The organism is Lactococcus sp. KTH0-1S, from assembly GCF_052544945.1.
The window spans coordinates 2,016,003-2,246,688 of the sequence record NZ_CP195165.1; the positions used below are offsets into that span (position 1 = coordinate 2,016,003).

The window sequence follows — 230,686 nt, forward strand, 5'->3', positions numbered from 1 at the left end:
TTATGTGCCTTTCTTTAATCTTTTTTAGTTGGAAATTACTGACAGAAAAATCCGATTGCTTGGGAGCAATAAATTACTTGTTAAAAGTCTTGTCAATAATTTATGGAAATAAAAAAACGCAAATCTCATCCTATAAAGGACGCTACTTGCGTGTTACCACCTTTGTTCTATTTGCTGACAAAATTCGTTAAGCTCTTTCTAGCAATTATTGCTTACAAAAGTGCTCAATTTTTAGCTATAAAATTGCTGTCAGTAAATTTCTCTTCTTTGACGTAACGTGTCAGAGACGCTTTTCTGTTGTCCAAAAAAGAATTTAACTTACAAAAAGTCTGTAAGTAGTGAGTGGTATTTTTAGCTGCCATTTCAGGCTCGCATCAACCGCCTGATTTCTTAGAAATTTTCACTAAAAACATGTCTCTTTTTATATTGTAAAGCTTGACCTAAAATTTGTCAAGAAGGAAATAATACTAAATAAAATTACTGACAGCCCAAAATTAAAAGTTCTGTCAGTAATTTTTACTGACGAGTAAAAAAGAACTCAATGAGTTCTTTTTATATTAATGTCTTTGCTCAATATTTTGCTTTGTTTTGTAAGCAAGAAAATCGCGTGCCACATCTTTATCAAAATCATTGAGTTGTTTTATCACTTGGTTTTGAATCGTTTCAATCTCAATTTTTTCAAAAGAGAGCTCAGCAATTACTTTTTCAACGACTTTTGTTACATTATTAGCAATCATATTGGCGTGGAGCGGTTTATCTTTGTATTTACCATTGATTGCAGCTTTGAATACTGCCGTTTGAATGCGGAAGCTATCCCAGTCAACGACATGTCCATTACGTTTGATAACTACTTTATTAACTAATTTTGCTTGCATCAATTTCTCCTTATTTTTTAATCTTCTTACAATACTATTATACCAAATTTTTCGGAATTATTTAAAAGTTTCGACGATTAATACGATATTGAGTAAAGTTACAAAAACTCCTGTTGCTAATAAGAGCCACTTTGTAAACCAAACATTTTTATATTTACCCATTACTCTTTTAGAACTTGTCAAATAAATTTGCAAAAAGATAGTAATTGGTAATTGGATACTTAAGAAAACCTGTGAATAAATTAAAATATTAAAGGGCGAAGTCACAAAACTTAAAGCGCAAATGGCAATCGTTGCTCCAATTATTGTGATTAAAACACCTAATTTACTATGTGGGTCTTGTGCATCATAAGGTTCTGCAAAGATTCCTGCAAAAATTGACCCACCTGCCATTCCTGCTGTTACCGATGAGGCTACTCCTGCAAAAAGAAAGGCAATCGCAAAAATAATTGCAGCCACTGGACCAAGGAGAGGAACGAGCATTTCTTGTGCTTGATTAATCTCTGTTACAATTCGAGGGAAAAATAAAGCCGCAGCAATGATAATAATTGCAGAATTAATCACCCAGCCTAGAAACATTGAAAAAATTGTATCAAAGAACTCAAAACGCAATTGTCTTTCCATCACCGCTTCATCTTTTAAATTCCACTGACGACTTTGAATAACTTCCGAGTGTAAAAATAGATTATGTGGCATGACAACGGCCCCTAGGGCTGACATGATGATTGGCATTGATTTTGCATCAACAAAAGGAATAACCATTCCTTTTGCTGCTTGTCCCCAATTAATATGTTGAATAATAAAAATTTCTAGTAAAAGTGCAATCCCAATCAAACTTACAAAACCAATAATAACTTTTTCAATTTTAGGATATGAATTACTAAACAAAAACCAGATAACTAAACCAGCTGTTAAAATTGCTCCTACCACAATTGGTAATTTAAAGAGCATTTGCAAAGCTATGGCTCCACCCAAAATTTCAGCAACTGCTGTCGAAATAGAAGCTAAAACTCCCGTTCCCAAAACTGTTCTACTGAGCCAGGGTCTAAGGTATTGGGTCGCATTTTCTGACAAACACTTTCCTGTGACAATCCCTAAGTGGGCCACATTATGCTGGAGAAAAGCCAACATAATTGTTGATAGAGTAATTACCCAAAGTAATTTATAACCAAATTGAGAACCCGCAGCAAGATTGGCAGCCCAATTTCCTGGATCTATAAATCCCACTGCAACAATCAATCCTGGTCCAACATACTTCAAAAAATCAAGGGCTGGATATTTTTTATCTTGTAAAAACCGCCTCATTTTTATCCTTTTCATTTTCACTTCCTTTTGGACAATTATAGCATGCAGCATTTAAGAGTTCAACTTTACAAAATAAAAAAACCGTCAGTAAATGTTACTGACGGTCATTAAAAATAATTGATTATTTGGCAACGATGAAACGGTCTGCATCATCCATGAAAGTTTTTTCGCCAGCAGGTGCTTCGATTGAACCAAATACAAGTTGTCCACGAAGTTTCCAGCTTTCTGGAAGATTCCATTCTTTAGCAACGGCTTCGTCAATCAATGGATTGTAGTGTTGCAAGTTAGCGCCTAAACCAAGTTCAGCAAGAGCAGTCCATACATTTACAGAAATAATTCCTGAACCTTGTTCTGACCAAACTGGGAAGTTATCTGCATAAAGAGCAAATTGTTCTTGAAGATTTTTAACAACTGCTTGGTCTTCAAAGAAAAGAATTGTACCAAAAGCCGCTTTAAATCCATCAAGTTTTGCACGTGTGTTATCCCAAGCTGATTCAGGAACACCTTGTGCTTCCATGGCTGCTTTAAGTTCTGGGGCAACAATTTCATCCCAAAGTTTATCTTGGGCATCACCTGTGAGGATCAAAAGACGTCCAGTTTGTGAATTGAAAGCTGTTGGTGAAAAACGTACAGCTTCTTTAATTGTTTCAATCACTTTTTCTTCATCTTGAACGTTTCTTCCAAGAGCATAGATTGTGCGACGGTTTTCTAATGATTTAATGAATGACATAATAATTACTTCCTTTTTTATTTTTATTGTTTACATATGTAATCTTATCAAATAAATTTACACTTGTAAACTATTTTGATTCAAAAAATTACTTTTTTTATAAAATAAAAAAAATCCCTATTTGAAATAGGGATAAATTTATTATTTAGTACCGAACAAACGGTCTCCAGCATCACCAAGACCTGGGACAATATAACCATGTTCATTAAGTTTTTCATCCAAAGCTGCAGTATAAATTTCAATATCCGGATGTGCTTCTTGGAGAGCTTTCACTCCTTCTGGTGCAGCAACAAGACAAACAAATTTAATATTTTCTGCTTTAGCATTTCGTTTTTTAAGAGAATCAACTGCTAAAATTGCTGAACCACCAGTCGCAAGCATTGGGTCAACAAGGAAAATTTGACGGTCAGCAATATCGGCTGGAAGTTTCACTAAATATTCAACTGGTTTAAGTGTTTCTTCGTCACGATACATTCCGATATGCCCTACACGAGCAGCTGGAATCAATTTCAAAATTCCGTCTACCATCCCAATACCAGCACGCAAGATTGGTACAATCGCTAATTTTTTACCTGCGATTTGTTTAACCGTCGTTTTTTGAACGGGTGTTTCGATTTCGACATCTTCAAGGGGTAAATCTCTTGATACTTCGTAGGCCATGAGCATTCCAATTTCATCAACAAGTTCACGGAATTCTTTTGTCGATGCCTCTTTACGACGCAAGATTGAGAGTTTGTGTTGAATCAATGGATGTTCTACGACTTGAAATTTTGACATTTTGATTTTCCTTTCGCTAGATCCCTTTGCTAAGCAAAGTTCAGATTTGTAAACTGCCTTTAAAAGGCAATTTTGCTAATTTTAGGCAAAATTTTTTAGAGCCTAGCAAGCTCGCTATTCTCTAAAAGCATTTTTTCTATTTTACCACTTTTTTGGCCTTTTTGGGAGGAATAAGATGAAATTTAAAAAAATTTAAATTTTTCGTCTTTTATTCTTTATTTTTTCTTAATTATCATATTTTTTCAAGACCATTTTAATTAAAAATGGTGCCAATACAGTTGCTAAAATAATCACGATAACCAGCTCCGAATAAACTTCATCTGTGATAATGGCACTCGTCAGACCAATTTGAGCTACAATCAGAGCCATTTCCCCTCGTGAAATCATTCCTGTTCCAATCAACATACTCTCACCAGTACTTAATTTACTTGATTTCCCAACAAAATAGGCGGGGATAAATTTCGTCAAAATTGCTAAAAGGGTAAAGAGTAAAATTATCCAAGGATGATGAATTAAACTATCGAATTGAACAGATATGGCGATAAGTACAAAGAATACTGGGATAAAAATAACGTAACCGATTGCTGAAGTATATTCTTCAATCTTATGACTTACTTCTGTTTGTGAAATAGCAAGTCCTGCAAAGAAACTACCTATTACCGCTGACATTCCTACGCTATCAGCAAGTAGACTTAATCCCAAACAAATAATCAAGGCAACAATCGTATTTTTGTTGGCAATGGGTAGTTTTTGGACGAATTTCCAAAATCTTGGAATAAGCTTATGCACAAGAAATAAAAAGGCAAAAAAGAGAAGTTCAAGCAAAAATTGGAAGAAAAGATGAGAACCAGAACCACCATTTTTAAAACTAGTAAAAATTGATAAAATCAATACAGCTAAAATATCATCAACAACTGCAGCTCCTAGAATAATCGAACCTGCACGTGTACTGAGCTTACCATATTCTTGCAAGACTTCAACCGTAATCGACACTGAGGTCGCAGCGAAAACAATTCCATAAAAGAAACTGGTCGATATTCCGTAACCAAAGCCAAAAGCAACAAGTCCAAAGGCAACTAATGGCACAATTACACCACCAACTGCAACGAGCATTGATGCTTTAAAATTTTTCTTTAGAACAGTTAAATCACTCTCAATTCCTGCTAAGAACATGAGTAAGATAACTCCAATCTCAGACATCACTTCTAGAACATGACCGCTATGAACCAAGCCTAAAACTGATGGAGCAATCAAAATCCCAACAAGCATTTGTCCAACGACAGCTGGAATTTTAAGGCGTCTTGAAACAAGAGTAGCAATTAAAGAGGCAATTAAAACAATTGTGAGTTGTAAAATATCATTCATAAGTTGATTTTAACATATTTTTCATTCTTAAAAATACTTTTTCGACTAAAATCCTTAAACTTTGAATGTTTCTACGAGTCGTTGGCTTGCTTCTTTAATCAATGAGAATGGTGCAGCAGCATTTAATCTGGCATGCGCTTGTCCGGCTTTTCCAAAACTTATTCCTTTATTTAAAATCACACCTGCCTCTTCTGCTAATTTTTCATCCAATACCTTATCTTCTAATTGATATTCAGAAAAATCAAGCCAAATCAAATAGGTTCCTTGAGGTTTCATTACTTTGATTTTTGTTTTTTGATGAAGTTCTGACTCAATATAAGTGATATTTTTTTCAAGCACATTTTTGAGTTCATTTAACCATTCACTTCCATTTTCATAAGCAACTTTGGTGGCTAGCATTCCTAAAGTGCTAATTTCTTGTTGATTATTTGCTAGTCTTCTTTGTAAGTATTTTTCACGTAAATCTTGGTTTTCGATAATTGCATAAGCGCATTTCACGCCAGCAATGTTAAAACTTTTAGTGGCAGAAGATAAAACAACTGAAAAATCTTTGAAGTCTTCTGAAAGAGTGTTAAAGGTCTGGTGCTGATGACCAAACAATGTTAAATCTTGATGAATTTCATCAGAAACGACAATCACATTATGCTTTTTACAAATTTGGCCAAGTTTTATCAGTTCTTCTTTCGTCCACACGCGCCCACCAGGATTGTGGGGGTTACAAAGAATATATAATTTCACAGAATTTTCAACAATTTCTTTTTCAAAAACTTCAAAATCAATTAGAAATTCCCCATTTTTTTCCATCAATTTATTTTCAATTAGCTTTCGATTATTTAACTTAACTGTTCTGGCAAATGGGGGATAAACAGGTGTGTTTATTAAAACGGCATCATTCTCTTTGGTCAATGCTTGAATGGCCAGACCAATTCCTGGAACAACTCCTTCAACCAAAATTAAAGCTTCTTTAGAAAAGTCATACTGATGTTGATTTTTTTCCCAATTTTGAATGCTTTTAATTAAATCTTCTTCAACATAGGCATATCCATAAACTCCATAGTCTGCGTAATCATGGATACTTTGTTTTATTTCTGGTAAGGCAAGAAAATCCATATCAGCCACCCATAATGGAAGTTTATGAGGATTCTCTTTTATTTCTTGCCATTTTACAGAATTGTGGTCAAGTCGATTTGGAATGGTTGTAAAATCATATTTTGTCATTTTTATACTCTCTTTTTTCTTTTCGTCATAGGATAGCTGTCACTGCTTTAGCAGTTTACAGATATGATAGTAGCTCCATCAGTAAAAAATTTACTGACAGAACATATTTTAGCACTTATGGATATGCTGGTAGTCTCATCATAGGATAGCCGTTGGCGCTTCGCTTTTTTGTCATTCGCTTTAGCGGATAGACAAAACGGACAGCGTAACACGCAGTGCGTAGATAGCCTTTACGGATATGCTAGTTTATTCATCAGTGATTTTTAATTTTCTAAAGCTTCTTTGAGATCTTCTATTAAATCGCGAACATCTTCTATCCCAATCGAAAGGCGAAGCAAATCATCTGTTAAACCATAACTTTCTCTAATCTCAAGTGGAATATCATGGTGAGTTTGCGCTGTTGGATAAGTGATTAAAGATTCAACACCTCCTAAGCTTTCAGCAAAGGTAAAAACGCTCAAGTGATTTAAAATAGCAGGAATTTTGTTTTTGTCAGTAACTTTTAGAGAAATCATGCCACCTAATCCTGGGTAAAGTACTTCTTTTACTGATGGAAGTTTTTTTAGGAAAGTCACAATTTTTTGGGCATTTTTAGTTGCCCTCTCCATTCTGAGACTTAAAGTTTTCAAGCCTCGCATGACAAGATAGCTATCAAACGGAGAAAGAACTGCTCCTGTAGTATTGAGCTGATATAATAATCTTTCATAAAGTTCTTCATCATAAACAATGACCGCTCCAGCCAAGACGTCATTATGCCCTGATAAATATTTTGTTGCCGAATGAATCACTAAATCCGCACCCAATTCTAATGGTTTTTGATAAATTGGGGTATAAAAAGTATTGTCAACAATCACTTTTGCATGATATGCCTGTGCTTTATTGGCGATTTTTTCAATATTATATTTAACCATCATTGGATTGGTCGGTGTTTCAATATAAACAATATCAGTATTTTCATCTATTAGCTCAAGCATTTCTTTTTCGCTTTTAGCATAGGAGAAGTAAAATCGCCCTTCTTTTTCTTGTTCATCAAACCAGCGAAATGAACCTCCATACAAATCTCGACTGGCAACAATTTTTGAACCGATTGGAAAAACCGAAAAGGCCAAGACAATTGCAGCCATTCCTGACGAAGTTGCTAGAGCAAATTGTCCTGATTCAATTGAAGCAAGGGCTTCTTCCAAGGTTGCTCTTGTTGGATTTTTGGTTCTGGTGTAATCAAAGCCAGTCGATTGGCCAAATTCTGGATGTTGATAGGTCGTTGAAAAGTGCAAAGGACTGACTAAAGCTCCCGTTGCCTCATCTTGATGAATTCCAACTTGCGTCAATAAAGTATCTAATCTTTTATTCATAAATTTCCTCATTTTTTAACTCAATATTTTTTACTTTTGCTCTTTTTGATTAAAATCATAATTTTCTTCATTCAAATGTTGACTCAGACGTTCTCCTAGATAAGGCGTTCCTTGATAAACCGCATAATTCAACCAATTTGAAAAAAAGAGGGAAGCTGCTGAAGCCCAAGTGCTTTTTGGCTTATTTTTATCATCATTTTCTGGAAAATAATTTTGGGGAAGATTGGGTTTCAGTCCTTCCTCTTTATCTCTCTCATATTCCCAAGCTAAAGTTTCACGGTCATATTCTAAATGGCCAAAAAGATAAATTTCACGCAAATTTTTCTTCGCTAAAATTGAAAATCCGGTTTCTTTGGAGCTTGACAAGACTTCCAAATCAGGTACTTTTTTTATTTCTGATGGATTTGATTGGGCATATCGCGATTGTGGATAATTAAAAAAATCATCAAATCCTCTAAATAATGGATTTTTAGGTTGCTCTACTGAGCTTTTGTAAATACCACACAATTTTTGCGGAAGATTTTCTTTAGTTACACCATAGCGAGCATAAAGTGCCGCTTGTGCCCCCCAACAAATATGCAGACTTGAATAGACATGGCTTTTAGACCAATCAATAATTTTCAAAAGCTCACTCCAATAGTCCACTTTTTCAAAGTTTAACTGCTCAACCGGAGCTCCTGTGACAATTAATCCGTCGTAATATTGACTCTTAATCTCAGAAAAAGATTTATAGAAGGAATCTAAATGCCCTTGTTTCGTATTTTTAAAATCATGAGAAGTCATATATAAAAAGTCAACATTAATTTGTAATGGAGTGTTCGATAGTAATCGTAGAATTTGTCTTTCAGTTATTAATTTACGCGGCATGAGATTGACCACCAGCAAATTTAAAGGGCGAATATTTTGATTCTTCGCTCGTTCATCATTCATAACAAAAATATTATCCGCTCGCAAATCATCAATTGCGGGCAGACCTTCAATCACTTTTACCGGCATAAATCACTCAACTTTCAAATAGAATTAGACTCAATTATAGCCCTTCGTGATTTTTTTGCAATAGTCTCGCATTTTAATTCTGTGATGGTCTAATTTAAAATTTTTAATCTTATAATAAAACTTGCCTATGGCAAGTCTCATTTTGTATTTTATTTATTTATAATTCGAGCAATGATTTTATCATAGATTACTCTCATTTCTTTTTCTGAGGATTTTTCGGAAAATTTTTCTAGGGGAATCCAGGCTAATCCCTCTGTTTCAGCTGTATTCTTTTGAAGTGAATCACTTTCCTTTGCTTCAAATAAAAAAGTAACATTAAGATGAATATGAGCACTGACATAACCGTATTTTCTGTGATGATGTCCAAAAACAGGTAAGGCTTCAATTGAAATTGGCTTTTCTGAAAGTTTTTTGAAAGTTTGCAGTCCCGTTTCTTCTTGAACTTCTTTTACCGCTACAGCTAATAAGTCAGCATTGCCATCAGCATGGCCACCTACCCAACCCCAACTTTGATAAATCTTATGATAAATTCCTAAAATTTTATCATGACTTTCATTCAAAACAAATGCACTTGCTGTAAAATGTGCAATAGAAGACCGATTCAAATTTTTTTCATCAGCTGCAAAATCTTGAAAAACTTTAAAATCTGTTTTTTCTTGCTGACCTTCTGGTACAAAATTCTCTAATAATTTTTCTATTTGATTTTTCATTTTTCACCTCACAAAATTATTACAATGATACTCATTAAAATTAAAGAAATAAACATGGATAAACTTATTGTCAATCCAGCTAAGGCCTTATCATTCCCAAGTTCTATAGCCTGAATCATATGTAAAAAGGACATTGGGCAAAAGAAGATTAATAAAAGAATTTCTTTTATTATGGCTGGAAATGGAAGGAAAAAATAAACCAAACTAGCTAAAATAAAAGCTAGTAAATAGCGCCAAGTCAATATTTTTAAGACAAGTTTTAATTTTCCCTTTGGCAGACGAAATTCCATAAAAAGCCCAATCGTAAAGATAGATAAAAGGGTATTAGCATTTGCTAAAGGGCGAATTGGAATTAGCCATTCATCCGGAAAAGATAGGCCGAAAATTGCTAAAATAAACATAAAAATATAAACAACAAAGGGTGGATTACGAAATAAGACGCCAAATATTTCTTGTAAGATAAATCCGTGTTTTTTTCTGTCACTTGAAAGTTCAACAATTGCTTGAGTAGTCCCTGTCACCATTAATGAGTTTCCCATGTCAAACATGGCAAGAAATGGAATTGCCGCTGGAAAAAAACTAGAAACAAAAGGAATTGAAAAATTTCCGATATTATAACCTGACAAATCAAACATAAAAAGTCCACGTTCTTCAACAGTAGCTTTTCGTCCAATAAATTTTCCTAGAAAAACCAAAAGAAGATTGGAAAAAAGTCCCATAAACATCAAAATAAAAAAAATATTAGAGAGTTTCGTATGATTGACTCCAATTAAAATTGTTGCTGGCAGAGTCAGATAAACAACCATTTTTGAAGTTAATGCTCCGTCTTTTTGATGAAGAATTCCAATTTTCTTTAGTAGGAGAGCTAAAAACAAAACAAGCATGATACTCAAGGCGTTGAGAAGAATTGTGGTCATTATTTTACTTTCTGTCAGTCATTTTTTTATTCTGTCAGTAATTTTGTAACTCCTAAGTTTACTGACAGCCTATCTCAATTAATTCTAGCATTTTTTTAAGCAAAAACTCCCGTAAAAATACGAGAGTCTTTTTTGATTATTTAATTTCAATGGTATATTCGCAAGAAAATTTTCCTTCTGGTGCCAATTGATTGATTCCAAATTTGTTGGTAATATCTCCATCAGTATTTTCATCATCTGCAATTCCACACCAAGGTTCGATACAAACAAAAGGTGCTTCATTTGGATAAGGTGACCATAAACCAAAATAAGGCATATTTTTCCATGTTAGGCTGACTCCGTGGTCATCTAATTTATTGGTCAATGAAACTTTCATCTCCTTTGATGAAGTATAAACTAAAGCATCTTTATCAAAAAGTGCTCTTGTTAATGGGAGTTGACTGACTTGGCTTTCAACTCTTTCATCTAGTTTCAAAGTTCCTGACGGTGGATCAAGTGGAATAAATGTCCGCTTTTCATCTGGTGAAATTGTTAATTGGTAATCTTCAAAAGCTCCATTTTTTAAAGGAACATTGAAAGCTGGGTGAGCCCCAACGCCAAAAGACATGAATTTTTCATCTTCATTTTTCACTTCATAACGAACTCTAATTTTATTGTCTACTAGTTTATAAGAAACACGGAAAACAAAATGAAAAGGATAGTGATTTAAGCTATCTTCATTGTCACGAAGTTCAAAAACAAGTTCATCAGCTGATTTCTTAATTAATTCAAAATCATTATCGCGTGCAAAACCGTGTCCGCCCATTTTATAAGTTTTGTCATTATAGCGATATTCCCCATTTTTCAATTTCCCTACGATTGGAAAGAGAACTGGAGCATGACGGCCCCAAAATTTTGCATCTGCTTGCCACAAATATTCAATATCATCATGTTGAATAGAATGCATTTCTGCTCCAAAAGTATCCACAACAACATTTAAGTGGTCATTTTTCAAAGTGTAATTCATAAAAAACTCCTTATATTTTTTTAACTTCCTCTATTTTACCATTTTTACTGACAAAAATTTCTGTCAGTAAAAAAATCAAAAATTAAATTATGACTCAAATGACTGTGGAAATAGATAAAAGAGGAGCCCCTTGGGCTCCCCTTTTAACAATCCACTCGACTGCGAGAGTGGAGAGCCTAGCATGAAGTGTGAAGCTGTTCCACACCAACTTGTTCAAATTTAGGAGCAAAACAGCTTTTTTATTCACTTGAACCATGCGCCACGGTTTAATCTTTTCTTGGTTTATAAAAATTACGATTAGATAAAGCCCAAACGCGTTGACTAAATTGACCTGGGTCAAGCGTTTGAGTCGCCGTAGTCATCATCATCATATTGGCATCCATAACATCAATTTGATGAATCATTTCTGCTTCCATAATTTGCGGACGAACAGGGCTACCATATTCCAACTCACCATGATGACTCAACAAACAATGACGAAGCATTAATAAATCTTCATTGTCATCATCAAAACCAAGTTCAATGGCAGCTTTGCTCACTTCTTCATCAATCAAAACAATGTGCCCAAGCAAATTTCCGCGCAAAGTATAAGAAGTATTTTCCGAACCTGTAAACTCTAAACATTTTGCCATATCATGCAGTAAAACACCGGCAAACATCAAATTTTCGTTGAGTTGTGGATAAACTTCGCAAACTTTTTCCGCCATTTGAAGCATGGTGGTTGTATGGAAAGCAAGACCTCCTTCAAAAGCATGGTGATTAGTTTTTGCGGCAGGAAATTCATAAAATTCTTTATCAAATTTTTTCAAAATCGTCCGTACAATTCGATTTAAAGTCGCATTTTCAATACGGAAGACGATTGATTGAACATATTCACGTAGATCTTTTTCTTGAACAGGAGAACTTTCTCGGTAATCATGAGGTTGATTGGGCTCACTATCTGTCGCCAAACGTAATTGTATTTTATTGACTTGAGGCATCCCATTATAAAGTTCTTTGAGAGCCTTCATATGCACAACACGTCCAGCTCTAAATTGTTCAACCGCCTTAGGATTAGCATCCCAAATATTTCCGTTGATTGTTCCTGTTCGGTCTTGGAAACTTAAAGCTAAAAAGTCTTTTCCTGCACGAGTTTGACGTAATTCAACTGATTTAATCAGATAAAACCCTTCAAAAAATTCGCCAATTTCTAAGTTTTTAATGAGCACCATGTTTTCTCCTTTAAGATGTGAGAACGAGCATTCAGAAGTGATGAAAATTGTGGTTCTGAATATAATCCAGTTTCTATTTCACACGCTTCTACGAGCCCGAACTCAGTTAAATAAATTTGCAGGGGCGCTTCATTTCACCAAAGAAATAAATGTTTTTCTTTCTTACGTCCCACTTTTATATGTTAATTTTTTATCGCTTTTAAGAGCGACTTCTTTAGATATCGAACTTAAACTAGAAAGAGAAGTTTATTCATTATCTATCCCTAGCAGTTCACTACTTTTACTATTATCAATTTCATTGATATTCCGTAATTTACGATTCATCACATTTGTTCTTGTGGTGATTAGATTGCTAATCTCTTTTTCAGATTGTTGCAGACGTTCTTGAACTTTTTTCAGTGAACCTTCAAACTTACCAAATTCTGTTTTGACAGCACCTAGTAGCTCATAAACTTCAGCTGATTTTTGTTCGATTTGCAAAGTTTTAAAGCCCATTTGCAAACTGTTCAAGACGGCTGTCATTGTCGTTGGACCTGTCACATTGACCTTGTAATCACGACTGATTTGTTCATAAAGTTCAGGATTATTGACCACTTCCATAAACAGTCCTTCCGTTGGTAAAAACATGATGGCAAAATCGGTTGTTTTTGGTGGAACAATATATTTTTCACTGATTGATTTGGCTTGAGCTTTGACGGCATTAAACAATGCTTTTCTTGTCTTATCAATTTCCAGACTGTCATTAGATTCCAATGCCATTTGCAAGCGTTGGTAATCTTCCATCGGAAATTTTGAGTCAATTGGCAATAAAAGCTCTGAATCATCAGTTTTTCCAGGTAAAATCAAAGCATAATCAACTGCATTGCCTCCTTGGATATTGACTTGTTCACGGTATTGACTACTTGTAAACATTTGCTCTAAAATTCGGCCTAACTGAATTTCACCAACAATCCCCCGTGTTTTAACACCGGTCATTACCTTTTGTAGGCTGTCCACATCGCTGGCAAGATTTCTCATTTCGCCCAAGCCCTCTTCCACATTTTTCAAATGTAAAGTAACCTGTTCAAAGGATTGCGAAATTCTACGATTTAATGTTTCTTGCAATTTTTCATCGACCGTTTCTTGAATCTGACTCAATCTTTTATCATTTGAATCTTGTAATTCCTTAAATTTATGGTCAAATTTGGCGGTAATCGACTCTGTCAGTTCTGACAGTTTACTAACCGTTCTATCAGTAGATTCTACCAAACTTACAGAAATTTTTTCTAATTTTTGCTCATTTGAGTTTTGTAAATCTTTAAACTGCCAATCAAACTTACTATTGATATTTTCTGTCAGTGCCGAAAAATCATTATTGACCGAACGTAAACTACTAGAAAGTTCCTGCCTATTTTGCGCAAGTTGCTGGTTAATATCTGAGCGCATTTCCGATAAATTTTGATTAAGATAATTTAACTGATGACTCGTATTTCCTTTGTCAGTTTTTTTGAAAAAATTGGCAAGGGACAGTAAAATCAAAAGTATAAGTAATATAATAATTATGACTTCCATCTTGATTTTTTATTTTCCTACTTTTTCTAAAATTTCTTTAACTACAAGTTCTAGATTTTGTTGATTATTAATTTTTTCACTATCTGGTAGTGTATCAAAAAATGTCAGTTCTTCTTCTAAATGAGATAAGCCCCATTTTTTTAAAGCATCATTTCTTAAATTAAGACGCCTTATTAGTTCCTCTTTAGAAACTTCAAGTAAAAACCGATGAACTTCGATATTTCGCACTTCTAGTGATTTAAAAATCTCCTCAAAACAAAACTTCATATGTAGGGTCATTGGTACAATAATGGTTCCTGAATATTCTCTATTTAACTTTTCAAGAATCTGAACATTCCAAGTCCGCCATTCTTGATATTTTTGGAAATCATCTTTTTGAATTTCTTTTGGCAAATTTTTTCTAAAAAAACCTCCGATTTCCTCTGGATCATAAATCCACGAGGGAAAAATACGTTCATGCAAGAGTTCAGCAATAGTTGTCTTTCCCGAACCATATGCACCATTTAACCAAATAATCATAGTTTTTCCATTAATTCTTCTTTTAATTTATTAATATTTACTTCAACTTCACCATTAAAAATAAATGACCCTGCAACAAAAACATTAGCTCCGGCAGCTTTAGCAACTTTAATTGTTTGGTTATCAATTCCACCATCAACTTCGATTTCAAAATCAAGCTTTTTATCAGCTCGAATTTGAGCGAGTTCACGAACTTTATCCATCATTTCAGGAATAAATTTTTGACCTCCAAAACCAGGATTGACTGTCATTACTAAGACCATATCCACAAGTGGTAAAACAGTTTTAATCGCCTCTACAGGAGTTCCAGGATTAATAACTACCGAAGCTTTCATGCCAGCATTTTTAATTTTTTGAAGCGCTCCGTGAATATGATGAGTTGCTTCAACATGAATACTCATGCTATCAGCTCCTGCCTTTGCAAAATTCTCCACATATTTTTCAGGATTTTCAACCATCATGTGAACATCGAAAAATAAATGAGTTTGTGCGCGAAGTGCCGAAACAACGCCAGCTCCAAAGGTTAAATTATCCACAAAATGTCCGTCCATTACGTCAATATGGACAAGGTCAGCTCCAGCAGATTCTAACCGTTTCACATCTCTTGCAAAATTTCCAAAGTCTGCTGACAAAATTGATGGAGCAATTTTATTTTTCATTTCTATCCTCTCTCTAAATAACTTGAATTAGTAATTTATCTTTTGAAACTAAAAACACTTATTCACCACTATTTTCTGATGACTCATCATGAAGTTCTTCTTTAATAATTGTTTTCCAAGATTCACCCTCACGTTTGTGCTCTACAACAGTTGCCGCACGAACTCCAAGCATAATTGCTAAGCCTAAAGCAATGACGGTCAAGAAATTCATCACAAAGGCCAGACTTCCACTTTTGAAGACAAACATTTCTAAAATTTGGCAAATAAGCGCAAAAATAACCGCTAAAAAGGCTTCTGTTTTCAATCGTTTTTTCATTTTTCTTTGTCCTGTGAACTCTCTAAATCTTTTTTATCCTCTTTGGGCTGATTAGTTAGTCCAAAAAAGACACGGTTTAACCAAAAAATAACAAAGAAAGTTGCAATAACCAAGAGGATAAATACAATAATCATCATTGTTTTTGACAAATCATTTTTAAAATAAATCGCTAAAATCCATGCCAAAACAAGGGCAAAAAAACCAGCTTGTTTCAACCAAATATTATCTTTAGCCCTGTTTTTTTCGTTTTTTCTCATAAGTTTCCCTCGTGTGATTAATTTCATCTAAAATCTGTAAATAATTATCATAGCGGCTCTCTAAAATTTCATGATTTTCTAGTGCCAGCTTGACTGCACAGCTGGGTTCATGCGTATGTGTACATTCGCGAAACTTGCAATCATGACTGATTCTTAAAATTTCAGGAAAAGCAGCATTTAAATCCGGCTGATTCGTCACTTCATAGTCTAGACTAGAAAATCCCGGTGTGTCAGCAATTAAGCCACCAGCCAATTCAAAAAATTCAACATGACGTGTCGTATGACGCCCACGTCCCAGTTTTTCTGAAGTTTCTCCCGTTGCCAGTTGCATTTCTGGTGCAATTTTATTTAGCAAAGTAGTCTTACCAGCGCCAGTTTGACCCATAAAGACCGTTACTTTTCCTGCTAAATTACTGACCAAATGCTCAGCATCGAAAAAAACATCATAACCAATTTGTTCATAATCACTTTTTATCTGTTCATAATCTGTCAGCTGATTAAAAGTTTTTTTATTTTTATCTAAGCCTTCCTGCATCTCTGTCAGCAAATCCAACTTAGAAATATAAATCATCGGGTGAATATTTTTATGCTCTAAAAAAACCAAAAAGCGGTCTAATAAATTCAAACTAAAATTTGGGCTCACTGTTGACATAATAATCACAGCTTGATCAATATTAGCAATAGATGGTCGAATTAAAGAATTTTTTCGCTCACCAATTTTTAAAATATAACCTTCTGAATTTTCCTCAGTAGAAAATTCAACAAAATCTCCCACAACAGGTTTCATTCCTTTTTTTCTGAAATTACCACGCGCACGCGTCTGATAAACTTCACCTTCTGATTCTACATCATAAAAGCCTGCCAAAGATTTGACAATACGTCCATTTTTTATCATGTTCTCATTATACCAAAAAAAGGCTTAACTGTAAGCCTTTCATTATTTTTTAAAGTTTATTAACTCAAAACAGTGATTTGAATATTTTTCCGTCCCCAAGCAATTGCTTGGTCATTAGTTGGAAAATGGACATCAATAATATTCCCAATAATTGCTCCCCCAGTATCACCAGCAATTGCAATTCCATATCCTGGAACTTCAACAAGAGAATTCAAAGGAATAACACTTGGGTCAACCGCAATACAAATTGGATTTTTACTTAAATCAATTCCCGTTGCTGTAATCCCATTCAAAGCATAAGCCGTTGCTTCTACATTTAAAGTACGACCACCAGAAGGAGTTGTAGATGAGCCATTGTTAGCACCATCCGTTCCTTTATCGCTTGAAGCCTGTGAACTTTGAGAACTTGATGAGCTTGAGTTTTGAGTACTTGACGAACTTGATGAAGTCTTAGCCTTCTCTTGCTCCGCTTTAGCTTTAACCTCAGCTACCGATTTAGCCAATGCTTCATCGCGAGCTTTTTGTTCTGCTGCTGCTTTTTCTTGCATTTCACTCAAAAGTTGTTTATTAGAACTAATTTTATCCTTAAGCGATGAAATACTACTTTGCAAGCTATCTACTTGTCCTTGATAGTCATTTTGGTTTTTCACAAGAGATTCTTGCGTTTCTTCCAATTTAACTTTCATTGTTTTAAGTGAAGCTTCTTTTTCTATCAAAGATTTAGCTTGGTCAGCCTCGGCTGTCAAAACTACATTCAGATTGGTCAAACGTGTGATCATCTCTGAGAGATTTTTGGATGACGCAACGACATCAATATATGAGAACGTAGCCCCACCATTTGATTGTACTGCCCGCATTTGTTTTGCGACAGAAGCCTTGAGTTGAACAATATCATTTTCAGTTTCAGCAATTTTGCTTTCATATTCTGTGATTTTGCTCTTTGACTGCTTAACTTTTTCTTGAGCTTCTTGCGCTTGACTATAAATCTTATTTGCCTGCGCTAATTTGCTATCGAGTTCTGTTTGGAAGTTTGTAAGTTCTTGGTTGACTTCCGTTTGAGAGCTCTCAGCATTTACCTTTGTTACTCCTAAGAGATTAGATGGTAGTACTGACAAAATCATCAGTAAAGCTCCCACAAGTATTCCAACTTGTTTTATTTTTTTAGGAATTAAATTCTTCATACTTTGTCTATTCTAACATATCCCCTCAGGATTTTAATTGCAATATGTTTACTAAGATTAACATAACTTTAAAATAAATACAAAACAATACTTTCACAAAAGCTTCTTGATTTACTGAAAGCAAATTTTCATTCGCTTCTTTATTATTTATTTACAAAAAAATCTCTATCAGTAAAATACCAATAGAGAATTTTACTGACAGTTTTTTGTCAGTAATTTTTCAAATTAACGGATTTCTATATCCAATTTTTCCACAAGATTTTTGGTAATTTTATTGACCGCAGCCGTAATTTCATCATCTGTCATTGTATTTTCAACAGGTTGGAAAGTGAGACTGTAAGCCATTGATTTCTTACCAGCCGGTAAGTTTTTGCCTTGATAAATATCAAATAACTCAACTTGGCTAAGTGTTTTAACACGACTTGTTTTAATGACAGAAACAATTTGTGCATGTGTCACTTCAGCATCAATCAAAAGTGCGATATCACGGTGAACCGCTTGAACTTTCGGAATGTCAGTAAAGATAGTTTGAGCTGGTAATTCTTCAAGCATCACTTGCATATCAAGACCAGCAACATAAGTTTCTGCAATGTCGTATTTTTTAGCTGTCGCCGGATGAATTTGTCCTACAAAACCAGCCACACGACCATTAATTTTAATGACAGCAGTCCGTCCTGGGTGCATCGCTGCTTGATTATTGCTTGGAATAAATTCTACTTCTTTGTATGCTTCAAGAAGGTTTTCCACAATTCCCTTAGCATAGTAGAAATCAACAGGAACAGCTTGCCCATTATATGATTTATCCACAACATTTCCAGAAATAGCAAAAGCAAGGTTTGGTACTTCTATCGGACGAATATCATCTGGATTTGGTAAGAAAATATTGCCAATTTCATAAATTGCCACATCAGCATTTTTACGATTCTGATTGTAATTTACAATATCCAAAAGTCCTGGAATCATGTTTGCACGAAGTGTTTGACGATCTTCGGTCATTGGCATCATAAGCGTTGTTGTTTCAAGCTGACCCACAAATTCAGTTGCTTTTTCTGGAGTTACAAGCGAATAACCAATAACTTCATTAAGCCCTGAACTTTCGAGACCTGTTCGCACCGTACGACGGAATTTTTGCATTTGAGTCAATTCACCAGCATTTTGTGAGGAAGGCAAAGTACTTGGCAAATTATCATAGCCATAAATACGAGCTACTTCTTCAACTAAATCAGCTTCAATATGAATATCCCAACGACGTGATGGAATTTCACAAGTAAATTTTTCACCCTCAACTTCAACCCCAAAGCCAAGTTGAACAAAAATTTTCTCCACAGTCTCAAGAGATAAATCTGTTCCCAAAGCACTATTAACGCGACTCAAAGTAATTGATACTTTTGGCAAAAGAGGTTGATAATCATTTGATTCAACAACGCCTGAAAGAACTTTTCCGCCAGCCAATTCAACTATCATTGCTGCTGCAAAATCAAGTGCCTCACGAACCGTTCCTTCATTAATTCCTTTTTCAAAACGACTTGATGCTTCCGAACGCAATGCAAATTTTTGAGAAGTTTTACGAATCGAAGTCCCATCAAATAGAGCCGCTTCAAGGGCAACACTTGTTGTTTCGTCAGTAATTTCACTATCGGCGCCACCCATAACACCACCAAGCGCTACAGGAAGTCCATTTGCGGTAACCACAATATCAGAATCATCTAATTCACGTTCAACATGGTCTAAGGTTGTCATTTTTTCACCAGCCTTAGCTTGACGAACCAAAATTTCATCAGAACCAAATTTAGCAAAATCAAAACTATGCAAAGGTTGACCAAAAGCCATCAAAACATAATTCGTCACATCCACTACATTGTTGATTGGTTTCACACCAGCATTCATCAAACGGTTTTGCAACCATTGTGGTGATTTAGCAATCTTAACCCCTTCAATCAAACGAATTTTATATGTTGGAACCTTATCTGTTTCAACTTTTACTGCAATTTTACTTGCTGCTGATTCAGAAGCTTCTACTAAATCTTTCTTTTCTAATTGAACTGGCAAACCATAAATAGCACCAACTTCCCAAGCTGCCCCATGCATTGACAAAGCATCCGCACGGTTTGGTGTAATTGATAATTCAATGATTTCATCATTCATATCAAGATAAGAGAAAATACTATCACCAACTTTAGCATCCGCTGGCATTTCAAAAATACCATCCTCATGCTTCATGGGATTAATTTTTTCATCAATCCCAATTTCATCAAGCGCACAGAGCATCCCGAGAGATTCAACTCCTCGAATTTTACCTTTTTTGATTTTATAATTATCAGCAATTCGAGCACCCACAAGTGCTACAATTACTTTCATACCCACACGAACATTTGGCGCACCACAAACAATTTGCAATGATTCTTCAGCTCCAACATTCACTTGTGTGATGTGTAAGTGTGTGTCAGGAATATCTTCACTTGATAAAATTTCCCCCACAACAAGTTTTGACAAACCTTCCATTGGACTTGTCACACCTTCAACCTCAATCCCAGACGTTGACATCTTTTGTTCTAATTCAGCCGATGTCGCTCTAAGATTAGGCACCAACTCTTTTAACCATTTATATGATACTTGCATTTTATTTCACTTTCTATTCACAGTTTTTTGACTTTTTTATTTTCCAAATTGCTCTAAGAATCGTACGTCCCCTTGATAGAATCCACGAATATCATTGATTCCATATCGGAGCATCGCAATACGTTCTTGACCAAGCCCGAAAGCAAAACCAGAATAAACCGAAGAATCTAAACCAGACATTTCAAGCACATTGGGATGGACCATACCTGCACCAAGAATTTCAATCCAGCCGGTATGTTTGCAGACGTTACAGCCTTTTCCGCCACATTTGAAACAAGAAATATCAACCTCAACAGAAGGTTCAGTAAATGGGAAATAACTTGGACGCCAGCGTAATTCACGGTCTTGACCAAACATTTTTTTCATGACAAGGTCAAGCGTTCCTTTAAGGTCTGCCATTGTGATATTTTTATCTACAACCAAACCTTCAATTTGATGGAATTGGTGGCTGTGAGTGGCATCATCTGTATCACGACGGTAAACACGACCAGGAGCAATCATACGTAAACCACCTTTAGAGAAATCATGAGCATCCATTGTCCGAGCTTGCATAGGTGAAGTATGCGTACGAAGTAAAACTTCATTAGTGATATAGAAAGTATCTTGCATATCACGAGCTGGATGATCTTTTGGAAGATTCATTCGCTCAAAATTATAATGGTCTGTTTCCACTTCATAGCCATCAACAATTTCATAACCCATTCCAAGGAAAATTTCTTCAATTTCCTCTTGCGTTTGAGTTAAGATATGGCGACTTCCTTTTTTCTGAGCTTTTCCTGGCAAAGTCACATCCAAAGTTTCTGATTCTAAAGCGGCATTCATTACTGCTTGTTCGATTTCCACTTTTTTAGCTTCAAATTTTGCCCCAAACTCATCACGAAAAGCATTGGCAAGTGCGCCAATAACTGGACGTTCTTCATTAGTTAGGTCTTTCATCCCTTTCAGAATTTCAGTCAATTCACCCTTTTTACCGAGCATCACAGTTCTTAAATTATTCAGTGTTTTTTCATCAGCAACAGAGAGTAAGTCAGACAAAGTCCGCTTGCGAAGGTCTTCAATTTTTTCTTGTAAGTTCATTTTTATCCTTTCAACTTATGAAAAATATATATTTGTTATTAAAAAGAGATTTGAGCCAGATTTAATGGAAAATAAAAATACCACAACTCTCATCTCCAAAGGAGCGAAAGCCGCGGTACCATCCTATTTTATCACTTAATTTAATTATTTAATTCACACAAAAGCCTACCTTTTAGGCTATCACTCTAGATGATAGATTAAAAATAGCTTTATTTAGTAAGGTGAACTTCAATTGCAATTCCATATCGTGGCTTTCAGTCGGTGACCACAATTCCCTCAAATTTCATAAACAATCTACTCTTCTTACATCTATGCTTAATTTTATCACTTTCATAAGATTTGTCAACTTTAAGAAAGTGTATTTTTTTATCTTGACAAAATAAAAAACGTATTTTATAATAAATATATATATAAAACATGTCTATAATACATGTTTAGAAAGAAGAGATTTAATGAAAACATTTAAAAGCTTAGAAGATTTTGTCGGAACACACTTTATCTATACCTATGATAATGGTTGGGAATATGAACTTTACGTCAAAAACGATCATACCATTGATTACCGTATTCATGGCGGAATGGTCGCTGGCCGCTGGGTCAAAGACCAAGAAGTTTCATTAGTGATGTTAACCGAAGGGATTTATAAAATTACATGGACAGAACCTACTGGTACTGATGTTGCCTTAGATTTTCTTCCAAATGAAGGAAAATTACACGGCATGATTTTCTTCCCGAAATGGGTAGAAGAACATCCAGAAATCACTGTCTGCTTCCAAAATGATTTTATTGACTTAATGCATGAATCTCGCGAAAAATATGAAACTTATCCTAAATATTTAGTCCCAGAATTTGCAAAAATTACTTATGCTGCTGAAGCAGGCAAAGATAATGACGAAGTCGTCGCACAAGCTCCTTACAAAGAAATGACAAATGATATTCGTAACGGAAAATACTTTGACCAAAATTATAAAATGATTAAGCATTAATTTTCAAGTCAAAAATAATAAAGAAGAGACAAATAATATTTAATTTGTCTCTTCTTTATTTGAGAAATCAATAGAATACCAGCTTATCAATATTAAATAATTATCAATTTAGACTTCCTTAAATTTCGTTATATATAATAGAATAGACTGTTTATTAAAAATGAAGTTTAAATTCTACATCAAAAATTTACAATTTACTATTTTTTGTGTATCATGGAAATAAAGGAGAAAAAATATGAGCCATAGAGATAAATTATCTTATATTATACTTGGACTTTTAAAGACCGAACCATTAAGTGGTTATGACCTTAAGAAAAAGTTTGAAAGTGAAGTCGGTGAATTTTGGCAAGCCAACACAGGGCAAATTTATCCTTCACTTAGAGTATTATTAAATGATCAAGCCGTTACTTTTGATGTACACATCGTAGGTGAAAAGTTAGAGAAAAAAACCTATCAAATTACTCCAAAAGGAATCGAACTATTTAACGAGTGGTTAAAACACCCTGTTGACCGCTATCCAATTCAAAAAGATGAATTCATGCTCCGCCTTTACTTTCTTGATGACAAAAATGAAGAAAATCTCCAAAAACTAATTGAAGAAGAAAGTATTGTCCACCAGAAAAAATTGGAATATCTGATTAAACGTCAAAAAGACCTCTTTGGTGAAGATGAAAAAAATAAAAAAAGTGGCCACTATTTGGTTTTAGATTTTGCGATTCAAAGAGAAACTTTTAAAAAAGAATGGTTAGATTCTTTACTTAAAGATTTAAAATAAGAAAAACACTAATATTTTATGAATATTAGTGTTTTTTTATCCTTCAAAAATAATTATTTTATAAACCTTTTTATTTTTAGTTAAGGAAAAAAATTGTTAAAATAAAGCTAGCGCTTACAAAACAAGGTTCCGGAATCTTTAAAATCACTATTGTTTAGGAGATATTTATGATTTCAGTGAAAAAACGTAGAGAAATTAAGGCTTTTTTGGTAACAGCATCTATAGGAATTGTTGTATTAGGAGGGCAACAAGTCTTAGCAGATGCAGCTAGTGAAATGGTCAATCCAAAAGATAAAGTGCTTGTAGGTTATTGGCACAATTGGAAATCAACAGGAAAAGATGGTTATAAAGGAGGAAGTTCTGCTGACTTCAATCTTTCAAGTACACAAGAAGGCTACAATGTAATTAATGTTTCCTTTATGAAAACACCTGAAGGACAAACCCTTCCCACTTTCAAGCCTTATAACAAAACTGATACTGAATTCAGAGCCGAAATTTCAAAATTAAATGCCGAAGGTAAGAGCGTCTTAATCGCTTTAGGAGGAGCTGACGCTCATATTGAATTAAAGAAAAGTCAGGAAAGTGATTTTGTTAATGAAATCATTCGTCTTGTAGATACTTACGGCTTTGATGGATTAGATATTGATTTAGAACAGGCTGCAATTGAAGCAGCAGATAATCAAACTGTTATCCCATCCGCTTTAAAAAAAGTTAAAGACCATTATCGAAAAGATGGTAAAAACTTTATGATTACGATGGCTCCAGAATTTCCTTATTTAACAAGTTCAGGAAAATATGCACCATATATCAACAATTTAGATTCGTACTATGATTTCATCAATCCTCAATACTATAATCAAGGAGGAGATGGTTTCTGGGATAGTGATTTAAATATGTGGATTTCTCAATCAAATGACGAAAAAAAAGAAGATTTTCTCTATGGTTTAACTCAACGTCTCGTAACAGGAACAGATGGGTTTATTAAAATCCCAGCCAGTAAATTCGTTATTGGTCTACCATCTAATAATGACGCTGCTGCAACAGGTTATGTGAAAGACCCCAATGCCGTAAAAAATGCATTGAATCGCTTAAAAGCTTCGGGTAACGAAATAAAAGGTTTAATGACTTGGTCAGTAAATTGGGATGCTGGAACCAATTCAAATGGCGAAAAATATAATAATACTTTTGTAAATACATACGCCCCAATGCTCTTTAACAATCAACCGATTGAAGATACTGAAAAACCTACCTTGCCCACAATTTCAATTAGTAATGTGACTGCTTCTACTGCCACGATTCAAGGAAAATCTACAGACAATGTTCGCATTGATCACTATGAAATTAAGATTGGTACTCAATCATTTAAAAGTACTTCCGGCTTACAAGATGTGACTGGATTATCCAAAAAAACTGAATACCATGTTGAAATTGTAGCAGTTGACCCTTCAGGTAATCGTTCTGATACGGCCAGAGCTACATTTATGACACTGGACACATCAGCGGAAAATAATACTTAGCAAAACGATAAAATTTATGTTCAAGGTGATCGTGTTACTTATAATGGAGTAAATTATGAAGCAAAATGGTGGAATACTGGCCAACAACCTGACCAATCAGGAGATTTTGGTCCATGGAAAAAGCTATAAATAGGAGAGGAATAAATTTATGAAAAAACTACTGACTGGTTTATTAGTTGCTGCAGGTCTACTCAGTGTCTCCCTTTTAATTAAAACAGATACTGTATCAGCTCATGGTTATGTTCAATCACCACCAGCTAGAGGCTATCAAGGACAATTAGATTCTCAAAGTTTAGGTTGGACCGCCGCTTTTAACATTTATGGAAATGTTATTAGTAATCCACAATCTTTAGAAGCACCTAAAGGCTTCCCAGAGTCTGGTCCCGCTGATGGTCGGATTGCTTCTGCAAATGGAGGCTTAGGGCAAATAGGCGACTTTGTTCTAGATAATCAAACTAGTTCACGCTGGAAAAAAACATCTATTAGTACAGGTTCTAACATCTTCACTTGGAAATACACTGCACCTCATAAAACAACTAAGTGGCACTACTATATGACCAAAACAGGTTGGGACCAAAATGCATCTTTAAAACGTTCAGAATTAGAACTTATAGGAACAATCAATCATGATGGTTCTCCTGCAACAAATAATCTCTCACACACGATTAACATTCCAACTGATCGATCTGGTTATCACATTGTTTTGGCTGTCTGGGATGTAGCTGATACTTCTAATGCCTTTTATAATGTAATTGATGTCAACGTCAATAATAAAAACTCTAGTTCACAAGTCTTTGGACCCTTCTTGTAAACAAAAAAAGTCAGAGCATGCTCTGGCTTTTTTATTTTGACTTTAGACGCCCCAAACTGATTCTAAAACATTAGTTTGTTCACGACCAGGACCTACTGAGAAAGTCGAGATACGTACGCCAACTAGTTCACCAACACGACGAACATAGTTACGAGCAGCTTCTGGTAACTCTTCTAAAGTTCGGCATGAAGTAATATCTTCAGACCATCCTGGCAATTCTTCATAGATTGGTTTGCAATCTGCTAATTCTTTAAGTGATGCTGGATAATGAGTAATTTGTTCACCATTACTACGTTCGTAAGCAACACAAATTTTTACTGTTTCAAGTCCTGAGAGAACGTCAATTGAATTCAAGCTAAGATTTGTCAAGCCAGAAACACGTTTTGCATGACGCATTACGACTGAGTCAAACCAACCAACACGACGTGGACGTCCTGTTGTTGTTCCATATTCATGTCCTACTTCACGAATTTGATGTCCAACTTCATCAAAAAGTTCTGTTGGGAATGGACCATCACCCACACGTGAAGTATAGGCTTTACAAACACCAACAACTTTTGAAATTTTTGATGGACCCACACCAGAGCCAATCGTTACCCCACCAGCTACTGGGTTTGATGAAGTTACAAATGGATATGTTCCTTGGTCAATATCAAGCATTACCCCTTGCGCACCTTCAAAAAGGACACGTTTTCCTGCATCAAGGGCATCATTCAAGATAACTGAAGTATCTGTCACATATTTTTTAAGTTGTTGACCGTATTCATAGTATTCTTCAAAAATTTCTTCAAATTCGATTGGTTCTGAATCATACATTTTTACAAATTCACGGTTTTTGGCTTCAAGGTTTGTACGTAAACGTTCCTCAAAGATTTCTTTGTCAAGTAAGTCTGCAACACGAATTCCGACACGAGCTGCTTTATCCATATAGGCTGGGCCAATCCCTTTAATGGTTGTCCCAATCTTCTTATCGCCTTTGGCTTCTTCTTGAAGGAAGTCTAATTTTTTATGGTAAGGCAAGATAACATGTGCACGGTCTGAAATACGTAAGCTCTCTGCAGAAACTCCATTTTCAGCGAGATAAGCGATTTCTTCAATCAGTGATTTTGGGTTAACAACGACACCATTCCCAATAACGGAAATCTTTTCAGGGAAGAAAATCCCTGATGGAATGAGGTGAAGTTTGAACTTTTTGCCGTCGATGACGATGGTATGACCTGCATTGTCTCCCCCTTGATAACGGGCAATAACTTCTGCATTTGAGCTTAGGAAATCTGTAATTTTACCTTTTCCTTCGTCTCCCCATTGCGTTCCGACAACTACTACTGATGGCATAATATTCTCCTTTTGGATAGTTTTGACTATCCACTTTTCTTAAAATATTTTGCACGCTCCAAGTTCGCTTGGCTGGCATTTCTAAAAAACTTCTTCAACTTTTGAACTAATTTATCAAAAGTAAAAGATAAATCATTTCTTGAAAGCTCCTATCGCACTATTTTTTATTTTATCAAAAAACATCAAGATTTACTTAAAAAATCCTGATGCTTTTGGTTAAATCTAAATTATCGTTCGGAAATACGGAACTTTTTTAATCTTTAAATTATGTTTTACAAAAAACTGAGAATTTTGGAGACTGTTCCACTTTCTAGTAAAACCATTATTCCAAGTACTATATAAACAAAAGCTAGAATCCAACGACTGTATTTTTCTAAAACGTCATGAAGGTGAGGAATTTTTGCAATTGTTTTTCCAAGAAGCCCTAAAATTAATATGTTTATGGCAAAAATCATTATAGATAATAGCAAATTATCTGCTGACAGTGTCATAAAAAATGGAGTAAACAAAGCAATGTTATCCGCTCCACGACTCGCAAAAGAAATGATAATAACAGTTCCAAGCAAGCTTTTGTTTTTTCTTTTTTGTAGCAATTCATCTAATTCTTCATCATCATCCCCAAAGAATAAATATTTTATTCCTATTCCTAAAGGAATCAGTCCCAGCAAGCCTAAAATTCACTCTTCTGGAACAAACTTTAGGATGAGATTTTCCATTATTTTACTAAATAAAAAGCTATAAGCAAAGGATCTTAGGATCTTGGTTTAATAAAAAGGAATACTTAGCTATATTAACAGAGTTCTTGCTATCATTTGTTATTATCCTTTACTTCTGTATTTGTACAATTAATCTATATTAAATTTTTACATATGATTATTTTAAAATACCATTCTCAGGGCTTACTTATCCAACGAATCCATTCGGGCAAAGCTTCTTTTTTAGGCTTGTACCCTTTCTTAAACATCGTATAAAAATATTCTTTATTAAGACGTTCAAATCTATCTAAAAATGATTCATCTCCATTTTCATTTTTACGAACTGCATTGATAAAAGCAGTTAAAATAATTGCTATGAATAATCCTATATAAATTAATATAAAAAAAGCAATAAATATTAATATTGGTCCAAGTGGTACAGTTCGCATAATTCACATTCTTTCTTTTAATAATTGGTTTCAGGATACATAAACTTACAAATACAAATAATTTTTATAGTTTATTATCAAAATACCAGTTAAATTTATTGGTCCAAGTTCCATTTTACAATTTCACTAACCAAGCGTTTGAGTTCATTGGTTTCAACATCATAAGGAACTTTTATGGTCCCTTTACTACATTCATATTGTCCTTTAAGAGACGCACTATTATTTTCAATGAAGTTTGGTTTGGGATATATTCCTAAGTGCTTTTTTTGAGAACTTGCATAAATGAGGACATTCTTATCCTTAAACCATGCAGGCATTCCGTAGGAAATCCGTTCTTGTGCTTCAGGAAAGACCAATTTTACAGTTTCTCTGACAATGTTCATTAACTCATCATTTTTAAAATAATCTTCAAATTCCATAGCAGGCCTCTCTCATCTTCATTATCATTTTTTTGTTGTTTTTAGTAATAATATGTTCAAAAAAAATTATTTACTGCTATTAGTTTATCAAAATCCTTTATTCTTAACAAACTCTTTTAAGATTTCTCAAACATCAATGGAAAATCTGATATTTTTTCTTGCTTTTATATCATTTATTGATTGACAATTTTTTTGTTCTATTGAGGTCAGTTAGGGTCTTGTGGTACAATAGACTCATGGATAAAATTATCAAATCAATCTCAAAAAATGGGCATTTCAGAGCTTTTGCTTTGGATTCAACCCTAACTGTGAAAGAAGCACAGGAACGCCATCAAACATGGCCAACCTCGACGGTTGCCTTAGGTCGTACATTGATTGCTGGACAAATTTTAGGAGCTAATGAAAAAGGTGATACTAAAATTACAGTTAAAGTTCTGGGTGATGGAGCAATGGGCCCAATCATCGCAGTCGCTGACAGCCGCGGCCATGTCAAAGGTTATGTCAAAAATCGTGAACTCGACTATAAAAAAGCTTCAACTGGTGAAGTATTAGTTGCTCCTTTTGTTGGTAATGGCTTTTTAGTTGTGGTCAAAGACATGGGACTTAAACAACCTTATAGTGGTCAAGTTGATTTAATTACTGGTGAAATTGGCGAAGACTTAGCTTGGTATTTTTTAAGTTCAGAACAAACTCCCTCTTCTGTTGGTGTGAATGTTTTACTTAACGAGGACTCAGATACAGTCAAAATTGCTGGTGGATTCATGTTGCAAGCTTTGCCAGATGCTACTGACGAAGAAATTACCGAAATTGAACATAATATCAAAAGTATGCCTTCAATTGCAACAATGCTGACCAGTGAAGAACCATTAAAAACGATGTTAGACAATATTTATGGCGATATGGAATACAAAAATCTTGGTGAATTTCCTTTGGAATTCAAATGTGATTGTAGTAAGGAACGTTTCCTTGAAGGTATTAAATCTTTAGGAAGAGAACCAATTGAGGAAATGATAGCCGAGGACCATGGTGCTGAAATTGTTTGTCAATTCTGTGAAAACAAATATGAGTATTCTGAAGATGAATTAAAAGTACTCCTTAAGTAAAATAACTAATTATTTTACTGACAGAAATTCTGTCAGTAAATAGAATTGAGAAAAATGACTGTAAAACTTTTTATTGCTTCTACATTAGACGGCTATATTGCCACCAAAGAAGAAAGTCTCCAATGGCTTTTTGATGTTGAGGGTGAGGGTGATAACGGCTATGGTGCTTTTTATAGTGGTATTGATACAATCATTATGGGGAAAAAGACTTATGATTGGTTAGAAAAAGAGCAAGCCGGTCAGTGGCCTTATTCTGACAAAACTTCTTATATTTTAACTCATCAAGAAATTTCTTCTACTGACAATATCGTTTTTATTGACAAAGAAAAACTGACAGAACTGTCAGTAAATTTTGCGGATACTGACAAAAATATCTGGGTTGTTGGCGGTGGAGAAGTCATCAAACTTTTTCTTGAAAATCATTGGGTTGATGAATTACAAGTTACCATTGCCCCAGTTTTACTAGGAGAAGGAATTCCACTTTTTCCGTCAGGAAATTACAAAGAGAAACTCCAACTGATTGATACAAAAACCTACGGACAATTTGTTGAATTACATTATTTAGTAAAAAAATAGATACTGACAATTTTGTCAGTATTTTTTGTCAGTAAAAATTACTGACAGAATTCACTGACAGAACTGTCCGTAACTTTTTAAGCCTTAAAACCTTGTGAAATCTCAAAAAATTGCTATAATATTCTTTATGACTATGGACAAAATTTACAACGAATCGTGGAAAATTGGCGATATCGAAATAAAAAATAAAATTGTGTTAGCACCAATGGCCGGAATTACAAATAAAGCTTTTCTGACTACTGCTAAAGAATTTGGAGCTGGACTTGTTGTAACTGAAATGATTTCTGATAAAGGAATTGAACATCGCAACAAAAAGACTTTGGAAATGATGGATTTTGAAGGGGTCCCTCATCCACTCTCAATGCAAATTTTTGGGGGTGAAGTAGATACTCTGGTTGAAGCAGCCAAATTTGTTGAAGCAAATACTGTTGCTGATATTATTGATATCAATATGGGTTGCCCAGTACCGAAAGTAACTAAAAATGAAGCCGGTTCTCGTCTTTTACTTGATCCTGATAAAGTTTATGATGTGGTCTCTGCTGTTTCTAAAGCTATTTCAAGACCACTAACAGTGAAAATCCGAATTGGTTGGGATGACGACCACCTTTTTGCTGTTGAAAATGCTAAAGCAATTGAAGCGGGAGGCGGAGCGGCTGTTTCTATGCATGCACGAACCAAAGCACAAGCTTATACAGGAAATGCTCAAGAAAATTGGCACTGGCTCAAAAAATTGACCGAAAATGTCAATATTCCGGTCATCGGAAATGGCGATATCAAGACTCCTGAAGATGCGAAACGCATGATTGATGAAACAGGCGTCACTGCGGTCATGATGGGAAGAGCAGCCCTTGGAAACCCTTGGATTCTTCATCGTACCGAGCATTATCTACGAACAGGTGAACTATTGCCTGAACCAACAGTTGCGGAAAAAATGGAAATTGCAAAACTTCACTTGGCACGTCTGGTTGAATTAAAAGGTGATAATCTTGCTAGCCGAGAATTTCGTCAGCACGCAGCATATTACCTCAAAGGAGCTTCTCGTGCAGCAAAAGTAAAAGTTGCTGTCAATCAAGCAGAATCACAAGCAGAAATTATCACTATTCTCGATAATTTTGTGAATGGAATCAAATAAAACGATATGAAATCTGGAAATTTCCAGGTTTTTTAGTTATAATAAATATAGAAATAAATATTCAAACAATTCCGAAAATAGAAAGGGTTTTCTATATGCGTACAACAAAAGCCACTGAAGAAATCGAAAAAGCTATTATTCACCTGAAGAAAGCAAAACGAGAAATTAGTAATTATACTTTTGAATACAATGTTCAAAACTTGATTCAGTTAGATAAGACAATTAAGCAGTTGGAAAATATCAAAACTGGAATCAATGCAGATAGTTTTTCTGTTGAAGGAGTCAAATCTACCGGTGAAATTGAAGGCGCACGTCTTTCAAGATAATTAATTTCACTGACAAAAATAAAAAATAGCTCTCTTGAGCTATTTTTTTCCTTTTTTAGGCACTTTGTAACGACTGCGTGGATAAGTGAAATCACCAATGACTTCATGAACATTTATAATTGATGTAAAAGCATTCGGGTCAAGAATGGACAAAATTTGTTTTACTTCTTGAATTTCTCCAGGGTTTAAAACAACATATAGAATTTCTTTAGAATTTCCTGAATAAGCTCCTTCTCCATGTAAATAAGTCGCGCTACGACCGATTTCTTCAATAATTGCTTTAGCAATTTCAGCATGATTATTCGTGATAATAAGCATTCCTCGAACCGTATAACCACCAGATTGAACCACATTAATTACTTGTGCTGCCACAAAACTTGCAATCAAAGTGTACATCATATGGCGTAAATCAATATAGCTTAATGAAAGCAACATCACACAAGCATCAAAGATAAAGAAAGTTCGTCCAACAGCAACCCCAGCCTTAATCTGCAAAAGCTTAGCAATAATATCGGCCCCACCAGTCGTTCCACCAAAACGGAAAACTAAACCAATTCCTGTTCCGGCAAATACACCAGCGAGCAAAGCAGCGATTAAATAATCATGTCCGACATTAATTGCAACTGGAATCCGTTGGAAAATCCACATCCAGATTGAAAGACTCACGATTCCCCAAATTGTATAAACAAAGGTTCGGCGCCCAAGAAAGCGATAGCCAAGAATTAAAAGTGGAATATTTAAGATAAGCTGGGTATAAGAAGGGTCAATATGCAATAGAGCATAACCAATCAATGAAAGCCCAGCAACCCCACCTTCAGCCAAGTGGTTCCCCATGTTAAACTCAACAAAACCAAAGGCATAAATTGCTGTACCAATTGTAACAGCAAGAAGTTGCAAAAAATGCACCTTAGATAATTTTTTCATAATATTCCTCAAAAATTTCGATGAAATATCCTTGCCGAGGGCAAGGACGTTTAAATCTATTGTAGTTTAAATTTAGAATTTAGTCAACTTTTGAAAACTTCTCCCTTTTTAACTTAAGTATCTTAAAAAAATAGCTCAATGAGCTATTTTATTTTTTTAAATCTTTAAATCTACCTCGTTTAGGAGCGAAATCTCCCACAACTTCATGAACATTGATGACTGAAGCGAAGGCATTTGGGTCAATGACTGATAGAATTTGTTTTACTTCTTGTATTTCACTTGGATTAAGAACAACGTATAAAACTTCTTTTTCAGTTCCAGAATAAGCTCCTTCACCGTGTAAATATGTTGCGCTTCGACCAATTTCTTCAATAATTGTTTTAGCAACTTCTACATGATGATTTGTGATAATAAGCATTCCTCGAACTGTATATCCGCCATTTTGAATCAAATTAATCATTTGCATTGAAATAAAGCTGGCAATCAAAGTATACATCATATGTTTAAGGTCAACATAACTTAAAGATAGAGCCAAGATACAAGAGTCAAAGATAAAGAGCATTCGACCAACAGGAATTCCTTTTTTTATTTGAAATAACTTAGCAAGAATATCTGTTCCACCTGTTGTTCCACCAAAGCGAAAGACTAATCCAATTCCTGAACCTGAAAAAACCCCGGCGAGTAAAGCGGCTATTAAAGTATCATTTCCAATATTAATTGTAAAACTGACCCTTTGGAAAATCCAGATCCAAACAGCTAAACTCACAATTCCCCAAATTGTATAAATAAAGGTTCTTCTTCCTAAAAAACGATAACCTATCATCAGAAGAGGAATGTTGATTAAAAGTTGAACATAAGAAGGGTCAATATGCCATAAAGCATAAGAAATCAAAGAAAGTCCGGCGACCCCTCCTTGAGCTAAGTGATTCGCCATATTAAAGGCGACAAAGCCAAAAGCATAAATTCCAGTACCAATTACGATGGCAAGCAAGTACAAAAAATGTACTCGTGCAAATCTTTTCATTTTATTTCCTCCTTTATTTTTTCAGATAATAAGGGGAGAAAGTCCTCCTTTTGGCTTTCTCCCTTTTATCTTTCTTTTTTCAATGTAAAACCTAAGCAGTTAATCTTCTACTTCTGCAAATTTTCCAAGCACTCGAACATTCTCCGATATTGATACAAAAGCATGTTCGTCATATTTTTGAATAATATCCTTGAATTCCTGATATTCATACATTGTAATGACAGTCATGAGGACGGTCTGACTGGTATGTGTGTAGCCACCTTCCGCGTCATGTAAAATGGTTACTCCATGTTTAAAACGATTCACTAATTTCTTTGTCAGTAATTCTGGATTTTTAGTTACAATCATTACTTGAAGACGTTTTTGTCTTGTAAAGATTGCATCTTGTACACGAGAATTAACGAAAATAGCAATTAAACTATAGAGCATGTATTCCCAGCCAAAAAGAACTCCGGCTGTAAAAATAATCACACCATTGACCAGAAAGGCCAAAGTTCCAACACTTCTTCCTGTTTTCTTACGCATATAGAGGCTGACGATATCAGTCCCTCCAGAAGAAATCCCAGATTTCATTGCATTCCCAACACCAAATCCCATAATTGCCCCACCAAAGACAGCATTAATAACTGGCTCATGAGTTAAGGGCGTCACTGGAATAAAATGGATGAAAACTGAACTCATAACAACTGTAATCACTGTATAAACGGTGAACTGTTTGCCTATTCCTCGCCAAGCAAGAATGAAAAGTGGCGCATTTACTAATATCAAAGAAGCAGAAATAGGTAAGATATTATGACCACTTATTCTGGCTACTAATTCAGTAACAACCTGAGCTGCACCCGTCGCACCAGAAGCATACACATGTCCTGGCTGATAGAAAAAGTTCAATGCGAATGATGAGAAGACAGCATAAACAACTGCTGCCGAAAATTTATTTGCCATTTTTTCAGCGCCAATAGATTTTAAAACTTGATAAAGTCCAATTCTATTTAGAAGGCCGCCGAGAATTTTATTGATCTTTGTTTGCAAGTTTAATACTCAATTCTTCCAGTTGTTTTTCAGCAACTATGGATGGAGCCTGTGTCATTGGGTCAGAGGCTTTGTTATTTTTAGGGAAAGCAATTACTTCACGGATATTGTCTTTTCCAGCAAGCAACATTACGAAACGGTCAAGACCGAGTGCCAAACCGCCATGTGGTGGAAAACCATAATCAAGTGCTTCAAGCAAGAAACCAAATTGTTCGTTTGCATCTTCTAATTTAAAGCCAAGAGCGCTCAACATTTCTTCTTGAAGTTGACGGGTATTAATTCTTAATGACCCTCCACCAAGTTCATAACCATTTAAAACAATATCATAAGCATATGCACGAACTTTTTTCAAATCAGAATCTTTGCTATGTCCGTCAGCAGATAGAAAGGCTTGCGTTTCTTTCGTTGGTAAAGTAAACGGATGATGAGCAGACATATAACGTTCTTCTTCATCTGACCACTCAAACATAGGCCAATCAATAACCCAAAGGAAATTGAACTGACGGAAATCAATCAATCCTTGTTGTTTACCAATTGTTAAACGAAGCGCACCAAGAGCTGAATTTGCTACATCAAGACTGTCAGCAACGAAGAGTACCAAATCATTGTCAGTCAATTTCAATTCATTCACAAAGCTGTCAGTAGATTCTGCTAAGAATTTAGAAACGCCACCAGCAAATTCACCTTTTTCAAATTTAACCCAAGCAAGGCCTTTGGCCCCATTTTGTTTGGCTTGTTCTGTCAATTTATCAATTGACTTACGAGAATATTTGTCAGCAGCATCTTTGACAACAATCGCTTTAACAACTTCTGCTTCTTGGAAAACTTTGAAATCAATTGTTTTAGCAAGTGCTGACAAGTCTGTCAGTAACAATTCAAAACGAGTATCAGGTTTGTCAGAACCATAAAAGTTCATGGCATCATCATATTTCATACGTGGGAAAGGTAAAGTGACATCAATTCCTTTCACATCTTTCATGACTTTAGCAATTAGCTCTTCTGTCAAATCTTGAATTTCTTCTTCTGACAAAAATGATGTTTCTAAATCGACTTGTGTGAATTCTGGCTGACGGTCACCACGTAAATCTTCATCACGGAAACATTTAACAATTTGATAATAACGATCAAGTCCAGCAGTCATTAAAAGCTGTTTCATTAATTGTGGTGATTGTGGAAGAGCATAAAATTCACCTTTATTAACTCGCGAAGGAACAAGATAATCACGCGCTCCTTCTGGTGTTGATTTATTTAAAAATGGTGTTTCAACATCAATGAATCCTGCTCCGTCCAAATATTCACGAATTGAACGAGTCGTCGCATGACGCATTGTGATATTTTTAAGCATTTCTGGACGACGTAAATCAAGGTAACGATATTTCAAACGAGTATCATCAAGAACTTCAACATCATCTTTAATTTCAAAAGGTGTTGTTTTAGAAGTAGACAAAATTTCAATGGCAGTCGCTTCAATTTCAATGCCACCAGTTTTAATTTTATCATTCTTGCTTGCGCGCTCAACAACTTTACCTGTCACTTCAAGAACAAATTCATTGCGTGCTTTATCAGCTGCTTCTGCCACATCAGCCGCTGCTGTTTCAGGATTGACCACAATTTGGACAATCCCTTCTCGGTCACGTAAATCAATGAAAATTAATCCACCAAGATTACGGCGTTTGGCTACCCAGCCTTTAACCGTAACCGTTTGATTTAAGTATTCTTCTGTAATATTTCCCGCGTAATTTGTACGTTTCATATAAATGTAAATTTTACTCTTCTAGTACACAAAGTAAAATTTTACTCCTCTTTCTTTTTATTATCTATAGTTTTGTTTTTCAGGTATGACCCCACGAACACCACCGGTTGGATTCTTTACATCTCCCTGATGCCGCGGTATTAGATGAACATGACAATGGAAAACGGTTTGTCCAGCTGCTTTACCAACATTAATGCCAATATTGTAGGCCTTGGCATGAAATTTCTCAGTTAAATTATCTTTTGATAAGTCTAAAAGTTCTTCAATTGCTTTTCTTTCAGCTTTGGTCATCTCAAAATATGAAGACGCATGTCTTTTAGGCGTAATCAACATATGACCTTCACTGACTGGATAGGCATCATAAAATGCCTGTGCCAATTCATTTTCAAAGATTGTATCTTTCATCTGACAAAATGGACAATCCGTCATCAATTCACCCCTACTTTAAGTCACTTAAAGTTCTTCATCCGCATAAATCTCTTCAAAAATCGGTGCAAATGATTCATGAACAGCTTTAAGTGTTGTTTCTACTTGTTTACGTGTTTGATTATGTTTCACTTTGATTTGACCTGTGCGAATCTCATCTTCTCCAAGTGTAATAATCAACTCAGCACCCAATTTTTCAGCCGTTTTAAATTGTGCTCCAAGTTTTCGATTTGAGAAATCACGTTCGACTTTAAAGGCCTGTTCACGTAGGCTTTCAGCTAATTTTGTTGCTTCAAGATTTGCTTTTTCGCCCATTACAGCAATATAAACATCCAAAGTTTCTTCAGTAATGAAATTAATTTCTTGTTTTTGAGCAATCATCAAAAGTCTTTCAATTCCTAAACCAAATCCAAAGGCAGGAGTTGCTGGTCCGTCGAAATATTCAACTAACCCATCATAACGTCCACCACCACATACGGTCAAATCTTTGCCATCAAAATCAACAATAAATTCAAAAATTGTATCATTATAATAATCTAAACCACGAACCATATTTGGGTCAATAGTGTACTCAATATGTAAGGATTCAAGCAAGGCTTTCACTTCTTCAAAATAAGCCTTTGAAGCTTCATTGAGATAGTCTAAAATAGCTGGAGCGTTTTTAACAATTGCGATATCTTCTGCTTCTTTACTATCCAAAACGCGTAAAGGATTTTCGTTGAGACGACGACGGCTATCTTCTGAAAGTTGATTTTCAAAAGGAGTCAAATAATCAATCAATGCTTGACGGTAAGCCATGCGACTTTCCATATCTCCAAGTGTATTTAGAGCTAGTTTAAGACCAGTAATTCCTAACTGGCGGAAAAGTGTGTCAGCCATTGCAATAATTTCTACATCAACTGCTGGATTTTTCACTCCTAAACACTCGACACCAAATTGATGAAATTGACGTAAACGTCCTGATTGTGGACGTTCATAACGAAACATTGGTGCGTCATACCATAGCTTCACTGGTTTTACTACTTCAGGGGCATAGAGTTTATTCTCAATATAAGCCCGAACAGCTGAGGCAGTTCCTTCTGGACGAAGCGCAATATGACGTCCTCCTTTATCCTCAAAATCGTACATTTCTTTGGTAACAATATCACTTGTTTCACCTGTTGCACGACTAAAAAGTTCATAGCTTTCAAACATTGGTGTCCGAATTTCTTTGAAATTATAATCATTGAAAACGCCACGAGCAATTTCTTCGATGTACTGCCATTTTGCAGTTTCAGCAGGCAGTAAATCTGCTGTTCCTTTTGGTTTTTGAAGTTTCATTTTTTTCCTTTCGGTTAACTGGGAGTAAAAATCTTTATGATTATTCATTGGGTTTGAGCATTCATTCCAAAGATACCGTTTACATAAGAAAGCACCCTAAAGCTTCTCGCTCTAGGGTGCATCATTGCACGGTACCACCTAAATTTGCTCCTAGAAAATCAGAGCCTCAGATTGATTATAACGTTATCACCGATAAACACTGTCACAAACCCTATGAGCTTTCACCAACACTCACTCTCTTTTCTATTATTGTAACGCAAAAAGTGAGCCAAAGCAAGCAACTTTTGTAGGATTTAGAAAATATTTTAACTTCTATGTTTCTTCTAAATTAAGAACATGCCGATTATAATATTTTTGAGCAAAATCACAACTAATAGGAACTTCTAAAAAGTCAAATAAGGCAATCACTCTAAGCATTTCTTTTTGACCTTCTATTTTTCCATTCCTATAATCTAAATAAGCCCAAGCAAAGCGATAAAGTCCTTGGACATGTGTATCAAGTGCTTCTGCATAGTGATGAACCATTGATAATAAGTCACTTGCTTTTTGGTTTTCCCCTCTACTTATGAGTGTCATAGCACATCGCCCGGCAGTCTGTACAATACGACGTCGATAAATTAATTTTCCTTTATATTCTTTCTCGTGTAAATTAATATCTGATATTATTGCATAAACTAAAGAGTAAGGGAGTTGCCAAGCATTTAAAGCCAAAATTCCTAAACTATATTCAAGCCAAAGCTCGATTCCAAATCAAAAATCACCAATTTCTGTTACTTCTTCATCATTTAATATTTGATGACAAGCTTTAGCAGTTAATTCTAAGACACGGTAATCAGTGTATTGTCTGGTCAATCTTTCTTGCGAATGCAATTCAAGCCACTCATTGTTATAGTTCAAAGTTTCAAAATTTTCTTCAAGGATCTTAACTTTTATTTCTTGATTATTCGCATATTTGTGTGCTTCATATTGTAAGAATGAACTTTAGTCCTTTTTTCATAATTTTCTCCTCACTTTTTCTAATTGGATTATCCAATAAATATTAGTTTAGGTTACACAAATAATCATTTTGGTTGTTTATTTAAAATTGAAAACTATTTGTCTCTACTATTGCAGGAGTTTACTTGTTGCTAAATTTACAATCGAGTTTTATCTTTTTTATTTTCAAAATCATTATAACAGCTGATTTTTCGACTTCTTTTATTCGTGCCATTTCTGGCACTCCAAATAAAAAAATCCAAGTATTTCTACTTGAATTTTTTTATTTTCTATTTGGAAATGATTAATCAGCATTTCTAAAAACTTGCATATTTTTAGCAAAATAGTCATAGCCACTATAAATGGTAAAGAAGACACAGACATAAAAGAGGATTGTTCCTATATACAAGGGATTTCCAATGAAAAGGAAAATAACGCTCAACATTTGTGTGGCAGTTTTGATTTTACCAGGCATTGCAGCCGCCATAACAACTCCACCTTGTTCAACGAGTAAGAGGCGCAATCCTGTAACCGCAAGCTCACGGCAAATGATAATGGCAACAGCCCACATTGGAACAACATGAAGTCCAACAAGAACAACAAAGGCAACCATATTGAGCATTTTATCGGCCAATGGGTCAGCAAATTTACCAAAATTGCTGACAACATGCCATTTACGGGCGAGGTATCCATCAAGCCAGTCAGTAAATGAGGCTACGGCAAATACAATTGCTGCGATAACCCACATCACTGAACTATGGTCTTGTGAAACAAAACCGTTAAAATGTGCACCTTCTGGTAAATAAAATAAAATCACAAAGATTGGAATCATAAAAATCCTTGCCATTGTCAATTGATTGGGTATTTTCTCTTTCATAGTTCTCCTTTTGCAGCTTAAAATAAGCCTCAGCTTTTATTTATTGAGCAGCTGAATTGCTTGTCGTTCGATTAATTTGTAAAGTAATTTTATTTGGTCCAGTTGTGGTTAGTGATGATAAATCAAGAGCTTTCCCATTAACCGTAATGGTAAGCCCTTCAACACTTCCAAGTGTAATTACTGAATTTTCTGCGCCTGTTGTCACTAAAGCAGACAGACTATTGGCTCCATCAGATAATGTTTGACCAGTTGCTGGAACATTGGAATTCGTCATGCCAACCCAAATTGTTCGTCCTGCTGCAACTGAAAAATCAACTTTTATCGGGTCAGAAATATTAGAAATTGTGGCAATCATTGCCGAACTTGAGCCTGAGATAGCAATTGTTGGTTCAGGTGCACTACTACTTGCTTGTGTACTACTTCCTGATGGTTTTGTAGAGCTTGTAGAAGACTTAGAAGTACTAACTTCACTCTTTGAATAAGAATAATCATTGGTTATTAAATCTGGTGTTTCTGGTTTATTCATAATTACCGCTGCAAAAACACCTACTACAATTAATAATGCCGCTGCTGATAAAGAAATAATTGGTACATAATGACGCCATGTTTTTGGCACTTCTTCCTCAGGTTCTACTCGCTCACTCGGTTTCACAAAATGATAATTTTCTAGGATGTCCTCTTTATCCTCAACTGTGATTCCTTTGCCTTCATCATAGGCTTGAATAATTCTATCTGCATTCAACCCCAATTTTTCTGCATATTGTTTGAGGTAAGCTTTAATGTAAAAGTCACCCGGTAGGGCTTTATAGTCATCTGTCTCCAGTGCTACGATATATAATTTTTGTACTTGAGTTAATTGTTCTGCTTCAGAAAGATCAAGTCCAAGCGATGTCCGCTTTTCTTTTAAGACTTGTCCGATTGTTTTGATTGTCAACATATCCTCCCTTCATTTTTGTACTGCACATCGATTGTTAATTATCACTGTTCTTTGTTTATTTTGGAGATTTTTACTATCTCGCCTTAGAGATTGCGCTGACAAAGTTTCACTGAAACTTTGAGCGACTTTTATTTTACTGACAGAAAGATTTTAATAGGCTTGAATTTCTGTCAAAGGATAGCCGTTGGGACTTTAGTCCCTTACGGATATGCTTAAATTTCTATCAGTAGATTTTTAGCTTTTCTGTCTTACTGACAGAGGGATTTATTTAGGTAAAATTGTAAATTCTACTTTTTTCATCTCAGAAATAAATTGGTCAGCAAATTTTTCAATTTCTGACAGACTTAATTCTTTCAAAATTTCAGGGAAATCAAAGAAAGTTAAGTCACCATAAATTTCTGATGAAAATTGATTCGCAATATATTCAAGCGAATTTAATGAACTAAAATAATCTCCCAACATTTCTCTTTTGAGTAAGTCGAGATGTTCCTCACTAAAATCTCTATCTATTTTATAACTTTTTATGGCTTCTTGCAAAGTTTGACCTAAAATTTGCGGATTTTCTGTGTCAGCAGTCAATACTGCAAAATGAAATCTCTTGTCCAAATCAAAGGAGAAGCCAAAGGAATCGTCGATTAGGCCTGAATTATAAAGCTCTTCATAGCGCTGACTGGTTCTACCAAAAAGCAAATCAAGAAAAAGTTGATTGGCTAATTTATATTTAAATAGGGTCTTTGAGTCACTTGAAAGTTGGTCTTCACCGCGCAGACCCAAAGCAAATTTTGGCATGGCGACTTCAAGTTCCAAACTCTCTCCCGAAATTGGCTCGCTCGCTTTAATTTCTTTTCTTTGAATTTCTGCTAAATCAGCAAAGTCTTTTTTAGCTTGATTACTTCTTACAAAGTCTGACATCATCTCAATATCAAAAGGACCTGTTAAGAACAAATTCATATTTTTAGGATGATAAAAAACTTCATAATTTTTATACAAATCATCTGCCGTAATGGCATTAATTGTTGCCGGTGTCCCAGCAATATCAGCTGCTAAAGGAGAATCAGGATACATTTTTTCCAAAAGCCCTGCAAAAAGACGCCAATCGCTGTCATCTTGATACATTTGGATTTCTTGTTGAATAATTCCTTGTTCCTTTTCAACATTTTCTTTTGTAAAATAAGGTTTTTGGACAAAATCAAGTAAAAGTTCTGTACATTCATAAGAATTTTCACGAGTAGAAAAAAGGTATGAAGTCCTTGAAAAACTTGTAAAAGCATTAGTTTGAGCTCCCAAAGCTCCAAACTTATACATGACATCACCCTCTTCTTTTTCAAAAAGTTTATGCTCTAAGAAATGGGCGATTCCTTCTGGAAAAGTCTGAAATTCACTTTCTCCCAATGGGACAAAACTTGTATCAAGTGAACCAAAATTTGTAGTGAACAAGCCGTAAGTTCGATTGTAATCTGCTTTTGGAAGATAATAAACTGTCAAGCCATTAGGCAAAATATCTGTAAATAATCTCTCACCTATTTTCTCATAAAACTTACTTTTCAAGGCTGACCTCCATTTTTTCCTGATTCACAGTAAATCCTTTCATAAAGTATTCTGCCTGCAGATTTAATGATTTTGCAACGTTAATCAAATCGGCTTTTGAAACAGATTCGAGGGCCTTTAAAAATTCAGACATGGGTAAAAATTTATATGGAATAAGTGCTTTTACATACTCTAGCTCAATCGTGTTTGACGGCGAATCCTGCCCCACAAAATAAGCATTTCGTAACATTGTTTTGGTTTGCTCAACTTCTAATTCTGTAAAATCTCCTGATTTTATGGCTTCTAATTGTTCAAAGATTAAACTTTTGGCTTCTTCATAATTTTCAACGTCAATTCCAGCTGCAATTTTTAGAAAACCTGTGAAAGAATCAAAAGTTGAAGAAATTGAATAGGCTAAACTTGCTTTTTCCCGAACATTGGTAAAAAGTTTTGAATGAGCAAACCCTCCCAAAAGTCCATTCATCACTTGCAAAGCAAGGTAGTTTTTGTCTCCATAAGCAATTGGCATTTGATAAGCGAATTGCAAAATAGATTGAGCCACCTCTTTTTCATCTGTCACTACTGAGCTTTCTGTCAGTGATTGTTGATAAAAAATTTCTTTACTGACAGCTCTGTCAGTAAAATTGAAGTCAGAGAATCGTTCAATCATTCGTTTTTCATCTACATCACCTAAGACAAGGATATCAATGGCATTGTCTGTCAGCATTTTTTGATAATATTCAAAAACGGCTTTTGGATTTTCTTTGGCAATCAATTCACTCGTTCCAACACTTGGTAGTGCTTGATTTTCATCTTCAAAGAATAAATTAGCCAACTGACGACTGGCATAATAAGAACGGTCATCATTCATTGAGGCCAAATAATGCAATAAATTTCTTTGCTCTCTTTTGAAAATTTCGGGATTGAATTGACCATTAGCAGCATCGGGTTGAAAAATTGCAATTTTCAAGAAATCGACTGCTGCTCCCAAAGTATCAAAATCAACAAGTTTAGGATTTACGATACTCATATTAAGAGAAAGTAAATGTTGTTTCCCTTTTTTAGCCACTCCTGTCGTAAACGAAGCGCCATACATTTCAGATAATTTGCGACTAAAATCTTTTCCGGTTTGATAAACCGCATTAGTGCTTTCGAGCATATTAGAAATAAGGATACGTTTTCCAAGGGTGTCAGCTGACATTTCTTCACGAAAACGAACCATTAGTCTTACTGTTTTAAATTTGCTTTCTTTAATGAGATGAAGCATCACTCCATCTGCCATTTTAATTTCTGTCAATTGACTATCACTTTCCTATTTTATCAAGCTTTTTCTAGTTATTAAGGCAACCTTTATTATACCAAAAACTGAAGGAATTTTGTGAGATTTCCTAACGAAAATGACGAATAATTTTTATCTTAAAGCTTCCTTATTTTATTCAATAAATTTCTAAATTTCCAATGAACTAAATTTCAGATTTATGTTAAAATAAAACTATGAAAAAATACATTTTATTTGAAGAATATATCACACTCGGACAAGTTTTGAAAGAACTTGGATTAATTTCAACAGGAGGTCAAGCAAAAATTTTCCTTGCTGAAAACGAAGGAAATATTTTCTATAATGGCGAAGCTGAAAATCGTCGTGGCAAAAAACTCCGTGACGGAGATTTATTAGAATTTCCAACTTTTGATTTAAAAGTTACTTTTGAGCAAGCTGACGCCGATGCGATTAAAGAACACGAAGCTGAAAAAGCTGAAGAAGCGCGTGTTAAAGCTATTGTGAAAAAAATGAACGCGGAAAACAAGACGACAAAACCAGCTAAAAAAGCTCCGCCACGTTTTCCTGGTAGAAAATAATGAAACTCAAAGCAATTGAACTCAAAAATTTTCGTAATTATGAGGAATTAAAACTTGATTTTCATCCTAATCTCAATATTTTTTTAGGACAAAACGCTCAAGGGAAAACAAATATTCTTGAGGCGGTTCATTTTTTAGCACTCACTCGTAGTCACAGAACAAGTCACGATAAAGAGCTCATTTCTTGGTCGCAACAAGAAATGAAAGTCTCAGGAGTCGTTGAAAAAGCTCATGCAACTGTTCCACTTGAAGTTCAATTAAGTCCCAAAGGGAGAATTGCTAAAGCCAATCATCTCAAAGAAAATCGCTTAGCCGACTACATTGGTCAACTAAAAATCTTGATGTTTGCACCTGAAAATTTGGAATTGGTCAAAGGTTCTCCTGCTACCCGCAGAAAATTTATGGATATTGAACTGGGACAAATCCATGCGGTTTACCTTTATGATTCCATGCGATATAATCGTGCGTTAAAAGAACGGAATGCTTATTTAAAATTTGATAAAGACAAAATTGATAAAAATTTTTTAAGTGTTCTTGACGGACAATTAGCTGAACATGGTAATAAAATCATGCTTGAGCGGCAAAATTTTATTGACAAACTTGAAGTTCATGCAAAAAAGATCCATGAGCAACTTACTCATGGTAAAGAAAATTTAAAAATCATTTATAATCAAAATGTGAAAACTGACTTTTCAAAAGAATTATTGAGCCGACAAGACCATGATATTTTTAGGCATCAAACATCGGTTGGCCCTCATCGTGACGATTTACAATTTTTTATCAATGAGATTAATGTTGCTGATTTTGGTAGTCAAGGACAACAACGAACCGTTGCTCTCTCAATTAAATTAGCAGAAATTGATTTAATTTTTGAAGAGACTGGTGAGTATCCGATTTTACTTTTAGATGATGTCATGAGTGAATTAGACAATCATCGTCAACTTGATTTGATTGAAACAAGTTTGGGTAAAACACAAACGTTTATAACTACAACTACTCTTGATCATCTCAAAAATTTGCCTGAGAATCTGAGTATTTTCCATGTTAATGCTGGAACCATTGAACAGGAGCAATAAAAAGTTACTGACAGAAATCTTAGTATTTTTGTCAGTAACTTTTTTACTTTCCGTCAGTAAAAATTTCCTTAGCAACAAAGATAGCATTTAAAACTCTTGGAAAACCGACATAAGGAACACAGTGAATAAAAGTTTCAATAATTTCTTCTTGCGTTAGTCCAACATTTAACGAAGCTTGAATATGCACGCGCAATTGATTTTCACAGCCTCCTTGAGTCAACAAACTGGTGATAGTAATCATTTCACGCTGTTTAAAATTGAGAACTCCTCGCTCATAAATCGTTCCAAAAGCGAATTCTAGCATCATATCATTCAAGTCTGGTGCAAGATCTTTGAGTGAATCAAAAACAACCTCAGCAGCTGCTCCGTCAATTTTCGCTAAATTTTTTAAACCAATTTCTTTTTTATTCATTTTATTTACCAGCTTTCTATGATAAAATCATTATAAACCCTCAAGTTAACTTGAGGGCAAGCAAAAAAGAGAAAAAATGACTAAAACTTATAAAATTTCAGAAATAGCTTTACTGACAGAACTTCCAATCGCTACTCTTCGTTATTATGAAGAACTTAATTTGATAAAGCCTGCTCGAAACTCTAGTAATTATCGAGAGTTTACAGAAGCTGACCTTGAATGGATTTACTTTATCAAAAGAGCTAAAGCAACAGGAATGCCTCTTGCAAAAATCCAAGATTATTCTCGCTTAAGAGAACAAGGCGATTCAACAATTATTCAACGTATTTCACTTTTAGTTGAACAAGAGCGAATTTTACGCCAACAAATTACTGATTTGGAAGGTCACTTAGATTTTATTTTACAAAAAAAACATCATTACTATGAAAGTCTTCAAAAAAACTCGGAATCTTAATTCCGAGTTTTTTTATGGTGTATTATAAATAAAGTTTTTGATATATTTAATAGCTATTTCGTTTTCGGTTGCATGTGCATGACTAGTTTTTGTCGGATATAAGGTTGCAGTTATTTCATTCCCATTATTTTTAAAAAGATGATAGACTGAAAAACTGTCTGCCCAGGGAATTGCACTATCTGTTTGATTTTTAGTATCAAAATCTCCTTCAAGAAACATCATTTCGGTTTTTGAAGACACTTTATCATAATTATCTTCAATATATTGATACATTTCGGTTTTAACCCAAGGACCATTTTCTAAAACATTAGGCAGAGTCTCACCATATTGTAATTTGGTTCCTTCGTTATATTCGCCATCTAAAGATACAAATTTATTTACTGGTGGAAAATTTGGGTTATCAACAGTATCAATCATATAGTAAATAGCTCCAGTCCCACCAGAAGAATAGCCTACCATATTAATCCAAGGAATATCATAGCGCTCACTTAAATAAGTCATCATTTTTTGTAAACCTTTGGAGTAGAGCTGACCTGAGCCCGTTCCTTTACCAGTTCCAAACTCGATTAATGGATACTGATTATCCTTGGAAATTTCTCCACTAATTGTTAAATCATAATTCTTAGTTATATTTGAGATAATTCCTAAAGATTTATTGGCAGGAAAGTTTTTTATAGGTAAAAGTTTTTTTACTATTGTGTCTGGAGGGGCAAGTCCCCCTGATGAGCCTGTGATATATATCGTTGGATAAATCATAGGCTTTCCTGAAGACGATTTTTTACTAATTGTTGCTAAACTTGTTTTTGTATTTTTACTTTTACTATCAGTAGTTGTTCCATTAATATGTAATATGAAAATGCCTATTCCTAACAGGAAGATTATACCTACTAAAGTAAAGATAACGATTTTAAATTTATTTTTATTTTTTCTGGCCTGTCTTTTTTTCATCCACTTCATTATATCAAATTTTTTTATTAATAATTACTTTGAATTGCTTTACATTTTCACGACAAAATTATAAAAAAAGCACAGATAACTGAGCTTTTTATAATTTATCAATAACCTTTCGGATGACTTTGGTGCCATTTCCAAGCGTTCGTAATAATGTGCTCTAAATCATTTTGTGCTTTCCAACCCAAAATTTCACCAGCTTTTGTTGAATCTGCTACGAGTTCATCTGGGTCTCCCGCACGACGTTCACCCATTTGGCTTGGAATTTCTTTACCTGTTACTTTTCGTGCGGTTTCAAGCACTTCAAGATTTGAATAACCCTTACTTGAACCGAGATTAAATTGGTCAGACTGACCGCCCGCTTTAAGATATTCTAGTGCTTTGATGTGTGCTTCAATCAAATCTTCCATATCAATATAATCACGAATACAAGTTCCATCAGGCGTGTGATAGTCATCACCATAAATAGTAATGAACTCTCTTTGACCAAGTGCAGTTTGCAAAATAATTGGAATCAAATGTGTTTCATTTTTATGAGCTTCACCAATTGAACCATCATCTTTAGCCCCAGCAACATTGAAATAACGCAAAGCAACATAAGTCATATCAGTTGCTTGCGATTGCCATTTCATCATTTTTTCCATGATTAATTTGCTTTCACCATAAGGGTTAATTGGTTTTTGAGGTGTTTTTTCTGAAATTGGACTTTTTTCTGGAATTCCAAATGTAGCTGCTGTACTTGAGAAAACAATATGTTTTACTCCGAATTCTTCCATCGTTTCTAGAATTACTTGAGCACCACCGACATTATTATTAAAATACATTAAAGGTTTTTGCATTGACTCACCCACTAAAGAGTAAGCACAAAAATGCATGATTCCTTCAATATTTTCTTTTTCAAAAACACTAGCTAAGAAAGCATGATCACGCACATCTCCCTCGTAAAAGCGTACATTTGCTGGAACAGATTCACGGTGGCCTGTCACTAAATTATCCACCACTGCCACATCGTAACCACGTTTAAGAAGCATATCTACCGCATGGCTTCCCACATATCCTGCTCCACCAAGAACTAAAACCGTCATAAGAACCTCCATTTTCTATATATTATATCAAATTCTTGAAAATTTGTATCATCACGTTAATTTAAAACTAATTTCATAATGATAATTCCCCTTTGTCAATAAATATTCCTGAGCGACACTTGGACTCCATGAGTCATCTCCACCTACACCCATATGGAATCCGTCAATATTTAACCATGTTCCTGCTTCCTCTTCAAGTAGATGCCAATGTCCCCTTTTAGCAAGCTGGTTTTGACTATACGGACTTAGATTAAAAGCAAAAGATTGGCCCATTGCCCGAACTTTTAAACGACCATAATTTAACTCTCTGGTTTCCATCCTCAACCCATTTTCACTAGGAAAAATATAAGGGGTTGTCATATCAGTAATCCTTAAATTCCACTGGCCAAATAAACTTGCCCCTCTTCGGTCAGGATAATTTTCATCTGGGCCAAGTCCAAAATATGTAACATTTTCTGCTTTTTCAGCTAGTTGAAGACTCAAGCCAATTCGAGCTGGTTCTGGAAATTCTATATTTCTTTTAAAATCAACTTTTAAAAGAAGTTCACCGTTTCTAAAAATATGATATTCTCGAATGGTTGAAAATGCAATTTTTCCTTTTGCTTCATAGTCTGTTTGGACAGAAATAATTACTTCATTCTCTGTTGCTTGTATTATCATATTTTTCAAAAGCGTTTTTAACTCATAAAAGCCAACAGCCTTCCAACGTTCTAACCAAGCATTAGGATCAATATGTTCAACTTCACTAACACCAATATCATTATCTAATGGAGCCCTTGTAAATTGTTCTGAGAGCTCATGCAGTAACTTTTCATTGCCTTTCTCATCAAGCCAGCGCGAGAGATTACCATTGCTTTTATTAAAAATAAATTTCTGTTTTGCGGATCGTACGGTCAGTAGCTCTTCATCCTCCAAAAGTGTAATCTCTTCACTACTATCTATTCTGTCAGTAAAATTAATTTTTTCTTGTAGAACAAATTGTTGATGAGCAACTTCAAAATCAGACTCAAGAAGATTACATTTCTCAATTGTTTTAACTTGAATGTTCAAAAATAAATCATCTGTTCCATCAATAGGCAACTTAGACAGGTCTATTCTCATAGCCCCTCCAGCAGGCATATTCAATATAAGCTCATTTTCCCATAATACTTCTAAGCCATTGGTCAGTTGGTAACATAATTTTTCATTGTCAGTACTTCGAAATAGATACTCATTTGTAACTGTAAAGGCTAAAACATGACCTAGTGGATTTTTCTCCAGTTCAAACTGATAATATTGTTGCCAATATTTTGCTTCACGAAGAGCTGGTTTTGCTTGACGATTTGGAAAAACAAGACCATTAAGGCTAAACTGACGATCATTTGGCTTATCCCCAAAGTCACCTCCATAAGCATAATTTCCATCTTTTAATAAACCTTGATCCACCCAATCCCAGATGAATCCACCTTGCAATCGGTCAATTTCTCGAAAAGCTTGCCAGTACTTCCCAAATCCTCCTAATGAATTCCCCATATCATGAGCATATTCACAAAGAATTAGTGGTCTATTCTCTCCAGCTACCCCCATCCAGGTTTTTAATGAATAAGGCGCATTAGTACTTGGACTATCTACTCTAGCATACATTGGACAAATGATATCAGTGGCATCTGTTGCTCCTCTACTTGCGTCATCTCCCCCCTCATAATGAACAGGGCGGCTAGAATCAAATGATTTACACCAATCATATAAAGCTTGATGATTACTTCCATAACCTGACTCATTACCAAGAGACCAAATAATAATTGATGGATGATTACGGTCACGCATAACCATTCGTGTAACACGTTCACTCATTAATGGTAAATAAGTCGGATCATTTGTCAAACGATTCATCGGAGTCATTCCATGCGTTTCGATATTTGCTTCATCCATAACATACAATCCATATTCATCACACAATTCATACCAGCGTGAATCATTAGGATAATGAGAGCAACGGACCGCATTAAAATTATGTTCTTTCATCAATTTGATGTCTTTAATCATCACTTCTTCAGAAACGACATAACCATGCTCAGGAGTAAATTCGTGCTTATTCACTCCACGAACAAGAAGTGACTTTCCGTTTATTTTTAGCTGTCCTTTTTCAATAGCAATTTTTCGAATACCAATTTTCTTTGTTTCTTTGTGAAATACCGCCCCACTCCGGTCCATTAAAGTTAATTCTAAACGATAAAGATAGGGAATTTCATCTGACCATAATTTTGGATTGACTACTCCGATTTCTGCATCAAAACCATGACATTCTCCAATTAATTGTTCGTCATCATAAAGCTTAAATTCTAAACAAGCATCATCCATTTTTTTAGCATATGCTTGAAGTTTTACATTTGCAAAATCTAAGTCTTCATCTAAATCTGTTTTTATAGAAAAGTCTAACAAATAATTTTCTGGAAGCCACTGTAAGTTCACCGAACGAAAAATCCCTGACATTCGCCACATATCTTGATCTTCAAAATAGGTGCCTTTTGACCAACGAAAAACTAGAACTTTTAAACAATTTTCACCTTCTTTGGCAAGATTGGTGATATCGAATTCAGCAGGCAAGCGGCTATCTTCTGAATAACCTCCGTATTCCCCATTCAACCAAAAATGAAAAGCTGATCCAACCCCTTCAAAAGTAAGGTGAACATGACCGTTCTCTAGCCATTCTTTTGTGATATCAAAATAGCGACTATAAGCTCCAACTGGGTTAGCCTCTGGCACATAAGGAGGCTGAATTGGAATAGGATAAGTCACATTTGTATAAATTGGAACATCGTTTTTATCCTTAAATTCTATCTGCCAATTACTAGGGACGACAATTTCCGCTTGACTCTCCGTCAGTTCTAACCAATTTTTAGGTACGTCTGAAATTCTAGAAAAATGATCAAAATTCCAAAGACCATTCAGTGATTGCTTTTCTAAAAAATCCATAGGTGTATGCATTGGCAACCTATTCCAATTTGAAACCCCTGGATTTTCCCAATCTTTACGTTCTAGCACATCAATCATTGTCATCATAGCCATTCCTTTCAGATGAAATCATCTAAATCAATCTTTTTTCCATGATCATAAGTTTTAAAGTCAGAATCATTGATTTTTCTTTTAACCCTACAAGGAGTTCCAAAAGCAACCACATTATCTGGAATGTCTTTAGTTACAAGACTCCCTGCGCCAATCACACTATTTTTTCCAATTCTAACACCAGGTAAAACAATTACTCCAGCACCTAGCCAAACATTTTCTTCAATATAAACTTTTTTATTATATTGAGCCCCTCGTTTACGTAAGTCAGGCGAGACAGGATGTGTCGCCGTGTCAATCGTAACATTTGGTCCAAACATGACATGATTTCCTACAAAAATATCTGTATCATCAACTAATGTTAGATTAAAATTAGCGTAAATCCCTGTCCCAAAATGGACATTTTTTCCACCAAAATTAGCATAGAAAGGGGGTTGAATAAAACAATTTTCTCCAATTTCTGAAAACATTTCTTTGAGAAGTACCATTTGTTGCTCTGGCTTAGTCACTGAAGTTTGATTATACTTTTCCAGTAAAACTAAAGCTTCTTGTTGCTCTTTCCATAATTTTTGATCGTTAGGAAAGTAGAGTTCTCCCGTGTGAACTCGTTTGTAGTTTTCTAATTTAAGCATTTCATCAACTCCTTTTTAAAACTCTCTTGATTTATGAAAATTAATTATTTACGAAATTTATAAATTCATAAAAACCTTTTTGTCCTACCTCATTATCTTTGAATACTCCGGCATCTTTCAATACCTGTTCAAATACTTCTCCAACTGCTCCCTGAACTGTTTCATGCACTGTTTCTTTTGAAAAATATTCTGTTTTTTTCAATTCTTCAGCCCATGGTTTGTGAATTTCTGACATCTCATTTTCTTGATTCAAGAGATATTTTTCAACTTCCATAAGTTCTGTCTTTAATCTGGCTGGTAAAATTGCAAGTCCCATCACTTCAATCAAACCAATATTTTCTTTTTTGATATGGTGTAGAGCTGGATGTGGATGAAAAATTCCATCTGGATAAATTTCACTTATATTATTATCTCGTAAAACTAAATCTAATTCATATTTCCCCTCTCGAATTCGAGCAATCGGAGTAATGGTATGATGAAGCCTTCCATCAGCACTTTTAGCTTTGATTTGAAGACTTTCATCACTATAAACTTGCCATTTTTTTAAAAGTTCATCTGCAGCATTTGAAAGTTCTACTTGGTTTTCACTTGATAACCTTAGAACAGACATTGGCCAATTCACGATTCCACAAGAAACTTCTGGAAAATGTTGAAGTTTAATTTCTTCTCGAAGTTCAGCTTTTGCCATCGGAAATTCATAGCGGCCAGCTTGATAATGGTCATGAGTCAAAATTGATCCTCCAACAATTGGTAAATCTGCATTAGAACCAATCATATAATCAGGAAATTGATCTAAAAATCCCAATAAATTATCAAAAGCACGTTTATTAATTTCCATTGGTTGATGTTTAGCATTTAATAAAATCGAGTGTTCATTAAAATAGGCATAAGGAGAATATTGGAAGCCCCAGTCTTCGCCGTTAATTGAAACTTGAATGATTCGATGATTAGAACGAGCAGGTTTATTTCCTATGCCATAAAACCCTTCATTTTCCAAACAAAGTTGACAAGCTGGATAAGAGGAAGCCTTTACTAATTTAGCTGCCGCAATGGCTTTGGGGTCTTTTTCTGGTTTTGAGAGATTAATCGTTATTTCAAGTTTTCCATATTTTGTCAAATGACTAAAGGCAATATTACGTGCAATATCTCGAGTTTTTACTTGGTTCACTTGCTGTGCCAGTTCATAAAAATATTGAGTTGCTGCATCTGGAGATGTCTTATATTTTTCCCAGAAATCATGATTGATTTTACTTGGGCGTGGTGTAATAAAATTCATCAGAGCGGCTTCATAAAATTCATCTTGTCCTTTTTCAATCACATTATTTTCATTTGCAATCGCTAAAAGTTGGTCCATTAAAATCAAGGAATCTTTCTCGTGAGCTTCTTTATCGACTTCTGCCCAATCATTTAGACCAAGAAAATGAAGAAGTTGATTTCTGTGATAGAGCTCATCAAGTGGCTCAATCGTTCCATTTTGTAAAGCAAGACTAATAAAATCTTGAATTGATTGATAAATTAACATAAATACTTTCTAATTTCCTTCTGTAAGTAAAGTTCTTGCTTTGTCTTGATTAGTGAGTTTTGGAAATGAATACAAAATTCAAGCACTTAGTTTTGAGTGCTTGAATTTGCTATCACTAATTTAATGTTCACTCACTTAAATCACTCATAAAAGTTTTTTAATTTTATTTGATTTATTCAACATCCAACTTTGTTGAACCAGAACCAATTTGAGCGACATAAAAGCTTGCTGGATAACCGACAACTTCTTCGTAAACTTGGCCGACAGCTTTTTCAAAGGCTGAAACATTGTCATGAGCAACAAGAGCAATTGCACAACCGCCAAATCCGGCTCCAGTCATTCTGGCCCCCAAGACACCGGCTTGTTTTTGAGCAGTTTCTGCTAAGGTATCAAGTTCAAGTCCTGTGACTTCATAATCATCTTTCAAAGAAGCATGTGAAGCATTAAGGAGTTCTCCAAATTTTGTCAAATTACCTGCAACAAATGCTTTTTGGGCAATTTTAGTTCGATTATTTTCATAAACGGCATGACGTGCACGTTTAATTAATGTTTCATCCCCAATCAAACCAGTATTGGCATCAAATTCTTCATTTGATAAATCTCCAAGTGATTGAATGTCCAATCTCGTTTGCATTCTTTTGAGCGCTTCACGTGTTTCAGCAAAACGTTCGTTGTATTTTGATTCTGTCAAAGCCCGCGGTTTGTTAGTATTCATGATAACAATATCATAATCACGAAGTTCAACAGGAACCATCTCATATTTTAGAGTGTTACAGTCCAATAGGATTGCTTTTTTGACTTCACCAAAACCAATAGCGAATTGGTCTAAAATTCCAGAATTAACACCAATATAATCATTTTCTGTTTTTTGTCCTAATTGAACCAATTCAAGACGTGGAACATTTAAGTTAAATAAATCATCCAAAACAACGCCGACTAAAAGCTCAAGTGATGCTGATGATGAAAGGCCAGATGCTGTAGGAATTTCTCCTTTTATCAACAATTCAAAACCTTTGTCAATTTCATATCCTGCTCCTTTAAGCATGACCATCATTCCCTTAACATAATTAGACCAAAGCTCACCATCTTTCTTTTCAACTTCATCTAAATCAAATTCGATGACGCCTAATTTAGGAAAATTTTCTGAGTAAAGTTTGACTTTTTTATCTTCTCTCAGACGAGCTAGTCCTGTTGTTCCAATTGTGATTGATGCCGGGAAAACATATCCTCCATTGTAATCGGTATGTTCACCAATCAAATTAATTCGTCCTGGGCTAAAAAAGTATTCAACTTCTTTTGTATCTCCAAAAACTTCTGCAAATTTTTCTGTTAATGCTGATAATACAGTACTATTTTCTACAACTATAGACATTTCTTCTCTCCTCTAAATTTATTTCTTTATTTTGTGTGCAAGCTATAAATTGTGGTTGCTTGATATTTTTCTCCCGCTTTTAGGCTGATATCTCCAAGCTCTGGAATTTGCTCAGACCCAGGTGATACTTGACATTCAAAAGTAATTCCACCATGATGCACTTGCTTTTTCCCATGATAAAGAGTTCCTAAATCACCAAAATTTGCTGTAAATATCACAATACTTGGTTGGTCAGTAAAGACTGAAATTGAAGTATCATCAAGTGTTAAACAAGCTTGTTCTTTATCAAGTCCTAACTGGTCTAACAAGAAAGGATGGTCAATTCCTTTAACTAATTGAACTTGTTCCATATTAGAATTGAGGGCATTTGATAATTGTTTTTCCTGACGGAAATCCAAGTCAGTATTTTTTATATCAACGATATCACCACGAACAATTTCTGTTTGGTCTTTTAAAGGAACAAATCTTGAAGCAGCCAGTTGAAGTTCATGATTTTCAACAGATTCACTAGCATCACCATTCAAATTAAAGTAGACATGCCCAGTTGGATTAAATACAGTGTCTTTATCAGAAATGGCCTCATAATTAATTTTCCACTTATTGTCATCATCAAAAGAATGAGTTACTGACATTTCTATTTTACCAGGATATCCATTTGTTCCGTCATTGGAAACGAAGGAAAATTTGACTTGAACTTCAGCTCCTAAATCGGTAACTTCATATGACCAAAGTTTAGTATGAATGCTTTCTTCCCCACCATGTAAGGTTTGAGGGCCTTCATTTTGATTTAAGATATAATCTTTCCCAGAAATTTTGACCAAACCATCCTTAATTCTTCCTGCTGTGGGTCCAACTGTTGCACCAGGATAGGCATCTTTTTCTAAATATTCTTTAGCTGAATCAAAGCCTAAAATCAGATGCTTTCCGTCTTTTTGCCAGTCAACAATCCGAGCGCCCAGATTTGTAAAAGAAATTGTGACACCTGCTTTATTGGTTAGACTAATTAAGTCACTTCCTAAGCCAAAATCTCTTATTTTAATTTCCATGATATTTCCTAACTATAATGACCTTTAATCAAATTTTAAAAATTCTACTGACAGATTTACTGATGACAGATTAAACGAATTTCATCTTTTTATTTTCTATCTTACAAAAGCTGTCAGTAAATTATTTACCTATTTTAAACGTTCTTCGAGTTCTGCAACAATTTCTTCGTGACGTTTTTCAGTCAATTTAACTTTGAATAAATAAACTGCTAAAGCGATAATCATCAAAATGGCTGGAACTACAAATGAGTAGAGTTTAAATGTTGCCACACCGTAAGTGTGACCAGCGATATATTTTGAACCTGTCATTCCTGCTGAAATTGCCACAAATCCATAGATACCATTTGAGAAAGCACCGGCAATTTTATCAAGCAATGGACGCATGGCAAGCGTTACGGCTTCATTACGTACTCCATTTTTCCATTGACCATATTCTACCGAGTCAGTAATTGTCATTAATACTGACAAGAAAACAAGTTGATATGGCGCAGTTAAGAAGATTAATCCAGCAACAGTCATTGCTACTGAACTTCCTAAAACGAACAAGAGATAACCAAGAAGCATTGAAATGATTGCTCCAGTCAAAACTTTGCGTCGTCCAAATTTTTTAGCTAAAATCGGAAACATTGGAACGAGAATGATTGAACCAATGAATCCGACAATTCCTGTAATTGAATAAAGACTAGCATTTCCAATAACAAAAGTAAAGTTCAAAATCAAAGTTGCTGTTGTTGCCACATAAGCAATGGCAAATAAAATATATGAAAGTGACAACCACATTAATTGGTCATTTTTTAGGAGCGCTTTAAATACATCCAATGTATTTGTTTTGGTTCCTTCTTGACGAATAACTGATTTTTGTTCTTTGGTTCCCCAAGCGGTTACCAAAGCCGAAATTCCTTGGACCAAAGCGGCAATAACACCAAAAGCAAAGAATCCTCTTGCTCCTTGAGCATGTCCACCTTTAGTAAAGAAAATTGTAATTGGAATCGCTAAAATAGTTGCCCCTTGCGCACCAATTGCTGAGCCAAAACGGGCGAAAGTTCCAAGCGTTTCACGTTCAGAATTTTTTTCTGATAGGGCTGGAATCATTGACCAGAAGGCAATATCTTTGAATGAATAAAAGGCGTCAAGAATAATAAAGGCAATGATGAAGACAATGGCAAATAATGTACGATTATCACTTTTTGCTAGTCCGAAGAAGTCTGAAAACATGAGCATAATCATCAAAGATGACACAATCCCACCAACAACCAACCAAGGTTTAAATTTTCCCCATCTTGTGTGGGTATTATCAATAATTGAACCAATGATTGGGTCAAAAACAATTTCGATTAAACGAATAATAACGACTAAACCAGTGACTAAAGCAATCATCGCATCCTCATGTGGTGTTCCAGCAAACATTTGTGCCGTTACAAAGGCGATGAAGAATGTACTAATTGAATAATAGTAAACATCATGTCCTAATGCACCAAAAGCGTACGATAAACGTTGTTTCATTTTTCCCTCTTTCATGGGAATCCTCCTTTATACTAAATCTACTTAATTCATAAGTAAATCTACAAAGCTACTGTTTTGCCTTTTGAAACGAGTAATCCTTGGTTGGGAAAACTTTTATTTTAGATAAGTTTTTAAAAGCGAAACAGTCTTCAATTTCATTTTGAAATCGCTCACATTTAGAGTATAACACTTTGGTTTAAGAAAGGGTTTCCAATTTCAGCTTATCTTTTGGAAACCCTTTCTATTTTGCTCTTTTTATAAAAAAAAGCTCGATATGACTTGATATCGAAGCTTTATTGTTTTAAAGTATAAATGGAGTAAGCATCAATTAGAACTCTTGATAAAATGGATAATGAGAGTCTACTATGAACATCTAAATCAAAATAATTCACCTCAAGACTACTCTTGTAACCAATCAAACTTATATCCGAAAGATTGGTCAGACTGGTATTAGCATTAACAGTTAAGGATAATATTTTGGGATTTTGTCCTTTGGCAATATTTAGAGCATTTAAAATTTCTACTGTTTCTCCTGAAAGTGATAAAACGATGATTAGGCTTTTTTCATTAACAAAACGGGCATAGTAAGCCATGTATTTTGAATCATCATGCAAACTGACGGGCTTACGGAAAAGTTGCAACTTTTTCATCAGTTCGTCAGCAACGTTTGTTGATAAGCCTCGTGAAAAAATTAAGATTTCCTCTGATTCTTGAATTAACTCCACAGCTTTTTCAATTTCTTCAGCAGAGATATTTTCTATTGTTTTCAAAAGTTCTTCTTGATTTTTAGCAATAGCCCCCAAGACTTCTTTGGAAAAACCATTGATTTCAGGAAGTTTTTTCTCACGAATCGAATATCTAAATTCACCATAACCTTCAAAACCTTTTTTTCTTACTGTTCGATTGACAGTTGAGAGAGAAACATGAGCCAATTCTGCCAATTCTGAAATTGATAATTGTGGAATTTTCTCATAGTTTTCTTGGATAATTTGCCAAGTATAGGATTCAGCATTGGTTAAATTGGACATATTTTTACTCCATTGATTCGCTTGTTGTTATCAAAAAATGTTTTCTATCCTAAAATTATAACATTTGACGCTTACATTTGCTATAATTCCCTGAAATCGTTTTATATTTCTATTTTTAAGGAGAAAGTAATGACTTATATTCCCAATCCCACTCGTTATGACCACATGATTTATCGCCCAGCTGGAAATTCTGGTTTATTATTGCCTGCCCTTTCATTAGGACTCTGGCATAATTTTGGTTCGGTAGATGACTTTGAAAATGCGAGGGACATGATTCATATGGCATTTGATTTAGGAATTACTCATTTTGATTTGGCCAATAATTATGGGCCAGAACCCGGTTCAGCAGAACGTAATTTTGGTCGTATTTTGAAAGAAGATTTCCAAAAACTACGTGATGAGTTAATTATCTCAACTAAAGCTGGTTATCCAATGTGGCCTGGACCCTATGGAAACTGGGGCAGCAAAAAAAGTTTGCTGGCTAGTCTTGATCAATCTTTGGAGCGTTTGGGACTTGACTATGTTGATATTTTTTATTCACATCGTCCTGACCCAAATACACCGATTGAAGAAACAATGGGGGCTTTAAAGAGCGCTCTGGATAGCGGAAAAGCACTTTATGTAGGTTTGTCCAATTATTCCGCCAAAGAAACCGAAGCTGCGGTCTTAGCGGCTGAAAAATTAGGCTTTAAATTCTTGATTCATCAACCTCGTTATTCAATGCTAGATCGATGGATTGAAGATGATTTGCAAGAAACTTTGACGGAGGCGGGGATAGGAACAATCGCCTTTAAACCTTTGTATCAAGGACTCTTAACCGGAAAATATTTACATGGTATTCCTGAAGATTCGCGAATGCGTGATCCTCATTATGCAACTTTACACGATGACAGTCTTACGAAAGAAAGATTGGAACAAGTCCAAGCGCTTAATGATTTGGCTCAAAGTCGTGGACAATCTTTAGCTCAAATGGCCTTGGCTTGGGTTTTACGAGAAAGAGATGACAAGGTTCAAGCCGTCACTTCTGCTTTAATTGGCGCAAGCCGTCCGCAACAAATCATTGAAAATGTGGCAGCTTTAGAACATTTGAAATTTACTGACGAAGAATTAATTAAGATTGAAAAGCTCTTATAAAGAACAAAAAAGTTACTGACAAATCTGTCAGTAACTTTTTATTTTCTAAATAAAGCTGTCAGTAAAATTAATAGCTCAATCGGTCAATTTTTACACCAGTATATTCGTGAACAGCATCAATTGCATGATGATAACGTGTTAAATATCCTTCCTGATCACGGTGATCTCCTTCGTCATCTAAAATAACAACTTTATCCATTAAACCAAACTCAGCTAATTGACGCATCAATTCTTCATGAAATTCATGACGCGATTCTTCCCATTCCATATGACGAAAGCCGTCATCAATATATTCTGTAATTGGTGGAATGACTAAAATTAAATCCATTCGTTCATCGGCAATTGTTTTCTTGAATAGAGGTTCAAGCTGTTCGAAATCTTCTCTAGGTAAGTATAATTTAGCGTACACTCTGGTCACAATGGCATCAGTATCTAAAAAGACAATTCCTTGGTTGGCAGGAGAATTGACTTCGCGAGAATTTGCATCATATTGGCCTGTAATCATTCGAGCATAATCATCCATTTTCAACTCATCATCATCAATATTAAAAGCTTCTTCATATTCTCTAGCGTATTCTTCTGAAAACGGAGCATTGATGGAACGTGCCAAACGGCGAACAAGGGTTGATTTACCTGTTGAAGCTGAACCCATGACGGTTACAACTTTCGAAAAATGCCTTCTAAAGACGCGATTAATGTGAGTCCAGTGTTCTTGCGGATTTTCTCTAATTTGTGTAGCTGATAGTGAAATATCATGTCTGTCAGCAATTTCAACAGCATATTGATTCCCGTCAGCTGGAAATCGTTTATTCAGTTCTGCTGCGTATTCTAATTCGCCGACATAAAAAGTGACTGATAAATCTCTCTCCAATGTATTATGATGAATCAATTCAAATAAACGATTTGCCCATTCGTCCCAACCATTAGGCATTTCTGGTAAATCATTTTCATTAAGCATCGAAACTTTAATATTTTCTTCATCATTAAAAGCTTCTCGTAAATAACGGAATCGTTTCTCAAGAGGTAGGCCAATTTGGGCACCACGGTCATTATCATAACCGGAAACGACAAGTAAGACCCCGTCATTCAAACTTGCACATTTATAGATTTGTTGCTGATGCCCCGTATGCAGAGGAGCAAAAGTTCCAAAATAAATACCGATATTTTTTCCACTTAATTTTGATTTTGAAATATTATTTGTGAGCATTTCGTTTATATCCTGTTTTCATATCAACAATATTCGTCAATTCCTTACCATTTGCATAGGCATCGAAATTTTTTTCCAATATTTTCATAAAGCGACGCCATGTTTCAGGAAGAGTATAACCGCCAGAAGCATGAGGAGTGATTAATAGTCTTTCTGTATGCCAAGCCCGGTGACCTTTAGGCAATGGTTCTGGGTCGGTCACATCAATTCCTGCCCCAGCAATTTTTTTAGACTCAAGAGCATCACACAAGGCTTCTAAATCAACATTTGTTCCCCGACCAACATTTAGGAAAATAGCATTTTCTTTCATTAAATCAAATTTTTCTTGATTAAATAATTTATAAGTTTCATGGGTCCCAGGGACACTTGAAGCAATAATATCAGCTCTTGGTAAAACTTTGTCTAGGTCAGTTTCGGCATAGACTTCATCAGCAAATTCTTCATCACCATAAACAGTTCGTTTGACTGCAATGACATGACCTCCCAAAGCTTGAATCTTTTGTGCAAAGTGACTTCCAATATCACCTAAACCATGAACCAATACTGTTGAGCCATAAATAGATTGAATCTGACCAATATTTTCCCAGATTTCTTTTTCTTGTTGTTTTTGATAAAGGTCAAATTTTCTTAGAAGAACGAAAGCCATTGTTAGTAAATGCTCAGAAATCGTAAGTCCATAAGTTCCTGTTGCATTTGTCAAAACTACCTCTTGAGGAAAATTTGCTCCTTGAGTATAACCATTGGTTCCAGCTGATAAAAGTTGGAGCCATTTTAAATTTTTATATTTTGCTAATAAATCAGGCTTTGGCAGACCAACTAATACTTCTGTTTCCATAAAATCTGATTCTGTCAGCTCTTCTTCTTTTTTAAATTGAAACTGGTAAGCTTTATTTTTCTTGAAAGCCGCTTTTGTTTCATCTGAAAAATTTAACCAAACATTTTCTAAGGCAATTGCTTTTATCATTGGGACTCCTTTGTATAAAATGAATTTTAAAGACTACTTAAAGAGAATAAAGTCAAGCCTTGTTTTCTTTATCTTCTTTCTTTGATTATAGCACTTTGCCTTAATTTTATAAAAAATAGAAGTTTGACAATTCTGAAATTATCAGTTCTAAAATGACATAAAAGAGAATTTCAGCAAAAATTCTCTTTTTATTTTTATTAAGCTCGTACTGTTTTAGCAAGACCTGTTTTTTTATCATAAAGATTAATCAAACCTGAGCCGTTTTTACGAATCATATCCCCTGCTTTAACCGCAAAAGGAACATCAATATGTAAAAGGGTCATTGGGTTTGGTGCACGGTCAATATGTTCATCTGTTTCTGCCAAACGAAGATTTTTGACCATTGTTTCCACGTGGCGGAATCCTGGGCCATAAAATTCAATTTGGTCACCTTCTGTAATAACATTTCTTTGACGAATTGTAGCTACCATTGTTTCAGCATCAAAGTCAACAACTTCTCCGACGAATTTGTACTCAGGAATTTTACGACGAGCCCCAAAGAGTTGCTTATTTTCATCAGGTGTTCCATAATAAAAGCCAGTGTCTAATTCACGTTGAGCTACTTTCCATAATTCATCAACTAAGGCTGGTTTTATTTCTTGAAAACGTTCTGGTGATTCCAAATAGGCATCAATAGCTGCTTTATAAACGTTAGAAACTGTTGAAACGTAGTGAATTGATTTCATTCTTCCTTCGATTTTGAGGGAATTAACTCCATTTTCAATCATATCAGGAATATGTTCAATCATTGACATATCAACGGCTGACATTGAAAATTCTTCAGTGACTTCACCAGTAATCGATTTTCTCTCGCCAGCAAATGGCATATCATATAAATCATATTTCCAACGGCAAGATTGTGAACATCCCCCGCGGTTAGCATCACGCATACTCATATAATTTGACAAGACACAACGTCCTGAGTACGAAATACACATGGCTCCGTGAACAAAAGCTTCAATTTCAACATCAGTATGTTGACGAATTGCTCTTAATTCTTCTACAGAAACTTCACGCGCTAAAACAACGCGTTCAAGTCCTAAATTTTTCCAGAATTCTAAAGTTTCATAGTTAGTGGCAGACGCTTGTGTTGACAAGTGAATGGCCAAACCTGGTGCTTCAGCAGCGCAGATGGCAATCAAAGCAGGGTCAGAAACGATAACCGCTGAAATTCCTAAATCACGTAATTTACGGAACCATTCGCCCGCCCCTTTTTCATTTCCTTCATGTGTCACCATATTGGCTGCTACATAAACTTTAGCATTGTGAGCACTTGCATAAGCGACCCCTTCAGCCATTTCTTCAAAGGTAAAATTACCTGCACGTGAACGTAAGCCATAGGCTTGTCCACCAATATACACTGCGTCTGCGCCATAATCAATAGCGACTTTTAGTTTTTCGAGTGTTCCTGCTGGTGCAAGAACCTCTGGACGTGTTTTTGTAATTGACATGTTTCAATTCTCCAATTTTCAAGATTGTAAGTATTTTGAAAAGGCTCCAAAAAGAAAAAATCTTAGTCAAATTTATTGTCAGTAAATTTGCGAGCCAAAACTTCTTTGTTTCTTTATTTTACAGGATTTCTTGCCAAATTTAAACCTTCAAATGTGACAAAGTTCTTTGACATTATGTTGCTTATCTCTCATTTTTACTGACAGAATTATTGATATTTTTTTGAGTAAATAATAAAAAGGTCACTCTGAATATCCAGAGTGGCCTTCCATTTTGAGTTCATTTGTTATAATTTTTGTTAATGAGCCCTGTGATAATGGCTCCAACAATCAATAAAAGTGTAAGGACAATTTTTCCTACTATTCCTGGATTAGAAAAAAGAACAATAAGCCAGACAATAACCATAATAATTGGAAAGAAATATTTTTTAAAATTAATCATTAGTTTTTCCTCCTTATTGCCATTTATATCCGCTATAAACAGAAGAAATCTTGCCACCTGTCAAAATAGAAGGGTAATATGTCGTGCAAGTAAAAAAAAATCCTCCCGGTACTTTAGTCCATACCCCAGCTAGACTTAACATAAATTTCCCAATAGTTCCTACTCCGGGTATTACAAAACCACTATATATTAAACCCGAAGATATCATTTGATTTGCCCTATCTTTGGAAACGTATATTCTTGTTGTTTGAGAATATTTATTTTTACTTACCATCACCACTTTATTTACCCCTTGATGATAAGTTGTTGCTTTAACTTTTGGACCACCTATTAGTCCAAAAATAATTAACGATAAACACATTGTAATAAATATCAGAATCTTTTTCATGTCATAGTCCTTTTACCTTTCTCATTTCTTAATAAAATAAGAAACTAATTAAGAGCTCGGCATTCAAATAATCACCTAGCTATGGCGGCGACTTTTCCATAATTTTATCTCCTTTCTAAAAATTTGAATCTTTCATTTGAGTGAAAGTTTGCTTGTTTATTCGTAACTTTTCACTTGTTTTTATCTACAAGGACACTATAATATTTTATCGTTAATTTTACAAATAATTTGTTTTTTCATTGCCGAAAGGTTATAAAAGATTACAAAAAGTTATCGATAAATCGATAACTTTCTTTTTTTATTTAATGGCATCTTTATCCAAATCATAGAAACCGTGTGATAATGTCCGTCCTGCTGGATGTATTTTTCGGATTTCTTCATCTAGTTGGAAAGCCTTAAGTTCTGTAAATTCGCCTGCTTCAATCAGCTTTTTAGCTTCTACAAAAAGTTTGCTTATCGCTACAAAATCTTCACCACGAGTAAAAATTCCATCCAATTTCCAATGGTCATAACCCATTGCTACTAAATCTGAAAGTTCTGTCATCATATCTAAATCATCATTAGCAAAAATATGCGTCCCGTGATTATCTTCAAAGATTGAATAATGTGTATCAACTTTCTTAGGTTCAGAGACAAAAAGATTTCTTTCTCTGTCTTTGCCTTTTTCCTCAGTCTTGATGAAATTATAATAGTTTTGCACCAATGGACGTTTACTATGATGAATCACCGTTGCACCATAAACTAAAATTTCGCCTGGTACAGCTAATTCATCGGTCATATCAGCAAGTTCTTCTTTTGGCAATTCACGTGCAAGAACAGCTTCAATTGCCCCTTGTTTGGCCCAAAAATTAACTTGACGGGCAGAAGCAACCATGGTTGAGGCATCATAAGTAAATGGTAACTCATATTTATCACGTTGCAAAACAAAAATCACACCCGCATCGCCTACTGCAATTCGGTCAGCTTTAATTTCAACTAAGAAATCTAAAAAATCTTTTATTTTTGCCATCATCTCTGTATGCATCAGAGCATTGACCGCGACAGTCACTGTCTTTCCTGCATCATGTGCAAGTTCTGTAATTTTTTGAATCTCTTCGTTGGTTAAGGCAGTTGGTACGCGTAAACCATAATTTTTTTCACCAATGTATAAACGGTCAACTCCAGCTTCGAGCAATGCTTTAGCTTGCTCTAGGCTTTCTGCCGTAGAAGTAATAGTAATCATAGTGATAATTATATCATATTGTTCTCTTACACGTTTTTTCTAATTCATCCTCTTACTAAAATTTGCTGCTCAAAATGATATTTATTCATAAAAAAGCATAGCTTAATTTTATTTTAACCCAAATGAAACTAAATGGTAATGCACTTAAATTCCAGGTAACGTAAACCTTTGCTTTTTATACTATAATTGATTACATAATATAGGAAAGTGCTAGAAAATTATGGAATTAAAGAATTTAAAAGATTTTTATGAGAAGCAAGAATATGTCGATTATAACGAAAGTAAAAGTTTTGAACAAAGACAAGTCAACAAAAGAATTGAAGAATTAAGCTTCTTCACTAATATTGCTGTTTTCTCAATTTTTCTTGTTTTTACTACTTACATTTTGGTGAGTTTATTGGCAAGCTGGATTGCTATTCCAGTTTCTATTGTTCTCTCGCTTGCTCTTTATATTTCCGTGAAAAAAGGAATTGCTAAAGCGATTAAATTTATGATGAAATAAAAACTGTCTAATAGACAGCTTTTTTTATTTTATTCCAATTAAAATTTGCACATGAATTCTTGCTGTTTTTGGCGGATTTTCCTTTGCAAATTTTTTTCTTTCCTCAGAAACTGACCATTCTAATGGACTCATCAATAAGAAATCTTGACGCAAATTTTCTGGAATTTCAAAAGTATAATCAATTGTTTGTTGAGTATTCTCAGGAAATTCTTCTTTAAAACGCTCAATAACTGCTTGATTATCATAATCAACTGGAAGTTGATAAATTTCTCGCAACTCACGTAAATAATTTCTGTCAGGAATAATTTTAATGACCCGGCCATTTTCTGTCAGAACTCGATGAAATTCTGCATAATTTGAAGGCGTAAAAATATTCAAAATTACTGACAGACTTTCGTCAGCAAAAGGGAGATTAGTTAAATCAGCTAAGGACAGAAAACTTTTCGTATCTAATTCGGTTGCCATTTCAATTCCATCTTTAGCAATATCAAAAGCAAACTTCGCCCCCGCACCCTCTATGAGTTTTAAAAATGAACCTTCACCTGTTCCAACATCAAGTAAATTTCCACTGACAAATGATTTTTGAATTTCTGTCAGTAAATTTTGATACATCCCTGCTTGAATTAAGCGTCTACGTGGTTCAAACATTTTACGTGTATAATGCTCTGTGTCAGCTTTTGTTTGTAAAAAATTAACATAACCTTTCTTGTTTAAATTATAAGTATGATTATTTTCACATTTTAAGGCATAGGCTGCCAATTGAAATTTACCATGACAAATTGGACATCTCAACATTTCTACATTTTCTTCTAAAAGTAAATATGCTTTTTCAATTTTTTTTAACATAGTTCTACTTTATCATATCAGCTCAGTAGATACAAATAGAGACTAATAATCTCATTTTATACAAACATGCACTATAACACGACCTAAACTAGCACAATATACAACATTTTAAACGGAGTAAAAGACGTAAAAAAATACGAACGTAGTAAAAAGCGATAAAAAAGAATAAATTTTTGTCAGGCAAGGGGCTGTATATCTGGGATATATAGCTTTTTTATTTTTTCTTTTTTTAAGAACTCGTAATAAAGTCTTTTTGCTATTCCCACAGTTGAGCGATTCTGATTTTTCAAAATGTGTTTAAGCTATTTTTTTGTATATGTCAGTCTAAAAAAGGGAAGATTGTCATTTAATGCAATAAAGTTGACAAAAGAAAGCTAATGACATAAAATTAGTTTGCTAGCAAATTAAATAAGAGGTGAACGTGGAAAGTTATAAATTTATAGATCGACCTAACTACGAAAGAATAAAGGCGACGGCGGAAGAATTTTATCAAACCGATGAAAATTTAGCATTAGCTTTTTTAGATTTTCAATGGTCATATAGAGAGATGCAAAAACAGTATGATAATCTTTTGCAACGATTTTCATTAACCGAATCAAGATTTATTATTTTAATGTTTTTGAAAAGAGCGAAGGGTAATATGCTACTTCCATCAGAAATATCAGAAAAGCTTGGAGCTTCTCGCCCTACTGTTAGTAAGCTACTAAAAGCTATGGAAAAAAACAAGTTAGTTGAAAAAACTTCCTCAGTTATTGATAAAAGGTCAGTATATTTTAAAATTACGGATTATGGACTTGAGGTATTGGATAATTTTGTCCCTTCAAATTTTAGAGCAGTAGAAACAATTTTTAGCTTTTTAGAATCTGAAGACATATCTACTTTAACTAGACTACTTGAGAAATTAAATCAAGGCACAAATAAACTAAAAAAAGAAATGGAATAAATAAATGCAAACTGAAAAAATAGAATTTTTAAAAAATTACCTTAGTCTATATATTAACCATGATGTAATTATGGATTCGATGAATGATTCAGATTCTAAATATGTTATTTTAGATGTTCGTAATGCACCAAACCAAATCAAAAAAGACCAAATAAAAGGGGCATTAGCCATTCCTGCTAAAGACCTAAAAGCCCGTATTAATGAACTTGATCAAAATAAAGTATATGTTGTTTATGATTGGACTGCAGGAACAACCTTAGGAAAAGTGGCGCTATTCGCTCTTTTAAGTGCAGGATTTGAAGCTTTTGAGTTAAGTTGTGCTTTAGAGGGATGGAAAGGCATGAATTTACCAGTAGAAAACATTGAGCTATAACCTCTTAATTGATAAGCCCACAGTTTGGTAGCTGTGAGCTTTTTTCTTTTTTTATAATAAATAATTACATTCAATAAGTGTTTTTGGCTACCCACCAGAATCAAGCGAACTCATAATAAAAAAGTAAACTATTGTCAGGCAAGGGGCTGTATATCAACGATATACGGCTTTTAATTTTTGTTAAGTGTTACTCTCCTAATATTTAAATTTGTTATTAAAAAAGCATCATTATCGATGCATTTTTTAAGTAAAAATTTTATTGAAACTTATGATGTGATTTTAGCCAATTAAATAAATGATGTATCAAGGGTTGAACCACAAAAAAGAATAAAGGGATAGCTACAATAGCTGAGCGAGACCAATTTATTAAGTAACTTATGAAAAAGTGATTTTCAATGTAGTTATGTGTTAAATAAGTTGAAATAGCCATTATTATTGTGCTATTGAAAATGATGACAAGAAGTGGGAAACTGATATCTTTAGAAATATTAGATAACCACTGAGATTTATTATGAAGTAATCTAACAACTGGGACTGAAAATATTTTTTTTACAATATAAACTGCAATCAAAATAACAGGAAATATGAATAATTCCTTTTTTACACTATAGTTATAAATACCAAATCTCCAAAGCATATTATAATTTGACATAAAAAAAACCATTGTAGCCATAATTACTAAGCCAATAGTTTCCGGATGATGGATAACTTTTTTTAACACTTTATTTCCTCTATAAATATTTTTTGAATAATTATTTTAACTTTCTAACTAAATTATATACTAATAATACTAAGAAAACCAAAATTATGAATCAATACTTATATTACTTACCTAACCATTTGTTAAAAGTGTTCAATAATTAGTAGCTAAGTGTTCTAAATTACTCTAAAAATACGCAATAAAGGGAAGTGATTCTCCCCTTTTTGCCTACAACCGAGATTAAAATGACATTTTAGTGTTTTGCCCCCCTATATAAAAATTTTCAAAAATTGGTTTTTCACGCAAGACGAGATCTATATGTGTGATCTCCCTGTAAAAAGTTACGGGGATGGTTAATATAATTGATGAACAAAATATTTAATAATTTCTTCGTTTTCTGTTAACTGATTGTGCTGAGTATTTATTCCATCAAATATTTTCTCGTGGTAGCTGGAAACATTATTGTAAATTTTACTACTTGAAAGTGCACTAGTGAGAGGAACAACTCCATCGCAGTTATTCTTATATTTTCCTGCAATTGAGATCATTCTCAAGCGATGAGGGATTTTCCCTTTTTTATTTATCATACGACTTACCATATCCGTTTCGGTTAACGAAGAACTATTGAGATAAGGGTTGGCATTTGAATCAAGATAATTATATGGTGTCCTGTGACTAGTTCCATAACTAAACCCCTCCTAATTCAATATAAAGATAGTCTTCTTCAAATTCTTCAGGAGTTTTACCAGTGTATTTCATAAGTTGTCAAAAGCATCTGTCCATGCCAAAGTCTCTTTGATAATTACAACTGACGTCGATTAATCCTTCTTCTCCTGCTAAAATCTCCATATCATCAGGAAAACTCTTGATGACTTCTTTAAGTTCTTTTACTTTAATTTTGTCCTCTTTATAGCACTCATGTACAGTTAATAGTTTTCAGCGATGGCAGACCCAACCGTATTAAACACTTTATTTTTCACTTCTTGCGGTTCATTATCTTTGGTAATGCTTTGAGCTGTCTTTTCAGTTACTGACAAAACCTTAGCAAGGTCTTTTTTTGTCATTAACTTGTCAGCCTGACCTCGTAGCAAGGCTTTTTTCATTTCTGGTGTTAATAGTGGCATTTTTACCTTCTTTTTTTGTTTTAATGTTATTTTGTGCTTTAAGTGTTAAATGTTTGCGCTAAAACACTTTATAAAGTACAATGTAAGTATAATTAAAAGAGCAATAAACAACTTCATAAACTTAATTGGGAGCTAGTAAAAGTATATTTTTGCTTTTTGTATTAAATATCTTAACTGAAAACTATCGTACCTTTAAAAGTGCTGTTTGTCAATTTAAAAAACTTTTAAAGGTACTTTAGGTGTGAGAAACCTTAAAATGACTGTGTTTGATAGAATAAAAGAACTTGCCGATTCTCAAAAAGTTTCTTTAAAAAAAGTATCTTCTGATTTGAAATTTGGCGAAAATTACATTTACAATTTAAGATATTCAAAAACTCCTAACGCTGATAAACTTGCACTAATTGCCGATTATTTTAATGTCTCTGTAGATTATTTACTGGGACGAGACAAAAATTATAAATTTTTATTAAATGAAAGAGGATATGTATTTGATGAAATAAATAAACTAATCGCTAAAGAAAAATTAAATGATAATTTTGAATTAGTTCAAATGATTGGAATTGTTCAACTAATATTTAAAAATCTTTCAACTATTACAGAAACTGATAAAAGAAATTCTGAACTAAGTATATTCTATGTTTTATTAAATAGACTCATGGATCTCTCTTATACTATTAGCACCAAAAAAATAAACGGTAGAATCCAAACAAACTTCAGTTATTCAGAGTTAGTTGATTATCTAAATATAAATATTGGAGAAATAAATGGGCTTTTACAGGACTCTATAAGAAGTATAAAAGAAAAAAACTACAAAGAGATGAATGATGAAGATATTCACGATTAATATAGATATTTTATAGAGGATAATTTATTGTTATTTAAACTTTTACGGCTGTCATCACAACGCTTATGACGAGGCGCGTGCGTTGCTGTATGAAGTGTGCTGGTTTGAGTTAGTGGGGGAGGAATAATTATGAAAAAATATACTAAACGGGATCTAATAATATCAAAGAGATAGTAAATCTATCATAGTGAGAGATGATCTAAAGATAGTTTTGAAAGATGGTACTTATAAGACAGGGATTTCCATTAATGCTAATAATATATTTGGAAAGTTAATTTACCTTATTATGACTATTGCTATGGTTGTAATCTATTATTTGTTTATATTCAATACTTGATGTTTTAAAAACAAAAGCGCCTAGGCGCGTGAATTCGTAAATCTATGTGTTTCCAGTCACTAAAATCTGGTAAGGAGAAGCTTTGAAGAAAATTATTACTGTGGGTTGTATGGCTCTTGCTATATTTTCATTATCAAGTTGTTCAAGTACTACAGTTGCTCCGAATAGTTCAAAAACAGAAAAATCAACTGCAGGAAAAATGCAAGCTAAAAAGAAAAATACAACTCCAAAAATGAGGGAGAAGAAGAACGAATACTGGAAGCTTTCTTCTGAATTGAGAAGCTATCCAGACCTTACTAAATTCTCTAATATGTCTTTAGAGGTGAGTATTTCTAAAAATATAACCTATCTGAAGTCTAATAATAAAACTATATATACTTTTTATTCTTCGGCAGGCGTGGATAACACCACACCTACGGGCACTTTTGCAATACAAGCAGAAACTAGCCCTAGTTTCTATAATTCTGGAGAAGGGGAGGGAGCAAACTATGCTGTAAGTTGGTTAGAACACGGCGTTTATCTTTTCCATAGCATTCCTACTGATTCTAATGGGAACTATATCGTTTCTGAAGCTAAAAAGCTAGGGAAATCCCCTGCATCGCATGGATGTGTACGTTTATCAGTGTCTGATAGTAATTGGTTATATGAGCAGGCATTATCGGGTGCTCTTCCAGTAGGTACACCAGTAATTATCAACCAATAAAAAAAGAAGTGTTGAGTTTACTATATAAACATGCCCTAAATTTTAGGAATGCAAAATAAAAAGCGCCTGTGCGCGTGAATTTGTAAATCTATGTGCTTCCAGTCACTAAAAACTGGTAGGAGTAATTTATGAAAAAAAATAAAAAATGGTGGTTTTGGGTTTTGGCAGTATTGCTATTTCCTTTCTTTTGTCTATATGGGATTTATAGACTTTCTTTAAATTATAAACGTACTGGGCAGAAAGTTTGGCTCCTGGGAATTGTTCCTCTTGCTGTGGTTTCACTATTTGGTTTTAGCGTTTATGCTGGAGCATTAACCAGTTCTAACTCTGATAATAAATCTGACACTGCTTTATCTAGTTCATACTCAAGTTCCATATCTAAAAATAGCAGTAAGAACAATTCAACTTCTTCTAGTTCTGAAATAGATAAAGCAGTCGTTAGCTCATCAAATAGTTCAACTACAGCTAGTACTAATGATATTTTAGAAAAATTAAACGAATATACGAATGCTAAGTCTGCTGGTCCTACAAAAAATTATTATTGGGAAAATAGAACAGCAAGACTTTCAGGGTTTGAAGCAATAAAAGCAGGAGAATATAACTTTAATGCTGACGATAAAGGGCGTTCGGGAGTAGCACGCGCAGTATTAACATACTCACAATATGAAGCTTCAAAAGGGTCGAGACAAGGGCAGCCATTAGATCCTCCAGCTTGGCCGTCAAGTAACCCCAAAATTGCTATTACATTCTCACTGACAGAAAGAACTTACCACGGTTATTTGTATAATAGAAGTCATTCAATCGCTGATAGCATGCTAGGAGAGGGTTCTTATACATCTAAATATAATTTCACTACTGGTACACGTAGTCAAAATGTTGGAGCAAACCAAAATGGAGGAATGAGGTATGCAGAAGAATTAGCTGAGAATTTTTGGAAAGCTAATCCAAATACCAGTTCAACCATAGATTATCAGACAACTCCTGTTTATAATGCTAATGAAACTATTCCTCGTGGTTCAATTGTAGATATCAAGTCTTCAGATAATACTCTAAATATAGAAGTGATCGTTATTAATAGTGCAGAGGGATTAGAAATAGACTATACCTCTGGCACTCCTATTTCATCCACTAGTCAATCAGTACAGTCTGTAGCATCCGAGCCAAGTTCATCAGAAACAATACAAAAGGCTCCCGCAGTTACAGAACCCTCATCACAAGCAACAGCTAGTGAAAAATCGTATACAGCAAACGGTGAATGGTCCGTTGCGTCTCCTGGCATGGTGTTTGTTTCTGACAGCAATAAATACTATTCTTCAGTAACTAATCCAGCCAATTACCGATATATGACTCAAGCAGAGGCATCTAGTATTGCACAGCCAGCGACACGAGGTAATCAGTACGCTAGACCATAATGAGCTAAAAAACATTTCACACTTTAATTAAATTAATTTAAATTTTTAAGGCACAAAAATGAATAATGAAAGGAAACAATAATGATTACAACTAAAGAAATAAAAAGTCGTTTCGAAAGGACTTATGGTGGAGCGTTTCAAGGTATAGATATTATTACTGACAAGTTACTGGAGTTCAGTATATAGTTGCTACAAAAGGTTCTGAAGGTGGAGGAATGTACCCTTTAATAGATAAAGATGGTAAACCATCACTTATTGATGTAGAAAATCAAACTCCTTTCGATTAACCTTATGATAACATTTGTCAATTTCTAGCTTAGTTTTTATCTGTTTTTTGTATAACTCTATGCTTAAAAATGCTAATATTCAAATCTATATAGCAAGTTCCAAATTTTAGGAATGCAAAATAAACAAGCGCTGGAAGGAGTATGATTTTATGAAATCTATAAACATTTTGAAAGACAGTATTGGAAACTTTGAAATTCTTAACTATGAGGAACAAAACAGCGAGTACGAGGGCATGGTTATTCAACTTGCTAACAATAACAAAATTGTACGTTCTCGGTTAGCTAAGAAAACACCTAAGAAAGACGGATACTTTGTAGCATTTTGGGAAAAGGATAGCCAAAACGTTAATCATCCATTTTCAGAACTAGATAGTATAGAGGTGCTTGCGATTTTAATAAATGATGAAGATAAGCGAGGGATATTCTTAATTCCTAAAGAAGTCGCTGTGAAAAACAGGATTTTATCGAATGAAAATCAAAAAGGAAAAATGGCTATGAGGTTTTACCCGTCCTGGTGTAAGAATTTAAACTCTACTGCGCAAAAGACTCAAAGCTGGCAACTTAACTATTTCAAAGAGTACTGAAGCATGTATTTTTTAGGAACGCAAAATAAAAAGCGCTTGGGCGTGTGAAGGGGAAACGTATTTTAAATGAATAAAGAAGAAATAAAAAAATATAAGTCATTATTTTGGAGTTCTACAATAGGCTCGCTTATCTCTAGTGCTATTACAATCATCAGCTTTTTAATGATGAACCTTAAATTAGGTTTTATATTTATGTTTCTCACAGCTATTCTATTACTAACTAGCTACTTATCTGAGTTTACTTCGCTAAAGAAAGAATATAAAGATAATACTGTAAGTTTTTCTGTTCCATCAATAATAAAAAAAGGATATTCAGTAAATCCAAGTACTACTAAAGGAAAAATATCTTGGCTTACCAAATTTACGTTTCCAACAGTTTTAAGTTTGGCTTGTATTTTTGCATTGATTGTATTCTATTGGGATTAATATAACAAACAATTGATTATAAACATGATATTGTAAATCTATGTGTTTCCAGTCACTAAAAACTGGTAGGAGATGATTATGAAGTTTTTGTTATTCATTGATAAAGTTTATTCTAAGATAGTGATTTTTTTCTTACTACTTTCAATACCTTTTGCTATGGTATCTGTATATCTTTATATGAAATTACCAAATATTATACCTATTCAATGGGGAATAACGTTAATCCCTAGTAATTGGGGGAGCAAAGCAACTATTTTTATATTTCCAATAGTTTTATTGATTGTACCAACCTTCATGTCGAAAAAAACAATAAATTCACAAGAGAAATCAATAACTGGGAGAATGGCAACAGAAATAATAATGTTACTTGTACTTGCAGTCATATTAATTATGATGATAGGAGCCTATTATTTTTATTTTAAGATGATTTAAAACGTCTTACCAAGTTGATTCAATGCCAAAACTAGTCAACTTCTAGCTTAGTTTTATCTGCTTTTATTGATAAATTTATGTGTTTCCAGTCACTAAAAACTGGTAGGAGTAATTTATAAAAAAAATTGCGTTATTTAGTTTTGCTGTATTTTCTATCGTATCGATTTCGGCTTGTACAAAAAATTCAGATAACAAGTATGATTCAGTGATTTCAGATTTGAAGTCAGAACTTGCTGTTAAAAGTGATTCAAAACTTACTATTGGTAAGTATAAATGGATCTATAAAGTTGTGCATAATGTAACAAATGCAGATATGTCCAAAGGAGATATGATTGAGGTTTACCCTAAAAGTGAGAGAGATTCCGAAAAGTTATCAAACATAAATACTGATTCACAAATGAATGATATCTATGCACAGAGTAAAATAGTCACTTTACAAAAAATAGTTTCTAAAATTGCTAAAAAACTCCCTAATGACAACTCTGGGATTGAGCTGGGATATCAAAGTGAGCAAAAGAGTAAGGGGCTTATCCCAATTGCTAGTTCTGTAAAATCTATGGATATTATTCCAATACATGATTGACAATTTTTACGATCATAATTTCAAACAATTAACAAGTGGACTTTGATATTACCGTGTTTAGATATTTTCAAATTGGGTGTAACTGACACAAATGATCCTTGCATTTGGCCAAAACAGTATGTAAACATTTTTGTTCAAAACCTGCGTATGTCTGTATAACTATTGCTCAGAACAAGAGCGACAATTTTGGGTTTCCCTTTTTAATAAGTCCTACAATCCCAAATACTACTTACAATACTGTTTGTAGGTCAGTTAATGGTTGACATAACCACAAAGGAGGCTAAATATTGTCAAATTACTCATTAATAACTATCATCATATTTTTTATAGATATAATGATAATGCATAATATTTTTTACAGACTATTATTGAAAAAAATACTAAAGCCAAAGAAAAAAGTTATTTTAACTGGTGTATTATCTATCATTACTGGTTATATATCTACGATGTTAATAGCGATATCTCCCATTCTTATTTTTGAAACATCTAATAAAAATGAAGGGTTGATAAATTTACCTCTTACAATACTTGGTGTTTATGCAGTAAGTAACTTAACCTATTTATATTTAATAGCAATATTAATCTATTTAATATTTCTTTTCATAACTTTTCGGCCGAACAAACCAAACTTATAAGATATACTTATCTATTAGGTAAATCATTGCTAGTTTCACCTAGCCAAAATCTCATTACATTAAAGAAAGAAGTTGTGTGCTTTTCATGGATGCTAGAACCTTAACAGAATACTCCGGACTAATCGGGATAATAGGCGGAGGATTTACCAGTGTTACTAACCTTGCTCTATGGCATAGAATAACCTCTGCCTCTAATAACTCTCCCTCAACCGAAGCAAGTGTGCAAACAGTAGAATTTATGGCGCAAAGACATGCTCCATTACTTGTTGCAATAGCTATTATTAATATCACTATTGTTATTCTTTTATTAGTAATAGGGATATTATCTTTAAAAAAATATAATGCGTTAGAAAATGTACACAAATCTCCTCCTATAATATTTATTGTTGCCAGTGTTCTCTTTTTTATTCCTTTTATAGGAAAATTAATTAGTGGGACTCTAGCTATTATTGGAGGTGTGTTATTTTTATCGAATCTGAATAGATTGGAATAGTCACATAGCCCCAACAAAATACAAATATCATATCACGCGCGTGAAAAATGCTAAATTCGTGCAAACCTGAACCACATTAAAAGCTGATAGGAGTTTATTTATGGTAGAAAATCAAAAAACATCACAAATAAAATTAGATTTTTTAGATACACTTTATAATCTCATTCTCACTGAAGATATAACTGATGAGGAGCGTAGGGTGCTAACAAAAGCCAAAAATCTAGTGGAAAAAGGGGAGTATATTCCCAATGTCATCAGACGTATGCAGACAAATTTTACATTGGATGCCATAAATAGTAAATTATCTCCAAGTGTGAGTAAATTTTATAACACATTACCTAAAATTCTTGCTGAGATTTTACCAGCATTCCCAGGTACCGGTTCAAGTCTAGGAATTCCTCTCTAATTTATCTGTGTAATCTCTAATATAAAATATTTCTCAATCCTCGTACATGCCTTGCCTGACACTAGTACAAAATGGAAAGGAAGAAATAATATGAATATTAAAGAATATACAAAAAAAGACGGTACAAAAGTGTACCGCACAAACGTTTATTTGGGTGTGAATAGTCTAACTGGCAAGCAAGTACGAACAAGTGTAACTGCTAAAAGTCGTAAGATGTGTGAGACCAAAGCACACCAAGCTATTAATAACTTTATCAATAATGGGTCAACAATTGCAAGGAAAAAAGTCGTCTTTGATAACTTTAATTCTTTAGCTTTGAGTTGGTTTGAGAGCTATAAGCTGACGGTTATTTACGTAACTATATACTTCCTCCTCTTGGTTCATATAAGCTCTCTAAGATAACGCCAGTGTTATTTCAGGAACTTGTCAATAAATGGGCTCAGAATGCCAACACGGCTGAAATAGTAAACGGTAGACGTGAAAAAGGAAAATGTAAAGATTATAAACTACTTCTTAATTTCATAAAAAGGATTCTTGATTTTGGCATGCAACTAGGAGCAATTGAAGACAATCCAGCCACAAAGGTCTTTCCTCCAAAGCTAAAGACAAGGACAAGTAATAAAATCAAGTATTTTGATAACGTGGAATTAAAGCAATTTTTAACGTATCTTGATACATTAGAGCCAACTATCACCAATCAAAAAAACATAACCTTATATAAGCTACTTCTTACCACTGGGTTACGTGTTGGGGAGGCTTTGGCGCTCTCGTGGTCTGATATTAATTTTAGTGATAAGTCCGTCAGTATAACAAAAACATTGATTCAACAAAGCAACGTGATACAAGAAGGTACAAAGACAAAAGAAAGTAATCGGATATTGTTTTTAGATAGCGAGACAATCCAGCTCTTGAAAGTGTGGCAAAAAAACCAAAATGACGGAGCTATCTCTTTACATGATTCTTTGGTATTTCCCTATCATCAAAAAACTAGGACCTATGAATTAGAAAAACTAAAGTTAGTTAGTCACTTCAATCATGCTGGAGTTCCTAACATTGGCTTTCATGATTTCCGTCATACTCACGCCAGTTTGTTAATAAACAATGATGTAAACCCTAAAGAGATACAAAGACGATTAGGTCATGCGGATTATGCTATCACAATGAACACATATAGCCACCTTGCGAAAAGTAAAGAAAAAGAGACTGCCGAAAAATTCGGCAATATCTTAAAAGCATTATGACTTTTAGGGTCGAACGTAGTAAAAAGCGTAAAAAAATATATTGATAGTCAGCATAACCCTTATATACCAAGGATTAAAGCTCTATATTTTAACATAGTTCTATTCTAGCATAATCACTTTCATTCTTTTTATTCAAAAGTGTTCTTGTAATTTTTTTAAGTTAAACAAGATAATCATGTTATAATAATTTTAGTAGATGAAAGGAAGAAATTATGATTATCCGAGAACTTTGCCTTGAAAACTTTACCAAAATTCCTCAAGCCCTTCAAGCCGGCGTTGAGAGAATTGAACTTTGCGACAACCTCGACGTTGGAGGAACTACTCCTTCTTATGGTGTCATTGAAGAAGCTGCCAAATATGTTGCCGAAAGTAAGACAACTCTTGCTGTCATGATTCGTCCTCGCGGTGGTAATTTTGTTTATAATTCTCATGAACTTAAAATTATTGAAACTGACACCCTTAAAGCTGTTGAAGCTGGTGCCCAAAACATTGTATTTGGTGCCCTTACTCCTGACAATGAAATAGATACTGACGCACTTGAAACAGTGAGTATTGCCGCACAAGGGCTCCCAATCACTTTCCACATGGCTTTTGATGAAGTAGCTGATCAAGAAAAAGCAATTGACCAACTTGTCGAATTTGGCGTAGATAAAATTTTGACGCACGGTGGTCCACTTGACCAACCCTTAAATACTGACAAACTTAAAAGTATCATTGACTATGCTAAGGGAAAAATTAACATTATTATTGGTGGGGGTGTCAATGCTGAAAACTTTGAAAACCTCGCTCAATTAACCGGAACAAATTATGTTCATGGCACAAAAATTATCAAATTATAAATAAAAATTACTGATGGAATGTCCATCAGTAATTTTTATTTATTTTTAAGTCGGAATCTAACATAAAATTTTGTCAGTAAAAAGTTCGTAAGTAATATAATCAAACTCAAGAAAAATGGTCGAACAAAAATTAATGACAGAATCAATTCTACAATTGTCACAAACATCATCACTCTAAAAATAAGCACCCGTAAACCAGCCGTTTTAGCCGCTTTTTTCAGTGGATAAATTCTTGTTAAAAGTTGATAATCAAAAGCCGTTTGTAATGATAAAAGTTGAAAAATAAGCAAATAGTTAAATACAACCACCATAATAATGGCAACAATTCCATTATTAATAAAAATCATCGCTAAAATTGACAAAATAAGTAAACGAATCGTTAAACCAAGATAATCTCCTGAGCGTAAAAAACTTCTTGTAAATAGATACTCATAAGTTCTTTTTGTTTTCGTCAGTAGAAAATCAAGATATTTCCGACGATGACTGTGTGATTTAAGTCCCTTAACATTCGTAAACAGTGAAAATAATCTTAAAGTTCCTGTTTTTCGTCCTTCTTCTAAATCAATCAAGAAAGCCCAATCCAAAAGTCCACTTTTTTGAGAAGACCAAATTTTGTAAGCCAACCAAGCCGCTTTGATTGCGACAAGTAAGACGAACCAAAGGACTAAGAAAATAGGATTAAATCTTAATAATGGAGCAGCAATCAAAACCAAAAGTGCTGACACAATTGCTGGAATAATCAAAGAGCGGATTAAACATTTTACTAAATATGCCCGAACTTCCATTTCTTTTGTCAGTAAAAAAACTTTATCTGGACTTTCAATAAATGTTGCCAAACGTCCCACAATTTGACTAGCCAAACTGACCAAAATAACTAAAATAATTTTGCCCCATAAATTCAGCTGATGAATTTGTAGAAAGTTAATGTACTGAACCACCAAAGCTCCTAATAAAATCATCAGGAACAAAACAAAATGGTCATTAAAAACATAACGAAGATATTTTATATTTTGCTTATACCAAAGGTTACGTCGTTTTTTAAAAATTTCATTCATTTGACTTTCCTGCCTCTACAACTTCTTTAGAGTTTGGAATATTTCCTTTTGTTAAGGCAAGATAAATTTCATCTAAACTTGCCTTAGGCTGATTAAATTGAGTCCGTAATTCTTCTACTGTTCCAAAAGCAACAACTTGACCTTCATGCAAAACAATAAATTTATCACAGAATTTTTCAGCTGTGGACAAGATATGTGTACTCATTAAAATCGAACTTCCTGATTTTTTCATGTCAATCATCAAGTCAATCAAATCCTGAATCGCAAGAGGGTCAAGTCCCATAAAAGGTTCATCAACAATATAGAGCGAAGGTTCCACTAAGAATGCGCAGATAATCATCACTTTTTGTTTCATCCCTTTTGAAAAATTCACAGGGAACCAATCTAATTTATCACTCAAGCGGAAAGTTTCTAATAATTTTTCAGCACGTTCAAAAGCCAAGTCAACAGAAATCCCGTAAGCTAAAGCTGTCACTTCAATATGTTCACGCAAAGTCAATTCTTCATATAAACTTGGTGTTTCTGGAATGAAACCAATTTTTCTACGATAGCCTTCTAAATCTTGTTGTAAAGTTAAGCCGTCTAATTCAATTTGTCCAGAATAAGGAGTCAAAAGTCCAATAATTTCTTGAATTGTTGTCGATTTTCCTGCCCCATTTAAACCAATGAGTCCAATTAACTCACCTTCTTTAATTTCAAAATTAAGGTCTTTTAAGACAGGATGCCCCAAATAGCCACCTGTTAGATTTGTTACTTTTAACATACATTCCTCTTTTCAATCTTATTCTATATTTATTATTGAAGTCATTCTTAAAATACGTTGCGCATAGCTCGGATTATCATCATCCTCGGCGATAACTTCTTTTAAGTCATCAAGATTATCTGTAATAATTCCATCTACTCCATTGAACATCTGTTCTCTCATATCCGTTTCGTCATTGACTGTCCAAGCAAAAACCATCTGCTTTCTTGCCTGAGCTTTATCCACAAAACTACTATTGAGTGTTGTGGCCTCCATGGTATAGGCCGACATCTTAGTTTGTGGGAAAAGTAAGTTGAAGGGAAGGATGAAACTCACTTTAATGTTAGGATTAATTTTTTGTTCAATTAAAAGAGCATTGTAATCTAAAGAATGAATCATAGCCTTATCTTTTAAAAGACGTGCACCATATTTTTTACTAAAATTTTCAACCATCTTTGGAGAATCAAATGGAGATACTTTAATCTCAACCAGTAATTTTTGGTTAACTTTTTCAGCAGCCGCTAAATAATCATCAAAACTTGGGATTAAAGCCTTTTTCCCATTTTCCGAAACAACTGTATTCGTCAATTCTGCTAAGGTAAGTTTTTGTGGCGGAATATCAATTCCAGCTAAATCTTTTAAAGTTGGATCATGGAAAACAACAAATTGATGGTCTTTTGTTTCCTGAATATCCATTTCAACATAATCTGGTTTTGATTTAGCCGTAGCTTCCATGGCTGGAATTGTATTTTGCACCCCATTTTCTTCATCAACTCCCCGATGTGAAATGGTTAAAGGGACAGTATCCATAAATCCTTCAACATAAGTCCAGCTCACTAAAGCAAAAATTAAAACAGCTAAAGTAGAAAAAATTATTTTATATTTTCTTCTAACTTTCGGAGATTTTTTTACTACTTCTGAAATTTCAAAGGCTTCCAAGTCAGCTTCTCTTATCAAGTAACTAAAAAGCATGACCAAACTCAAGGTAGATATAATAGAGCTTCCTAACCAAATCAAATCCAGTATTGACACTGCTCCCACAAGAGCAAAAGAAGTTTTATCCAGATAATCTTGGGCAAAGTAGCCGCCCATAAAAAGAAGCCCCTGCATTATTATACTAAATAAACCGATAAGTCCAAAATAAACAGATAGTCTGAAAAAATTTCTAACTCCTTTTGTTCGTTTTAAACTTTCTTTTATTGCTACTTTCAATGATTGACCTTTTAAAATCATCAGTGGAAGAGTCAAAATTAAACGGGTACTAATCCAAAATGTTATAGCATAAAATAGGAACAAAATTAGCATATTTTGCCAACTTTTAAAGAAAAATTCAAATGTAAAAACAGGAATTTTAATTTTCGACAAAAGTGGCGTACTAAAAACATAACGTCCAAAAGGAATAATTAATAGAAAATAAAATACGAAAAAGACTAATTGTTGAATTCTGACATTCTGAAGATCCGAAATAACTTGCCTAAATAAACTTTTTAAACTAAAAGTTCTCGCCTGAATCAAACGAATTCCTTGAAACTGAACGATGAATTGCAGATAAACCAAAAAGATGAGCACAAATAAGACAACTACGAGCCCCAAAACTCCTAAGAAATGCTGCTGAAGCAAGTTGCCAAGATTATTATAAGAAACATAAGGAATTCCACTAACTCGCATAATAAGCTCAGAAATGGATTCTAAAAGTGGAATAATAACAAGTGTGATGACTATAGTTGCCCCAACAAAAATCGAAAGATATTCAAACCAAAACTTAGAAAACTCTCGCAAATATTTAAAAATCAAACCAAGTGGCCGATTAGCATTCTTTTTCTTCTTAGCTTTTTTTCTCACCATACTCCTAAACTCCCCCATACTTTCTCTAAACAGAAGAATAATTTTCATTACATTATATCAAATTTATAAAATAAAAAATGCTTAAATTTAAGTTATAATAAATAAAAGTTTTATTTATTATAACATATTTGAATTTCCCTTTTTCGGCAATTCCCTTACGATTTAGTAAGTTTCAGCATTATTACTGGGATTTTTAGCTTATTTATAATATAATCTAAGTATATTATAAGTTTTGACTTTGAGTAAAGAGTCATTATTACTACTGGAGGACCTATCAAATGGAAGATTGTATTTTTTGCAAAATTATCGCTGGTGAAATTCCTAGCACCAAAATTTATGAAGATGATGATGTTCTTGCCTTCCTTGATATCACTCAAACAACTAAAGGGCATACATTAGTGGTTCCCAAAAAACATTATCGCAACATTCTTTCAATGACCGCCGAACAATCAGCTGAACTTTTCAGCAAAGTCCCTTTTATTGCCAACAAAATTGTTAGTAATCTTCATGCTAAAGGGATGAACATTTTACAAAATAATGAAGAAATCGCTGGTCAAACTGTTTTCCATACTCATATTCACCTTATTCCTCGTTTTGATGAAAATGATGGTTTCGTTGGAAAATTCACTGCTCATGATTATGATTTAGCTGAAATTGCTAAAGAAATCAATGACCAATAAAAGGACATTACTATGATTGAATTATTTAAAGACTTAAAAAATATCATTGGCGAGTTGTCAGAAGAAGTCAACACGATGAAAATAAGGGTTGACCGCGTGCAAGAAGAAAGTATCAAAGCAGCACAAGTTGGTAAAGATATTCAAAAAAAGGTAGATGAATTTCAAATTTCTATTCAACCAAGAGTGGAAAAGATAAACGAGCTTATTAATCAAATAAATAAAAGGGTTGAATAATTTCAACCCTTTTATTTTTTTGATTTTTCTTGATGTTTATAAAACTGTCTCCCCCAAAAAATCCCCAATAATTGGGACAAGACAAAACTAACAACTATGACCAGCATTTTTTCGACATCATGATGTTGAATGTAGGTAAAGGTATGTTGTGAAAAATATAGAATACTAATGAATATAATATTAATAATATTCATTCCAATGATTCGCCAATGTCTTCCTTTGGTACTTTCCCAAAAACTGATAAAAAGAATGAGAATAGTAACGACCTCTAATCCAATCAGCGTCAGGTTCAGAACTTGAAAAAGATAGGCAATTGCAAAGATAATTGTTGTATAAGCCCATATAAATAATAACATACCTCATTCTAGCATGTTTTTTTATATTCTACAATAAATAAAAAAAAGAGAAAAATATTTTTCTCTTTTTTTAATATTATTAGAATGATGCTGAATCAACTTTAACACCAGGACCCATTGTAGTTGTAACAGAAAGGTTTGTGATGTAAGCTCCTTTAGATGCGGCAGGTTTAGCAGCTGCAATTACAGAGTTCAAAGCTTTAAAGTTTTCAACAAGTTTTTCTGTATCGAATGAAACTTTACCGATTGGAACATGAACGTTACCAGCTTTATCAGCACGGTAGTTAACTTTACCAGCTTTTGATTCTTCAACTGCTTTAGTTACATCCATAGTAACTGTACCAGTTTTAGGGTTTGGCATCAAGTTACGTGGTCCGAGGACACGTCCAAGACGTCCAACAACAGCCATCATATCAGGTGTTGCGATAACAACGTCGAAGTCCAACCATCCACCGTTGATTTTAGCAACGAGTTCATCAGAACCAACGAAGTCTGCACCAGCTGCTGTAGCTTCTTCAGCTTTCGCACCTTTAGCGAAAACGAGAACACGAGCAGTTTTACCAGTACCATTTGGCAATACCATTGCTCCACGGATTTGTTGGTCAGATTTTTTAACGTCGATGTTAAGGTTGTAAGCAACTTCTACAGTTGCATCAAATTTTGCAAATGAAGTTTCTTTTGCAAGTGCTACAGCTTCTTCTACGCTGTATAATTTAGTTGCGTCGATTTTTTCAATCGCTGCGCGCAATGCTTTACTTTTTTTAGCCATTTCTATTTTCTCCTTGTGGTAATATCGGTTGTCTGTCTTCCTTGTTGCATTTAAAAGTCCGCTCTATTGCGCTCAAAGGAAGATATTTTCTCGCTCAGCGCCGCTCAGATGAACTAATAGTATTTTTATAACAACAAGAGTAACAGCCTTCCACTAAATGTGTGGATTGCATGTGTGACTTTTTCTGAATTTACAATATGTAAATCTCGAAAATTTAGTCGAAGTACGAGGCGACAGGTTCCGAAGCCTACCTAAGTAGGTGAGGGTTCTGTCAACGAAGTAATTCGTCTAAATTTTTAGTCAGTAACAGTGAATCCCATAGATTTTGCAGTACCTTCAATCATTGACATTGCAGTTTCAACTGATGCCGCGTTAAGGTCAGGCATTTTAAGTTCTGCAATTTCTTTGATTTGTGCTTTTGTAACTGAAGCAACTTTTGTTTTGTTAGGTTCACCAGAACCTTTTTGAACGCCTGCTGCTTTTTTCAAAAGAACTGCTGCTGGAGGAGTTTTTGTGATGAATGTAAATGATTTGTCATCATAAACTGAGATAACAACTGGGATGATCATACCAGCTTGGTCAGCTGTACGAGCGTTGAATTCTTTTGTGAATCCCATGATGTTAACACCTGCTTGACCCAAAGCTGGTCCAACTGGTGGAGCTGGTGTTGCTTTACCGGCAGGGATTTGTAATTTAACGAGTTTTTCTACTTGTTTAGCCACGATAAATTCTCCTTATATTTTGTTTTTCGTGATGTGGTATGATGCTGTATTTTACAGCTTCCACGCCGTGCATGTGAAAATTCACATACCTGAGTATTCTATCAAAAAAAGGGTGCTCTGTCAAGCACTCTTTGCTTTATAAATCTTGTTTTCTGATAAGAGAGAGTCCGAGCAATCCAAAAGCAATTATTTCAACTACTGAGAAGATAATACCAATCAAACTCGTATTTGACATCATATTTTGACCATCAGCCAATCCTACATTTATTGAGCTAGTAAAAATGGTGAGGACGATCCCAATTCCCATTGCAATCCCTAAATAAACAAAAATCCCCCAGAATTTTCCTCGTGTCATAATCACAACGAAAAATAAAATAACAATAGAAGCTAAAGCACCAGCAAATGAATTTAGTAAGACCATCCAAACGCTGCTAAGTGAAAGAGAACGAGAGATCATACTCAAAAATTCACTTAATTGTCGGACATAGACGCCTAAAATTAGGAAAAAAGGAACAATCAAAATTGTAAATAAGGCTAGTAAAGTCGAAAGAATTGTTGAAATTAATTTGATAAAATAATAAGTCATTCGATTTACTCCAGAAGCAATCATTAGCCCTAACGCTTTATTACTATAATCAACTGATAATAGATGGAATGGATAAATAATTTGAAAGGCCCAAATTCCAAGTCCTAAAGCCAAAGTAAAGAAAATAGTTAAAGCTGCCAGAACTGCTGTCCCGGCACTATTCTGACTGTATCCAGAGACTGTTTTTCCAATGAGATTGATGATTAAAATTGAATCAATTAATGCTAAAATTGCCATAACTCCAATGACAATCAACCAGTTTTTATCTCGAAAATTTCTGTAAAACTCCATTTTAAAAATGTTTTTTGCGTTCATCAGTTACTCCCTTTTTTGATAAATTCAGCAAATTTTGATTCTTTTTTTATGCTATCAAAGTTTACCCCTTCTTCAACAGCATGACGAAATACAATTTGAAAATCTTCGGGACTGCTGTCGAATTTTACTGTATTTTCTTTAATTTCTACTTGAACACCAGCCTTTGTTAAAAAGCTTTCTAAGACTTGAACATTAGTCACGGAAACCGTGTAAGTCAGGACCTCTTGCTGATTTTTCAAATCAAAAGTAGCTATGAAATTTCCATTAGCCAGAAGAAAAACTTTATCGCAGATTGTTTCAATATCTTCTTGAACATGGCTAGAAATCAGAATCAAACGTCCTCTTCTTTTGAGTTCAAGCAAATAATCTCTAAACCACGCAACAGATTTTGCATCAATTCCTCGAAAAGGCTCGTCGAAAATTAAAATTTCCGCATCATTCATAACCGATATGAGTAGAATTAACTTTTTCTTCATTCCAAGTGAATAAGTGGCGACTTTTTTTGATAACATTTCGGGAGTTAAGTCTAGTTTTTTAGCTAAACCAAGTGCTTTGTTCTCATCAAACTCGCCTCGCAAACCCCCAAAATAGTGTAAATTGAATAAACCTGTGTAACTCTTGTAAAGTTCCATATCATCAAGCATGATACCAACTTTTGTGAGCAATCTTGGATTTTCTTTGATTTCTTGACCATCTAGTTGAATATGGCCCTCATAATTTGTAATAATATTGGTCAATGTCTTGAAAAAAGTTGTTTTACCAACACCATTATTGCCAACAATTCCATAAATCTGCCCGGACTCAAAGACCCCTTCATTAATAGACAAAATCTGTCTAGACTGATATGAGAATTTAAGTTCTTCTACTTTAATTTGCATAAATCTCTCCTTTGTGCCCATTATATCATTTTATTATTTTTTGTTAAGAAGAATTTATGGTAATCATTAAGCTTCTAGATAACTTTCCCAAATATTATCAAACAGGGTAAGATTAAAGTAAAATGGAGCTTGGGTTTCTAAATAAGTCGAAATTTCATCGAAATCTTTAGACTGTTTTGGAAAAAGCGGGTCTTGAAAAACCAAATTTGCAAGACGAGTTGCATCATCTTTTTCTACTGGTGCGCGATGGCGCATAAGGTAATTATAAAAAGTCATTTTCTCTTTCTATTATCATTAAATCGGAAAATTATTATTTTTCCCATTGTTTTTCCAAAAAATCATGACGAATTTTACTTGATTGGGCATAATCTTCTGGATTTTTTTTGTAAAATCCTTGATGGTAGTCTTCTGCTGGCCAGAATTTTTGAACGGCTTCAATACTTGTCACAATAGGTGAATCAAAATTTCCGCTGGCTTGCAATTGCGCTTTGCTTTCTTTGGCAATTTTTTCTTGTTCTTCGTTTTCAACAAAAATGACTGGACGATAGTTATCTCCACGGTCTTCAAATTGACCAAAAGCATCTGTTGGGTCCGTGAGTGTCCAATAAAGTTCAACAAGACTTTGATAGGTAATTTTACTATTATCAAAAATAATTTCTACTGCTTCTGTATGACCAGTCAGGTGTTTTTTTACTTGTTCGTAAGTTGGATTTTCAACATTTCCACCTGTATAGCCACTTATCACAGATAAGATTCCTTCTCGTTCTTCAAAAGGTTGAACCATACACCAAAAACATCCACCTGCAAATATTGCTCTTTCTGTTGCCATTATTTCTCCTTCACTTTGTTTGTCTTGTGAAATATTATAGCATAGCTCAAAAAAAAGTAGCCAATTAAGCTACTTTTTTACTGACAGAAATTTTTATAAGTCATAAGACTGACAGAATTTACTGACGAATGCTTTTAAATTAAGCTTGGTATTTCCAAAGAAGCTGTCAGTAAATTATTCTCCGATTAATTCTGTTCCCTCTGGACTTTGTTTGATTTTTTTAGCCTTCATCAAACCACCAAGCGCTTTTTTGAATTGTCCTTTTGAGATTCCAAAAGTTGCTTTAATTTCATCTGGATTTGATTTGTCATTAAATGCCATTTTCCCGCCCATTGATTGAAGATAAGCTAAAATCATTTGGCTATCAGCATCAAGCATTTCATAAGCACGTGGTTTTGCTGACAGATTTAGACTACGGTCTTCTTTTCTAAAACCAATAACACGAACTTGAAGTTCTTGACCGACACGTGGAACTGAGAAACGTTCATTTGGATGAATAAATCCTAGCATATTGTTGTCAGGCAAATAAACAAATGTTCCTGATTCTTTGTTTCGATAAACAATTGCTCGTAAATCTTGGTTTTGCATGTTGTCATAACCAGGACCTGCAAGATTCCAGAAATCTTCATGCCATGCTAAATGACCCCAAATTCGCTCTTTTCTGTCAATAATTAATTTCACATAAAGTTGGTCACCAACTTTTGGCCATTGGTCTTTTTCGAGTGGCAAATCATCAAGAGAGACGACCACATCTTTTCCTGGTAAACCTGTGTCAACAAAGGCACCAAGGTCCTTACGAACAGCTGTTACCGTTCCCCAACCATAATGCTCATTTGTTGCTTTTTGTTCCAAAGTCGTCAAACGACGATGGTCATCTTTATCCACATAAACAAAACCAGTCACCACATCGCCAACTGTATGTTCACCTTCTGTTTTATCTAAACGTAATAAATCTTCTCCCTTTTGGAGAAAATAGAAACGTTCACTTTCTTCCACGATTATCGCGGAGATTGTTTGTCCAATAATACTCATTTGTACCTCTTTATAAAATGTGATTGAGAGACTATTTGTCTCTGTTTAATTGATATTTCCTTCGTAAATCCATGATTTTTCACCCCAAGGATGATAGCCGTCAGCTAGATAATGAAAATCAAAGCGCTCATAGAAATCAGCAAAATCCGTTGCAAGATAAAGTTTATCAAAATCAAAAGTTCTGCAATCTTCTTTTACTGCTTCAATCACCAGACCGGCAAGCCCTTGCTTTCGAAATTTTTCTTCAACATAAAGTGCACAAAGCCAAGGATATAAGTCCATTCGACTAATAAAATCATTGCTAATCAGTCCACAACCCGCAATAATTTTTCCTTCATCAACAATCAGATACCACTGAGGAATCTTTTTGTCACTCTCTAAACTATGCTTCAAACAGTCGTCATATACAGGGTTACTGTCTGTATTTCCCCATTTTTCCTGAAAAAATCGAATTGCTTCTTTGAGATAAGACGGTTGCTCTCTAAGTTTGATTAGTTCTCTCAAATTTATCCATCCTGACAGCTTTTTGATGTAAAAACGGCTCAATGGAGCCGTTAATGCTTTTACAGATTACTTTATTTGTTAGATTGTTCTACTTAGATATCCAACAATTCTTTTTCTTTAATTGATGCAAGACGGTCTGCTTCTTTAACCGCGTCATCAGTCACTTTTTGAATATTATTTTCAAGATCTTTAAGATCATCTTCAGTGATTTCTTTTGCTTTTTCTGATTTCTTAGCAGTGTCCATTGCATCACGACGGATATTACGGATTGCTACTTTTGCTGATTCAATATATTTACCCATTTCTTTGACAAGTTCGCGACGACGTTCTTCTGTCAACATTGGGATAACTAAACGAATCACAGAACCATCATTTGCTGGTGTAATTCCAAGATCTGATTCATACAATGCTTTTTCAATATCTTTCAAGATTGATTTATCAAAAGGAGTAACCATCAATACGCGTGCTTCTGGAATTGTGATTGACGCTAATTGATTGAGTGGTGTTGGTGCGCCGTAGTAAACAACTTGAACACGGTCAAGAAGACTTGCGTTGGCACGACCAGCTCGGATATGTCCTAAATCACGTTGTAAACTTCCTAATGATTGTTTCATCCGGTCTTGAGCTGTTGTAACAATTTCGTTTGCCATTTTATTTCCTTTTTCTACTTTTAATTCTTCTATTTATTTTACTGACAGAAACTTTGTCAGAGATAAGCGTTAGTATTTTAATGATTACAGTTATGCTAGTATTTCCATCAGTAATTTTTTAATGAATAAATTTACTGACAGCTTTTTTTGTAAGTAAATCTTATTCAACCGTTGTTCCGATTTCTTCACCACGAACGACACGTGTAATATTTCCAGCTTCATTCATGTTGAAAACAACAAGTGGAATATGATTATCCATTGACATTGTTGAAGCCGTACTGTCCATTACTTGCAAGCCTTTGGTAATAACATCCATATGTGTCAAATGTTCAAATTTAATAGCATCAGCAACTAATTTAGGGTCAGCATTATAAACACCATCAACACCATTTTTAGCCATTAAAATGACATCAGCATTAATTTCCGCAGCACGTAATGCAGAGGTTGTATCAGTTGAAAAGTAAGGCGAACCAGTTCCCCCAGCAAAAATGACAACACGTCCCTTTTCTAAATGGCGTTCAGCACGACGACGAATATAAGGTTCAGCAACAGCTTTCATCTCAATGGCTGTCATCACTCGTGTGTCAACCCCAATATTTTCAAGAGCACTTTGAATGAACAACCCATTTTGAATTGTTGCAAGCATTCCCATGTAATCTGCCTGAGCACGTTCCATTCCGGCTTTCTCACCAGTAACTCCACGCCAAACATTACCACCACCGCAAACAATCGCAAGTTCTGCGCCCAAATCATGGACTTCTTTGAGTTCTTCAGCGACAGCTTTTGCTGTTTCAGGGTCAAATCCGAAACCTTTTTCGCCTGAGAGGGCCTCTCCCGAAAGTTTTAACAGTACGCGTTTATATTTAATTTCAGCCATATTGCACCTATTCTATTATATTTTCTCTATTTTACCATAAAATGCTCACGAAAAAAAGACTAATCAAAGCCTTTTTAGAAACTATCATGATGTCAATAAACCCAGATGTCCCAACAACTGAATAAGTAAATAAATCACAAAAAGAATCCCCGCAATCCAAAAGATTAAATTAAGACTTTTAAAACCTTGCCAAATTGGGTGCTTGATTTCTTCTAACTCTTTCAATTTTTCCGGGTCCAGACTGTCAACATGTTTAAGACTGTGTTTCCAAAGAATTTCAGCAGGAATCACCGATTTATTAAGTAACAAATCTCCATTAGGTTCAATCTTAATCTCATTTCCAATCCATGAAACCATTCCCCCAAGAAACAAGTTTGCGCCATATGTCTTTTTTAACTTACTCACATCAAAAGGATTCATGAGCAAATCAATTTGCTCATGAACAGGATAATATCGAACTTGTCCATTATCAAATTCCAAACGTAAACGCACTCCTGGCAACATTTCAGCTTTTGTAACTTTTGGTAAATCCTCCATAACCTTCCCTCCATTCACCCTAATTATAGCGCTTTCTTTTATAGAAGACAAACCATTTGTCAAAACTTTACTGACAGCTTTTTCATAAGTAAAAAAATTTACTGACAAATTTCTGTCAGTAAATTTTATCAAATTATTTAGCAGCTTCAACATCACGAGCAATAACCAATTCTTCGTTTGTTGGCACAACAAGTACTTTCACTTTAGACTCTGGTTTAGAAATGATACCAAATGCTCCACGAACATTTTTACTTTCATCAATTTCCATGCCAAACCAAGAAAGTCCATTAACTACATCAGTCCGAACAGCTGTATCATTTTCACCAACACCAGCCGTGAAAATAAGAGCATCAGCCCCATTTAATACTCCAAAATATTGGGCAATAAATTTCTTGAGGCGGTCAACATACATTTCATAAGCAAGAATCGCTTTAGGATTTCCTTTAGCCACAGCTTCTGAAAGATCACGCATATCACTTGAGAGTTCTGACACCCCAAGGACTCCAGATTCTTTATTGAGAATGTCAATCACATCTTGAGCATTTCTAAGGCTTGGGTCGCTCTCTAACATATAAGGAATGACTGAGGCGTCCATTTCACCTGCACGTGTTCCCATCATTACACCAGCAAGTGGTGTAAATCCCATTGAAGTATCAACAGATTTTCCAGCTTCAATTGCTGTAATTGAAGCTCCATTTCCGATATGAGCCGTAATTAGCTTCAAATCTTCCAATGGTTTTCCTAAAACTTTTGCCGCTTCTTGGGCGACATACATGTGTGACGTTCCATGTGCTCCATATTTTCTGATTGAATAATCTTCATAATATTTTGTTGGAATAGGATAACGATAAGCCTTTTCTGGCAAAGTACTGTGAAAAGCAGTGTCGAAAACAGCAACTGCAAGTGCATCTGGTAATAAACGTTGAAAAGCTTCAATCCCTAAAACATTAGCAGGATTATGCAAAGGAGCCAAAGTTGAAAGATTTTTAATCTCAGCCAAAACCTCAGGACTAATAACCGTAGAAGTTTTGAAAAATTCCCCACCTGCAACAACACGATGGCCAATTCCTGTGATTTCGCGGAATTCATGAATTAATTTAAAGTGAATTAATTCATCCATTAATAACAAAACAGCTTGACGATGGTCAACAATTTCTTGTTTTCTAACGTGTTCTTCATTGTTAAATTTAGTTGTTGAGATTGAGCCAGACAAACCAATACGTTCAAAAATTCCTTTAGCAATCACGGTTTCTTCCGGCATTTCGTAAAGTTGCCATTTTAATGACGAGGAGCCTGCATTGACAGCGAGCGTTTTTTCCATACTTACTCTCCTTAATGTATGCGTTTTATTCTTAAAATTATATCATATTTTATGTCTGATTTCATTTCTCCTCCCTCAAGGATCCCCAGAACTTATCATTTTATGTCATTTTAAAAATAAAAAAGATTTTGTTTTAGAACAAAATCTTTTAATTAATTATTTTTTAAGTGCTTCAACATCACGAGCAATTACAAGCTCTTCGTCAGTTGGAATCACAAAAACTTTTACGCGTGAATGAGGTGTTGAAATTTCTCCCTCGACGCCAAAGACATTTTTCTCAGGGTCAACTTCAATTCCAAACCAAGTCAATCCAGAAAGAATTGCTTCACGAACAGGAACCGAATTTTCACCAATACCAGCAGTAAAGACAAGAGCATCAGCCCCATTCAAAACGGCCAAATATTGACCAATAAATTTTTGAATTCGGTCAACATACATCTCAAATGCAAGTTTTGCATCAGTATCTGTATCTTTAGCAGCAATGATATCACGCATATCTGATGAAATACCAGATACACCATAGAGACCAGATTCTTTGTTCATCATATCAACAACACCTTGAGCATCTTTTAACTCAGAGTCATTTTCAATAAGGTATGGAAAAACAGAAGGGTCCATTTCACCTGTACGTGTTCCCATCATCACTCCAGCAAGTGGTGTGAATCCCATCGAAGTATCAATTGATTTCCCACCTTTTACTGCTGTCAGTGATGCACCATTCCCGATATGAGCAGTGATAATTTTAGTTTCTTCAATTGGTTTTCCAAGTAATTTTGCAGCTTCTTGTGAAACATACATGTGTGAAGTTCCATGAGCCCCATATTTACGGACAGCATAATCTGTATAATATTTTTTAGGCAATGGATAACGGAATGCTTTTTCAGGCATAGTTGTATGGAAAGCTGTATCAAAAACTACTACTGAAGTTGCGTCAGGCAGTAAGTTCAAAAAAGCTTCAATTCCTGCAGCATTTGCTGGATTATGCAAAGGAGCAAGAGCTGACAAATCTTTAACTTGTTGCAAAACTTCTGGTGTAACAACTGTTGATTTTTGGAAAATTTCACCTCCAGCAACCACACGATGTCCTACACCTGTAATTTCAGTAAATTCCTCTACTATTTTCAATCGTTTTAAATCTTCAAGTAAAACTTCTACTGCTTCTGTATGATTTGGAATGTCAAAAACGCGTTCTTCTTTTTGCTCACCAAATTTGACGGTCACAATCGAATCTTTCAAACCAATTCGTTCGATTAATCCCTTGGCAAGAACTTTTTCTTCTGGCATTTCATACATTTGCCATTTCATAGATGATGAACCAGCGTTAACTGCTAATGTTTTGGTCATGTTTAATAAACCTTCCTTGAATTTGAAATACGGTTAAATTATAACACAATTACAATTCCTTTTGTGTTTTTCGGTCATGATTCACGAGCTTAATTCAAGATGTAGTTTTTAAAATAAAAAACGTTTTCAAATTCAATCATTTTCATACACTTTAACCAAAAAAATTACTGACAGAACCTGTCAATAATTTCAATCTTATAATTTTACAATTTTTGTAAATTCTTCCATAAAGACTTCTAAACTTTCTCTGTCTGTCAGTGAAGACAAAGGGTGAGCAAAAGTTGCATGTGCAGCCGGTCCCTTTTTCAAAACATAAATCGCCTTAGCATCAGCATTAAAAAGTGATTTTGGTAAAGTGATGACAGCCATCACACTCCCATGTTTACTAATCCACTCCTTTAATAGTGGTCCTTGAGGACTTGTCAGTAAATCTTCTGGAGCTAAGAAAATGGCAAAAGAACCCTCTTTTAAATAATTAAATGATTGCTCAATCAAAAGATGATGAGCAAAAGTATGTCCGTCAGTAGTCGCAACTTCAAAATTCTTTGCAACTTCATCATCTGGATAAAAACCAATTGGTAAATCACTAACAACAACGTCAGCAGGTTCCATCAAACGCTTTTGTACTGCATCAATTTGCATGAACTCAGCCTGACTCCCCATAATTTCAGCCATTGAAGCAGACAAATCTAAAAGTAAATCATCAACTTCAAAGCCCACATAATCAACCTTTTTATTAAGATTAACCAAAAGCGTTTCAGCAAGATTACCCATACCAGACCCAAATTCAATTAAACGAAGTTCAGAATTTTTATTAAGATGTTCAATAATGAAATTAAAAATTAAACCAATTGCATCTGGAGTCATAGCATGATTGGGTTGAAGTGGTGCGACTTGTGAACCTTTCAACAAAACAAATTGAAAAAGTTTTTGCCACTCCTTATTTGATAAATTTAACTGACGAAGTTTGTCATTATTTACTGACAATTCAACAATTCCTTGGTCAGTATCATCTAAAAAAGCAGCATTTTGTTCTACAAAAGCATCATAAAAATCTGTATCCAATTTCTCAGATAGTAACATAATATTTGCAACAACTAGCTCAAAACCTTGAGCCACTTTTTCCATATCCATGTTTTTTCTCCATTTCTACAAAATCAAAATAAAACTGCCAAACTTTGACAGTTTTATTCATTGCTTGATTATTAATCAATCAATCAATCATTTATTTTTTTCTTTTTCGACTGTCCAACTTTTCCAATTCCATCCAAGCTCTGACCGTTACGACAAGCATTGCCACAATACCGATAATTTCTAAAAGTAATGACCGATGGCTTACCGCCTGTGCCACAGCAAAAGCAAGAAATAGAACTCCAACACCAGCAAAGAAGAAAATGTCCATACTCCGCCGAACGTCTTTGGGCATCATGAAAATATACGCAAAGGCAACTAAAATCAACAAGATAATATAGAACATTTTTCTCCTTTCCAAGTTATGACAAGAACTAACGAAAAATTAATTTATTCATCATCAAACTTTCAATAATTGAAAATCAAGTTCCTCTATTTGATTAAACTTATTTTTTCTTCTTAGTTGATTTTTCACGCATTGCTTTATCCAAAATTTGTTTACGCAAGCGGATTGATTCTGGAGTTACTTCCAAGTAATCATCATCACCAAGGAATTCCAAAGATTCTTCAAGTGAAAGAATTTTTGGTGTGTTCAAAACAGATGTAGAATCTTTATTTGAAGAACGAACGTTTGTTTGTTGTTTCATTTTAGTGATATTTACAGTCAAATCATTATCGCGACTGTGTTCACCAACAATCATCCCACCATAAACTTCAGTACCTGCATCAACAAAAAGTTGTCCACGTTCTTGAACGTAACCCATTGCGTAAGAAGTAACTTGACCTGAATCCATAGAAATCAAAGAACCACGGTGACGTCCACCGATTTCTCCCTTAACAGCTGGAAGATATTGGTCGAAAGTATGGTTCATGATTCCGTATCCACGAGTCATTGACATGAATTCTGTTGTGAATCCAATCAAACCACGTGCAGGAACAAGGAAAATCAAACGTGCTTGACCGTTACCAGTGATTTGCATATCAAGCATATCACCTTTACGTTCAGAGAGCGCTTGGATAATTGAACCTTGATATTCTTCAGGAGTATCGATTTGAACACGTTCAAATGGTTCGCAAGCAACACCATCAATATCTTTGATGATAACTTCAGGACGTGAAACTTGAAGTTCATATCCTTCACGACGCATTGTTTCAATAAGAATTGACAAGTGCAATTCACCACGACCAGAAACAACCCATTTATCAGGAGATTCAGTGTTTTCAACACGTAGTGAAACGTCAGTTTGCAATTCAGAAACCAATCGTTCTTCAACTTTACGTGAAGTTACCCATTTACCTTCGCGACCAGCGAAAGGTGAATTGTTAGCAAGGAAAGTCATTTGCAAAGTAGGTTCGTCAATGTGCAAGATTGGCAATGGTTCAACGTGGTCTGAAGGTGTAACAGTTTCCCCAACGAAGATATCTTCCATACCAGACAAAGCAATCAAATCACCAGCTTTTGCTTCTTGGATTTCTTGACGGTCAAGACCGAAGAAACCAAAAAGTTTAGTGACACGGAAGTTTTTAGTTGAACCATCAAGTTTAGACAAAGTAACGCTGTCCCCAACTTTGATTGTTCCACGGAAAACACGTCCAATACCAATACGTCCAACATAGTCATTGTAGTCCAAAAGTGAAACTTGGAATTGCAAAGGTTCATCAGAGTTATCAACTGGACCAGGGATATGGTCGATGATTGTATCAAAAATATTTGCCATTGTGTGTTCTTGATCAACTGGATTATCAGACATTGATGAAGAACCGTTGATTGCTGAAGCGTAAACAACTGGGAAATCCAATTGTTCGTCATCGGCACCAAGTTCGATGAAAAGTTCAAGAACTTCATCAACAACTTCAGCTGGACGAGCAGATGGTTTGTCAATCTTATTAACAACAACGATTGGAGTCAAGTTTTGTTCCAAAGCTTTTTTCAAAACAAAACGTGTTTGAGGCATTGTTCCTTCATAAGCATCGACAACGAGGACAACCCCATCAACCATTTTCATAATACGTTCAACTTCTCCACCGAAGTCCGCGTGACCTGGTGTGTCCAAGATGTTGATACGAGTTCCGTTATATTCAACTGCTGTATTTTTGGCAAGGATAGTAATCCCACGTTCTTGCTCAAGTGCATTTGAGTCCATCGCACGTTCAGCTAATTCTTTACGAGCATCCAACGTTTGAGATTGTTTTAAGAGTTCGTCAACCAATGTAGTTTTACCATGGTCAACGTGGGCAATAATAGCGACGTTTCTAATATCTTCGCGTAATTTAGTCAATTTTATCATACCTTACTTTCGTATATATCTAACCCATTATAGCACACTTTTCTAAAAGCTGTAAATGCACACGTTTACAAGCCTAACAAAGATTTTTTTACTTCCAAAATGAAAACCCCAAAGAAAAATTTCTAAGGAGTTCTTTATTTTTTTATAATTAATAAAATCAGTAAAAATGATTATGTTGTTAACATTCTTTTATTCTTAAACTGTAGAGAAAGAGTAAAAGAAAAGCAACTAAACCAAATAGAACAGCAATAATATATCCAGCTCCATAAAAGGTTAGAAAGATAGAAAGTTCAGCCCCAAAAGTATTCCCAGATAAACTATGATTAAAAATAATCATAGACGGAAAAGCTATAACTAAGAAACTAATGTAAAAAATAAGACTAGCAAAAGAAAAATAGACACTAAACTTTATTTTCCTATAAATGAGAAAAAGTGATATAAGCAACACCAATCCCAAAATGAAACTATAAAAAGGAACTTGATGAAAAAGAAAATAAAAGAAATTTTCTCGACTTTTGTTATAGTCAAAATTTGTATTCAATTTAGCCTGATTTACCGTTGCAGGAAGAAACATGGTTCCTATCCAAATGATGAATGCAAGAAATACTTGCCAAATTTTTATGCCTTTTATATTCATTCCAATTCCTCTCACTAATAAGCTCTATTTGTTGTTTGGAATTTCCATGTACTATTTCCCCGTTTAAGTGTGGCAAAATACGTAGCTCCTACATTTGCCCCACTTGCTGGAACTTTTACAGGTTTATAGTTTCGCGTAATTGACCACGATAAACTATTCCCTTCTGATTTGTCATCAACTTGTTGAGTATAACCACTTGAACCTTTAATCTGACCATTCGTTGCATTAGTAACACTAGAATTATCAACATAAACATGGTCAATGCAAGAACCATAGCCACCTGTTACTTTTGTTAGCGAAGCATAGCCATTAGATACTATCCAATTTATATTCAGTTTAAACGTAACAGAATAAGTCTTATCTGAATTTGTCTGATTTTGGCTGGCAGCAAAAACTTTTGTACCCAAAATTCTCCAAAGGACATTGCATTCAAATTACCCACTTTTTTAACTGCTTCTGCTTGGCTTAAATCTGCTGTATAGGTCGTTACACCCATAATCGTACCTTTATCGTTCGAAATTACCTGACTATCCACCGTCACAGGTGCAGCCAAATTAGGCCCACCACTAGTATTATCTAATGTAACACCATTATTTACAACATATTTAACTTGCTTTTTCGTATTTGTTATTATTTTATCTGCCTTTTTAGGTATATTCAAATTAACTTTTCCATTTTTAGACACATCAACATTAGGTGCTAATGCACCATCTGCTTTTACAGCAAATCCAGTTGCAAATAATACACTGACAACAAGTGTGCCAATAATAATTTTTTTCGCATTCATAACTAAATCCTCTTTTCTTAGTCTGTAAGTTACTAATCTAAGAGCTAGTCTTTAAATTATAACTTACTTGATGTTATATTTTTCATTAAAAAATTACCCACTTTCTTTTTGCACGATATACCTTTGAGTTGATATTGAACTTTATTAATTTTCCATTGATCCTCCCTCTCTTTCAAGATTTATTTCTATCATTATTCATACTTTAATTGTAAGCCTTTTTATTTTCGTTTGCAATATTTTTTTGCACAATTTCATCATTTTTGTTACGAAATCAATTTTTTTGTGATGAAATTGATATTTTCATTGTAAAAAGTAAAAATCACCCCAATATATTACCTCATCTAGACAATTCAACAACCTCATCCGCCATTTCCCAAATAACAGGATTATGCGTAGCGATAATAATAATCCGATTTTCATTTTTCATACTCAAAAGCAGTTTCATCACTTCTTCACTATTCTCAGAATCTAGTGCTGCTGTTGGCTCATCTGCCAAAATAACCGGTGAATCCTTCAAAATCGCTTTAGCAAGTGCCACACGCTGTGCCTCACCACCTGACAATTCATAAATTTTTTGATTGAGTTTTAAATAGGCTACATTAACTTGTGCCAAAGTTTCAAGCTTTTTTTCTTGTTTAGTTTTCTTGGATAACTTTTGATTAATCAATCCCAAATCCAAATTTTTATCAATCGTTTCATTTTCAATCAATCCAAAATTTTGAAAAAGATAAGACAAATCATTTAGAAAATAGGAATGTTTCTTGATTTTTGATAATTCTTTTCCCTCATAACGAATACTTCCCTCGTAGGATTCAAGTTTAGCAATCATATTCAGTAAGGTTGTTTTACCAGAACCTGATTGACCGATAATGGCATAAACTTTCCCAGCTTCAAAGGTTAATTTAAAGTTATCAAAAACCTTTCTATGTAAAAATTCTTTAGTAATATTAGTTAATTCAAACATCTATTCTCCTTTCAAACTATTTATTTGTCCATTTTCAAAATTCTTCATTTGAACAAGTAGGATAATGAGCGAAATAAACCACAAAGCACTTACAACAAAAAGAGAATATAAAAACTCATTGCTGATTATTGTCAATGTTGGTAATAAAATCAAAAGTAATCCTAACTCTACAAAAATGAATGGACGATGAATTCTCAAGTTGGGCATTCCAGAAATAAATTTTATTACGATTGTTCTTCTGAAATGAGTAAAGTAAAGGACATGAAGTAAAATATAGAAAAAGCTAATGACAATAATCGTTATAATGGCTGATAGGATTGCCATATTTAAACTTTCTTTTACAAGAATTGTCTGTGCTTCATACTGTCCATAGGCATTAACTAAATAATGAACCTTATCGTATAGTCCCAACTCTTTCAGCCTATTAAGCGTTTGTTCTTTACCTTTCACAAAAAAGTAATCATTATCCCCTGCCCATGATATGCCCGTTTCTTCTCCTGATGATTGCGGCGTTATCACAATAATAACCGGGTCAGATATTTCTTGTTGCGTTGTCATTTTCTCATAAGCCACATTGTAAATAAAACGTTTTTCGCCATTTGGTACTTCTTCAACGTATTTCGCCTTCATCTTGGTCTCTTTTTTGCCATTTTGTGTTGTTTCCGTCAATAGTTTGTTGTACTGAGCAATCAATTTTTGACGATTTTTCATTTGATTTTTTGGTATCAGGAGTCCATATTCTCCAAGTTTAAGATTAGAAAAGTCTTCCTTAACCTTAATATGTTGTGCTTTCAGATAACTTGGTGTGACGATAAGTTGGTTTTGGCTACTTTCTTGTGGTCCAGCAAATAAATCATGTCTAACAAATATCGCCTCATCTTTTGTTACCTCAATATTATAAAAGTTCCACCAAGCTTTTGCTTCTTGATTACTTACTTGCAGATTAATAGAAGCATAAGGGAAAGTATAATAATCTTTTTCTTCTTTCCATTTATCTAAATCAGCTTCCTGTTTTTTTAATTCAATTTGATTATAGTGAATTCCTGATAAGCTTGTGACAAGGACAATACTCACAGCAAATTGCATCAAAACCACAAGAATCATCAAAACTGTTGTCGGCAATTTTCCTTTGATAAGTGAATTAAGCTGACTCCGAGAGAGGACAATCATGATTATTGCACTTACTAAGCATGACAGTAGCACAAATATCAAAGAAGAAAAGAAGATAGAAAATAAAGCAAAAATGTGGAGCGACAGGTTGCTTAGACCAGTTATGAGCAAGTAACTAGAAGTCCCTATCATAGCAATAATCGTCAAAATTGCGATAAACTTCATATCACGAATACTCTCTGAAAACACAGTATTCAACAATGTCTTCCCAGACAAAAGTTCTATTCCTGATTTTCGTAACTCTGAGATTCTTACAAAAATAGCTAAGCCGACAAAAGCCATAAAAACGCTTATCAATAACGTTACAGCTTGTGGATTACCATAGATATTGTAATATTCCGCAAGGAGAGACATGTTTGGAATATAAACTGCTGTTACATGAAATTTTTGATTTAAATATTGACTAAACTCTTCAGATTCTTTCCTTCCAGAAAAAACGTTGTAAGTCCCAAACATACCAAGTGGGTCGTACCCCTCTCTTTTCTCTTTTGGTAGTAAAATCATATTACTTGCGAGTTTCCCCGTTCCAAAAGTCATATAAGTTGGCTTGAAATCTCCTGAACCATTAGGTGTGACAACATCCATAACAATAAAGACATCATGTTTTCTTGCATAATCATCCACATCTTTGATAACCTCACGAGAACGAGGGATAATTTCTGGATTTTGCTTCTCATTATTTGCAATAAGAACAGCATTTGGCAATCTTTCTGCAATAATTTGCTGACCTTTTTCTTTTATATTAATAGTATAAAAGACTGTGACTAGAATTGTAGCCACAGTCAAAAAAATATATTTTATTTTTTTCATTGCGGTCCCCAATGTCTGCTTTTAACTGTACCATCGCCATGGAAGAAAACCACACTTTCACCCCAACGAGTATTCAACCAGGCATAGGCTTGCTGATTGGCATGAGCTTCTCCTGCCATTGTCCCTCCATATCTAGTCCGAAAAGCTACTTCTGCCCAATGGTTTCCATAATTGTTCCAGTAGGCCGCGTAAGCTCCCATACCATACTTTTTGTCATTTGTTGAGCCTTGAGAATAAGTTGAACGATTAACAGCGAATACAGGACTGACTTGAAGGAATGTTCCGCCGAGAGTCGCAAGGATAAGTGTTGAAACAAGTAATTTTTTAGTTTGCATTTTTCTACTTCCTTTCTAAAAATTTCTAATCTTTTGTAGAACTTTTTAAAAATTCTACTACAACAAAATTTTTAGTACCTCCTTTCCTCACTTTGAGGGTGTACAAGCCTCTGGTCGAATTCGTTTGTTTAACATTTTTAAGTTGATGTTAAATTTCTATATTTCGATTGTAAACCTTTTCATTTTTACTTACAATCTTTTTTTACATAATTTCATCATTTTTGTGACGAAATCGCATTTTCTGTGATGAAATTGAGTTTTTATCAGGCAAAAACAAAAATCACCCTAAAAAAGAGTGATTATTTTATTCGTTTTGAATGTTTTTTGAGTTCCTTTAACTCTTTTTTGCAAACCTTTGGTGCCTTGATTTTTTTCAAACTTTGTACAAAGCATAGCGTCAATCCATCTTCTTCTATTCGACGAATTTTATTTGTATCAACGAGTAAACCGCGTCCAAGTGCAAGTAAATTGGGAATTTTCTTTTTTACATCAGAAATCGTACCACGAACTAAACATTCATTATCTTTTGTGATGGCTCTAAGATAATTTCGATGTGTTTTGTCCGCTTCGATATATAAAAGAGAATCTATCGAAATTGGATAACCACTGATTTCGACAATAGTTAGCTCATTTGTAAAACAGTAGAGCAACACTTTCTTAATCATTTCTCTAACTTCAGTATCAGAGTCACTGGCCACAGTCATTTGAGTCCATAACGGAGAGGTAGTAAAGTTCAATAATTCATCTTTTAAGTCACGATTATCAGTATAGATAAGAAAAAATGCCTTACTTTCTAACTTCTGCATTTTTTTCAGTATTCCTAACTCTTCTTTTTGTGCAATTTTTATAAAACAAGTCTTAACTTCTTCAAGATAAATTTGAAGATATTTATAGATATCTTGATGATTATAGAATACCATTGTTGCGTCAACCTTGTCTTTTATCCCGAGTTCTTCTTCATTTTCAAGAACAAATCGCTCCAAACGATTTCCTGCATAAAAGTTCGCATCAATCAAAATTCTATTCATTTTTTTACCTTCAACAAGTAAATTTTAACTATAATCTTATTCCAAAAACATCATTACCATTAAATATCTTTTTAGTTACGTTTTCAAATTATATTGTATTATACCATTTTCTAAGCAAATTCTGCACTATTCTCTCTCTTTTACATATAGCTTGGACTTGAAAGCCTTTATCAAATACGGTAAAATGTAGTAATGAAAACTCTCTATGACGTGCAAGAAATGCTGAAAAAATATGGATATATCAATCTTTTTCCAGATCGTTTGGATGCGATTGCTTTTATGCAAATTGAATTAGGAAAAATGCTTGACTCAGGAATATTTCAAAAAAGCGACCATGACTATTTGACTGCTCGCTTGATTTTGGCACGTGAAGAGAGAATTGAAAAGAAAAAATCTACGACCAATAAAAAATGATTCTTTTTTTATTGTCAGATTGGAGAAAAAAATATGACTGCAAGTAAAATTATCGGTATCGACCTTGGTGGAACTTCAATTAAATTTGGAATTTTGACACTCGATGGTGAGGTTCAAGATAAATGGTCTATTCCAACAAATATTTTAGAAGATGGAAAACATATCGTTCCTGATATTATTGAATCAATCAATCACCGTTTAAACCTTTATAACTTAGACAAATCTGAATTTCTTGGAATTGGAATGGGAACACCGGGTTCAGTAAATATTTCTGAAAGTACCGTAAAAGCTGCTTTTAACTTGAACTGGGCAGATACTCAAGAAGTAGGTAAACCAATCTCTGAAGGTGTTGGTCTTCCATTCATTTTGGATAACGACGCTAACGTTGCTGCTCTTGGTGAACGTTGGGTAGGGGCAGGTGAAAACAATCCTGATGTTGTTTTCATTACTCTTGGAACTGGTGTTGGTGGCGGAATTATCGCTTCAGGTGAGCTTATTCATGGTGTTGCCGGAGCTGGTGGCGAAATTGGACACATTTGCGTTGACCCTGATGGTTTTGAATGTACTTGTGGAAACCGCGGTTGCTTGGAAACAGTAACTTCTGCAACAGGTATCGTTCGTTTAGCTCGTAAATTCGCTGAAGAATACGAAGGTGATTCTACTATTAAAGCAGCTATTGACAATGGTGATGAAGTGACTTCTAAAGACATCTTCTTTGCAGCTCAAGAAGGAGATCACTTTAGTTTATCTGTTGTTGATAAATTTGCCTATTATCTTGGTTTTGCTTGTGCAAACCTTGGTTCCACTTTGAACCCTGCTTCAATCGTTATCGGTGGTGGTGTTTCTGCTGCTGGAGAATTCTTACGTGAAAAAGTTGAAAAATACTTCACTAAATATGCCTTTTCAACTGTTCGTAACTCAAGTAAAATCAAACTTGCTGTCCTTGGAAATGACGCTGGAATTATCGGTGCCGCAAGTCTTGCTCTTAAATTTAAAGGAGAATAATTTTGGTTATTATTATCATTGATATCATTCTTGTTTTAGTAATTATCGGAATGTTTGTCTATCCTCGTTGGAATCTTCGTCGTAATGCTAAACTTGTTGAAGAAGCTGAATTTGCTCGTTTAATGCCCACTTCTCAACTAATTGATATTCGTGAAGCAAAAGATTTTCGTATTAAACATATTCTTGGGGCACGTAATCTTCCTGCTGGACAAATTGACCAAAGTTTAAATGCTTTAAGCAAACATAAACCTGTGCTTATTTATGAAAACGGTCGTCCTGTTGGTGGAGCAAAAGTTGCTAAAAAGCTTAAAAAAGCTGGCATTCCTGAAGTTTATATCCTTAAAGGTGGTTTGAATTCTTGGAATGGTAAAACTAAATCTGGTATCTAATTACTAATCGTCTTATTAGTAAATTTCAAATAAAAAAACTCCCTATCATTAACTGACAGAGAGTTTTTTATTTATAAAGTAATTAACCTACTTCAGCTTCAATCATCCAAAGTGTTTTTTCAATATCTCCAAGAGCAGTCGTATATAAGTCAACTGTCACATCATCACCATCATCACCAGCAATTTTAATGCCATCTTTGAAGAGTTGAGTCAAATATTTGTAAGCAACAATCAATTCTTTCACACGTTCTGAATTAGATTTTCCCCAAACGGCGGGAGTCATTTCAATTTTAGAATTTTTATCAAATTCTGCTAAAGTTGAAACTGGAGAACCACCAATAGTGATTAGACGTTCTGCAAATTCGTCCAAATGTTCATCCAATTGATCTTTCAATTCATCCATTTTTGGGTGTAGGTAAAGAAAACCCGGACCACGCAAATACCAGTGGATTTGATGAACAAGTGCTGATGCTTTTGATAAATCAGCAACTGTTTGATTTAAAACTTCTTGTGTGTGTTCATTTGACATAACTAACCTCCATTTTTTAAATATTAAATGTCATAAAGAAACTTAATATTAACTTTTCTATAAATATATTATAAACCAATGAGATTTTTTTCTCAAATGATTTACTTATTTTCTTTTTTCGCTATATTTAAAGTTACAATTGTTCATTTATTTCGTATAGATTAGTATGGACATTTTATTTATATTTGTAATTGGAAGTATTTTTGGCTCATTTTTTGGCTTAATAGTTGACCGTATTCCACTAAGAAAATCGTTTATTTTTGGACGTTCACATTGTGATTCTTGTCAGCGACTTTTAGCCTATCGTGATTTAATTCCTATTTTTTCTCAATTAAGCTCGGGCTCACAATGCCGTTATTGTAAAAGTAAAATTCCATATCTATATATTTTTTTGGAGTTCTCAACAGCTTTAATTTTTGTTTTGGCTTGGGTAAATTATCTTAACCCTAGTCAATTTTTAATGATTATTCTTTCGCTAATTTTATCTGCTTTTGATTATCGTCAGCACAGTTTTCCTTTTGTTACCTGGTTTATTTTTGCACTCAGTTTTATTTTAATATTTCCTCTTTCTCCCATTTTTTATTTTTGGCTTATTTTAGCCCTCTTAGCTGAAAAATTCAATTTAAGAGTTGGCAGCGGTGATTTTTTATGGTTTTTTACCGCTTCATTTTCTCTAACTTTCTTAAACGAAATGCTGCTCCTTCAAATCGCTTGTTCACTTGGCATCATTTATTATCTAATCACAAAAAAGCGAGCTGAAATTGCCTTCATCCCGTTTCTAACTATTGCATATCTAATGTTGCTTTTTGGGCACCAAATTCTGTCACCGTAACCCCTAAGAGCCTTACTCCTAAACTTTCATCATATTCAAGTTCTTCAAATATCTCTTGTGCTACTTCTGCAATTTCTTCTGAACCCTCTAACTTTTCCGCTAAAGATTTTCTTTTTGTCAATGTTGTAAAATCAGAATATCTCAATTTTAAAATGACAATACTTCCTTTTAATTGATGACTCTTTAATGAGTCGGAAACTTTGCCAGAAATTTTACTCAACTCTGCTTTAATATCATCCGGAAGATATAATAGTTTACCATAAGTTCGTTCTTTTCCAACTGACTTTCGCTCACGGTAATTTTTGACTTTCGAGTTATGTATTCCATTGGCCTTTTGATAAAGCTCCCAACCATAAACTCCGAATCTTTCAGCTAAATCAACTGGGTCTGCTTTTTGTAAATCTCCCCCATTAAAGAAACCTAGTGCGTGCAATTTAGGAACTGTCGCTTTTCCAACACCATGAAATTTTTCCACCGGTAATTTTGCTAAAAAGTCTAATGCTTCTTCTGGCATAATTAAGGTTAAGCCATGGGGTTTTTCATAATCAGATGCAATTTTTGCTAAAAATTTATTGTAAGAAACTCCTGCGGAACAGGTTAAGCCTAACTCAACAAAGATATCATGTTGAATCAACTTAGCAATTTTAATTGCTGATTGAGCACCGATTTTATTTTCTGTTACATCTAAATAAGCCTCATCAATTGAAGCTGCTTCAATATCATCTGTGTAACGTTTAAAGATTTCACGAACTTGTTTACTTACTTTTGTGTATTTTTCATAGTTTCCTGAAATAAAAATAGCTTGTGGGCAAAGATCATAAGCTTCTTTAGCACTCATTGCCGAATGTATTCCAAAAGCACGCGCTTCATAAGAACAAGTTGAAACCACGCCACGTCCACCTGTCTGTAATGGATTTCTGGCAATAACAACCGGCTTACCTTTTAAACTCGGATTATCACGCACCTCAACAGAAGCAAAAAAGGCATCCATATCAATATGAATGATTTTTCGAGAAGTGTCATTGATGAGTGGGAAAGTTAACATATTGCTATTATACAAGAATTAGTTTTCAGACTCAATAGATTGATTACAAAAAAACTCTTAACAAGTAAGAGTTTTAATTTATAAATCAATAATTTGATAATCATAACCCTGCGACTTCAAAATTGTAAAACAAGCATCCATCGCAAAGAAAATAGTTTTGGTATTATCATTAGGATGAAAAGTTTGAATTTGATAGTCATCTAGCATTTGTTGGTCAAAATAAATATGCATATTATCATAATGTTTACCAACAAGTCCAAAAAGAGAAACAATTCCGGAGTTTAATCCAAGCATATCTTCTAGTCGTTCTTCCGAGACAAAGTGAAGTCTTTTCACTCCAATAATTTCTCCTAAGCGATTCATATCAACCTGTTTAGCATCATCCATAATTATCATATAGAACTGGGTAGACTTTTTATTGGCTAAAATTAAAGTTTTGGAACGACAACCTTCATAATCTTTAATGTAGTTATCCGACTCCTCAGTTGAATGACTTGCTGGATGTTCTACTATATTATAAGGAATTTCAAGCTCAGCTAATAATTCCTTAACTTCTGAAAAAGTTCTCATCAATTCTCTCCTTTATTCACTTTTAGAAAAATACCGATAAAATTAACTTATATAAGACAACTTCTTTTTATATTTTGTTTAGTAGCCTAGTAATCCCCGAAGATCTAAAGCTGTTCCTGATTTTGCGCCACAAATCAAGACCAGAATTGCTAAAACTCCTAGTAAGGCCACAATGAACATTCCTGCCCATTCCTTGACTAATATTGCTTTTCGACTTTCTTTTTTCGCTTTAATAAATAAAATGAAACCAATCGTATAAAGAATCATCGCCAACCAAACATATTGCCAACCTGAAAGATAAAGGGCCAGAGCTTGGAAAGCAAAGGTGAAAAATCCTATTAAAATATTTTTAATTGAACCTTCTTTAATCCCAATTTTAAGAAGATAAGCTCCAACCAAAGCATAACAAATCATAATTACAGCTGTTGCCATATAAATAAAGACATTATAAGCATTGGCTACAAAATATGTAATGATAATAAAGATTTGAATCATCAGCTGAGTAATAAGCAAAGAATTACTTGGCGCATGATATTTATTCAGCTTACCAAACCAACTTGGCAATAGTTTTTGCTCTGCTAATTGTTGTGTCGCCTCAACTGGTAACATTGTCCACGAAAGCCAAGCACCTAATAAGGAAATCATTAGTCCAATTGCCATCAGACTTCCGCCCCAGCCACCGATCATCTCGTTAAGAATATAAACTAAGCCTGGTGCTTTAACATTTGCCAGACTTGCCTGGTCCATATAACCATAAGGAAGTAATGATAAAAGAACATAAATGACAAGCAAAACTGCTAGACCAATAATTGTCGCTTTAGCTGTATCTGATTTTTTCTTTGCCCGATTTCCCATCATCGCTGCGCCTTCAATTCCGACAAATACCCAGACCATAACCATCAGCGAGCCTTTAATTTGATCAAGGAGTCCACCAGCAGTCATCGCATGCCAAACTAGGCTTTTGACTGACCTATCCGCAGCTAGATTGCTTGTGAAAGTTTGCCAAAAATGTTGAGTGAAAACATCAGCTTTAAATAGGATAATCCCTGTGATTGAAAATACAACTAAAGGAATGAGCTTTGCAATCATAACAACCGCATTTACAAGGGCGGCGGTTTCTACTCCTCGGTCAACTAGAAACATTAATATCCATGAGATTATTGAAACAATAATTACTGATAAAACAGTCAACGAACCATTGGAATTAGCAAATTTGCCAGGGAAGAAATAGTCAGCAGATGTCATCATTAAAACTGCAAAACCAATTGTTCCGGTCCAAGCTGAAATCCAGTAACCCCATCCTGATAGAAAACCGATAAAGTCTCCAAACCCTTCTCGAGCATAATCAGAGACTCCTGACAGGTTGGCTCTAATTGTAATCAGTCGATTAAAACTCAAGACAAGCATGAAAATCCCAAAACCAATAAAGAGCCATGAAATCATGACTCCACCGGGTGTTGAACCATTGGCGAGGTCATTAGCAAGATTGAAGACTCCACCTCCAATTGCTCCAGAAATAATAATTGCTAATAGCGCAAAAAGGCTAATCCCTTTTGTTTTCTTGTTTTCCATTTACTCACTTTCTACTATTTAATCATAAATTTCCTATAATTAAATTTGTATAATATCATTTATAAATATAAAAGAGTCTCTTGAATATAGAGACTATTTTATATTCTTCAATTATAATTATACTATCAGTTCTTTATTATACACTTTTTATACAATTTAGTAAAATAGAAATGTACTTTATAAAGAATATATCAAACCTGATATTCTCTCAAAAATTCAGATAAGAGTTTAAGGCCTTGACGTAAGGTTGTTTCATCTGTACAATATCCAATCCTAGCATAGCCTGGTAAATCAAAACGATTTCCTGGAATAATTAGGACACCTTTTTCACGAAGAAGTTGGATTGCAAAATCTTCAGTTTTTGTCGGATCAAGTTCTTCAAATTTAACAAAACTTACAGAGACTGCATTGGGATAAACCATTGAAACTAAAGGTTCATTTTCCACCCATTCTTTCAAAATTGATAAATTACCTTTGACAATTTTACGAGCGCGTTCAAGTACTTTATCTTTATGTTTCAATACTAAAGACGCTACGGCGTCATCAAATACTCCGGTACAAATCAAGGTATAATCCCGGATTTTTCTAAATTCATTACAAAGGTCACGGTCTTGAGTGGCTACCCAACCCACACGAATTCCTGGTACAGAATAAGTTTTAGAAATAGAGTTAGTTGATATTCCTTTTTCGTATAAATCAGCAATAGGTGAATAAGGCGTTTCTTCATCTAGTGGAAGATAAACTTCATCACAAAGAATATAAGCATCAACACTGCGTGCAATTTCAACCACTTCTGACAAAAATTTAGGACTCATGATTGCTCCGGTTGGTTGGGCCGCATTGTTTAAACAAATAAGTTTCGTATTACTTTTAACTAAACGACGTAATTCTTCAATTTGCGGCAACCAATTATTTTCTTCTTTGATATGCCAATAATCAACTTGGGCGCCTAAGGTTTTAGGCCAATCATAAAGTTGTTGATAAGAAGGATATTGAGCAATCACATGATCACCTTGGCCAATTAATCCTAAAATTGTAAGGAAATTTGCTCCGGTAGCTCCATTTGTAGATAAAATATTATCCTCTGGCACTCTTTTATAAAGTTTTGCCACTTCTGATTTAAAAGCCGGTGACCCCTCAATCCAACCATAACTGAATTTTTCTTTCATCATCTGTGATATAAAAGCTTCGCCATTATCTTCTTCAAAGGCCAAAATTTCTTCCAAAGATAACGAATCAATGGTTGACTGAGCAATATCAATCGTTGCAGATTTTTCCCAAACATTGAGCCAGTCTTCACAACCAAATTGTACAAGTTCCATAAGTTTTATTTACAAATTTAAATATTTTTTTAAGAAAAATCATTTAAATTTGTCTTCCTCTCTTTATTTTTTTACTGACAGATTTAGTAATCATTTTACCTTAATATTTATCGCTGATACTTACATCTTGTCAGTAACTTTATCAATATAAATCGTTTACATGTTAATTGTACAATAATTATTGATAAAATATCGGAAAGTTTATCGATTTTTAGACTACATTTATAAAAAAATGCTACATCAAAAATGTAGCATTTTTATCTTTAAGGAATAATCTTTGTTCCTGAATCATTGTTGAGGAAGTCTTCAAGATTTTCCAAAGAAGTAATTGTTGCAGGACGCCCTGTACGAGCAACAAATTCCATTGCTGCTTCGACTTTCGGAAGCATTGAACCTGCAGCAAATTGACCTTCTTCAATATAAGCTTTCATTTCTGCCATTGTTACTGTTTCTAGTTTTTTCTGATTAGGTTTATTGAAATTAACAAAAACATTATCTACCGCAGTCAAAATCAAAAGATTATCTGCTTCAACCAGTTCAGCTACTTTCGCTGCTGAAAAGTCTTTATCAATAACAGCTTCAACCCCTTCATAACCCTCATTAGTTTCAATGACAGGAATTCCACCACCACCAGATACAGTCACCAAAACACTTGATGAGATTAGTGGCTTAATCGCTTCGGCTTCAACGATACGTGTTGGTTTAGGACTTGGAACGACTCTTCGATAGCCGCGCCCAGAATCTTCAACAAATACCCAGTCGGGGTATTGAGCTTTCATTTCTGCCAATCCTTTTTCGTCGTAGAATGGACCAATTGGTTTAGTAGGTTTTTCAAAAGCTTGGTCATCTTTATCAACAACTGTACGAGTCACTACAGAGATGACTGGAACACGTTCCATATTATTTTTTATCAAAGCTCTAGTAAAAGCTTGCCCCATCCAGAAACCAATTTGTCCTTGAGTCATTGCAACAGCCGTATCAATTGGCATAGCTGGATTTTTAGGACTATCCGCTGCTAATTGTTGCAATAAAAGATTTCCGACTTGTGGTCCGTTACCATGAGTGACAACCATTTCCACATCATTATTTCTAATAAGAGGAATTAATTGTTCTGCTGTTGTTTCAAGTGCTTTTTCTTGCGCTTTTGCTGTTGGGTCATCTGTTAAAATAGCGTTACCACCTAGGGCTACGACCATACGTCTTACCATGAAATTATTTCTCCTCTATCTTTTTTCTTATTTAAGGAACAATTCTTGTTCCACTACCAGATTTGACAAAATTTTCAACATTGTCAAGGCTAGTAATTGTAGCAGTCTTACCTGTTCGTTCAACAAAGCTGACAGCTGCTTCAACTTTTGGTCCCATTGAACCTTTTGCAAAACGTTCTTCGTCAACATATTTGCGCATTTCAGAAACTTTGACTGTTTCCAAATGAACTTGGTTTTCTTTCCCATAGTTCAAATATACGTCACCACCGCTTGTTAAAATCAAAAGCTCGTCTGCTCCAACCATTTCAGCCAGTTTAGCTGCAGAGAAGTCTTTATCAATTACAGCTTCAACACCTTTATAACCATTACCATCTTTAATGACGGGAATTCCACCACCGCCAGAAGCAATCAATAGACTACCAGATTCTAAGATTGGTCCAAAAGCTTTAGCTTCAATAATTTCAAGTGGTTTAGGACTCGGAACAACTCGTCGATATCCGCGACCAGCGTCTTCCATTAATTCCCAATCAGGAAATTGCTTCTTAATTTCTGGCAATTGTTCTTCTGTGTAAAAAGGACCAATTGGTTTACTAGCATTTTTAAAAGCTGGATCATTTTCATCAACCAATGTTTGAGTCACTGCTGAAATAACTGGATAACGCTCCAATCCATTATTTGCCATTGCTCTTGTAAATGCTTGAACCGTCCAAAAACCAATCTCACCTTGGGTCATTGCTCCAACTGTATCCAATGGCATAGCTGGATTTTTTTCACTATCTGAACCTAGTTGTTGTAATAGTAAGTTTCCAACCTGTGGTCCATTTCCATGAGTCACAACCATTTGCCGGTCGTTATCTTTAATTAAGGGCATCAATTGTTCAGCTGTAACTTCAAGTGCTTCTTTTTGTGCCTTCGCTGATGGGTCTTTTGACAAAATAGCATTCCCACCAAGGGCTACAACAATACGTTTTACCATTTCTGTACCCCTTCGCTTAATTTTTTATTTCTTTTTTGTTAATATCGCTACGAACGACGAAGTAAACAATAAATGTCACTACAATCAGTGGAACAACAGCAACAAGCAATGTATTACCATCAATTCCAAGTGCATCTTGCAAGCCAAGCCAGTTTCCATATACTCCAAAAACAGCAAGGATTCCTAAAACTGTTAAAACAAAAGTTGCGATTAATTCTGCTGTGGACATTTTAGTGCCATATTCTTTTTTGCCCAAAGCATAAAGAATGAAACCAACAGCATAGAGAATTAATGAAAGCCAAACAAATTGCCAACCTGAATAGTACAATGCTAAAATTTGAAAAGCAGCTGCGATGAAACCAATCACAATATTACTTGTTTTCTTTTCTTGAACCCCTAATTTAAAGAGGTATAAACCAACCAAGGCGTAACAGATCATGATAACAGCAGTACAAAGGTAAACAAAGACATTGTAAGCATCAGCTACAAAATAAGTAACAATTAAGAAGATTTGAACAATTAATTGTGTCAACAAAAGTGAGTTTTTAGGTGCACCTTTGTCATTAAGTTTACCAAACCAACTAGGAAGTAATTTTTGTTCTGACAATTGTTGTGTTGCCTCAACTGGAAGCATTGTCCATGATAACCAAGCTCCAAGAAGTGAAATCACCAGACCAATAGCCATTAGTGAGCCACCCCAACCACCAACCATGGCGTTCAAAATATGAACTAAACCAGGTTGTCCTGTGTTTGCTAACTCTTGTTGACTCATAAAACCAAATGGTAATAATGAGAGCAAGATATAAATTACTAACAAGGCAATCAAACCAAGAATTGAAGCTTTACCGGCATCTGATTTACGTTTTGCACGGTCACCCATCATGGCAGCACCTTCAATACCGACAAAGACCCAAATCATAACCATAAGTGAACCTTTGACTTGACTGAATAAATCTCCGCCAGTCATATTTGACCAAGTTAAACTCTTGATAACACCATCAGCATTTGTATTCGCAACGAAATTTTGCCAGAAGTGAGCGCTGAATACGCCAGCTTTAAATGTTACTATTCCAGCAATTACAAAAACGAACAAGGGAATCAATTTTGCAACGAGGACAATTGCATTAATGGCAGCCGCCCCTTCAACACCTCGCATAACGAGTAAGGTCAATCCCCACGAAACAATTGAAACAACAATTACTGACAGAATGGTTAAAGAACCATTCTTAGCTTGAAATACGCCGGGGAAGAAATAGTCAACGGAAGTCATCATCAAAACAGCAAAGGCAATGTTACCTGCCCAGGCAGACAACCAATAACCCCAACCTGAGATAAAACCAACCATATTACCAAAACCAGCACGTGCATAATCTGATACACCTGAAAGTTCAGGTTTATTTACCACCAAATGATTTAGTGATAAAACCAACATTAAAATACCAAAACCAATAACGATCCATGAAATGACAACACCACCGGGTGATGCATTTGTTGCTAAGTCGTTAGAGAGATTGAATACCCCACCACCAATCGCTCCAGAAACAATAATCGCAACTAAAGCAGCAAGGCCAATTCCTTTTTTATTTTCTGCGTCCATATCAATCCTTTCAGTGATTTCAACCGCCAAAACAGTCTAATTTTATCTTAGACTGCTTTCAACGACTTAAATCAAAATCTATCAGTTTACTGACAGCTCTGTCAGTAAACTGACAAATTATCTATTTTAATTATTTAAAATCTTCAGGAACTGCTGGGATAAATAAATTACCCAAAGTTGCAGCCATGATTGCTTTGATAGAGTGCATACGATTTTCTGCTTCTTCAAATTGGCGAGCATATTTAGAACGGAATACTTCGTCAGTCACTTCCATTTCTGTCAAACCATATTTTTCTTTGATTTCTTTACCATATTCAGTTTCAGTATCGTGGAATGCTGGTAAGCAGTGCATAAAGATCAATTGACCATTGTCAGCATTTCCAGTCATTTTAAGCATATCCATTGTGATACGGTATGGAGTCAAAAGTTTAACACGTTCTTCCCAGTTAGATTCTCCCATTGACACCCAAACGTCGGAGTAAATAATATTTGCGCCTTTAACACCTTCTTCAATATTTGAAGTTGCAAGAGGTTTAGCACCTGATTTTTCAGCAAATTTATTTGCAATATCCATAACTTCTTTAGAAGGATGAAGTGAATCTGGAGCAACAATATGAACATTTACACCAAGCATAGATCCAGTTACGATAAGTGAGTTTGCCATGTTGTTACGACCATCACCTACGTAGACTAATGTCAAACCTTTAAGATGTCCAAAGTTTTCTTTAACAGTCATAAAGTCTGCAATCATTTGTGTTGGATGCCAATCATCTGTCAAACCATTCCAAACTGGAACACCAGAGTATTTTGCCAAATCTTCAACTTCTTTTTGAGAGAATCCACGACGTTCAATAGCATCAAACATTGAACCAAGCACACGAGCTGTGTCTTCTGTTGATTCTTTAATTCCCAATTGAATATCGTTAGCTCCAAGGTATTCTGGATGAGCCCCAAGGTCAATTGCAGCAGTTGTAAAGGCAGCACGTGTACGAGTTGAAGTTTTTGCAAAAAGCAAGGCAATATTTTTACCTTCAAGGTAGTGGTGAGGAATATTTTGTTGTTTCAATGCTTTCAAATGAAGACCAAAATCAACAAGGTAGTTAATTTCAGCTGGTGTGAAATCTTTTTCAGCAAGTAAGCTGCGACCTTGGAATACTGAGTTTACTTCTGCTTTTGTAATAAGTGGTGATGTCATTTTTTTCTTCCTTTTTCTATTTTTATTATATTTAATGAATTTTTTAAATTACATTAATAAGCTAGTGATTCACTCTTTCCTAAATAATTTAATTATCAAGCGAATCTACGAAATTATAAGTTTAAAGTATCTCTTCCTAAGCTATCAATGAACTTACGAAGTTATTTTTAAATCTTTAAGATTACAAATCTTCACGCCAAAGTGGTTGTGACATACAACGTGCACCGCCACGACCACGACCAAGTTCGCTTGAAAGAATTTCGTGAACTTTGATTCCGTGCTCTTTCAATAACTCAACAGTTACATAGTTACGGTCGTAAGTAACAATTTCGCCGGGTGCGATAGCAAGTGTATTTGAACCATCATTCCATTGTTCGCGAGGAGCTGCGATTGGATCACCTGCACCACATTCAATTAAGTCAAGTTCTGAAAGATTTAAGACTTTCTTGAGTGCCGCTTTAAGGTCAGTCAAATGTTCAATTTCAACTTCGTCATCTTTACCAGGGCGAAGAATGAAGACATTGATATTACCAGCACCATCCATAATTCCTGGGAAGACAGTAAATTGATCATGGTTAATCATTGTAAATACTGTATCCAAATGCATCATTGCATGGTTATGAGGAATTTCAACCGCAAGTACAGTGTCAAATGTTGAAAGTGGGTTTGCAAACAACTCTTTAGCAAGATTTTGAATTGTTTTAGATGAAGTACGTTCTGAAACCCCGATAGCTACTGTTGTTTTGTTAAGAATTAATTCATCACCACCTTCGATACGAGTGGTATGATTACGATCACGCCAGATTGGAGTATCTTTGAAACGTGGGTGATTAGCCATAACATACTCTGTAATTAAGCTTTCAGGCTGACGAGCTGGGAAGGTCATTTTATTAATGGTCATTCCGACACCCATTGAAGCTTGTGGGTCACGTGTGAAGTAAGCATTTGGTAATGGATTGAGGTAGAAATAATTTTCTGCATCAGATCCTGCCATATCGCTAAGTGCTGTACGTTTGATATCCAATTCATTTTTACGAACACCAGCATAAATTTTTTCGACCATATCTTTTGTTGACATTGAAGTCAAATATTCAGTCAAACCATCATATGTGCGTCCTGGACGGTAACCCGCTTCGTGTAATAAGTGACTTAAGAACTCCTCTTTTGTTTCAGATGATTTTTCAAAAACTTCTGTTGCAAGATTTTCGATATAAACAGTTTCTGCACCATTATCACGCAAAGTTTGAGCAAAGAAATCATGCTCTTTTTGAGCAATTTTGAGATATGGAATATCATCAAATAAAAGTTGTTTCATTGTGTCTGGGGTAATATTTTCAACTTCCGCACCTGGGCGGTGGAGGAGGACTGATTTTAATTTCCCAATTTCTGAGTTAACATTAATTCCATTGTTCATTTTGGAGTATCCTTTCTGATTTCGATTCGGTATTATTGGAATCGTTTACAAGGAAATTATACATCTATGCATATTTTTTGTCAAGCACTTATGCTACACTTTACAAAGGTTTATTCATTTATACATGTTTTTTTATATTCTGACAATTTCACGTTTATTCATTTCTTTTGTTATCATGCGATTCTTAGGCTTTTATTAAAAAAGCTTATTTTACAAAAGTATTTTAAAAAGGCAACAAAAAAATCTCTTATCCTAAAGAATTAAATCTTTTTGATAAGAGATTAAGTGAAAAATTTATTTTTTACATATTTTCAGGTGCAGCAACCCCAAGAAGACGCAATGCTTCTTTCAAGACGATTGAAGTCGCGCTAATCAAAGCCAAACGGCCATCCAACTGAGCATCATCTTCTAAAATGCGAACATGAGCATAATATTTGTTAAAAGCTTGCGCAAGCGAAATTGCATATTTAGCAATAACAGATGGTTCATAATTATCTGCAGCACGTTTAACAACATTTGGGAATTCTTTTAATGCTTTAACAATTTCCCAAGCTTCAGCGTCAGAAACTGCGAGAGAAATATTATTAATATCTACCTTACGGTTTGCTTTACGTAAAATTGATTGAATACGAGCATGTGCATATTGAACATAAGGGCCTGTTTCCCCTTCAAATGAAACCATTTCGTCCAAGTCAAAGTCATAACCGTTATTTCTATCAGTTTTTAAGTCATAAAATTTAACCGCACCAACCCCAACTTGTTGGGCAACTTCTTCTTTATTTTCCAAATTAGGATTTTTGGCTTCAATTTGTTTTTCAGCACGATCAACTGCTTCGTCAAGTGCCATTTCCAATTTCACGACATGCCCTTTACGAGTTGAGAATTTTTTCCCACCTTGAGTTACCATACCAAATGGAACGTGCACCATATCGTCAGACCAATCATAACCAGCTTCTTTCAAAACTGCTTTTAATTGTTTAAAGTGATTGGTTTGCTCACCACCAACAACATAAAGAGATTTCACGAAATTGAAAGTTTTTTTACGGTAAGCTGCTGTTGCAAGGTCACGTGTAATATAGAGTGTTGCACCATCTGTTTTCTTAATCAAAGCTGGATTGAGGTTATATTTTTCAAGGTCAACAATCAAAGCACCTTTTGATTCGTGTAAAAGATTTTTACTTTCTAAATCTTCAACAATGGCGTCCATTTTATCACTATAGAAACTTTCACCCATGAAATGGTCAAAACTTACACCAAGTTTCCCGTAAATACGGTTAAATTCAATCAAAGAAACATCTGAGAACCATTTCCAAATACGAAGTGCTTCCTCATCGCCTTGTTCCATTTTAAGGAACCATTGACGTCCTTCTTCATCGACTTCTGGATCTTCTTTAGCTTCAGCATTGATTTTGACATAAAGTTTCAAGAGTTCATCAATCGGATTAGCTGTAATTGTAGCTTCATCACCATATTTCTTGTAAGCTGTAATCAAAAGACCAAATTGTTTACCCCAGTCGCCCAAATGATTGATTTTGATTGGCTGATAACCCAATTTTTCGTAAATTTTGGCGATTGAATCCCCGATAACAGTTGAACGTAAATGCCCAATTGAAAAAGGTTTAGCAATATTTGGCGCAGACATGTCAATCGGAACATTTCCTCCTTGACCAATATTTGCATCACCGTAATGTTCACCTTCAGTCAAAACTTCTCGAATTACTTCTGAGGCAGTTGCATTTTTATCAAGGAAAAAGTTAACATATGGTCCTACTGCGATAACTTTCTCAAAGCCTTTTGTATCTATCTTCTCAGCAATTTCTCCAGCAATGATTTGTGGAGATTTTCGGAGAGTTTTGGCCAATTGAAAAGCTGGGAATGCTAAATCTCCTAAATCTGACGATTTAGGTTTTTCGATAATAGCCGCGATTTGTTCTACTCCAAGAACACCATCGATTGCAGCAGATAGTGCTTGGCTTACTAATTGTTTTTCATCCATTCATTAATTATACAGAAAAAACACTAATTTTGTCAATATATAGTCCATTATATGGTATAATTATGCTATGAAAAGAGATAAAAGATTAGAAATTATTAAAGAAATTGTGACAAATAATAAAATATCGACTCAAGAAGAGCTTCAATCTCTATTATTAGAACGCGGTGTAGAGGTAACACAAGCTACTTTATCAAGAGATATCAGAAAATTAAATATTATAAAAAAACGGGATAAAGGAGAGAGTTTTTACTCATTTTTGACTTCTGGCAATTCCAAAATTAATTCTGATTTACAGTTGTATTTTTATAATTTTGTTATTTCAGCAAAATCTGTCGGAGCTTTAGTAGTTATTCGAACAAAATTGGGCGAGGCCGATGTGTTGGCGAATGCTTTAGATGACGAACGTGATAGTCGGACAGATATTTTAGGTACAATTGCCGGAGCAGATACTCTGCTCGTTATTTGTGCGTCCGAAAAAGATGCAAATATTCTGACGGCAGAAATAAAGTATATTCTATTAGGATAATTTCGGATAAGTTAAGGTTCATTTAAGCGTTTACATTTATACTCATATTACTCCCTAAATAATTTCTTCATAAACCCCTTTGATTCAAGTCGCACTCCCGTGACTTGAATTTTTTTACTGACAAAAACTGAAAAAATAAAAAAAGTACTGACCAAAAAGTTGTCAGTACTTTTTTTATTTTATTGTAAGTTAGTTGAGACTTGGCTAAGTAACTTTTCAAAAGCAAGTTCATATTTTTGAATATTTCCTGCTCCCATAAAGACGTAAACCCCACGGTCATGATCCAACAATGGCGAAACATTGTCAAGATCAATTACTTTGGCTGGTTTACGAACTTTGTCAGCTAAATCTTGTGCCGTAATTTCATGATGGTCTACTTCACGTGCTGAACCATAAATTTGAGCAAGGTAAACGGTATCCGCATGGTCAAGCACCTCTGCAAATTCGTCAGCAAAAGCAATTGTTCTAGTAAAAGTATGAGGTTGGAAAACAGCAACGATTTCACGATCAGGATATTTTTGACGAGCAGCATCCAATGTTGCTTCGATTTCAGTCGGATGATGAGCAAAATCATCAATAATGACTGTCTCACCTACTTTTTTCTCAGTGAAACGACGTTTCACTCCACGGAAAGTCAATAAGTGGTCCGCAACTTCCGTCATATCCAACCCAAGATTATGACAAACGGCTACAACTGACAAGGCATTCAATACATTGTGTTTACCATAAGCTGGAACGACAAAATGACCAATTTTTTCACCGCGGAAATAAGCATCAAAAGATGAGCCACGTGTACTTCTGACCAAATTTTCGGCACGATAATCGTCATTAGCCTCAAAACCATAATAGTAAATAGGTGCTTTGGCAGTCAATTTACGTAAGTTAACATCTTCCCCGTAAGCAAAAATACCTTTTTTAATATTATTTGCATAATCTTGAAAAGCTGAGGTGACATCTTCAATTCCTTCAAAGTAGTCAGGATGGTCAAAGTCAATATTTGTCATAATTGTATATTCAGGATGATAAGGCATGAAATGACGTTCATATTCATCAGATTCAAAGACAAAATATTCACTTCCCTCAATCCCACGACCTGTTCCGTCACCAATCAAGTAAGAAGTGTCCACGATATTAGACATCACGTGAGCTAACATTCCAGTTGTTGAAGTTTTACCATGTGCACCTGCAACTCCGATGCTAGTAAAATCTTCCATGAAATGTCCCAAAAATTCATGGTAACGTTTGAATGGAAATCCATTTTTATGGGCAAATGCAATTTCAACATTGTTATCATCGCGAAAAGCATTTCCAGCAATCAATTCAAATTCGGGCTTAATATTTTTTTCGTCAAAAGGCAAAAGTGGTACGTTAGCTTGTTCAAGACCACGTTGTGTGAAAAAGTAATCTGTTGAGTCCGAACCTTGAACTTTCTTTCCCATTTGATGTAACATTAGCGCAAGTGCACTCATGCCTGAACCTTTAATACCGGTAAAATGATATGTTTTTTCCATGATAAAATTTTCTGTCAGTAATTCTACTTCTTTATCAATCACTGACAGAAATTTCCCTTCTTTTCTTACAATTATTTTTTTTATTTACTTAAATTTTTATGAGCTCAAAGACACACAAAATAACTGACAAGTGATATCTCCAAAGTAAATTTTACCATAATAAAATTTAACTTCTCTGTCAGTTTTTTCATTTAAATTTGAAAATTAAACGATTCCACGGTCAAAGATATTTTTCCGCTTATTTTCAAAATAACTTCCTTTTTGTGTGTCATTAGCAGCGGCTCCATGAGGAACTGCCTTCTTCATTCCACCTTTAGCGACTGCATCAGAAACATTCATTCCTTGATTTTTCATATCCCGAATTGGATTATCATTAGCTGAAGGCCGCTTATTCAAAATTGCGGATGTTGAACGACGAACCGTAATATCTTCCTTGTCCCGTTCCAATGGTGAAACATACTGTTTAGGAGGCTTTGGAAGTGTTGCTGCTGCACGTTTTGCCCGTTCTTTTGATTCGTCAACGCTAGTTTTCTTAGGCATTTTATCATAGGAACTTACGCCGTCATGATTAGAGTTTAGCGGACGATGCTGTGTGCTAAAGCTTGTTTTAGCTTTATAAGGTTTGAAACTCTCAGGTCTCTTGGCATCAGTTTTTGGCTTATTATTTTCAATTGAAGCTTCATCCTGAAGGCTGGGATTTCTTGTCAGCAACTGCTGGTTAGTAAAAATTACCCGAGTATCTTTTTGAAGTGCTTCGTCATCACCAATAACTGGAAATACCACTCTTCTTTCTACCATGTTTTGCCCTACTTTTTTTATAGTTTGTTTAATCTATTAATTACATTTTAATTCTTTATGAAGATGATGAAAGTTTATCAAAGAATATTGAAAGCTCTTGTCTTCCCTAGCTTTTATAGAATTTTTCTTCTACTAGATAAAACATCAAATCAAGATTTAGATTCTAAGATAACCGTTTCAATATCCATTATAGCTTAATTTCTAAGTTTTTTAAAGCTATACTCCAAGAATTTCACGAATTTCTGCTTCACTGAGGACTTTATCCACTGTATCGCCTTCTAAAACATTAGCAATTAAATCCTTTTTACGCTCTTGGATTTCCATAATTTTTTCTTCAATTGTGCCTTTGGTAATCAAACGAATGACTTCTACCGTATTTTTTTGTCCCATCCGATGGGCACGCGCAATAGCCTGTTCTTCAACAGCTGGGTTCCACCACAAGTCAACCAAAATGACGACATCAGCACTGGTTAAATTAAGCCCAACCCCACCAGCTTTTAGTGAAACTAAGAAAGCATCACGACTACCAGCATTGAAGGCTTGAACCATTGAAAGTCGATCTTTAATTGGAGTAGAACCAGTCAGTTTATAAGCGGTCATTTCTTGTTCTTCCATCAACTTTTCAATATGTGGAAAAACTTTTGTAAATTGAGAGAAAATCAAAGGACGATGGCCTGAATCTTTAATTTGCGCCAATAGTTCTCGTAAACGTTCAAGTTTCCCAGAACTTCCTTTATAGTCATCCATAAATAATGCTGGTGTATTACAAATTTGTCTAAGTCGTGTAATTCCTGCCAGAATTTCAATTCTTGAACGTGATAAAGCCGCACTATCCATTTCTAAAACTTGTTTTTGCATCAATTCGAGCTGTGCTAAATAGATTACTTTTTGGTCATCAGCTAATTGGTTATAGACCGTAATTTCCATTTTTTCTGGAAGTTCTTCAAGCACATCTTCTTTTTTACGACGCATAATGAAGGGCTGAATCAATCTTGAGATAACAGATGGTTCCATCTTATTGAATTTTTCTCGTTTTGGTAAAAAGCCTGGCATCACCACTTGGAAAATGGCCCAAATTTCTTCAATTCGATTTTCTAGTGGTGTTCCTGAAAGGGCAAAGGTATGTTCAACATTCAGAGCAGATAGTGATTTATTGGTTTTACTACTATAATTTTTGACAACTTGAGCTTCATCCAAAAGTAAGTAATTCAATTTTTTATCCTGATAGTCTTCAAAATCTTTCAAGAAGCTACCATAACTTGTGATATAAATTTGATGTTTTTCTTGAATTTCTTTACTTCGCTCGGCTTTTGTCCCGTCAATAACAGCAAAATCAATCTCATCAGTAAATTTTTCAAATTCACTTGCCCAGTTATAAGTAAGACTAGCTGGTGCGGTAATTAGAACACTCTCATCTTTTTTTAGATTAGAAAGAATAAAAGTAATCGCTTGGACCGTTTTACCTAATCCCATGTCATCAGCAAGAATTCCTCCCAAATTATAATGAGAGAGCATGCTCATCCAGCGAACACCCGTTTCCTGATAAGAACGCAAGGATGCCTTAATATGTTCTGGTTTCTCGTAAGGAAACTCTTCAGGATGCGTCAAGTGTTGATAGAGTGATTTAAATTTTTCAGAAAAGGAAGCTCCACCAATATTTTCAAATATTTTAGAAATTTGGAAACTTCGATTAATATTAACATGCAAACTGCTTCCTTGAATAACAAATTGGTCGTCAAGTTCGTTTAATGCAGCTTTCAAGCGGTCAAATTTTTCATTAAAATGATAAAATTTCCCACTTTCACTGATATAAAATTCAGCGTTTTCTTGTAATTTTGCAATAACATTTGCAAATTCACCATCTTCTACCTGAGGAATATCAAAGGAAATATCTAAGAGTCCTCCCTGACTATCAATATGAATTTCAGGAACTTCATCCATTCTCATATTTCTTAAAGTTGGTGACAGTTCAATCTGACCAAGTTTTTGAAAAGCAGGTAAGATTTTCAAAAAGAAATTCTCTGATAAATTTTCTGGAATATTCAATGATGAATTAAAAGCCTTAGCAAACTGCAAACGTTCCATCAACGCAAAAATCTTTTGCTCTTTACGCAAATCTCTTGAAAATTCTAGGGTTTCTAAATCGTGGAAACTATCTATTGAGAAACTTCCGTAATCAAAAGTCATTGCCAAGCTAATGGTCTGTTCTTCCAACAAATCAAAGGTAAATTTAGCATCAAAAGGTCTAACAACAAAATGGTCTGGCGCTTCAATCTCTCCTAAAGTTGATAATTGTTGGAGAGCCTGAGCTAATTTATCCTTATCAGCATATGAAAATTTAATTTGTGATTTTTTTGCAAATTGCTTATCTAAAACAAGGAGCAGACGCCGTTGTTCTTGATTGAGTTTATAAAATACATTATTGGCATAAAGAAGTGAATAATCATAAAAATTATGATAATCTTCACTGTAGAGTTTCAACTCGATATAATCCTGCTGACTTTCAACCTTAAATTTAAAAATCTCCGAATCATTATCAAGGGCTATAAATGTAAAATAATTGACCGTTCTACCTGTAATCTGAAGTTGATAATTCTCTAAAGCTGAAACTAAGTCCATTGCTTCTTCAAGGAATAAAAATGGAAGATTAAGATAACGCCCATTTTTAATATATAAGGATTTGGTAAGTGCTTCATCAGATTTACTATCAATTTTTAAAAGAAAAGTTAAAAATTCTTGACTTGCTTCATCAAAATTATCAAAAAAGAGGTCAATATAGTGTAGGGAGCCCAAAGAATACTGACTATAATTTTTTAAAGCACGTAGAAAATAAGGAATATCTTTAATAACGTATGAGCGGCCCAAATTTTTACTTCTTAATTTTAAATCAAAATACAAAAAATAATCCATTGAAAAATAATCATAAAGCTGACTATTATCCTCAATTTGAACTTCGATAGAATATTGGTCTGTATTGAAATTTAATTGTGTCTCACCATTTACAGCATCTAAAAAAGCAACATTTTCACCAAAAAGCGCTCGTTCAGCTCCTTTGATCTCTTTGTCTTTTGTTTCCTGACTTCCTTTATCTTGATTTTTTAGATACTCTTCTATCGCTGCAATGTGTTTGCAATAGCGGTGGTTTTGTTGAAAGACTGAACAAGTACAACTATCTTGCGCGCCATCTAGGTCATAACTTACCTCTTCACCATCAATTTCTGCCGTTAGTTTAAAATCAGTTTCAATTGGGTCATTTAAGAAGCCTTTCGCATAGAGGGCGATTCCCTCACTTCGCACTCGTGCCGGCATCATTCTACTCATATTTTTATATTTTTCCTCGAATCAATTATTTCAAAATTTTGCGTATATTATACCATAATTACCATTTTTTTGCTAGAATCTTCCTCGCTCTTATCAATTTTTTAAATAAGAGATTTTTAAGTAAAGAATGTCCTCCTGTTTTTACTACTTATTCGGTGTCATGGTTTTGACTGATAATCTTATTATAACAAATATTAAAAAGTCCGGCCACAGGGTATTTATCTTCATATTTAATATTTGTTTTTTAAAATATCAATAAAAAACGTTAGAGATATTTTCTAACGTTTTTAATATATCAACTATTTTTTATTCTTTAATCAATTTGCTAAATGGAATCAATCCTTGAGTTTGATATTCTTTTTCAAATTCAGAAGAATCAAGTTGCAATTGTTCAACAGGTAATGGACGATGGTCAAAGATGTTGACATTGATGACCGTTGGACGATTCGCTTCTTTAGCTTTTGCAAAAGCTTCTTTTAATTCTGACAAATTATTAACATCAAAACCTAAAGCTCCCAAAGCCGCCGCAGAAGCGCCAAAATTAGCACCTATCAAATCAATTCCTGAGTGTGGTTGTTTGGCATCATCTTGTTCTGCTTCAATAAATCCAAGGCTCTTATTGGTCAAAACAACATTGATGATTGGTAAGTTATATTTGACCTGAGTAAGGATATCAGGCATCACCATTGCCCAAGCTCCGTCACCAGAAATTGACCAAACTTGACGATCTGGATATTGCGCTTTCGCACCAATTGCTGCAGGTAGAGCATAACCCATTGTCGCATACCAGCCACTTGTTGTGAATTTTTGATCCTTACTTGTATCGAGAAGTCTCATTCCATCAATTGTGACATTTCCTACATCAACTTGGAAAATGGCATCATCAGTGGCCATGTCATTAATGGCTTTAAAGACAGGTTCTACTTCCAAAGGTGAGCTGTCAATGACTGAACGTTTTTCAAGCCACTCTACCCAATTTTCTTTGTCTGCTAGTGCTGCGCGATACCAATTTGTTTCTGGAAGTTGTTCTCCCACTTCCATTAATTTCTTAATTGTCAGCTTGGCATCTGCCAAAATAGCTAAATCTACTTGATGACGACGTCCAAATTTAGTTCCGTCAATATCAACTTGTATGTATTTAGCCTCTTTAGGAATAAAGAAACTTTGGAATGGCATATCTGAACCTAAGAACAGAACAGCATCCGTGTTAGAAGCAATTTCTACCCCCGGTTTAGAGGCCACTCGACCAGCTGACCCCATATAAGCTGGGGCATTGTCAGGAACAATTCCTTTTCCTAAGGCAGAACTCAAAATTGGGGCATGAAGCATTTTAGAAAGTTCTAAGATTTCCTTGCGGGCTCCTCTTGTTCCTTGACCAATATAAATCAAAGGGCGTTTTGCTTCTTTTAGTATTTTCCAAGCTTCTTGGATTTTTTCAGCCGCAGGTTCTAGCGGCAAAGGTTTTTGATATAGATTAGCGCTAGAAATATAATTATCTTCAATTTCTTGCCAACCTAAATCTTTGGGAATGGTAATGACAGCCACACCACGTTTGGCATAGGCTTGACGAATCGCTTCATCAACTACTGCTGGCATTTGTTCTGCTGTCATTACTGTTCTGTTATAGACACTAACGTCAGCAAACATTGGATTTTCATTTAATTCTTGGAAATAATTAGTGTTCATTGCACTCGTTGGAACTTGACCAACCAAGGCAAGTACTGGAACATGGTCATATTGAGCATCATATAAACCATTTAACAAGTGAACGGCTCCTGGTCCTGCTGAACCAAAGGTTACTCCGATTTCTCCGGTTACTTTTGCTTCCCCAACGGCTGCTAAAGCACCCACTTCTTCGTGACGAACTTGAATGTAATTTAATGTGTCACTTCGGTTATATAATGCGTTCATTGTCGAATCAATTGACCCACCGGGTAAACCGTATATATTTTTGACACCCCAATCTTCAATAACTTTTAACATTGCATCTGATGCATTTATTTTTGTCATGATATTCTCCTTGATCTTAAATCTATCAACTACTAACTACTTTGAAACTATTTTAAATTCTAATTTCTCCTTTCGCCGTAAGTAAATAAATTACTTTTCAAGTAAATTATAGGTCAAAAAAATCTAAATGTAAACTATTTGAGTCCAGTCATTTATTTTCTTAGTCTGTCGGCAATAACTAAAAAAAAACTGTAAACTAAACAGTACAGTTCTTTTTATTTAAGTTTTAATCTAAATCCAAATGGCTGATTAAAAATTTTATCAAGAAGTCACGTTCTTCAATCCATTTTTCTCGATTATCTTTTAAATGGACACGGTTCGATAAGAAAACGACTGCTTTTTTGATGCGAGGATTGACTAATAAGAAAGTTCCGGTGTAGCCAGTATGAAGCAACCAATCATCATTTGGCCCGAGTAAATCCCAAGCCAAACTTCTTTTTTTATCTCCGTCAGCATAATTTTTTGTCAACTTTAAATATTTTTCTTCTTGAAAATAAGCTTGACTGAATAAAATTAAATCAGACATCGTTGAAAATAAGCCGGCTGAGCCACAATGATTTTTTAAAACTTGAGCTTTAGGGTCATGAACTGTTCCTACTGGGATATTTTGACTTGTTGGGACTGCATTTTCTACTGGTCCAAAACTTGTGTCAGTCATTTTCCAGTCTTCAAATACTTGGTTGTAAAAGATTTTATCCAGACTTTCTCCATAATATTCTTCTAATAAAAAACCTAGTAAAATAAAATTAATATCTGTATATTTGAAGGTCTTATTGTCAGTAACTTTAATCTGATTAATTGCTTCTGTCAGTTCTTTTGCGTTTAGCTTATCTCTATTTTTTATGAAAGGATCAATACCAGAAGTGTGTGTCAGTAATTGCCGCAAACTGACGCTTCTGTCAGTAAATTTAGAATAATATTTTTGAAAAGGGGCATCGATTTCTAACTTTCCTGCTAGAACAAGATTAATGACAGCTGTTCCTGTGCCCACTACTTTTGTCAAAGAAGCTAAATCCCATTTTTTTCCCCGAGTGAGCTTGATTGTTTCAGGATAAATTGCTGAATTTCCTAAAAGATACTCCTCGACTTTTTCTCCTTCAATAATTGCGAAATTGACACCTGGGAAAACGTCACGCTCAATATAATTTTCGATTATTTTTAAAAATTCTTGTTGATTTTTCATGGTTCAACCTTCGTTTCTGATTTACTTTGAGTAAAAAAACTTGTCAAAAATTAACAAGTTCTTTTAAAATTATTATTTTACAAACCAAAGTTCTACATGGTCAGGAACTTCTAATGAGAAAGTTTTAGCTGAACCATCCAAATATGTTCCGTCCACATCAGAAAATTGATGAGCAAAATTTTTCAAATCAAAATCTTTGCCGATCATGAACACCAAAAACTCAAGGTCAAGTACTTCATCGGTTCCTGCAGCTAAATCTTCGCTTTCTTCAACACTAAAAGTCAAAGTTACAAAAGGAAATTCAATTTGGTTATTGATTGCTTTAAGACCAAAAACTGATTCATAAAATTCAATAATTGATTGGTCAGCAACATTCAAATCCATTGCTATAATTTCAAAATCTGACAAACCTTTAAAAGTTTTATCTTCCTCAAGCTCCATTTCTGATTTATCAATTTCTGTCAGTAATGATAAATCTGTCAGTAAATCTGATGCTACCCAAAAAAGTTCTGATTCAGGCGAAAGCGCTGAAAAAGCAAAGCCATTTTTCCCTTTATAGACCTTAGAAATCTTGTCCAAGTTACGAACAATTAATTGCTCAATCTCAGATGAATTAGCTTTGATCACCGTTTGCCCGTGTTTTTTCAATCCTTCAACAGGACGAAAACCTGGTGATTCTTCTAATTGAAACCGATCTTTTTTCGCTTCATGCCCACCAAGCCATACCATTGCGCCTTCTTCTACCAAGACCTTAAAGCCAAGCACTTCACGGTAGAAATCTAAATTTTCTTCACGGTTAAGCACACGATAGACTGGTTGAAAAGCGGTAATATGATTTATAATCTCGCTCATTTTAGCCTCCATTGATTACATTTACAAATAACTATCTCTTATTTTCGCAAATTTCAAGGAAATTATCAACGATTTATATCTTTTACTTTTTTCTTTCTACATTAATTGTGTAATTTTAGAATCTCAATAAAAAAACTCATAGTCGTTAACCATGGGAATTTTTAAAGATAGTTTTAAGTACATATCTAGGTACGAACAAAGTTAGACTGACCTTTTAGTGTGGTTGCCAGATATGCACATTTTTGAGGTAGCTCTATTTTACTACAATTTATTCAAGTTCAGATTAACAAAAGTTATCAACAAAAATGAAATATTTTCTTCTGCTGACAGCTATTACTATGCTATAATATTGACATGTTTAATATAGAAAAACTTCAATCATTAGCCAAATATCGTTGGGCAATTGTAATTATTTTGGCGCTACTTTTTTCAGCCCTATCTGTCAGTATTTTTCACTTGCCATTTTTAATGACAGCTCTCGTATTATCGATTGTTGGATTAATTTTTGCTTATCACAAATCAGTTTGGTTGGTGCTCTTTATTTTATCTAACTTACCAATGCTTGCGACAACCCTTTTTGCTTATCAGCGCCATTTCACAACCTTAGATACCGTCATCTTTTTTATTATCTTTTTACTTACGATTAGCTCTTCTTATCTGATTGCTCGTAAAGCTGAACTCATCCCTAAAATAAGTTGGAAATATTTTCCTCCTTTAAAAATAATAATTGGTTTTGCCTTGCTTTTTCTGGTCTCTCTTCTGACAGGAATTTTTGCTCAAATTATCAATCAAAGTCCAACTACCAGTAATCAAGATTCACTAAATGAATTACAAAAAGTGATTCCAATTGCTGTCTTTGCAACCCAAACACTTGCTGCTGGTTTTTTAGAAGAACTTGTTTATCGGGTAGGAATTTTTGAAGTCATTTTCAAAAATCAAAAATATTTTGCTTTTTTAACGGCATTGCTCCTTTTTGCTTACATGCATGGTCCTACTGACCTCTATAGCTGGTTAACTTACGGTTTAATGAGCCTCGTACTCACAAGTCTTTATGCTAAATATCGCAATTTTTATCTTAACATGAGCGTCCATCTCCTTTGGAATCTCTTTGGGTTAGTAATTGCGCTTATGATTAAATAAAAAATTACTGACAGAAATTCTGTCAGTAATTTTTTTAAAGATAAATCATTTTAAATAGAGCTACGGCTGCAAGTGATGCAAGAATTGGTGCCAAAACTGGAACCCATGCATACCACCATTTAGAAGAACCTTTAGCTTCACCCAAAACTGATTTTGGCAAGAGGCTGTGAACCAAACGTGGACCAAAGTCACGCGCTGGATTCAAACCAGGTCCTGTAGGACCACCAAGAGCGACTACAAGACCCATAACAAGGAATCCTAAGAACAAATGAGCAACCATTTTAGAAGCAGAAGCTCCCGATGCTTGAACCCAAATTTGATTCATAATATCTGATGATGAAACGTCTGCTCCTTGACCTTTCAAGTAGTTTGTCATCCAAGTAATTGATTGACTACCAAAGAAGATATTTGTCGCAGCAACTGCTCCGAAGAACAAGACGAATGATCCAACAAATTCATTCAAGAAACCATTAATTGTGGCTCCCAAACGAGTTTTTTCATCATTGTCATCAACATTATCGATTGTTGAGAAAGTTCCGAGAATAGCATTTGGATTTTGTGTTTTAAGATAGTATGGGCGATAAACCATAACAATCAATAATTGTCCAAACATCGCACCTAAAACTTGTGCAATAATATATTGAGCAACATGTGCCCAAGGAAAAAGTCCTGAGGCTGCAAGTCCAAGTGTGAAAGCTGGATTAATTTGTGAAGTAATGTTACCGAAAGCAACTGCTGGTAGCATTACACCAAGTCCATAACCCCAACCAATAATCATCCAAGATTGTGCGTGAGCTTTTGTACCTTTAAGTTCAACGTTGGCAACCGCACCATTACCCATGATGATGAGTAGCGCAGTTCCGACAAATTCAGTGATATATTTCACTGTCCATGTAACATCCATTTTTTATGGAACCCTCCAAAATTTGATTTTAATATAATAACCTCAGCTATTATATCAGAAAAGCGCGCTTGCTTCAAATATTCATTGGAAATTAGACCCTTTTAGTCTGATTATTTACTGAAAATTTGCTATAATTAAAAGAATTATCATGCTTTTTATGGAGGACTTAAGATGCGCTTTAATCATTTTTCAATTGTTGATAAAAACTTTGATGAACAACTAGCAGAACTTGATCAGCTTGGGTTTCGTTGGTCTGTTTTTTGGGATGAAAAGAAAATTTTAAAAGATTTTCTCATTCAAAGTCCTATTGATATGACTGTTTTGCAAGCCAATACTGAGCTAGACGTCATTGAATTCTTAAAATCCTCTATTGAATTAGATTGGGAGATTTTCTGGAATATTGCTTTGCAACTTCTTGACTTTGTTCCAAATTTTGATTTTGAAATAGGAAAAGCAACTGAATTTGCTAAAAAACTTAATCTTCCACAAAGTGAGGTTAAGATGACAACTGAAACTATCATCTCTGCTTTTTACTATTTACTTTGTAGCCGTCGTAAAAGCGGAATGATTCTTGTTGAATATTGGGTTTCAGAAGGCCTTCTTCCTTTGGATAATCACTATCACTTTTTCAATGACAAATCAATGGCAACTTTTGATTCTTCGCTCCTTGAACGTGAGGTGGTTTGGGTTGAAAGTCCAGTTGATACTGAGCAAACAGGAAAAAATGACTTAATTAAAATTCAAATTATCCGTCCAAAAAGCACTGAAAAACTTCCAGTTGTGATGACCGCAAGTCCTTATCATTTGGGAATCAATGAGAAAGCTAATGATTTAGCGCTGCATGAAATGAATGTTGATTTGGAAAAAAAGGACAGTCACAAAATTCATGTCCAAGGAAAGCTTCCACAAAAACGTCCGTCTGAAACCAAAGAACTTCCTATTGTAGATAAAGCACCTTATCATTTTACTCATGGTTGGACTTATTCTTTAAATGACTACTTTTTGACGCGTGGTTTTGCTTCTATTTATGTGGCTGGTGTTGGAACGCGTGGCTCAAATGGCTTCCAAACTTCAGGCGATTATCAGCAAATTTATAGTATGACTGCTGTCATTGATTGGTTAAATGGCCGAACTCGTGCTTATACTTCTCGTAAAAAAACGCATGAAATTAAGGCCACTTGGGCAAACGGAAAAGTAGCAATGACTGGAAAGTCATATTTAGGAACGATGGCTTATGGTGCTGCTACTACTGGAGTCGATGGACTTGAAGTCATCTTAGCTGAAGCTGGAATTTCTTCTTGGTATAATTACTATCGTGAAAATGGTCTTGTCCGTTCTCCTGGTGGTTTTCCTGGTGAAGATTTAGATGTACTTGCTGCACTGACTTACTCACGAAATCTTGATGGTGCTGATTATTTAAAAGGAAATGCTGAATACGAAAAACGTTTAGCAGAAATGACTACTGCTTTAGACCGTAAGTCTGGTGATTATAATCAATTTTGGCATGACCGAAATTATTTAATCAATTCTGACCAAGTTAAAGCTGACGTCCTAATTGTTCACGGTTTACAAGACTGGAATGTTACACCCGAACAAGCTTATAATTTTTGGCAGGCTCTGCCAGAAGGTCATGCCAAGCATGCCTTTCTACATCGCGGGGCTCATATTTATATGAATTCTTGGCAATCCATTGATTTTTCTGAGACAATCAATGCTTATTTCTCTGCCAAATTATTAGATAGAGATTTAAATTTAAATCTTCCACCCGTTATTTTACAGGAAAATTCCAAAGATCAAGTCTGGTCAGCTGTCAGTAAATTTGGGGGCGATGACCAACTCAAACTCCCTCTTGGGAAAACGGCGGTTTCTTTTGCTCAATTTGATAACCACTATGATGATGAAAGCTTCAAAAAGTATTCCAAAGATTTCAACTTCTTTAAAAAAGATTTATTTGAAAATAAAGCTAACGAAGCTGTCATTGATTTAGAACTTCCTTCTGAGTTAACAATTAATGGTTCAATTGAACTAGAAATCAGACTAAAATTAAATGATAGTAAAGGACTCTTATCTGCTCAAATTCTTGATTTTGGTCCCAAAAAACGGCTGGAAGATAAAGCAAGAGTAAAAGATTTTAAAGTTCTTGACCGTGGCCGAAACTTCATGTTAGATGATTTGGTTGAACTTCCTCTTGTCGAAAGTCCTTATCAGTTGGTCACTAAAGGATTTACCAATCTCCAAAACAAAGATTTACTGACGGTCAGTGATTTAAAAGCTGACGAATGGTTTACGCTCAAATTTGAACTACAACCAACGATTTATCATTTAGAAAAAGCGGATAAACTTCGGGTCATACTCTATAGTACTGACTTTGAACATACGGTTCGTGATAATCGTAAAGTGACTTACGAGATTGATTTATCTCAATCCAAACTCATTATTCCTATTGAAAGTGTGAAAAAATAAGATGGCAATTATTGGAATTCTTGGAACTCCTTACAATACAGTTGAACAATCCCCCTTTTGGTGGAACAAAGTAAGCTATACTCGTCAATCATTTATTGATGTTTTTCAGGATTTAGGTCATACTGTGATTATTCTTCCTGTTGACAAAACCGAAAATATAAAAAATTACCTGACACTGGTAGATAAAATTGTACTGACTGGTGGGGCAGATGTCAGTCCTTATCTCTATGGTGAGGAGCCTAATGCTAAATTAGGAACAACTGATCCGATTCGTGACCGTTTTGAGCTTGCCACAATCAAAGCTGCTCTAGAAGCAAATAAACCTATTTTGGGCATTTGTCGTGGCCTACAGTTACTCAATGTTTATTTTGGCGGAAGTCTTTATCAAGACTTGAGTCAAACTTCAAGTCAGATAAAACATCTCCAAAGTCCAACACCACAAGAAATTCCAACTCATCATATTAGTGTTGAAAAAGAAAGTGCCTTGGGCTTCTTGCCTGAAAATTATATGGTTAATTCTTTCCATCATCAAGTCATTAAAGATTTGGGCCAAGGCTTGACGGCCATTGCTCATGGAAACGATGGCTTAGTTGAAGCGATTGAAAATAAAGAAAAACATGTGCTTGCTGTCCAATGGCACCCAGAATGTACTTGGGAAACTGAGCATTTTGATAAGAAAATTTTTGAAATTTTCGCTAACGGAACCATATAAAAGTTAAAAAACCGTCATAAATCTTTTTTATGGTGGTTTTTTTAAGATTATGTTAATATTATGTCTATATTAAAAGTCAGCTCACTCGTAACCAACTTCCAAATTTAAAATAAAAACTGAGCTGACAAAATTTCTAAGGAGAAATTGATATGAAAAAAATAAAATTGTTGACTCTTGCAACAGTTGGAATTGCCTCAATTGGCTTACTTGCTGCTTGCTCGTCAAAAGATAATTCATCTTCTAAATCAACAGATAAAGTAACAACCGTAACTGTTGCAACTTCTGCCGCTTCTGTCCCTTATGAATACAGCGAAAATGGCAAAATGACTGGTTTTGAATATGATATTTTAAAAGCTGCTGACAAAGACATGAAGGATTATAAATTCGACTTTAAAGTCTATGAAGATAGTGCAATTTTGGCTGCTTTAGACGGTGGCCGTGCACAAATTGCGGCAAATAATTTTGGTAAGACAAAAGCACGTTCTGAAAAATATCTCTTTAGCTATCCTGTTCGCCAAGGAATTGATGCGATTTTCTCAACATCTAAAGAAAATATTACAAAAATCTCTCAACTTGCTGGTAAAACGACAGAAATTCCTGCTGGAACCAACTATGGTGATATGTTTGAAAGCTGGAACAAAAATCATCCAGACAAAAAAATCAATGTTAAATATAGTCAACGTCCTTTAGCTGACCGACTATCTGCCATTTCTAGTGGACAAATTGATTTCTTATTTGCTTCTAAAGCACCTGCAGAAAACTTAATTAAAGAACACGCAATCACAGGTTTAGTGGACACTGTTCCAACTGATTTGGATAAACAATCAGAATTTAAAACTTATGATTACTTTATCCTTGATAATAGCCAAAGCAAATTGCAAAAAGATTTGAACGTGGAACTCAAAAAACTTTATGACAACGGCACACTTAAAAAACTGTCAGAACAATATTTCCATGACAGCCATATTCCAGCTGCTGACCAATTCAAATAATTAAAAAACTCGTCAATGACGAGTTTTTATTTTACTGACAGCAATCTTTTTATAAATAAAAATGACTGACAGAATACTCAAAAGCTACGCTTTTTTCTGTCAGTCATTTTTTGATTAATTTATTTATTTAAAGCAGCATCCAAATGAGCCAATACTTTTTCTTTTCCAAGAAGTGCAATTGTTTCTGGCAATTCTGGACCATGCATTGAACCTGAAGCTGCAATACGAATTGGCATCCAGAGCATTTTACCTTTTACGCCAGTTTCTTTTTGAGTCGCTTTAAAGAGTGGGAAAATATTTTCCACTGTAAAATCATTTTCAGGAAGTTCAGCCAATTTTGCACGGAAAGTACTCAAAGCTAATGGTGTTGTTTCAGCAGCCAACATTTCACGTGCTTCATCAGTTAATTCTGGGAAATCTCCATAGAAAAGGTCTGTTAATTCAACAATTTCATCTGCTGATTTCATTTGTGGTTGATAAAGTTTAACCAGTTCCTCAGCACGTTCATCAAAGCGATTAGCAGCAACGAGGAATGGTTTTGTCAATTCAAATACTTTAGCAAAATCAGCATTTTTGATGTATTCATTATCCAACCAGTCCAATTTCTTTTGATCAAAGGCTGCTGGTGATTTAGACAAACGATGTTCATCAAAAAGTTCAATTAATTCTTCACGAGAGAAAATTTCTTTTTCTCCACCAGGATTCCAGCCCAAAAGTGCAATAAAGTTGAAAATGGCATCAGACATGTAACCTTTTTTACGGTAGTCTTCAATAAACTGAAGTGTATTTGTGTCACGTTTTGATAATTTTTTCCCAGTTTCAGAATTAATAATCAAAGTCATGTGACCAAATTGTGGTGCTTCCCAACCCAAAGCATCGTAAACAACTAATTGTTTTGGTGTATTGGCAATATGGTCATCTCCACGGATAACATGTGAGATTTGCATATCATGGTCATCAACAACAACAGCAAAATTGTAAGTTGGGTAACCATCACGTTTTTGGATTACCCAATCTCCACCGATGTTTTTACCTTCAAATTCAATGTCGCCTTTAACAATATCATTCCATTTATAAATTGCTTTTTCATCAACAGAAATACGAACAACCGGTTCAATATTTTGCGCTTTACGCTCCGCGATATAAGCTGCTTTTTCATCATCGCTCATGCCAGCATATTCGTTAATATAATGTGGAGCAATTCCTGCTGCTTCTTGTTTCGCATGGTCAGCTTCAAGTTCTTCTGGCGTTTTATAAGAATAATAAGCTTTTCCTTCAGTCAACAATTGGTCAATATATTTTTGATATAAAGGCAAACGTTCTGATTGACGGTAGTTTTCATGTGTTTCAGGACTTTCATCCCAATCCATTCCCAACCAACGAAGGTTTTCAAGTTGTGAACGTTCACCATCTTCTACGTGACGTTCACGGTCTGTATCTTCAATACGGATGATAAAATCTCCCCCGTGATGACGGGCAAAAAGATAGTTAAAAAGGGCTGTACGAGCATTCCCGATATGCAAAAGTCCTGTTGGTGATGGTGCGTAACGGACGCGGATTTTTTTATTCATATTAATCCAATTCTCCTCATTAATTCGTTCACTTCTTTTCTGTAAGAAATGAATCGTTCTTGGTTTTAAATAGCCTAAACTACTCTAACAATCACCTCTATTTTACCACAAATTAAGAAAGCATGCCGACCTAAAATTCATTTGTAATCTATCATTGACAAATTTAATCTAAGAATTGAAGAAATCGTTCATCCCAAAGATGGTTTTCATAAAAATCAACGATTTCTTTTGCTGACAGCCATTTACTATCAAAAGTTGAACTTGCCCCTCTTTGCATCCAATTTTGATAGCCCAGACCATGAGCAAAAACAAGCGTCGTGTTAACACAAAATTCAGTTTGAGCACCGCAAAATTCAATCAATTTTACTGACAAGTCTGTCAGTAATTTTTGCAGTTCCGTTTGATAGAAACCATTGGCATGCGTTTTTTCAACATACTTGTCAGTAGATGCTGTCAGCAATTCTGGAATCATTTGCCAACCAAAACTTTCTTTTATCAGTTCATCATCATTATGCTGGATAAAAATAATCGGTTTTTTAGCCTTTCGATAAGTAAGAATTCGTTGATTAATTTGCTCAATTAATTCTTCTCGCCGATAAATCCCGGCACATACCTCATTTTGCATATCAATTACAATTAAAGCATCACTTGTTTTCATCTTTTTATTCCTTTCAAAAATTGATTTTCTTAGCATTAGTATAAGACAATCTCTCCAGAAAACAAAGAATTTACAACCAAAATCAAAATAACACCCCAAAGAATGTTATTTTTGTAGTAATCATTTATAATTTTCTAGTTGAGAGATTCTTCCTCAATAAATGAGTAACCAATTGCCTTTGTGGCAACAAAAGTAACTAAAGACGCGATAATTAATGACATCGTGGTATCCGATAAGAAATGTGCACCAATTCGGACCCGAGCAGCCATCATTAAAAGTGTGAAAACAAATCCGCTGTAAGCCAAAATCTTTTGGCCTTTAAGATTTTTTCTGTCAGCAAAAAATGGTAAAAAGAGTGCTGCAGCCGCTGCGATTGTATGACCTGACGGGAATGATTGATGACCTGTTTGACCGTTCAAATGCCACCAATTAGTGAACGTTCCTTTGGTAGAGGAAACAATTTCCTTAACCTCATAAGGGCGAAAACGCCCCCAATTAACTTTCATCGTATTGACAATTGAGTTGCTGACATAAACGACAGCAATCCCAGCAATCGCCACAATAATCAATTGACTTAATTCTTCGTAAGTTTTCTTGCTCAGCCATCTATAAATCAAAAATGTTCCGATGACCAGGATAATAAATGTAAAAAGTGCTTCAAGTCCGAAAGAATAAGTCGCTGTGGCTCCAATGCTGTTATTCGCTGCACCCATTGGCTGATGATTTTTGATGTTATGAAGTGTGGTCACACCGTAAAACATCCAACCATCAACCCAGCCCCATGCTGACCAATAAGCAAAGCCAAGTCCAGAAATCGCTAAAATCCATTTTGTCAGTTGATTATCTTGTCTTAGACCATAAATGAAGATAATTTCCGCTGAAATAAAAGGGATAAGCGCTGACGGAAACATTCCAAAAATCTGAAAAAGATTACCAAAAATTGAATTTTGATCCATAACCATTTTAGAAATTTGCAAATCCCCCAAAGACGCAATAATTAATAAAAGAGCTGAAATTCCAATTAAAATTTCTAGGAATTTTTTCCGCTTGTGTTCATATAACCTCCATTGGTTTGATTACTACCCTTTCATTTTATCCCAATCTCCAAAGTTCAATGTAAACTTTTGGTAAATCTTAAGTAAACAATTGGTTAAGGATATTTTATACCATTTTTTAATTTTATAAATTTCTTTTATAATTTGAATTCATTATTAATCAATAACTTTTTATTCTTTTAATTACTAACGATGATTATTGATTTCCTTTCCGTTCAGTCTATGTTAGAATTAATTGTATGAATGAAATTACTTATACTCAAATTATGCCAAATGATATAGATGATGTCATCCGTATTGAAAGAGCTACTTTCTCAGAAAATGAAGCCCTCTCTGTAGAGTCAATGATCGAAAGAATTAACTTAATTCCTGATAGCTTTATTGCAGCAAGAAATAGTGAAGGAACTGTCGTAGGTTACGTTTCTGGTCCTGTTACAGAAGGTCGTTACTTAGATGATGAATCTTTTGAACGTACCGAAGCCAATCCCAAAACAGGTGGTTTCCAAAAAATCATCAGTTTAACCGTTGACCCTGATTATCAAGGCTTAGGAATTGCAACAAACTTACTCCTTTTACTTGAAAAAGAAGCCAAATCGAAAAAACGTTTGGGAATCAGTCTTACTTGCCATGATTATTTAGTTCCCTATTATGAAAAACACGGCTTTACTGACGAAGGACTTTCCGAGTCAAAATTCGGCGGAGAAACTTGGTACAATATGGTCATGGAATTTTAAAAAACAAAAGTTACTAACAAACCTGTCAGTAACTTTTTTTATTGATAAATTTTCAATTTTACTGACAGACTTATCAATAAAATCTATTTATTACTTTCGAGCAAAATAATCATTCAAATCTTGACGATATTTATTTCGCCAATCCTTTTTATTATCACTTAATAATTCATCAGCAAAAGTTGCAACATCATCGCCCAGAACCTCTGCTGGGCTCCGCCCATCAACTACTGCCAGTTCAAATAATTCAATAATATCATTAAAAATATGCCAATCTGTTGCCCCCATTTTGAACATATATTTTTGAATTGAACGATAAGCCTGATAAAAATCTTTAGGTAATTTTTTAGCTCGATTTTGCATTTCTTGCCAGTTTTTTTTTCAGCGAGAAGGTCACTAATTTTATCTAAAACCATTTTTCAGCTCCTTATTAAGTTTATTTTTTTGGTTTTTTTCCCAACTATTATCATCCACCATCTCATCAATAAATGTCGCAACATCTGAACCAATTAAATCAGTCAACTCTTTGTCTTGGATTTTAGCTTCTTCAAGTAAATCAAGAACTTGTCCAAAAATAAATTTGAAATCTGCCCATTTCGTTACCCCAGAGTGCCATATATATTTTTTTAATTCCTTATAATCTTCATAATAATCCTCTCCAAGTTTCTGAGCACGATTTTCAAATTCGCGAAATTCTCTTTTTTCTTTAAGACCAATCATTCTATCAACAATATTTCTATGCTCCACCATGGTTTTCTCCCTTCTGCTCACTCAATAAATTTTGATGACGTAAAAACTCCAATTTTTCTGAAATAAAAGCCCATTTTTTCCAAAAATTTTCTCGCTCGATTTGCCCTGGCTCATTTAAACGATACCATTTTCGAGCGGGGCCAAGTTTTGAAGGTTTTTTTCTAATCTCAACATACCCTTTCTTTTCAAGACGCATCGTAATCGTATATACCGTTCCTTCTACAACATCTTCAAAACCAAGTTCTCGCAGTTTTTGAGTAATTTCATAACCATAAGTTTCCCCTTGACCAATGATTTCTAAAACACAACCCTCAAGAACTCCTTTCAACATTTCTGTAATTTGATTCATTTTTTCCTCCGCTATTTAGTAATACTAACTACATCTACATAGTATTACAATATAGCTAAAATGTCAATATTTACCACTTTTATTAGAATAAAAAAACTGCTAAAAAGCAGTTTTAATAAATTATTTTTCAAAATTAATAACTTTAGTTTGACCTTTAAAATTTTCATAAAGGACCGATTCAATCCTTAAAGCAATAATTGACATATTCTCCGCATTTTCATGAAGAGATAAGATTAATTCTTCTTTTTTCACAATTTCTTGAGCTTTAGCCTTTTCTAAGATTTCTGCATGAACCCGATTTGAAGTCAAGCGCCCTCCTTTTTCCAACTTATCAAACCAAGTCGTAAAACTCACTTGTGAATTTCTTTTTATATCGCTAATCTTTGAAGCTTTTTTATCCGCAACCATGTAGAAAATATTTTCCGTTTTTTGAGCTTGAATAAAACTCATAATCGTTGTTGAACTCTTTGAATTTTCATCAGTCACACTTAAAGCAAGGTAGCCTGGAAAGTCTTTTAAAAGATAAGCAAGTTCATTTTCTACAGCATTCGTACCAACAACATTAGCCTTTTTACTAGTTTTAAAAATTGTTAACAGAACAAGTGGTAAAGTAAGAAAAACATAAGCAATGATAAGTCCTAAAACAAATCTTAACCAATAATTTCCAAAATTCATTTCTAATATCAAAGCAAAAACAGCTAAAGAAATTAAAAAAACTACAAACAATTGAATAAAACGTTTTAAATACATATTAAACTCCTAAGTACTCAAAATTCATTTAAGATAAAAACCGATAATTTATCGGTTTTCTTCTTTATTTTTTTACTAAATCAGCAAAAATCATTCGACCAGCACTTGTTTGTAGCACCTTAGCAACTTCAACAGTAACTGTTTTATCAATCAATTTTGCAGTATCTTCGATGACAATCATTGTTCCATCTGGCAAATAAGCCACGCCTTGTTGACGTTCAGAACCAGCACGAATAATTTGTACGTTAATATGTTCGCCCACAACAAGTTGTGTTTTCACAGCATTAGCAAGGTCGTTAATGTTAAGAACTTGAACACCCTGAATTTCAGCAACTTTATTAAGATTAAAATCATTCGTCACTAATTTTGAGCCAGTAGAACTTGCATATTTAAGAAGTTTAGTATCAACTTCTCGAACATCTGGAAAATCAACTTGAGAAATTTCAACTTGATCAAATTTAGTTAATTCATTAACCAAATCCAAGCCCCGACGTCCTTTAGCCCTTTTCAGTGGGTCTGAACTATCAGAAATTAATTGTAATTCTAAAATCACAAAATTAGGAACAATAATTTTATCTGAAATGAACCCTGTTTTAATTACATCTAAAATCCGACCATCAATGATTGAACTTGTATCCAATAAGATACTATTATCACTCTTAGATTCACTGACAACTTCCTCAGCAACTTCTGCTGGTTCAGTTGCCATTGCTTCACGGCGCTTACGAAAAAGCACTCGAGCAATTTCGTCTCCTCGTCGATCAAACAAAACATATCCCAAATAAATCATCACCAAAACAAGTATGAATGAAATGATATTACTTAAAATAGGAACATTTAAAAATCTTAATGGAATACTTCCAATAACCCCAACGAGAAGACCAAGAACAATCCCAATAATATTGAAGACCATTTTTGACATATTCATTTTGGAAATTCTAGAATCTATTTTTTTCAACCCATTAAGCATTGAACCGGCAAATATAAATGAAAGAATAATAAAAATAATTGCACCAATCACACCGTCAACAGCTTCGTTCTGCAAAATCCCTGTGTCCCAACCAAATACCTTTAAAATTGATGGTACAACAGCAACACCTAGCGATGCTCCGATGACAGTCATAACAAGATGAATAATCCAACGACGCATATCTTTTCCTCCTTTTAGAAAATGGATAGGCTTACAAGAAAGCCCTGTGTCAATTATACCACACGCTCCTTTAATATTGCTTATCCAAACACAAGAAATCTATTGAATTTCTCATGCTATATTTATTATATTATAACTTATTTTCCTTTTTAACAGTTATTTAATTTTTTATTTTAAATGGAGTGCATTAGATGATCATTGTGCTATAATGGCTTTATCTTTTACAGATTATGAAGGAAAAAATTATGTTTAAATCCGCAGTCCATTCTAAAGAAAGTTTACTTGTTGCTCTATTACTTGCCATGAATACAGGCTTTGTTGATGCCTTTACCTTTTTTCATTTTGACGGCCGTTTCGCTAGTCTCCAAACTGGGAATTTGATTCAGACTGGAATTAATTTAGCCCATGGAAATTTGGAAAAAGCTTTTCAATTTATAATTCCAATTTTATTTTTTGCACTAGGTGCACTTTTCAAGACCTTATTCACCAAATATAAAACCCAAAATAATCAAAGTGAAATTGAATCCCTTCTCTTCATACAAATGATTGGTATTTTACTCATTTCTCTCGCCTTCGCTACTTTTTTACATTTATCAGCCTCACTTTTTGTTGGAATTCTCTCCTTTTTTATGGTTATTCAAGGTGATACCTTTACCCGAGTTAGAGGACTTCCTTATGCTAATATCATGTCCACAGGTAATATCAAAGCTTTTGGAACAAATCTAGGACAATATATAGTTTCTAAAAATACTAAGGACTTAAAAAATTCACTCATTTTCTTATCTCTTGCTTTATCATTTGTTGTGGGAGCCTTTATTTCTTCACTTTTAAGTTTATGGTTAGGTGATTTTACATTAATCGGCTCTAGTCTATTAGTTCTATTAGCTTATTATTCTTATAAGATAAGTCATTCATAAAAAGCAAAGGCTATTTCATTAACGAAATAGCCTTATTTTTATATTAGCCAAAGACCAGTTTTAAACATTCAGTTAAAGTTGTTACTCCAATCACTTGAATCTGTTCAGGAATATCAATCCCTACAATTGAATTTTTTGGAGCATATACTTTTTTAAACCCTAGTTTTGCAGCTTCATTCAATCTTTGTTCAATTCGGGTCACCCGACGAATTTCACCCGTTAAACCAATTTCACCAATAAAACATTCACGCGCATCTGTTGGAAGTTCTTTATAACTTGAAGCCACAGCGACCGCGACCGCGAGGTCAATGGCTGGCTCATCCAATTTTACTCCCCCCGCAGATTTGAGGTAGGCATCTTGATTTTGCATCAAAAGCCCCGTTCTCTTCTCAAGCACCGCCATAATTAAACTTACACGGTTAAAATCTAGACCTGAGGTCGTCCTTTTAGCATTTCCAAACATTGTCGGTGTCGTCAGTGCTTGTATTTCAACTAATATGGGCCGTGTTCCTTCAAGTGCACAAACAATTGCAGATCCAGTTGAGCCCTCTAAACGTTCTTCTAAAAAGACCTCTGAGGGATTAGTCACTTCGACCAGGCCATGACCCTGCATCTCAAAAATTCCAATTTCATTAGTTGAACCAAAACGGTTTTTTACAGCACGAAGAATTCTAAATGTATTATTTCGTTCTCCTTCAAAATACAGCACCGTATCAACCATATGCTCTAACATCCTTGGCCCAGCCAGCTGACCTTCTTTAGTCACATGACCAACAATAAAGGTCGCAATATCATTCGTTTTAGCAATTTGCATCAATTCTCCAGTCACTTCACGAACTTGACTTACTGAGCCTTGAGTTGATTGAATTTCTGGTGTCATAATTGTTTGAATGGAATCAATAATTAAGAAGTTAGGTTTTAAACGCTCAACTTCTGCACGAATCGACTGCATATTTGTTTCAGCATAGAGATAAAAGTCACGGTCAATATCTCCTAAACGCTCAGCTCTTAGTTTAATTTGTTGGGCTGATTCTTCACCACTCACATAAAGCACACGACCTCTAGAAGCCAATTGAGTAGAAACCTGTAAAAGTAAGGTTGATTTACCTATCCCAGGGTCTCCCCCAATCAGAACTAATGAACCAGGAACAACACCCCCTCCTAATACACGATTAAATTCATCTAAGTCCGTTTCAATCCGAGGAGTATCAAATAATTCAACTTCATCTAGCTTCAATGGTTTTGAACGTTCGCCAGTCATTGAAACACGTTGATTTTTAACTTCTTGGACTTCAACTTCTTCAACAAAAGAAGACCATTCGCCACAGTTTGGACAACGTCCTAAGTATTTTGCAGACTTATAGCCACAATTTTGACAAACAAATGATGATTTTTTCTTCGCCATTTCCCCTCCACTTATTCATACGTAAAATTTATTAAAATGTAACAAAACAGCGGATAATCCGCTGTTCTATTTGATTAAGGATTTTATTCTTTTACCATTCTATCATATTTCAGACCGTCTGACATAAATCTTAGATAAAAATAATTGTAAGTTTTTGCCTTTATATCAATAACCATACCTGATGGACAAACCATTTCATTTAACTTTATTACTATCGTAGATATTTATACTTTAACATTCGCCTATATCAAAAATAAATCTCTTTATTTTCAATATTAATCTTTAATTCTATACTATTATGTTAGTAACTAAAAAATCTTATTATATAAATAAGACCTTTCATATTTAAAATATATACTGTAAAAAATATGCCATTGAACAGAATCGAACTGTCGACCTTCACCTTACCATGGTGCTGCTCTACCGACTGAGCTACAACGGCTAAAATAAATAAATTGAGTGGCCTGACTAGATTAGAAATTTAATCTAATCAGACAGAGCTAGACTATAAGCAAGGCTGATGCGAAAGAGAGTCAATCACAACTCAACACATGCACCCACAGAACCCCCCGCCAACATCATAACACTCAATTTAGTATTTTATTATTACTTCAAGATTTAATACAATTAAACCAATTCAATGATTGCCATAGGCGCAGCATCACCACGACGTGGTTCTACTTTAAGGATACGAGTGTAACCACCGTTACGTCCTTCGTAGCGTTTAGCAAGGTCGTTGAATAATTTTTGAAGGGCAGTTGGGAAAGTTTCAGTTTCTTCGTTGAAATCTTTAATTGCGATTTCATTACGTACGTAAGCAGCTGCTGCACGACGAGCTGAAAGGTCACCTTTTTTACCAAGCGTAATCATTTTTTCTACTGTACGACGAACTTCTTTAGCGCGAGCTTCAGTTGTAACGATAGTTTCGTTGATGATCAAATCTGTAGTCAAATCACGAAGCATAGCTTTACGTTGTGAAGATGTACGTCCGAGTTTACGATTGCTCATTTGTTTCCTCCTATATTATTATTTTCTTTTTTTAAGGGAAAGTCCCAATTCAGTCAATTTAACTTTGACTTCTTCTACTGATTTGTGACCGAGGTTTTTGACTTTAATCATGTCAGCTTCGCTCATTTCAACAATATCAGCAACAGTGTTGATACCTGCGCGTTTCAAACCATTGTAAGCACGAACTGAGAAGTCCATTTCTTCAATAATTTTATCGAGCACACGTTCTGTTTTAACTTCATCTTTAACAACAAGTGTTTCGGCTTCAGCTGCAACTTCTGAAAGATCAACGAACAAGTTCAAGTGGTCTGTCAAGATTTTAGCTGAGAGTGACAAAGCTTCGTCAGAAACGATAGTACCGTTTGTAGTAATTTCAAGTGTTAATTTATCGTAGCTAGAATCTCCACCAACACGGGCAGGTTCTACTTGATAATTTACTTTACTTACTGGTGTGTAAATTGAGTCTACAGCAATTGTGCCAATTGGCGCTCCATCGACTTTATTTTCGTCAGCCGGAACATAGCCGTATCCTTTTTTAACAGTCATTACAGCACGCATTGAGTGACCTTCAGCAATAGAGAACAAGTAATGGTCTTTGTTGACAATTTCAATGTCGCTATCAGTTAAGATATCACCAGCAGTAACATCCATAGGACCAGTTACGTCAAGTTCGATTTGTTTTTCAGACTCTACGTATGATTTGATGGCAATTCCTTTAACCGCAAGAACGATTTGGATGACATCTTCACGTACGCCAGGGATTGTTGCGAATTCGTGTTGAACACCTTCAATTTGAATTGAAGTCACAGCAGCACCAGGAAGTGATGACAAAAGGACGCGACGCAGAGAGTTACCTAAAGTTGTACCATAACCACGTTCAAGTGGTTCAACAACGAATTTACCGTAATTTTCTGATTCGTCAAATTTAGTAATTTTTGGTTTTTCAAACTCAATCATGTATGTTCTCCTCTAAGCGAAAAGTGATTAGTGACAAGAGCAACTAATTATACACGACGACGTTTTGGAGGACGTGCACCATTGTGAGGTACAGGAGTCACATCACTGATAGATGTTACATTAAGACCAGCTGCAGCGAGTGCGCGGATAGCTGATTCGCGACCTGAACCAGGACCTTTAACTGTAACAGATACAGTTTTCAAACCTTGCTCTTGAGCAGCTTTAGCAGCAGCTTCTGAAGCCATTTGAGCGGCGAAAGGTGTAGATTTTTTAGAACCTTTAAAACCAAGTGCACCAGCTGATGACCAAGCAAGGGCGTTACCATGAACGTCTGTGATCATAACGATTGTGTTGTTGAATGTTGATTGGATATGAACAATTCCAGATTCAATATTCTTTTTAACACGACGTTTACGTGTAATTTTTGCCATTTTAACTCCTTTCTATTTAATTATTTTTTCTTACCTGCGATTGATTTAGCAGGACCTTTACGTGTACGAGCGTTGTTCTTAGTGTTTTGTCCACGTGTAGGAAGTCCACGACGGTGACGCATACCACGGTAAGAACCGATTTCCATCAAACGTTTGATGTTAAGTGACACTTCACGACGAAGGTCTCCTTCGAGTTTCAAGCCATCGAGTTCACGACGGATTGCATCTTCTTGATCTGATGTCAAATCTTTTGTACGGATATCTTCTGAGACACCTGCAGCTGCAAGTACTTTTTTAGATGTTTGAAGTCCAACACCGAATACATATGTTAATGAAATAACAATGCGTTTTTCGTTTGGAATATCAACTCCAGCAAAACGAGCCATATTTTTCTATTTCCTTTCTATCCCTGACGTTGTTTGTGTTTTGGATTGGCAGGGCAAATTACCATTACACGACCGTTACGACGAATAACTTTACAGTATTCGCAGATTGGTTTAACTGATGGTCTTACTTTCATTGTGTCTTCCTTTCTATGGTTACTGTGCATCATGCACTCAATGAATGTCCGGATTACTTAAATCGGTAAGTAATTCGTCCGCGTGTCAAATCGTATGGTGAGAGTTCAACTTGAACCTTGTCTCCAGGCAAGATACGGATATAATTCTTTCGAATTTTTCCTGAAATCGTCGCCAAGACTTGGTGACCATTTTCGAGTTCAACCGTGAACATCGCATTCGGCATGGTGTCAACGACTTTGCCGTCTACTTCAATTACATCATCTTTTGCCAAGCAAAAGTACCTCCTTAGAAATTTCCCGAAAGATATATACTATATATATCTAAAAAGTCGGACTTATGTATTTTAGCATTTTTCAGCAACAAATGCAAGTCTTTCTTTCAGAAAAGCCTTTATTTTTCTAGCTTGAGTACAGGTTTAATTTATTACTCGCTTTCAAAGCTATTCATGGCAATGTTTTCGGGTGTTTCATTTTTATAATTTTACTGACAGAGAGCTTATCAGTAAAATTTTGTATTTTAATCTTGCTATTTTACTAAAAAAACCTCTGACAGAGGTTTTTATTTTCATTATCCTAAAACTTTTTTAATATCTTCTGTTACTTGGCTAATTTCTTGTTCACCTTCAATGTTTTTAACAAGTCCAAGTTCAGTGTAGTGTTCAATAATTGGAGCTGATTCTTTAATATTGACATCCAAACGATTTTTAACTGTTTCTGGAACATCATCCGCACGTTGATAAAGGTCATGACTACCACAAACGTCACAAACACCTTCAACTTTAGTTGGATTGAAGATTTTATGATAAGTTGCACCACAGTTACGGCAGATGTAACGGCCACTTAAACGGTCAACCAAAATATCTGGGTTAACAACGATATTTACAACAGCATCAAGCTTGATTCCAAGTTCTTCAAGCATTGTATCAAGTGCATGAGCTTGGTCAATCGTACGTGGGTATCCGTCAAGCAAGAAGCCTGAAGCTTTGATATCATCTTGTGCTAAACGTTCTTTAACAATTCCATTCGTTACTTCATCAGGCACGAGTTCACCTTTATCGATGAAAGATTTAGCAAGTTTACCCATTTCAGTTTCATTTTTCATTGCGGCACGGAACATGTCACCTGTTGAAATGTGGTTCACTCCATAATTTTTAACGATGAACTCAGCTTGAGTTCCTTTACCAGCTCCTGGAAGTCCCATGATTAATAAATTCATTTTGTTTTCTCCTGATTTTAATTTATAAATTACTGACAGAACTGTCAGTAAATTGCAGATGTTCTCTGTGATTTTACCTACACTATTTTAGCGTATTTTTGCTAAAAAATAAAGAAAAACCTTGTCTAATGACAAGATTTTATTTTGTTTCAAGTGGATTATCCATAAATCCTGCATATTTACGTTTGAGTAAGTATCCTTCAAGTTGTTTCACTGCTTGTATAGCAACTTGAATCAAGATTAAGAGTGATGTTCCTCCAAGAGCGACAATTTTTGGAAGTCCCCAAACGTTTTGGGCAGCAATTGGAATGATTGAAATCAAACCAAGGAAGAGCGCACCTACCGTTGCAAGACGCATCAAGAGACGTGATACATACTTTTCAGTTCCTTTACCCGGACGAACAGATGGAATGTAAGACCCTTGTTTTTGAAGGTTTTCAGCCATCTTTTCAGGATTGACCTGAACGAATGAGTAGAAGAATGTAAAGAGCACAATCAATAATGCGTAGAAGAGCATTCCTGTCCAAGTCGTATATGACAAGGCATCTTGTAAAGTTGATAACCAACCTACATTACTTCCTTGCGAACGTTGCAAGAATTGCAAAATCGTAGCTGGAGCAGTTGTAATTGAACCAGCAAAGATAACTGGGATAACCCCAGCTGGATTGACACGAAGTGGCAAATAAGAACTTGTTGGTGCACCTTGAGTCAATTTAGTATATTGAATAGGTACTTTACGTTCTGCTTGTTGAACAAAAGTTGTTACATAAATAATGATAATTGCTGACAATACTAGACCAATGACAAATAACCAAGACATTGGAATTTCTGAAGGTCGAACGTTTAAGAATTTTTCATCATAAACAGATTTGACCGCCGATGGGATACTAGATACAATCCCAGCAAAGATAATTACTGAAACACCTGAACCAAATCCTTTTTCATTAATTTGTTCACCCATCCAAGTGACAACCATTGAACCAGTGGTCAAAATTGCACCAATCATCAAATAGCTTTGCCAATTTGGATTTTGCACAATATTTAACGAGCTCATGGCTTGGAAACCAGCAGTAATCCCGATAGATTGTGCCATAGCAAGCACTAAGGTAATGTAACGTGTCGCTTGATTCAGTTTACGACGTCCAATTTCCCCTTGTTTTGACCACTCAACAAATTTTGGTAAAATGTCCATTTGCAACAATTGAACAATGATTGAAGCAGTAATATAAGGCGAAACCCCCATTGCAAAGAGTGAATAGTTTTGCATTGCATTACCAGAAACCAAGTTCATCATGTTCAAGAAAGGAAGATTACTTACTTCTGTCAAGTTTTGAACGTTGACGCCAGGTACCGTAATATGGGCACCTAAGCGGAAAACAAAAAGGATGAAAATCGTAAAGAGAATTCTTGCTCGGACGTCCTTGACCTTAAAGGCTTCCTTAAGCGTCTTAAAAAACATAAAATCTCCTTAAAGCGTTTTAATTGTAAATAGACAATAAGCGGTTGAAAATTCAACCGCCAATTGTAGTGTAAAAATTAAGCTTCTTCTACAGAACCACCAGCAGCTTCGATTGCAGCTTTAGCAGCAGCAGATACTTTAGCAACTTTAACTGTAAGTTTTTTAGCTGTCAATTCACCGTTAGCAAGAACTTTAACACCTGATTTAACGTCCTTGATGATTTTAGCAGCTACAAGAGTTTCAGCTGAAACAGTTGCTCCATCTTCAAGACGGTTCAAAGTTTCAAGGTTGACAATAGCGTATTCTTTACGGTTAACATTCAAAAAACCACGTTTTGGCATGCGACGGAACAATTCTGTTTGTCCACCTTCAAAACCAGGACGTACTCCACCACCTGAACGAGATTTTTGACCTTTTTGTCCACGTCCAGATGTTTTACCGTTACCTGATGATGTACCACGACCTACGCGATTACGTACTTTACGACTGCCTTCAGCAGCTTTCAATGAATGAAGTTCCATTTTTTCTCCTTATTTTGTACCTTGCTGTCGCCTATTTTCCATGTAAGGAACGTGAAAAATAAACTCGCCGATACGTTAATATATTTATTTGCCTGATATCAGACTTCTATTATTTTACTATTTTTCGATTGGAATTACAAGCCATTTCGTCGTTTGCAAATATATTTTATTATTCTAAAAAATAGCAAATAATCTTTTTTAAAGTACTCTAGATTTCTGTCAGTAAAAAAACAATCCTGTCAGTAAAGACAGAATTGTTTTTTTTAATATTAATTATGCTTCTTCAACTTTTACCAAGTGAGAAATAGAGTTTACCATACCAAGAATAGCAGGTGAACCTTCTTTTACTACTGAGCTGTTGAGTTTACCAAGACCGAGTGCTTTAACAGTTTTGCGTTGAGCAGGGATACGGCCGATTGGTGAGTTTACCAATGTAATTTTAATTTGAGCCATTTTTTCCTCCTTAGGCGAAATCTGATACAGATTTACCGCGTAATGCAGCAACTTCTTCAGCACGTTTCAATTGATTCAATCCATCAACAGTTGCACGAACAACGTTGATTGGTGTGTTTGAACCAAGTGATTTTGATGTTACGTCAGCAACACCAGCGAGTTCGAGGACGGCACGAACGGCACCACCTGCGGCAACTCCAGCACCTTCTACAGCTGGTTTAAGGAGGATTTTACCACCACCGAAGACACCAAGTGCTTCGTGAGGAAGTGTAGTACCTACCATAGGAACTGTAATAAGGTTTTTCTTAGCTGCTTCGATTGCTTTACGGATAGCTTCAGGAACTTCTTGAGCTTTACCAGTACCGAAACCTACGCGACCGTTACGGTCACCAACAACAACAAGTGCTGCAAAGCGAAGACGACGTCCACCTTTAACAACTTTAGTAACGCGGTTAATTGAAACTACGCGTTCTTCAAATTCGCTTTGTTCGCGATCATTTCTTCTGTTTTCTGCCATGTTTAATTACCCCTTTCCTTAGAATTTCAATCCAGCTTCACGAGCTGCTGTAGCGAGTGCTGCAACACGTCCGTGATAGAGGTAACCACCGCGGTCGAAGACAACTTCTTCAACGCCTTTAGCTTTTGCAGCTTCAGCAACGAGTTTACCAACTTCTGCGGCTTGTTCAGTTTTAGTACCAGTCAATTTAAGTGATGAAGCTGATGCAAGTGTTGTACCAGTTACATCATCAATGACTTGTGCATAAATGTTTGTGTTTGAACGGAAAACGTTCAAACGTGGAGTTTCAGATGTTCCTGAAATTTTACCGCGTACACGTGTGTGACGTTTTTGGCGGAGTTTGTTTTTATCTGGTTTAGAAATCACAATTCTACCTCTATATTATTTTAAATTTCGATAGTTTTTGCCATCGATTTTCTTACTGACAGAATTACTAGAATGCTGTCAATAAGCGGGGAGTTTTTGTCTGTCTAACAAAGTTAGCATTGACAAAATACTGGCAATTTGACAAGTCAAACCACCAATTACGGATAACATTTTTTGCTAAATGAATGTCCAAGTGAACATTGTTTTGACAAAAATTATTTACCAGTTTTACCTTCTTTACGACGAACGTATTCACCAACGTAACGGATCCCTTTACCTTTATAAGGTTCTGGAGAACGACGGCTACGGATGTAAGCTGCTGTTTGACCAACGGCTTCTTTGCTGATACCTTCAACAACGATAGAAGTTGGAGTTGCAACAACAAATTTGATGTTTTCTGGTGCTTCAACTTCGTCTTGGTGAGATTTACCAACTGACAATACAAGTTTAGTTCCTTGTAATTGTGCACGGTACCCAACCCCGATCATTTCAAGTGCTTTAGAGAAACCAGTTGAAACACCTTCTACCATGTTAGCAAGAAGGGCACGAGTAGTTCCGTGGAGCATTTTCATTTCTTTAGTGTCGTTTGGACGTTTTACAGTGATTTCGTTTTCAGCGATATCAAGTGTGATGTTTTCGTTGAATGAACGAACGAGTTCACCTTTAGGCCCTTTGACAGTGACAGTTGCACCGTTTACTTCTACAGATACGCCTGCAGGGATAACGATGACTTTGTTACCAATACGTGACATTTTTTTCTCCTGTTAAATTATCAGATTTAATTCAATCTGTTTTCACGGGTTTTAAATCAAAATTTGATTTAAAAGAACTTTTATTTTACTGACAGGCATAAAAATATTTCTATCAGTAATTTTGACTTACGAAAAATTCGCTCGTCAGTTTAATATCATCAAAAGTCGATATTAAACATTTAGATCAACTCCATCAATGAAGTCTCTCCGAACTAATTACCAGATATAGGCAATTACTTCACCACCAACATTTGTTTCACGAGCAACTTTATCAGTTACGACACCAGTAGATGTTGAGATGATTGCTGTACCGAGTCCGTTAAGAACTTTAGGAACATCATCAGATTTCACGTAAACACGAAGACCTGGTTTTGAAATACGTTTCAAGTTAGTGATAACTTTTTCACCGTTTTTACCGTATTTAAGAAAAACGCGGATTACGCCTTGTTTGTTATCTTCAACGTATTCAACGTCTTTCACGTAACCTTCAGCTTTGAGGATTTCAGCGATTTGACGTTTGATTTTTGATGCAGGTGCTTCAACAACATCGAATTTACGCATGTTACCATTACGAATACGAGTCAAGAAATCTGCGATTGGGTCAGTCATTACCATAGTGTAATTTCTCCTTATTTGTAGTTTGGGCTTGTCCAAATCCCACTTTCAAATTAATGAGGTCTTTTTCATAAAAAGACCGAACTTAATTAGTATAGCAGAAGTTCCGCACCATGTCAACACTTTTCTTTACAATGTTTTCGGGTGTGTCATGGTTTTTATAGAATAAAAATTACTGACAGAATTGCCAGTAATTTTGTTATAACTTATGAGCTCAAAGTGTGGTATCATTACTTACTTTGTAAAAAAATGATGTTGGCATAGTATCAAATATTTCTATTCCCTCTTCATCCGTAGTTATTATAAGTCTGTCTTTTCCTGAATCTGTCTTATCCACATTTGAGGAATTTGGAAATAATGGAGAATTGTGGGCAGCGGCAAACATAAAGCCCATATGCCTTTTATCGTTCAACGCATCAGCAATAACTATTCCATCCTTAGCCACCGGATTTGATATTATTCTCTCATATTCTGGACTAAAAATGATATTGCCATTATTCAAGATAATTTTAGTAGACCCGTCAGCAGTCTGCCAAGTACCATTCAAGGAAGAATAATTGCCCGATAGAATTTGTGGAACATCTCCAAATCCTTCCTGAGTGGAAGAACTTGAACTTGAACTTGTACTTGTACTTGAACTTGTACTTGAAGAATTTGAACTACTACTACTTTGACTACTTTTATTATTAATACTCGAAGAGAAACTGCTTTGTTCAGACTTTTTACTTTCTTTACTGCCACAGCCCGTTTAAAACAGTTAAAGTTCCTAAAGTAATTAGGCTAATCCCTACAAACTTTTTAATATTAGCTGATGTTTTTTCCATAAATTCCTCCCGTTTCCTCACCATTATAGCAAATCTATACCTTTAATCCACATTAATAGACTAGCTTTTAATAATTTATCTAAGATACAAAAAAAATTACTGACAGAAAGTCTGTCAGTAATTTTTATTCGTTACACGATAATTAACAAATTACCATGAAGCTTTTTTAACGCCTGGCAATTGACCTTTGTAAGCCAATTCGCGAAGACAGATACGGCAAAGTTTAAATTTGCGGTAAACTGAATGTGGACGTCCGCAACGTTCGCAACGAGTATAAGCTTGTGTTGAGAATTTTGCAGGGCGTTGGTTTTTAACAACCATAGATTTCTTAGCCATTTATGTATTCTCCCTATCTTATTTAGCGAACGGCATGCCGAGTTTAGCAAGCAATTCACGTGATTCTTCGTCAGTGTTAGCAGTTGTTACGATAACAATATCCATACCACGAACTTTATCAACATCATCATAGTTGATTTCTGGGAAAATCAATTGTTCTTTCACACCAAGTGTGTAGTTACCGCGACCGTCAAACGCTTTGTTTGAAACACCGTGGAAATCACGTACACGTGGGAGTGAAACAGTAACCAATTTGTCCAAGAATTCGAACATACGTTCGCCACGAAGAGTTACTTTCGCACCGATTGGCATACCTTCACGAAGACGGAAAGCAGCAACTGATTTTTTAGCTTTAGTAATCAATGGTTTTTGACCAGAGATCAAAGCCAATTCAGCAACAGCTTTATCAAGGTTTTTAGAGTTGTTTACAGCATCTCCAACACCCATGTTGATAACGATTTTATCAACTTTTGGTACAGCCATGATTGAAGTGTAATTGAATTGTTCAGTCAACGCTGGTACTACTTCGTTAGTATATTTTTCTTTCAAACGATTAGTCATATTATTTCTCCTTTCCGCCTTAGTCTAAAATTTCGCCAGATTTTTTGTTGAAACGAACTTTTTTATCGTCAACAACTTTGTAACCTACACGACCAGCAACGCCATTTTTGTCGAGCACTTGTACGTTAGAAACGTGGATAGGAGCTTCGATTTCAAGAATAGCACCACTTGGGTTTTCTGAGTTTGGTTTTTGGTGTTTCTTCATGATAGCAACACCTTCAACGACAACTTTATTTACTTTTGGCAAAGCTTTGATTACTTTACCAGTAGTACCGCGGTCTTTACCTGCGATAACTTTAACTGTATCACCAGTTTTTACAAACATGTTTAATTCCTTTCTTACGCCCGATGGGCACCCTAATATTTTGTTACTAGGGGACTATTCTGTTAATAATAACAGTAAAATATGATTCTGTCAAAAAATTTTTCCAACAAAACCATATCTCTATAATGCTTGATTAGAGTACTTCTGGAGCAAGTGAAACGATCTTCATGTAGCCACCTTCGCGGAGTTCGCGGGCAACTGGGCCAAAGATACGTGTTCCGCGAGGAGTTTTATCGTCACGGATGAGCACTGCTGCATTTTCATCAAATTTGATGTATGAACCGTCAGGACGTTTCGCACCAGATTTAGTACGAACGATGACTGCTTTCACAACTTCACCTTTTTTAACTGCTCCACCAGGGGCAGCTGATTTAACTGTAGCTACAACGATATCACCGATACCAGCGAACTTACGTGATGAACCACCGAGAACACGGATAGTCAAAAGTTCTTTAGCACCTGAGTTATCTGCAACTTTCAAACGAGATTCTGTTTGAATCATGCTATATTCCTCCTAGTTTTGCTTAGATAATAACTGCTTCTTCAACGATTTCTACAAGACGGAAATGTTTGTCTTTAGACAAAGGACGAGTTTCCATGATACGAACGATGTCGCCAGTTTTTGCAGAGTTGTTTTCGTCGTGAGCTTTATATTTTTTAGAATAGTTAATGCGTTTACCATAGACAGGGTGGTTACGCTTAGTTTCTACGACAACTGTGATAGTTTTATCCATTTTGTCTGAAACCACGCGGCCTTGATAAACTTTACGTTGTTTGCGTTCCATTTATAGTTTCTCCTGACCTATTATTTGTTCAATTCAGCTTGCACAGTTTTTACACGTGCAATAGTTTTCTTGACTTCATCAAGCTTAGCTGTGTTTTCGAGACGACCAGCAGCAGCTTGGAAACGAAGATCAAACAATTCTTTCTTCAATTCAGCTTCACGAGTTGTCAATTCTTCAACTGACAAAGCGCGCAAATCTTTAAGAAGTGATTTAGTTTCGCTCAATTTCATTACGCTTCACCTCGTTTCACAAATTTAGTTTTAACAGGAAGTTTGTGTGAAGCAAGACGCAACGCTTCGCGTGCAGTCGCTTCATCAACGCCGCCCAATTCAAACATGACAACGCCACGTTTAACTGGAGCAACCCAACCTTCAGGAGCACCTTTCCCTGAACCCATACGCACACCAATAGCTTTGGCTGTGTATGATTTGTGAGGGAAAATTTTAATCCAAACTTGACCGTTACGTTTCATGTAACGAGTCATAGCAATACGAGCTGCTTCGATTTGGCGGTTAGTAATCCAGTGAGATGTAGTCGCTTGAAGACCATATTCACCGAAAGAAATAGTATCGCCACCTTTAGCATAACCACGCATTTTACCGCGGAATTCACGACGGTGTTTTACACGTTTTGGTACTAACATGGATTATTTTTCTCCTTTCACAGATTTTTTAGTAGGGAGAACTTCACCACGGTAGATCCAAACTTTAACGCCGAGTTTACCATAAGTTGTGTCTGCTTCTTCCCAAGCGTAGTCGATATCCGCACGGAGTGTGTGGAGTGGAACTGTACCTTCTGAATATCCTTCAGCACGGGCAATATCAGCACCATTCAAACGACCAGAAACTTGAGTTTTGATCCCTTTTGCACCAGCGCGCATCGCACGTTGGATTGCTTGTTTTTGAGCACGACGGAAAGCAATACGTGCTTCAAGTTGTTTAGCAATTCCTTCACCAACAAGATGAGCGTCCAAATCAGGTTTTTTGATTTCAACGATGTTGATGTGAACTTGTTTACCAGTAAGTTTGTTGAGTTCTGCACGGAGTGCATCAACGTTAGCTCCTGATTTACCGATAACCATACCTGGTTTAGCAGTGTGCAAAGTTACGATAACTTTGTTAATTGCACGTTCAGTTTCAATCAATGATACTGAAGCATCAGCAAGTTTAGTTTGGATAAGTTGACGAATTGCCAAGTCTTCGTGAAGGTAATCCGCATATTCTTTTTCAGCATACCATTTGGCATCCCAATCGCGAATAACGCCAACACGCATTCCTATTGGATGTACTTTTTGACCCACGTTTTTACCTCCTTATTCTTTCTCAGCTACAACTACAGTGATGTGAGCTGTGCGTTTGTTAATTGGTGAAGCTGAACCTTTGGCACGTGGACGGAAACGTTTCATTGTTGGACCTTCATTAATAAATGTTTCGCTTACTACCAAGTTAGCTTTTTCAAGACCAAAGTTATTTTCTGCATTAGCGATAGCACTATTAAGTACGTTTTCAACTTCTACAGCAGCTTTAGTCGGTGTAAATTTCAAGATTGCAATTGCATCTGCAACACGTTTCCCGCGGATAAGATCGATAACAAGACGAGTCTTACGAGGTGAAACGCGAACTGTTTTTGCAGTTGCTTTAGCTGAAGTAATTTCTGCCATTTTTTTCTCCTCCTATTAGCGACGTGTTTTCTTGTCGTCAGCAGCGTGACCACGATAAGTACGAGTTGGTGCGAATTCACCAAGTTTGTGTCCAACCATATCTTCTTGAACGTAAACTGGTACGTGTTTGCGACCATCGTAAACAGCAATTGTAAGTCCTACAAAGTTCGGGAAGATTGTAGAACGGCGTGACCAAGTTTTGATCACAGATTTTCTTTCGGCGTTGACTTGAGCTTCAACTTTTTTCATCAAATGCTCATCGACGAAAGGTCCTTTTTTAAGACTACGACCCATTTTGCGAGTTTCTCCTTTAAATATTTGTACCACTACCGCTACTAAGGCGGAGTTGGCGGAATTATAGATGCACTTTCGACATCTCATTAAATTCGACAATAAGTTTTATCAAATTTAACAAGACGCCGAGAAGGCTCTTGTGAAAATAAAGCGACTTATTAGTCGTTGATACGACGAACGATAAGTTTGCTTGATTTTGCTTTCTTGTTGCGAGTCTTGAGACCAAGAGCTGGTTTACCCCATGGAGTCATTGGAGACTTGCGACCAACTGGTTGACGACCTTCACCACCACCGTGTGGGTGATCGTTAGGGTTCATTACAGAACCACGTACTGTTGGGCGGATACCCATGTGACGTGTACGTCCTGCTTTACCAAGGTTAATTAAGCTTTGTTGTTCATTACCTACAACACCGATTGTAGCACGGCAAGTTGAAAGAATCATACGAACTTCGCCTGATTGAAGACGAACGAGTGTATATTTACCTTCTGAACCGAGTACTTGAGCTGAAGCACCAGCTGAACGAACCAATTGTCCGCCTTTACCAGGTTTCAATTCAATGTTGTGGATTAATGTACCAACTGGAATGTTAGCAAGTGGCAATGCGTTACCAACTTTGATGTCGGCTTCAGGGCCAGATACAACTGTCATTCCAACTTCAAGGCCTTTAGGAGCCAAGATGTATGATTTAACACCGTTAGAGTAAACGATCAATGCGATGTTTGCAGTACGGTTTGGATCGTATTCAATTGTAGCAACTTTAGCAACAACGTTGTCAGTTGTACGTTTGAAGTCGATTACACGATATTTACGTTTGTGACCACCACCGTGGTGACGAACTGTGATACGACCAGTGTTATTACGACCAGCTGTTTTGCTCATGCTTACAAGCAAGCTCTTTTCAGGAGTACTTGTAGTGATTTCAGCGAAGTCGCTACCAGTCATGTTACGGCGACCGTTTGTGGTAGGTTTGTAAACTTTAATTCCCACGATTTTCCTCCTCTATTATTCTGCGTCTTCGCCGAAGATTTCGATTGTTTTAGAATCTTCAGTCAAAGTAACGATAGCTTTTTTGTAGCCTGATTTAGTACCAGTGTATTTACCAACTCGTTTAGATTTTGGTTTAACGCTGATAGTATTTACTGAGGCAACTTTTACACCAAAGACAGCTTCAACAGCTTGTTTGATGAGAAGTTTATGCGCACGTGAATCTACTTCGAAAGTATATTTCTTTTGATCCATTGCAGCCATAGAAGCTTCAGTAATGATAGGTTTACGGATGATATCATAAAGTGACATTATGCAAGAACCTCCTCAATTTGTGTCAATGCTGATTGAACCACAAGGAGTTTGTCAGCAGAAACGATGTCAAGTACAGATGCTGAATTAGCAGTTGTAACTTTCACGTTTGCAAGATTACGTGCAGAGAGTTCTGCAAATTCGTTACCTTCGTTTGGAAGAACCACAAGAACTTTACGTTCGATTGAAAGTGCTGAGATTACTTTTGCAAATTCAGCAGTTTTTGGAGCTGTAAAGTCAAGTGTGTCAACAGCGATTAATTTACCATCAGCAACTTTTGTTGAGTAAACTGATTTAAGCGCCAATTGACGAACTTTTTGTGGAAGTTTGTAAGCGTAGCTACGTGGGTTTGGACCGAAGACAGTACCACCACCACGCCATTGTGGAGAGCGGGTAGAACCTTGACGGGCACGACCTGTACCTTTTTGACGCCATGGTTTTTTACCACCACCAGACACAGCAGAACGATTTTTGTGTGCGTGTGTTCCTTGGCGAAGGCTAGCGCGTTGTGAGATTACAACGTCGAATACGACTGATTCGTTTGGTTCGATACCAAATACTGAGTCGTTAAGTGTAACTTCACCAGCTTGTGAACCATCTTGTTTAAATAATGATACTTTTGCCATTATAGATTTCTATCTCCTTTCCTTCTTATTTAGCTTTGATTGCTGATTTAACAACAATCAATGATTTCTTAGCACCTGGGACATTACCTTTTACAAGGATAACGTTCTTTTCAGGAAGCACTTGTGCGATAACAAGGTTTTGTACAGTAACGCGTTTGTTACCCATACGTCCAGCAAGTTTTTTACCTTTTGGAACTTTGTTAGCTGCAACAGGACCCATTGAACCAGGACGACGGTGGTAACGTGAACCGTGGGCCATAGGACCACGTGATTGACCATGACGTTTGATTGGGCCTTGGAAACCTTTACCTTTAGAAGTTCCGGTAACATCAACAACATCTCCGGCTGCAAATGTATCAACAGTGATTTCTGCTCCTACTTCAGCGCCTTCGAGTCCTTTGAATTCACGAACGAAGCGCTTAGGAGTCGTATTAGCTTTAGCAGCATGACCTTTGGCAGGTTTGTTGGTCAAAACTTCACGAAGTGTATCGAAACCAACTTGAGTTGCTTCGTAACCATCTGTTTCAACAGATTTAACTTGAAGAACTGTGTTAGGAGTCGCTTCGATCACAGTAACAGGAATTAATTCACCGTTTTCTGTGAAGATTTGAGTCATTCCCACTTTTTTCCCTAAGATTCCTTTTGACATGAGAATTACCTTTCTTAATTAGAGTTTAATTTCGATGTTTACACCACTTGGCAAATCGAGTTTCATAAGTGAATCAACAGTTTTTTGTGTTGGTTCGATGATGTCGATCAAGCGTTTGTGTGTACGCATTTCGAATTGTTCGCGTGAGTCTTTGTATTTGTGAGTCGCGCGGATAACAGTGTAGACGCTACGGTCAGTTGGAAGTGGAATTGGACCACTTACTTCTGCGTTTGTACGTTTAGCAGTTTCTACGATTTTTTCTGCAGCTGCATCAAGGATACGATGTTCGTATGCTTTTAAGCGAATGCGAATTTTTTTAGTTGCCATTTTTTCTCCTCTCGTCTATTGTATTCAATAGGCTAGCTCCACGGGAAAACCGACACGTTAGGTATGGCAATACCTTCGGGTGTGTCGCAACCTCTCGTTTCGTCGCTACATACTGTTTTTAACAGCACTTGTCTATTCTATCAAAGGAGATGTGGCTTGTCAAGGACTTTTTAGACTTTTTTTCATTCTTTCTAAATCTTTTTTGGGGAATGAAGGAATTTACTTAAAATGACAAGAAAGCTTACTTTGTCATCTTTAAACTTTTTGGTATAATTTGTTTGAAGGATTTATAAACTATTATATAGGAGGATTTATGTTAAAGGAATTTAAAAACTTTATTTTACGTGGGAACGTATTGGACTTAGCCGTTGGGGTTATCATCGGGGCAGCTTTTACTGCTTTAGTTGATAACTTGATTAATCCGTTAATCGGAATGTTTGTTCAAAGTACTGCTCTTGCTCATTTGTCAGTAACTGTCGGAAAAACAAAATTCACTTACGGTGCATTCTTAAATGACGTCATTAATTTCATTATTACAGCTTTTGTTATCTTCATTCTTATCAAATTCATCAACAAACTCTTCCCTAAAAAAGAAGAAACTGTCGAAGAACAAAAAAACGAAGAATTGGAAACTCTCCAAGAAATTCGCGATTTATTGAAAAAACAATAAAAAAAATACTGACAGAAAAGCTGTCAGTATTTTTTTATTTTAAATTTTGCTTGTGAGGCTTCGATTAAACTTGATTTTGAGAAAAATAAATCTAAAGAGATTATCAAGTAAAACTGCTAACCAAACTCCCTCTAGCCCTAATTTTAATCCTAAGGCTAAAAACGCTCCTAAAAGCAAGCGAATGCCAAACATCCCTAGCGTTGTGGCATAAAATGGGAGTTTTGTGTTTCCTATTCCCTGAAAAGCTGCTGTATAAGTTGTTGCTCCCGTAACGAAAAAAGTCGCTAAAAACGAAAACAAAATAACAGTGGTACTTGCATTCATGGCAATTCTGTCACTAGTGAAAAATTGATTTAGAATATTGGCTGTCAGTAAAAGGGCCAAGCCAATCACAAACATCATAAGCGTCGCTAACCAGTAGGTCTTTTTGATATAAGCTTTAACATTTTCAATACTATTTTCAGCTGCTGCTTGTGCTACCAAAATTACTGTTACGGTGGCCATTCCGAAAACGGGCATATAATTAAATTGTGTAATGCTTTCACCAATTGCATTTCCTGCAAATACACGTTCGCCTAATCTGACAATAATCATCATGATGAGCAAATCGCCCAAACGCATGGACAAACGCTCTCCAGTTGCTGGTAAACTTAATTTAATCAATTGATGGTCCAATTTTTCTTTATAAAATTGAAAATCGGGTCGCTTATCTTTTAACTTATAATAGAGGAAAAGTGTCCCAATAAATCTAGCAATAACCGCTCCAAGTGCTGTTCCCAACACTCCTAAATGAAAAACAAAAATAAAGACAATTGACAGAATCAAATTTAAAAGACTCGCAAAAAAACTAGCCCACATCGGTGTCTTTGTATTTCCATCAGCCCGTAGAAAGGCTCCAAAAGTCGTCATTAAAGCCAAAAGGACAATCAAGCCACCTACTAAACTAAGATAAATAATGGAAAGCTCTAAAACCCGCTGACGAGCACCAAGTAAATAGAGAATAGGTCGTGCTCCCACAACTGAAACAATCCCCAAGGCAAGGCCAATTAAAAAAGTCAGTTTGGTAGCAGAATTAATTAATCTTTTCGGATTTTCCTCTACCTTCTTTGCAATAAGCACTTTGGCAAATAAACTTGAAACAATTGTTCCCAAAGCAATAAAAATCGCCTGATAGACCGTGATGAGATTATTAGCTAAAGAAACAGCTGCTACGGCAGAAAGACTAAGGTGAGCAACAATCATTGTGTCACTCACCCCTACAAGCATTTGTAAGAAATTTTCAATAATCGCTGGAAATGCGAATTTTAATATTTCTCTATTTGTTTTCATTTTAAGCCAAGATATTTTTCTACTTCTTTTTGCATTTCAGCGGCTGGAATAACGGTATGATGTAGAACTTCTGCTTCTTCAAGTCCGATGACTGCTTTTGGTAATGGAATCCCACTCAATTTTTCAAGTGATTGAACGGCAGCAAAATCGTCTCTATTTACTGACAGTTCTGTTTTATCATTTTCAAGCCCTTCTAAAACAACTTTTGGAAACTTATAAGGACTTGCCGTGCTGACCACAACTGTTTTTTCTTGGGGTTGAATTTGATGATAAACATAATTCGCTACTGCTGTATGAGGGTCCAGAACATATTTTTCATTTTCAAAAGTTTCTTGAATTTCTTTTGAAATTTCATCTTCTGATGCCCAGTCGGCCACAAATCCCTGAAGTTTAGTAATCATTTCTTTAGAAATTTGATAATGCCCTTCTACTGATAAGGCTGTCAGTAAATCTGAAGTTACTTTATCATTTTCGTCAGTTAATTCAAAAATTAAACGTTCAAGATTTGAAGAGACCAAAATATCCATTGAAGGTGAACTTGTCACATAGAACTCTCGATTTTTATCATAAAGTCCTGTTTTGAAAAAGTCTGTCAGCACATTATTTTTATTTGAAGCGCAGATGAGCTGATGAACGGGCAAGCCCAATTTTTTAGCATAATAAGCCGCTAAGATATTTCCAAAATTCCCTGTTGGAACTGAAAAATTAATTTCTTCTCCGTCAGTAATTTGACCAGTTTTAACAAGTTGTGCGTAAGCATAAATATAATAAGAAACTTGTGGAATCAAACGTCCAATATTCATTGAATTTGCTGACGAAAATTGTTTATTATTTTTCAAAAGTTGATCATGTAAAACTTTGTTATTAAACATGTCTTTTACTGCTGTTTGAGCTTGGTCAAAGTTTCCGTCAATTCCAACAACATGAACATTTTCTCCTTTTTGAGTCAGCATTTGTTGCTCTTGAATATGGCTGACACCACCTTTGGGATAAAAAACAATAATTTTTGTTTGGGGCACATCAGCAAAACCAGCCATGGCGGCTTTTCCTGTATCTCCAGAAGTTGCAGTCAAGATAACAATTTCATTAGTCACACCATTTTTCTTAGCCGCTTGGGTCATTAAATGAGGTAAGATAGAGAGTGCCATGTCTTTAAAAGCAATCGTTTCACCATGAAAAAGTTCAAGAATGTAGTGATTCCCAAGTCTTTTAAGTGGTGCAATTTCCGGACTATCGAATTTTTCTCCGTATGCTTTTGTCACCATTGATTTAATTTCGTCAGCAGAAAAATCATCAAAAAATGCTTTCAAAACAAGTTCAGCAATTTCTTGATAAGAAGCGTTTTTTAATTTTTCAAAGTCTAAATCAACTTTTGGAAAGTCAACGGGAACAAAAAGTCCACCATCTTCTGCCAAACCTTGCAAAATAGCTTGCGACGCTGTTTTTTTATTTGATTTATCACGTGTTGACTGATAAAAAGTTACCATGATATTTATTCCCCAATCACATTTTTTATAATTATAACAAATATTCTGTAAACTCGCAAAAAGCCACGAATCTCGTGGCTTTTTTTATTATAATACTTAATTAGGCTTGAATATCTTCAATTTGGTGCATGTCCAATTCAACTGGAGTTGCACGACCAAACATATCAACAGTCAGCGTCAATTTGTCGCCATTGATTTCTGTGATTGGAGCTTCAAATCCTGAAAAGGCACCGTCAACAATACGAACACGTTTTCCAACAAAAACATCAAAGTCAATTTCACGAACAACTTTGCCCATGCCAACCAAAATATCTTGAATTTCTTGTTCAAAAAGTGGTGTAGGTTTTGATCTATTCCCGTGTGAACCAACGAATCCAGTAACATTTGGTGTATTACGGACAATAAACCAGGCTTCATCAGTCATATTCATTTCAACCAAAACATAACCTGGGAATAAGTTTTCTTCAACTTCTTTCATTTTGCCGTTAACTTCTGTACGAATTGTCTCAGTTGGAATTTCGACACGCAAAATTTTGTCAGCCATGTTATAAAGTTCAGCACGTTCAAGCAAATCTTCTTTAACTTTACGTTCATACCCTGCATAGGTTTGAATAACGAACCAACCTTGGTCAAAACTTACTAAATTATTATCTTCCATTTGAAATACCTCTGTATTTATTTTTTTACTTAATCAGTTAAAATCCCAGCTGACAGAAATTCTGTCAGTAATTTGGGTACAAGAAAAAGGGCCAAGCCCTTATCAGATAATATTATTATATCATATTTATCTTGAATTAAAAGGACTTTTAATAAAATTAGAAAAGAAAAATCTGTCAAAACTGACAGATTTATAGATTATTTAAGAAATGGTACCAAATGGTTAACACTAAATGTAATTCCATGTTGAGTTACCCAATCGAAAATTATGATGAACACCAAGAAGAAAGCCGTATATTCAATGACCATAAAAAAATCACGAACAGATTGTTTTCTGCTTGGCCAAGTGGTTAATTTCATTTCTTCAATAATGCTACCAATAAATTTAAACATAATCTTTTCCTATCACTGTCACAAATTTACTGACAGAGTCCATTTCTTATAAAAGTTTACTGACAGAATGTCAGTTCGACGTGTTTAAATCCTATTAAGTAAATACAATTTAACGCGTTTCTTTGTGTAATGTGTGTTTGCCACAAGTGCGACAAAACTTTTTAACTTCAACTCGTTTTTCTTTCGCAACTGACGAAAGATTGAGGGTATAATTTCGCGAACCACATATGGTGCACGCTAATCCAGCTTTTCTTAACATATTATCTCTTATTCTATCAAAAATTATTTAGAAGCGCAAACTATTTTTCCACATCGGTCAGGCTATTAGCTACTAAAGCCGCGTATTTTTCGGCCCCTGTTCCTTTAGGATGAATATTATCACTGTAGAACCATGAACTTTGACCAGATGCTTTTTTATTCCAATCAATAATTTTCAAATTTTTATATTTCTTTGCCATTTTTTTCAGCAAATTATTATTAGGTTTTGCCCAAACACGGTCTGCGTGAACATTGATCCAATAAACAGGTTTATTCCCAGCAACTTTCATCGCTGCGTCAATTTCACCTTCTTTAATTGTTCCGTTTGTTCCTAGACCAATTAAATAAGCATCAGGATTAGGCATTTTTGATTTAGCATTCGTTAAGTCTGTATCCAGTGACTCTGCTTGTCTTCCAACTGCTGCATCAATATACATGTGTGGAAAAACTTCTTGAAGATTTGTAGATGCGGCAACCATAACCGAATCTCCAAGAGCTAGAACATTCATTTGAGAAGCTTTTTCAGCAACTACAGGTTGAACCTTATACTTTTCTGCTACCGCCTTTAAGGACATCGGCACTTTGTTGTTTGCCTCAGCCAATTGTTTCTTTTGTAGGGCAACTTGTTGAGCCATTATTTTTTCTTCAATCACTCGTTGGTCATGAGGTGAAGGCGGTGAAAAAATAATGAAACCTAAGCTTATCAGAGCAAGCCCTGAAATGAGCATCGGTAAAATATTCTTTTTAAGTTTCCAACCTTTTTCTCGAACAAAATTTTGAAGAATTCCTAAAATATTACTATAATCAAAGCGTTGCGTTGGTAGCTCAATCAAACGATATGAAAGTTCCGTCAGAATAAGAATGAGCGCCAATTGCCAAATTAAATTATACCAAGCGGTAGGAGCAAGTACCTTAGCTTCAGCGAAAGCAAAAACAGGAAGTTGCCACAAGTAAATTCCGTAAGAACGTGAGCCAATATATTCAAAAACAGGGTTTGAAAATAGCTTGTTAGTCGGAAGACTTGGATGTGCCACCAAAGCAACCATTATCACACTGGCCAAACTTGCTAGCCACATTCCGCCATAATAAGTAAATGTCCCTTGAGCAGGCATAAAGATATAAGCAAGCAGCAAGAGCAAAGATAATCCAATAGTCAACTGCCATGCAATTTTAACCGCTCTTTTATTAACCTTATGAGAAAGTTTATTCAAGGGCCAAACGAAAGCAAGACTAGCCCCCATTATTAAGCTAAAGAAACGCGTATCCGTACCATAATAAACCCGCGTTGGGTCTGCTCCAGGAACGAAAAGAATTGCCATCCAAATTACCGAAATCAAGGCCAAAAGATTAGCAATGACAAAAATCCGACCTCTTTTTTTAACAAATTTTAGCAAAACAATCAAAAGCAAAGGCCAAAGGATGAAGAATTGCCCCTCGATTGATAAATAATAAATATGTTTGAAAGGTGAAGCACCCGCAATATCAGCAAAATATGAACTTCCTTGCGAAATCTGCCACCAGTTTTGAACCGAAAATATAGCAGAAAGGAAATTAGAACGTAATCCCGCCCACAAATTGGGTTGAAAAATAATGATATAAGGTGTCACAAGCAGAAAAATTGCAATTAGTAATGGATAGAGACGCTTTAATCTTCTTCCCCAAAACTGCCAAATATTAATCTTCTTATTTTTTTCATACTCACGAAGGAGCGAATCCGTCACCAAATAGCCCGAGAGTACGAAAAATAAAACGACACCAAGAAAACCACCCTGAACATGGTTTGGCCAGAGGTGATATAGAATAACTGTTAAAACACCAATCGTCCGTAATCCATTAAAACCTGTGACGTAACGCTTCATTTTTCTTCTCGATTTCTATCTTTATTCTTTAAAATTTTCTTGTCTTAAAACTACTACGCTTCACCTCTAATTCTACCATATTTCTACCTCTTTTTTCAGTTTTAGTTGCCAAAAATCCCTTTAACTTTATCCCAGGCATTTTTAGCTGCATCTCCAATATCTTTACCCACTTTTCCGAGGTCCAAACCGCCAGAATCTGAAGATGATGAAGAGCTAGAACTAGAGCTTTCTGGTGTATTTCCAGTCGTGTGAGCTTCCGCTTGTTCTTGATCCACAATATCATCTTGATATTGTCTTTGTTGAGTCCAATAAGGTTCTTGTGCAGCAACACCCGCTTCGGCATAAGGATTTTTCACTGTAAATGCCGTTCCTTTAGTATAAGGCAACATATAACTAGCTTCCTGACGGAAAATGACTGAGGTTTGCCCCTCTGATGAACCTGTCAGTTTATATTTTCCATCCGCATAACCTACCCAGAGTGCCATAACCACATCTGGTGTATAGCCTACTACCCACTGGTCTTGGTCTTCATTGGTTCCTGTCTTACCAGCAAGTGTATAAGACTTAGGTGAAGCTTTCCAAGCAGAACCATTAGTATAAGTTCCCAGCATCATTTGAGTCATTTTGTCAGCTGTATCTTTACTAATAACCCGTTTTTTGGTTACCTTTGCTGTTTTTACAACTTGTCCTGCAGCATTTTCAATTTTAGTAATTAAATGCGCATCATTCATCACTCCACCATTTGCAAAAACTTGATAAGCCTGAGCAATTTGCCAAGGATTCGTTTCAACTCCAGCTCCGAGCGCCGTCGGTAAAACATCATTTTTACTACTTAAGTCTAAACCAAACTCACGCCCTAAAGCATTTCCGACTTTTGGTCCAATCGCCTGATATGTATTAATAGCTGGAATATTGTATGAATTTGCTAAAGCAGTATACATTGGGATTTCTCCACGCCATTGATTATCAAAATCGGTTGGTTTCCAGCCATTATAATCTGCTGGTGAATCATCAACCGTTTTATCAATTGACCACCCCGCTTCAATTGCTGGAGCGTAAACAATAAGAGGTTTAATAACTGAACCAGGAGAACGTTTAGACATTGTGGCATAGTTATAATCAGTAAAGCTATTTGAACCTTCTGTATTAACATTTCCGACAAGAGCATTGACAGCTCCCGTTTTAGGGTCAATAGCAACCGAAGCAGATTGGGCATAAGTTCCATCTGATGCTTGTGGGAAGAAACTTGGGTCAGAATAAGTCTTTTGCAAGCCTGATTGCATATTTTGGTCCATGCCCGTATATATTTTGTAACCATTATTCATGATTTCTTGTAATGTCAGACCATACTTGCGTTCCGCTTCAGAAATTACAGCATTATAATAGCTTGGATATTTATATTGACTACTTTTAGATTGATAATTGTCTTGCAATTGAGCTTGTAAGTCAACTTTCATAAAAGTATCTGCCTGTGACTGCTCCAAATAACCAGCATTAACCATATTTTGCAAAACTGTATTACGTCGGTCAGTCGCATATTTTCCTTTTTCGTAAAGAGGATTATAAATTTCTGGCCCCTTTAACATTCCCGCAAGACTGGCTGCTTCATCAACAGTTACTTCGCTTGCTGGAACACCAAAGTATTTCAAAGCTGCATCCTGAATTCCCCAAACACCATTACCAAAGTAAGAATTATTCAGATACATATCAAGAATCTCATCTTTACTATAATGTTTATTGATTTCAAGTGCCAAGAAAAATTCACGCGCTTTACGGTCAATCGTTTGTTCTTGAGTCAAATAAGCATTTTTGGCCAATTGCTGAGTGATTGTTGAACCACCACCAAAACGCCCAAGAGTAACGGCTGCTAGAGCAAAACGTTTCAAATTAACACCATGATTTTTATAGAAAGTTCTATCTTCAGTTGCCACAACAGCATTTGTTATATTTTTGGAAATTTGGTCAATCTTGACCGGTGTTCCTTTTTGACCATAAAGATTTCCAGCTTCATTATTATCTTTGTCATAAATAATTGTTTGTGCCGAAATAGAACTTTGCAGTACTTTAACATTAGCTGTTTTAGCTAAGTAAAAAAGATATGAACCTGTCGAAACAATGGCTACTAAGACAAAAATAATTGTGATTTTTGTCAGATTATAACGTTTCCAGAACCGTTTAATTGGTTTCATGAATTTACCAAACTTCGTTTTAGCCGGTTTTTCTATTTCTTCTTCAAGCTTTTTTTGTTTTTTAGGGCGTAAATTAGGAATTTTTAAACTATTTTTTTTAGGTTCCTTTTTATTACGCCGACTGAAATTATTATTTTCAGACATATATCGTTCCTCAGATGCTTTTTATTTCTTTACTTACTCAAATGAATAGAGTAATACCTTATTTTAATACTTTTCTGCTTTTTTTGCCTTACATCTTTGTAAGGTCCCTAAATTTCATTTTTTCAGTTCTGATTATTTTACCAAAAATCCCCTTGGCTTACAATGTAAGTTTGTAAAACAAAAGGGATTTATGTTTTATTATAAAGGTTTCTCTAGATTTTTCAATTGTTTCACTTCTAGCACCAAAATTCTATTTATATTTTAGCTAATTCTAAATTAAAAATAAGCGTATTCGCTTTCTAATATTATTTTGTATATCCGTAGAGTTTAAGTTCACCTGATAAGTATTCCCCTAAATAAATTTCCTTAATTTGGTTATATCCTTGCAGATTAATTTGTTGTTCAAGCCAATTTTCATCTTTATCAATTAATTCGAGAACATCAAAATTAGCCTGTCCATCAACAATAATTGGATATTTAATATTTTCACCACCAAATTCAATCAATGTCAATTGGCCATTTTGCTCTAAAATAGCTCTTTTAACATTATGTATCTCATAAATACCGTTGGAACGTAATTTAAACATTAATTCATTAGCAGAGATTCCATTTCTGAGACATTCATTTACTCTCACTTTTCCATCTTGAATCAGAGTCAATGGTTTACCATCAACGATTAATTTTACATAGCGATTGTGCTCCTTTGCAAATTTTAAAATTAATACTAACAGTGTCCATATGATTAGAACCAAGACAAATTGTAAAACCGTAATAGAATCATTATAGATGACTCCACCAATAATTCCTCCTAAAACATAATTTTGAACTTGATCCATTGCTGATGAGGGGGCAAGATTACCTTTCCCCATTAAATTTATTTGAATAATTAAACAAATAATACCTAAAGCAAATTTTAGTATTATTGGGCTGTATAATTGCATTATAACTCCTATTTTTTTATTTTTCGGGATTAATCAAGTAACTTTTAGTAAGGGTATATGATTGCTGATCAGCACTAAGATTAACTTTATAATAATCACCTTTTATCTTTACAATCACACCATCAGCTAATTGTGTGGAATTAACAAAAATATTATTTTTATTCGTTCTTTCGTTTTTAGCAACTCTTTCAATAAATCCAACCATCTGTGAAGATTGAGTATGCTTAGATTGATTAATTTGATAATTGGAATATTGTATACCGATCTCTAAAATAATAAATAATAATAAAATAATACTAAGATCTCTATACTTTGTTTTAATTCTATGCTTAATATATATAGCAAATACAATTACAAGAACTACAAGACTCCCAAAAATAAAGATATATCGAAGATAATCGCTAAGCCCAGCTTGCGATTTTAAAAATTCAATATCATAAAATTTCATATTCTTCACCCCTTAATAACTATTATATTAAAAAAATGATTAATAAATCATTTTATAATTATTCAAACCTCATTTAATTTTATAAATAAAACTTCTAAGATGAAATATTTCTTTATAATAGTTGTTCTACTTCCACTGGAGTAAGTTCAAGAACTGCTCGCAAAAATGGATACTTTTCTTTCATCATTTCAAATTCTGGGCCATTTGAGATAAGATTTGCTTTAGCACTCACCCTAAAGCCAATCCCTTGATAGCCATTTTTACCTTCGACTTCTCTAACCCCAAGCATCAGATAAATTGTATCATTCACTTTAATATCATCTTCTAAATAATGCATCCCTGCTGCCGGTGCCAGTATTCGTTCATCACTGGTAAGCTGTAAATAAGAAATCCATGTTCCTGTAACATGAGGACTTTTCTCTCCTCCCCATGAAGTGAGGGAAACTGAACCTTCATATTTTAATGTTTCTTTAAATTTTTTTGTTAGCATTTTTTCTCTTTCTATAATTCACTCATAATATTTATTATTTTTTACATTTTGAGTTATCTTTATTACGTATTTTTAAGAAGATACTTTGATTATAACAAACCTAGAGTTAATTGAAAAGTAATTCTCTTGATAATCCCGATGCTGTCACCCTTTCAGTTTCTTATATTTTTGGGCCAAATAAAAACTTATAGTATAATGTGAATATGGAATATAACTTCATTTTATCCGAAAATTTTATAGAAGAGCCTGTCTCTGATTTACTCGAAAAAACTTGGTTCATTCCTCGTAAACAAAGACACTTTCTAAGAATGAAAAAACATTGCTTAGTCAATAACAAGCTTATCAACGAAAAACAGCTCGTCCATGCTGGAGATAAAATCACTCTTATTTTTGATAATGAGGATTTCTCTAATTTATCTCTAAAATTCGGTTCAGCAAATTTAGCTGACATCCTTTATGAAGACGAACATTTGATTGTTGTTAATAAACCTGAAGGAATGAAGACCCACGGAAATACGCCTGATGAATTAGCCTTACAAAATCATGTTGCAGCGGCAATCAATCAGGAAGTTTTTGTCGTTCATCGTTTGGACCAAGCAACATCTGGTGCTGTTTTATTTGCAAAAAATCAATTTGTTCTCCCTATTCTTGGTAAAATGTTTGAAGACAATAAAATTCATCGTGAATACTTGGCACTAGTCAAAGGTCATTTCCCAGAAAATCACTTTACCATTGATCGGGCCATTGGTCAAAATCGCCATGATAAAAATAAACGAATCCTTTCCGCAAAGGGTCAAAAAGCAGTGACTCATGTTGAGATTATCAAAAAATTTATTGACAAAACTCTTGTTAAATGTACCTTAGATACTGGAAGAACTCATCAAATACGTGTCCATTTATCTTCTCTGGGGCACCCTATTATTGGTGATACTTTGTATGGTCAAAAATCACAGGAGAGAATGATGCTTCATGCTGATAAAATTATTATTCCCCATCCATTTGAAAATAAAATTTTAGAAATTCCAGCAATTAGCACTAGCTTTCTTGACATTTTAAATAAAACAAAATAAAAAGAAGTGATTTTTACCACTTCTTTTTATTTATTTCTTAGGCTCGAAGCAATCGTTTTAAGCTTGAAGTTACCAAGAAAAGGACGATGAAAATTAAAGTAATTGCGGCAGAGGCCGGAGCATCCATATAGTAAGAAGCAATCAAGCCAGCATTTAAACCAATAAAACTTACAATAACAGAGATAAACAGCACAGCTTTAAAAGATTTGCCTAAACGCATCGCAATCGAAGCAGGTAAAACCATAATTGCTGAAACAAGTAAAGCCCCCGCTGCAGGAATCATCAATGCAATAGCAACTCCTGTGATAATATTAAATGCAATAGAAATCCAACGAACAGGAAGTCCATCAACAAAAGCTGTATCTTCGTCAAATGTCATCACATAAAGTGGACGTAAAAAGAGAATAAATCCAAGTAAAACGACAGCTGCTAAAACAAAAAGCATAATCACTTGCGATAAGGAAATTGTGATGATTGAGCCAAATAAATATTGCTCCAAACTAACACTTGTTGCTCCTTTTGAGGAATTCAAAATTAAAAGGGCAATGGCCAGTCCTGCTGACATCAAAATGGCCGTCGCAATTTCCATATAGTTATGATAAATTGTTCTTAAATACTCTAGAAAAACAGCCGCAATTACAACTGTAATTAAAGTTGTAATTGTTGGATTCCAACTTAAGAGGACCCCAAAAGCAACACCAGCCAACGATACATGTGATAATGTATCTGACATTAAACTCTGTCTACGTAGTACAAGAAATACACCAAGCAAAGGGGAAAATATTGAAATAGCGGTTGCTGCTAAAAGAGCGTTTCGCATGAAGTCATACTGGAATAATTCAAACATCAGCTTCCTCCTTTAATTCTTGTTGGTTTTCTTGAGCTACTCTATCTCGGTCTGTATGCAAATCAAAGCAAGCAAATTTCCCATTTTTATCTTTCAATAAATGAATATTTCGGTCAGCATAATCTTTCACTTCTTCTGGATCATGAGTGACCATTAAAACAGATTTCCCATGTTTATGAGCCGCATGGTGCATCAATTCATAAAAATCGCTACTTGATACATCATCCATTCCTGTTGTTGGCTCATCAAGAATAAATAAATCAGGATCACTAGCAAACATTCTTGCAATAGCAATTCTTTGCTTTTGACCTCCAGAAAGTTCACCAATCCGCTTATTTCTGTAGTCCCACATCCCTACTGAGTCAAGAGCTGCCTTAACGTGTTCTGAGTCGTGAGCTGTCATTTTTTTAAACCAGCCTTGCCTTGGATAGCGTCCGCTCATAACAAATTCATAAACCGAACTTGGAAAACCAGCATTAAAACTTGCAACTTGCTGAGGAAGATAAGCAATTCTTAATTTTTCTCCTCGGTTATTTTTGAGAGAGATTTTTATTTTACCTTTTTTAGGTTTTAAAATTCCCAAAGTTGTTTTTATAAGAGTTGATTTGGCAGCGCCATTCTCACCTGTTAATGTGACAAATTCACCAGAATCAACATGATAGCTGATATTTTCTAAAACTGGCTCTCTATCATAATAGAAAGTCAAGTTTTCAACATTGATATATCTCATTTTTTCTCTTTATATCTCTAATAGTAAATCTTATTTCGGAGTTTTTCTTACTAATCTATTTTTATTTCAAAAACACGAAACTCCCGTTCATGAGAACGAGAGTTTCAAGGAGTTTTTATGAAAAGATTTTTTGGAAGAAATTCATTATAAATCCTTCATCTTAATTTTTCCTTAAACTCACTTGATAGTTTTCTTTAAAGCAGTCAAATTATCTTGCATCAGTGTGAGATAATTGTCACCATTTTTTTTCTGCTCGTCAGATAGTCCTTCGACAGTATTGATACCAATAAGGTTCGCCCCTACTGATTTTGCTAAAGTCTCAGCAATTTTACTGTTAGCATTTCCTTCAAAATAAACATTTTTTAGTCCTGCTTTTTCCATTTCAACTTTTAAATTAGCTAACGTTGAGGCTGAAGGTTCTACTTCTGGATCCAATCCAGCAATCGCAATTTCTTTCAAACCATAATCACGGCTTAGATAAGCAAAAGCTTCATGTTGAGTAATAAATGTTTTTTGTTTAGCATCTTTCAAAGTATCAAATTCACTGTCTAACTTTTTCAATTTAGAGACATAACTTGCTGCATTTTTTTCAAAAGTTGCTTTATCATCTGGGAATTTTTCCCCAAGCTCAGAGGCAATAGTATTAACTTCAATAATTGCTTGTTTTGGACTAATCCAAGTATGAGGGTCACCAGATATCTTATCAACATCCTTGCTAGCTTCGATTTTAATGCCTTTATTGTTCACTTTTTTGGCCCATTTTTCAAGGTCATTAGAATTGTAAACAATAGCTTCAGCATTTGTCATTGTCGCAACTTGCTTTGCACTTGGTTCAAATTCATGAACTTCCTGATTAGCAGGGACAATGTTTTCGACATCGACTTTGTTACCAACAATCGCCTTCGTAAACTCATACATTGGCTCAAAAGTCGTGACAACTTCTGGCTTACTAGCTGATTTTTGACAACCTGCCAAGAGTAAAACTGCTGGAATAGCAAGTAACATCAATATCTTTTTCATTGAAATTCCTCCGTAAGTGCTGATAAGAATTTACTTATCACTTCTTGTTCTTCGCCATTAAATTTGTTCCCTAATTCCTGGTAAGTACTCAGAGTTTTCTCGTGATGAGTAGCATGCTCCTTAGCAACCGGAACCGCTTTTTCTGTCAAGCTCCAAAGGACCACGCGTTCGTCATTTGTGGCTCGACTTGATTTAATTAGTTCTTGCTCTTGTAATTTCTTTAGAGCTTTAGTTACTGCTGCTGGAGAAATCTTTAGTTTTTCGGCAATTTTAGCATTTGTCGATATTTGTTCTGCCAAAAGCATTAAAATATGTTCTTGTGTGCTCGTTAGCTTTACATCACTTTCACACTTACCAAGTAATATTTCATGCTTATTTTCTGCAAATTGCATGATTGTCCCAAGAAACTGGTCGATTTGATTTGCTAAACTCATCGTATTGCGTCCTCCATAATTAGTTTACTGGTTAATTATATAGCAAAGAAAAAATAATGTCAACCAGTTAACGTTATTTTTTAATTTTTTATTTGAAAGTTTGTGCCATCTTTTAGGCGGATACTAAATTGATAAGTTTTTTCATCGCTTAAATGATCAGTAGTTTTTGAACTGGCTGACGAGTCTGTCAGTAAATTGTAGAACAAATCTCCTGAATCAAAATGAATTTGCCCTTGAGATTTTAAGTCAGTCTTTAAAGCTACTGACACCATTAATTCAGCAGTTAACTGCTCCTTTTCACTTCTTAATTGTCGAGCATCATCTATTTGTCTTTGCAAATAGAACTGAAGAAACATTGAAAATATCAATAATAAGACTAGCGTATATAGAAGTATTCCTCCTCTTATTTGTCTTCTGGAAATTGATAGATAAATGTTCTTTCACCTCCTTGATTAAAATCAATTCTTATGGTTATTAGATTTTTAGTAGCTTGAATCTTAGCCCCTTTTATATCATAAAGCATTGGCTGATAACCCTGACCTTTGTCATCAGTCTTCCGGAAATCATCATTCATAAAACCAAACCTTAGTTTTTTATCTTTAGTTACATATAGAAAATTCTGTTCTACCTTATCTAATTTTGTTCCTGAGAGTTCAAAACGCATTTGCTGACAGAAAATTTGCCAATCTTTTATGCTATCACTTTGACTAATCGCCATTTGTTCTTTCAACATCTTTGTTAAACCTGAGATGACAAGGACTGATCCAGAAATTGCAAGAAGTGCCACCAAACACTCCAACAAGGTAAATGCTTTAACTTTGAGGTTCAAGTCGCAAAATTTCCTTTCCATGATTACTAATAATCAGTAAATTTGAGTTTTCATTTATCTTTATATCAGAACCGTTGATTGATAATTCTGTTAAGTGACTTTCAATCGCCATTTGTGCCACGTTTAAAGCTTCAATCTTTTGATTTTCTTCCGTATTTTTTTGTCTTGCTTGCACAAGAGAACTTACGATAAAGCTGACTAGAAAAGCGAGTAGAGCTATACTAATTAAACTTTCCAAAAGCAAATAAGCTTTAACTGATTTTCTTTTTAAATTTTCCACTGCCTATCTCCAATTGATAAGTGATGAGCTTTTTTTCGTAAGGTAAAGAAATTGTGAGTTTTTGTAAGCTAGAATTCTCTCCCTTATCATCAAATTTAACTATAAAATCTTTGAGTTCTACCTCCTTTGGAATTGTGATACTTCTATCTTCACAGATTAATTCTTGATTTTTAGCAACTAAACTTTCAGATTTTTGAAGCAGTGCAGCATCTTCTTGACTCCTTTTATAGAAATTTTCAAACTGTAGAACAAACAATTCTCCCTTAAAAAGATGGACTGTTTGTATTATTTCTAAAGAAAAAAGAGTTGTGATAAAAGAAATAATCAACAAAACTAGAAGAGACTCTAGTAAAGTAAATGCTCTAGTCATTAAAATTTCGTTCTTCATTTTTATTCTGATCATAGTAATTATCGTAAGCAGAAATTTGTTTTTGAGTAATCATCCCAGCGCTGAGCAATTCTGACAGAGTCGGCTTCTCATCATCATGATCTATCTCATAAAGTTGAGCTTGACTTTCTACTACTTTTACAACTGCCGCTTCTCCAGTTTTTTGAACTTGTGATTTTTCTTTAATTAAATTTGGAACAAATAGTAATATCAAAATACTAATAATAGCTAGTACAATTAACATCTCTATCAAAGTAAAAGCTTTTAGCTCTTTCTGACGGCATTTTTTTTCACAAATTTTAACGAATAAAAATATTTTTTGTATTTTCTTTAAAATAAACTTCTTTGTTCTTTCCATTTTTTCATCCTTTCTATATTCCTGAACCCATATTTGAATAGATGGGGAGTAACATAGCTGCATATAGCAAAATAATCATCAATGCTACGAAAACAAAAACAAGAGGTTGGATTAATTGCATTAAACGATCTATCTTTGTAAAAAATTGTTTCCAACATTCATCCGCATAAAGCGAAAGCTCTAAGCCTAATTTATCTTTAATAGCTCCATATTCAATCATTAATGAGAGCTCGGGTAAAAAAAGTGCAAGTTTACTGACAGCTTGTTCAAAAGACCGACCAGCATTCAATTCTAAATCAAGATTCTTGCCAACTTCTGAAAAAATTCGACTTTTTTGTTTTTTCATTAAGTTAATAATTTGACGTAATTCGACACCTTGAGCAATTAAATTTCCCCATTCTCTTGCAAAGTAAGCTGTTAAATATAAACGGATAAAAGAATGAATCAGAGGTAATTTAACAAGAAATGTAAAATTCATTATTGCTGATTTTCGTTTAAAAAGAGTTACTGACAAAGCTGTCAGTAAAAATATAAAAGCTCCAAACGAAAAAAATACTAAGGGTAAATGATTAATCAATAGAGTAGCAAAGTTACTGCCACTATTGAGTTGTGGCAGTAAATAATTTTTTAAGCCCCACATAATTCCAACCAGAAAAATTAATAATAATATTGGATAAGTAGCAACTTCCACTAATTTATTTTTAACTTTAAGCTGTTTTTTTAGATGAAGTTCAACTAATTGCATCGTTCCTGACAAGTTACCATGCACTTCTACCAAAGCAAGTTGTGTCACCACATTTTTAGAAAATGAAAGACTTTCTAAAAGCTCTGATAAAGATTGACCAGAAGCGAGACCTTCTTTCATTTTCAATGTAAATTCTTTTTCCACAAGTTTTGATAAAGATAAGAAATTTATCACTTCTCCTAAATTAAATCCACTATTCAAAAGATTTCCCACCAGTTGGATAAGTTTAGCTTGTTTAATCAGTCTTAATTTTTTCCCTCTTGGCTTCAGTAGATGTGAGATATCCATTTGTAAGTAGCTGATCAATTTTTTTATTCCAATTTTCTGATGACCAAGACTCAAATTCGTTTTTGGCAATATCTAATACTCCTTTCCCAGCTATTAAACGCTGATAAACAACACTTGATAAAGCATTTTTTATTTCCCAATGACTTAAACCCAGCTCTGATAATCTCTGAATGACACCTCTAACAGAAGCGGCATGAACGGTTGAAAATACTGTATAACCTGTCAAACTAGCCCGTAAAACTGCTTGAGCGGTCAATTTATCACGAATTTCACCAACGATTAACAAATCTGGGCGATGCCTCAGTGATAATTTAATTAATTCATCATAACTATTACCAATGACTTCGTTGACTTGTAACTGAATAAAATCAGAATCAATCAACTCAACGGGTTCTTCAATAGTGATAACTTGTAAATCTGTAAAATGACGACGAGCTAACTCAAACATTAAAGATGTTTTGCCCGATCCTACTGGACCAGCAAAGAGATGCAATCCTCTTTTACAATCATAATTCTCTAGCTCTTCATCAAACCAAAAATCAAGTTCTTTGTTTTGATCATGCAAGAGACGTATTACCAAGGATTCATTACCCTCGAAATCCCCCACTGTTGAAAGACGTAAACGTTTTGCATTACTTTCCTCTAATTCATACCAACAAGCTCCCAATTGAACTCGTCTGCGTTCTCCTGTATTCATCCCAGCTAGAAACTTAAAGTGAGTAAGTAGTGCTAAGCCAACTTCTAACCCAATTTCTTCTACCAGAACACGCGCTGTCATTTGTCGAAAATAAAGTTTATACTTTTCTTTTGAAGCAATCAGATAAATATCTGATGCACCTCTATCAATTGCTTTTTGAATTAATTCTTTTGCCATTTTTGGTATCATACTAGACTATACGCAAATAATCAGTTAATGTAACAAAAAAGCCGAAAATTTTTCGACTTTTATTTCTTTGATTTTCATAATTCAACTTTCAAACTCTTATTAAAATCAAATATTTTATACCTTTTTCCGATACCAAACCGACCTCAACTCCCTCTTTTATCCTTTTTTTAATGAATAAACATTACGAGACCAATAATCAACAGTATCAGTGTCAAAAGCAATAAGGAAGTTGAAACACCTATTATTTTTATTAAATTATTTATCATCCTTATTTATCTTTATTTTTATTAATAATCAAAAAAAGGAGGCTTAAAGCCTCCTTTTCTCTATTTTTAATATTAGATTTATCAAAAGAAATCATCAAATAGACTTAATTGATTATCATCAGGCATTCCTTCAAGAACACCCATATTGGTCATGTTTTCAATAATTGTTTGTGAAACACCACCACGCTTACGAAGTTCCATTTTACTTAAAAATTCACCTTCAGCACGCGCTGCAACGATTTGTTTTGCTACGTTTTCACCCAATCCGTCCATTGTTACAAATGGCGGAATTAAAGTATCACCATCAATAACAAACTCAGTAGCCTCTGAGCGATAAAGGTCAATTTTACCAAAAGTGAAACCACGCTCTAACATTTCATTACAAAGCTCTAAGGTTGTATAAAGGTTAGTTTCAACATTTGTTGCATCGAAACCTTTATCTTTAATTTCTTTCATTTTGGCTTTGACTGCTTCAAGACCTGCTCCCATTACCCCAATATCAAAGGCAGTTGCTCTAATAGAGAACCATGCACAATAATACAATATTGGATGATGAACTTTGAAATAAGCTACCCGTAAAGCCATCATAATATAGGCTGCCGCATGGGCTTTAGGGAACATATATTTAATCTTTGAACAAGACTCAATGTACCATTCAGGAACATCATGTTCTCGCATAGCCTCTACATATTTTTCACGTTCTTCGGCGGGAATTTTATTCCACATTCCTTTACGCACCCGTTCCATAATTGTAAAAGCAAGACCGTTTTCTAGCCCCTTATGAATAAGATAAACCATGATATCATCCCGACAACCAATAACGCTTGATAAGTCGGCAATCCCTGAACGAATTAAATCTTGAGCATTTCCTGACCAGACATCCGTCCCGTGTGAAAGTCCAGAAATTTGGAGTAAATCTGCGAAGTTTTTAGGTTTGGCTTCAGCAATCATGTTCATTGAAGTGAAAGTTCCCATTTCAGGGATTCCCAAAGTTCCTAATTTTACCCCTAACTGTTCTTCGGTCAAGCCCAAAGATTCTGTCCCAGTGAAAAGCTTCATCACTCCTGGGTCATCCATTGGAATATCTTGAGGAACAATCCCAGAGAGGCTTTGTAATTTTCGAATCATCGTGGGGTCATCATGCCCAAGAATGTCAAGTTTTAAGATATTGTCATGAATCGCATGGAAGTCAAAGTGAGTCGTTTGCCATTCGGCATTAACATCATCGGCCGGAAATTGAACAGGAGAAAAATCATAAACATCCATATAATTTGGAATAACGATAATCCCACCTGGGTGCTGTCCTGTTGTTCGTTTAACACCAGTTGAGCCAGCAGCTAAGCGGTCAATTTCTGCATTTCCATAAAATTGATCATAATCACGTTCATATCCTTTGACAAAACCAAAGGCTGTTTTTTCAGCAACCGTACCAATTGTTCCTGCTCGAAAGGCATAATCTTCACCAAAGATATCTCGAACGTCCAAGTGAGCAAGGGGTTGATCGTCCCCAGAGAAGTTCAAATCGATATCGGGAACTTTGTCTCCCTTGAAACCTAAGAAAGTTTCAAAAGGAATATCATGGCCATCTTTGATGAGTTTATGGTCACATTTAGGGCAATTTTTATCTGGCATGTCATAACCAGAACCGAAAGATCCATCATCATAGCATTCAAAATATTGACATTCTGGGCAACGATAATGTGGAGCCAAGGGATTTACTTCGGTAATCCCAATCATTGTTGCAACAAGTGATGAACCAACAGAACCCCGGGAACCAACGATATAGCCTCGGTCATTAGAACGTTTTACAAGTTCTTGTGAAATAATATAAACAACTGAGAAACCATTTCCTAAAATCGATCGAAGTTCTTTTTCAAGTCGTGCGTCAATAATATCTGGCAATGGATTACCATACCACTCATGTGCTTTTTCATAAGTTAAGCGAACAATCCGTTCCTCGGAGGTTTCTCCTCCATCAAAAACCATCTTAGGTGTATATAAATCATCCCGAACTGGAGTCAATACATCAAATTCATCCGCCATCTTTTGCGTATTGTCAATGACAATTTCACGCGCGGTCTTCTCATCAAGAAAACTAAAGGCTTCAAGCATTTCATCAGTTGTTCTAAAATGAGCTTCGGGTAACGGAAGAGGTTTGGCATGTTCCCCATGTCCTTGAGTCCAGTTAATTTCAGCTCCAAGACCAAGTGAGCGAACAATAATTTCTCGATAAATAGCATCTTCTGGGTTCAAATAATGTAAATTACCTGTGGCCAGAACTGGCTTGCCTAAAGTCTTACCAATTTTTATCAAATCTTTAAGCGTTTGTTCCAATTCTTTTTCTGATTTGAAAGAACCACCAACAACAAGTGAACGATAAAGAGCTGGTGGAAATACTTCGATAAAATCATAAAACTTGGCGATTTCAAGCGTTTCTTCAAATGTTTTATTGATTGCTGCATCAAAAACTTCACCAATTTCGCAGGCCGAACCGACCAACAATCCTTCACGGTTGGCTTCTAAAACAGAACGTGGAACCCGAGGAAGACCAGCATAATATTTAACATTCCCAAAACTAACAATTTTAAAGAGATTTTTTAAACCTTCTTGTGTCTTGGCATATAAAGTCACGTGTTTTGGACGAACTTTTTTATAAGAATCTTCACTGACCAATTTGTCATTAAGTTCTAAAAGACTTGTCCATCCTGTATTTCTAGTACGTAATTCTTCTAAAAATACAAAGAGCAAACGTCCGGTTGCTTCCGCATCAAAGTTGGCCATATGGTGATGTTCAAGTCCGATTTGGAATTTCTTAGTCAATTGACCCAAACCAAAACGTTTCATTTCTGGGTAGAGATTACGGGCAAATTCAAGGGTATCAACCACTGGTTGCGTGATAATCGGCAGACCATTTCGTGAATAATTCATATTCATGAAGCCCACGTCAAATGTTGCATTGTGGGCAACAAGAATTGTTCCTTCACAAAACTTTTGAAATTTTGTTAGAACTTCATATAATGGTTTGGCATTTTTGACATGGTCATCTGTAATTCCGGTTAATTCTGTTGTAAATTCGCTCAAACGATATCCTGGATTGATAAATTCATCAAATTCATCAATTGGATTTCCTTTGTGCATTTTTGTTGCCGCAATCTGAATCAAATCATTATGAACTGCCGAAAGTCCTGTTGTTTCTACGTCGAATACAACATAAGTTGATTCATACATATCAACGTCAGTTTCATTGTAAACAATCGGAATTTTATCTTCAACAAGATTGGCTTCGACGCCATAGATAATCTTAACGCCATTCTTCTTTCCAGCCGAGTGAGCCTCAGGGAAAGATTGCAAACCACCATGGTCAGTAATTGCAATAGCTTTATGTCCCCATTTAGCAGCCTGAGCAACCAAGCTAGAAGCAGAAGGAATAGCATCCATTTGACTCATATTAGTATGCGCGTGAAATTCAACACGTTTTTCATCTGATTTGTCTTCCCGAACATTTTGTGTCGGAATTTCAATCAAATCAGTCAATTGTAGGACTAAATCATTTTTGAAATTGTCCCGTTGAACATTCCCGCGGATACGACACCATAGTCCCGCTTTAATTTGTTTGGCTAGCTGAATTTCTTCTTCGCCACGTAGCCATTTCTGAACATAAAAACTTGAAGTGTAATCAGTCATCTCAAATTCAAGAAGGTAACTAATATTTCCTGTTTTACGTGATTTAATTTCACGAAGTTCACCTTTAAAGACGTATCCTTCAAAAACAACCGGTCCGTTAGTCGAAAATTCACTGACAGAGCGCATCGGAGTGACAGGTTCATTATTTTTGATTTCACGCCCTAATTGAATTTTATCTGATTTTACAGCTTTGATTTGAAGAGCAACACGGTCAATGGTTGGTTTAGGTTTAATTTCCACAACCGCATTAGCGGTCATCACCAAATCATCTTTGTATTTGTCGTGTTCAATATTTCCTTGTACACGCAACCAAAGAGCATCAGATAAGCTGTCAGTAAAATTATCTTCTCCATCAGTACGGTCAGCTATAATTTTTTCATTCATAGCTTTGACAGTATTGACAATTTGGTCAAATTGGGCAATTTCTTCATCCTTACGACCCCATTTTGAAATCATAAATGTTGAAGTTTCATCAGCCATTTTTAATTCTAAAATATGGTTGACTTTCCCTGATTCTTTTCCTGTAAATTCACGATGCGCCGCTTCAAAAACAAGTCCTTCAAAAATAACACCAAAACCTTCTCCAGCAATAAAAGACATGCTGGTAATTGGACTTTGTCCGCTGATTTTTCGGCCAAAGAAAATACCGTCAGAAAGGGCTGTTTCAACAAATTCTGGTTTTGCTTCTCTGGTATTTTTGCTTTCTCGTTCTTCTGAACGTTGTTTTTTAATTTCAGAAACTTGGGCTTGTTCAGCAGTTTGAGCTGCCAAGCGAGCCGCAACTTTTTCAGCGTGAGCAGCTGCTTGCGTTTCTGTCAGCTCCTGGTCAACTAGAGGGGTTATTCTTAATTCTCCAAAACCGAAAGACTTAAATTTTTCTTCTAGAATTGGAAAATATTTCTCCACAAAAAAGTCCATTTGCGGATTATCTTCCACCATTAAGTGAATTTTTTCTTCTTCCTTTTCAAGATGATATTTCTTAAAAATACTTGAAAAAGCAGAATCGCATAATTCTGGAAGTGTAAGTGCATATTGATAATAATCATTCAGATTTTGCTCATCAATATTTTGATTTCGACTGCTGACAGAAATTTCTGTACGAGCAATTGTCGAAAAAGCAGTTTCTGTCAGTTCTGTCAGTAATTTATATATATCAATTGGTAAAATCTCATCAAAAATTAACTGAAAGTGCCAGAGCTTACTTGCCGTGTGCACTTCAACATTTTCAATATCAGCATGCTCAAATTGGCTAGAACGACGCAAATTTGGTGGCATTTTGATTTGTTCCATCAATTTTTCAAACAGATTTTCCATGTTTTTTGACCCTTTATCTTATTTTTTCTATCCTTAGCAAATAGAATTTCATTTCTCATTATAGCATAAAAAAATGTTGCTTTTCATACTTTTTTAAGAATAAAATAACTGACAAAACTGTCAGTTTTTTTATTTTTAAATTAATAATTACTGACAGAGCTGTCAGTAAAACTATTTACCAACTGAGTGATTTTTTTCATCCATTTCCCAAAAATAGAGCGCTTCTTCTACTGTCTGTGCTTCGCCACGTTTCATATAGCGAATCATATGACTGACAGCTTCTATTGTTTTAAATTGTGTGGGAATTCGTCGAAAATGATTTAGTTCTGTCTGAATTTTTTCTTCATCTTCTTTAAGTTTGTTCAAATCAGCATTTAAAGATTTCATTTTTAGAGAACTTTCACCCCCTAAAGCTAATTTTTCTTTAAACTTTTTGGAATCATATCTGAACAAAAGACAAAAAATGAATAAATAGACAACTGAAATCACCAACAAAAGAACTAATGACAACTTTAAAAATATTCCTAGTCCTAAAATAATAAGAAGAACTGCTAATTTTAAAATCAATGATAGACTTTGATGAGTATGAATTTTTTGCTTATCAGAGTGTTCAGCAAAAGATTCAATGCTTTGTTGAACTTTCTGCAAATCCTCAAGTAAGTGAAGCACTTTTTGACAATAAACTATCTCTTTATTAGTCGTTTCCACACAATCTACCTTTCATTCTCCCTTACTAGTCGAGCTAATATACGATTGAGTCCACGAGGGTCTTTATAGCCATGTTCAAAATAAAAGTCTGTGAACTCAATATCCTCAATTTTTAATTTCTGTTGAATCGCAAGTGAGAAAATATTGACATACTCTGCCATATCGCTCGTTTTTCCAATACATTGCAAACCAAGAATTTGATGAGTACGTCTTTCATAAATCATCCAAATATTACTTGGTGAATGTCCATCTAAGTGTTCATTTAATAAATGAACCGCATCTGCATCATAACCAGAATCAACCGCTTGTCTCATTGTAATTCCAGTCATAGCCATCACTAAATTATTCATTGGAACATGATAAGTTCCCTGACTACTATTAATTTTTTGACGAGGAGCAAGTAAATTAATCGCCGCAATTTCACCATCACGAACGGCATCCGAAGCATGTGGCAGATAATAGCTTTTTTCCAACAAATTAACATAAGTCGTTGAAACATCTCCGACAGCAAAAACATCCGGACAAGAGGTTTGCATGTATTCATCAACAATAACCGCTCCGCTATCTCCTAACTCAACTTGTTGATTCAGAAGATAAGAATTCGGCCGAAAACCAATCGTAAAGATTACTCCATCAACAGGAATTTTCTGACCATTTGCTGTTTGAATGATTGTATTTTCTTCGTCAAACCCAATTTCTGTCACTTCTGTATTTAATAGAAGACGCGTTCCCTCTGCATTCATCCAACTTTCCAATAAATGACTTGCTGGTTCATCAAGATATTCGTTTAAAAGATTTTTATTGCGATGAATAAGTGTGGTCTGAATTCCTCTTTCTTGGGTAATCCGAGCAACTTCAACTCCAGTCATTCCACCACCAATTACCGCAATATTTTTGGCTGTTTTTAGAAATTCTTCAGTTTTTATTGCATCGTCCATACTTTTTAAAAAGTAAAGTTTGCTTTTTTTATCAAAAGGAACAGAGGTCATTGCCGGATAAGAACCCGTAGCAAAAATCAATTTATCATAGAGAGCAAGTTTCGTCTTTTTGGAATTGACTCTCCGATAAAATAGCCGTTTATTTTTGGTATCAATCTCTTCAACCACCGTTTCCATTTTCATGTTTAAACCAGCAGCTTTTAGTTCTTCTACCGATGAATAACTAGATTGATTAAGGACAGATTTTTGACCCGCCAGATAAGAAATAATTCCTTGAGAAACAAAAGAAACCTGATTACGCTTATCATAAAGCGTAATTTCGGCTTCTGGATATTCTTCAAACGCCCGTAATCCGGCACAAATTCCGGCGTGGGAGCTTCCAACAATAACAATTTTCATAGTAAATCTCTTTTATTATTTACTCAAAATTTCAATGGTATTGACAAGTTCGTCTTTATTAATTTCAACAACTTCACCTGTCGCACGAATTTTAACTTCAACAACACCCTCAGCAGCTTTTTTACCGATTGTCACACGAACTGGCAAACCAATCAAATCGCTGTCAGCAAATTTAACACCTGCACGTTCATTGCGGTCATCTACTAAGACTTGATAACCTTTGCCACGCAATTTTTCTTCAAGTTCAGAAGTCAATTCCATTGCTGCTTCATCTTTAACATTAACTGGAACAAGATGAATATCAAATGGTGCTAATTCTTTAGGGAAATTAATTGACCAACTAAATTTAAATTCTTCTCTTGGCGTTTTTTCAACATAGATACGAGCAAATTGTTCCAAAATAGCTGAAAGCAAACGGCTTACACCGATTCCGTAACAACCCATGAGCATTGGAATTGAACGACCATTCGCATCAAGAATATTGGCATTCATCGCTTCTGTATAGCGAGTTCCTAATTTAAAGATATGTCCAATTTCAATACCACGCGCAAATTTCAAAGTTCCACGGCCATCTGGTGAAATTTCACCTTCATTAACTGTACGTAAATCAACGAACTCTTCAACTTCAAAATCACGGCCAAAGTTAGCATTTTTATAATGGAAACCATCAACGTTAGCTCCAACCACAGCATTTTTAATTTGCTCAACTTTGCGGTCAGCAATAATCTTGACATTTTCAAGTCCGATTGGTCCAAGTGAACCAAAATGAGCTCCAAATTTTTCTTCAACTTCTGCTTCACTGGCAGCTTCAATAAATGATGCTCCAAGATAATTGGTCAATTTGACTTCGTTGAGTTGGTCATTACCATTTAACAAAATAACCACTAATTCATCATCTGCGTGATAAACCAATGTTTTAACTGTTTGTTCTTCATCAATTTCAAGGAATTTTGAAACTTCATCAATTGTTTTAGCACCTGGTGTCGCTACTTTTTCAAGTTCAAGTTCTTCAGTATAAGCTACATTTGGTTCAAATTGACTGCTGGCCATTTCAATATTTGCCGCATAATCGCCACCTTCAGCGTAGACAATTGTATCTTCACCGGCAATCAACCATTTGCCAAGTTCTTCTTTGATTTCTGAAAGGACAGATTCTGGAATTTCTTCAATTGATGTAATATTTTTACTCAAAACGAGCCATTTTTCAAGATTGATTCTATCATCTGTAATAGCAATAAATTCTTGGCTATCTTTACCACCCATTGCACCAGCATCGGCAATAATTGGTTTAAAGTTTAAGCCAGCACGTTCAAAGATTTTTTCGTAGGCTTTTTTGTAATCATTATAAGTCTCGTCCAATGAATCTTGGTCAGCATGGTAGCTATAGCCATCTTTCATCAAGAACTCACGACCGCGCAATAGTCCATAACGTGGACGTTTTTCATCACGGAATTTTGGAGCAATTTGGTAAACATTAAGTGGTAATTTTTTATAAGAAGTAATTTCATCACGGACAAGAGAAGTCATTGTTTCTTCATGTGTTGGTCCTAAAATAAAATCAGAATTATCACGGTTTTTTAATTTATATAAATCCTCACCATATGTGTCATAACGGCCAGATTCACGCCAAAGGTCAGCTGTCAAAAGACTTGGGGCAAGAAGTTCTACTGCACCAATTTCGTCAAACTCTTCACGCATGATATTTTTCAACTTTTCAAGTACGCGGTTTGCTAATGGCAAGTAAGCATAAATTCCTGCTGAAACTTGACGAACATATCCTGCGCGCATAAGTAAAGCATGGCTGATAACCTGGGCATCAGAAGGCATTTCCCGAAGGGTTGGTATAAGCATTTTTGATTGTTTCATAATTTTAAAATTTCCTTTATGAGTTTGGTTCAGCTTCTTTCCTTTTGAAATAGAAGACGAATAGATGTATTAATTGACAAAGGCTCGGAGAATATCATTCCATGTTACTGCTACAAAGAGCACAAGCATGAAGACAACTCCTACCATTGTGATGATTGATTCCTTTTCTTGTGAGAGTGCTTTGCCACGAATTGCTTCAATAATATTTAGGACAATTTTTCCACCATCAAGTACTGGAATAGGGAAAAGATTGACAATCCCTAAATTAATTGAAAGCATAGCTAAAAGATTAATAATCGTCGGCAAACCTGCTCTCGCGGCTTGGCCACTGAGTTGATAAATAGCAACTGGGCCACCAAGTTTGTCAAGACTCGGTCGTGCAATCAAACTTCCTAAAGCTTTAAAGATTGCAGTCGCTGATTGGCCTGCTTGAACAAAGCCACCTGTAATCTTATCAAAGAAACCTGTTTTCATTGATTGCATAATGCCAACACGGTAACTTCCGTCCATTTTTTTAGGTGTAACTGATAAGGTTTCCGATTTGCCTGAACGACTAACTTCAAGTTTTAATTCTTTTCCTTTAGAGCCTGAAATTTCAGTAACAACATTGTTCCAATCTGCCGTTTTAGTTCCATTGACTGCTTCAATTTTATCACCAGCTTTTAAGCCTGCATTGTAAGCGGGTGTTCCTTTTTCAACTTGGCCAATAGCATTAGTAGTTGAAGGAACGCCTCCTTGAACAAAGGTTAGAACGATAAAAGCAATGATTCCTAAAATAAAGTTATTCAAAGGACCACCGAAGTTTGTCAACATTTTATGAAAGACACCGGCTGATTGATATTGAACATCGAGTGGTGCAATCCGAACTTCCGTTCCATCTTCTTCAATGATTGTTGCATCATGATCAACAGAATAACGTTTGATTTCCCCAAAAACTTCTCCTTCAATGAAAAGTTCTTTTTCAAAATCATATTCAGTAATCAACATTGGAATTGCTTCTTCTAATTCAACATGTTCTGACAGATTAATTCTTCTGACGATATTACTAACAGAATTTTCAGCTTCTGGATTTATTACTTCAGATTTACTGACAACAAGACTTGCAGCTTGTCCTTTTTTGATTTCAGTCTTGTCATCACCCCAACCAGCCAAACGAACATAGCCACCGAGCGGAAGAATTCTTATCGTGTAAAGTGTCCCATCTTTTGCTTGGTGAGCAAAAATTTTCGGGCCCATTCCAACGGCATATTCACGCACTAAAATTCCTGAACGTTTTGCCCACCAAAGATGGCCATATTCATGGATAGCGACAATAATACCAAAGATAATAATAAAAGTAATCAGTGTTTCTATCAATCGACTTCCTCCTTAAAATTAGAATAGTCCAAGTAGATGCATAATCGGGAAAACAAAAATCAAATTGTCAAAGCGGTCAAGAATTCCACCATGACCTGGTAAAATTTTACCTGAATCTTTTACGCCAAAATGACGTTTAATACTTGATTCCACAAGGTCACCAATCTGACCAACCACTGAAAAAATAATTGTAAAGATAACAAGTTTCACAAAGCCAATTTGCGGCAATTCCTTAGTAAATAAGAAATACATGACTAAAGCAACAACAATGGCTGAAACGATTCCTCCAACTGAACCGACCACTGTTTTATTTGGTGAAACAGATGGCAAAAGTTTTTGTGGAAAGCGATCTTTAAGCGAGCGACCAAAAGCATAGGCCCCGATATCTGTCGCCCAAACGATAAATAGAGCTAAAAAGACAATGTAAACACTTGTTTGACGTGCTGTCAGTAAATTTTGAAAACCAATCCCTACATAAAAAGCCGAAAGGAAGGGAAAACCAACATCAACAAAAGAATATTTCCCGTTTGAAAGGACCATTCCTGTTAACATCATGAATAAAAAGAGTGTAAAGAGCATCACTCCCCCGTCAGCATTTAGACCTAACCAATGTTTACCGACTGGCAAAGCAAGTGACAAAGCAGCTAAAGTCGCTAAAATTCCTTCAAATGAAAAAACTTGTAATTTATACATTCTAAATAGCTCTTGCATTGCAATAATAACAAGCAGAGCGACTAAAATTTGAAAGTAAGCTCCTCCAAGAAGCAAGAGGGCTAAAAAGATTCCTCCCGCAACCACTCCTGTGATAATTCGTTGCATCATTATTTGACTCCTCCATATCTGCGGTCACGCTTTTGAAAAGCAGAAATAGCCTTGTCCAATTCTTTATCATCGAAATCTGGCCAAGCAGTTTGCGCAAAATATAATTCACTATAAGCTGACTGCCAAGTCAAGAAATTAGACATTCTTTGTTCACCAGATGTTCTGATAATCAAGTCTGGATCCCGAAGATTTTCAGGCAAAACAGCGGTTTGTAGATGTTTTGACAACTCTTCTTCTGTCAGTAAACTTAAATCCTGACCACTTTTAGCAAGCTCTTGAATGGCTAAAATAATATCACGACGGCCACCATAATTCATTGCAAAATTCAAAATCATTCCGTCATTTTCAGAAGTTTCTTGAGCCGCACGGTCAATTGAATCTAACGTTGCTTTTGGCAAACCTTCGCGTTCACCAATCATCCGAATCTGTATATTTTCTTCTTTTAAAACCGGAACATATTTGCTATAAAAATCGATAGGTAAACTCATGATGAATTTCACTTCATCAACTGGTCTTGTCCAATTTTCTGTGGAAAAGGCATAAACAGTCATCACTTTTATGCCACGTCTCGCACCATGAACAGCAACATCTTTTAGCGAATCCATTCCTGCTTTGTGTCCAAAGATTCGTGGTTTCCCTTTCTGCTTAGCCCATCGCCCATTACCATCCATGATAATCCCGATATGCTCTGGAAGTAATTCTTCTTGCTCTTTATTTTTTAAGTTATTAAACATAGTACCTCACATGAGAATTTTATGCAAAAAATATTTATCATAAATTCACCATTATGCTCTTTGGTTATTAAAGTTTTGTTTAACCCAAAGACTCTAAGAAAGAAATTCTCTTCTTCTTATTTTTTTCTTTATCAATTTATTCAAAAATTTTCTCTACTGTTTTTTCAAAAAAGACAGTATTACTTTTCCATTTTACCATATTTTAATATAGATTTGTATCTCAAATTTTATTGGTCAGTAATCATAAGTTATTCTATTTACTAAAATCAACTGACAGATAAATCTGTCAGTAAAATATTTTATAAAAAAATCCTGTCAGTAACTGACAGGAAAATAAATTAAATCTATTTTCTCATAATGTAGAAAAGAGATTAGTTTTCTTCAATTGGGCTTTCCACTTTTGTTTCGGCCGTTGCTTCTTCAACAACAGTTGTTTCTGGTGTTACACCACTTTTTACAGTTTTTACGGCTGCACGGTCGAAAGTCAAAATCACACCTTCACAATCAAGTTCAATTGTTCCTTTTGCTGAATCAATGCTTGAAAGAATTCCGTGCAATCCACCAATTGTTACGATTTCTGAACCTGGTTGCATTGCATCCAATTGTTCTTGACGTTTAGATTGTTGTTTCTTTTGTTGACGGTTCATGAAGAACATCATCCCACCCATAACGACAACGATAAAAATAAGAGATAAGCCTGACATTTCTGTCTCCTTTATAAGTTTTATTCAAATTTAAGTTCATTTTCGAACATTCTTCTTATTCTATCATAGTTTGAAAACTCTGTCAAATCAAGCTTTAGAGATGTTTACTTGCTTCTCGAATTGAAAGTTTCGCCATTTTATTTTCATGTTCTTCAATAAATTTTATGACCCAAGCAGAATTTGTTTTTGCCAAATCTCGCAAAGCCCAACCTATTGCTTTCGTAATAAAAAATTCCTCAGCAAAAGAACTTCCTAAAAGATTTTTTTCAATATTATATGAAAGTAATTCTAAATCTGTTTGATTTTTAAAGCTTAATTGACAGTCAATTGCAATTCGTCGAAGCCAAAAATTTTCGGCTTGAGCCCATTCTTTTACGAGAGTCTTGACCTGCTCATAAGCAGTTGAGTCATCCTCGGTCGCTTGTTTACGACCTGTCAGTAAAAGATGACCAATTAATTCATCTAAAGCGTCAACCGTATCCCACCATGATTTACTGACAGTTAATTTTTTTATCTTTTCCATGTCATCAAAAATAAGCCATTTCTTCATTTGATGAAGATAATCTAAAGCCAGATATTGAAATTCACGCTCAGGCAAATTCCAAAATTCAAAAACAAGCTCCCAATCAATTTGCTTATCTGCATTTTTTTCCTTTAGAAAATCTTTTGCCAAAAGACGTCTTTCTGGCGTTTTTAAACCAATAAATTCAAACTGGTGACGCAAATATGCTGCTTGTTTTTCAGCATTTTCTTCATTCTTATGTTGGCGAAACTCTTCTATAATATTAATCATTTCATTCCTTTCAAATTTTTACTTATGATAAGCCGAACCTCGATTAATCATTTGTGCCCGATAAATTTGTTCTACTAAAACCAGACGCATCAGTTGATGAGGAAGTGTCATCCGCCCAAAAGAAATTTGCATATCACTTCGTTGATAGACCTCTTTTGAAAGTCCTAAAGAACCTCCAATTACAAAAACAAGATTTCCTGTTCCGTAAACTTCAGCTTTCTTCACAAAATCAGCCACTTCCTCTGATGACATTAATTTTCCTTGAATGGCTAAAATCGCTAACTGATCTCCTGCTTGAATCCGTGATAAAATTTTCTCACCTTCACGTTTTTTCAACGCCTCTGCTTCTTTTTCGGAAGCATTATCTGGAATTTTTTCATCCGCCAGCTCGATAATTTCAAGTGGCAGCATCGTTCCCATTCGTTTAATATATTCAGCAATTCCATCTTTTAAATACTTTTCTTTAAGTTTTCCAACAACTATTAATTTAACCTTCATTTTTATTTTTCTCTCTAAATTAAAACTTTATTACTTAAAAATTAACAACTTTTCCCCAGTTTTTTGATTACTTTTACACTTTCAGGAATAAAAACATTTATAAATTCTTAAATTTATTTTATAATTTTACCCTTTTCCCCCATTGAAAACAAGATGAAAACATGATTTATCAACATTTTTTTACTTTTTTCCACTTTTCTGTGGAAAACTTCATTAAAATATCCACTTATCCTCATTAATTTTTAGATTATCCACAAAAATGTGGAGAAACTATATTAGTTTGATTTTTGTTACTATTAAGGTATTATTAAGTGAGGGTAGATATAATTACATCATAGAAATGCTACAAAGAGTAATAATTGAAAGGAATTATTTATGGCAAAAGCTAATATAGGAAAATTGCTATTAACAGGTGTCGTGGGCGGAGCCATCGCACTTGGAGGAAGTGCAATCTATCAAAGCACTACAAATCAATTGGCAAATAATAGTCGTTCAAATACAACTAGCACAAAGGTTAGTAACGTTTCAGTAAATGTCAACACCGATGTTACCTCTGCGATTAAAAAAGTTTCAAATTCTGTCGTTTCTGTTATGAATTATCAAAAAGATAACTCACAAAGTAGTGACTTCAGTTCAATTTTTGGTGGAAATAGTGGTTCAAGTTCATCGACTGATGGCTTACAGCTTTCTAGTGAAGGCTCTGGTGTCATCTACAAAAAATCTGGTGGAGATGCCTACGTTGTAACTAACTACCACGTTATTGCTGGTAATAGTTCACTCGATGTTCTGCTTTCTGGTGGACAAAAAGTCAAAGCTTCTGTGGTTGGTTATGATGAATACACAGACCTTGCTGTTCTTAAAATCAGTTCTGAACATGTCAAAGATGTGGCGACATTCGCTGATTCTAGTAAATTAACAATTGGTGAACCTGCCATTGCCGTTGGCTCACCTTTAGGTAGTCAATTTGCTAATACCGCAACTGAAGGAATTTTATCTGCAACAAGCCGTCAAGTGACTTTGACCCAAGAAAATGGTCAAACAACTAATATCAATGCAATTCAAACAGATGCTGCCATTAACCCTGGTAACTCTGGAGGGGCTTTGATTAATATTGAAGGGCAAGTTATTGGAATTACTCAAAGTAAAATTACAACAACTGAAGACGGTTCTACTTCTGTCGAAGGTTTAGGATTTGCGATTCCTTCTAACGATGTCGTAAATATCATTAATAAACTTGAAGCTGATGGTAAGATTTCACGCCCTGCTTTAGGTATCCGAATGGTTGACCTTTCACAATTATCAACAAATGATAGTTCACAATTGAAATTACCAAGTAGTGTAACAGGTGGGGTTGTTGTTTACTCCGTCCAATCTGGACTTCCTGCTGCCTCAGCCGGTTTGAAAGCTGGAGATGTAATTACAAAGGTTGGCGATACAGCAGTAACTTCTTCAACAGACTTGCAAAGTGCTCTTTACTCACACAATATCAATGATACAGTAAAAGTTACTTATTATCGTGATGGTAAATCAAACACAGCAGATGTTAAACTTTCTAAATCAACCAGTGACTTAGAAACAAGCAGTTCATCTTCTTCTAATTAATAACTTAATAATTTAATAAAAGTCTTCTGTAAATAGAAGGCTTTTTTCATACTAAAGTCTGAAATTTTTAAAAATAATAAATTTCCATTTTTCTTTTATTGATTTATGGTAAAATAAAGTTAAGCATGAAAATTTTACTTTACTTAGAAGCCGAACAATTTTTGAGTCATTCAGGAATTGGACGTGCAATGAAACATCAACAACGCGCCCTTGATTTAATGGGCATTGACTGGACAAAAAATCCTGAGGATGATTATGATATCCTCCATTTAAATACTTATGGCTTTAGCAGTTGGAAAATGTTAAAGAAAGCAAAAAAAGCTGGAAAAAAAGTAATCTTTCATGGTCATTCGACCAAAGAAGATTTTCAAAATTCCTTTATTGGCTCAAATATTGCTGCTCCTTTCTTTAAACAATATTTAATGCACTTTTATCGTGCTGCTGATTTAGTCATTACACCAACTGATTATTCTGCTAGTTTGCTCCGTTCTTACGGGATTAAATGTCCAATCTTACCTATTTCAAACGGAATTGATTTGACTAAATATTCTCGAAGTGAAGCCAAAGAGCAAGCCTTCCGTGAATATTTTTCACTAAAAGCTGATCAAAAAGTTGTCGTGACAGCTGCCCTTTATTTTAAACGTAAAGGGATAGATGATTTTATTAAAGTGGCTGAAAGAATGCCTGATGTGACTTTCATTTGGTTTGGTTATCAAAATCTTTGGACTATTCCTGGTTGGATTCGTCGAATTGTTAAGAAAAATCATCCGAAAAATGTTCTTTTCCCAGGTTATATCAAGGGAGATATTTTTGAAGGAGCCATGTCTTCTGCAGATGCCTTCTTTTTCCCTTCTCGAGAAGAAACTGAAGGAATCGTTGTTCTTGAAGCACTTGCTAGTCACCAAAAAACTGTCGTTCGAGACATCCCAGTTTATCATGGCTGGCTTGATTCAACTTGTGTAAGTATGGCAACAGATGTTGAAGGTTTTGTCAATCAACTTCAGGATGTTTTAGATGGAAAGGTTGACAAGACAAAAGAGGCTTATCAAGTAGCTGAAAGTCGGACAATTGAAAAAGTTGCCCAACAATTAGCTGATGCTTATCAGCAAACTTTAGAACTTTAATTTTTAAAAATTACTGACAGAAAGAAAAAGTAGTTGCTGACTAAGCTGTCAGTAAAATTTTCTTAATAAAATTTTTGTCGGTAAAAAAATAAAAAATTTACAGAAATATAAACGGGAATTTATTTATGAGAGTTGGACTTTTTACAGATAGTTACTTTCCACAAATCAGTGGAGTAGCAACAAGTATTCGCACTTTGGCCCTAGAGCTTGAAAAATTAGGGCATGAGGTTTTCATTTTTACAACAACAGATCCAAACGCTGATGTGGACCACGAACGAAATATTATTCGGCTGCAATCCATTCCTTTTGTGAGCTTAGCAGAACGTAAAATTGTCCTCAAAGGTGTTTTTGCTGCTTATTTAATTGCTAAAGAATATGATTTAGATATCATCCATACGCAAACTGAATTTGGAATGGGAATTTTAGGTAAAATGGTTGCTGCTCAATTACGCATCCCTGTCATTCATACCTTACATACTAAGTATGAAGATTATGTTTACTACATCGCCAAAGGACGCTTAATCCGTCCAAGTATGGTTAAATACATTATTCGTAATTTCCTGCGTGGAACCGAAGCGATTATTTGTCCAAGCGAAATGGTTTTGGAAACTGTCAATAGTTACGGCGTCACTCTTCCTAAACGTGTCATTCCAACAGGAATTGAAATTGACCGTTTTAAACGTGATGACATTAAACCTGAAGAAACAGCAAAATTAAGAGTCGAGCTTGGTCTTGCAGAAAATGAAATCATGTTGCTCAGTCTCTCACGGATTGCGGCTGAAAAAAATATCCAAGCCGTGATTCATGCATTACCAGATATTTTAGAAGAGTTTCCCGTGAAACTTGTAATCGTTGGTCATGGCCCATATGCCGAAAATCTTAAAGAATTAGTTAAAGAACTTGAACTTACTGATAAAGTTGTCTTCACAGGTCCTGTTGAAAATGAGAAAACAGCCTATTATTATAAAGCTGCTGACTTCTTCATTTCTGCTTCTACTTCAGAAACCCAAGGCTTGACTTATCTTGAAGCAATGGCAGCAGGGACAAGAGTCCTAGCTGCTAAAAATCCTTATTTGTCTGAATTAATTAATGACGATGAATTCGGACAACTCTTCATTGGTGATGATGATTTAGCTGAAGTTACCAAAAAGGCAATTCGTGATTTACATCCCATTGATAAAGATAAATTTGAAAAGAAACTTTATGAAATTTCAGCGGAAAATTTTGCTAAAAAAGTTTATCTCTTCTATATTGACACCATTATTGAATACAATAATCTTAAGTCTATTGAGGCGGAGCATTTCCCAATGAAAATGGAAGATACCATTCGTCAAATGCCAGTTACTGTTAAACGTTCACTTAAAAGAGAACAAATTCGAGCAAAATATTTTGCCAGAAAAGCCAGTAAACTTGCCAAAAATCTACAAAGTTATGTTAAAATAGATAAGGACAAAGAACAGGACTAATGGGGTCAATCCTAAGAACTGTCCCTTTGAAAAACAATTGGAAGTAAAAAACAATTTTATAAAAACAGAGTTTTGCTTTGCAGAACACCGAAAGGAATTTTTAAGAAATGAAATCACATTTGTTAGCAATTATGAATCGCTTAAACCGTTTGGTTGAAGGCGGTGACCCAAAAGAAACTTATAATTTTGAACGTGAAGGCGAAGTAATGCTTACTGTAAGTTACAGTCCAGAAGACGAAGCTTTTGCTTTGCGTTATCCTAAACAAAAAGATGCTTCATTATTCGATGACATCGACCTTGTTGCCATTGAAATTTATGATATGATTTATTAAAAATACTGATGGGAGCTCAGGATGATCCTGAGCCTTCTATCAGTATTTTTATATCTTACTTCTTGTGTTACTTATGCGCTATTGCTCTTTTACATTTTTTTTAGTAAAATATCAATAAAATATATTGGAGATATTTATGAAAAAGAAGACTTGGATGTCCTTGGGAATTGTGGCTCTTGCAGTTATTACTCTATCGGCTTGCTCAACTAAAAACTCTGACGAGGCGAAAAAAACTTTTATTTCAGATACAGTTGCCTTGAATAATTCTAAAGACTATAATGCTCAAAAAGTAAAAGTTGATGTTAATGAATTCAAAATCCATGGTGATGGAGATAATTCTGAATTCAATAAGATTTTTAACAAGGGTGCTAGACTCGATTTTAATATTGGACTTGATAAGACTAACCAACTTGCTGTTATTGATGGAAAATTGTCCCTCTCTAAAAATGATTATGATTTAGGACTTATGATGTCACAAAAAGGGATTTATATTAGTAGTTCAGATATTAAATCACTTTATGATAATAATAAGGCAATGATTCCAAGCTCTGCTGGTGGTGTAGTCACCATCTATGGGGCAATGATTGACAGTCTTGATAAATCTTACTTACTCATTGATTCGCAAACGCTTGATTCAAATGTTCAATCTTCTAAAAACAACTGGGAATCAACGCTTAAGCAACTTTTTGAATCAAACTCAAAAATAAGCAAAGCTGATTTAGAGAAGCAATATAAAGAGATTCCCAATTCTGATTTTACTAAATCTGGTGATAAAATAACCGTGAATTTTTCTGGTAAAGATATTGAACTTAAAGACTTAATCAATAATCTCAGCGCTACTTATTCGATTCCTAAAGAACAAAAGGAACAATTAATTAAGGAAAGTAAAAATATTGATATCAGCAAACTTTCTGTTAAATTAGCTGTAGATAAAAAATCTCATGAAATGACTGGAAAACTGACTGGTAGTATTTCTAATACAAAAGAAAAAACAAGTGCTGACCTTGATATTTCTTTAGCCTCAACGCGTAGCAAACTAAAAGAAACACTTAAAGAGCCTGCTGCTACAGACACTAATACACTCGAAGAAGTGCAAAATGCAGCCATTGAAAAATTAATGACCCAAGCAAGCGCAGCTTAATTAAAAAAGTTACTGACAGAAATTTCTGTCAGTAACTTTTTTAATGTTTTCCATAATAAATTTCATCAATTTCATCAGTGTAAGTTCCGTCATCATTATGAACAATCAAAGGTGGTAAGAAAATTTCGCCTCCTTCTTTGCCATCTTTAATCGCATCAATCAATAAAATATTTGCCGGTTGATTTGCCTTAGGATAAACAAATTGAATCCATTTAGGTTGCAAATTATTAGCACGCATTTTGTCTACAATTTCTAAAAAACGCTCTGGTCTATGAACCATGGCAATGTGTCCGTTTGTTTTGAGTAATTTTTTACTGACAGAAAAAATTTCATCCAGATTTGTCGTCAATTCATGACGGGCCAAAGTATAATGCTTACTTTCATTTAAATGACTTTCATCTGAATCTACTTTAAAATAAGGTGGATTACAAAAAATCAAATCTGCACTTGAAGTATGAAGATGGTCAAGCGCCCGATTAAGATTATCATTAATGACAGACATTCTGTCAGTAAGTCCATTGAGTTCAATTGAACGAGTTGCCATATCAGCCAAACGTTCTTGAATCTCTAATTCAATAATTTGAGCATTTGTTTTAGAACTCGCAAAAAGTCCGACAGCTCCATTTCCCGCACATAAATCTACAATTTTACCCCTTTTTGGTAAGCGCGGAAAGCGAGCCAACAAAATCGCATCAATGCTAAAAGAAAAAACCTCTCGGCTTTGAATAATTTTTACCCCACTGCTGGCGATTTCATCAATTCTCTCATCCATGTTCAATTCGATATTTTCCATAATTTTATTATAACACAGCCAGTAAGGCGAAACAAAATTTCGTGCTGTTGGCTCTCCGTCTAATTACTATTTCACTAGCCTCGTCATCTGAATTGTACATACTCTCTACGGCCAAATTCTAGTGGCAATCAAGTCCCATCAAGCTTAGCGGGTTACCTTTCGACTAATCCGAGAAAGAATAGCGTAGCTAGATATGGGCAATGAGTGTTATAACATAGACCCAAATAGATTTTCTAACAGTAACGTTAAAAAACGATAATCAGCCCAAGCTAATTATCGTTTTTATTTATTATTTTTTTGTCAATAAATGTGAAGAAGTGAACGGTTTAATTCTATCAATAATCTTTATTATTTAGCTTCATACCAAGTCTTACCAGTATTTTCATCCACTTTTAATGGGACAGCAAGTTCAATCGCTTCTTCCATCGTTTGTTTTACCAAGGCCTTAATTTCATCTAATTCCTCTAAAGGAACATCAAGGATAATTTCATCGTGTACTTGCAATAATAATTTTGATTTAAAATCACGAGCACTCAAAGCTTTATCCAAATTAATCATCGCAATTTTCAAAATATCAGCTGCCGAACCTTGAATTGGTGAGTTAATAGCCGTCCGTTCTGCAAAACCACGAACATTAAAATTACGAGCATTAATATCTGGAATCTTACGACGACGGTGACTCATTGTTTCAACAAAACCTTTATCTCGTGCCTCGCGAACAATATTTTCCATATAGGTTTTAATCCCAGGATAACGTTCAAAATAAGTTTCAATGTAATTTTTAGCATCTTTTCTTGTAATTCCAAGATTTCTTGCTAAACCAAAATCGGAAATTCCATAGACTACTCCAAAATTGACTGCTTTAGCATTTCTACGATCATTAGCAGTCACATCTTCTGCTTTTTCAATGCCGAAAACACGCATAGCCGTTGAAGTATGGATATCAGCTCCATGTTTAAAGGCATCAATTAAATGTTCATCTCCAGAAATATGTGCCAAAACCCGCAATTCAATTTGTGAATAGTCAGAACTCAATAAAAGTGAATCTTTGCTTGGGACAAAAGCTTTACGAATTTTTCGTCCCTCCTCAAGTCGAACAGGAATATTTTGTAAATTCGGGTCAACTGAGCTTAAACGTCCAGTTTGAGTCAAATCTTGAACATAACGTGTATGAATTTTTCCATCATCAGCGATTTGAGGAATCAGACCTTTCACGTAAGTTGATTGTACTTTATTGATTTGACGATATTCCAAAATTTTTGCTACAACGGGAGATAAAGCAGCTAAGTCTTCTAAAACATCCACTGCCGTTGAATAACCTGTTTTTGTTTTCTTTCCAACCGGTAGCTGTAATTTTTCAAATAAAATCACACCCAACTGTTTTGGTGAATTAATATTAAATTCTTCACCAGCCAAGTCGTAAATCTCGCGCGTCAAAGAAGCCAATTTTTCTTCATTTTCCGCACCAATTTCTTCCAGTGTATTTTGGCTGACAGCAATCCCTGTAATTTCCATTTTTGCTAAAACTTCTGCTAATGGTAATTCCATATCAGACAAAAGATGCTCTTGTTCATTTTCAAGCAATTCAGCCATCATTTTTTCTTTGGCCAAGGCAAGCACTTTAATTTTACGAGCTAAATGTTCAAATAAAACCGCATCATCAGGTAAAGCAATTTTTGTACCTTTGCCAAAAATTTCTTCATCCGTTGCCAAATGTCCGCTATTGAAAAGTCTTGCAATCGTCGAAATTTTATTATCTTCTGTTGTTGAAATTAGATATTTTGCAAGCATTGCATCAAATTTGACCAAAGGTAATTCGATATTCAAGTGACTCAAAAGTACCCGATTTTTCTTGAAATCATAAGTATTTTCAGGGAATTTCATTTTTGTCAGTAAATCTATATTTTTAGAAACATAAATTTTCTCAGCATTTCCCCAAGCAAAAGCCACAATTTGCTCACGATGATAATTTTCCCCTAAAGTTTCCAAATAGAAGAAATCATCAGCATTTACCTTTTCACTGATAGAGCCGTCAGTAACTATTTCAAAATCAATTTCGTCAACAATTTTTTCGTCAGTAACTTCTCCACCAGCCTCAGCCAATAATTTACTTTTGAATTGAGCAAATCCCATTTCATCATAAAATTGACTAAGTTCATCAACCTTTTTACCTTTTAAAAGCGTATCATCTAAGCCAATTTCAATTGGAGCTTTCGTATTTATCGTTGCCAATTGTTGTGACAAAAAAGCCATTTCTTTGTCAGCAATTAGATTTTCTTTCATTTTGCTGGCTTTCAAAGAATCAACATTTTCATAGAGATTTTCAAGCGACCCAAACTCTTGTAAAAGTTTAAGACCAGTTTTTTCGCCAACTTTTGTGACGCCAGGATAATTATCAGAAGAATCGCCCATTAATGCTTTTAAATCAATAAATTGGGCTGGAGTCAATCCCATTTTTTCTAAAAGATAATCAGGTGTATACTCCTCAAACTCAGCAACACCCTTCTTAGAAATTTCAACTCGCGTATTTCCATCCACAAGCTGAATCATATCCTTATCACCCGTCACAATAGTAACATCAAAATTAACATTTGGGGCTTCCGCCATTTTGTCCAAAGTCCCAATAATATCATCAGCCTCATAGTTAGCTAACTCATAATGACGAATTCCCAATTTCTCAATCATTTCCTTGATAAAAGGTAATTGCTCCCGAAATTCATCTGGTGTTTTTGAACGTCCGCCTTTATAGTCAGCAAACATTTCCGTACGGAAAGTTGTTTTTCCTGCATCAAATGCAATCAAAACATGTGTGGGCTCAATCCGTTCCATCAAAGAAGAAAGCATGGTATGAAATGCAAAAATAGCATTAGTATGTAACCCATTTGGCGCTTTAAAGCGATCTATCTGATTATATAGCGCAAAAAAGGCTCGAAAGGCAACCGATGACCCATCAATTAGTAAAAGTCTGTTCTTGTTCTCCATTTTATTTCCTATCTCTTCCATATTTCTATACTTTTATCCATTCATCTAAGTAAACATTATCTTAAAACACATAAAAACGAGCTTTACTAAATTATAACATTTTCACCACTTCTTTTGGAACTGCTCAACTTTAAGCATAGTCATTCAATTATTTTAAAAATAAATAGTTAATAATCCTTGACATGGAACGCGTTCCATAATTTAAAATAGACTTAATCAAACAAAGGAGCTTAATCACATGAAAATTAAACACATTTTTACAGATATGGATGGAACATTACTTGACTCACACGGAAGTGTATCAGACACGAACCACTGGTCTATTTATTACAGTGACCTTCCAATCACATTAGTTTCAGCCCGCAGTCCCTTGGAAATGAGCGATATTGTAGAAAAATTACAACTCACAACCCCTCAAATCGCCTTTAACGGGAACCTAACCTTCACCCAAAATCAATTTGGACTACAAATTATTGATAAAAATCCCCTAGCTTCAGAAACCGTCTCACAACTATTAAATTACATCTCAACAGAATTTCCCAATGTCAGCTTAAATTGGTACAGTCTTGCTCACTGGTACATTAACAAACAAGACAAAGGAACCTTTATCCAAAAAGCAATAACAGGTATAGAACCTAAAATCAAAGCCTTTGATGGTCAATCAGAAATATATAAAATAATGATGATTGTCTTTGATTCTCAGGAACTCTTACAACTTCAAGCTCAACTAAATAATCTAAACATCCCCAATATTTCAGTTCAACAAAGCGGACAATGGTATTTAGAAATTACATCTGATAATAAAACAAAAGCCGACGCTGTACAATCAATACTTGATAATAAAAATTTAGACTTTCAGGAAATTGCCGCTATTGGTGATGGTCATAATGATATTCCTCTTCTCCAATCAGCTGGTCTCGCTATCGCCGTAGATAATGCTAACTCCGAGGTCAAAAAACATGTTAAAATGGTTGTAGCAAAAAATACTGAACATGGTGTCGCTGAAGCAATATCAGCTATTAATACCATTAACGAACAGGTGATATAATGACCTCTTTATCCGATTTATCGAAACTTAGCGGCTATTCAAAAGCTACCATCTCTCGTGCCCTTTCTGGGAACGGCTATGTTTCAAAAGAAACACGCAAAATTATTTTGGACTTAGCTAAAGAACTTGACTATACTCCCAATGCGATCGCACAGGATTTATCGGCTGGTACAACAAAAAATATTGGAGTAGTCCTCCCCTACGTCAAGCATCCGTTTTTTGGGCAAATATTAGAAGGAATTCTGGATAAAAGTTTTGAAACTGGTTATAAAATCGTCATCCTCCCTTCAAATTATGACCAAAATCTAGAAATTCAATACTTAGAACAACTCCGTAAAAAAGCATTTGAAGCATTGATTTTTACCTCAAGGGAAGTTTCTGAACAAACCGTTCATAAATACCAAAAATATGGCCCAATTATTTTATGCCATAAACCTAAAAGTAAAAAAATAGCCGCCAGTTATGCAGAAAGAAAAATTGGATATCGCAAAGCCCTAGAATGGCTTCAAGAACAAAATTGTAATAATATTGGGTTTCTCTTTGCACGTTATAAAAGTCCAACTACATCTGTTACTCTCCAAACCTATAAAGAAATATATGAAGAAAAAGTAAGAGATGAACAAATAAAAACAGGTGCAGTATCTTCAGCAGACGGTTACAAATTGGGACCCCAACTTACACAATTTGATGCAATATTTGCAAATTCTGATGATATTGCTGCAAATGTTTGGCGTTGGTTTGAACAACAAAAATTACCTAAACCTGTTATTATTGGTCAAGAAGCCTTAATATCAGGTCAGGTCCTCAATATTCCAACCGTAAATAATCACTTTCAACAAGTAGGACATTGCGCATTTGAATTGGCTATTTCCAAAGAAATTCAGCAACTAGCAATTAAATCAGAGTTTATTCTAAATCGTTAAAAAAAGGCCCGAAAAGGCTTTTTTATTTATTCAAACATTTTGTATCTTGAATCTCGTTAGCGAGATAAAAAAAGAGGAGCCATAGCTCCTCCAATTCACTTGGCCACTCGCCTATCTCCCAGGGGGCAACCCCCAAGTACTTCCGCCGTAGATGGACTTAACTTCTGTGTTCGACATGGGAACAGGTGTATCTCCATCGCAATGATGACCAAATCATTAAATGTTACCTTGAACATTCAAAACTAAATAACAATTCTTCTAACTTTTAAACCATAAGCCTATTATATTTGACTCTTTTGGTAAAGTCCTCGAGCGATTAGTACTGGTCCGCTCCAAGTCTCGCAACTCTTCCACTTCCAGCCTATCTACCAGATCATCTCTCTGGGCTCTTAATTCTTACGAATGGGTAATCTCATCTTGAGGTGGGCTTCGCACTTAGATGCTTTCAGCGCTTATCCCTTCCCTACATAGCTATCCAGCCGTGCTCCTGGCGGAACAACTGGTACACCAGCGGTAAGTCCATCCCGGTCCTCTCGTACTAAGGACAGATCCTCTCAAATTACCTACGCCCGCGACGGATAGGGACCGAACTGTCTCACGACGTTCTGAACCCAGCTCGCGTGCCGCTTTAATGGGCGAACAGCCCAACCCTTGGGACCGACTACAGCCCCAGGATGCGACGAGCCGACATCGAGGTGCCAAACCTCCCCGTCGATGTGAACTCTTGGGGGAGATAAGCCTGTTATCCCCAGGGTAGCTTTTATCCGTTGAGCGATGGCCCTTCCATGCGGTACCACCGGATCACTAAGTCCTAGTTTCCTACCTGCTCGAGTTGTAGCTCTCGCAGTCAAGCTGGCTTTTACCTTTACACTCTACGATTGATTTCCAACCAATCTGAGCCAACCTTTGAGCGCCTCCGTTACTCTTTAGGAGGCGACCGCCCCAGTCAAACTGTCCGTCAGACACTGTCTCCCTGGCCGATTATGCCAGCGGGTTAGAGTAACCATAAGTCAAGGGTAGTATCCCAACAACGCCTCAATAGAAACTAGCGTCCCTATTTCAATGGCTCCTACCTATCCTGTACATGACTTACAGGTACTCAATATCAAACTACAGTAAAGCTCCATGGGGTCTTTCCGTCCTGTCGCGGGTAACCTGCATCTTCACAGGTACTAAAATTTCACCGAGTCTCTCGTTGAGACAGTGCCCAAATCATTACGCCTTTCGTGCGGGTCGGAACTTACCCGACAAGGAATTTCGCTACCTTAGGACCGTTATAGTTACGGCCGCCGTTTACTGGGGCTTCAATTCATACCTTCGACTTACGTCTAAGCACTCCTCTTAACCTTCCAGCACCGGGCAGGCGTCACCCCCTATACATCACCTTGCGGTTTAGCAGAGAGCTGTGTTTTTGATAAACAGTTGCTTGGGCCTATTCACTGCGGCTGGCTTTTACACCAGCACCCCTTCTCCCGAAGTTACGGGGCTATTTTGCCGAGTTCCTTAACGAGAGTTCTCTCGATCACCTGAGGCTACTCGCCTCGACTACCTGTGTCGGTTTGCGGTACGGGTAGATATGACTTTACGCTAGAAGCTTTTCTTGGCAGTGTGACATCAGAGAGTTCGCAACCGTAGTTGCTTCCCCATCACAGCTCAATGTTAAAGAGAAATGCATTTGACACATCTCACACCTCACTGCTTAGACCAGAATCCATTAACTGGCATCTCTTAGCCTACTGCGTCCCTCCATCACGATCATATCTAGTACTGGAATATCAACCAGTTGTCCATCGACTACGCCTTTCGGCCTCGCCTTAGGTCCCGACTAACCCAGGGCGGACGAGCCTTCCCCTGGAAACCTTAGTCTTACGGTGGATAAGATTCTCACTTATCTTGCGCTACTCATACCGGCATTCTCACTTCTTAACGCTCCAGCACTCCTCACGGTATACCTTCATCGCGGTTAAGAACGCTCTCCTACCATTGATAAAATATCAATCCAAAGCTTCGGTAATATGTTTAGCCCCGGTACATTTTCGGCGCAGGGTCACTCGACTAGTGAGCTATTACGCACTCTTTGAATGATAGCTGCTTCTGAGCTAACATCCTAGTTGTCTGTGCAACCCCACATCCTTTTCCACTTAACATATATTTTGGGACCTTAGCTGTTGGTCTGGGCTGTTTCCCTTTCGACTACGGATCTTAGCACTCGCAGTCTGACTGCCGAACATGTGTATTAGCATTCGGAGTTTATCTGAGATTGGTAATCCTAGACGGACCCCTCACCCAAACAGTGCTCTACCTCCAATACACTTACATTTCGACGCTAGCCCTAAAGCTATTTCGGAGAGAACCAGCTATCTCCCAGTTCGTTTGGAATTTCTCCGCTATCCACAAGTCATCCAAACACTTTTCAACGTGTCCTGGTTCGGGCCTCCAGTGCGTCTTACCACACCTTCACCCTGCTCATGGATAGGTCACTAGGTTTCGGGTCTACATCATGATACTAAGTCGCCCTATTCAGACTCGGTTTCCCTACGGCTCCGTCTCTTCAACTTAACCTCGCATCATAACGTAACTCGCCGGTTCATTCTACAAAAGGCACGCTCTCACCCATTAACGGGCTCGAACTTCTTGTAGGCACACGGTTTCAGGTGCTATTTCACTCCCCTCTCGGGGTTCTTTTCACCTTTCCCTCACGGTACTGGTTCACTATCGGTCACTAAGGAGTATTTAGGGTTGGGAGATGGTCCTCCCGGATTCAAACTGGATTTCGCGTGTCCAGCCCTACTCAGGATACTGCTAGGTATAAGCGCTATTTCGTCTACGGGATTATTACCCTCTTTGATTAACCTTCCCAGGTTATTCGACTATAATGCTTAAGTCCACGTTGCAGTCCTACAACCCCAAGAAGCAAGCTTCTTGGTTTGCCCTTCTTCGCGTTCGCTCGCCGCTACTTACGAAATCGTTTTTACTTTCTCTTCCTGCAGGTACTTAGATGTTTCAGTTCTCTGCGTTACCTTTACATGAGCTATGTATTCACTCATGAATAACTGCTAGTAGCAGCTGGGTTTCCCCATTCGGAGACCTAGGGATCAAGGCGTACTTACTGCTCCCCCTAGAATATCGTCGTTAGTCACGTCCTTCATCGGCTCTTAGTGCCAAGGCATCCACCGTGCGCCCTTATTAACTTTGCCATGATGATTTATAATCATCGTTTTTCAAGTATAAGTTTGTAAATTCTTTAAAATTCACAGCTTTTGGTTTATTTATCGTTATTAGATATTGTTATTTAGTTTTCAATGTTCAAGTGATTTTAACGTCTTGTCTGACAATGGAGCCTAGCGGGATCGAACCGCTGACCTCCTGCGTGCAAAGCAGGCGCTCTCCCAGCTGAGCTAAGGCCCCACAATCAAGAATTTGATTCTTGCTTAGGTTTATCACTAAACCCCTCAAAACTGAATAAAGTTGAATGCTCACGTCTTTGTATATATTCCTTAGAAAGGAGGTGATCCAGCCGCACCTTCCGATACGGCTACCTTGTTACGACTTCACCCCAGTCATCGGTCTTACCTTAGGAAGCGCCCTCCTTGCGGTTAGGCAACCTACTTCGGGTACTCCCAACTCCCGTGGTGTGACGGGCGGTGTGTACAAGGCCCGGGAACGTATTCACCGCGGCGTGCTGATCCGCGATTACTAGCGATTCCGACTTCATGTAGGCGAGTTGCAGCCTACAATCCGAACTGAGAATGGTTTTAAGAGATTAGCTAAACATCACTGTCTCGCGACTCGTTGTACCATCCATTGTAGCACGTGTGTAGCCCAGGTCATAAGGGGCATGATGATTTGACGTCATCCCCACCTTCCTCCGGTTTATCACCGGCAGTCTCGTTAGAGTGCCCAACTTAATGATGGCAACTAACAATAGGGGTTGCGCTCGTTGCGGGACTTAACCCAACATCTCACGACACGAGCTGACGACAACCATGCACCACCTGTATCCCGTGTCCCGAAGGAACTTCCTATCTCTAGGAATAGCACGAGTATGTCAAGACCTGGTAAGGTTCTTCGCGTTGCTTCGAATTAAACCACATGCTCCACCGCTTGTGCGGGCCCCCGTCAATTCCTTTGAGTTTCAACCTTGCGGTCGTACTCCCCAGGCGGAGTGCTTATTGCGTTAGCTGCGATACAGAGAACTTATAGCTCCCTACATCTAGCACTCATCGTTTACGGCGTGGACTACCAGGGTATCTAATCCTGTTTGCTCCCCACGCTTTCGAGCCTCAGTGTCAGTTACAGGCCAGAGAGCCGCTTTCGCCACCGGTGTTCCTCCATATATCTACGCATTTCACCGCTACACATGGAATTCCACTCTCCTCTCCTGCACTCAAGTCTACCAGTTTCCAATGCATACAATGGTTGAGCCACTGCCTTTTACACCAGACTTAATAAACCACCTGCGCTCGCTTTACGCCCAATAAATCCGGACAACGCTCGGGACCTACGTATTACCGCGGCTGCTGGCACGTAGTTAGCCGTCCCTTTCTGGGTAGTTACCGTCACTTGATGAGCTTTCCACTCTCACCAACGTTCTTCTCTACCAACAGAGTTTTACGATCCGAAAACCTTCTTCACTCACGCGGCGTTGCTCGGTCAGACTTTCGTCCATTGCCGAAGATTCCCTACTGCTGCCTCCCGTAGGAGTTTGGGCCGTGTCTCAGTCCCAATGTGGCCGATCACCCTCTCAGGTCGGCTATGTATCATCGCCTTGGTGAGCCTTTACCTCACCAACTAGCTAATACAACGCGGGATCATCTTTGAGTGATGCAATTGCATCTTTCAAACTTAAAACTTGTGTTTAAAGTTGTTATGCGGTATTAGCATTCGTTTCCAAATGTTGTCCCCCGCTCAAAGGCAGATTCCCCACGCGTTACTCACCCGTTCGCTGCTCATCCAGTCGGTACAAGTACCAACCTTCAGCGCTCAACTTGCATGTATTAGGCACGCCGCCAGCGTTCGTCCTGAGCCAGGATCAAACTCTCAAATAAAGTATTTAAGTCACCTAGGTGACTGGCTTGTCTTTCATTATTGATTGACAGATTTTTGATGTATCTTACTACATCACATGAGTCATTCTTCTTTATTCAGTTTTCAATGGTCTAGCTTATCGCTTCAAGACCCTCGTCTCTTGCGACAACTATTATATTCTATCAAACCTACTTCTCATTGTCAAGAATTAACTGTGACTTTTATCCCTTTTTTTATCTTACGTTCGCTTTTTCCCGCTCCTGTATTCGCTTTATTTCATGCCACCACTAGCTTTGACAAATTTAAAAAATAAGTTTTTTAAATTGCTTTTTTCTTCTCTTATCAAAAAATTCCCTATTTTTAATAAAAATAGGGAACTCTCCTTCATTCTTCCTCTTCTGAAAATAAGATGGCTTTTATTTTTTCACGAAGGCGATATCGTTCCATACGAGTTAATTCTTCTCCTCGCATTTGTCGAAGTAGTAAGTCTTGATAATGTGCGCTCAAACCTTCATATACTTCTGCCAGCAAATGATTGAAGACCACTTCATTATCTGGACTAGTATCACCTGAATTTATCCAGTCTGAGCATTCATAAACATCTAAACCTATAAAATGGTCATGGCTTCGTTTCTTTGCATAACTCCGTCTTAGCTCATCAATTAATCTTTGATGATACTTTACCTTAAATTTTGTATGCAGCTTTTGACCATCGCTCTGCTCTTCTAATAGAAGATGTAAAATAATCATCCCCTCTTGAAGATAATCCTCTATTTTCCATGTTCTAATACGAATTTGTTTCATTAATTTCATAACTATAGGTTTCATTTCTGAAAACAGATTTTCAAAACCCTCTTCTTCCAAGTAATATGTCATTGGAAAGTTCTCCTTTTATATTATCTTTATTTGATTAATTAGTAAGATGATAGAAGGCGGCGAGTGTATGTCTAATAAACAGTCAGGGAGCATCTTATTATAATGAGCTATTTTCATATCTATCCTTTCAAGACATTTTTATGGCTTTTATTTCATTATAATAATTTTTAAGTGTTTTACCTAACGATATTATGCGAATATTCAGAATTTATAAACCAATAAATAAAAGCAAGGCTATTAACCTTGCTTTTACTTATTTTATAAGTAATCAGGAGTAGGTTTATTTTTAAAATAAACTCCTGAAATTCTAGAAGCTGCACCTGGTTCTACAAGTTCTAGCGTTTTTGAAATTTCATCAAATGAACCATCATAGTCACGGCTGTTTTCAAATAATTGAAGCGCTCTTGAGATCCCTTGTGCTACTTGTTCATTTGCAGCTTTATAACGATTAGCATATTGAATCAATTGTTCAGCTAATACTGCATGGTCAGTCAAATTAGTCGTTGCTTCTTTTAAAACGTGCATATCTTCAGTGCTTACGTCAACAAGATGATTAATTGTATCAATGTTGATTCTAACTCGTCCTAATTCTTTGAAAAGATTTTGTACTCGATCTCCTGTTGTGAAGAACAAGTCGAGATAATCTTTAGGAAGACCAGGGAGATTACATTTTTCAACATAACGTTTTATTGTACGGAGTTCAGAATCAAAGCGTTCCGCAATTTCTTGAGCTGCTCTTTCTTCATCTCTGAGTCCTGTGAGGGTATCACTAATCTTAATTTGGTTCTTCTCAATATCTTCAAGGGCATTGACTACTGAATTTACTCTACGTGAAAGAATTGAGTAAGGCATTGTTTTAGCTTGAATATTTCCTAGAATTTCATCAACATCTGAGTCAAGAGATTCTAAATGTTCTTGATAACCTCTAACATATCCTTTTTCGTTTCCAGAAAGGATATAGGCTTGTGTAACATGGTCAATTTCAAGGAGAAGATTTTTATTATTTGCTCTGATATGTTCAATATATTCTTTGAGAACTGATGAACGTTTTTCAACATTTCGACGTGCGCTATATTCTCTTTCAAAAATAGCATAAAGTTCTTCAACTTTTTCTTGAATTAAACCAAGTTCAGCTTCTACTCGATCTAGTTCAAATTGTTCTAATAATGAACTACTTTCAACGAGATGATCATGTAAATCATCCATTCTTTCTTTAATGTTGACATTATCAGGAAGAATGTACTCTTCTGCAACGAATTTATCACTCGCTTCTTGTAATTCGTCAAGTCGTTTAGGAACATCTTTTTCAATTGTTTTAATAAATGATGGAATTTGCTCTGTAATTGCACGTAAAGCAATCGTATGTTCTTCAGCAGTCTCCAAAACTTCAGCCGCTTCAATCGGATCTCCCGTTGAGTTTAGCGTTACAAACTGAGAAAATTCTGTTTCGATATTGGCTAAATGTTTTTCAAGTTCAGTAATAACCGTTCCATACAAATCTGCATTGTCAGCAATATCGCTACGTAAGTTATCATATAAATCAAGGGATTCTTGAATTTTATTTGAATTACGCTTTTCTTGTTCAACAAGTTGAGCAACACCTTGACGAATTCCTTCGACATCACCTTCCATTAATTCAATTTGTGCCTCACTATCCGCTACAGATTCACGAGCACGGAAAAAATGGAATGAATCGTTTAATTGTTCAGCTTCAAAAATATGTTCTTCCAAATCAGCAAAAGAATTTGATGATAAGTCAAGCCATTTTTGGTTCCATTCACGGAAAATCGTTTGCGATTGTCCGACCAGATGCATTTTTTTAACAGAATCAATTTCTTCTTGAACAGGCAAATCGAAAAGCGATTCCTTTCGCTCTTCTAAGGCTAGTATACGGTCTTCTGTTTTCTTTCGCATTAATATTGCAAAAGCATAAAAGGCTACGAGAATAACTAATAAGACAACAATGAGGATAATGACAGTACTTGACATGCTTTACTCCATAAAATGATTTAATTACTTAAAAATAGTTTAATTACTTAGGTTAGATAGATTTTAAATAGATAGAAAATCTCAAATATAATTATAGCATATTGCGTCAAAGAAATACACTATTTTCTTAGTTTTCTAACCGAAAAGCCGTTTTTTATTTTCAAAATAAAAAAAGCAACCTCCAGAGGCTGCTTTTTAATTAAATTAAAGGCCTGCTTTTGCCGCTTCAACTTCTGCTGCAAAGTCTGTTTCAGCTTTTTCAATTCCTTCACCAACTTCAAAACGTATGAATGCAATTGCTTTAGCTCCTTTTGATTCAAGGAAAGCTTCGACTGTTTTGCTGTCATCCATGATGTAAAGTTGTGCAAGAAGAGCAAATTGTTGGTCAACTTTTGTATTGTCAACGATGAATTTAGCCATTTTACCTGGAAGAATTTTGTCCCAGATTTTTTCTGGTTTTCCTTCAGCTTTAAGTTCTTCTTCAAATGAAGATTTCGCTGCTGCAAGAACTTCTTCTGTCAATTGGCTCTTAGAACCAAATTCATGGTGTGGAAGTTCTGGTTTGTTAACAAGTACACGGCTAGCGTTGTCTTCATCAATCTTGTGGTTCATTTGTGCTAATTCAGCTTTAACAAATTCTGAATCAAGTTCATCAGCTGAAAGAACAGTAGGGTTCATTGCAGCAATATGCATTGATACTTGCTTAGCAAGTGTTTCATCTGCACCTTCAACGACAGAAACAACCCCAATTTTACCACCGTTATGTTGGTAAGCTCCAAAGTGTTGAGCATCAGTTTTTTCAATTACTGCAAAACGACGGAAAGTGATTTTTTCTCCGATTGTAGCAGTCGCTTGAACAAGTTCTGCTTCAAGAGTAATCCCTGAAGCTGTTTCAAGTGCCAATGCTTCTTCGTTAGTTGCTGGTTTTTTAGACGCAATAAGTTCTGCTGTTTCTTTAACCAAGGCAACAAATTGATCATTTTTAGCTACGAAGTCTGTTTCTGAGTTCAATTCAACAATCGCTGCAACATTTCCGTTTACGGCAATTCCTGTAAGTCCTTCAGCGGCTACACGATCAGCTTTTTTAGCTGCTTTCGCAATCCCTTTTTCACGAAGAAGTTCTGCTGCTGCTTCCATATTTCCGTCAGTTTCAACAAGAGCGCGTTTAGCGTCCATGATTCCTGCACCAGTTTTTTCACGTAATTCTTTTACTTGAGCTGCTGTTACTGCCATTTTGTAAATCTCCTATGTGTTTTTTTCTGTCAGTATTGACAGTAGTTTTATTTAAAAAAACAGGTGAGGCGTAAGGCCTCGCCTGTTGTAGTTACTTAATTAGTATAAGTTGAAGTTAAAATTATTTACCTTCAACGATTTCAGCAAGTTCTTCAAGTGATTCTTCTGAAGCTGCTTCTTCTGCTACGAAATCTTCCGCTGCATCTTCACCTTGACGTCCTTCAATGATAGCGTCTGCCATTTTAGCTGTAATCAATTTAACAGCACGGATAGCATCATCATTTGCAGGGATAACTACGTCGATTGGTTCTGGATCTGCGTTTGTGTCAACCATTGCTACAACTGGGATTCCCAAAGTTTTAGCTTCTTTAACTGCGATTTGTTCAGCATGTGGGTCAACGATGTAGATAACATCTGGAATACGAGGCATATCAGCGATACCACCGATGAATTTTTCAAGGCGTTCGCGTTCTTTGTTAAGAAGAACTACTTCTTTCTTAGGTAAAACTTCGAAAGTTCCTTCTTCTTCCATTTTGTTGATTTCTTTAAGGCGTGTCACACGTGTTTGGATAGTGTTCCAGTTAGTGAGCATACCACCCAACCAACGGTGGTTTACGTAGTATTGACCAGCGCGGAGAGCTTCTTCTTTAACTGCTTCTGCAGCTTGTTTTTTAGTACCAACAAAAAGAACTACTGCACCTTCTTGTGAAGCGTTTTTTACATAGTTGTAAGCATCGTCAACAAGTTTTACAGTTTTTTGAAGGTCGATAACGTGGATACCATTACGTTCTGTGAAGATGTATGGTTTCATTTTCGGGTTCCAACGACGAGTTTGGTGACCGAAGTGAACACCAGCTTCAAGAAGTTGTTTCATTGAAATAACTGACATGTTAATGTCTCCTTTTAAAATAGTTTTTCCTCTTTCATCTGTCATCCGCAGCCGCAATACTTGCGTACACTACGACTTTGTCGAGACGAAATGCGAGATGGTTGCATAGCAACTCTATCATTATACATTGTTTGACCTATTTTTGCAAGTATCTATTCATGCTTCTATTGTTCAGTAAATCTATTTTTCTAGCCACTCCTATTGTCTGACAAATCTAATTGTTAATTTAGACTCTATAATCACTAAAAGAGTAAGTTTTCAAACTTTTTTCTAAGAAAAAAATTAATATTTTTGCTGAAACCGCTTTTTTTGTGATAAAATAATTATAGTAAATAAATTAGTTTGTGAGGAGAGAAATATGAAAGAAAAAATCCTTTTAGGCGGCTATACAAAACGTGTATCTAAAGGCGTTTATAGTGTTCTTTTGGACACTAAAGCTGCTGAATTATCATCATTAAATGAAGTCGCTGCGGTTCAAAACCCCACTTATATCACTCTCGATGAAAAGGGACACCTCTATACTTGCGCAGCAGATAGTAATGGTGGAGGAATCGCCGCCTTTGATTTTGATGGCGAAACTGCCACTCATCTCGGAAATGTCACAACCACGGGAGCTCCACTCTGCTATGTTGCCGTGGACGAAGCGCGCCAATTAGTTTACGGAGCGAACTATCATCTTGGAGAAGTTCGTGTTTATAAGATTCAAGCTAATGGCTCACTCCGATTAATGGATACAGTTAAACATACTGGTTCTGGACCACGTCCTGAACAAGCTAGCTCACACGTTCATTATTCTGATTTAACTCCTGACGGACGCCTTGTCACCTGTGATTTGGGAACAGATGAGGTCACTGTTTATGATGTCATTGGTGAAGGTAAGCTCAATATCGCTACAATTTATCGTGCAGAAAAAGGAATGGGTGCTCGTCATATTACTTTCCATCCAAATGGTAAAATCGCTTATTTAGTTGGAGAGTTAAATTCAACAATCGAAGTTTTAAGTTATAATGAAGAAAAAGGACGTTTTGCTCGTCTTCAAACAATTAGCACCCTACCTGAAGGTTATCATGGAGCAAATGGTGTTGCTGCCATCCGTATTTCATCTGACGGTAAATTCCTCTATACTTCTAATCGCGGACATGATTCTTTGACAACTTACAAAGTAAGTCCTCTCGGTACAAAACTTGAAACGATTGGCTGGACAAATACTGAAGGTCGTATCCCTCGTGATTTTAATTTCAACAAAACTGAAAATTATATCATTGTCGCTCATCAAGAATCTGATAATCTATCTCTTTTCTTACGAGATAAAAAAACCGGTACTTTAACTTTGGAACAAAAAGATTTTTACGCTCCTGAAATCACTTGCGTTTTACCACTATAAAAATTTATTTTTTCACAAAGTTCGACTGATAAACTAGAAAAGATTGCTAATTCCTCTCAAAGAATTGGCAATCTTTTTTTCTTCAATAAAGCTTGTTATAAACCGTTTTCTAAACTTTCGATGAGCATTTTTGTAAAAATTATCACAATATTGCTTGACATCTATAAAAAACTTTGTTAAACTATTCACGTAAAAGAAAGTGAATGAAATCACAAAGGAGAACCTACAAATATGGCAACTAAAAAAGCCGCTCCAGCTGCAAAGAAAGTGTTAAGCGCTGAAGAAAAAGCCGCAAAATTCCAAGAAGCTGTTGCTTATACTGACAAATTAGTCAAAAAAGCACAAGCTGCTGTTCTTAAATTTGAAGGATATACACAAACTCAAGTCGATACTATTGTCGCTGCAATGGCTCTTGCAGCAAGCAAACATTCTCTAGAACTCGCTCATGAAGCCGTTAACGAAACTGGTCGTGGTGTTGTCGAAGACAAAGATACCAAAAACCACTTTGCTTCTGAATCTGTTTATAACGCAATTAAAAATGACAAAACCGTTGGTGTCATTTCTGAAAACAAGGTTGCTGGATCTGTTGAAATCGCAAGCCCTCTCGGTGTACTTGCTGGTATCGTTCCAACAACTAATCCAACATCAACAGCAATCTTTAAATCTTTATTGACTGCAAAAACACGTAATGCTATTGTTTTCGCTTTCCACCCACAAGCTCAAAAATGTTCAAGCCATGCAGCAAAAATCGTTTACGATGCTGCAATTGAAGCTGGTGCACCGGAAGACTTCATTCAATGGATTGAAGTACCAAGCCTTGACATGACTACCGCCTTGATTCAAAACCGTGGACTTGCAACAATCCTTGCAACTGGTGGCCCAGGAATGGTAAACGCCGCACTCAAATCTGGTAACCCTTCACTTGGTGTTGGAGCTGGTAATGGTGCTGTTTATGTCGATGCTACTGCAAATATCGAACGTGCTGTTGAAGATCTTTTGCTTTCAAAACGTTTTGATAATGGGATGATTTGTGCCACTGAAAATTCAGCTGTTATTGATGCTTCAGTTTATGATGAATTTATTGCTAAAATGCAAGAACAAGGCGCTTATATGGTTCCAAAAAAAGACTACAAAGCTATTGAAAGTTTCGTTTTTGTTGAACGTGCTGGTGAAGGTTTTGGAGTAACTGGTCCTGTTGCCGGTCGTTCTGGTCAATGGATCGCTGAACAAGCTGGTGTCAAAGTTCCTAAAGATAAAGATGTCCTTCTTTTTGAACTTGATAAGAAGAATATTGGTGAAGCACTTTCTTCTGAAAAACTTTCTCCTTTACTTTCAATCTACAAAGCTGAAACACGTGAAGAAGGAATTGAGATTGTACGTAACTTACTTGCTTATCAAGGTGCTGGACATAATGCTGCAATTCAAATCGGTGCAATGGATGATCCATTCGTTAAAGAATATGGCGAAAAAGTTGAAGCTTCTCGTATCCTCGTTAACCAACCAGATTCTATTGGTGGGGTCGGAGATATCTATACTGATGCAATGCGTCCATCACTTACACTTGGAACTGGTTCATGGGGGAAAAATTCACTTTCACACAATTTGAGTACATACGATCTATTGAATGTTAAAACAGTGGCTAAACGTCGTAATCGCCCACAATGGGTTCGTTTGCCAAAAGAAATTTACTACGAAAAAAATGCAATTTCTTACTTACAAGAATTGCCACACGTCCACAAAGCTTTCATCGTTGCTGACCCTGGTATGGTTAAATTTGGTTTCGTTGATAAAGTTTTGGAACAACTTGCTATCCGCCCAACTCAAGTTGAAACAAGCATTTATGGTTCTGTTCAACCTGACCCAACTTTGAGCGAAGCAATTGCAATCGCTCGTCAAATGAAACAATTTGAACCTGACACTGTCATCTGTCTTGGTGGTGGTTCTGCTCTCGATGCTGGTAAGATTGGTCGTTTGATTTATGAATATGATGCTCGTGGTGAAGCTGACCTTTCTGATGATGCAAGTTTGAAAGAACTTTTCCAAGAATTAGCTCAAAAATTTGTCGATATTCGTAAACGTATTATTAAATTCTACCATCCACATAAAGCACAAATGGTTGCAATTCCTACTACTTCTGGTACTGGTTCTGAAGTGACTCCATTTGCAGTTATCACTGATGATGAAACTCATGTTAAGTACCCACTTGCTGACTACCAATTAACACCACAAGTTGCCATTGTTGACCCTGAGTTTGTTATGACTGTACCAAAACGTACTGTTTCTTGGTCTGGTATTGATGCGATGTCACACGCGCTTGAATCTTACGTTTCTGTTATGTCCTCTGACTATACAAAACCAATTTCACTTCAAGCGATCAAACTTATCTTTGAAAACTTGACTGAGTCTTATCATTATGACCCAGCGCATCCAACTAAAGAAGGGCAAAAAGCCCGCGAAAACATGCACAATGCTGCAACACTCGCTGGTATGGCCTTCGCTAATGCTTTCCTTGGAATTAACCACTCACTTGCTCATAAAATTGGTGGTGAATTTGGACTTCCTCATGGTCTTGCCATCGCCATTGCTATGCCACATGTCATTAAATTTAACGCTGTAACAGGAAACGTTAAACGTACCCCTTACCCACGTTATGAAACATATCGTGCTCAAGAGGACTACGCTGAAATTTCACGCTTCATGGGATTTGCTGATAAAGATGATTCAGATGAAAAAGCTGTGCAAGCTCTGGTTGCTGAACTTAAGAAACTGACTGATAGCATTGATATTAATATCACCCTTTCAGGAAATGGTGTCGATAAAGCTCACCTTGAACGTGAACTTGATAAATTGGCTGACCTTGTTTATGATGATCAATGTACTCCTGCTAATCCTCGTCAACCAAGAATTGATGAGATTAAACAACTCTTGTTAGACCAATACTAATAATCTATTGATGAAAGTAATTAAAACGCCCATATAAATTTATCTGGGCGCTTTTTTAATAGAATATAAATTAATGTCAAAGGATTATAATTTTTCAATTTCTTCAAAAAGAGCTTTTGCTTCTACTGAGTAACCGTAATCTCCCAAGGTTTGCGCGTGTTTTTTCATTTCTTCAATCGCTCCGTTTTGTTTTTGCAATACTTTATAATGAGCTTCATGATATTTTAAAATAATTTTTTCATAGAAAAAATTGATACTTATTCCTATTTCATTTAAGTGATTGATATATTTAAAAGCTTGCATCAAATTTTCTCGACGTAACCAAGTATCAATAAGATTTAAAAATGTTCTTATTACGATCTGCTGATTGAGATGAATTGAGTGATAATAATTTGCTTTTCCTAAAATTTGCATTCCATAATACTCTAAAGCATTATCATCAAAATGTCGAAGACAATTCCCAAAAATCCATAGTTCATAGCGTCCCCATTCGCTGATAGATTCAAGGTAGTTCATCAAAAAGTCAGTATCTTCCTTAAAAACAGTAGAACCTTTTGCCATTGCTAAGTTGATTTTAACCACTATTTTATTAATCTGATAAAATTTATTATCAGGTTTCTGTTGGCATTTTTCTTCCCAAAAATTTTGAATTTCCTTTATTACTTTGATATTTTTTTGCGCATAAGCCACAGCCAACTCGTGACGGTAGTTGTATTCATCTGATTGTTCATATTCGTTATAAAGGTTTTGAAATTCATCTAAATAGACATTTGAGTTTTCTAAAACGGTAAATAGTTTACCCACCGTAATCTCTGTTTCTCCTTTTTCAAATTTTGCGAGCTGAGATTCTGAAAAATCGCCACCAGTCATTTCTTTTAATTTCAGATGCTTCGTTTCTCTGATAAAAGCAATTATTATTCCGGTTTTTAAATTTTTTTCCATTTCATTTTCCCTTTGTCATATATTCCAAATTTATTAAATTATTTGAAATTATTATACAACTTTGCTTTTAGCTTGTAAACTAGATAAAAAAACTACTGACAGCTTTTCTGTCAGTAGTTTTTTATTTTTCTAAAATAAATATTTTTTCTAGCTAAAAGATAAATTAGGAGAATAAGTAAGGAAATCAGACCAAATATTAAATAAATAAATTCTACAGTTAAATTTTGGGCAATTAGACCGCTTGATAAATCAGCAAAAATAAAAAACAGAGATAAAAATGTATCATATATTGACCAGAAAACTACTCGATTATTTTTTATTAGTTTATTAAATTCCCCAATGAAAAAGTTATTATAGCCACCATTTATTAATCTAAAAATAGAAAATAAAACAATAGTAGTAAATACCGATTTTGTAAAAAATAAAAGAATTGATATTAATGGTAATAGCATAACTATCGATAATTTTTTCCACTTTATTCGACTCCCAATTGCCATACATACATTAAAAGTAAACAAAACAAGCCCTAAATACTTAAGTGGAAAATAATGATATTTCAATAAAATACTACTCCAACTATTGACAGACATGATGAGTGTTGTGACAGTTATTCCTAATAAAATGAATAAGTTTAGCTTAGACGATACTTTTAATCCCTTTCGTAATGTCCTTATATTAATAGTTATTTTTTCTTCTTGTTTTTCTTCTCTTTTTTCTAATTTTATAAAACATAAAAAAATGGTTGAAAAAACAATAAATGCTACTGATATTATGATTGGTAAAAAACGATTGAAATGTAGTATGGCTGGTGTGATAATTGTCATCACTGATATTGCAAGATATTGTATTGAACTGCTGCCTTCAAGATATTTGCGATATGTAACATCATCTGGAAATTGTTCATAAGAAAAAGTTTGCATTACTCCAGAAGATAGAGCTTCTGATATCCCAAGTATGACCGCTGCTAAGATTGCTAAATAAAATTTTTCAAATAAAAATAGGGTAAAAGCAATAATTGACAAAATATTATTAAGTAATAATACTTTTTTTCTATTTTTTTGTTCAGCATAAATACCTAGCGGTAGATTTAAAATCACTCCTATTATTTGCGTCATTGCACTAATAATCATAATCTCAGAATATCTATAACCCAAAGCATTCATAATTAATATGCTAATAAAAAAATAGGGAAGGAGGGACAAAAAGAGTTTAAATAGAAAAAGTTGTTTATATTTGATTATGATTTTCATAGCTGACAAGTTTTATCTTTCGTAAAGTTAGGATTTAATGTTCTTTGTAATTTGGGATAGCATCCCCCCTCGCAAATTCTTAACATTGAGCACTTTAAACAATCTTTATTTTCTGTTTTAAATTCTCTAACTTCTGTATAATTTGAATCGTTTTTCCATATTTCAGCCAATGTTTGATGAAAAGCATTGGAAGTATGCTTTTCACCTAAAAATGCAATACAAGGTAAGACATCCCCGTTAGATAAAATCTCCATTTTCGTATGCTTCGCTCTACAACCAAAATACATATTTTCAAATTCCGATAGATTTTTTCCCTCCTCAATTAACTCTGGAAAAGCCGTAAAATAAAAACATCCTTCAACTGAAAAATTGAAATTATCTATTTTATTATCTAGTAGATATCTTCTAACTTTTTCTTCTAATTTTCTCAGGTCTGATATATTGTATATTTTTGTTATTTTTGTAAAACCAGTCACTTCGGAGTAGTCCGCAATAGAAAAACGGTCAATTTCGTTTTTAATCGCAAACTTCAAGAGCTCCATAATATCCTCTTCACTTTGATTAGAATAAACCGTATTTAATCTGACTTTCTTTTTTCTTTCATGAAAAAGCTTTATTAATTCTATTCCTCTTTTTGCCCTTGTACCCATGAGTTCAAAATTTTTAAAATCATCTATTGATTCAAGAGATATAACTGGGGTAATATAATCAGATTAACAAATAATATCTATTGTTGATTTTTTTATCTCTTGACCATTTGTTGTTATTGTTGTCACTACTTTCAATGAATCAATAATTTTTAAAAGATTATCTATGTCTTTATATTTCGTTGGCTCCCCACCTAATATAGAAAATGATAAAATTCCATTTTCTTTTGCTTGACTTAAAATCTTTTTCCAATCATCTGCAAGATGAACATTTTCGTCTTCTCTGTTTGCAAGAAAGCAAAAGCCACAATGAAGATTGCAATACATACTAGGATAAATCACTAACTCTAGCGGAAAACTCATTTGATTTAATTTTTTCAGCTCTTTAATCTTACTTTGTATTTTATTAATAATTGAGAAAGAAGATACCTCTTTTTCTTCTATCTCTCCTTTTTTATAAATTTTTTCTCGTAAAATTTTTGTTAGAGAATCAGCATTAAAATATTTTATGTATTCGTTAAATGCTTTTTCTTTTCCCATTTCTTTTACTAAAGATAAAAAAATAGACTCACTTTCTGACAATTCTAATCTGCTAAAATTATTTTTATTTATTAAAATTCCGCCGTTTTTCTCAACTCTAAATAATAATTCATCTGATAAAACGTACATATTAACATCCTTTCTAAATATTACTCAAAAAAAGGCGACTAAACGTCGCCAATTCTGCTATCAAATTTTATTTGCTAGCAGCCCATCCATCTCCCTTAGCCATTGAACTATTTTCCAATACGTTTTTAAGCATTGCCAAAAGCTCTGGTTTGGTTGATTGTTCTTTAAGTTCTTTTTGCATAATAAATCTCCTTTTAATATAGACAGATACCAATTTTGATTCAATTGGTATCTGTTATTTTATCAAAATTATTGATAGTATAAATTTTATTTGGAATATATGCCAAAACTCTATTAATTGTTAAGTTCATGAGAAAACCCACGTTGTTACTATATTGGCTCTCTTTTTTTCTTCTTTATTTTTATTACTCTATCTCCAGTTTTTACTTTCAAAACCCCAATTCTAAACTTTTTATAAAAAAATTTATTTTATTTATCTTTTGTCATATATTCCAAAAATATCCGATGAAAAAACTACTGACAGAAAAGCTGTCAGTAGTTTTTATTTTTCTAAATAATCTAAAGCGTCCTGAATAGTCTTGACGGGAACGATTTTCATCTTCGTTTTTAGTTTTTTAGCGGCGGCTTTGGCTCCAAGGTAATTGTTGCTACTTTCCTTTTTGGTGCCTGAATCAGGCACTAAGAAGACTTTTGCCCCTTCTTTACTCGCTGTGGCTACTTTTTTATCAACACCGCCGATTTGACCAATGCTTCCGTCGTGTTCAATCGTCCCAGTTCCAGCAATTTCGCGACCGTTTCGCAAATCTTTTCCTGTCAACTGACTGTAAATTTCTAGTGTAAACATCATCCCCGCAGAGGGACCACCGATTGAACCCGCGTTGACAGTAACTTTCGGAGTCGTCACGACTTCAGTATGATCAACTAGGCTAATCCCAATTCCTGTTTTTCCGTTAGCAATTTTGATGTATTTGCCAGTTGACTTGTGCTTTGTGCCGTCAATTCTCGTGTATTCAATCGTTACTGAATCACCGACTTTTTGTTTGGAAACATAAGTAATCATGTCGGCACTTGATGTAAACTGTTGACCATTGACTGCTGTAATCGTATCTGCAAGTTCTAGCTTATTTTTAAAGGTCGAATTTTTGGCAATATCAAGGACATAAACGCCTTCATATTTAAGTTCATAAGGTTTATTAGCTAATTTAAAAGCTTGATAAATCGCTGTATTCTGTGCCGTTTCCATGTAAAACTGGTTGACACGGTTGAACTGTGCGTCGTTAAGTCCACCAGTCATTTCTTGCTCACTGTAAATGCTTGTAAAACTATTAAAATGGCTGTAAATCATTGTAGCAAGATTTGCTCGTGCAATTTGGACAGTCGTCAGAAAAAAATCACCTTTATGTTCATCTTTTTTGCCTTCAACTTTGACCATTTTCCCTAAGGGTTCGGTTGTTCCGGGCATTTCCACATAGTAACTTGTTGGATAAAATAAAGCTAAAAGGGCAACAACAATTAGACCAATCGAGATTCCCCATTTTAATTTGGGATTAATTTTTTTATTTTTTTTCATCTAATTTCCTTAATTCACGACTCACATTTTCTGGAACCCAAGCACTGACATCTTGACCAAAGGCCTGTAATTCTCGCATCCGTGTGGAATTTAATGGTTCAAGTTCTGGTTTTGCTAAGAAAAAGATGGTTTCAATGCCTGTCATCTCCATATTAAAATAGAACATATTTTTTTCATATTCTAAATCTTGGCTATTACGCAAAGAACGAACCAGAGCTGTCACGCCAAGTTTTTTTGCGATATTCACTGTCAAATCACGTTCATGTTTGATGACTTTGACTTTATGAGTTACTGACAGACTTGTCAGTGCTTCTTCTAGCATTTCCACTCGTTTATCAGTTGGAAAAAGTGGATTTTTTTGGTCATTTTTAAAAATTCCAACATAAAGTTGATCAAAATGTTGACTGGCACGTTTGATAACGTCTAAATGACCATTTGTCAGTGGGTCAAAAGTTCCTGTAAAGAGTCCAATTTTTTCTGTCATTACTTTTTTCTTTCTTAATTTACTGACAGAATTTCTGTCAGTAAAAGTCAAAATTCATAAATTGAAATTTTAGAAATTCCGTAAGTTTTTTGTCTGGTCAGCTCTAATTTCCCAATTTGGTTAGGGAGTTCAACTTCCTTGTCTGTTTCACAGACGACAATTACATTTTCTGTCAGTCGTTTTTTGTCTTGCAAAAGTTCTAAGTTTTCAACAATTTGTTCTTTAGCATAAGGTGGGTCTAAGAGGACTAAATCAAAAGTCTCTGACACGTTTGATAAGACTCGTTCTGCTGACATTTTTAATAATTGAAATTTTTCAGGCTCTTTGGTCATCTTGATATTTTCCAAAATGACTTGTTGAGCTGCTCTGTCTTTTTCGACAAGAAGGGCATGATCCATTCCTCTTGAAATGGCTTCAATTGCCAAACTGCCTGAGCCTGCAAATAAATCAAGAACACGTCCCCCTTCAAAATAAGGGCCAATCATATTAAAAATGGCTCCTTTAACTTTATCGGTGGTTGGTCTTGTTGTTTTTCCTGCCAATGTTTTCAGCGGTCTTCCGCCATAATTTCCTGATACTACTCTCATGAAAATAATTATATCACAAAATTTCAAATGGAGAGCCGAATCTCCCTGTAAGCCTTGGTTTAAAGGTTCTGTCAGTAAAAATTTTCTTATTATTTTACTGACAAAAATAAGTTTCTCAAATCAGAATTTCATTCTAACTTTTGAAACTTATTTTTGCCTATATTTAACTCATGAATGACTTTCATGCATCCGAATTGCTCGTAGTGAAGGGAGCACACCTAATACAATAATGAAAAACATGAAGATGGTCATTCCAATATTTCCATAAAGACTTGAGAGGGACACAAGGATTCCTGACAAGACCGAAGCGATAGGCTGAGTCACTGAAAAAGCTCCTGTATAAGTTCCCACTTGGTCTCCATCCATTAAATCGGCCCGCAGAGCCTGTGAAAATGGAACCAAAATCATTTCACCGATTGTTGCTACCAATGCTGCAACCAGTTCCCAAGTTAAATCACGACCAAGAAATGCAATCATGAAGCCCAAACCTTGCAAAATAATTCCAATCGATATTCCACTACTTCGTGACCAGTTTTTGGTTAGTTTGTTGACTCTCCCCATAAATAATACGATGACTAAGGTATTGACCATTAGGAAAATTGTCAGCATCCGTTGTCCATAAACTTCAATTCCAAAAATCCTTGCTGTTCTAAAACTATCACTCAAATGGACTGGAAGATAATAGTCAATTTGATTAAAAATCATCGCAATAAAGACCGAAGCAAATAAATAATACATGAAAATATGGTCTTTAGCAACTGTGAAATAGGCTTTAATAATGTTTGATTCTTGCTTATGCTGCTGAGTATCTGGATTGAAGGATTCATCAATCCAAAAAATCACAACCAAACAACTAACGATTTCTTCAATTGTGATAGCCAAAAGTAACCAAACCAAATAATCTCGGAAAAACCAACCTGAAAGTCCTGAACCAATCATGATTGCAAAGTTGATAATCCAGTATTGAATACTATAGACGACTCGCCGATTTTCACTTGTTGTCAAATCTACAATCATCGCTTGACTTGCGGTGTTAAAAAAGCCAAAACCAAAATTAATAATAAGAAATCCTAAAAAAGTAACCCAAGGATTGAAGTAAAAAGATGAGTTTGCAAATGTTGCTAAAGCTCCACCAAAACCAGTAATAGCAGTTGAGAAAATCATCACAGGTCTTCGTCCCTGAACGTCGGACAAATGACCAGCATAAAGTCCAACCAAGAAAACCATAACTGAACTAATGACTAAAAGTAATCCCGTGATTCCTGCACCCATATATTTATTGTAGTAGATTGTCATTGAGCCACCCACTGTACTAAAGCAAAGCGTCCCAAAAAAATTCATGATTAAACGAATTTTAAGTGTCGGATGTAATCCAAAAAAATCTTTCATTTTATTTCTTTCTGTTTTTTTTCAATAAAAAATCTATCTTGACTCCTTTTCAAGATAAATTCTTTTTTTTAGAAGTCATTTTTTTAATTAATTTTTGTTTTCTGGTGTCTATTTACAGCAATAAGCACTAAAATAATCGCTAGAACTTCAGTCAATGCTAAGACTAAAGAAACTCCTGTTGCTTTAATCATTGGTGAAATAGAAACAAGTAAACCGGCAAGAATGGAGGCAATCGGCATCTTAATTGCGGCAACGCCATTGTAAGAACCAATTTTTTCTGGATTCATCAAATCTGCACCTAAAGTTTGAACACTTGGTGTATAAACAATTTCACCTAAAGTATAAACAATACCGGCAATGAAAATAGGAGTAAACGTCGTTGTCAAAAATGAAAAAATCATCCCAATTGCCATAAATAAACTCCCCCAAATAAATCCTTTTTGGTGTGACCAGTCCTTGGTCAATCGATTTAGGGTGGTCATTAATAGGACCACTAAAACACAAGCTAAAATCAAATAAATCGTAAGCATCCGTTGTCCATAGATTTCAAAACCAAAAAAAGTGATTGTTTTAAAACTATTTGATAAATGAACAGGCAAAAAATTATCAAATTGCATGATAATAAAAGTGGTCGCAATATTAGCACCCATAAAAATCATGTAAGTTTTATCTTGTAGCACTGTCTTATAGGCCTGAAAAATATTTTCTGCTTCCTCTTTGGTCTTTACAATCGGTCTAAAAGTCTCAGTCATTACAAAAGTGGTTAAGAAAAATGAGACTAAGACAGTTAAAAGTAATATCACTAAAAGTGCTTCAAATGCTGGTCTAAAAAGCCAAGCACCTAATGCTGCTCCTAAAATAACTGACAAGTTTTGCGCCCAATAATCCAACATAAAAACAACTTTACGATTTTCAGCATTTGATGCATCAATAATCATGGCATTTCCTGCAGTAATCACAAGATTATAACCAAAACTAATCAGCAAAAAAGCAATAAAAGTTGACCAAGGATTCACGTGACCTGGTAAGTTTGAGGCAATGGCTAAAAGAGCTCCCAAAAGTTGAATCACTGTCCCAAAAACCATCACTGGTTTTCGACCATTTCGGTCAGCAAAAAAACCTGCAAGAATTCCTGCGACAAAAGTGGCTACTGCAGATAAGGCAAGCAAAATCCCTGTAATTGCACTTCCCAAATGTTGATTATAATAAATGGTCATTGAAGAAAAAACGGTGCCATATGAAAAGGCACCTAAAAAAACAATTCCTAAACGGAGTTGCAAATTTTTGTCTAAATTCCAAAACTCTTTCATATTATTCCTTAAATTCTTTTAAATTTTCTAAATTTATTAATTTATCTATAATTGTAGCATATTTATACTTCTAAAACTAGATGAATTACAGCTTTATCAAAATAATTCTTCTACTTATATCAATTTTTGTTAAAATAAACTGTAACCAAACTTAATTTGATTTGTTATATATATATAAGAGGGGAGGAAATGGTGAATTTAAAAGAATATGAAAATGACGTCAATGATTATGCGATAGAAATCACTAAATACCTTATCTCTCGTGGAAGTCAGTTGGTCGATGCCGAAGATGCCGTACAGGATACTCTGGTTAAAATTTTAAGTCTGGATATTTTCATTGAACCTGACAAATTACGGGCTTTTATGTATCGAACATCTATCCGAACTTATATTAATAGTTATAATCGGAGTAAACATTATCAAAAAATTATTAAAAATTTGGAAAAAGAATTGGAAACAGCAGCTTTTTTAGTTGAGTCTAGCCCACTTCCAAAAATCATTGAACAACTTTCCCCTTATTATAAAGAGCTTTTAAATGCATACTATTATGAAAATTGTTCAACTAAACAGCTTGCAGAATATTTTGAATGTAGTTTAAGTAAAATCAAAATCGACCTTTATCGAGCTCGAAAAAAGCTTAAAAAACAACTTGAAAAAGCTGGTTATGACCAGTGGCTCCTCTAATCGTCTCATGAAAGGATTTAAAAATGCGTACTTTCTTAATTTTCCCTTACTTTGTCTTAGCTCTCACTTTATTTTTCGGACTGATTCGTCTGTTTATTTTTGCGATCAATAAAACACGGCACAAACTTCAAACAACTGAATCTATTTCTAATCTCAACAAAGATTTTCATAATTTTGCCCTAAAAACAAAAATAAAACGTTGGGGGTTAACTACTTGGATTGCTTTGACTGTATTTTCAGCATTTATAGTTATTGGTTGGCGAGTGAACTCTGCTATCATGGAAAAAAATTTCTTTAAAACTTTTGATTACTCTACCGCTATTTTCACCGCTTCCGCCCCAAATGTTGCTTATAATAATCAGATTATCGATGATTATGGCGTGTTTAGTTCTAATCTTCATTCAGATACTTATAAAGATATTGATGGTTATCATGTGCCCTGGGAATCTTATAATTTTTCCTTTAATGTTTCGAATGTTGGGGGATTAAGTCTTAATACCTTGAGTCCGTCAGTAAATTCAAATGCCTATTTTACCCAAACAACTAATCAAAAAATTGCTAGTTTTTTCTCTACAAATGCCAACTACAAATCTAAAGATTATAATCGAATTCTGCCTACCCATGATGCAGACAAAATTTCACAACTTTCAAACCACGTGGCGGAAGTTGCTGTCACCTTTGATAAAGCTTATAGTTACAACGAAATCCAAAAAATGATTCCCGAAAATCTTTTAATTAATTGGTATTGGATTGGTTACAATGATTCGAAATCTCTTGATGCTGCTGGACAAACAAACTGGTTTGGCTTGATGAGTAATAGCAATTATGCTGAAAATGGTAATAATTCACAGCTCACTGGAAAATTAGACAATACTACTTATCAAGATTTTA

At 35.2% G+C, this 230,686-nt stretch carries 238 protein-coding genes, 2 tRNA genes, 3 rRNA genes and 4 pseudogenes (1 of these 247 running past the window's edge); 53 read left to right on the plus strand and 194 right to left on the minus strand.

The window, feature by feature from the left end; translation table 11 throughout:
* Window positions 1–557 precede the first annotated feature (557 nt).
* The 21 genes from ACRYLU_RS09835 to pheS form a co-directional block, all read right to left on the minus strand.
* Window positions 558–875 carry an ATP cone domain-containing protein gene (locus ACRYLU_RS09835; RefSeq protein WP_004254946.1) on the minus strand — a complete coding sequence of 106 codons (318 nt, stop codon included), beginning with the start codon at window positions 873–875 and terminating at the stop codon, window positions 558–560.
* A gap of 57 nt (window positions 876–932) precedes the next feature.
* A complete protein-coding gene (locus tag ACRYLU_RS09840; protein WP_445080936.1) occupies window positions 933–2,180 on the minus strand; it encodes an Nramp family divalent metal transporter in 1,248 nt (415 codons plus the stop codon).
* A 121-nt stretch (window positions 2,181–2,301) separates the two neighbouring features.
* Window positions 2,302–2,910 (minus strand): nitroreductase family protein, encoded by a 609-nt coding sequence (locus ACRYLU_RS09845; RefSeq protein ID WP_010906194.1) that lies wholly within the window; start codon window positions 2,908–2,910, stop codon window positions 2,302–2,304.
* A gap of 141 nt (window positions 2,911–3,051) precedes the next feature.
* Window positions 3,052–3,687 carry a uracil phosphoribosyltransferase gene (upp, locus tag ACRYLU_RS09850; protein ID WP_011835873.1) on the minus strand — a complete coding sequence of 212 codons (636 nt, stop codon included), beginning with the start codon at window positions 3,685–3,687 and terminating at the stop codon, window positions 3,052–3,054.
* 225 nt (window positions 3,688–3,912) lie between these two features.
* On the minus strand, window positions 3,913–5,052 hold the full coding sequence (locus ACRYLU_RS09855) for a cation:proton antiporter (RefSeq protein WP_038602062.1): 1,140 nt from the start codon (window positions 5,050–5,052) through the stop codon (window positions 3,913–3,915).
* A gap of 54 nt (window positions 5,053–5,106) precedes the next feature.
* Window positions 5,107–6,270 carry a MalY/PatB family protein gene (locus tag ACRYLU_RS09860; RefSeq protein ID WP_058204991.1) on the minus strand — a complete coding sequence of 388 codons (1,164 nt, stop codon included), beginning with the start codon at window positions 6,268–6,270 and terminating at the stop codon, window positions 5,107–5,109.
* 263 nt (window positions 6,271–6,533) lie between these two features.
* Entirely contained in the window at window positions 6,534–7,622 is a 1,089-nt protein-coding gene (locus ACRYLU_RS09865) for a cystathionine gamma-synthase (protein WP_445080937.1), read from the minus strand.
* Window positions 7,623–7,652: 30 nt separating this feature from the next.
* Complete coding sequence (locus tag ACRYLU_RS09870; RefSeq protein WP_445080938.1) at window positions 7,653–8,618, minus strand: homoserine O-succinyltransferase; 966 nt, start codon at window positions 8,616–8,618, stop codon at window positions 7,653–7,655.
* A 149-nt stretch (window positions 8,619–8,767) separates the two neighbouring features.
* Window positions 8,768–9,328 (minus strand): NUDIX hydrolase, encoded by a 561-nt coding sequence (locus ACRYLU_RS09875; protein WP_445080939.1) that lies wholly within the window; start codon window positions 9,326–9,328, stop codon window positions 8,768–8,770.
* Window positions 9,329–9,336: 8 nt separating this feature from the next.
* A complete protein-coding gene (locus tag ACRYLU_RS09880) occupies window positions 9,337–10,245 on the minus strand; it encodes an AEC family transporter (protein ID WP_098394164.1) in 909 nt (302 codons plus the stop codon).
* A gap of 136 nt (window positions 10,246–10,381) precedes the next feature.
* Entirely contained in the window at window positions 10,382–11,251 is an 870-nt protein-coding gene (locus ACRYLU_RS09885; protein WP_038602077.1) for an aldose 1-epimerase family protein, read from the minus strand.
* A gap of 266 nt (window positions 11,252–11,517) precedes the next feature.
* Window positions 11,518–12,462: a 3'-5' exoribonuclease YhaM family protein gene (locus ACRYLU_RS09890; RefSeq protein ID WP_080739885.1), complete on the minus strand. Its 945-nt coding sequence runs from the start codon at window positions 12,460–12,462 to the stop codon at window positions 11,518–11,520.
* A gap of 246 nt (window positions 12,463–12,708) precedes the next feature.
* The gene (rmuC, locus tag ACRYLU_RS09895) at window positions 12,709–14,013 is read right to left on the minus strand and encodes a DNA recombination protein RmuC (protein WP_038602079.1); all 1,305 of its coding nucleotides are present in this window, start codon (window positions 14,011–14,013) and stop codon (window positions 12,709–12,711) included.
* Between the two features lie 9 nt (window positions 14,014–14,022).
* A complete protein-coding gene (locus ACRYLU_RS09900; RefSeq protein ID WP_104143361.1) occupies window positions 14,023–14,532 on the minus strand; it encodes an AAA family ATPase in 510 nt (169 codons plus the stop codon).
* A complete protein-coding gene (gene rpe, locus ACRYLU_RS09905; RefSeq protein ID WP_445080940.1) occupies window positions 14,529–15,191 on the minus strand; it encodes a ribulose-phosphate 3-epimerase in 663 nt (220 codons plus the stop codon). Before rpe ends, ACRYLU_RS09900 begins: the two co-directional genes overlap by 4 nt.
* 58 nt (window positions 15,192–15,249) lie before the next feature.
* Window positions 15,250–15,507, minus strand: coding sequence for a hypothetical protein (locus tag ACRYLU_RS09910; protein WP_038602084.1), 258 nt, complete (start codon window positions 15,505–15,507; stop codon window positions 15,250–15,252).
* Window positions 15,504–15,764: a hypothetical protein gene (locus tag ACRYLU_RS09915; RefSeq protein WP_012898465.1), complete on the minus strand. Its 261-nt coding sequence runs from the start codon at window positions 15,762–15,764 to the stop codon at window positions 15,504–15,506. Before ACRYLU_RS09915 ends, ACRYLU_RS09910 begins: the two co-directional genes overlap by 4 nt.
* Window positions 15,736–16,659, minus strand: coding sequence for a ribosome small subunit-dependent GTPase A (gene rsgA / locus ACRYLU_RS09920; RefSeq protein ID WP_058204995.1), 924 nt, complete (start codon window positions 16,657–16,659; stop codon window positions 15,736–15,738). The genes ACRYLU_RS09915 and rsgA overlap by 29 nt, the downstream gene beginning before the upstream one ends.
* 59 nt (window positions 16,660–16,718) lie before the next feature.
* Window positions 16,719–17,840 (minus strand): 3D domain-containing protein, encoded by a 1,122-nt coding sequence (locus ACRYLU_RS09925; protein ID WP_038602088.1) that lies wholly within the window; start codon window positions 17,838–17,840, stop codon window positions 16,719–16,721.
* A gap of 225 nt (window positions 17,841–18,065) precedes the next feature.
* A complete protein-coding gene (pheT, locus tag ACRYLU_RS09930) occupies window positions 18,066–20,459 on the minus strand; it encodes a phenylalanine--tRNA ligase subunit beta (protein ID WP_445080941.1) in 2,394 nt (797 codons plus the stop codon).
* Window positions 20,460–20,495: 36 nt separating this feature from the next.
* Window positions 20,496–21,536, minus strand: coding sequence for a phenylalanine--tRNA ligase subunit alpha (pheS, locus tag ACRYLU_RS09935; protein ID WP_004254858.1), 1,041 nt, complete (start codon window positions 21,534–21,536; stop codon window positions 20,496–20,498).
* Between the two features lie 452 nt (window positions 21,537–21,988).
* Here pheS and ACRYLU_RS09940 point away from each other — a divergent pair, with 452 nt between their 5' ends.
* From ACRYLU_RS09940 to ACRYLU_RS09955, 4 genes and pseudogenes are all read left to right on the plus strand, one after another.
* Entirely contained in the window at window positions 21,989–22,522 is a 534-nt protein-coding gene (locus tag ACRYLU_RS09940; RefSeq protein WP_029344419.1) for a phenolic acid decarboxylase, read from the plus strand.
* Window positions 22,523–22,757: 235 nt separating this feature from the next.
* A complete protein-coding gene (locus ACRYLU_RS09945) occupies window positions 22,758–23,297 on the plus strand; it encodes a PadR family transcriptional regulator (RefSeq protein ID WP_004254847.1) in 540 nt (179 codons plus the stop codon).
* 167 nt (window positions 23,298–23,464) lie between these two features.
* Window positions 23,465–24,943 (plus strand): annotated as a pseudogene (locus tag ACRYLU_RS09950) (glycosyl hydrolase family 18 protein).
* Between the two features lie 19 nt (window positions 24,944–24,962).
* The gene (locus ACRYLU_RS09955; RefSeq protein WP_445080942.1) at window positions 24,963–25,625 is read left to right on the plus strand and encodes a lytic polysaccharide monooxygenase auxiliary activity family 9 protein; all 663 of its coding nucleotides are present in this window, start codon (window positions 24,963–24,965) and stop codon (window positions 25,623–25,625) included.
* 42 nt (window positions 25,626–25,667) lie between these two features.
* Here ACRYLU_RS09955 and ACRYLU_RS09960 read toward each other — a convergent pair whose 3' ends face one another.
* The 4 genes from ACRYLU_RS09960 to ACRYLU_RS09975 form a co-directional block, all read right to left on the minus strand.
* Complete coding sequence (locus tag ACRYLU_RS09960; protein ID WP_004254838.1) at window positions 25,668–26,960, minus strand: adenylosuccinate synthase; 1,293 nt, start codon at window positions 26,958–26,960, stop codon at window positions 25,668–25,670.
* Between the two features lie 272 nt (window positions 26,961–27,232).
* The gene (locus tag ACRYLU_RS09965) at window positions 27,233–27,628 is read right to left on the minus strand and encodes a cadmium resistance transporter (RefSeq protein WP_445080943.1); all 396 of its coding nucleotides are present in this window, start codon (window positions 27,626–27,628) and stop codon (window positions 27,233–27,235) included.
* A gap of 224 nt (window positions 27,629–27,852) precedes the next feature.
* Window positions 27,853–28,104, minus strand: coding sequence for a hypothetical protein (locus ACRYLU_RS09970; RefSeq protein ID WP_021469035.1), 252 nt, complete (start codon window positions 28,102–28,104; stop codon window positions 27,853–27,855).
* A gap of 95 nt (window positions 28,105–28,199) precedes the next feature.
* The gene (locus ACRYLU_RS09975; RefSeq protein WP_038602099.1) at window positions 28,200–28,523 is read right to left on the minus strand and encodes an iron chaperone; all 324 of its coding nucleotides are present in this window, start codon (window positions 28,521–28,523) and stop codon (window positions 28,200–28,202) included.
* A 236-nt stretch (window positions 28,524–28,759) separates the two neighbouring features.
* Between ACRYLU_RS09975 and hslO the strand changes: the two genes are divergently transcribed.
* The 4 genes from hslO to ACRYLU_RS09995 all read left to right on the plus strand — a co-directional run bounded on the left by hslO (window position 28,760) and on the right by ACRYLU_RS09995 (window position 31,660).
* Window positions 28,760–29,626, plus strand: a complete 867-nt coding sequence (hslO, locus tag ACRYLU_RS09980) for an Hsp33 family molecular chaperone HslO (RefSeq protein WP_098394170.1) — start codon at window positions 28,760–28,762, stop codon at window positions 29,624–29,626.
* Between the two features lie 54 nt (window positions 29,627–29,680).
* Window positions 29,681–30,202, plus strand: coding sequence for a dihydrofolate reductase family protein (locus tag ACRYLU_RS09985; RefSeq protein ID WP_445080944.1), 522 nt, complete (start codon window positions 29,681–29,683; stop codon window positions 30,200–30,202).
* A 127-nt stretch (window positions 30,203–30,329) separates the two neighbouring features.
* Window positions 30,330–31,334 (plus strand): tRNA dihydrouridine synthase DusB, encoded by a 1,005-nt coding sequence (gene dusB, locus ACRYLU_RS09990; RefSeq protein WP_104143338.1) that lies wholly within the window; start codon window positions 30,330–30,332, stop codon window positions 31,332–31,334.
* A 95-nt stretch (window positions 31,335–31,429) separates the two neighbouring features.
* Window positions 31,430–31,660: a hypothetical protein gene (locus ACRYLU_RS09995; protein ID WP_004254795.1), complete on the plus strand. Its 231-nt coding sequence runs from the start codon at window positions 31,430–31,432 to the stop codon at window positions 31,658–31,660.
* Between the two features lie 39 nt (window positions 31,661–31,699).
* Here the strand turns inward: ACRYLU_RS09995 and ACRYLU_RS10000 are convergent, their stop codons facing one another.
* From ACRYLU_RS10000 to yfmF, 12 genes are all read right to left on the minus strand, one after another.
* A complete protein-coding gene (locus ACRYLU_RS10000; protein WP_278228136.1) occupies window positions 31,700–32,584 on the minus strand; it encodes a YitT family protein in 885 nt (294 codons plus the stop codon).
* Window positions 32,585–32,732: 148 nt separating this feature from the next.
* Entirely contained in the window at window positions 32,733–33,608 is an 876-nt protein-coding gene (locus ACRYLU_RS10005; protein WP_058205001.1) for a YitT family protein, read from the minus strand.
* Between the two features lie 99 nt (window positions 33,609–33,707).
* Window positions 33,708–34,637 carry a YitT family protein gene (locus tag ACRYLU_RS10010; protein ID WP_445080945.1) on the minus strand — a complete coding sequence of 310 codons (930 nt, stop codon included), beginning with the start codon at window positions 34,635–34,637 and terminating at the stop codon, window positions 33,708–33,710.
* Window positions 34,618–36,390: an aspartate--tRNA ligase gene (gene aspS / locus ACRYLU_RS10015; protein ID WP_038602111.1), complete on the minus strand. Its 1,773-nt coding sequence runs from the start codon at window positions 36,388–36,390 to the stop codon at window positions 34,618–34,620. Before aspS ends, ACRYLU_RS10010 begins: the two co-directional genes overlap by 20 nt.
* Before the next feature lie 60 nt (window positions 36,391–36,450).
* Window positions 36,451–36,819 (minus strand): HIT family protein, encoded by a 369-nt coding sequence (locus ACRYLU_RS10020; protein WP_104143330.1) that lies wholly within the window; start codon window positions 36,817–36,819, stop codon window positions 36,451–36,453.
* Window positions 36,820–36,843: 24 nt separating this feature from the next.
* On the minus strand, window positions 36,844–38,136 hold the full coding sequence (hisS, locus tag ACRYLU_RS10025; protein ID WP_445080946.1) for a histidine--tRNA ligase: 1,293 nt from the start codon (window positions 38,134–38,136) through the stop codon (window positions 36,844–36,846).
* Between the two features lie 312 nt (window positions 38,137–38,448).
* Window positions 38,449–38,880, minus strand: a complete 432-nt coding sequence (locus ACRYLU_RS10030) for an Rgg family transcriptional regulator (RefSeq protein WP_445081384.1) — start codon at window positions 38,878–38,880, stop codon at window positions 38,449–38,451.
* 6 nt (window positions 38,881–38,886) lie between these two features.
* On the minus strand, window positions 38,887–39,033 hold the full coding sequence (locus tag ACRYLU_RS10035; protein ID WP_445080947.1) for a hypothetical protein: 147 nt from the start codon (window positions 39,031–39,033) through the stop codon (window positions 38,887–38,889).
* 382 nt (window positions 39,034–39,415) lie between these two features.
* Entirely contained in the window at window positions 39,416–39,988 is a 573-nt protein-coding gene (gene pgsA / locus ACRYLU_RS10040; protein WP_004254763.1) for a CDP-diacylglycerol--glycerol-3-phosphate 3-phosphatidyltransferase, read from the minus strand.
* 40 nt (window positions 39,989–40,028) lie between these two features.
* Complete coding sequence (locus tag ACRYLU_RS10045) at window positions 40,029–40,925, minus strand: helix-turn-helix domain-containing protein (RefSeq protein WP_038602123.1); 897 nt, start codon at window positions 40,923–40,925, stop codon at window positions 40,029–40,031.
* A gap of 264 nt (window positions 40,926–41,189) precedes the next feature.
* Complete coding sequence (yfmH, locus tag ACRYLU_RS10050) at window positions 41,190–42,473, minus strand: EF-P 5-aminopentanol modification-associated protein YfmH (protein WP_029344435.1); 1,284 nt, start codon at window positions 42,471–42,473, stop codon at window positions 41,190–41,192.
* Window positions 42,463–43,749 carry an EF-P 5-aminopentanol modification-associated protein YfmF gene (gene yfmF / locus ACRYLU_RS10055; protein ID WP_445080948.1) on the minus strand — a complete coding sequence of 429 codons (1,287 nt, stop codon included), beginning with the start codon at window positions 43,747–43,749 and terminating at the stop codon, window positions 42,463–42,465. Before yfmF ends, yfmH begins: the two co-directional genes overlap by 11 nt.
* 197 nt (window positions 43,750–43,946) lie before the next feature.
* Here yfmF and yaaA point away from each other — a divergent pair, with 197 nt between their 5' ends.
* Window positions 43,947–44,309, plus strand: coding sequence for a S4 domain-containing protein YaaA (yaaA, locus tag ACRYLU_RS10060; protein WP_012898492.1), 363 nt, complete (start codon window positions 43,947–43,949; stop codon window positions 44,307–44,309).
* Entirely contained in the window at window positions 44,309–45,385 is a 1,077-nt protein-coding gene (recF, locus tag ACRYLU_RS10065; RefSeq protein WP_445080949.1) for a DNA replication/repair protein RecF, read from the plus strand. Before yaaA ends, recF begins: the two co-directional genes overlap by 1 nt.
* A 43-nt stretch (window positions 45,386–45,428) precedes the next feature.
* On the opposite strand, the gene ACRYLU_RS10070 is transcribed toward recF, so the two are convergent.
* Entirely contained in the window at window positions 45,429–45,797 is a 369-nt protein-coding gene (locus ACRYLU_RS10070) for a carboxymuconolactone decarboxylase family protein (RefSeq protein ID WP_038602126.1), read from the minus strand.
* A gap of 76 nt (window positions 45,798–45,873) precedes the next feature.
* Between ACRYLU_RS10070 and ACRYLU_RS10075 the strand changes: the two genes are divergently transcribed.
* Window positions 45,874–46,251, plus strand: coding sequence for a MerR family transcriptional regulator (locus ACRYLU_RS10075; protein ID WP_256293988.1), 378 nt, complete (start codon window positions 45,874–45,876; stop codon window positions 46,249–46,251).
* Window positions 46,252–46,263: 12 nt separating this feature from the next.
* Here ACRYLU_RS10075 and ACRYLU_RS10080 read toward each other — a convergent pair whose 3' ends face one another.
* The 9 genes and pseudogenes from ACRYLU_RS10080 to ACRYLU_RS10120 form a co-directional block, all read right to left on the minus strand.
* Entirely contained in the window at window positions 46,264–47,199 is a 936-nt protein-coding gene (locus ACRYLU_RS10080) for an alpha/beta hydrolase (protein WP_038602135.1), read from the minus strand.
* Window positions 47,200–47,306: 107 nt separating this feature from the next.
* The gene (gene galE / locus ACRYLU_RS10085; protein ID WP_017865083.1) at window positions 47,307–48,287 is read right to left on the minus strand and encodes a UDP-glucose 4-epimerase GalE; all 981 of its coding nucleotides are present in this window, start codon (window positions 48,285–48,287) and stop codon (window positions 47,307–47,309) included.
* 51 nt (window positions 48,288–48,338) lie between these two features.
* Window positions 48,339–51,335 carry a beta-galactosidase gene (locus tag ACRYLU_RS10090; RefSeq protein ID WP_445080950.1) on the minus strand — a complete coding sequence of 999 codons (2,997 nt, stop codon included), beginning with the start codon at window positions 51,333–51,335 and terminating at the stop codon, window positions 48,339–48,341.
* Window positions 51,336–51,340: 5 nt separating this feature from the next.
* Complete coding sequence (locus ACRYLU_RS10095) at window positions 51,341–51,964, minus strand: sugar O-acetyltransferase (RefSeq protein ID WP_260310593.1); 624 nt, start codon at window positions 51,962–51,964, stop codon at window positions 51,341–51,343.
* A 40-nt stretch (window positions 51,965–52,004) separates the two neighbouring features.
* Window positions 52,005–53,486, minus strand: a complete 1,482-nt coding sequence (locus ACRYLU_RS10100; protein WP_445080951.1) for a UDP-glucose--hexose-1-phosphate uridylyltransferase — start codon at window positions 53,484–53,486, stop codon at window positions 52,005–52,007.
* 172 nt (window positions 53,487–53,658) lie between these two features.
* The gene (locus ACRYLU_RS10105) at window positions 53,659–54,858 is read right to left on the minus strand and encodes a galactokinase (RefSeq protein ID WP_445080952.1); all 1,200 of its coding nucleotides are present in this window, start codon (window positions 54,856–54,858) and stop codon (window positions 53,659–53,661) included.
* A 26-nt stretch (window positions 54,859–54,884) separates the two neighbouring features.
* Entirely contained in the window at window positions 54,885–55,904 is a 1,020-nt protein-coding gene (gene galM, locus ACRYLU_RS10110; RefSeq protein ID WP_058205013.1) for a galactose-1-epimerase, read from the minus strand.
* Window positions 55,905–56,033: 129 nt separating this feature from the next.
* Window positions 56,034–57,422, minus strand: a complete 1,389-nt coding sequence (locus tag ACRYLU_RS10115; RefSeq protein WP_195927830.1) for a glycoside-pentoside-hexuronide (GPH):cation symporter — start codon at window positions 57,420–57,422, stop codon at window positions 56,034–56,036.
* A 278-nt stretch (window positions 57,423–57,700) separates the two neighbouring features.
* Window positions 57,701–58,438, minus strand: a pseudogene (locus ACRYLU_RS10120) (MurR/RpiR family transcriptional regulator); the annotation flags it as partial.
* A gap of 126 nt (window positions 58,439–58,564) precedes the next feature.
* Here ACRYLU_RS10120 and mgrA point away from each other — a divergent pair.
* On the plus strand, window positions 58,565–59,569 hold the full coding sequence (gene mgrA / locus ACRYLU_RS10125) for an L-glyceraldehyde 3-phosphate reductase (RefSeq protein WP_445080953.1): 1,005 nt from the start codon (window positions 58,565–58,567) through the stop codon (window positions 59,567–59,569).
* 67 nt (window positions 59,570–59,636) lie between these two features.
* On the opposite strand, the gene ACRYLU_RS10130 is transcribed toward mgrA, so the two are convergent.
* The 6 genes from ACRYLU_RS10130 to ACRYLU_RS10155 all read right to left on the minus strand — a co-directional run bounded on the left by ACRYLU_RS10130 (window position 59,637) and on the right by ACRYLU_RS10155 (window position 65,279).
* Window positions 59,637–60,776 carry a nicotinamide-nucleotide adenylyltransferase gene (locus ACRYLU_RS10130; protein WP_058205015.1) on the minus strand — a complete coding sequence of 380 codons (1,140 nt, stop codon included), beginning with the start codon at window positions 60,774–60,776 and terminating at the stop codon, window positions 59,637–59,639.
* Entirely contained in the window at window positions 60,763–61,740 is a 978-nt protein-coding gene (locus ACRYLU_RS10135) for a D-2-hydroxyacid dehydrogenase (RefSeq protein ID WP_445080954.1), read from the minus strand. Before ACRYLU_RS10135 ends, ACRYLU_RS10130 begins: the two co-directional genes overlap by 14 nt.
* Before the next feature lie 197 nt (window positions 61,741–61,937).
* Entirely contained in the window at window positions 61,938–63,230 is a 1,293-nt protein-coding gene (locus tag ACRYLU_RS10140) for a peptidase U32 family protein (protein WP_098394179.1), read from the minus strand.
* Window positions 63,231–63,507: 277 nt separating this feature from the next.
* Window positions 63,508–63,669 (minus strand): hypothetical protein, encoded by a 162-nt coding sequence (locus ACRYLU_RS10145; RefSeq protein ID WP_015427104.1) that lies wholly within the window; start codon window positions 63,667–63,669, stop codon window positions 63,508–63,510.
* A 13-nt stretch (window positions 63,670–63,682) separates the two neighbouring features.
* Complete coding sequence (locus tag ACRYLU_RS10150) at window positions 63,683–64,057, minus strand: hypothetical protein (RefSeq protein WP_445080955.1); 375 nt, start codon at window positions 64,055–64,057, stop codon at window positions 63,683–63,685.
* A gap of 298 nt (window positions 64,058–64,355) precedes the next feature.
* On the minus strand, window positions 64,356–65,279 hold the full coding sequence (locus ACRYLU_RS10155) for a peptidase U32 family protein (protein WP_004254664.1): 924 nt from the start codon (window positions 65,277–65,279) through the stop codon (window positions 64,356–64,358).
* A gap of 220 nt (window positions 65,280–65,499) precedes the next feature.
* Between ACRYLU_RS10155 and ACRYLU_RS10160 the strand changes: the two genes are divergently transcribed.
* Window positions 65,500–65,781, plus strand: a complete 282-nt coding sequence (locus ACRYLU_RS10160) for a DUF3270 family protein (RefSeq protein WP_038602178.1) — start codon at window positions 65,500–65,502, stop codon at window positions 65,779–65,781.
* Window positions 65,782–65,805: 24 nt separating this feature from the next.
* Here ACRYLU_RS10160 and ACRYLU_RS10165 read toward each other — a convergent pair whose 3' ends face one another.
* The gene (locus tag ACRYLU_RS10165) at window positions 65,806–66,627 is read right to left on the minus strand and encodes a putative RNA methyltransferase (RefSeq protein ID WP_445080956.1); all 822 of its coding nucleotides are present in this window, start codon (window positions 66,625–66,627) and stop codon (window positions 65,806–65,808) included.
* Window positions 66,628–67,048: 421 nt separating this feature from the next.
* Between ACRYLU_RS10165 and ACRYLU_RS10170 the strand changes: the two genes are divergently transcribed.
* Window positions 67,049–67,570 carry a MarR family winged helix-turn-helix transcriptional regulator gene (locus tag ACRYLU_RS10170; RefSeq protein ID WP_038602184.1) on the plus strand — a complete coding sequence of 174 codons (522 nt, stop codon included), beginning with the start codon at window positions 67,049–67,051 and terminating at the stop codon, window positions 67,568–67,570.
* 4 nt (window positions 67,571–67,574) lie between these two features.
* Complete coding sequence (locus ACRYLU_RS10175) at window positions 67,575–67,943, plus strand: rhodanese-like domain-containing protein (protein ID WP_038602187.1); 369 nt, start codon at window positions 67,575–67,577, stop codon at window positions 67,941–67,943.
* Window positions 67,944–68,199: 256 nt separating this feature from the next.
* On the opposite strand, the gene ACRYLU_RS10180 is transcribed toward ACRYLU_RS10175, so the two are convergent.
* The 3 genes and pseudogenes from ACRYLU_RS10180 to ACRYLU_RS10190 form a co-directional block, all read right to left on the minus strand.
* Complete coding sequence (locus tag ACRYLU_RS10180) at window positions 68,200–68,664, minus strand: hypothetical protein (protein ID WP_058205019.1); 465 nt, start codon at window positions 68,662–68,664, stop codon at window positions 68,200–68,202.
* Between the two features lie 332 nt (window positions 68,665–68,996).
* Window positions 68,997–69,296 (minus strand): annotated as a pseudogene (locus tag ACRYLU_RS10185) (alpha/beta hydrolase); the annotation flags it as partial.
* Between the two features lie 273 nt (window positions 69,297–69,569).
* Window positions 69,570–69,767 (minus strand): hypothetical protein, encoded by a 198-nt coding sequence (locus tag ACRYLU_RS10190; protein WP_445080957.1) that lies wholly within the window; start codon window positions 69,765–69,767, stop codon window positions 69,570–69,572.
* Window positions 69,768–70,023: 256 nt separating this feature from the next.
* Here ACRYLU_RS10190 and ACRYLU_RS10195 point away from each other — a divergent pair, with 256 nt between their 5' ends.
* The 12 genes and pseudogenes from ACRYLU_RS10195 (at window position 70,024) to ACRYLU_RS10250 (ending at window position 78,989) form a co-directional block, all read left to right on the plus strand.
* The gene (locus ACRYLU_RS10195; RefSeq protein ID WP_179884646.1) at window positions 70,024–70,611 is read left to right on the plus strand and encodes a helix-turn-helix domain-containing protein; all 588 of its coding nucleotides are present in this window, start codon (window positions 70,024–70,026) and stop codon (window positions 70,609–70,611) included.
* A 419-nt stretch (window positions 70,612–71,030) separates the two neighbouring features.
* The gene (locus tag ACRYLU_RS10200) at window positions 71,031–71,651 is read left to right on the plus strand and encodes a L,D-transpeptidase (RefSeq protein ID WP_229049602.1); all 621 of its coding nucleotides are present in this window, start codon (window positions 71,031–71,033) and stop codon (window positions 71,649–71,651) included.
* Between the two features lie 128 nt (window positions 71,652–71,779).
* Window positions 71,780–73,063 (plus strand): DNA/RNA non-specific endonuclease, encoded by a 1,284-nt coding sequence (locus ACRYLU_RS10205; RefSeq protein ID WP_445080958.1) that lies wholly within the window; start codon window positions 71,780–71,782, stop codon window positions 73,061–73,063.
* Between the two features lie 182 nt (window positions 73,064–73,245).
* Window positions 73,246–73,350 (plus strand): hypothetical protein, encoded by a 105-nt coding sequence (locus ACRYLU_RS10210; RefSeq protein WP_236253350.1) that lies wholly within the window; start codon window positions 73,246–73,248, stop codon window positions 73,348–73,350.
* A 149-nt stretch (window positions 73,351–73,499) separates the two neighbouring features.
* Window positions 73,500–73,934, plus strand: coding sequence for a MepB family protein (locus ACRYLU_RS10215; protein WP_038602195.1), 435 nt, complete (start codon window positions 73,500–73,502; stop codon window positions 73,932–73,934).
* 66 nt (window positions 73,935–74,000) lie between these two features.
* Window positions 74,001–74,360 carry a hypothetical protein gene (locus ACRYLU_RS10220; RefSeq protein ID WP_058205021.1) on the plus strand — a complete coding sequence of 120 codons (360 nt, stop codon included), beginning with the start codon at window positions 74,001–74,003 and terminating at the stop codon, window positions 74,358–74,360.
* A gap of 78 nt (window positions 74,361–74,438) precedes the next feature.
* Window positions 74,439–74,792: a DUF1648 domain-containing protein gene (locus ACRYLU_RS10225; RefSeq protein WP_038602201.1), complete on the plus strand. Its 354-nt coding sequence runs from the start codon at window positions 74,439–74,441 to the stop codon at window positions 74,790–74,792.
* A gap of 205 nt (window positions 74,793–74,997) precedes the next feature.
* Window positions 74,998–75,375: a hypothetical protein gene (locus ACRYLU_RS10230; protein WP_445080959.1), complete on the plus strand. Its 378-nt coding sequence runs from the start codon at window positions 74,998–75,000 to the stop codon at window positions 75,373–75,375.
* Window positions 75,376–76,095: 720 nt separating this feature from the next.
* Window positions 76,096–76,503 carry a hypothetical protein gene (locus ACRYLU_RS10235; RefSeq protein WP_058205024.1) on the plus strand — a complete coding sequence of 136 codons (408 nt, stop codon included), beginning with the start codon at window positions 76,096–76,098 and terminating at the stop codon, window positions 76,501–76,503.
* A 100-nt stretch (window positions 76,504–76,603) separates the two neighbouring features.
* Window positions 76,604–76,909, plus strand: coding sequence for a bacteriocin immunity protein (locus ACRYLU_RS10240; protein WP_445080960.1), 306 nt, complete (start codon window positions 76,604–76,606; stop codon window positions 76,907–76,909).
* A gap of 90 nt (window positions 76,910–76,999) precedes the next feature.
* Window positions 77,000–78,150: pseudogene (locus tag ACRYLU_RS10245) on the plus strand (tyrosine-type recombinase/integrase).
* A 212-nt stretch (window positions 78,151–78,362) separates the two neighbouring features.
* Window positions 78,363–78,989 (plus strand): copper homeostasis protein CutC, encoded by a 627-nt coding sequence (locus tag ACRYLU_RS10250; RefSeq protein ID WP_146978268.1) that lies wholly within the window; start codon window positions 78,363–78,365, stop codon window positions 78,987–78,989.
* Window positions 78,990–79,024: 35 nt separating this feature from the next.
* On the opposite strand, the gene ACRYLU_RS10255 is transcribed toward ACRYLU_RS10250, so the two are convergent.
* Genes ACRYLU_RS10255 through ACRYLU_RS10265 form a run of 3 tightly spaced genes read right to left on the minus strand, consistent with a single transcriptional unit; the run spans window position 79,025 to window position 82,631 of the window.
* Window positions 79,025–80,044 carry an ABC transporter permease gene (locus ACRYLU_RS10255; RefSeq protein ID WP_098394185.1) on the minus strand — a complete coding sequence of 340 codons (1,020 nt, stop codon included), beginning with the start codon at window positions 80,042–80,044 and terminating at the stop codon, window positions 79,025–79,027.
* Window positions 80,037–80,807, minus strand: coding sequence for an ABC transporter ATP-binding protein (locus ACRYLU_RS10260; protein ID WP_445080961.1), 771 nt, complete (start codon window positions 80,805–80,807; stop codon window positions 80,037–80,039). Before ACRYLU_RS10260 ends, ACRYLU_RS10255 begins: the two co-directional genes overlap by 8 nt.
* A gap of 18 nt (window positions 80,808–80,825) precedes the next feature.
* Window positions 80,826–82,631: a glycerophosphoryl diester phosphodiesterase membrane domain-containing protein gene (locus tag ACRYLU_RS10265; RefSeq protein ID WP_445080962.1), complete on the minus strand. Its 1,806-nt coding sequence runs from the start codon at window positions 82,629–82,631 to the stop codon at window positions 80,826–80,828.
* 278 nt (window positions 82,632–82,909) lie between these two features.
* Here ACRYLU_RS10265 and ACRYLU_RS10270 point away from each other — a divergent pair, with 278 nt between their 5' ends.
* On the plus strand, window positions 82,910–83,311 hold the full coding sequence (locus ACRYLU_RS10270) for an HIT family protein (protein WP_278228121.1): 402 nt from the start codon (window positions 82,910–82,912) through the stop codon (window positions 83,309–83,311).
* Between the two features lie 12 nt (window positions 83,312–83,323).
* The gene (locus ACRYLU_RS10275) at window positions 83,324–83,545 is read left to right on the plus strand and encodes a hypothetical protein (protein ID WP_021721766.1); all 222 of its coding nucleotides are present in this window, start codon (window positions 83,324–83,326) and stop codon (window positions 83,543–83,545) included.
* 11 nt (window positions 83,546–83,556) lie between these two features.
* Here the strand turns inward: ACRYLU_RS10275 and ACRYLU_RS10280 are convergent, their stop codons facing one another.
* The 24 genes from ACRYLU_RS10280 to ACRYLU_RS10395 form a co-directional block, all read right to left on the minus strand.
* The gene (locus tag ACRYLU_RS10280) at window positions 83,557–83,901 is read right to left on the minus strand and encodes a hypothetical protein (RefSeq protein ID WP_015427109.1); all 345 of its coding nucleotides are present in this window, start codon (window positions 83,899–83,901) and stop codon (window positions 83,557–83,559) included.
* A gap of 79 nt (window positions 83,902–83,980) precedes the next feature.
* Window positions 83,981–84,670 carry a 50S ribosomal protein L1 gene (gene rplA / locus ACRYLU_RS10285; protein WP_004254644.1) on the minus strand — a complete coding sequence of 230 codons (690 nt, stop codon included), beginning with the start codon at window positions 84,668–84,670 and terminating at the stop codon, window positions 83,981–83,983.
* 296 nt (window positions 84,671–84,966) lie between these two features.
* Entirely contained in the window at window positions 84,967–85,392 is a 426-nt protein-coding gene (gene rplK / locus ACRYLU_RS10290; RefSeq protein ID WP_011677074.1) for a 50S ribosomal protein L11, read from the minus strand.
* Window positions 85,393–85,528: 136 nt separating this feature from the next.
* Entirely contained in the window at window positions 85,529–86,293 is a 765-nt protein-coding gene (locus ACRYLU_RS10295) for an ABC transporter permease (protein WP_278228120.1), read from the minus strand.
* Window positions 86,293–87,171: an ATP-binding cassette domain-containing protein gene (locus tag ACRYLU_RS10300; RefSeq protein WP_278228119.1), complete on the minus strand. Its 879-nt coding sequence runs from the start codon at window positions 87,169–87,171 to the stop codon at window positions 86,293–86,295. The genes ACRYLU_RS10295 and ACRYLU_RS10300 overlap by 1 nt, the downstream gene beginning before the upstream one ends.
* A gap of 66 nt (window positions 87,172–87,237) precedes the next feature.
* Window positions 87,238–87,447 (minus strand): YozE family protein, encoded by a 210-nt coding sequence (locus tag ACRYLU_RS10305; protein ID WP_010906259.1) that lies wholly within the window; start codon window positions 87,445–87,447, stop codon window positions 87,238–87,240.
* 34 nt (window positions 87,448–87,481) lie between these two features.
* On the minus strand, window positions 87,482–88,000 hold the full coding sequence (gene msrA / locus ACRYLU_RS10310; RefSeq protein WP_012898514.1) for a peptide-methionine (S)-S-oxide reductase MsrA: 519 nt from the start codon (window positions 87,998–88,000) through the stop codon (window positions 87,482–87,484).
* 174 nt (window positions 88,001–88,174) lie between these two features.
* Window positions 88,175–89,032: a CvfB family protein gene (locus tag ACRYLU_RS10315; RefSeq protein WP_010906261.1), complete on the minus strand. Its 858-nt coding sequence runs from the start codon at window positions 89,030–89,032 to the stop codon at window positions 88,175–88,177.
* A 45-nt stretch (window positions 89,033–89,077) separates the two neighbouring features.
* Entirely contained in the window at window positions 89,078–89,536 is a 459-nt protein-coding gene (locus ACRYLU_RS10320; RefSeq protein WP_445080963.1) for a GNAT family N-acetyltransferase, read from the minus strand.
* A 92-nt stretch (window positions 89,537–89,628) separates the two neighbouring features.
* Window positions 89,629–90,186, minus strand: a complete 558-nt coding sequence (gene frr / locus ACRYLU_RS10325; RefSeq protein ID WP_004254618.1) for a ribosome recycling factor — start codon at window positions 90,184–90,186, stop codon at window positions 89,629–89,631.
* Window positions 90,187–90,346: 160 nt separating this feature from the next.
* Window positions 90,347–91,063 carry a UMP kinase gene (pyrH, locus tag ACRYLU_RS10330; protein WP_004254608.1) on the minus strand — a complete coding sequence of 239 codons (717 nt, stop codon included), beginning with the start codon at window positions 91,061–91,063 and terminating at the stop codon, window positions 90,347–90,349.
* 84 nt (window positions 91,064–91,147) lie between these two features.
* Entirely contained in the window at window positions 91,148–91,600 is a 453-nt protein-coding gene (locus ACRYLU_RS10335) for a hypothetical protein (RefSeq protein WP_012898517.1), read from the minus strand.
* Window positions 91,601–91,733: 133 nt separating this feature from the next.
* Complete coding sequence (locus ACRYLU_RS10340; protein WP_015427114.1) at window positions 91,734–92,921, minus strand: acetate kinase; 1,188 nt, start codon at window positions 92,919–92,921, stop codon at window positions 91,734–91,736.
* Window positions 92,922–93,077: 156 nt separating this feature from the next.
* Entirely contained in the window at window positions 93,078–94,265 is a 1,188-nt protein-coding gene (locus ACRYLU_RS10345) for an acetate kinase (RefSeq protein WP_004254593.1), read from the minus strand.
* A gap of 195 nt (window positions 94,266–94,460) precedes the next feature.
* Window positions 94,461–95,399 (minus strand): class I SAM-dependent methyltransferase, encoded by a 939-nt coding sequence (locus ACRYLU_RS10350; protein WP_012898520.1) that lies wholly within the window; start codon window positions 95,397–95,399, stop codon window positions 94,461–94,463.
* 91 nt (window positions 95,400–95,490) lie between these two features.
* The gene (locus tag ACRYLU_RS10355; protein WP_038602250.1) at window positions 95,491–95,742 is read right to left on the minus strand and encodes a DUF3165 family protein; all 252 of its coding nucleotides are present in this window, start codon (window positions 95,740–95,742) and stop codon (window positions 95,491–95,493) included.
* Between the two features lie 100 nt (window positions 95,743–95,842).
* Window positions 95,843–97,675, minus strand: coding sequence for a translational GTPase TypA (gene typA, locus ACRYLU_RS10360; protein WP_445081385.1), 1,833 nt, complete (start codon window positions 97,673–97,675; stop codon window positions 95,843–95,845).
* A 187-nt stretch (window positions 97,676–97,862) separates the two neighbouring features.
* Window positions 97,863–98,321, minus strand: coding sequence for a hypothetical protein (locus ACRYLU_RS10365; protein WP_445080964.1), 459 nt, complete (start codon window positions 98,319–98,321; stop codon window positions 97,863–97,865).
* Between the two features lie 14 nt (window positions 98,322–98,335).
* Window positions 98,336–98,728, minus strand: a complete 393-nt coding sequence (locus ACRYLU_RS10370; RefSeq protein WP_445080965.1) for a hypothetical protein — start codon at window positions 98,726–98,728, stop codon at window positions 98,336–98,338.
* Window positions 98,653–99,108 (minus strand): hypothetical protein, encoded by a 456-nt coding sequence (locus ACRYLU_RS10375; RefSeq protein WP_445080966.1) that lies wholly within the window; start codon window positions 99,106–99,108, stop codon window positions 98,653–98,655. Before ACRYLU_RS10375 ends, ACRYLU_RS10370 begins: the two co-directional genes overlap by 76 nt.
* 337 nt (window positions 99,109–99,445) lie before the next feature.
* On the minus strand, window positions 99,446–100,072 hold the full coding sequence (locus ACRYLU_RS10380) for an ABC transporter ATP-binding protein (RefSeq protein WP_349651937.1): 627 nt from the start codon (window positions 100,070–100,072) through the stop codon (window positions 99,446–99,448).
* Window positions 100,073–102,052 carry a bacteriocin-associated integral membrane family protein gene (locus ACRYLU_RS10385; RefSeq protein WP_445080967.1) on the minus strand — a complete coding sequence of 660 codons (1,980 nt, stop codon included), beginning with the start codon at window positions 102,050–102,052 and terminating at the stop codon, window positions 100,073–100,075.
* Window positions 102,049–102,387, minus strand: coding sequence for a lactococcin 972 family bacteriocin (locus ACRYLU_RS10390; protein ID WP_445080968.1), 339 nt, complete (start codon window positions 102,385–102,387; stop codon window positions 102,049–102,051). The genes ACRYLU_RS10385 and ACRYLU_RS10390 overlap by 4 nt, the downstream gene beginning before the upstream one ends.
* A gap of 299 nt (window positions 102,388–102,686) precedes the next feature.
* Window positions 102,687–103,415, minus strand: coding sequence for a LytTR family transcriptional regulator DNA-binding domain-containing protein (locus tag ACRYLU_RS10395; protein WP_445080969.1), 729 nt, complete (start codon window positions 103,413–103,415; stop codon window positions 102,687–102,689).
* A 192-nt stretch (window positions 103,416–103,607) separates the two neighbouring features.
* On the opposite strand from ACRYLU_RS10395, the gene ACRYLU_RS10400 reads away from it, so the two are divergent.
* From ACRYLU_RS10400 to ACRYLU_RS10410, 3 genes are read left to right on the plus strand one after another with little or no spacing between them, the layout of a single operon-like run.
* A complete protein-coding gene (locus tag ACRYLU_RS10400; RefSeq protein WP_021723106.1) occupies window positions 103,608–103,829 on the plus strand; it encodes a YqgQ family protein in 222 nt (73 codons plus the stop codon).
* A 33-nt stretch (window positions 103,830–103,862) separates the two neighbouring features.
* Complete coding sequence (locus ACRYLU_RS10405; RefSeq protein ID WP_021723105.1) at window positions 103,863–104,834, plus strand: ROK family glucokinase; 972 nt, start codon at window positions 103,863–103,865, stop codon at window positions 104,832–104,834.
* 2 nt (window positions 104,835–104,836) lie between these two features.
* Entirely contained in the window at window positions 104,837–105,223 is a 387-nt protein-coding gene (locus ACRYLU_RS10410) for a rhodanese-like domain-containing protein (RefSeq protein WP_021723104.1), read from the plus strand.
* An 82-nt stretch (window positions 105,224–105,305) separates the two neighbouring features.
* On the opposite strand, the gene ACRYLU_RS10415 is transcribed toward ACRYLU_RS10410, so the two are convergent.
* Window positions 105,306–105,752: a Dps family protein gene (locus tag ACRYLU_RS10415; protein WP_004254538.1), complete on the minus strand. Its 447-nt coding sequence runs from the start codon at window positions 105,750–105,752 to the stop codon at window positions 105,306–105,308.
* 166 nt (window positions 105,753–105,918) lie between these two features.
* On the opposite strand from ACRYLU_RS10415, the gene ACRYLU_RS10420 reads away from it, so the two are divergent.
* Window positions 105,919–106,584: a prepilin peptidase gene (locus tag ACRYLU_RS10420; protein WP_445080970.1), complete on the plus strand. Its 666-nt coding sequence runs from the start codon at window positions 105,919–105,921 to the stop codon at window positions 106,582–106,584.
* On the opposite strand, the gene dinB is transcribed toward ACRYLU_RS10420, so the two are convergent.
* The 10 genes from dinB to argS all read right to left on the minus strand — a co-directional run bounded on the left by dinB (window position 106,535) and on the right by argS (window position 119,479).
* The gene (gene dinB / locus ACRYLU_RS10425; RefSeq protein WP_021723102.1) at window positions 106,535–107,629 is read right to left on the minus strand and encodes a DNA polymerase IV; all 1,095 of its coding nucleotides are present in this window, start codon (window positions 107,627–107,629) and stop codon (window positions 106,535–106,537) included. The two genes, ACRYLU_RS10420 and dinB, sit on opposite strands and share 50 nt — an antisense overlap.
* Before the next feature lie 78 nt (window positions 107,630–107,707).
* Window positions 107,708–108,199, minus strand: a complete 492-nt coding sequence (locus ACRYLU_RS10430; RefSeq protein WP_017865101.1) for a prolyl-tRNA synthetase associated domain-containing protein — start codon at window positions 108,197–108,199, stop codon at window positions 107,708–107,710.
* A 78-nt stretch (window positions 108,200–108,277) separates the two neighbouring features.
* Window positions 108,278–109,771: a basic amino acid/polyamine antiporter gene (locus ACRYLU_RS10435; RefSeq protein ID WP_445080971.1), complete on the minus strand. Its 1,494-nt coding sequence runs from the start codon at window positions 109,769–109,771 to the stop codon at window positions 108,278–108,280.
* 191 nt (window positions 109,772–109,962) lie between these two features.
* On the minus strand, window positions 109,963–111,093 hold the full coding sequence (locus ACRYLU_RS10440; protein ID WP_058205035.1) for an aminotransferase: 1,131 nt from the start codon (window positions 111,091–111,093) through the stop codon (window positions 109,963–109,965).
* A 263-nt stretch (window positions 111,094–111,356) separates the two neighbouring features.
* Entirely contained in the window at window positions 111,357–112,301 is a 945-nt protein-coding gene (arcC, locus tag ACRYLU_RS10445; protein ID WP_021723098.1) for a carbamate kinase, read from the minus strand.
* A gap of 31 nt (window positions 112,302–112,332) precedes the next feature.
* Window positions 112,333–113,277: a carbamate kinase gene (gene arcC, locus ACRYLU_RS10450; RefSeq protein WP_038602274.1), complete on the minus strand. Its 945-nt coding sequence runs from the start codon at window positions 113,275–113,277 to the stop codon at window positions 112,333–112,335.
* A gap of 16 nt (window positions 113,278–113,293) precedes the next feature.
* Window positions 113,294–114,874, minus strand: coding sequence for a basic amino acid/polyamine antiporter (locus ACRYLU_RS10455; RefSeq protein WP_047206903.1), 1,581 nt, complete (start codon window positions 114,872–114,874; stop codon window positions 113,294–113,296).
* Window positions 114,875–115,004: 130 nt separating this feature from the next.
* On the minus strand, window positions 115,005–116,069 hold the full coding sequence (argF, locus tag ACRYLU_RS10460) for an ornithine carbamoyltransferase (RefSeq protein ID WP_021723095.1): 1,065 nt from the start codon (window positions 116,067–116,069) through the stop codon (window positions 115,005–115,007).
* A 181-nt stretch (window positions 116,070–116,250) separates the two neighbouring features.
* Complete coding sequence (gene arcA / locus ACRYLU_RS10465; RefSeq protein ID WP_004254504.1) at window positions 116,251–117,483, minus strand: arginine deiminase; 1,233 nt, start codon at window positions 117,481–117,483, stop codon at window positions 116,251–116,253.
* Window positions 117,484–117,784: 301 nt separating this feature from the next.
* A complete protein-coding gene (gene argS, locus ACRYLU_RS10470) occupies window positions 117,785–119,479 on the minus strand; it encodes an arginine--tRNA ligase (protein WP_058205038.1) in 1,695 nt (564 codons plus the stop codon).
* 67 nt (window positions 119,480–119,546) lie between these two features.
* On the opposite strand from argS, the gene argR reads away from it, so the two are divergent.
* Window positions 119,547–120,005 carry an arginine repressor gene (argR, locus tag ACRYLU_RS10475; RefSeq protein WP_021723092.1) on the plus strand — a complete coding sequence of 153 codons (459 nt, stop codon included), beginning with the start codon at window positions 119,547–119,549 and terminating at the stop codon, window positions 120,003–120,005.
* Between the two features lie 179 nt (window positions 120,006–120,184).
* On the opposite strand, the gene murC is transcribed toward argR, so the two are convergent.
* The 6 genes from murC to ACRYLU_RS10505 form a co-directional block, all read right to left on the minus strand.
* On the minus strand, window positions 120,185–121,516 hold the full coding sequence (murC, locus tag ACRYLU_RS10480; RefSeq protein WP_025016838.1) for a UDP-N-acetylmuramate--L-alanine ligase: 1,332 nt from the start codon (window positions 121,514–121,516) through the stop codon (window positions 120,185–120,187).
* A 204-nt stretch (window positions 121,517–121,720) separates the two neighbouring features.
* Window positions 121,721–122,314: a hypothetical protein gene (locus tag ACRYLU_RS10485; protein WP_010906281.1), complete on the minus strand. Its 594-nt coding sequence runs from the start codon at window positions 122,312–122,314 to the stop codon at window positions 121,721–121,723.
* A gap of 216 nt (window positions 122,315–122,530) precedes the next feature.
* The gene (locus ACRYLU_RS10490) at window positions 122,531–125,635 is read right to left on the minus strand and encodes a DEAD/DEAH box helicase (protein WP_032946982.1); all 3,105 of its coding nucleotides are present in this window, start codon (window positions 125,633–125,635) and stop codon (window positions 122,531–122,533) included.
* Window positions 125,636–125,941: 306 nt separating this feature from the next.
* Window positions 125,942–127,645, minus strand: coding sequence for a pyruvate oxidase (gene spxB / locus ACRYLU_RS10495; protein WP_098394195.1), 1,704 nt, complete (start codon window positions 127,643–127,645; stop codon window positions 125,942–125,944).
* Window positions 127,646–127,871: 226 nt separating this feature from the next.
* Entirely contained in the window at window positions 127,872–128,828 is a 957-nt protein-coding gene (locus ACRYLU_RS10500; RefSeq protein ID WP_021723087.1) for a serine hydrolase domain-containing protein, read from the minus strand.
* A gap of 72 nt (window positions 128,829–128,900) precedes the next feature.
* Window positions 128,901–129,680 (minus strand): CppA C-terminal domain-containing protein, encoded by a 780-nt coding sequence (locus ACRYLU_RS10505; protein WP_445080972.1) that lies wholly within the window; start codon window positions 129,678–129,680, stop codon window positions 128,901–128,903.
* A gap of 354 nt (window positions 129,681–130,034) precedes the next feature.
* Here ACRYLU_RS10505 and ACRYLU_RS10510 point away from each other — a divergent pair, with 354 nt between their 5' ends.
* Window positions 130,035–130,820: a CPBP family intramembrane glutamic endopeptidase gene (locus ACRYLU_RS10510; RefSeq protein ID WP_146978272.1), complete on the plus strand. Its 786-nt coding sequence runs from the start codon at window positions 130,035–130,037 to the stop codon at window positions 130,818–130,820.
* Between the two features lie 34 nt (window positions 130,821–130,854).
* On the opposite strand, the gene gla is transcribed toward ACRYLU_RS10510, so the two are convergent.
* Window positions 130,855–131,724 (minus strand): aquaglyceroporin Gla, encoded by an 870-nt coding sequence (gene gla, locus ACRYLU_RS10515; protein WP_012898588.1) that lies wholly within the window; start codon window positions 131,722–131,724, stop codon window positions 130,855–130,857.
* Window positions 131,725–131,895: 171 nt separating this feature from the next.
* On the opposite strand from gla, the gene ACRYLU_RS10520 reads away from it, so the two are divergent.
* The 3 genes from ACRYLU_RS10520 (at window position 131,896) to ACRYLU_RS10530 (ending at window position 135,891) form a co-directional block, all read left to right on the plus strand.
* A complete protein-coding gene (locus ACRYLU_RS10520) occupies window positions 131,896–134,187 on the plus strand; it encodes a Xaa-Pro dipeptidyl-peptidase (RefSeq protein ID WP_021723084.1) in 2,292 nt (763 codons plus the stop codon).
* A gap of 1 nt (window position 134,188) precedes the next feature.
* The gene (locus ACRYLU_RS10525; protein ID WP_012898590.1) at window positions 134,189–134,899 is read left to right on the plus strand and encodes a gamma-glutamyl-gamma-aminobutyrate hydrolase family protein; all 711 of its coding nucleotides are present in this window, start codon (window positions 134,189–134,191) and stop codon (window positions 134,897–134,899) included.
* Between the two features lie 149 nt (window positions 134,900–135,048).
* Entirely contained in the window at window positions 135,049–135,891 is an 843-nt protein-coding gene (locus ACRYLU_RS10530; RefSeq protein WP_021723083.1) for an amino acid ABC transporter substrate-binding protein, read from the plus strand.
* A gap of 119 nt (window positions 135,892–136,010) precedes the next feature.
* Here the strand turns inward: ACRYLU_RS10530 and gltX are convergent, their stop codons facing one another.
* The 3 genes from gltX to ACRYLU_RS10545 all read right to left on the minus strand — a co-directional run bounded on the left by gltX (window position 136,011) and on the right by ACRYLU_RS10545 (window position 139,097).
* On the minus strand, window positions 136,011–137,462 hold the full coding sequence (gene gltX, locus ACRYLU_RS10535; protein ID WP_010906290.1) for a glutamate--tRNA ligase: 1,452 nt from the start codon (window positions 137,460–137,462) through the stop codon (window positions 136,011–136,013).
* Window positions 137,463–137,625: 163 nt separating this feature from the next.
* Window positions 137,626–138,156, minus strand: coding sequence for a cysteine hydrolase family protein (locus ACRYLU_RS10540; protein ID WP_085623746.1), 531 nt, complete (start codon window positions 138,154–138,156; stop codon window positions 137,626–137,628).
* Between the two features lie 98 nt (window positions 138,157–138,254).
* A complete protein-coding gene (locus ACRYLU_RS10545; protein ID WP_445080973.1) occupies window positions 138,255–139,097 on the minus strand; it encodes a phosphatase PAP2 family protein in 843 nt (280 codons plus the stop codon).
* 317 nt (window positions 139,098–139,414) lie between these two features.
* Here ACRYLU_RS10545 and ACRYLU_RS10550 point away from each other — a divergent pair, with 317 nt between their 5' ends.
* On the plus strand, window positions 139,415–139,909 hold the full coding sequence (locus tag ACRYLU_RS10550; protein ID WP_012898594.1) for a GNAT family N-acetyltransferase: 495 nt from the start codon (window positions 139,415–139,417) through the stop codon (window positions 139,907–139,909).
* Window positions 139,910–139,999: 90 nt separating this feature from the next.
* On the opposite strand, the gene ACRYLU_RS10555 is transcribed toward ACRYLU_RS10550, so the two are convergent.
* The 5 genes from ACRYLU_RS10555 to ACRYLU_RS10575 form a co-directional block, all read right to left on the minus strand.
* The gene (locus ACRYLU_RS10555) at window positions 140,000–140,269 is read right to left on the minus strand and encodes a DUF1048 domain-containing protein (protein ID WP_445080974.1); all 270 of its coding nucleotides are present in this window, start codon (window positions 140,267–140,269) and stop codon (window positions 140,000–140,002) included.
* A 39-nt stretch (window positions 140,270–140,308) separates the two neighbouring features.
* Window positions 140,309–140,656: a DUF1048 domain-containing protein gene (locus ACRYLU_RS10560; RefSeq protein WP_195362776.1), complete on the minus strand. Its 348-nt coding sequence runs from the start codon at window positions 140,654–140,656 to the stop codon at window positions 140,309–140,311.
* A complete protein-coding gene (locus ACRYLU_RS10565) occupies window positions 140,643–141,005 on the minus strand; it encodes a PadR family transcriptional regulator (protein ID WP_021723076.1) in 363 nt (120 codons plus the stop codon). The genes ACRYLU_RS10560 and ACRYLU_RS10565 overlap by 14 nt, the downstream gene beginning before the upstream one ends.
* 120 nt (window positions 141,006–141,125) lie before the next feature.
* Entirely contained in the window at window positions 141,126–141,755 is a 630-nt protein-coding gene (locus ACRYLU_RS10570; RefSeq protein WP_311804241.1) for a pyridoxamine 5'-phosphate oxidase family protein, read from the minus strand.
* Window positions 141,756–141,819: 64 nt separating this feature from the next.
* A complete protein-coding gene (locus ACRYLU_RS10575; RefSeq protein WP_021723074.1) occupies window positions 141,820–142,905 on the minus strand; it encodes a PIN/TRAM domain-containing protein in 1,086 nt (361 codons plus the stop codon).
* 230 nt (window positions 142,906–143,135) lie between these two features.
* On the opposite strand from ACRYLU_RS10575, the gene ACRYLU_RS10580 reads away from it, so the two are divergent.
* A complete protein-coding gene (locus ACRYLU_RS10580) occupies window positions 143,136–143,822 on the plus strand; it encodes a YoaK family protein (RefSeq protein WP_050573393.1) in 687 nt (228 codons plus the stop codon).
* A gap of 43 nt (window positions 143,823–143,865) precedes the next feature.
* Here the strand turns inward: ACRYLU_RS10580 and radA are convergent, their stop codons facing one another.
* The 33 genes from radA to rpsJ form a co-directional block, all read right to left on the minus strand.
* Window positions 143,866–145,227, minus strand: a complete 1,362-nt coding sequence (radA, locus tag ACRYLU_RS10585) for a DNA repair protein RadA (protein WP_003130563.1) — start codon at window positions 145,225–145,227, stop codon at window positions 143,866–143,868.
* 369 nt (window positions 145,228–145,596) lie between these two features.
* A tRNA-Thr gene (locus ACRYLU_RS10590) sits at window positions 145,597–145,669 on the minus strand.
* A 185-nt stretch (window positions 145,670–145,854) separates the two neighbouring features.
* Window positions 145,855–146,235: a 50S ribosomal protein L17 gene (rplQ, locus tag ACRYLU_RS10595; RefSeq protein WP_003130558.1), complete on the minus strand. Its 381-nt coding sequence runs from the start codon at window positions 146,233–146,235 to the stop codon at window positions 145,855–145,857.
* Between the two features lie 18 nt (window positions 146,236–146,253).
* Window positions 146,254–147,192 carry a DNA-directed RNA polymerase subunit alpha gene (locus ACRYLU_RS10600; RefSeq protein ID WP_003130557.1) on the minus strand — a complete coding sequence of 313 codons (939 nt, stop codon included), beginning with the start codon at window positions 147,190–147,192 and terminating at the stop codon, window positions 146,254–146,256.
* A gap of 47 nt (window positions 147,193–147,239) precedes the next feature.
* On the minus strand, window positions 147,240–147,623 hold the full coding sequence (gene rpsK, locus ACRYLU_RS10605; protein ID WP_010906297.1) for a 30S ribosomal protein S11: 384 nt from the start codon (window positions 147,621–147,623) through the stop codon (window positions 147,240–147,242).
* Window positions 147,624–147,643: 20 nt separating this feature from the next.
* On the minus strand, window positions 147,644–148,009 hold the full coding sequence (rpsM, locus tag ACRYLU_RS10610; RefSeq protein WP_003130555.1) for a 30S ribosomal protein S13: 366 nt from the start codon (window positions 148,007–148,009) through the stop codon (window positions 147,644–147,646).
* A 17-nt stretch (window positions 148,010–148,026) separates the two neighbouring features.
* Window positions 148,027–148,143, minus strand: coding sequence for a 50S ribosomal protein L36 (rpmJ, locus tag ACRYLU_RS10615; RefSeq protein ID WP_001808836.1), 117 nt, complete (start codon window positions 148,141–148,143; stop codon window positions 148,027–148,029).
* A 53-nt stretch (window positions 148,144–148,196) separates the two neighbouring features.
* Window positions 148,197–148,415 (minus strand): translation initiation factor IF-1, encoded by a 219-nt coding sequence (gene infA, locus ACRYLU_RS10620; protein WP_003130554.1) that lies wholly within the window; start codon window positions 148,413–148,415, stop codon window positions 148,197–148,199.
* A 296-nt stretch (window positions 148,416–148,711) separates the two neighbouring features.
* Window positions 148,712–149,359: an adenylate kinase gene (locus ACRYLU_RS10625; protein ID WP_010906298.1), complete on the minus strand. Its 648-nt coding sequence runs from the start codon at window positions 149,357–149,359 to the stop codon at window positions 148,712–148,714.
* A gap of 139 nt (window positions 149,360–149,498) precedes the next feature.
* Window positions 149,499–150,818, minus strand: coding sequence for a preprotein translocase subunit SecY (secY, locus tag ACRYLU_RS10630; RefSeq protein WP_003129919.1), 1,320 nt, complete (start codon window positions 150,816–150,818; stop codon window positions 149,499–149,501).
* Between the two features lie 77 nt (window positions 150,819–150,895).
* On the minus strand, window positions 150,896–151,339 hold the full coding sequence (gene rplO / locus ACRYLU_RS10635) for a 50S ribosomal protein L15 (protein ID WP_003129920.1): 444 nt from the start codon (window positions 151,337–151,339) through the stop codon (window positions 150,896–150,898).
* Between the two features lie 273 nt (window positions 151,340–151,612).
* On the minus strand, window positions 151,613–151,792 hold the full coding sequence (rpmD, locus tag ACRYLU_RS10640; protein ID WP_003129921.1) for a 50S ribosomal protein L30: 180 nt from the start codon (window positions 151,790–151,792) through the stop codon (window positions 151,613–151,615).
* 10 nt (window positions 151,793–151,802) lie between these two features.
* Window positions 151,803–152,309 carry a 30S ribosomal protein S5 gene (gene rpsE / locus ACRYLU_RS10645; RefSeq protein ID WP_003129922.1) on the minus strand — a complete coding sequence of 169 codons (507 nt, stop codon included), beginning with the start codon at window positions 152,307–152,309 and terminating at the stop codon, window positions 151,803–151,805.
* A gap of 18 nt (window positions 152,310–152,327) precedes the next feature.
* Window positions 152,328–152,675: a 50S ribosomal protein L18 gene (gene rplR / locus ACRYLU_RS10650; RefSeq protein ID WP_003129924.1), complete on the minus strand. Its 348-nt coding sequence runs from the start codon at window positions 152,673–152,675 to the stop codon at window positions 152,328–152,330.
* Between the two features lie 215 nt (window positions 152,676–152,890).
* On the minus strand, window positions 152,891–153,427 hold the full coding sequence (gene rplF / locus ACRYLU_RS10655) for a 50S ribosomal protein L6 (RefSeq protein ID WP_003129925.1): 537 nt from the start codon (window positions 153,425–153,427) through the stop codon (window positions 152,891–152,893).
* Between the two features lie 216 nt (window positions 153,428–153,643).
* The gene (gene rpsH / locus ACRYLU_RS10660) at window positions 153,644–154,042 is read right to left on the minus strand and encodes a 30S ribosomal protein S8 (RefSeq protein WP_003129932.1); all 399 of its coding nucleotides are present in this window, start codon (window positions 154,040–154,042) and stop codon (window positions 153,644–153,646) included.
* A 214-nt stretch (window positions 154,043–154,256) separates the two neighbouring features.
* Complete coding sequence (locus ACRYLU_RS10665; RefSeq protein WP_445080975.1) at window positions 154,257–154,589, minus strand: hypothetical protein; 333 nt, start codon at window positions 154,587–154,589, stop codon at window positions 154,257–154,259.
* On the minus strand, window positions 154,586–154,783 hold the full coding sequence (locus ACRYLU_RS10670) for a hypothetical protein (RefSeq protein WP_445080976.1): 198 nt from the start codon (window positions 154,781–154,783) through the stop codon (window positions 154,586–154,588). The genes ACRYLU_RS10665 and ACRYLU_RS10670 overlap by 4 nt, the downstream gene beginning before the upstream one ends.
* A gap of 233 nt (window positions 154,784–155,016) precedes the next feature.
* Entirely contained in the window at window positions 155,017–155,202 is a 186-nt protein-coding gene (locus tag ACRYLU_RS10675) for a type Z 30S ribosomal protein S14 (protein ID WP_003129946.1), read from the minus strand.
* Between the two features lie 18 nt (window positions 155,203–155,220).
* A complete protein-coding gene (rplE, locus tag ACRYLU_RS10680; RefSeq protein ID WP_003129948.1) occupies window positions 155,221–155,763 on the minus strand; it encodes a 50S ribosomal protein L5 in 543 nt (180 codons plus the stop codon).
* A gap of 19 nt (window positions 155,764–155,782) precedes the next feature.
* Window positions 155,783–156,088: a 50S ribosomal protein L24 gene (gene rplX, locus ACRYLU_RS10685; protein ID WP_003129951.1), complete on the minus strand. Its 306-nt coding sequence runs from the start codon at window positions 156,086–156,088 to the stop codon at window positions 155,783–155,785.
* A gap of 133 nt (window positions 156,089–156,221) precedes the next feature.
* Window positions 156,222–156,590 carry a 50S ribosomal protein L14 gene (gene rplN, locus ACRYLU_RS10690; RefSeq protein ID WP_003129953.1) on the minus strand — a complete coding sequence of 123 codons (369 nt, stop codon included), beginning with the start codon at window positions 156,588–156,590 and terminating at the stop codon, window positions 156,222–156,224.
* Window positions 156,591–156,612: 22 nt separating this feature from the next.
* The gene (rpsQ, locus tag ACRYLU_RS10695) at window positions 156,613–156,873 is read right to left on the minus strand and encodes a 30S ribosomal protein S17 (protein WP_003129955.1); all 261 of its coding nucleotides are present in this window, start codon (window positions 156,871–156,873) and stop codon (window positions 156,613–156,615) included.
* Between the two features lie 20 nt (window positions 156,874–156,893).
* On the minus strand, window positions 156,894–157,103 hold the full coding sequence (rpmC, locus tag ACRYLU_RS10700; protein WP_003129957.1) for a 50S ribosomal protein L29: 210 nt from the start codon (window positions 157,101–157,103) through the stop codon (window positions 156,894–156,896).
* Window positions 157,103–157,516, minus strand: coding sequence for a 50S ribosomal protein L16 (rplP, locus tag ACRYLU_RS10705; protein WP_003129958.1), 414 nt, complete (start codon window positions 157,514–157,516; stop codon window positions 157,103–157,105). Before rplP ends, rpmC begins: the two co-directional genes overlap by 1 nt.
* Window positions 157,517–157,519: 3 nt before the next feature.
* Window positions 157,520–158,173 carry a 30S ribosomal protein S3 gene (rpsC, locus tag ACRYLU_RS10710; protein WP_003129960.1) on the minus strand — a complete coding sequence of 218 codons (654 nt, stop codon included), beginning with the start codon at window positions 158,171–158,173 and terminating at the stop codon, window positions 157,520–157,522.
* A gap of 12 nt (window positions 158,174–158,185) precedes the next feature.
* Entirely contained in the window at window positions 158,186–158,533 is a 348-nt protein-coding gene (gene rplV / locus ACRYLU_RS10715; RefSeq protein WP_010906302.1) for a 50S ribosomal protein L22, read from the minus strand.
* Window positions 158,534–158,548: 15 nt separating this feature from the next.
* Window positions 158,549–158,827, minus strand: coding sequence for a 30S ribosomal protein S19 (rpsS, locus tag ACRYLU_RS10720; RefSeq protein ID WP_003129963.1), 279 nt, complete (start codon window positions 158,825–158,827; stop codon window positions 158,549–158,551).
* A 158-nt stretch (window positions 158,828–158,985) separates the two neighbouring features.
* Window positions 158,986–159,816 (minus strand): 50S ribosomal protein L2, encoded by an 831-nt coding sequence (rplB, locus tag ACRYLU_RS10725; protein ID WP_003129965.1) that lies wholly within the window; start codon window positions 159,814–159,816, stop codon window positions 158,986–158,988.
* Between the two features lie 15 nt (window positions 159,817–159,831).
* On the minus strand, window positions 159,832–160,125 hold the full coding sequence (locus tag ACRYLU_RS10730; protein WP_003129966.1) for a 50S ribosomal protein L23: 294 nt from the start codon (window positions 160,123–160,125) through the stop codon (window positions 159,832–159,834).
* Window positions 160,125–160,751: a 50S ribosomal protein L4 gene (gene rplD / locus ACRYLU_RS10735; RefSeq protein ID WP_003129968.1), complete on the minus strand. Its 627-nt coding sequence runs from the start codon at window positions 160,749–160,751 to the stop codon at window positions 160,125–160,127. The genes ACRYLU_RS10730 and rplD overlap by 1 nt, the downstream gene beginning before the upstream one ends.
* Window positions 160,752–160,776: 25 nt before the next feature.
* A complete protein-coding gene (gene rplC, locus ACRYLU_RS10740; RefSeq protein ID WP_003129970.1) occupies window positions 160,777–161,400 on the minus strand; it encodes a 50S ribosomal protein L3 in 624 nt (207 codons plus the stop codon).
* An 18-nt stretch (window positions 161,401–161,418) separates the two neighbouring features.
* Complete coding sequence (gene rpsJ, locus ACRYLU_RS10745) at window positions 161,419–161,727, minus strand: 30S ribosomal protein S10 (protein ID WP_003129973.1); 309 nt, start codon at window positions 161,725–161,727, stop codon at window positions 161,419–161,421.
* Between the two features lie 313 nt (window positions 161,728–162,040).
* On the opposite strand from rpsJ, the gene mscL reads away from it, so the two are divergent.
* Entirely contained in the window at window positions 162,041–162,397 is a 357-nt protein-coding gene (gene mscL, locus ACRYLU_RS10750; RefSeq protein WP_445080977.1) for a large-conductance mechanosensitive channel protein MscL, read from the plus strand.
* A gap of 39 nt (window positions 162,398–162,436) precedes the next feature.
* Here mscL and ACRYLU_RS10755 read toward each other — a convergent pair whose 3' ends face one another.
* The 10 genes from ACRYLU_RS10755 to ACRYLU_RS10800 form a co-directional block, all read right to left on the minus strand.
* Window positions 162,437–163,726, minus strand: a complete 1,290-nt coding sequence (locus ACRYLU_RS10755; RefSeq protein WP_445080978.1) for an MATE family efflux transporter — start codon at window positions 163,724–163,726, stop codon at window positions 162,437–162,439.
* Complete coding sequence (thrC, locus tag ACRYLU_RS10760) at window positions 163,723–165,213, minus strand: threonine synthase (RefSeq protein ID WP_445080979.1); 1,491 nt, start codon at window positions 165,211–165,213, stop codon at window positions 163,723–163,725. The genes ACRYLU_RS10755 and thrC overlap by 4 nt, the downstream gene beginning before the upstream one ends.
* A gap of 100 nt (window positions 165,214–165,313) precedes the next feature.
* Window positions 165,314–165,871, minus strand: coding sequence for a transcription termination/antitermination protein NusG (gene nusG / locus ACRYLU_RS10765; protein ID WP_003129977.1), 558 nt, complete (start codon window positions 165,869–165,871; stop codon window positions 165,314–165,316).
* A gap of 197 nt (window positions 165,872–166,068) precedes the next feature.
* Window positions 166,069–166,263 carry a preprotein translocase subunit SecE gene (secE, locus tag ACRYLU_RS10770; protein WP_021723065.1) on the minus strand — a complete coding sequence of 65 codons (195 nt, stop codon included), beginning with the start codon at window positions 166,261–166,263 and terminating at the stop codon, window positions 166,069–166,071.
* A 109-nt stretch (window positions 166,264–166,372) separates the two neighbouring features.
* The gene (gene rpmG / locus ACRYLU_RS10775; RefSeq protein WP_010906305.1) at window positions 166,373–166,522 is read right to left on the minus strand and encodes a 50S ribosomal protein L33; all 150 of its coding nucleotides are present in this window, start codon (window positions 166,520–166,522) and stop codon (window positions 166,373–166,375) included.
* A gap of 40 nt (window positions 166,523–166,562) precedes the next feature.
* Window positions 166,563–168,380 carry an acyltransferase family protein gene (locus tag ACRYLU_RS10780; protein ID WP_429915749.1) on the minus strand — a complete coding sequence of 606 codons (1,818 nt, stop codon included), beginning with the start codon at window positions 168,378–168,380 and terminating at the stop codon, window positions 166,563–166,565.
* Between the two features lie 101 nt (window positions 168,381–168,481).
* Window positions 168,482–170,713 carry a PBP1A family penicillin-binding protein gene (locus tag ACRYLU_RS10785; RefSeq protein WP_021723062.1) on the minus strand — a complete coding sequence of 744 codons (2,232 nt, stop codon included), beginning with the start codon at window positions 170,711–170,713 and terminating at the stop codon, window positions 168,482–168,484.
* A gap of 305 nt (window positions 170,714–171,018) precedes the next feature.
* A complete protein-coding gene (locus ACRYLU_RS10790; protein WP_012898614.1) occupies window positions 171,019–171,654 on the minus strand; it encodes a DUF421 domain-containing protein in 636 nt (211 codons plus the stop codon).
* A 16-nt stretch (window positions 171,655–171,670) separates the two neighbouring features.
* A complete protein-coding gene (locus ACRYLU_RS10795) occupies window positions 171,671–172,102 on the minus strand; it encodes a DUF3290 domain-containing protein (protein ID WP_010906308.1) in 432 nt (143 codons plus the stop codon).
* 112 nt (window positions 172,103–172,214) lie between these two features.
* Window positions 172,215–172,592: a pyridoxamine 5'-phosphate oxidase family protein gene (locus tag ACRYLU_RS10800; protein ID WP_021723060.1), complete on the minus strand. Its 378-nt coding sequence runs from the start codon at window positions 172,590–172,592 to the stop codon at window positions 172,215–172,217.
* A gap of 203 nt (window positions 172,593–172,795) precedes the next feature.
* Between ACRYLU_RS10800 and ACRYLU_RS10805 the strand changes: the two genes are divergently transcribed.
* Window positions 172,796–173,662: an RluA family pseudouridine synthase gene (locus ACRYLU_RS10805; RefSeq protein WP_058205108.1), complete on the plus strand. Its 867-nt coding sequence runs from the start codon at window positions 172,796–172,798 to the stop codon at window positions 173,660–173,662.
* Between the two features lie 37 nt (window positions 173,663–173,699).
* Here ACRYLU_RS10805 and ACRYLU_RS10810 read toward each other — a convergent pair whose 3' ends face one another.
* The 21 genes from ACRYLU_RS10810 to rlmH all read right to left on the minus strand — a co-directional run bounded on the left by ACRYLU_RS10810 (window position 173,700) and on the right by rlmH (window position 194,549).
* A complete protein-coding gene (locus ACRYLU_RS10810; protein WP_038602349.1) occupies window positions 173,700–174,509 on the minus strand; it encodes a metal ABC transporter permease in 810 nt (269 codons plus the stop codon).
* Complete coding sequence (locus ACRYLU_RS10815; RefSeq protein WP_021723055.1) at window positions 174,502–175,239, minus strand: metal ABC transporter ATP-binding protein; 738 nt, start codon at window positions 175,237–175,239, stop codon at window positions 174,502–174,504. Before ACRYLU_RS10815 ends, ACRYLU_RS10810 begins: the two co-directional genes overlap by 8 nt.
* Before the next feature lie 177 nt (window positions 175,240–175,416).
* Window positions 175,417–176,259, minus strand: coding sequence for a metal ABC transporter substrate-binding protein (locus ACRYLU_RS10820; RefSeq protein ID WP_038602352.1), 843 nt, complete (start codon window positions 176,257–176,259; stop codon window positions 175,417–175,419).
* On the minus strand, window positions 176,256–176,693 hold the full coding sequence (locus tag ACRYLU_RS10825; protein WP_445080980.1) for a zinc-dependent MarR family transcriptional regulator: 438 nt from the start codon (window positions 176,691–176,693) through the stop codon (window positions 176,256–176,258). Before ACRYLU_RS10825 ends, ACRYLU_RS10820 begins: the two co-directional genes overlap by 4 nt.
* Window positions 176,694–176,773: 80 nt before the next feature.
* Complete coding sequence (locus ACRYLU_RS10830; protein ID WP_021721873.1) at window positions 176,774–177,049, minus strand: hypothetical protein; 276 nt, start codon at window positions 177,047–177,049, stop codon at window positions 176,774–176,776.
* A gap of 47 nt (window positions 177,050–177,096) precedes the next feature.
* Window positions 177,097–177,543: a competence type IV pilus minor pilin ComGF gene (comGF, locus tag ACRYLU_RS10835; RefSeq protein WP_021721872.1), complete on the minus strand. Its 447-nt coding sequence runs from the start codon at window positions 177,541–177,543 to the stop codon at window positions 177,097–177,099.
* Window positions 177,506–177,802 carry a competence type IV pilus minor pilin ComGE gene (comGE, locus tag ACRYLU_RS10840; protein WP_038602356.1) on the minus strand — a complete coding sequence of 99 codons (297 nt, stop codon included), beginning with the start codon at window positions 177,800–177,802 and terminating at the stop codon, window positions 177,506–177,508. Before comGE ends, comGF begins: the two co-directional genes overlap by 38 nt.
* Window positions 177,774–178,205: a competence type IV pilus minor pilin ComGD gene (gene comGD, locus ACRYLU_RS10845; protein ID WP_080651959.1), complete on the minus strand. Its 432-nt coding sequence runs from the start codon at window positions 178,203–178,205 to the stop codon at window positions 177,774–177,776. Before comGD ends, comGE begins: the two co-directional genes overlap by 29 nt.
* Window positions 178,165–178,548 (minus strand): competence type IV pilus major pilin ComGC, encoded by a 384-nt coding sequence (gene comGC, locus ACRYLU_RS10850; protein WP_080739889.1) that lies wholly within the window; start codon window positions 178,546–178,548, stop codon window positions 178,165–178,167. Before comGC ends, comGD begins: the two co-directional genes overlap by 41 nt.
* Before the next feature lie 13 nt (window positions 178,549–178,561).
* Window positions 178,562–179,635 carry a competence type IV pilus assembly protein ComGB gene (gene comGB, locus ACRYLU_RS10855; RefSeq protein WP_445081386.1) on the minus strand — a complete coding sequence of 358 codons (1,074 nt, stop codon included), beginning with the start codon at window positions 179,633–179,635 and terminating at the stop codon, window positions 178,562–178,564.
* Window positions 179,529–180,467 (minus strand): competence type IV pilus ATPase ComGA, encoded by a 939-nt coding sequence (comGA, locus tag ACRYLU_RS10860; RefSeq protein ID WP_032946550.1) that lies wholly within the window; start codon window positions 180,465–180,467, stop codon window positions 179,529–179,531. The genes comGB and comGA overlap by 107 nt, the downstream gene beginning before the upstream one ends.
* 347 nt (window positions 180,468–180,814) lie before the next feature.
* Window positions 180,815–185,731 (minus strand): PolC-type DNA polymerase III, encoded by a 4,917-nt coding sequence (locus ACRYLU_RS10865; RefSeq protein ID WP_445080981.1) that lies wholly within the window; start codon window positions 185,729–185,731, stop codon window positions 180,815–180,817.
* Between the two features lie 171 nt (window positions 185,732–185,902).
* On the minus strand, window positions 185,903–186,439 hold the full coding sequence (locus tag ACRYLU_RS10870) for a hypothetical protein (protein ID WP_058205112.1): 537 nt from the start codon (window positions 186,437–186,439) through the stop codon (window positions 185,903–185,905).
* Between the two features lie 5 nt (window positions 186,440–186,444).
* Window positions 186,445–187,776: an NAD(P)/FAD-dependent oxidoreductase gene (locus tag ACRYLU_RS10875; RefSeq protein WP_021721864.1), complete on the minus strand. Its 1,332-nt coding sequence runs from the start codon at window positions 187,774–187,776 to the stop codon at window positions 186,445–186,447.
* A gap of 15 nt (window positions 187,777–187,791) precedes the next feature.
* Complete coding sequence (locus ACRYLU_RS10880) at window positions 187,792–189,642, minus strand: proline--tRNA ligase (RefSeq protein WP_029344534.1); 1,851 nt, start codon at window positions 189,640–189,642, stop codon at window positions 187,792–187,794.
* A gap of 69 nt (window positions 189,643–189,711) precedes the next feature.
* A complete protein-coding gene (gene rseP / locus ACRYLU_RS10885; protein ID WP_445080982.1) occupies window positions 189,712–190,998 on the minus strand; it encodes an RIP metalloprotease RseP in 1,287 nt (428 codons plus the stop codon).
* Between the two features lie 18 nt (window positions 190,999–191,016).
* Complete coding sequence (locus tag ACRYLU_RS10890; RefSeq protein WP_038602374.1) at window positions 191,017–191,820, minus strand: phosphatidate cytidylyltransferase; 804 nt, start codon at window positions 191,818–191,820, stop codon at window positions 191,017–191,019.
* Entirely contained in the window at window positions 191,820–192,554 is a 735-nt protein-coding gene (locus ACRYLU_RS10895) for an isoprenyl transferase (protein ID WP_003130589.1), read from the minus strand. Before ACRYLU_RS10895 ends, ACRYLU_RS10890 begins: the two co-directional genes overlap by 1 nt.
* A gap of 371 nt (window positions 192,555–192,925) precedes the next feature.
* Window positions 192,926–193,258, minus strand: coding sequence for a preprotein translocase subunit YajC (yajC, locus tag ACRYLU_RS10900; RefSeq protein ID WP_021721860.1), 333 nt, complete (start codon window positions 193,256–193,258; stop codon window positions 192,926–192,928).
* A 94-nt stretch (window positions 193,259–193,352) separates the two neighbouring features.
* The gene (locus ACRYLU_RS10905) at window positions 193,353–194,051 is read right to left on the minus strand and encodes a DNA alkylation repair protein (RefSeq protein WP_445080983.1); all 699 of its coding nucleotides are present in this window, start codon (window positions 194,049–194,051) and stop codon (window positions 193,353–193,355) included.
* A gap of 18 nt (window positions 194,052–194,069) precedes the next feature.
* A complete protein-coding gene (gene rlmH, locus ACRYLU_RS10910; protein ID WP_445080984.1) occupies window positions 194,070–194,549 on the minus strand; it encodes a 23S rRNA (pseudouridine(1915)-N(3))-methyltransferase RlmH in 480 nt (159 codons plus the stop codon).
* Window positions 194,550–194,924: 375 nt separating this feature from the next.
* Between rlmH and ACRYLU_RS10915 the strand changes: the two genes are divergently transcribed.
* The 5 genes from ACRYLU_RS10915 (at window position 194,925) to ACRYLU_RS10935 (ending at window position 200,214) form a co-directional block, all read left to right on the plus strand.
* Window positions 194,925–196,151, plus strand: coding sequence for a S1C family serine protease (locus tag ACRYLU_RS10915; protein ID WP_038602386.1), 1,227 nt, complete (start codon window positions 194,925–194,927; stop codon window positions 196,149–196,151).
* Window positions 196,152–196,276: 125 nt separating this feature from the next.
* Window positions 196,277–197,275 (plus strand): glycosyltransferase family 4 protein, encoded by a 999-nt coding sequence (locus ACRYLU_RS10920; RefSeq protein ID WP_021721856.1) that lies wholly within the window; start codon window positions 196,277–196,279, stop codon window positions 197,273–197,275.
* A gap of 125 nt (window positions 197,276–197,400) precedes the next feature.
* A complete protein-coding gene (locus tag ACRYLU_RS10925) occupies window positions 197,401–198,741 on the plus strand; it encodes a glycosyltransferase family 4 protein (protein WP_038602389.1) in 1,341 nt (446 codons plus the stop codon).
* Window positions 198,742–198,848: 107 nt separating this feature from the next.
* Window positions 198,849–199,073, plus strand: coding sequence for a YkuJ family protein (locus tag ACRYLU_RS10930; protein WP_003130579.1), 225 nt, complete (start codon window positions 198,849–198,851; stop codon window positions 199,071–199,073).
* A gap of 136 nt (window positions 199,074–199,209) precedes the next feature.
* Complete coding sequence (locus ACRYLU_RS10935) at window positions 199,210–200,214, plus strand: hypothetical protein (RefSeq protein WP_445080985.1); 1,005 nt, start codon at window positions 199,210–199,212, stop codon at window positions 200,212–200,214.
* Between the two features lie 40 nt (window positions 200,215–200,254).
* Here the strand turns inward: ACRYLU_RS10935 and ACRYLU_RS10940 are convergent, their stop codons facing one another.
* Together ACRYLU_RS10940 and polA are read right to left on the minus strand one after the other, a co-directional pair.
* Window positions 200,255–201,007, minus strand: coding sequence for a tRNA1(Val) (adenine(37)-N6)-methyltransferase (locus ACRYLU_RS10940; RefSeq protein ID WP_010906333.1), 753 nt, complete (start codon window positions 201,005–201,007; stop codon window positions 200,255–200,257).
* Window positions 201,008–201,355: 348 nt separating this feature from the next.
* Window positions 201,356–203,989: a DNA polymerase I gene (gene polA / locus ACRYLU_RS10945; protein ID WP_098394213.1), complete on the minus strand. Its 2,634-nt coding sequence runs from the start codon at window positions 203,987–203,989 to the stop codon at window positions 201,356–201,358.
* 238 nt (window positions 203,990–204,227) lie between these two features.
* Between polA and ACRYLU_RS10950 the strand changes: the two genes are divergently transcribed.
* Together ACRYLU_RS10950 and ACRYLU_RS10955 are read left to right on the plus strand one after the other, a co-directional pair.
* Window positions 204,228–205,037: a Cof-type HAD-IIB family hydrolase gene (locus ACRYLU_RS10950; protein ID WP_021721852.1), complete on the plus strand. Its 810-nt coding sequence runs from the start codon at window positions 204,228–204,230 to the stop codon at window positions 205,035–205,037.
* The gene (locus tag ACRYLU_RS10955) at window positions 205,037–205,960 is read left to right on the plus strand and encodes a LacI family DNA-binding transcriptional regulator (protein WP_058205990.1); all 924 of its coding nucleotides are present in this window, start codon (window positions 205,037–205,039) and stop codon (window positions 205,958–205,960) included. The genes ACRYLU_RS10950 and ACRYLU_RS10955 overlap by 1 nt, the downstream gene beginning before the upstream one ends.
* 97 nt (window positions 205,961–206,057) lie before the next feature.
* Here ACRYLU_RS10955 and rrf read toward each other — a convergent pair.
* From rrf to rpsB, 8 genes are all read right to left on the minus strand, one after another.
* Window positions 206,058–206,173, minus strand: a 5S ribosomal RNA gene (gene rrf, locus ACRYLU_RS10960).
* A gap of 83 nt (window positions 206,174–206,256) precedes the next feature.
* Window positions 206,257–209,157 (minus strand): 23S ribosomal RNA (locus ACRYLU_RS10965).
* Between the two features lie 138 nt (window positions 209,158–209,295).
* A tRNA-Ala gene (locus ACRYLU_RS10970) sits at window positions 209,296–209,368 on the minus strand.
* Between the two features lie 93 nt (window positions 209,369–209,461).
* Window positions 209,462–211,008, minus strand: a 16S ribosomal RNA gene (locus ACRYLU_RS10975).
* Together the 16S, 23S and 5S rRNA genes with 1 tRNA gene alongside form the textbook arrangement of a ribosomal RNA operon.
* Before the next feature lie 364 nt (window positions 211,009–211,372).
* Window positions 211,373–211,864 (minus strand): sigma-70 family RNA polymerase sigma factor, encoded by a 492-nt coding sequence (locus ACRYLU_RS10980; RefSeq protein ID WP_311804492.1) that lies wholly within the window; start codon window positions 211,862–211,864, stop codon window positions 211,373–211,375.
* Between the two features lie 258 nt (window positions 211,865–212,122).
* A complete protein-coding gene (gene ezrA, locus ACRYLU_RS10985; RefSeq protein WP_021723359.1) occupies window positions 212,123–213,853 on the minus strand; it encodes a septation ring formation regulator EzrA in 1,731 nt (576 codons plus the stop codon).
* Window positions 213,854–214,057: 204 nt separating this feature from the next.
* Window positions 214,058–215,086 carry a translation elongation factor Ts gene (tsf, locus tag ACRYLU_RS10990; protein ID WP_445080986.1) on the minus strand — a complete coding sequence of 343 codons (1,029 nt, stop codon included), beginning with the start codon at window positions 215,084–215,086 and terminating at the stop codon, window positions 214,058–214,060.
* Window positions 215,087–215,207: 121 nt separating this feature from the next.
* Window positions 215,208–215,975 (minus strand): 30S ribosomal protein S2, encoded by a 768-nt coding sequence (gene rpsB, locus ACRYLU_RS10995; RefSeq protein ID WP_038602408.1) that lies wholly within the window; start codon window positions 215,973–215,975, stop codon window positions 215,208–215,210.
* 358 nt (window positions 215,976–216,333) lie between these two features.
* Between rpsB and ACRYLU_RS11000 the strand changes: the two genes are divergently transcribed.
* Together ACRYLU_RS11000 and adhE are read left to right on the plus strand one after the other, a co-directional pair.
* The gene (locus ACRYLU_RS11000) at window positions 216,334–217,359 is read left to right on the plus strand and encodes a lactonase family protein (RefSeq protein ID WP_038602411.1); all 1,026 of its coding nucleotides are present in this window, start codon (window positions 216,334–216,336) and stop codon (window positions 217,357–217,359) included.
* A 231-nt stretch (window positions 217,360–217,590) separates the two neighbouring features.
* A complete protein-coding gene (gene adhE, locus ACRYLU_RS11005) occupies window positions 217,591–220,302 on the plus strand; it encodes a bifunctional acetaldehyde-CoA/alcohol dehydrogenase (protein ID WP_445080987.1) in 2,712 nt (903 codons plus the stop codon).
* An 84-nt stretch (window positions 220,303–220,386) separates the two neighbouring features.
* Here the strand turns inward: adhE and ACRYLU_RS11010 are convergent, their stop codons facing one another.
* From ACRYLU_RS11010 to lmrP, 10 genes are all read right to left on the minus strand, one after another.
* Window positions 220,387–221,244 carry an Rgg/GadR/MutR family transcriptional regulator gene (locus tag ACRYLU_RS11010; RefSeq protein WP_058203259.1) on the minus strand — a complete coding sequence of 286 codons (858 nt, stop codon included), beginning with the start codon at window positions 221,242–221,244 and terminating at the stop codon, window positions 220,387–220,389.
* A gap of 110 nt (window positions 221,245–221,354) precedes the next feature.
* On the minus strand, window positions 221,355–222,494 hold the full coding sequence (locus ACRYLU_RS11015) for an MFS transporter (RefSeq protein WP_012898644.1): 1,140 nt from the start codon (window positions 222,492–222,494) through the stop codon (window positions 221,355–221,357).
* Window positions 222,491–223,144, minus strand: coding sequence for an SPASM domain-containing protein (locus ACRYLU_RS11020; protein WP_445080988.1), 654 nt, complete (start codon window positions 223,142–223,144; stop codon window positions 222,491–222,493). Before ACRYLU_RS11020 ends, ACRYLU_RS11015 begins: the two co-directional genes overlap by 4 nt.
* 63 nt (window positions 223,145–223,207) lie before the next feature.
* Window positions 223,208–223,810 (minus strand): radical SAM protein, encoded by a 603-nt coding sequence (locus ACRYLU_RS11025; RefSeq protein ID WP_445080989.1) that lies wholly within the window; start codon window positions 223,808–223,810, stop codon window positions 223,208–223,210.
* Between the two features lie 67 nt (window positions 223,811–223,877).
* A complete protein-coding gene (locus ACRYLU_RS11030; protein WP_011836076.1) occupies window positions 223,878–223,991 on the minus strand; it encodes a KxxxW-cyclized peptide pheromone in 114 nt (37 codons plus the stop codon).
* A gap of 321 nt (window positions 223,992–224,312) precedes the next feature.
* Window positions 224,313–225,341 (minus strand): SepM family pheromone-processing serine protease, encoded by a 1,029-nt coding sequence (locus ACRYLU_RS11035; RefSeq protein WP_445080990.1) that lies wholly within the window; start codon window positions 225,339–225,341, stop codon window positions 224,313–224,315.
* Window positions 225,328–225,825, minus strand: coding sequence for a pantetheine-phosphate adenylyltransferase (gene coaD, locus ACRYLU_RS11040; protein WP_445080991.1), 498 nt, complete (start codon window positions 225,823–225,825; stop codon window positions 225,328–225,330). The genes ACRYLU_RS11035 and coaD overlap by 14 nt, the downstream gene beginning before the upstream one ends.
* A 47-nt stretch (window positions 225,826–225,872) precedes the next feature.
* Window positions 225,873–226,412: a 16S rRNA (guanine(966)-N(2))-methyltransferase RsmD gene (gene rsmD / locus ACRYLU_RS11045; protein ID WP_195363016.1), complete on the minus strand. Its 540-nt coding sequence runs from the start codon at window positions 226,410–226,412 to the stop codon at window positions 225,873–225,875.
* 168 nt (window positions 226,413–226,580) lie between these two features.
* Window positions 226,581–227,801 (minus strand): MDR family MFS transporter, encoded by a 1,221-nt coding sequence (locus ACRYLU_RS11050; protein ID WP_445080992.1) that lies wholly within the window; start codon window positions 227,799–227,801, stop codon window positions 226,581–226,583.
* An 83-nt stretch (window positions 227,802–227,884) separates the two neighbouring features.
* Entirely contained in the window at window positions 227,885–229,111 is a 1,227-nt protein-coding gene (gene lmrP, locus ACRYLU_RS11055) for a multidrug efflux MFS transporter LmrP (RefSeq protein WP_445080993.1), read from the minus strand.
* Between the two features lie 189 nt (window positions 229,112–229,300).
* Here lmrP and ACRYLU_RS11060 point away from each other — a divergent pair, with 189 nt between their 5' ends.
* Both ACRYLU_RS11060 and ACRYLU_RS11065 read left to right on the plus strand, forming a co-directional pair.
* A complete protein-coding gene (locus ACRYLU_RS11060; RefSeq protein ID WP_058206114.1) occupies window positions 229,301–229,795 on the plus strand; it encodes an RNA polymerase sigma factor in 495 nt (164 codons plus the stop codon).
* 23 nt (window positions 229,796–229,818) lie between these two features.
* Window positions 229,819–230,686, plus strand: the 5' portion of a protein-coding gene (locus ACRYLU_RS11065) for an anti sigma factor C-terminal domain-containing protein (RefSeq protein WP_445080994.1). Its footprint extends 239 nt past the window's final position; the window shows 868 of its 1,107 coding nt (coding positions 1–868); its start codon is at window positions 229,819–229,821; its stop codon lies beyond the right edge, outside the window.

What these genes read in the sequence shown, in the direction of transcription:
- ACRYLU_RS09915 (WP_012898465.1), bottom strand. Translation starts at nt 15,764, where the DNA reads ATGAGAAAAAACGAAAAAAACAGGGCTAAAGATAATATTTGGTTGAAA.
- rplF (WP_003129925.1), bottom strand. Translation starts at nt 153,427, where the DNA reads ATGTCACGTATTGGTAACAAAGTCATCGTTATCCCTGCAGGCGTATCT.
- ACRYLU_RS10520 (WP_021723084.1), top strand. Translation starts at nt 131,896, where the DNA reads ATGCGCTTTAATCATTTTTCAATTGTTGATAAAAACTTTGATGAACAA.
- ACRYLU_RS10220 (WP_058205021.1), top strand. Translation starts at nt 74,001, where the DNA reads ATGAATAAAGAAGAAATAAAAAAATATAAGTCATTATTTTGGAGTTCT.
- rplO (WP_003129920.1), bottom strand. Translation starts at nt 151,339, where the DNA reads ATGGAACTTCATTCATTGAAAGCTGCTGAAGGCAGTCGTAAAGTACGT.
- ACRYLU_RS10880 (WP_029344534.1), bottom strand. Translation starts at nt 189,642, where the DNA reads ATGAAACAATCAAAAATGCTTATACCAACCCTTCGGGAAATGCCTTCT.
- rlmH (WP_445080984.1), bottom strand. Translation starts at nt 194,549, where the DNA reads ATGAAGGTTAAATTAATAGTTGTTGGAAAACTTAAAGAAAAGTATTTA.
- ACRYLU_RS10805 (WP_058205108.1), top strand. Translation starts at nt 172,796, where the DNA reads ATGGAATATAACTTCATTTTATCCGAAAATTTTATAGAAGAGCCTGTC.
- ACRYLU_RS10190 (WP_445080957.1), bottom strand. Translation starts at nt 69,767, where the DNA reads ATGCCACTATTAACACCAGAAATGAAAAAAGCCTTGCTACGAGGTCAG.
- ACRYLU_RS10300 (WP_278228119.1), bottom strand. Translation starts at nt 87,171, where the DNA reads ATGCAAATTAAAGTAGAAGAACTTAAATTCTCATATCAGTCTAGACAG.
- ACRYLU_RS10790 (WP_012898614.1), bottom strand. Translation starts at nt 171,654, where the DNA reads ATGCAATTATACAGCCCAATAATACTAAAATTTGCTTTAGGTATTATT.
- ACRYLU_RS10075 (WP_256293988.1), top strand. Translation starts at nt 45,874, where the DNA reads ATGACTAAAACTTATAAAATTTCAGAAATAGCTTTACTGACAGAACTT.
- ACRYLU_RS09855 (WP_038602062.1), bottom strand. Translation starts at nt 5,052, where the DNA reads ATGAATGATATTTTACAACTCACAATTGTTTTAATTGCCTCTTTAATT.
- ACRYLU_RS11060 (WP_058206114.1), top strand. Translation starts at nt 229,301, where the DNA reads ATGGTGAATTTAAAAGAATATGAAAATGACGTCAATGATTATGCGATA.
- ACRYLU_RS10820 (WP_038602352.1), bottom strand. Translation starts at nt 176,259, where the DNA reads ATGAAAAAGATATTGATGTTACTTGCTATTCCAGCAGTTTTACTCTTG.
- dinB (WP_021723102.1), bottom strand. Translation starts at nt 107,629, where the DNA reads ATGTTAACTTTCCCACTCATCAATGACACTTCTCGAAAAATCATTCAT.
- ACRYLU_RS10435 (WP_445080971.1), bottom strand. Translation starts at nt 109,771, where the DNA reads ATGGAAAACAAGAAAACAAAAGGGATTAGCCTTTTTGCGCTATTAGCA.
- secE (WP_021723065.1), bottom strand. Translation starts at nt 166,263, where the DNA reads ATGTTTAAATTTATTGGTAGCATTATTGAAGAAATGAAATTAACCACT.
- ACRYLU_RS10935 (WP_445080985.1), top strand. Translation starts at nt 199,210, where the DNA reads ATGAAAAAGAAGACTTGGATGTCCTTGGGAATTGTGGCTCTTGCAGTT.
- rpsH (WP_003129932.1), bottom strand. Translation starts at nt 154,042, where the DNA reads ATGGTAATGACTGACCCAATCGCAGATTTCTTGACTCGTATTCGTAAT.
- ACRYLU_RS10175 (WP_038602187.1), top strand. Translation starts at nt 67,575, where the DNA reads ATGCAAACTGAAAAAATAGAATTTTTAAAAAATTACCTTAGTCTATAT.
- ACRYLU_RS10350 (WP_012898520.1), bottom strand. Translation starts at nt 95,399, where the DNA reads ATGGATATGGAAAAAGTGGCTCAAGGTTTTGAGCTAGTTGTTGCAAAT.
- rpmC (WP_003129957.1), bottom strand. Translation starts at nt 157,103, where the DNA reads ATGAAATTGAGCGAAACTAAATCACTTCTTAAAGATTTGCGCGCTTTG.
- ACRYLU_RS10070 (WP_038602126.1), bottom strand. Translation starts at nt 45,797, where the DNA reads ATGAATAAAAAAGAAATTGGTTTAAAAAATTTAGCGAAAATTGACGGA.
- ACRYLU_RS10240 (WP_445080960.1), top strand. Translation starts at nt 76,604, where the DNA reads ATGGTAGAAAATCAAAAAACATCACAAATAAAATTAGATTTTTTAGAT.
- ACRYLU_RS09955 (WP_445080942.1), top strand. Translation starts at nt 24,963, where the DNA reads ATGAAAAAACTACTGACTGGTTTATTAGTTGCTGCAGGTCTACTCAGT.
- ACRYLU_RS10225 (WP_038602201.1), top strand. Translation starts at nt 74,439, where the DNA reads ATGAAGTTTTTGTTATTCATTGATAAAGTTTATTCTAAGATAGTGATT.
- argF (WP_021723095.1), bottom strand. Translation starts at nt 116,069, where the DNA reads ATGACATCACCACTTATTACAAAAGCAGAAGTAAACTCAGTATTCCAA.
- ACRYLU_RS10490 (WP_032946982.1), bottom strand. Translation starts at nt 125,635, where the DNA reads ATGAGTAGAATGATGCCGGCACGAGTGCGAAGTGAGGGAATCGCCCTC.
- ACRYLU_RS10555 (WP_445080974.1), bottom strand. Translation starts at nt 140,269, where the DNA reads ATGCAAAATCGAGCTAAAAAATTACCTAAAGATTTTTATCAGGCTTAT.
- ACRYLU_RS09995 (WP_004254795.1), top strand. Translation starts at nt 31,430, where the DNA reads ATGCGTACAACAAAAGCCACTGAAGAAATCGAAAAAGCTATTATTCAC.
- ACRYLU_RS10730 (WP_003129966.1), bottom strand. Translation starts at nt 160,125, where the DNA reads ATGTCACTTTATGATATCATCCGTAAACCTATCATTACTGAAGCTTCT.
- ACRYLU_RS10105 (WP_445080952.1), bottom strand. Translation starts at nt 54,858, where the DNA reads ATGTCTATAGTTGTAGAAAATAGTACTGTATTATCAGCATTAACAGAA.
- dusB (WP_104143338.1), top strand. Translation starts at nt 30,330, where the DNA reads ATGACTATGGACAAAATTTACAACGAATCGTGGAAAATTGGCGATATC.
- ACRYLU_RS11015 (WP_012898644.1), bottom strand. Translation starts at nt 222,494, where the DNA reads ATGAAAATCATAATCAAATATAAACAACTTTTTCTATTTAAACTCTTT.
- tsf (WP_445080986.1), bottom strand. Translation starts at nt 215,086, where the DNA reads ATGGCAGTAACAGCAGCTCAAGTAAAAGAATTACGTGAAAAAACTGGT.
- comGD (WP_080651959.1), bottom strand. Translation starts at nt 178,205, where the DNA reads ATGATCAGAATAAAAATGAAGAACGAAATTTTAATGACTAGAGCATTT.
- ACRYLU_RS10540 (WP_085623746.1), bottom strand. Translation starts at nt 138,156, where the DNA reads ATGCTAAGAAAATCAATTTTTGAAAGGAATAAAAAGATGAAAACAAGT.
- arcC (WP_038602274.1), bottom strand. Translation starts at nt 113,277, where the DNA reads ATGGTAAAACGTATTGTTGTAGCCCTTGGTGGGAATGCTATTTTGTCA.
- pheT (WP_445080941.1), bottom strand. Translation starts at nt 20,459, where the DNA reads ATGCAAGTATCATATAAATGGTTAAAAGAGTTGGTGCCTAATCTTAGA.
- upp (WP_011835873.1), bottom strand. Translation starts at nt 3,687, where the DNA reads ATGTCAAAATTTCAAGTCGTAGAACATCCATTGATTCAACACAAACTC.
- ACRYLU_RS10250 (WP_146978268.1), top strand. Translation starts at nt 78,363, where the DNA reads ATGATTATCCGAGAACTTTGCCTTGAAAACTTTACCAAAATTCCTCAA.
- ACRYLU_RS10525 (WP_012898590.1), top strand. Translation starts at nt 134,189, where the DNA reads ATGGCAATTATTGGAATTCTTGGAACTCCTTACAATACAGTTGAACAA.
- ACRYLU_RS09970 (WP_021469035.1), bottom strand. Translation starts at nt 28,104, where the DNA reads ATGCGAACTGTACCACTTGGACCAATATTAATATTTATTGCTTTTTTT.
- rplV (WP_010906302.1), bottom strand. Translation starts at nt 158,533, where the DNA reads ATGGCAGAAATTACTTCAGCTAAAGCAACTGCAAAAACAGTTCGCGTT.
- ACRYLU_RS10430 (WP_017865101.1), bottom strand. Translation starts at nt 108,199, where the DNA reads ATGAGAACTTTTTCAGAAGTTAAGGAATTATTAGCTGAGCTTGAAATT.
- ACRYLU_RS09925 (WP_038602088.1), bottom strand. Translation starts at nt 17,840, where the DNA reads ATGAAGAATTTAATTCCTAAAAAAATAAAACAAGTTGGAATACTTGTG.
- rplN (WP_003129953.1), bottom strand. Translation starts at nt 156,590, where the DNA reads ATGATTCAAACAGAATCTCGTTTGAAAGTTGCAGATAACTCAGGTGCT.
- rplD (WP_003129968.1), bottom strand. Translation starts at nt 160,751, where the DNA reads ATGGCAAAAGTATCATTATTTAAACAAGATGGTTCACAAGCTGGTGAA.
- rplX (WP_003129951.1), bottom strand. Translation starts at nt 156,088, where the DNA reads ATGTTTGTAAAAACTGGTGATACAGTTAAAGTTATCGCAGGTAAAGAC.
- ACRYLU_RS09945 (WP_004254847.1), top strand. Translation starts at nt 22,758, where the DNA reads ATGAGCCATAGAGATAAATTATCTTATATTATACTTGGACTTTTAAAG.
- ACRYLU_RS10090 (WP_445080950.1), bottom strand. Translation starts at nt 51,335, where the DNA reads ATGGCTATGATGACAATGATTGATGTGCTAGAACGTAAAGATTGGGAA.
- ACRYLU_RS09985 (WP_445080944.1), top strand. Translation starts at nt 29,681, where the DNA reads ATGACTGTAAAACTTTTTATTGCTTCTACATTAGACGGCTATATTGCC.
- ACRYLU_RS10530 (WP_021723083.1), top strand. Translation starts at nt 135,049, where the DNA reads ATGAAAAAAATAAAATTGTTGACTCTTGCAACAGTTGGAATTGCCTCA.
- ACRYLU_RS10570 (WP_311804241.1), bottom strand. Translation starts at nt 141,755, where the DNA reads ATGTATTTAAAACGTTTTATTCAATTGTTTGTAGTTTTTTTAATTTCT.
- ACRYLU_RS10160 (WP_038602178.1), top strand. Translation starts at nt 65,500, where the DNA reads ATGGAATTAAAGAATTTAAAAGATTTTTATGAGAAGCAAGAATATGTC.
- rpsM (WP_003130555.1), bottom strand. Translation starts at nt 148,009, where the DNA reads ATGGCTCGTTTTGCTGGAGTTGATATTCCAAACGAAAAACGCATTGTT.
- rsmD (WP_195363016.1), bottom strand. Translation starts at nt 226,412, where the DNA reads ATGAGAGTAGTATCAGGAAATTATGGCGGAAGACCGCTGAAAACATTG.
- hisS (WP_445080946.1), bottom strand. Translation starts at nt 38,136, where the DNA reads ATGAAACTTCAAAAACCAAAAGGAACAGCAGATTTACTGCCTGCTGAA.
- mscL (WP_445080977.1), top strand. Translation starts at nt 162,041, where the DNA reads ATGTTAAAGGAATTTAAAAACTTTATTTTACGTGGGAACGTATTGGAC.
- ACRYLU_RS09900 (WP_104143361.1), bottom strand. Translation starts at nt 14,532, where the DNA reads ATGATTATTTGGTTAAATGGTGCATATGGTTCGGGAAAGACAACTATT.
- ACRYLU_RS10270 (WP_278228121.1), top strand. Translation starts at nt 82,910, where the DNA reads ATGGAAGATTGTATTTTTTGCAAAATTATCGCTGGTGAAATTCCTAGC.
- arcA (WP_004254504.1), bottom strand. Translation starts at nt 117,483, where the DNA reads ATGAACAATGGAATTAATGTTAACTCAGAAATTGGGAAATTAAAATCA.
- ACRYLU_RS10145 (WP_015427104.1), bottom strand. Translation starts at nt 63,669, where the DNA reads ATGATTAATTTTAAAAAATATTTCTTTCCAATTATTATGGTTATTGTC.
- ACRYLU_RS10560 (WP_195362776.1), bottom strand. Translation starts at nt 140,656, where the DNA reads ATGGTGGAGCATAGAAATATTGTTGATAGAATGATTGGTCTTAAAGAA.
- ACRYLU_RS10420 (WP_445080970.1), top strand. Translation starts at nt 105,919, where the DNA reads ATGGACATTTTATTTATATTTGTAATTGGAAGTATTTTTGGCTCATTT.
- comGF (WP_021721872.1), bottom strand. Translation starts at nt 177,543, where the DNA reads ATGGAAAGGAAATTTTGCGACTTGAACCTCAAAGTTAAAGCATTTACC.
- ACRYLU_RS09845 (WP_010906194.1), bottom strand. Translation starts at nt 2,910, where the DNA reads ATGTCATTCATTAAATCATTAGAAAACCGTCGCACAATCTATGCTCTT.
- ACRYLU_RS09860 (WP_058204991.1), bottom strand. Translation starts at nt 6,270, where the DNA reads ATGACAAAATATGATTTTACAACCATTCCAAATCGACTTGACCACAAT.
- ACRYLU_RS10365 (WP_445080964.1), bottom strand. Translation starts at nt 98,321, where the DNA reads ATGAATATAAAAGGCATAAAAATTTGGCAAGTATTTCTTGCATTCATC.
- gla (WP_012898588.1), bottom strand. Translation starts at nt 131,724, where the DNA reads ATGGATGTTACATGGACAGTGAAATATATCACTGAATTTGTCGGAACT.
- ACRYLU_RS10505 (WP_445080972.1), bottom strand. Translation starts at nt 129,680, where the DNA reads ATGAGCGAGATTATAAATCATATTACCGCTTTTCAACCAGTCTATCGT.
- ACRYLU_RS10100 (WP_445080951.1), bottom strand. Translation starts at nt 53,486, where the DNA reads ATGTTAATTTATCAATCAATTCAAGATTTTATTAGTCTTGCTTTACAA.
- ACRYLU_RS10260 (WP_445080961.1), bottom strand. Translation starts at nt 80,807, where the DNA reads ATGTTAAAAGTAACAAATCTAACAGGTGGCTATTTGGGGCATCCTGTC.
- ACRYLU_RS11025 (WP_445080989.1), bottom strand. Translation starts at nt 223,810, where the DNA reads ATGTACGTTTTATCAGATGAATTATTATTTAGAGTTGAGAAAAACGGC.
- ACRYLU_RS10950 (WP_021721852.1), top strand. Translation starts at nt 204,228, where the DNA reads ATGAAAATTAAACACATTTTTACAGATATGGATGGAACATTACTTGAC.
- ACRYLU_RS11035 (WP_445080990.1), bottom strand. Translation starts at nt 225,341, where the DNA reads ATGAAAAAAAATAAAAAAATTAATCCCAAATTAAAATGGGGAATCTCG.
- ACRYLU_RS10980 (WP_311804492.1), bottom strand. Translation starts at nt 211,864, where the DNA reads ATGACATATTACTTGGAAGAAGAGGGTTTTGAAAATCTGTTTTCAGAA.
- ACRYLU_RS11050 (WP_445080992.1), bottom strand. Translation starts at nt 227,801, where the DNA reads ATGAAAGATTTTTTTGGATTACATCCGACACTTAAAATTCGTTTAATC.
- ACRYLU_RS10565 (WP_021723076.1), bottom strand. Translation starts at nt 141,005, where the DNA reads ATGAATCAAATTACAGAAATGTTGAAAGGAGTTCTTGAGGGTTGTGTT.
- rplE (WP_003129948.1), bottom strand. Translation starts at nt 155,763, where the DNA reads ATGACTAATCGTTTGAAAGAAAAATATACTAACGAAGTAGTACCAGCG.
- comGA (WP_032946550.1), bottom strand. Translation starts at nt 180,467, where the DNA reads ATGATACCAAAAATGGCAAAAGAATTAATTCAAAAAGCAATTGATAGA.
- ACRYLU_RS10825 (WP_445080980.1), bottom strand. Translation starts at nt 176,693, where the DNA reads ATGAGTTTAGCAAATCAAATCGACCAGTTTCTTGGGACAATCATGCAA.
- ACRYLU_RS10810 (WP_038602349.1), bottom strand. Translation starts at nt 174,509, where the DNA reads ATGTTTGAATTATTCCAGTATGACTTCATGCGAAACGCTCTTTTAGCA.
- ACRYLU_RS10930 (WP_003130579.1), top strand. Translation starts at nt 198,849, where the DNA reads ATGAAATCACATTTGTTAGCAATTATGAATCGCTTAAACCGTTTGGTT.
- recF (WP_445080949.1), top strand. Translation starts at nt 44,309, where the DNA reads ATGAAACTCAAAGCAATTGAACTCAAAAATTTTCGTAATTATGAGGAA.
- ACRYLU_RS10235 (WP_058205024.1), top strand. Translation starts at nt 76,096, where the DNA reads ATGGATGCTAGAACCTTAACAGAATACTCCGGACTAATCGGGATAATA.
- ACRYLU_RS10385 (WP_445080967.1), bottom strand. Translation starts at nt 102,052, where the DNA reads ATGAAAAAAATAAAATATATTTTTTTGACTGTGGCTACAATTCTAGTC.
- ACRYLU_RS10890 (WP_038602374.1), bottom strand. Translation starts at nt 191,820, where the DNA reads ATGATGCAACGAATTATCACAGGAGTGGTTGCGGGAGGAATCTTTTTA.
- ACRYLU_RS10195 (WP_179884646.1), top strand. Translation starts at nt 70,024, where the DNA reads ATGACTGTGTTTGATAGAATAAAAGAACTTGCCGATTCTCAAAAAGTT.
- rsgA (WP_058204995.1), bottom strand. Translation starts at nt 16,659, where the DNA reads ATGATAAAAAATGGACGTATTGTCAAATCTTTGGCAGGCTTTTATGAT.
- ACRYLU_RS10130 (WP_058205015.1), bottom strand. Translation starts at nt 60,776, where the DNA reads ATGCTCACAAATAATATTTCAAAATCAAAATTAAGTGGAAAAAATATC.
- rpsQ (WP_003129955.1), bottom strand. Translation starts at nt 156,873, where the DNA reads ATGGAACGCAAACAACGTAAAGTTTATCAAGGCCGCGTGGTTTCAGAC.
- ACRYLU_RS10875 (WP_021721864.1), bottom strand. Translation starts at nt 187,776, where the DNA reads ATGAAAATTGTTATTGTTGGAAGCTCCCACGCCGGAATTTGTGCCGGA.
- comGC (WP_080739889.1), bottom strand. Translation starts at nt 178,548, where the DNA reads ATGGAAAGAACAAAGAAGTTTATTTTAAAGAAAATACAAAAAATATTT.
- ACRYLU_RS10510 (WP_146978272.1), top strand. Translation starts at nt 130,035, where the DNA reads ATGTTTAATATAGAAAAACTTCAATCATTAGCCAAATATCGTTGGGCA.
- ACRYLU_RS10380 (WP_349651937.1), bottom strand. Translation starts at nt 100,072, where the DNA reads ATGTTTGAATTAACTAATATTACTAAAGAATTTTTACATAGAAAGGTT.
- aspS (WP_038602111.1), bottom strand. Translation starts at nt 36,390, where the DNA reads ATGAAACGTACAAATTACGCGGGAAATATTACAGAAGAATACTTAAAT.
- ACRYLU_RS10295 (WP_278228120.1), bottom strand. Translation starts at nt 86,293, where the DNA reads ATGAACGCAAAAAACATTTTTAAAATGGAGTTTTACAGAAATTTTCGA.
- ACRYLU_RS10135 (WP_445080954.1), bottom strand. Translation starts at nt 61,740, where the DNA reads ATGATAAAAGCAATTGCCTTAGAAAATGTTTGGTTAAATTTTTCAGAT.
- ACRYLU_RS10925 (WP_038602389.1), top strand. Translation starts at nt 197,401, where the DNA reads ATGAGAGTTGGACTTTTTACAGATAGTTACTTTCCACAAATCAGTGGA.
- pgsA (WP_004254763.1), bottom strand. Translation starts at nt 39,988, where the DNA reads ATGAAAGAGAAAATACCCAATCAATTGACAATGGCAAGGATTTTTATG.
- ACRYLU_RS10955 (WP_058205990.1), top strand. Translation starts at nt 205,037, where the DNA reads ATGACCTCTTTATCCGATTTATCGAAACTTAGCGGCTATTCAAAAGCT.
- ACRYLU_RS10355 (WP_038602250.1), bottom strand. Translation starts at nt 95,742, where the DNA reads ATGTTCTATATTATCTTGTTGATTTTAGTTGCCTTTGCGTATATTTTC.
- yajC (WP_021721860.1), bottom strand. Translation starts at nt 193,258, where the DNA reads ATGTCAGGCTTATCTCTTATTTTTATCGTTGTCGTTATGGGTGGGATG.
- msrA (WP_012898514.1), bottom strand. Translation starts at nt 88,000, where the DNA reads ATGGCAACAGAAAGAGCAATATTTGCAGGTGGATGTTTTTGGTGTATG.
- galE (WP_017865083.1), bottom strand. Translation starts at nt 48,287, where the DNA reads ATGACGGTTTTAGTTCTTGGTGGAGCAGGATATGTGGGAAGCCATGCG.
- ACRYLU_RS10455 (WP_047206903.1), bottom strand. Translation starts at nt 114,874, where the DNA reads ATGGACGCAGAAAATAAAAAAGGAATTGGCCTTGCTGCTTTAGTTGCG.
- rpsB (WP_038602408.1), bottom strand. Translation starts at nt 215,975, where the DNA reads ATGTCAGTTATTTCAATGAAACAACTTCTTGAAGCTGGTGTTCACTTC.
- radA (WP_003130563.1), bottom strand. Translation starts at nt 145,227, where the DNA reads ATGGCGAAGAAAAAATCATCATTTGTTTGTCAAAATTGTGGCTATAAG.
- ACRYLU_RS10315 (WP_010906261.1), bottom strand. Translation starts at nt 89,032, where the DNA reads ATGAGTATTATTGGACAAACAATCTCCGCGATAATCGTGGAAGAAAGT.
- ACRYLU_RS10020 (WP_104143330.1), bottom strand. Translation starts at nt 36,819, where the DNA reads ATGACGGATTGTCCATTTTGTCAGATGAAAGATACAATCTTTGAAAAT.
- ACRYLU_RS10580 (WP_050573393.1), top strand. Translation starts at nt 143,136, where the DNA reads ATGAAGGAAAAAATTATGTTTAAATCCGCAGTCCATTCTAAAGAAAGT.
- ACRYLU_RS09910 (WP_038602084.1), bottom strand. Translation starts at nt 15,507, where the DNA reads ATGAAAAAACGATTGAAAACAGAAGCCTTTTTAGCGGTTATTTTTGCG.
- ACRYLU_RS09875 (WP_445080939.1), bottom strand. Translation starts at nt 9,328, where the DNA reads ATGAAAAATCAAATAGAAAAATTATTAGAGAATTTTGTACCAGAAGGT.
- ACRYLU_RS10255 (WP_098394185.1), bottom strand. Translation starts at nt 80,044, where the DNA reads ATGAATGAAATTTTTAAAAAACGACGTAACCTTTGGTATAAGCAAAAT.
- ACRYLU_RS10280 (WP_015427109.1), bottom strand. Translation starts at nt 83,901, where the DNA reads ATGTTATTATTTATATGGGCTTATACAACAATTATCTTTGCAATTGCC.
- galM (WP_058205013.1), bottom strand. Translation starts at nt 55,904, where the DNA reads ATGGAAATTAAAATAAGAGATTTTGGCTTAGGAAGTGACTTAATTAGT.
- thrC (WP_445080979.1), bottom strand. Translation starts at nt 165,213, where the DNA reads ATGGTAACTTTTTATCAGTCAACACGTGATAAATCAAATAAAAAAACA.
- ACRYLU_RS10780 (WP_429915749.1), bottom strand. Translation starts at nt 168,380, where the DNA reads ATGAAGCGTTACGTCACAGGTTTTAATGGATTACGGACGATTGGTGTT.
- pheS (WP_004254858.1), bottom strand. Translation starts at nt 21,536, where the DNA reads ATGAACTTACAAGAAAAAATTGAAGACCTTCGCAAGCGGACTTTGTCT.
- ACRYLU_RS10150 (WP_445080955.1), bottom strand. Translation starts at nt 64,057, where the DNA reads ATGAAAAAGATTCTGATATTTATTACAATGTGTTTATCGTTAATTATT.
- ACRYLU_RS09885 (WP_038602077.1), bottom strand. Translation starts at nt 11,251, where the DNA reads ATGAATTACACTTTGAAAAATGACCACTTAAATGTTGTTGTGGATACT.
- ACRYLU_RS10345 (WP_004254593.1), bottom strand. Translation starts at nt 94,265, where the DNA reads ATGACCAAAACATTAGCAGTTAACGCTGGTTCATCATCTATGAAATGG.
- lmrP (WP_445080993.1), bottom strand. Translation starts at nt 229,111, where the DNA reads ATGAAAGAGTTTTGGAATTTAGACAAAAATTTGCAACTCCGTTTAGGA.
- gltX (WP_010906290.1), bottom strand. Translation starts at nt 137,462, where the DNA reads ATGAATAAAAAAATCCGCGTCCGTTACGCACCATCACCAACAGGACTT.
- ACRYLU_RS10395 (WP_445080969.1), bottom strand. Translation starts at nt 103,415, where the DNA reads ATGAATAGAATTTTGATTGATGCGAACTTTTATGCAGGAAATCGTTTG.
- ACRYLU_RS11030 (WP_011836076.1), bottom strand. Translation starts at nt 223,991, where the DNA reads ATGCAAAAAGAACTTAAAGAACAATCAACCAAACCAGAGCTTTTGGCA.
- ACRYLU_RS10915 (WP_038602386.1), top strand. Translation starts at nt 194,925, where the DNA reads ATGGCAAAAGCTAATATAGGAAAATTGCTATTAACAGGTGTCGTGGGC.
- adhE (WP_445080987.1), top strand. Translation starts at nt 217,591, where the DNA reads ATGGCAACTAAAAAAGCCGCTCCAGCTGCAAAGAAAGTGTTAAGCGCT.
- ACRYLU_RS10080 (WP_038602135.1), bottom strand. Translation starts at nt 47,199, where the DNA reads ATGAAAAAAAGACAGGCCAGAAAAAATAAAAATAAATTTAAAATCGTT.
- murC (WP_025016838.1), bottom strand. Translation starts at nt 121,516, where the DNA reads ATGGAAAAAACATATCATTTTACCGGTATTAAAGGTTCAGGCATGAGT.
- rplA (WP_004254644.1), bottom strand. Translation starts at nt 84,670, where the DNA reads ATGGCTAAAAAAAGTAAAGCATTGCGCGCAGCGATTGAAAAAATCGAC.
- ACRYLU_RS09865 (WP_445080937.1), bottom strand. Translation starts at nt 7,622, where the DNA reads ATGAATAAAAGATTAGATACTTTATTGACGCAAGTTGGAATTCATCAA.
- frr (WP_004254618.1), bottom strand. Translation starts at nt 90,186, where the DNA reads ATGGCAAACGAAATTGTTACAACAGCTCAAGACCGGATGAAACAATCA.
- rpmG (WP_010906305.1), bottom strand. Translation starts at nt 166,522, where the DNA reads ATGTTAAGAAAAGCTGGATTAGCGTGCACCATATGTGGTTCGCGAAAT.
- ACRYLU_RS10205 (WP_445080958.1), top strand. Translation starts at nt 71,780, where the DNA reads ATGAAAAAAAATAAAAAATGGTGGTTTTGGGTTTTGGCAGTATTGCTA.
- ezrA (WP_021723359.1), bottom strand. Translation starts at nt 213,853, where the DNA reads ATGTCAAGTACTGTCATTATCCTCATTGTTGTCTTATTAGTTATTCTC.
- rpmJ (WP_001808836.1), bottom strand. Translation starts at nt 148,143, where the DNA reads ATGAAAGTAAGACCATCAGTTAAACCAATCTGCGAATACTGTAAAGTT.
- ACRYLU_RS11010 (WP_058203259.1), bottom strand. Translation starts at nt 221,244, where the DNA reads ATGGAAAAAAATTTAAAAACCGGAATAATAATTGCTTTTATCAGAGAA.
- ACRYLU_RS10575 (WP_021723074.1), bottom strand. Translation starts at nt 142,905, where the DNA reads ATGCGTCGTTGGATTATTCATCTTGTTATGACTGTCATCGGAGCATCG.
- ACRYLU_RS10140 (WP_098394179.1), bottom strand. Translation starts at nt 63,230, where the DNA reads ATGTCAATTACAAAAACACGTCCAGAGGTTCTTGCACCAGCAGGAACA.
- ACRYLU_RS10485 (WP_010906281.1), bottom strand. Translation starts at nt 122,314, where the DNA reads ATGGTAGAAAGAAGAGTGGTATTTCCAGTTATTGGTGATGACGAAGCA.
- ACRYLU_RS10865 (WP_445080981.1), bottom strand. Translation starts at nt 185,731, where the DNA reads ATGGAAAATCTGTTTGAAAAATTGATGGAACAAATCAAAATGCCACCA.
- ACRYLU_RS09835 (WP_004254946.1), bottom strand. Translation starts at nt 875, where the DNA reads ATGCAAGCAAAATTAGTTAATAAAGTAGTTATCAAACGTAATGGACAT.
- ACRYLU_RS10440 (WP_058205035.1), bottom strand. Translation starts at nt 111,093, where the DNA reads ATGGAACTTGTACAATTTGGTTGTGAAGACTGGCTCAATGTTTGGGAA.
- ACRYLU_RS09840 (WP_445080936.1), bottom strand. Translation starts at nt 2,180, where the DNA reads ATGAGGCGGTTTTTACAAGATAAAAAATATCCAGCCCTTGATTTTTTG.
- rplP (WP_003129958.1), bottom strand. Translation starts at nt 157,516, where the DNA reads ATGTTAGTACCAAAACGTGTAAAACACCGTCGTGAATTCCGCGGTAAA.
- ACRYLU_RS10115 (WP_195927830.1), bottom strand. Translation starts at nt 57,422, where the DNA reads ATGAAAGAGGGAAAAATGAAACAACGTTTATCGTACGCTTTTGGTGCA.
- ACRYLU_RS10005 (WP_058205001.1), bottom strand. Translation starts at nt 33,608, where the DNA reads ATGAAAAGATTTGCACGAGTACATTTTTTGTACTTGCTTGCCATCGTA.
- ACRYLU_RS10155 (WP_004254664.1), bottom strand. Translation starts at nt 65,279, where the DNA reads ATGATTACTATTACTTCTACGGCAGAAAGCCTAGAGCAAGCTAAAGCA.
- ACRYLU_RS10940 (WP_010906333.1), bottom strand. Translation starts at nt 201,007, where the DNA reads ATGGAAAATATCGAATTGAACATGGATGAGAGAATTGATGAAATCGCC.
- ACRYLU_RS10415 (WP_004254538.1), bottom strand. Translation starts at nt 105,752, where the DNA reads ATGTCAAATGAACACACACAAGAAGTTTTAAATCAAACAGTTGCTGAT.
- pyrH (WP_004254608.1), bottom strand. Translation starts at nt 91,063, where the DNA reads ATGGCTGAAATTAAATATAAACGCGTACTGTTAAAACTTTCGGGAGAG.
- hslO (WP_098394170.1), top strand. Translation starts at nt 28,760, where the DNA reads ATGGATAAAATTATCAAATCAATCTCAAAAAATGGGCATTTCAGAGCT.
- ACRYLU_RS10785 (WP_021723062.1), bottom strand. Translation starts at nt 170,713, where the DNA reads ATGTCTGAAAATAATAATTTCAGTCGGCGTAATAAAAAGGAACCTAAA.
- rplC (WP_003129970.1), bottom strand. Translation starts at nt 161,400, where the DNA reads ATGTCAAAAGGAATCTTAGGGAAAAAAGTGGGAATGACTCAAATCTTC.
- ACRYLU_RS10800 (WP_021723060.1), bottom strand. Translation starts at nt 172,592, where the DNA reads ATGCTAACAAAAAAATTTAAAGAAACATTAAAATATGAAGGTTCAGTT.
- ACRYLU_RS10675 (WP_003129946.1), bottom strand. Translation starts at nt 155,202, where the DNA reads ATGGCTAAGAAATCTATGGTTGTTAAAAACCAACGCCCTGCAAAATTC.
- ACRYLU_RS10335 (WP_012898517.1), bottom strand. Translation starts at nt 91,600, where the DNA reads ATGGAGGATTTACCAAAAGTTACAAAAGCTGAAATGTTGCCAGGAGTG.
- ACRYLU_RS10390 (WP_445080968.1), bottom strand. Translation starts at nt 102,387, where the DNA reads ATGCAAACTAAAAAATTACTTGTTTCAACACTTATCCTTGCGACTCTC.
- ACRYLU_RS10375 (WP_445080966.1), bottom strand. Translation starts at nt 99,108, where the DNA reads ATGAATGCGAAAAAAATTATTATTGGCACACTTGTTGTCAGTGTATTA.
- mgrA (WP_445080953.1), top strand. Translation starts at nt 58,565, where the DNA reads ATGACTTATATTCCCAATCCCACTCGTTATGACCACATGATTTATCGC.
- ACRYLU_RS10795 (WP_010906308.1), bottom strand. Translation starts at nt 172,102, where the DNA reads ATGAAATTTTATGATATTGAATTTTTAAAATCGCAAGCTGGGCTTAGC.
- ACRYLU_RS11020 (WP_445080988.1), bottom strand. Translation starts at nt 223,144, where the DNA reads ATGGGTACAAGGGCAAAAAGAGGAATAGAATTAATAAAGCTTTTTCAT.
- yaaA (WP_012898492.1), top strand. Translation starts at nt 43,947, where the DNA reads ATGAAAAAATACATTTTATTTGAAGAATATATCACACTCGGACAAGTT.
- coaD (WP_445080991.1), bottom strand. Translation starts at nt 225,825, where the DNA reads ATGACAGAAAAAATTGGACTCTTTACAGGAACTTTTGACCCACTGACA.
- ACRYLU_RS10625 (WP_010906298.1), bottom strand. Translation starts at nt 149,359, where the DNA reads ATGAATTTATTAATCATGGGACTTCCAGGAGCTGGTAAAGGAACTCAA.
- ACRYLU_RS10045 (WP_038602123.1), bottom strand. Translation starts at nt 40,925, where the DNA reads ATGTTGACAATCAAAACAATCGGACAAGTCTTAAAAGAAAAGCGGACA.
- ACRYLU_RS09960 (WP_004254838.1), bottom strand. Translation starts at nt 26,960, where the DNA reads ATGCCATCAGTAGTAGTTGTCGGAACGCAATGGGGAGACGAAGGAAAA.
- ACRYLU_RS10305 (WP_010906259.1), bottom strand. Translation starts at nt 87,447, where the DNA reads ATGACTTTTTATAATTACCTTATGCGCCATCGCGCACCAGTAGAAAAA.
- ACRYLU_RS09880 (WP_098394164.1), bottom strand. Translation starts at nt 10,245, where the DNA reads ATGACCACAATTCTTCTCAACGCCTTGAGTATCATGCTTGTTTTGTTT.
- ACRYLU_RS10405 (WP_021723105.1), top strand. Translation starts at nt 103,863, where the DNA reads ATGACTGCAAGTAAAATTATCGGTATCGACCTTGGTGGAACTTCAATT.
- ACRYLU_RS10920 (WP_021721856.1), top strand. Translation starts at nt 196,277, where the DNA reads ATGAAAATTTTACTTTACTTAGAAGCCGAACAATTTTTGAGTCATTCA.
- ACRYLU_RS10265 (WP_445080962.1), bottom strand. Translation starts at nt 82,631, where the DNA reads ATGGTGAGAAAAAAAGCTAAGAAGAAAAAGAATGCTAATCGGCCACTT.
- ACRYLU_RS11000 (WP_038602411.1), top strand. Translation starts at nt 216,334, where the DNA reads ATGAAAGAAAAAATCCTTTTAGGCGGCTATACAAAACGTGTATCTAAA.
- secY (WP_003129919.1), bottom strand. Translation starts at nt 150,818, where the DNA reads ATGTTTTTTAAGACGCTTAAGGAAGCCTTTAAGGTCAAGGACGTCCGA.
- ACRYLU_RS10815 (WP_021723055.1), bottom strand. Translation starts at nt 175,239, where the DNA reads ATGAGATATATCAATGTTGAAAACTTGACTTTCTATTATGATAGAGAG.
- rpsK (WP_010906297.1), bottom strand. Translation starts at nt 147,623, where the DNA reads ATGGCAAAAATTACACGTAAACGTCGTGTTAAAAAGAATATTGAATCT.
- polA (WP_098394213.1), bottom strand. Translation starts at nt 203,989, where the DNA reads ATGGAGAACAAGAACAGACTTTTACTAATTGATGGGTCATCGGTTGCC.
- ACRYLU_RS10830 (WP_021721873.1), bottom strand. Translation starts at nt 177,049, where the DNA reads ATGTTTCTTCAGTTCTATTTGCAAAGACAAATAGATGATGCTCGACAA.
- ACRYLU_RS10905 (WP_445080983.1), bottom strand. Translation starts at nt 194,051, where the DNA reads ATGATTAATATTATAGAAGAGTTTCGCCAACATAAGAATGAAGAAAAT.
- ACRYLU_RS10340 (WP_015427114.1), bottom strand. Translation starts at nt 92,921, where the DNA reads ATGGAAAAAACGCTCGCTGTCAATGCAGGCTCCTCGTCATTAAAATGG.
- rmuC (WP_038602079.1), bottom strand. Translation starts at nt 14,013, where the DNA reads ATGGAAGTCATAATTATTATATTACTTATACTTTTGATTTTACTGTCC.
- ACRYLU_RS10895 (WP_003130589.1), bottom strand. Translation starts at nt 192,554, where the DNA reads ATGTTTAATAACTTAAAAAATAAAGAGCAAGAAGAATTACTTCCAGAG.
- ACRYLU_RS10400 (WP_021723106.1), top strand. Translation starts at nt 103,608, where the DNA reads ATGAAAACTCTCTATGACGTGCAAGAAATGCTGAAAAAATATGGATAT.
- rplQ (WP_003130558.1), bottom strand. Translation starts at nt 146,235, where the DNA reads ATGAGCAATCGTAAACTCGGACGTACATCTTCACAACGTAAAGCTATG.
- ACRYLU_RS09890 (WP_080739885.1), bottom strand. Translation starts at nt 12,462, where the DNA reads ATGGTGCTCATTAAAAACTTAGAAATTGGCGAATTTTTTGAAGGGTTT.
- nusG (WP_003129977.1), bottom strand. Translation starts at nt 165,871, where the DNA reads ATGGAAGATAATAATTTAGTAAGTTTTGACCAAGGTTGGTTCGTTATT.
- ACRYLU_RS10600 (WP_003130557.1), bottom strand. Translation starts at nt 147,192, where the DNA reads ATGATTGAGTTTGAAAAACCAAAAATTACTAAATTTGACGAATCAGAA.
- ACRYLU_RS09975 (WP_038602099.1), bottom strand. Translation starts at nt 28,523, where the DNA reads ATGGAATTTGAAGATTATTTTAAAAATGATGAGTTAATGAACATTGTC.
- rpmD (WP_003129921.1), bottom strand. Translation starts at nt 151,792, where the DNA reads ATGGCTCAAATTAAAATTACATTGGTAAACTCACCAATCGGCCGTATC.
- ACRYLU_RS09940 (WP_029344419.1), top strand. Translation starts at nt 21,989, where the DNA reads ATGAAAACATTTAAAAGCTTAGAAGATTTTGTCGGAACACACTTTATC.
- ACRYLU_RS10215 (WP_038602195.1), top strand. Translation starts at nt 73,500, where the DNA reads ATGAAATCTATAAACATTTTGAAAGACAGTATTGGAAACTTTGAAATT.
- argR (WP_021723092.1), top strand. Translation starts at nt 119,547, where the DNA reads ATGAAAAGAGATAAAAGATTAGAAATTATTAAAGAAATTGTGACAAAT.
- ACRYLU_RS10755 (WP_445080978.1), bottom strand. Translation starts at nt 163,726, where the DNA reads ATGAAAACAAATAGAGAAATATTAAAATTCGCATTTCCAGCGATTATT.
- ACRYLU_RS10500 (WP_021723087.1), bottom strand. Translation starts at nt 128,828, where the DNA reads ATGAAAAATCAACAAGAATTTTTAAAAATAATCGAAAATTATATTGAG.
- ACRYLU_RS09870 (WP_445080938.1), bottom strand. Translation starts at nt 8,618, where the DNA reads ATGCCGGTAAAAGTGATTGAAGGTCTGCCCGCAATTGATGATTTGCGA.
- arcC (WP_021723098.1), bottom strand. Translation starts at nt 112,301, where the DNA reads ATGGTAAGACGTATGGTCGTAGCCCTAGGTGGTAACGCTATTTTAACA.
- spxB (WP_098394195.1), bottom strand. Translation starts at nt 127,645, where the DNA reads ATGACAAAAATAAATGCATCAGATGCAATGTTAAAAGTTATTGAAGAT.
- ACRYLU_RS10165 (WP_445080956.1), bottom strand. Translation starts at nt 66,627, where the DNA reads ATGTTAAAAAAAATTGAAAAAGCATATTTACTTTTAGAAGAAAATGTA.
- ACRYLU_RS10000 (WP_278228136.1), bottom strand. Translation starts at nt 32,584, where the DNA reads ATGAAAAAATTATCTAAGGTGCATTTTTTGCAACTTCTTGCTGTTACA.
- ACRYLU_RS10275 (WP_021721766.1), top strand. Translation starts at nt 83,324, where the DNA reads ATGATTGAATTATTTAAAGACTTAAAAAATATCATTGGCGAGTTGTCA.
- rpe (WP_445080940.1), bottom strand. Translation starts at nt 15,191, where the DNA reads ATGAAAAATAAAATTGCTCCATCAATTTTGTCAGCAGACTTTGGAAAT.
- rpsS (WP_003129963.1), bottom strand. Translation starts at nt 158,827, where the DNA reads ATGGGTCGTAGTCTTAAAAAAGGACCTTTCGTCGATGAGCATTTGATG.
- argS (WP_058205038.1), bottom strand. Translation starts at nt 119,479, where the DNA reads ATGGATGAAAAACAATTAGTAAGCCAAGCACTATCTGCTGCAATCGAT.
- ACRYLU_RS10550 (WP_012898594.1), top strand. Translation starts at nt 139,415, where the DNA reads ATGAATGAAATTACTTATACTCAAATTATGCCAAATGATATAGATGAT.
- rpsJ (WP_003129973.1), bottom strand. Translation starts at nt 161,727, where the DNA reads ATGGCAACTAAAAAAATTCGCATTCGCTTAAAAGCATACGAACATCGT.
- ACRYLU_RS10095 (WP_260310593.1), bottom strand. Translation starts at nt 51,964, where the DNA reads ATGCTTAAATTAGAAAACTACAAACGAGTTCACACGGGAGAACTCTAC.
- rpsE (WP_003129922.1), bottom strand. Translation starts at nt 152,309, where the DNA reads ATGGCAGAAAACAGAAGAAATGATCGCGAACAAAGCGAATTTGAAGAA.